This window comes from Paenibacillus sp. FSL K6-1096, from assembly GCF_037977055.1.
Taxonomy (GTDB): domain Bacteria; phylum Bacillota; class Bacilli; order Paenibacillales; family Paenibacillaceae; genus Paenibacillus_AQ.
In genome coordinates, this window is record NZ_CP150274.1 from 5,881,485 (window position 1) to 6,112,170 (window position 230,686).

At 55.3% G+C, this 230,686-nt stretch carries 178 protein-coding genes, 4 tRNA genes, 4 pseudogenes and 1 riboswitch (1 of these 187 running past the window's edge); of the genes and pseudogenes, 134 read left to right on the forward strand and 52 right to left on the reverse strand.

The window, feature by feature from the left end; translation table 11 throughout:
* Positions 1-60 precede the first annotated feature (60 nt).
* From MHI24_RS25880 to MHI24_RS25890, 3 genes are read left to right on the forward strand one after another with little or no spacing between them, the layout of a single operon-like run.
* Complete coding sequence (locus tag MHI24_RS25880) at positions 61-2,049, forward strand: Na+/H+ antiporter (RefSeq protein ID WP_340022428.1); 1,989 nt, start codon at positions 61-63, stop codon at positions 2,047-2,049.
* A 25-nt stretch (positions 2,050-2,074) separates the two neighbouring features.
* Positions 2,075-2,635: a CueP family metal-binding protein gene (locus tag MHI24_RS25885; protein WP_340022429.1), complete on the forward strand. Its 561-nt coding sequence runs from the start codon at positions 2,075-2,077 to the stop codon at positions 2,633-2,635.
* Positions 2,636-2,650: 15 nt separating this feature from the next.
* Complete coding sequence (locus MHI24_RS25890; RefSeq protein ID WP_340022430.1) at positions 2,651-3,076, forward strand: hypothetical protein; 426 nt, start codon at positions 2,651-2,653, stop codon at positions 3,074-3,076.
* A 40-nt stretch (positions 3,077-3,116) separates the two neighbouring features.
* On the opposite strand, the gene MHI24_RS25895 is transcribed toward MHI24_RS25890, so the two are convergent.
* Both MHI24_RS25895 and MHI24_RS25900 read right to left on the reverse strand, forming a co-directional pair.
* Positions 3,117-3,734: a helix-turn-helix domain-containing protein gene (locus tag MHI24_RS25895; RefSeq protein WP_340022431.1), complete on the reverse strand. Its 618-nt coding sequence runs from the start codon at positions 3,732-3,734 to the stop codon at positions 3,117-3,119.
* Entirely contained in the window at positions 3,731-4,912 is a 1,182-nt protein-coding gene (locus MHI24_RS25900; RefSeq protein ID WP_340022432.1) for a pectin acetylesterase-family hydrolase, read from the reverse strand. The genes MHI24_RS25895 and MHI24_RS25900 overlap by 4 nt, the downstream gene beginning before the upstream one ends.
* A gap of 137 nt (positions 4,913-5,049) precedes the next feature.
* On the opposite strand from MHI24_RS25900, the gene MHI24_RS25905 reads away from it, so the two are divergent.
* The 3 genes from MHI24_RS25905 to MHI24_RS25915 all read left to right on the forward strand — a co-directional run bounded on the left by MHI24_RS25905 (position 5,050) and on the right by MHI24_RS25915 (position 6,813).
* The gene (locus tag MHI24_RS25905) at positions 5,050-5,586 is read left to right on the forward strand and encodes a DUF4830 domain-containing protein (protein WP_340022433.1); all 537 of its coding nucleotides are present in this window, start codon (positions 5,050-5,052) and stop codon (positions 5,584-5,586) included.
* 49 nt (positions 5,587-5,635) lie between these two features.
* The gene (locus MHI24_RS25910) at positions 5,636-6,451 is read left to right on the forward strand and encodes a class I SAM-dependent methyltransferase (RefSeq protein ID WP_340022434.1); all 816 of its coding nucleotides are present in this window, start codon (positions 5,636-5,638) and stop codon (positions 6,449-6,451) included.
* A 134-nt stretch (positions 6,452-6,585) separates the two neighbouring features.
* Positions 6,586-6,813, forward strand: coding sequence for a hypothetical protein (locus MHI24_RS25915; RefSeq protein ID WP_340022435.1), 228 nt, complete (start codon positions 6,586-6,588; stop codon positions 6,811-6,813).
* A 315-nt stretch (positions 6,814-7,128) separates the two neighbouring features.
* Here the strand turns inward: MHI24_RS25915 and MHI24_RS25920 are convergent, their stop codons facing one another.
* The 7 genes from MHI24_RS25920 to MHI24_RS25950 form a co-directional block, all read right to left on the reverse strand.
* On the reverse strand, positions 7,129-7,578 hold the full coding sequence (locus MHI24_RS25920; protein ID WP_340022436.1) for a hypothetical protein: 450 nt from the start codon (positions 7,576-7,578) through the stop codon (positions 7,129-7,131).
* Between the two features lie 543 nt (positions 7,579-8,121).
* A complete protein-coding gene (locus MHI24_RS25925) occupies positions 8,122-9,252 on the reverse strand; it encodes a YheC/YheD family protein (RefSeq protein ID WP_340022437.1) in 1,131 nt (376 codons plus the stop codon).
* The gene (locus MHI24_RS25930; RefSeq protein WP_340022438.1) at positions 9,234-9,752 is read right to left on the reverse strand and encodes an N-acetyltransferase; all 519 of its coding nucleotides are present in this window, start codon (positions 9,750-9,752) and stop codon (positions 9,234-9,236) included. The genes MHI24_RS25925 and MHI24_RS25930 overlap by 19 nt, the downstream gene beginning before the upstream one ends.
* Before the next feature lie 29 nt (positions 9,753-9,781).
* Positions 9,782-10,894 carry a YheC/YheD family protein gene (locus MHI24_RS25935; protein WP_340022439.1) on the reverse strand — a complete coding sequence of 371 codons (1,113 nt, stop codon included), beginning with the start codon at positions 10,892-10,894 and terminating at the stop codon, positions 9,782-9,784.
* Entirely contained in the window at positions 10,891-12,264 is a 1,374-nt protein-coding gene (locus MHI24_RS25940; RefSeq protein WP_340022441.1) for a YheC/YheD family protein, read from the reverse strand. Before MHI24_RS25940 ends, MHI24_RS25935 begins: the two co-directional genes overlap by 4 nt.
* On the reverse strand, positions 12,265-13,443 hold the full coding sequence (locus tag MHI24_RS25945) for a YheC/YheD family protein (protein WP_340022442.1): 1,179 nt from the start codon (positions 13,441-13,443) through the stop codon (positions 12,265-12,267).
* A gap of 10 nt (positions 13,444-13,453) precedes the next feature.
* The gene (locus tag MHI24_RS25950) at positions 13,454-14,818 is read right to left on the reverse strand and encodes a YheC/YheD family protein (protein WP_340022443.1); all 1,365 of its coding nucleotides are present in this window, start codon (positions 14,816-14,818) and stop codon (positions 13,454-13,456) included.
* 89 nt (positions 14,819-14,907) lie between these two features.
* Here MHI24_RS25950 and MHI24_RS25955 point away from each other — a divergent pair, with 89 nt between their 5' ends.
* Together MHI24_RS25955 and MHI24_RS25960 are read left to right on the forward strand one after the other, a co-directional pair.
* Positions 14,908-15,105 (forward strand): hypothetical protein, encoded by a 198-nt coding sequence (locus tag MHI24_RS25955; protein WP_340022444.1) that lies wholly within the window; start codon positions 14,908-14,910, stop codon positions 15,103-15,105.
* A gap of 44 nt (positions 15,106-15,149) precedes the next feature.
* Positions 15,150-15,491, forward strand: coding sequence for a YlbF family regulator (locus tag MHI24_RS25960; RefSeq protein ID WP_340022445.1), 342 nt, complete (start codon positions 15,150-15,152; stop codon positions 15,489-15,491).
* A 116-nt stretch (positions 15,492-15,607) separates the two neighbouring features.
* Here MHI24_RS25960 and MHI24_RS25965 read toward each other — a convergent pair whose 3' ends face one another.
* Positions 15,608-16,183, reverse strand: a complete 576-nt coding sequence (locus MHI24_RS25965) for a hypothetical protein (protein ID WP_340022446.1) — start codon at positions 16,181-16,183, stop codon at positions 15,608-15,610.
* A gap of 238 nt (positions 16,184-16,421) precedes the next feature.
* Between MHI24_RS25965 and MHI24_RS25970 the strand changes: the two genes are divergently transcribed.
* Positions 16,422-16,658 carry a hypothetical protein gene (locus MHI24_RS25970; RefSeq protein ID WP_340026793.1) on the forward strand — a complete coding sequence of 79 codons (237 nt, stop codon included), beginning with the start codon at positions 16,422-16,424 and terminating at the stop codon, positions 16,656-16,658.
* Positions 16,659-16,921: 263 nt separating this feature from the next.
* Positions 16,922-18,256: a DRTGG domain-containing protein gene (locus tag MHI24_RS25975; RefSeq protein ID WP_340022447.1), complete on the forward strand. Its 1,335-nt coding sequence runs from the start codon at positions 16,922-16,924 to the stop codon at positions 18,254-18,256.
* Between the two features lie 67 nt (positions 18,257-18,323).
* Here MHI24_RS25975 and MHI24_RS25980 read toward each other — a convergent pair whose 3' ends face one another.
* From MHI24_RS25980 to MHI24_RS25990, 3 genes are all read right to left on the reverse strand, one after another.
* Entirely contained in the window at positions 18,324-18,626 is a 303-nt protein-coding gene (locus tag MHI24_RS25980) for a YtpI family protein (RefSeq protein WP_340022448.1), read from the reverse strand.
* 119 nt (positions 18,627-18,745) lie between these two features.
* Positions 18,746-19,249 (reverse strand): hypothetical protein, encoded by a 504-nt coding sequence (locus MHI24_RS25985; protein ID WP_340022449.1) that lies wholly within the window; start codon positions 19,247-19,249, stop codon positions 18,746-18,748.
* Positions 19,250-19,331: 82 nt separating this feature from the next.
* Positions 19,332-19,652: a YtrH family sporulation protein gene (locus tag MHI24_RS25990; RefSeq protein ID WP_211722907.1), complete on the reverse strand. Its 321-nt coding sequence runs from the start codon at positions 19,650-19,652 to the stop codon at positions 19,332-19,334.
* 147 nt (positions 19,653-19,799) lie between these two features.
* Between MHI24_RS25990 and MHI24_RS25995 the strand changes: the two genes are divergently transcribed.
* The 6 genes from MHI24_RS25995 to pyk all read left to right on the forward strand — a co-directional run bounded on the left by MHI24_RS25995 (position 19,800) and on the right by pyk (position 28,235).
* The gene (locus MHI24_RS25995; protein ID WP_340022450.1) at positions 19,800-23,462 is read left to right on the forward strand and encodes a DNA polymerase III subunit alpha; all 3,663 of its coding nucleotides are present in this window, start codon (positions 19,800-19,802) and stop codon (positions 23,460-23,462) included.
* A 157-nt stretch (positions 23,463-23,619) separates the two neighbouring features.
* Complete coding sequence (locus MHI24_RS26000) at positions 23,620-24,120, forward strand: phosphatidylglycerophosphatase A (protein WP_340022451.1); 501 nt, start codon at positions 23,620-23,622, stop codon at positions 24,118-24,120.
* A gap of 147 nt (positions 24,121-24,267) precedes the next feature.
* A complete protein-coding gene (locus MHI24_RS26005; RefSeq protein WP_340022452.1) occupies positions 24,268-24,456 on the forward strand; it encodes a glutamate decarboxylase in 189 nt (62 codons plus the stop codon).
* 83 nt (positions 24,457-24,539) lie between these two features.
* Positions 24,540-25,433 (forward strand): acetyl-CoA carboxylase, carboxyltransferase subunit beta, encoded by an 894-nt coding sequence (accD, locus tag MHI24_RS26010; RefSeq protein WP_340022454.1) that lies wholly within the window; start codon positions 24,540-24,542, stop codon positions 25,431-25,433.
* Position 25,434: 1 nt separating this feature from the next.
* Positions 25,435-26,436 (forward strand): acetyl-CoA carboxylase carboxyltransferase subunit alpha, encoded by a 1,002-nt coding sequence (locus tag MHI24_RS26015; protein ID WP_340022456.1) that lies wholly within the window; start codon positions 25,435-25,437, stop codon positions 26,434-26,436.
* Positions 26,437-26,810: 374 nt separating this feature from the next.
* Positions 26,811-28,235, forward strand: a complete 1,425-nt coding sequence (pyk, locus tag MHI24_RS26020; protein WP_340022457.1) for a pyruvate kinase — start codon at positions 26,811-26,813, stop codon at positions 28,233-28,235.
* A gap of 139 nt (positions 28,236-28,374) precedes the next feature.
* On the opposite strand, the gene MHI24_RS26025 is transcribed toward pyk, so the two are convergent.
* Complete coding sequence (locus tag MHI24_RS26025) at positions 28,375-29,115, reverse strand: G1 family glutamic endopeptidase (protein WP_340022458.1); 741 nt, start codon at positions 29,113-29,115, stop codon at positions 28,375-28,377.
* Positions 29,116-29,217: 102 nt separating this feature from the next.
* On the opposite strand from MHI24_RS26025, the gene MHI24_RS26030 reads away from it, so the two are divergent.
* Genes MHI24_RS26030 through MHI24_RS26040 form a run of 3 tightly spaced genes read left to right on the forward strand, consistent with a single transcriptional unit; the run spans position 29,218 to position 31,335 of the window.
* Entirely contained in the window at positions 29,218-30,399 is a 1,182-nt protein-coding gene (locus MHI24_RS26030) for an MFS transporter (RefSeq protein WP_340022459.1), read from the forward strand.
* 49 nt (positions 30,400-30,448) lie between these two features.
* On the forward strand, positions 30,449-30,940 hold the full coding sequence (locus MHI24_RS26035; RefSeq protein ID WP_340022460.1) for a thioesterase family protein: 492 nt from the start codon (positions 30,449-30,451) through the stop codon (positions 30,938-30,940).
* Positions 30,937-31,335: an FxsA family protein gene (locus MHI24_RS26040; RefSeq protein WP_340022461.1), complete on the forward strand. Its 399-nt coding sequence runs from the start codon at positions 30,937-30,939 to the stop codon at positions 31,333-31,335. Before MHI24_RS26035 ends, MHI24_RS26040 begins: the two co-directional genes overlap by 4 nt.
* 75 nt (positions 31,336-31,410) lie before the next feature.
* Here the strand turns inward: MHI24_RS26040 and ytvI are convergent, their stop codons facing one another.
* Entirely contained in the window at positions 31,411-32,526 is a 1,116-nt protein-coding gene (gene ytvI, locus MHI24_RS26045; protein ID WP_340026794.1) for a sporulation integral membrane protein YtvI, read from the reverse strand.
* Between the two features lie 356 nt (positions 32,527-32,882).
* Positions 32,883-33,986 (reverse strand): IS4 family transposase, encoded by a 1,104-nt coding sequence (locus MHI24_RS26050; RefSeq protein ID WP_340020563.1) that lies wholly within the window; start codon positions 33,984-33,986, stop codon positions 32,883-32,885.
* Between the two features lie 484 nt (positions 33,987-34,470).
* Between MHI24_RS26050 and citZ the strand changes: the two genes are divergently transcribed.
* The 3 genes from citZ (at position 34,471) to MHI24_RS26065 (ending at position 37,495) form a co-directional block, all read left to right on the forward strand.
* Complete coding sequence (gene citZ, locus MHI24_RS26055; protein WP_340022462.1) at positions 34,471-35,583, forward strand: citrate synthase; 1,113 nt, start codon at positions 34,471-34,473, stop codon at positions 35,581-35,583.
* A gap of 91 nt (positions 35,584-35,674) precedes the next feature.
* Positions 35,675-36,970, forward strand: a complete 1,296-nt coding sequence (gene icd, locus MHI24_RS26060) for an NADP-dependent isocitrate dehydrogenase (RefSeq protein ID WP_340022463.1) — start codon at positions 35,675-35,677, stop codon at positions 36,968-36,970.
* A 99-nt stretch (positions 36,971-37,069) separates the two neighbouring features.
* Positions 37,070-37,495 carry a hypothetical protein gene (locus MHI24_RS26065; protein WP_340022464.1) on the forward strand — a complete coding sequence of 142 codons (426 nt, stop codon included), beginning with the start codon at positions 37,070-37,072 and terminating at the stop codon, positions 37,493-37,495.
* 337 nt (positions 37,496-37,832) lie between these two features.
* Here MHI24_RS26065 and MHI24_RS26070 read toward each other — a convergent pair whose 3' ends face one another.
* A complete protein-coding gene (locus MHI24_RS26070; RefSeq protein ID WP_340022465.1) occupies positions 37,833-38,417 on the reverse strand; it encodes a GNAT family protein in 585 nt (194 codons plus the stop codon).
* 14 nt (positions 38,418-38,431) lie between these two features.
* Positions 38,432-39,457, reverse strand: coding sequence for an amidohydrolase family protein (locus tag MHI24_RS26075; RefSeq protein ID WP_340026795.1), 1,026 nt, complete (start codon positions 39,455-39,457; stop codon positions 38,432-38,434).
* A gap of 374 nt (positions 39,458-39,831) precedes the next feature.
* Here MHI24_RS26075 and MHI24_RS26080 point away from each other — a divergent pair, with 374 nt between their 5' ends.
* The 5 genes from MHI24_RS26080 (at position 39,832) to thiH (ending at position 43,970) form a co-directional block, all read left to right on the forward strand.
* Entirely contained in the window at positions 39,832-40,704 is an 873-nt protein-coding gene (locus tag MHI24_RS26080) for an SDR family oxidoreductase (protein WP_340022466.1), read from the forward strand.
* A 220-nt stretch (positions 40,705-40,924) separates the two neighbouring features.
* Positions 40,925-41,027, forward strand: a riboswitch (TPP riboswitch).
* A 111-nt stretch (positions 41,028-41,138) separates the two neighbouring features.
* Entirely contained in the window at positions 41,139-41,804 is a 666-nt protein-coding gene (locus MHI24_RS26085; protein WP_340022467.1) for a thiamine phosphate synthase, read from the forward strand.
* Complete coding sequence (thiS, locus tag MHI24_RS26090) at positions 41,801-42,004, forward strand: sulfur carrier protein ThiS (protein WP_340022468.1); 204 nt, start codon at positions 41,801-41,803, stop codon at positions 42,002-42,004. Before MHI24_RS26085 ends, thiS begins: the two co-directional genes overlap by 4 nt.
* A gap of 57 nt (positions 42,005-42,061) precedes the next feature.
* Positions 42,062-42,826 carry a thiazole synthase gene (locus tag MHI24_RS26095; RefSeq protein ID WP_340022469.1) on the forward strand — a complete coding sequence of 255 codons (765 nt, stop codon included), beginning with the start codon at positions 42,062-42,064 and terminating at the stop codon, positions 42,824-42,826.
* A gap of 22 nt (positions 42,827-42,848) precedes the next feature.
* On the forward strand, positions 42,849-43,970 hold the full coding sequence (gene thiH / locus MHI24_RS26100) for a 2-iminoacetate synthase ThiH (protein WP_340022470.1): 1,122 nt from the start codon (positions 42,849-42,851) through the stop codon (positions 43,968-43,970).
* Positions 43,971-44,016: 46 nt separating this feature from the next.
* Here the strand turns inward: thiH and yfbR are convergent, their stop codons facing one another.
* A complete protein-coding gene (gene yfbR, locus MHI24_RS26105) occupies positions 44,017-44,637 on the reverse strand; it encodes a 5'-deoxynucleotidase (RefSeq protein WP_340022471.1) in 621 nt (206 codons plus the stop codon).
* Positions 44,638-44,741: 104 nt separating this feature from the next.
* Between yfbR and MHI24_RS26110 the strand changes: the two genes are divergently transcribed.
* From MHI24_RS26110 to MHI24_RS26165, 12 genes are all read left to right on the forward strand, one after another.
* Positions 44,742-46,415 carry a fumarate hydratase gene (locus tag MHI24_RS26110; RefSeq protein WP_340026796.1) on the forward strand — a complete coding sequence of 558 codons (1,674 nt, stop codon included), beginning with the start codon at positions 44,742-44,744 and terminating at the stop codon, positions 46,413-46,415.
* A gap of 527 nt (positions 46,416-46,942) precedes the next feature.
* Positions 46,943-49,924, forward strand: coding sequence for a carbohydrate binding domain-containing protein (locus MHI24_RS26115; protein WP_340022472.1), 2,982 nt, complete (start codon positions 46,943-46,945; stop codon positions 49,922-49,924).
* Between the two features lie 90 nt (positions 49,925-50,014).
* Positions 50,015-53,809, forward strand: a complete 3,795-nt coding sequence (locus MHI24_RS26120; protein WP_340022473.1) for a carbohydrate binding domain-containing protein — start codon at positions 50,015-50,017, stop codon at positions 53,807-53,809.
* A gap of 584 nt (positions 53,810-54,393) precedes the next feature.
* A complete protein-coding gene (locus MHI24_RS26125; protein WP_340022474.1) occupies positions 54,394-56,187 on the forward strand; it encodes an ATP-binding protein in 1,794 nt (597 codons plus the stop codon).
* Between the two features lie 100 nt (positions 56,188-56,287).
* Positions 56,288-57,016, forward strand: a complete 729-nt coding sequence (locus MHI24_RS26130) for a response regulator transcription factor (RefSeq protein ID WP_340022475.1) — start codon at positions 56,288-56,290, stop codon at positions 57,014-57,016.
* Positions 57,017-57,140: 124 nt separating this feature from the next.
* Positions 57,141-57,896, forward strand: coding sequence for a phosphate ABC transporter ATP-binding protein PstB (pstB, locus tag MHI24_RS26135; RefSeq protein ID WP_340022476.1), 756 nt, complete (start codon positions 57,141-57,143; stop codon positions 57,894-57,896).
* Between the two features lie 58 nt (positions 57,897-57,954).
* Positions 57,955-58,614: a phosphate signaling complex protein PhoU gene (gene phoU, locus MHI24_RS26140; RefSeq protein WP_340022477.1), complete on the forward strand. Its 660-nt coding sequence runs from the start codon at positions 57,955-57,957 to the stop codon at positions 58,612-58,614.
* A 210-nt stretch (positions 58,615-58,824) separates the two neighbouring features.
* Positions 58,825-61,437, forward strand: a complete 2,613-nt coding sequence (polA, locus tag MHI24_RS26145; RefSeq protein ID WP_340026797.1) for a DNA polymerase I — start codon at positions 58,825-58,827, stop codon at positions 61,435-61,437.
* A gap of 51 nt (positions 61,438-61,488) precedes the next feature.
* Positions 61,489-62,331, forward strand: coding sequence for a DNA-formamidopyrimidine glycosylase (gene mutM, locus MHI24_RS26150; protein WP_340022478.1), 843 nt, complete (start codon positions 61,489-61,491; stop codon positions 62,329-62,331).
* 129 nt (positions 62,332-62,460) lie between these two features.
* The gene (ytaF, locus tag MHI24_RS26155; protein ID WP_340022479.1) at positions 62,461-63,168 is read left to right on the forward strand and encodes a sporulation membrane protein YtaF; all 708 of its coding nucleotides are present in this window, start codon (positions 62,461-62,463) and stop codon (positions 63,166-63,168) included.
* 9 nt (positions 63,169-63,177) lie between these two features.
* Complete coding sequence (gene coaE / locus MHI24_RS26160; RefSeq protein ID WP_340022480.1) at positions 63,178-63,771, forward strand: dephospho-CoA kinase; 594 nt, start codon at positions 63,178-63,180, stop codon at positions 63,769-63,771.
* Between the two features lie 2 nt (positions 63,772-63,773).
* Positions 63,774-64,337, forward strand: coding sequence for a lytic transglycosylase domain-containing protein (locus MHI24_RS26165; protein WP_340026798.1), 564 nt, complete (start codon positions 63,774-63,776; stop codon positions 64,335-64,337).
* Positions 64,338-64,424: 87 nt separating this feature from the next.
* Here MHI24_RS26165 and MHI24_RS26170 read toward each other — a convergent pair whose 3' ends face one another.
* Positions 64,425-64,643 carry an alpha/beta-type small acid-soluble spore protein gene (locus MHI24_RS26170; protein WP_042126012.1) on the reverse strand — a complete coding sequence of 73 codons (219 nt, stop codon included), beginning with the start codon at positions 64,641-64,643 and terminating at the stop codon, positions 64,425-64,427.
* 164 nt (positions 64,644-64,807) lie between these two features.
* On the opposite strand from MHI24_RS26170, the gene nrdR reads away from it, so the two are divergent.
* The 11 genes from nrdR (at position 64,808) to MHI24_RS26225 (ending at position 75,850) form a co-directional block, all read left to right on the forward strand.
* Positions 64,808-65,284: a transcriptional regulator NrdR gene (nrdR, locus tag MHI24_RS26175; protein ID WP_340022481.1), complete on the forward strand. Its 477-nt coding sequence runs from the start codon at positions 64,808-64,810 to the stop codon at positions 65,282-65,284.
* A 224-nt stretch (positions 65,285-65,508) separates the two neighbouring features.
* Positions 65,509-65,584: transfer RNA gene (locus MHI24_RS26180), tRNA-Ala, on the forward strand.
* A gap of 10 nt (positions 65,585-65,594) precedes the next feature.
* Positions 65,595-65,667, forward strand: a tRNA-Lys gene (locus tag MHI24_RS26185).
* A gap of 593 nt (positions 65,668-66,260) precedes the next feature.
* A complete protein-coding gene (locus MHI24_RS26190) occupies positions 66,261-67,493 on the forward strand; it encodes an IS110 family transposase (protein ID WP_340020827.1) in 1,233 nt (410 codons plus the stop codon).
* A gap of 245 nt (positions 67,494-67,738) precedes the next feature.
* The gene (locus MHI24_RS26195; protein WP_340022483.1) at positions 67,739-68,401 is read left to right on the forward strand and encodes a helix-turn-helix domain-containing protein; all 663 of its coding nucleotides are present in this window, start codon (positions 67,739-67,741) and stop codon (positions 68,399-68,401) included.
* A complete protein-coding gene (locus MHI24_RS26200; RefSeq protein WP_340022484.1) occupies positions 68,394-68,834 on the forward strand; it encodes a hypothetical protein in 441 nt (146 codons plus the stop codon). Before MHI24_RS26195 ends, MHI24_RS26200 begins: the two co-directional genes overlap by 8 nt.
* Positions 68,835-68,859: 25 nt before the next feature.
* Entirely contained in the window at positions 68,860-69,012 is a 153-nt protein-coding gene (locus tag MHI24_RS26205) for a hypothetical protein (protein ID WP_340022485.1), read from the forward strand.
* Between the two features lie 26 nt (positions 69,013-69,038).
* Positions 69,039-69,515 (forward strand): hypothetical protein, encoded by a 477-nt coding sequence (locus MHI24_RS26210; RefSeq protein WP_340022486.1) that lies wholly within the window; start codon positions 69,039-69,041, stop codon positions 69,513-69,515.
* Between the two features lie 202 nt (positions 69,516-69,717).
* Complete coding sequence (locus MHI24_RS26215; RefSeq protein ID WP_340022487.1) at positions 69,718-70,311, forward strand: TetR/AcrR family transcriptional regulator; 594 nt, start codon at positions 69,718-69,720, stop codon at positions 70,309-70,311.
* Positions 70,312-70,330: 19 nt separating this feature from the next.
* A complete protein-coding gene (locus MHI24_RS26220; protein WP_340022488.1) occupies positions 70,331-70,783 on the forward strand; it encodes a DoxX family protein in 453 nt (150 codons plus the stop codon).
* Between the two features lie 513 nt (positions 70,784-71,296).
* A complete protein-coding gene (locus MHI24_RS26225) occupies positions 71,297-75,850 on the forward strand; it encodes an Ig-like domain-containing protein (RefSeq protein WP_340022489.1) in 4,554 nt (1,517 codons plus the stop codon).
* A gap of 449 nt (positions 75,851-76,299) precedes the next feature.
* Here the strand turns inward: MHI24_RS26225 and MHI24_RS26230 are convergent, their stop codons facing one another.
* The 4 genes from MHI24_RS26230 to MHI24_RS26245 form a co-directional block, all read right to left on the reverse strand.
* The gene (locus tag MHI24_RS26230; RefSeq protein ID WP_340022490.1) at positions 76,300-77,613 is read right to left on the reverse strand and encodes a TerD family protein; all 1,314 of its coding nucleotides are present in this window, start codon (positions 77,611-77,613) and stop codon (positions 76,300-76,302) included.
* A gap of 21 nt (positions 77,614-77,634) precedes the next feature.
* Positions 77,635-78,198, reverse strand: a complete 564-nt coding sequence (locus tag MHI24_RS26235) for a hypothetical protein (protein WP_340022491.1) — start codon at positions 78,196-78,198, stop codon at positions 77,635-77,637.
* 75 nt (positions 78,199-78,273) lie between these two features.
* The gene (locus tag MHI24_RS26240) at positions 78,274-79,659 is read right to left on the reverse strand and encodes a HAMP domain-containing sensor histidine kinase (protein ID WP_340022492.1); all 1,386 of its coding nucleotides are present in this window, start codon (positions 79,657-79,659) and stop codon (positions 78,274-78,276) included.
* The gene (locus MHI24_RS26245; RefSeq protein WP_340022493.1) at positions 79,659-80,372 is read right to left on the reverse strand and encodes a response regulator transcription factor; all 714 of its coding nucleotides are present in this window, start codon (positions 80,370-80,372) and stop codon (positions 79,659-79,661) included. The genes MHI24_RS26240 and MHI24_RS26245 overlap by 1 nt, the downstream gene beginning before the upstream one ends.
* A 162-nt stretch (positions 80,373-80,534) precedes the next feature.
* Here MHI24_RS26245 and MHI24_RS26250 point away from each other — a divergent pair, with 162 nt between their 5' ends.
* From MHI24_RS26250 to MHI24_RS26260, 3 genes are read left to right on the forward strand one after another with little or no spacing between them, the layout of a single operon-like run.
* Positions 80,535-81,452: an ATP-binding cassette domain-containing protein gene (locus MHI24_RS26250; RefSeq protein WP_340022495.1), complete on the forward strand. Its 918-nt coding sequence runs from the start codon at positions 80,535-80,537 to the stop codon at positions 81,450-81,452.
* Positions 81,452-82,201, forward strand: coding sequence for an ABC transporter permease (locus tag MHI24_RS26255; protein WP_340022496.1), 750 nt, complete (start codon positions 81,452-81,454; stop codon positions 82,199-82,201). The genes MHI24_RS26250 and MHI24_RS26255 overlap by 1 nt, the downstream gene beginning before the upstream one ends.
* 11 nt (positions 82,202-82,212) lie before the next feature.
* The gene (locus MHI24_RS26260; protein ID WP_340022497.1) at positions 82,213-82,938 is read left to right on the forward strand and encodes an ABC transporter permease; all 726 of its coding nucleotides are present in this window, start codon (positions 82,213-82,215) and stop codon (positions 82,936-82,938) included.
* A 58-nt stretch (positions 82,939-82,996) separates the two neighbouring features.
* Here MHI24_RS26260 and MHI24_RS26265 read toward each other — a convergent pair whose 3' ends face one another.
* The 3 genes from MHI24_RS26265 to MHI24_RS26275 all read right to left on the reverse strand — a co-directional run bounded on the left by MHI24_RS26265 (position 82,997) and on the right by MHI24_RS26275 (position 85,773).
* Positions 82,997-84,139 carry an asparaginase gene (locus tag MHI24_RS26265; protein ID WP_340022498.1) on the reverse strand — a complete coding sequence of 381 codons (1,143 nt, stop codon included), beginning with the start codon at positions 84,137-84,139 and terminating at the stop codon, positions 82,997-82,999.
* Between the two features lie 264 nt (positions 84,140-84,403).
* On the reverse strand, positions 84,404-85,258 hold the full coding sequence (locus MHI24_RS26270; protein ID WP_340022499.1) for a DUF4179 domain-containing protein: 855 nt from the start codon (positions 85,256-85,258) through the stop codon (positions 84,404-84,406).
* A complete protein-coding gene (locus tag MHI24_RS26275; protein WP_340022500.1) occupies positions 85,255-85,773 on the reverse strand; it encodes a sigma-70 family RNA polymerase sigma factor in 519 nt (172 codons plus the stop codon). The genes MHI24_RS26270 and MHI24_RS26275 overlap by 4 nt, the downstream gene beginning before the upstream one ends.
* Positions 85,774-86,010: 237 nt before the next feature.
* On the opposite strand from MHI24_RS26275, the gene MHI24_RS26280 reads away from it, so the two are divergent.
* The 5 genes from MHI24_RS26280 to MHI24_RS26300 all read left to right on the forward strand — a co-directional run bounded on the left by MHI24_RS26280 (position 86,011) and on the right by MHI24_RS26300 (position 92,453).
* A complete protein-coding gene (locus MHI24_RS26280; RefSeq protein ID WP_340022501.1) occupies positions 86,011-87,048 on the forward strand; it encodes an ABC transporter substrate-binding protein in 1,038 nt (345 codons plus the stop codon).
* Positions 87,049-87,093: 45 nt separating this feature from the next.
* The gene (locus tag MHI24_RS26285) at positions 87,094-88,200 is read left to right on the forward strand and encodes an ABC transporter ATP-binding protein (protein WP_340022502.1); all 1,107 of its coding nucleotides are present in this window, start codon (positions 87,094-87,096) and stop codon (positions 88,198-88,200) included.
* Complete coding sequence (locus tag MHI24_RS26290) at positions 88,197-89,852, forward strand: iron ABC transporter permease (protein ID WP_340022503.1); 1,656 nt, start codon at positions 88,197-88,199, stop codon at positions 89,850-89,852. Before MHI24_RS26285 ends, MHI24_RS26290 begins: the two co-directional genes overlap by 4 nt.
* Before the next feature lie 83 nt (positions 89,853-89,935).
* Positions 89,936-91,657 carry a sensor histidine kinase gene (locus MHI24_RS26295; RefSeq protein WP_340022504.1) on the forward strand — a complete coding sequence of 574 codons (1,722 nt, stop codon included), beginning with the start codon at positions 89,936-89,938 and terminating at the stop codon, positions 91,655-91,657.
* A complete protein-coding gene (locus MHI24_RS26300) occupies positions 91,629-92,453 on the forward strand; it encodes a response regulator (protein ID WP_340022505.1) in 825 nt (274 codons plus the stop codon). Before MHI24_RS26295 ends, MHI24_RS26300 begins: the two co-directional genes overlap by 29 nt.
* A 58-nt stretch (positions 92,454-92,511) precedes the next feature.
* On the opposite strand, the gene MHI24_RS26305 is transcribed toward MHI24_RS26300, so the two are convergent.
* On the reverse strand, positions 92,512-93,279 hold the full coding sequence (locus MHI24_RS26305) for an ABC transporter ATP-binding protein (RefSeq protein ID WP_340022506.1): 768 nt from the start codon (positions 93,277-93,279) through the stop codon (positions 92,512-92,514).
* Positions 93,279-94,385 (reverse strand): iron ABC transporter permease, encoded by a 1,107-nt coding sequence (locus MHI24_RS26310; RefSeq protein WP_340022507.1) that lies wholly within the window; start codon positions 94,383-94,385, stop codon positions 93,279-93,281. Before MHI24_RS26310 ends, MHI24_RS26305 begins: the two co-directional genes overlap by 1 nt.
* Positions 94,386-94,580: 195 nt before the next feature.
* On the opposite strand from MHI24_RS26310, the gene MHI24_RS26315 reads away from it, so the two are divergent.
* Entirely contained in the window at positions 94,581-95,660 is a 1,080-nt protein-coding gene (locus tag MHI24_RS26315; RefSeq protein WP_340022508.1) for an ABC transporter substrate-binding protein, read from the forward strand.
* 34 nt (positions 95,661-95,694) lie between these two features.
* Here the strand turns inward: MHI24_RS26315 and MHI24_RS26320 are convergent, their stop codons facing one another.
* Genes MHI24_RS26320 through MHI24_RS26335 form a run of 4 tightly spaced genes read right to left on the reverse strand, consistent with a single transcriptional unit; the run spans position 95,695 to position 99,535 of the window.
* A complete protein-coding gene (locus tag MHI24_RS26320) occupies positions 95,695-96,711 on the reverse strand; it encodes an ATP-binding cassette domain-containing protein (protein ID WP_340022509.1) in 1,017 nt (338 codons plus the stop codon).
* Positions 96,711-97,493, reverse strand: a complete 783-nt coding sequence (locus MHI24_RS26325) for an ABC-2 family transporter protein (RefSeq protein ID WP_340022510.1) — start codon at positions 97,491-97,493, stop codon at positions 96,711-96,713. The genes MHI24_RS26320 and MHI24_RS26325 overlap by 1 nt, the downstream gene beginning before the upstream one ends.
* A gap of 27 nt (positions 97,494-97,520) precedes the next feature.
* Positions 97,521-98,342 carry an ABC-2 family transporter protein gene (locus MHI24_RS26330; RefSeq protein WP_340022511.1) on the reverse strand — a complete coding sequence of 274 codons (822 nt, stop codon included), beginning with the start codon at positions 98,340-98,342 and terminating at the stop codon, positions 97,521-97,523.
* Positions 98,342-99,535 (reverse strand): serine hydrolase domain-containing protein, encoded by a 1,194-nt coding sequence (locus tag MHI24_RS26335; RefSeq protein ID WP_340022512.1) that lies wholly within the window; start codon positions 99,533-99,535, stop codon positions 98,342-98,344. Before MHI24_RS26335 ends, MHI24_RS26330 begins: the two co-directional genes overlap by 1 nt.
* Positions 99,536-99,751: 216 nt before the next feature.
* On the opposite strand from MHI24_RS26335, the gene MHI24_RS26340 reads away from it, so the two are divergent.
* Together MHI24_RS26340 and MHI24_RS26345 are read left to right on the forward strand one after the other, a co-directional pair.
* Positions 99,752-101,059 (forward strand): amino acid permease, encoded by a 1,308-nt coding sequence (locus MHI24_RS26340; protein WP_340022513.1) that lies wholly within the window; start codon positions 99,752-99,754, stop codon positions 101,057-101,059.
* Between the two features lie 146 nt (positions 101,060-101,205).
* Positions 101,206-101,278 (forward strand) — tRNA-Lys (locus tag MHI24_RS26345).
* Between the two features lie 733 nt (positions 101,279-102,011).
* Here MHI24_RS26345 and MHI24_RS26350 read toward each other — a convergent pair.
* Positions 102,012-102,377 carry a VOC family protein gene (locus MHI24_RS26350; protein ID WP_340022514.1) on the reverse strand — a complete coding sequence of 122 codons (366 nt, stop codon included), beginning with the start codon at positions 102,375-102,377 and terminating at the stop codon, positions 102,012-102,014.
* Between the two features lie 87 nt (positions 102,378-102,464).
* Here MHI24_RS26350 and MHI24_RS26355 point away from each other — a divergent pair, with 87 nt between their 5' ends.
* From MHI24_RS26355 to MHI24_RS26365, 3 genes are all read left to right on the forward strand, one after another.
* The gene (locus tag MHI24_RS26355; protein ID WP_340022515.1) at positions 102,465-102,830 is read left to right on the forward strand and encodes a DUF4180 domain-containing protein; all 366 of its coding nucleotides are present in this window, start codon (positions 102,465-102,467) and stop codon (positions 102,828-102,830) included.
* A 107-nt stretch (positions 102,831-102,937) separates the two neighbouring features.
* The gene (locus MHI24_RS26360) at positions 102,938-105,868 is read left to right on the forward strand and encodes an insulinase family protein (protein WP_340022516.1); all 2,931 of its coding nucleotides are present in this window, start codon (positions 102,938-102,940) and stop codon (positions 105,866-105,868) included.
* 38 nt (positions 105,869-105,906) lie between these two features.
* Positions 105,907-106,956: an Atu2307/SP_0267 family LLM class monooxygenase gene (locus tag MHI24_RS26365; RefSeq protein ID WP_340022518.1), complete on the forward strand. Its 1,050-nt coding sequence runs from the start codon at positions 105,907-105,909 to the stop codon at positions 106,954-106,956.
* A gap of 68 nt (positions 106,957-107,024) precedes the next feature.
* On the opposite strand, the gene MHI24_RS26370 is transcribed toward MHI24_RS26365, so the two are convergent.
* Complete coding sequence (locus tag MHI24_RS26370) at positions 107,025-107,912, reverse strand: fructose bisphosphate aldolase (RefSeq protein ID WP_340022519.1); 888 nt, start codon at positions 107,910-107,912, stop codon at positions 107,025-107,027.
* 173 nt (positions 107,913-108,085) lie between these two features.
* Between MHI24_RS26370 and MHI24_RS26375 the strand changes: the two genes are divergently transcribed.
* The 4 genes from MHI24_RS26375 (at position 108,086) to MHI24_RS26390 (ending at position 111,790) form a co-directional block, all read left to right on the forward strand.
* Complete coding sequence (locus MHI24_RS26375; protein ID WP_340022520.1) at positions 108,086-108,733, forward strand: hypothetical protein; 648 nt, start codon at positions 108,086-108,088, stop codon at positions 108,731-108,733.
* 241 nt (positions 108,734-108,974) lie between these two features.
* Entirely contained in the window at positions 108,975-110,213 is a 1,239-nt protein-coding gene (locus MHI24_RS26380) for an RICIN domain-containing protein (RefSeq protein ID WP_340026799.1), read from the forward strand.
* A gap of 205 nt (positions 110,214-110,418) precedes the next feature.
* Positions 110,419-111,381, forward strand: a complete 963-nt coding sequence (locus MHI24_RS26385) for an alpha/beta hydrolase-fold protein (protein ID WP_340022521.1) — start codon at positions 110,419-110,421, stop codon at positions 111,379-111,381.
* A 22-nt stretch (positions 111,382-111,403) separates the two neighbouring features.
* The gene (locus tag MHI24_RS26390) at positions 111,404-111,790 is read left to right on the forward strand and encodes a DUF1801 domain-containing protein (RefSeq protein WP_340022522.1); all 387 of its coding nucleotides are present in this window, start codon (positions 111,404-111,406) and stop codon (positions 111,788-111,790) included.
* Between the two features lie 79 nt (positions 111,791-111,869).
* Here MHI24_RS26390 and MHI24_RS26395 read toward each other — a convergent pair whose 3' ends face one another.
* Positions 111,870-113,561 carry a M3 family oligoendopeptidase gene (locus tag MHI24_RS26395; protein ID WP_340022523.1) on the reverse strand — a complete coding sequence of 564 codons (1,692 nt, stop codon included), beginning with the start codon at positions 113,559-113,561 and terminating at the stop codon, positions 111,870-111,872.
* 371 nt (positions 113,562-113,932) lie between these two features.
* On the opposite strand from MHI24_RS26395, the gene MHI24_RS26400 reads away from it, so the two are divergent.
* Both MHI24_RS26400 and MHI24_RS26405 read left to right on the forward strand, forming a co-directional pair.
* On the forward strand, positions 113,933-114,208 hold the full coding sequence (locus tag MHI24_RS26400; protein WP_340022524.1) for a CD3324 family protein: 276 nt from the start codon (positions 113,933-113,935) through the stop codon (positions 114,206-114,208).
* A gap of 343 nt (positions 114,209-114,551) precedes the next feature.
* Positions 114,552-115,880, forward strand: coding sequence for an amidase (locus MHI24_RS26405; protein ID WP_340022525.1), 1,329 nt, complete (start codon positions 114,552-114,554; stop codon positions 115,878-115,880).
* 30 nt (positions 115,881-115,910) lie between these two features.
* Here the strand turns inward: MHI24_RS26405 and MHI24_RS26410 are convergent, their stop codons facing one another.
* Entirely contained in the window at positions 115,911-117,179 is a 1,269-nt protein-coding gene (locus MHI24_RS26410) for a S8 family peptidase (protein WP_340022526.1), read from the reverse strand.
* A 167-nt stretch (positions 117,180-117,346) separates the two neighbouring features.
* Here MHI24_RS26410 and MHI24_RS26415 point away from each other — a divergent pair, with 167 nt between their 5' ends.
* Entirely contained in the window at positions 117,347-117,706 is a 360-nt protein-coding gene (locus MHI24_RS26415) for a hypothetical protein (RefSeq protein ID WP_340022527.1), read from the forward strand.
* Between the two features lie 29 nt (positions 117,707-117,735).
* On the opposite strand, the gene MHI24_RS26420 is transcribed toward MHI24_RS26415, so the two are convergent.
* A complete protein-coding gene (locus tag MHI24_RS26420; protein ID WP_340022528.1) occupies positions 117,736-118,803 on the reverse strand; it encodes an endospore germination permease in 1,068 nt (355 codons plus the stop codon).
* Between the two features lie 126 nt (positions 118,804-118,929).
* Between MHI24_RS26420 and MHI24_RS26425 the strand changes: the two genes are divergently transcribed.
* From MHI24_RS26425 to MHI24_RS26440, 4 genes are all read left to right on the forward strand, one after another.
* A complete protein-coding gene (locus MHI24_RS26425) occupies positions 118,930-120,339 on the forward strand; it encodes a spore germination protein (RefSeq protein WP_340022529.1) in 1,410 nt (469 codons plus the stop codon).
* Complete coding sequence (locus tag MHI24_RS26430; protein ID WP_340022530.1) at positions 120,336-121,469, forward strand: Ger(x)C family spore germination protein; 1,134 nt, start codon at positions 120,336-120,338, stop codon at positions 121,467-121,469. The genes MHI24_RS26425 and MHI24_RS26430 overlap by 4 nt, the downstream gene beginning before the upstream one ends.
* A gap of 250 nt (positions 121,470-121,719) precedes the next feature.
* Positions 121,720-123,123 carry an NAD(P)/FAD-dependent oxidoreductase gene (locus MHI24_RS26435; protein WP_340026800.1) on the forward strand — a complete coding sequence of 468 codons (1,404 nt, stop codon included), beginning with the start codon at positions 121,720-121,722 and terminating at the stop codon, positions 123,121-123,123.
* A gap of 176 nt (positions 123,124-123,299) precedes the next feature.
* Entirely contained in the window at positions 123,300-125,138 is a 1,839-nt protein-coding gene (locus tag MHI24_RS26440) for a UbiD family decarboxylase (protein WP_340022531.1), read from the forward strand.
* A gap of 385 nt (positions 125,139-125,523) precedes the next feature.
* On the opposite strand, the gene MHI24_RS26445 is transcribed toward MHI24_RS26440, so the two are convergent.
* Positions 125,524-126,921, reverse strand: a complete 1,398-nt coding sequence (locus tag MHI24_RS26445) for a helix-turn-helix transcriptional regulator (RefSeq protein ID WP_340022532.1) — start codon at positions 126,919-126,921, stop codon at positions 125,524-125,526.
* Positions 126,922-127,205: 284 nt separating this feature from the next.
* Between MHI24_RS26445 and MHI24_RS26450 the strand changes: the two genes are divergently transcribed.
* Positions 127,206-127,394 (forward strand): hypothetical protein, encoded by a 189-nt coding sequence (locus MHI24_RS26450; protein WP_340022533.1) that lies wholly within the window; start codon positions 127,206-127,208, stop codon positions 127,392-127,394.
* 27 nt (positions 127,395-127,421) lie between these two features.
* Here MHI24_RS26450 and MHI24_RS26455 read toward each other — a convergent pair whose 3' ends face one another.
* Positions 127,422-128,420: a zinc dependent phospholipase C family protein gene (locus MHI24_RS26455; RefSeq protein WP_340022534.1), complete on the reverse strand. Its 999-nt coding sequence runs from the start codon at positions 128,418-128,420 to the stop codon at positions 127,422-127,424.
* A gap of 205 nt (positions 128,421-128,625) precedes the next feature.
* On the opposite strand from MHI24_RS26455, the gene MHI24_RS26460 reads away from it, so the two are divergent.
* Positions 128,626-130,434, forward strand: coding sequence for a methyl-accepting chemotaxis protein (locus MHI24_RS26460; protein WP_340022535.1), 1,809 nt, complete (start codon positions 128,626-128,628; stop codon positions 130,432-130,434).
* Here MHI24_RS26460 and MHI24_RS26465 read toward each other — a convergent pair.
* Positions 130,414-131,316, reverse strand: a complete 903-nt coding sequence (locus MHI24_RS26465) for an NAD-dependent epimerase/dehydratase family protein (protein ID WP_340022536.1) — start codon at positions 131,314-131,316, stop codon at positions 130,414-130,416. The genes MHI24_RS26460 and MHI24_RS26465 overlap by 21 nt on opposite strands.
* Before the next feature lie 54 nt (positions 131,317-131,370).
* The gene (locus MHI24_RS26470) at positions 131,371-132,090 is read right to left on the reverse strand and encodes an RNA polymerase sigma factor (RefSeq protein WP_340022537.1); all 720 of its coding nucleotides are present in this window, start codon (positions 132,088-132,090) and stop codon (positions 131,371-131,373) included.
* A gap of 241 nt (positions 132,091-132,331) precedes the next feature.
* Here MHI24_RS26470 and clpP point away from each other — a divergent pair, with 241 nt between their 5' ends.
* The gene (gene clpP / locus MHI24_RS26475; protein ID WP_340022538.1) at positions 132,332-132,913 is read left to right on the forward strand and encodes an ATP-dependent Clp endopeptidase proteolytic subunit ClpP; all 582 of its coding nucleotides are present in this window, start codon (positions 132,332-132,334) and stop codon (positions 132,911-132,913) included.
* 12 nt (positions 132,914-132,925) lie between these two features.
* Positions 132,926-133,138 (forward strand): hypothetical protein, encoded by a 213-nt coding sequence (locus MHI24_RS26480; protein ID WP_340022539.1) that lies wholly within the window; start codon positions 132,926-132,928, stop codon positions 133,136-133,138.
* A 435-nt stretch (positions 133,139-133,573) separates the two neighbouring features.
* On the opposite strand, the gene MHI24_RS26485 is transcribed toward MHI24_RS26480, so the two are convergent.
* Positions 133,574-135,241 carry an acyltransferase gene (locus MHI24_RS26485; protein WP_340022540.1) on the reverse strand — a complete coding sequence of 556 codons (1,668 nt, stop codon included), beginning with the start codon at positions 135,239-135,241 and terminating at the stop codon, positions 133,574-133,576.
* Between the two features lie 156 nt (positions 135,242-135,397).
* Between MHI24_RS26485 and MHI24_RS26490 the strand changes: the two genes are divergently transcribed.
* The 3 genes from MHI24_RS26490 to nspC all read left to right on the forward strand — a co-directional run bounded on the left by MHI24_RS26490 (position 135,398) and on the right by nspC (position 138,997).
* Positions 135,398-136,228, forward strand: coding sequence for an AraC family transcriptional regulator (locus MHI24_RS26490; RefSeq protein WP_340022541.1), 831 nt, complete (start codon positions 135,398-135,400; stop codon positions 136,226-136,228).
* A 406-nt stretch (positions 136,229-136,634) separates the two neighbouring features.
* Complete coding sequence (locus MHI24_RS26495) at positions 136,635-137,834, forward strand: saccharopine dehydrogenase family protein (RefSeq protein ID WP_340022542.1); 1,200 nt, start codon at positions 136,635-136,637, stop codon at positions 137,832-137,834.
* A 26-nt stretch (positions 137,835-137,860) separates the two neighbouring features.
* Positions 137,861-138,997: a carboxynorspermidine decarboxylase gene (gene nspC / locus MHI24_RS26500; protein ID WP_340026801.1), complete on the forward strand. Its 1,137-nt coding sequence runs from the start codon at positions 137,861-137,863 to the stop codon at positions 138,995-138,997.
* Positions 138,998-139,303: 306 nt separating this feature from the next.
* Here nspC and MHI24_RS26505 read toward each other — a convergent pair whose 3' ends face one another.
* On the reverse strand, positions 139,304-140,833 hold the full coding sequence (locus MHI24_RS26505; RefSeq protein ID WP_340022543.1) for a stalk domain-containing protein: 1,530 nt from the start codon (positions 140,831-140,833) through the stop codon (positions 139,304-139,306).
* 176 nt (positions 140,834-141,009) lie between these two features.
* Here MHI24_RS26505 and MHI24_RS26510 point away from each other — a divergent pair, with 176 nt between their 5' ends.
* From MHI24_RS26510 to MHI24_RS26655, 30 genes and pseudogenes are all read left to right on the forward strand, one after another.
* Positions 141,010-141,633 carry a deoxynucleoside kinase gene (locus MHI24_RS26510; protein ID WP_340026802.1) on the forward strand — a complete coding sequence of 208 codons (624 nt, stop codon included), beginning with the start codon at positions 141,010-141,012 and terminating at the stop codon, positions 141,631-141,633.
* On the forward strand, positions 141,630-142,283 hold the full coding sequence (locus MHI24_RS26515; protein ID WP_340022544.1) for a deoxynucleoside kinase: 654 nt from the start codon (positions 141,630-141,632) through the stop codon (positions 142,281-142,283). The genes MHI24_RS26510 and MHI24_RS26515 overlap by 4 nt, the downstream gene beginning before the upstream one ends.
* 453 nt (positions 142,284-142,736) lie before the next feature.
* A pseudogene (locus tag MHI24_RS26520) lies at positions 142,737-143,117 on the forward strand (glycosyl hydrolase); the annotation flags it as partial.
* A pseudogene (locus tag MHI24_RS26525) lies at positions 143,103-143,465 on the forward strand (carbohydrate-binding protein); the annotation flags it as partial. The pseudogenes MHI24_RS26520 and MHI24_RS26525, both read left to right, overlap by 15 nt.
* A 78-nt stretch (positions 143,466-143,543) precedes the next feature.
* Positions 143,544-144,401: pseudogene (locus MHI24_RS26530) on the forward strand (glycoside hydrolase family 30 beta sandwich domain-containing protein); the annotation flags it as partial.
* Between the two features lie 180 nt (positions 144,402-144,581).
* Positions 144,582-144,815, forward strand: a pseudogene (locus MHI24_RS26535) (carbohydrate-binding protein); the annotation flags it as partial.
* Between the two features lie 162 nt (positions 144,816-144,977).
* Positions 144,978-145,709, forward strand: coding sequence for a hypothetical protein (locus tag MHI24_RS26540; protein WP_340022546.1), 732 nt, complete (start codon positions 144,978-144,980; stop codon positions 145,707-145,709).
* An 801-nt stretch (positions 145,710-146,510) separates the two neighbouring features.
* Positions 146,511-152,102: a hypothetical protein gene (locus MHI24_RS26545; protein ID WP_340022547.1), complete on the forward strand. Its 5,592-nt coding sequence runs from the start codon at positions 146,511-146,513 to the stop codon at positions 152,100-152,102.
* Between the two features lie 27 nt (positions 152,103-152,129).
* Positions 152,130-159,899 carry an S-layer homology domain-containing protein gene (locus MHI24_RS26550; RefSeq protein ID WP_340022548.1) on the forward strand — a complete coding sequence of 2,590 codons (7,770 nt, stop codon included), beginning with the start codon at positions 152,130-152,132 and terminating at the stop codon, positions 159,897-159,899.
* An 85-nt stretch (positions 159,900-159,984) separates the two neighbouring features.
* Positions 159,985-168,705, forward strand: coding sequence for a chitobiase/beta-hexosaminidase C-terminal domain-containing protein (locus MHI24_RS26555; RefSeq protein WP_340022549.1), 8,721 nt, complete (start codon positions 159,985-159,987; stop codon positions 168,703-168,705).
* A gap of 30 nt (positions 168,706-168,735) precedes the next feature.
* A complete protein-coding gene (locus MHI24_RS26560; protein ID WP_340022550.1) occupies positions 168,736-169,425 on the forward strand; it encodes a serine protease in 690 nt (229 codons plus the stop codon).
* A gap of 122 nt (positions 169,426-169,547) precedes the next feature.
* The gene (locus tag MHI24_RS26565; RefSeq protein WP_340022551.1) at positions 169,548-169,910 is read left to right on the forward strand and encodes a response regulator; all 363 of its coding nucleotides are present in this window, start codon (positions 169,548-169,550) and stop codon (positions 169,908-169,910) included.
* 77 nt (positions 169,911-169,987) lie between these two features.
* The gene (locus MHI24_RS26570) at positions 169,988-171,166 is read left to right on the forward strand and encodes a MalY/PatB family protein (protein WP_340022552.1); all 1,179 of its coding nucleotides are present in this window, start codon (positions 169,988-169,990) and stop codon (positions 171,164-171,166) included.
* 244 nt (positions 171,167-171,410) lie between these two features.
* On the forward strand, positions 171,411-173,714 hold the full coding sequence (locus tag MHI24_RS26575) for a helix-turn-helix domain-containing protein (RefSeq protein WP_340022553.1): 2,304 nt from the start codon (positions 171,411-171,413) through the stop codon (positions 173,712-173,714).
* A 335-nt stretch (positions 173,715-174,049) separates the two neighbouring features.
* The gene (locus tag MHI24_RS26580; protein WP_340022554.1) at positions 174,050-174,967 is read left to right on the forward strand and encodes an ABC transporter permease subunit; all 918 of its coding nucleotides are present in this window, start codon (positions 174,050-174,052) and stop codon (positions 174,965-174,967) included.
* A gap of 12 nt (positions 174,968-174,979) precedes the next feature.
* The gene (locus tag MHI24_RS26585; RefSeq protein WP_340022555.1) at positions 174,980-175,879 is read left to right on the forward strand and encodes a carbohydrate ABC transporter permease; all 900 of its coding nucleotides are present in this window, start codon (positions 174,980-174,982) and stop codon (positions 175,877-175,879) included.
* 18 nt (positions 175,880-175,897) lie between these two features.
* Complete coding sequence (locus tag MHI24_RS26590; protein ID WP_340022556.1) at positions 175,898-177,586, forward strand: ABC transporter substrate-binding protein; 1,689 nt, start codon at positions 175,898-175,900, stop codon at positions 177,584-177,586.
* An 82-nt stretch (positions 177,587-177,668) separates the two neighbouring features.
* A complete protein-coding gene (locus MHI24_RS26595) occupies positions 177,669-179,036 on the forward strand; it encodes an alpha-L-fucosidase (protein WP_340022557.1) in 1,368 nt (455 codons plus the stop codon).
* Between the two features lie 82 nt (positions 179,037-179,118).
* On the forward strand, positions 179,119-179,586 hold the full coding sequence (locus MHI24_RS26600) for a RidA family protein (protein WP_340022558.1): 468 nt from the start codon (positions 179,119-179,121) through the stop codon (positions 179,584-179,586).
* Positions 179,583-180,680, forward strand: a complete 1,098-nt coding sequence (locus MHI24_RS26605) for an alanine racemase (protein ID WP_340022559.1) — start codon at positions 179,583-179,585, stop codon at positions 180,678-180,680. The genes MHI24_RS26600 and MHI24_RS26605 overlap by 4 nt, the downstream gene beginning before the upstream one ends.
* Positions 180,681-180,746: 66 nt before the next feature.
* Positions 180,747-181,934, forward strand: coding sequence for a M20 family metallopeptidase (locus tag MHI24_RS26610; protein WP_340022561.1), 1,188 nt, complete (start codon positions 180,747-180,749; stop codon positions 181,932-181,934).
* 1 nt (position 181,935) lies between these two features.
* Positions 181,936-182,994 carry a Gfo/Idh/MocA family oxidoreductase gene (locus MHI24_RS26615; protein ID WP_340022562.1) on the forward strand — a complete coding sequence of 353 codons (1,059 nt, stop codon included), beginning with the start codon at positions 181,936-181,938 and terminating at the stop codon, positions 182,992-182,994.
* Positions 182,995-183,009: 15 nt separating this feature from the next.
* On the forward strand, positions 183,010-183,867 hold the full coding sequence (locus MHI24_RS26620; RefSeq protein WP_340022563.1) for a sugar phosphate isomerase/epimerase: 858 nt from the start codon (positions 183,010-183,012) through the stop codon (positions 183,865-183,867).
* 45 nt (positions 183,868-183,912) lie between these two features.
* Positions 183,913-187,026 (forward strand): glycoside hydrolase, encoded by a 3,114-nt coding sequence (locus MHI24_RS26625; protein ID WP_340022564.1) that lies wholly within the window; start codon positions 183,913-183,915, stop codon positions 187,024-187,026.
* 37 nt (positions 187,027-187,063) lie between these two features.
* Positions 187,064-187,924 carry a sugar phosphate isomerase/epimerase family protein gene (locus MHI24_RS26630; RefSeq protein WP_340022565.1) on the forward strand — a complete coding sequence of 287 codons (861 nt, stop codon included), beginning with the start codon at positions 187,064-187,066 and terminating at the stop codon, positions 187,922-187,924.
* A gap of 538 nt (positions 187,925-188,462) precedes the next feature.
* Positions 188,463-189,419 (forward strand): nucleoside hydrolase, encoded by a 957-nt coding sequence (locus MHI24_RS26635; RefSeq protein ID WP_340022566.1) that lies wholly within the window; start codon positions 188,463-188,465, stop codon positions 189,417-189,419.
* A gap of 144 nt (positions 189,420-189,563) precedes the next feature.
* Positions 189,564-190,817, forward strand: coding sequence for a stalk domain-containing protein (locus MHI24_RS26640; protein WP_340022567.1), 1,254 nt, complete (start codon positions 189,564-189,566; stop codon positions 190,815-190,817).
* Between the two features lie 261 nt (positions 190,818-191,078).
* Positions 191,079-192,032, forward strand: a complete 954-nt coding sequence (locus MHI24_RS26645) for a radical SAM protein (RefSeq protein WP_340022568.1) — start codon at positions 191,079-191,081, stop codon at positions 192,030-192,032.
* Between the two features lie 72 nt (positions 192,033-192,104).
* A complete protein-coding gene (locus tag MHI24_RS26650; RefSeq protein ID WP_340022569.1) occupies positions 192,105-193,136 on the forward strand; it encodes a bile acid:sodium symporter family protein in 1,032 nt (343 codons plus the stop codon).
* Between the two features lie 283 nt (positions 193,137-193,419).
* Complete coding sequence (locus MHI24_RS26655; protein WP_340022570.1) at positions 193,420-195,453, forward strand: methyl-accepting chemotaxis protein; 2,034 nt, start codon at positions 193,420-193,422, stop codon at positions 195,451-195,453.
* A gap of 583 nt (positions 195,454-196,036) precedes the next feature.
* Here MHI24_RS26655 and MHI24_RS26660 read toward each other — a convergent pair.
* Positions 196,037-196,759, reverse strand: a complete 723-nt coding sequence (locus tag MHI24_RS26660; RefSeq protein WP_340022571.1) for an ankyrin repeat domain-containing protein — start codon at positions 196,757-196,759, stop codon at positions 196,037-196,039.
* A 326-nt stretch (positions 196,760-197,085) separates the two neighbouring features.
* Here MHI24_RS26660 and MHI24_RS26665 point away from each other — a divergent pair, with 326 nt between their 5' ends.
* From MHI24_RS26665 to MHI24_RS26705, 9 genes are all read left to right on the forward strand, one after another.
* Positions 197,086-197,361: a CD3324 family protein gene (locus tag MHI24_RS26665; protein WP_340022572.1), complete on the forward strand. Its 276-nt coding sequence runs from the start codon at positions 197,086-197,088 to the stop codon at positions 197,359-197,361.
* Positions 197,362-197,893: 532 nt separating this feature from the next.
* Entirely contained in the window at positions 197,894-198,868 is a 975-nt protein-coding gene (locus MHI24_RS26670; RefSeq protein ID WP_340022573.1) for a phosphotransferase, read from the forward strand.
* A 129-nt stretch (positions 198,869-198,997) separates the two neighbouring features.
* Positions 198,998-200,299 (forward strand): ABC transporter substrate-binding protein, encoded by a 1,302-nt coding sequence (locus tag MHI24_RS26675; RefSeq protein ID WP_340022574.1) that lies wholly within the window; start codon positions 198,998-199,000, stop codon positions 200,297-200,299.
* A 182-nt stretch (positions 200,300-200,481) separates the two neighbouring features.
* On the forward strand, positions 200,482-201,375 hold the full coding sequence (locus MHI24_RS26680; protein WP_340022575.1) for a sugar ABC transporter permease: 894 nt from the start codon (positions 200,482-200,484) through the stop codon (positions 201,373-201,375).
* A complete protein-coding gene (locus MHI24_RS26685) occupies positions 201,376-202,209 on the forward strand; it encodes a carbohydrate ABC transporter permease (RefSeq protein WP_340022576.1) in 834 nt (277 codons plus the stop codon).
* A 136-nt stretch (positions 202,210-202,345) separates the two neighbouring features.
* Complete coding sequence (locus MHI24_RS26690) at positions 202,346-204,010, forward strand: family 43 glycosylhydrolase (protein WP_340022577.1); 1,665 nt, start codon at positions 202,346-202,348, stop codon at positions 204,008-204,010.
* Between the two features lie 44 nt (positions 204,011-204,054).
* The gene (locus tag MHI24_RS26695) at positions 204,055-205,365 is read left to right on the forward strand and encodes an ABC transporter substrate-binding protein (protein WP_340022578.1); all 1,311 of its coding nucleotides are present in this window, start codon (positions 204,055-204,057) and stop codon (positions 205,363-205,365) included.
* A 28-nt stretch (positions 205,366-205,393) separates the two neighbouring features.
* Positions 205,394-207,205 carry a sensor histidine kinase gene (locus MHI24_RS26700; RefSeq protein WP_340022579.1) on the forward strand — a complete coding sequence of 604 codons (1,812 nt, stop codon included), beginning with the start codon at positions 205,394-205,396 and terminating at the stop codon, positions 207,203-207,205.
* The gene (locus MHI24_RS26705; protein WP_340022580.1) at positions 207,198-208,844 is read left to right on the forward strand and encodes a response regulator; all 1,647 of its coding nucleotides are present in this window, start codon (positions 207,198-207,200) and stop codon (positions 208,842-208,844) included. The genes MHI24_RS26700 and MHI24_RS26705 overlap by 8 nt, the downstream gene beginning before the upstream one ends.
* Positions 208,845-209,153: 309 nt before the next feature.
* Here the strand turns inward: MHI24_RS26705 and MHI24_RS26710 are convergent, their stop codons facing one another.
* On the reverse strand, positions 209,154-210,431 hold the full coding sequence (locus MHI24_RS26710) for a histidine--tRNA ligase (RefSeq protein ID WP_340022581.1): 1,278 nt from the start codon (positions 210,429-210,431) through the stop codon (positions 209,154-209,156).
* Positions 210,432-210,718: 287 nt separating this feature from the next.
* On the opposite strand from MHI24_RS26710, the gene MHI24_RS26715 reads away from it, so the two are divergent.
* Positions 210,719-211,396: an HD domain-containing protein gene (locus MHI24_RS26715; protein ID WP_340022582.1), complete on the forward strand. Its 678-nt coding sequence runs from the start codon at positions 210,719-210,721 to the stop codon at positions 211,394-211,396.
* On the opposite strand, the gene MHI24_RS26720 is transcribed toward MHI24_RS26715, so the two are convergent.
* From MHI24_RS26720 to MHI24_RS26730, 3 genes are all read right to left on the reverse strand, one after another.
* Positions 211,393-212,028, reverse strand: coding sequence for a TetR/AcrR family transcriptional regulator (locus tag MHI24_RS26720; protein ID WP_340022583.1), 636 nt, complete (start codon positions 212,026-212,028; stop codon positions 211,393-211,395). The genes MHI24_RS26715 and MHI24_RS26720 overlap by 4 nt on opposite strands.
* A complete protein-coding gene (locus tag MHI24_RS26725; RefSeq protein WP_340022584.1) occupies positions 212,021-213,220 on the reverse strand; it encodes an MFS transporter in 1,200 nt (399 codons plus the stop codon). Before MHI24_RS26725 ends, MHI24_RS26720 begins: the two co-directional genes overlap by 8 nt.
* Positions 213,221-213,379: 159 nt before the next feature.
* Positions 213,380-215,095 carry an ABC transporter ATP-binding protein gene (locus MHI24_RS26730; protein WP_340022585.1) on the reverse strand — a complete coding sequence of 572 codons (1,716 nt, stop codon included), beginning with the start codon at positions 215,093-215,095 and terminating at the stop codon, positions 213,380-213,382.
* Between the two features lie 271 nt (positions 215,096-215,366).
* Between MHI24_RS26730 and MHI24_RS26735 the strand changes: the two genes are divergently transcribed.
* The 10 genes from MHI24_RS26735 to MHI24_RS26780 all read left to right on the forward strand — a co-directional run bounded on the left by MHI24_RS26735 (position 215,367) and on the right by MHI24_RS26780 (position 226,446).
* Positions 215,367-216,386: an ABC transporter substrate-binding protein gene (locus MHI24_RS26735; RefSeq protein ID WP_340022586.1), complete on the forward strand. Its 1,020-nt coding sequence runs from the start codon at positions 215,367-215,369 to the stop codon at positions 216,384-216,386.
* A 124-nt stretch (positions 216,387-216,510) separates the two neighbouring features.
* Positions 216,511-218,121 (forward strand): helix-turn-helix domain-containing protein, encoded by a 1,611-nt coding sequence (locus tag MHI24_RS26740; protein WP_340022587.1) that lies wholly within the window; start codon positions 216,511-216,513, stop codon positions 218,119-218,121.
* Between the two features lie 96 nt (positions 218,122-218,217).
* Positions 218,218-218,301, forward strand: a tRNA-Leu gene (locus MHI24_RS26745).
* A 239-nt stretch (positions 218,302-218,540) separates the two neighbouring features.
* The gene (locus MHI24_RS26750; RefSeq protein WP_340022588.1) at positions 218,541-219,248 is read left to right on the forward strand and encodes an RNA polymerase sigma factor; all 708 of its coding nucleotides are present in this window, start codon (positions 218,541-218,543) and stop codon (positions 219,246-219,248) included.
* Complete coding sequence (locus MHI24_RS26755; RefSeq protein WP_340022589.1) at positions 219,199-219,504, forward strand: hypothetical protein; 306 nt, start codon at positions 219,199-219,201, stop codon at positions 219,502-219,504. The genes MHI24_RS26750 and MHI24_RS26755 overlap by 50 nt, the downstream gene beginning before the upstream one ends.
* 18 nt (positions 219,505-219,522) lie before the next feature.
* Complete coding sequence (locus tag MHI24_RS26760) at positions 219,523-220,398, forward strand: ABC transporter ATP-binding protein (protein WP_340022590.1); 876 nt, start codon at positions 219,523-219,525, stop codon at positions 220,396-220,398.
* A complete protein-coding gene (locus MHI24_RS26765; protein ID WP_340022591.1) occupies positions 220,395-221,627 on the forward strand; it encodes an ABC transporter permease in 1,233 nt (410 codons plus the stop codon). The genes MHI24_RS26760 and MHI24_RS26765 overlap by 4 nt, the downstream gene beginning before the upstream one ends.
* Positions 221,624-222,256: a hypothetical protein gene (locus MHI24_RS26770; protein ID WP_340022592.1), complete on the forward strand. Its 633-nt coding sequence runs from the start codon at positions 221,624-221,626 to the stop codon at positions 222,254-222,256. Before MHI24_RS26765 ends, MHI24_RS26770 begins: the two co-directional genes overlap by 4 nt.
* A 217-nt stretch (positions 222,257-222,473) precedes the next feature.
* A complete protein-coding gene (locus MHI24_RS26775; RefSeq protein ID WP_340022593.1) occupies positions 222,474-225,950 on the forward strand; it encodes a PAS domain S-box protein in 3,477 nt (1,158 codons plus the stop codon).
* Between the two features lie 100 nt (positions 225,951-226,050).
* Positions 226,051-226,446, forward strand: coding sequence for a NusG domain II-containing protein (locus tag MHI24_RS26780; protein ID WP_340026803.1), 396 nt, complete (start codon positions 226,051-226,053; stop codon positions 226,444-226,446).
* On the opposite strand, the gene MHI24_RS26785 is transcribed toward MHI24_RS26780, so the two are convergent.
* From MHI24_RS26785 to MHI24_RS26795, 3 genes are read right to left on the reverse strand one after another with little or no spacing between them, the layout of a single operon-like run.
* Positions 226,439-227,335 (reverse strand): TIGR03943 family protein, encoded by an 897-nt coding sequence (locus tag MHI24_RS26785; protein WP_340022594.1) that lies wholly within the window; start codon positions 227,333-227,335, stop codon positions 226,439-226,441. The two genes, MHI24_RS26780 and MHI24_RS26785, sit on opposite strands and share 8 nt — an antisense overlap.
* Before the next feature lie 38 nt (positions 227,336-227,373).
* Entirely contained in the window at positions 227,374-228,363 is a 990-nt protein-coding gene (locus MHI24_RS26790) for a permease (RefSeq protein ID WP_340022595.1), read from the reverse strand.
* 31 nt (positions 228,364-228,394) lie between these two features.
* Positions 228,395-229,432 (reverse strand): GTP-binding protein, encoded by a 1,038-nt coding sequence (locus MHI24_RS26795; RefSeq protein ID WP_340022596.1) that lies wholly within the window; start codon positions 229,430-229,432, stop codon positions 228,395-228,397.
* A gap of 310 nt (positions 229,433-229,742) precedes the next feature.
* Between MHI24_RS26795 and rpmG the strand changes: the two genes are divergently transcribed.
* Positions 229,743-229,892 (forward strand): 50S ribosomal protein L33, encoded by a 150-nt coding sequence (gene rpmG, locus MHI24_RS26800; protein ID WP_036725285.1) that lies wholly within the window; start codon positions 229,743-229,745, stop codon positions 229,890-229,892.
* Between the two features lie 57 nt (positions 229,893-229,949).
* Positions 229,950-230,686 carry the 5' portion of a GTP-binding protein gene (locus tag MHI24_RS26805; protein WP_340022597.1) on the forward strand. Its footprint extends 472 nt past the window's final position, so only the first 737 of its 1,209 coding nucleotides appear in the window; it begins with the start codon at positions 229,950-229,952; the stop codon falls past the right edge of the window.

Sequence of the window (230,686 nt, forward strand, 5' to 3'; positions counted from 1 at the left end):
CATACATACTGTAATTTAATTGCAGCACCTTGGTGAGTGCAGAGATGGAGGTTGTAACATTTGGAGATATTTGAGTATATTTTGCTGATGCTGGCGGCGGTCTCGTTGTCGAATCTGGTGAACCGGTTCATTCCGTCGCTCTCCGTACCGATTATTCAGATTGTGCTGGGGATGGCTTTGACCTTACTGCCGTTGCACTTTGAACTGGAGTTGAACCCGGAGCTGTTCCTGCTGTTATTCATCGCCCCGCTGTTGTTCAATGACGGCAGACATGCTGATAAAGTGGCCCTATGGAAGCTGAAAAAGCCGATCCTGCTGCTGGCCCTGGGACTGGTCTTTCTAACCGTCGGTGTGCTCGGATACTTCCTGCATTGGCTGCTGCCCGTGCTGCCCCTGGCGGCTGCGTTTGCACTGGCGGCTGCACTGGCGCCAACCGATGCGATTGCGGTCGGCGCACTGGAGCAAAAGGTCAAAATCCCGCATCAGACGATGCAGATTCTCGAAGGGGAATCGCTGATCAACGATGCTTCCGGACTGGTATCCTTTCAATTTGCAGTGGCTGCGATGGTCACTGGGGCATTTTCTTTTCGGACAGCCAGTCTGAGCTTTGTTGTTATATCCCTTGGCGGCGTGCTGCTGGGCCTGGTGCTTACCTTCTTGAAATATGGGCTTGTGCGCTGGCTGCGCAAACTGGGGATGGAGAACGTTACTCTACATATGCTGATTGAGATTCTGACCCCGTTTGCTATTTTCATGGCGGCTGAGGAGCTTGGTGTCAACGGCATTCTGGCGGTAGTCAGTGCCGGGCTTGCCCATTCCTTCGGTTATAAGCAGATGAATCCCGAAGTGGCCAAGCTGAATGTCGTGTCCAAAAGCACCTGGTCTGTTATCATCTTCGTCCTGAACGGTCTGGTCTTCCTGCTGCTGGGTACGCAATTGCCGGAGATTATTCAGACCGTCTGGAACAACCCGGATATCGGGAATGTGCAGGTCATTCTCTATACCCTGCTGTTAACCATTGCGGTCCTCACCCTGCGGCTGATCTGGTCGCTGATTATGGATATACCCGACGGGGAGAAGCCGCGGGGACCGTGGAAGCTGGAGTTCAGGAAGGCGCTGGTACTTACGCTGTCCGGGGTCCGGGGAACGATCACGCTGGCGAGTACGATGTCGCTGCCGTTCGTTCTGGATGACGGTTCGCTGTTTCCGGCGCGGGACCTGATTATTTTTCTGGCGGCGGGAGTGATTCTGTGGACCTTGCTTGCTTCCAACTTCCTGCTGCCGCTGCTGCTCGGGACTGAGAATGAAGCTGAACAGCAGGCGGAAGAGGTGGAGGCCAAGATAGAAATTCTGCGCAAGGTGGTTGCGGGACTGAATGAGCAGGCTACAGATCAATCCCGGATGGCCCTCAGCCATCTGACCGGCACCTATAATGCAAGAATCCGCTTGCTCAAAAAGAATGAGGAGGCCGAAGAACTGGAACGGCTGCTCGGGGTGACTGCGCTGAAATGGCAGCGGGAATACACACTGCTTGCGCTGAAGCAGCGCGAGGTGAACCCGTATACCGCTTACCGCTATCTGAACCGGCTGAACCGGCAGCTCTTCATCTACACCCGTGATAGGCAGTACAAGAACGACCTGATTCCATTTAAAAGCTGGGAAGAGATCACCGGTGCCTTCCAGCAGGTGCGCTTAAGCGCGCAGGAGCGGCGGGAGGAATGGAATAAGCTGCAATCCGGCAATTTCGCTTACGTGCTGGATCAGCTTAGGGAGCTCCAGCACAGCGGCGAGATGGACCCTGAAGTGGTCAGTTCCCTGATCCTGCGCTATGAGCGGGGGAGATTGCGGTTAACCCGTCCGGAGTCGATCTCCACCGCGAAGCGTGAGTTTGAGGAGGCGCTGCAGGAGCTGTCGCGGGCAGGGATTCAGCTGGAGCGCGACTATATTCAACTAATGTTTGAGAATGGGCGGCTCTCCAGGGCTAGTATGAAGGAAATGAAACGTGATATCCTATTTATGGAACATGAGTTGCGTGAAGAAATGGGCTAAGCCGTGAAGGAGAGGACAGATGTCAATGAATAACAAAATTGTGGCCGGTACCTGTGCGGTGATTGCCGCAGTGGGAATCTATATGTATGCGGGCAGCAGGGAAAAGGAACCGGCAGAGGTTGCCGGAACACCAGCCAGCAGCCAGATGGCCAGCCAGGATCTGAAGCAGATGGTAGCGGATTACAGCGCGCGTACCTTAACCTCAGAGTCGGCCTCCATTACCTGGGCGCAGCTCATCGTGGACAGCGGCAGTCCAAGCGAGGTAACCTACGATCTGCCGGAGGATGAATTTTTCCTGTCGGTGGCCCCGTATGTGGACAAGACGCATCCGTGCGCCATTCACAGTCTGACCGGCTGTCAGGGCGAGATGGCGGACCAGACCTTCGAAGTAAAGGTCGAAGCTGCAGACGGCAAGGAGATTATGAACCAGACCGTGAAGTCCCAGCCTAACGGCTTCATCGACCTGTGGCTCCCGCGCGACCAGAACTACCGGATGACGATCACGCACGAGGGCAAGGAAGCCCAGGCCGACATCTCTACTTTTAAGAATGATGATACTTGTCTTACGACGATGCAGTTGAGCTAACAAGGATTTCCTAAATTGAATAAGCAGACAGACTATAGAATAAAAGGAATAGCGCAGGTTGCACTCGTCATTATTATTCATCTGGGATTTATTGTTTTTTTGAAAATCAAAACGGTGGAGTGGCAGGAAGTAAAGAGAGCAGAAGTGATATTGACATATTGCGCTCCGATTTTTCTGTTGTATGCAACCTGTATCCGGTCACTGAAAACGAAGAAGCTCAGGTATAATCTGATTTGGCTATTGATCAGTTTGCTTCCCAGTATTGCCATTCTCTTTAAAATAAAAGAAATTGCCAGTGCAGAGCCTGCCGAACCCGTGTTTATTGAATTTCATTTTGAGCAGGGGTATTTAGAATTGATGCTGTTCTTTCCTGTTATCTACTCAGTTATTCAGTTAATATTGTGGGCTGCAATGTGGTTTATGATTTTATCTAAGGAATGAAGGGAAGACGGAGCGGCTGGAAAAGGGATAATGATGGACATCAGGTTGCCCGCACCCCAGCCAGAATGAACTCCTTGAACTGCCGGTCCGCAGCCCGGTCCTCCTCTGTAACTACACCGCCCCGCTGGCGCGTGAGGATCACGGCTTTTTGCAGATACATGAAATAGAGGTGGGTGGATTTGTGCAGGGTGTCCAGCCACTTTTTTTGGTCGTCCAGGGGTACAGATAGCATCTCAAGACTTAGGAACCGGGAGTACCAGACCTCCATGGCTTGCTTGAAATCAGGCAGCTCCGCAGGATTCTTCGCTAGTGTACTGTAGTAGACTCCAAAAATAGCATCATAATAGATCAAAGCCTCCTCCTGCTCCCGAAGCGCCAGATATTGCTCCAGAATCCTCTCCAGGGACTGTACAGGCTGACTGAAGTCGAAATCAAACAGCAGCTGTCCGAACATCCGCTCCAGGTTCTCGACATAGAGGCGGGCGGCTAATTCTTCCTTGTCATTATAATGAAGGTACAATGTGCGGCGGGAGACCCCTGCCTTCTCTGCAATCTGCGCCATCTCCGTACGCTCAATCCCCTGGCTGCAAAATAACTCCAGCGCCGCCTCCCGGATAATCTGCCCCGTCATTTGCTTCTGCTTCTCACGCAGATTCAAGGCTGTTCCCCCCTTAGGAAGCTGCTGCCTACAGAATACGGCTTGTGCTGATTAACCGCATCCCCCAGCCACTTGATAAGCTTCACGCCGTCCTGCTCTGCCTGGTAGAAGGTTCCCCGGGTGGCGAAGGTGTGGCCGGTGGTTCCTTTTGCAGCATCCAGCCCGTAATCCGTCAGATAATAGTAGTAGTTAGGTACAGTGTCTGCCAGCGAAGCGACCGATTGCCGCATTTCCTCTGACCATGTATGGATGACCTTCTGATCCCGCGGCCCGGTGTAATCATTGATATTGTTCTGAAAATGAATCAGAATCTCGTCATCTACCGAGTAGGATTGCAGCAGCACCGTTCCCGCAGGCATCAGGCGTTCATTCTCCCGGAAGGCGGAGCCGATCAGATCTGCTTCGGGAGCGTAACCGAAATTTTTTGCAAAATCTGCATGCCATTCCTGCTCCACCACCTCCGGCCATTTGTCCGATCTCAGATAAGAGCTGTCCGAATATTGGTAGATCTCGGAATCCTTATAATGTGCAGCAATCACAGGAGCCCAGAAGGCGGAACCGAACCCGCCGGCGCTCTCGCCTGCAATCAGCAGCTTCCCCGGCTTCTCCACATTGGCGTAAATCCAATCGAGGCTGCTCTGCACATTATTCCGTCCGTTATACCGCATCGTGAACCTGCTGCCGTCCTCCCGCGCATACTCCACCGTACGGTTGCCGATATGAAAGTCGCCGGTCGAATAGGGGAGATAGACCACATTCCATCCATGAAAAGGATTGTCCGGGTTCCCCGTATCTGTTATCCCACCCAGCAGCGTGAGCATATAGAATGGAATGTCGGGAAAATAGTTGCCCGTGTCCGTACCCTTCAGCAGGTTCATGAGCTTAATGGGGTGTGCGGCGCTCTTGGCATCCCAGCTAACCCCGCCCCCGGAGAAAAAGATGATCCAGTTGTTGCTCTCACCGTTTTTGGTCCAGATGAAATACTCCGACCCGTCACTGGACAGGGTGTTCCCGCCAAGCTTGACCTTGTTCCACTGGTATGGCTTCACTTCTGCGATGACGGACGTAGCGGTTGCCGGTCTCTGGATTACGAAGGCATAGACCGCAAGGACGGCAAGCCCAACGAGACTTACGATACCAACGCCTGTGTACAGTAGGATTTTCTGCATTTTACTCATGACACCGCTCCTTTTAACTGGAGTATACATCAAGTGAATTCGGTATACAAGGTGTATAATGAATGAGCTATGATTTTCAGGCCAGGAGCTTTATTTCTCATATTCCATAAAAAGTATCTTATGATAGAATTAGCAATATGAGAAAACTTAGCGCAAACATAGCTATATCCATCGTTCTAAGCGTTGTGCTGCTGGCACTGGCAGGCTGTAACAATAATAAGAATGTCGCTGGGGAACAGAGTGATGAGCAGACCGCTGCCGATTATATTGAGACGCTGGGCTACACCATCGTTGCCTCTGAAGGCGAGACGGCCAGATATACCCTGGAGCCGGACAGGCTGAAGAGTCTGGAGGATATGCAGCTCTGGGCGGTACAGGAGCAGGAAGCCAGCACTTACTTTGGAAAGGAGATTACAACGTATCAATTCATCGTGAGCCACCATCCCCTGGAGCAGCAATATCCCGCAGATGAATACAAAATATCTGCCAATGTGATGATCGTTGATCACAAGGTCATCGGCGGCAGCTCGGCTCCTCTGAGCACCACTGAGAATCTTGTCGTGGCAGGCGGCGAGTATTCAATTGAAGGGAAGACGCTGAAGGAGATCAAGGGAATGGAGTATTCGGAGTGGCTGGAGCATTGGAAGGGGAGGTATGGGTTGGGGGAGGAGTAGGAAATGGAATACGGTGAACAAAATACTCATGGGTGGTGGATGAAGATCAATGAACAAGGATGAATTATTGTCTCAGATCCTGAAATTTTCCGAAGATCAATATTCCAATGAACATCGCTTGAATGCAAGAATACAACTGTATCAGTACTGTGAACATAAGGTAGATTGGCATGAGTGGGTATTTGATCATTTACGGCTTAGCGATGGTCTTAAAATCGCAGAGATTGGTTGCGGAACCGGTATATTGTGGGCAAAAAAGCTAAATGAAGTTCCGCCCAGAACGGAAATTTTCTTGACTGATGCTTCAGGGGCAATGGTAGAAACGACAAAAGGGAACATTCATGATCCGCTAGACAGTTTTCAATATGAAATGGTAGATGCAGAGAATATGCCTTGGCCAGATCACTCATTTGATATGTTGATCGCCAATCATTTGCTGTATCATTTTCAGGACCACAGTAAGATTTTCTCTGAGATCAAGCGGGTACTGGTTCCGAATGGAACGGTTTACGCTTCAACTGTAAGCGCGGACAATTATAGAGAGCTGTTGCAGTTCATGCTGGAGTTTGACGACAGATTGTCTTTCTTTAACGAAGCCGTTAAGAACTTCAACATGGAGAATGGCCGCGATATCCTCAGCAAGCATTTTAATGTAACAGCCCAATATATACTGCAGAATGATATTGTCATACAAACCGCTGCACCGCTCATTTTATACGTGGCCTCCTACTTTACTCAAGACCAGTTGGATATCCTAATCAGCAGGTTCAGTGAACTTTATGAATGTTTACAAGTTACACTTGATCATTTGGGAGCGATGCGTATCACCAATCGAAATGTTTTATTCCAATTTGCAACAGTGTAATGTCTGAATGTCTGTGGGGCAAAAGGAGAGAGGACATGTTAAGATCCAAAGGCTTAAAGCTTACAATGGCACTATTACTCATCTTCATCATCTGCACAGCTTGTCAGGGCACCAAGGAACAAGGTGGGGGAGAAATGATTACGTTAACGGAATTAAAGAGCTTATCCGAAAAGGAGGCATCCCTGAATTGGAGCGATTTTGACAAGTATACATTCGAGGATATCGGTTCAGGAGTGTATATCAGGAAGTACCAGGTTGAGGGAGAACGGAAATTGCTGGTTAGCGGCAAAAGTCTGGAGCAACCTCCGGAGAAAATCTCCATTGTGGATTCAAGCGGCAAGGAGCTGGAGCTGACTCCATAAAACGTGGACGGGTTATAATATTCGCGCTTAATAAGAACCGCCCTTCTGTAGCTTGGGGAGCGGTTCTTTGCTGAACTCCGATTAAGGTGCACTTCTTAGTAAGAGGCTAAGTGCATTCTGTACAATTATATCGTCTAAATTACCGCTTAATATCCGTCTAATTGTATTTCTGCAATTAAAATTTCACCTGCACCTGGGTTCTCCCACATTTGGGCAGATTTAGTTGTACAGACTGCAGTTAGAAGAGAAAAACCTTCCTTTTCACTGTTTTTAATTGTATAAAATACAGCTACCCTGGAAAGCTGCATCAAACGTTCATTTCATTACTTCATCAGGATAACCAGGATCAGGATGATTTTTAAGCTCAGCCTCTGTTCCTACAAAAAAGCTCAGCACCGTAGGTCCCTCGATTTTCCCGGAACTATTAACGGATTCGCCCTTACCTATTGAGTGACCGTGGATCATTTGATCGACATCTAATTTTTGCTGCTTATTTTGATCGTCATAGTAGTAGAATTCTTCGAAAATTCCCCCGTATTCAACGTCTGGAGTGGACGTTTTTAATACCCCGGATTCAGGTATCTTATAAATGTTTCTCCCCTGTTCCACTTCAATGGCTTTAAACCCCTCTTGGTTATAAATAATCTGCACCCAGCCCACATAATGGTTTGGAATAAGATAAGTGTTTGGATAGCGTTTAGTAGTGCTGCAGAATACAAGAACCAATAACAACGATATCAGCAGCAGCAAAAGTGTCTTTTTCAATTTTCCCTACCTCCCGTTGCGTTTTTTAAAAGCCGAGGGGATACGTTCCCTGATTCCGGCCATCCTGGCTCATGTGATTTACAATGTTGGCATAGGGATTTACTTCACACATAAGCATATAAAAGAACAGGATCACCCTAACAGGTGAAAGGTGTGTGTATGGAGCCGTAAGTTGCACTTTTTGCAGGATTTCTCTATTAAAAGTTACCTGCTGAAGGACATTGTTGCATTATTTGCACAATTATCGGTGAAGAGAGCAAGTTAGCGCTGACTTTGTTGCATTTCGTGCAGGATTTTAGCATAGGCGGATTTTATTGGGCAGTAATGCTGCATTTCGAGCAGTATTTCTGTAAAAATGTTACTGGCTGCGGAGCAGGGGAAGCATCCTTTATCGCAGCAGCCCCCATAGTGCTCGGCTTTCTGCATACATTTGGCCTGTGTACTTTCTATGGTAGTGTATCGTATTCGTTTTTCATATACGTGACATCTGTTCTGCAGAAAAAATCAGCCGTTCTCCGCAAATGCAGGGAACGGCTGTCTATATTACTCCTCAACCACCTTCGACGAGCTCGGGGTGTTCTTGTTCTTATACACCCACATCGCGTACTCCAGCGGGCGGGTGAGGGCTTTGCGGTAGGTGCTGGCGTCGCCGGAGCGGGCGAAGACCTCGCGGGCGGGCTTGGGGTTGACCTCCAGCACGTAGATCCGGCCCTCGCGGTCGATTGCGAGGTCCAGCGCCAGCTCGCAGAGGGCGCCGAAGCTGTCTTCGAGATAGGCGGCCGCATCGAGGCCCAGCCGTTCGGCCGTCCGCATGGCCTTGCCGGCCCGCTCTTCGCTGCCGAGCCACTGCTTCAGCAGCGTCTCCGCCTTCATGGCATGGCCGCCGCCATGAAGGTTCGAGGTGACGCTGCGGGCCGCGCCCACCCGGCCGGCCATGCCGGTGAGCTCCCAGGCGCCCTGGCCGTTCTTCTGCACGAGCATCCGGTAGTCATGGAAGCGCCCGCTCGGCAGCCGTATGGGGATGCCCTGCTGCACCAGGAACCTGCCGCCCAGACACCACTGGCGGACAATGGTTTCCAGGCGGCTCAGCGACACCTTGCGGGGGGAGATAATCTGGCGGCTCTGGCGGCGGCCCTGGATATCGAAGAGGGATTTGCCTTCGCGCTGCCGCTCGATCCGCAGGATGCCGCGCCCGCCGGTACCGTTGATCGGCTTCACGTAGACGACGGAGCTGAGCTTCAGCATCCGGTGCAGATCGGCGGAGGACTGGTAGAGGACGGTCTCCGGCAGATGCGGCCGGAACCGGCTCTTCTGGGAGAAGGTCTGGTGGACCGTCCATTTGTTGCGCAGCGGGCGGTTCAGGAATGTCAGATGGCCGTAGCGCGCGCGGAAGCGCAGCAGTTGCTGGAAGCGCTGGCTGCGCTGAATCCGGCAGCGGTCATAGATCATATTCGGGAAGGAGCGCCATTTGCGCGTCCAGGTTCCGCTTTTGACGTCGTAGACCATGGCATGGATCAGATCCTTGCTGGCGTGTACATCGGCAGGGGTGAACACGAAGACGTCCAGCCCGATCCGGCTGCCTTCGATAATCATCCGCCGGTAGACGCTTCTCTCTTCAAGCTGCCTGGCATTGTTCAGATAGAGCGTGAGGATGCCTAAGACGGGCTCTGGCACATGAATTCACCTTCTTCCGGGAGAGTGGCGGGGCTTCCCCCCGCCATGGGAGCGCGCAGCAGCAGGGTAGGCTTGCCTGTAGGACCGGTGAGCAGGTCAACGGCCGCCAGCCCGCTGTTGAAGCACATCTTCAGGCTGGCGGCATTGTCGCAGGCCACCTGGCACTCCAGCTGTCCGAGACGCTCCAGCTGTGTCTTAAGCAGGGTGGTCCCGGTGTGCCGGTTCCGGTACAGGGGATGAACGGCGACAACGCAGGCTTCCCTGCCGAAGCCGGAGACGAAGCTGACGCCTGCGAGCTGGCGGCCGGTCTGCCCCCTGACGGTGGCTACGAGCAGGGAGGTCCCCGGACGGGCGAGCTGATCCGGAGTCAGCCGGGCCAGCCGCTTGCAGCCGTGCAGTGTGATCCGCCGGTCCCCGTGCTCTCTCAGGAACGCGAGCAGCCCTTTCAGCCTGGATTCCCACTGTACAGGGTGACTGTCATAGAGCGAGGATATCAGCATGGTATCCCCTCCTTTAAAGGGTTCTTGGATTATTTGGTCTGGCGTGACAGATGAAGCCCATACTGGAAAATACGCTCCAGCGACAGCTTGCGGATGGCGGGCTCATCGAACTTCATCGGGCGGGAGTTGGCTTCAAAAAACCACACCCCGCCCTGTTCATCGACGCCGAGATCCATCGACATCTCGCCCAGCATGAAGCCTGAAGCCCGCTCGATCTGCCGGGCGACCAGCAGGGCGGTGGTGGATACATTCTTCAGGATCACAGCGGCCTGCTCCGCCCCGAAGGTTCCCTCCAGCATCGTGGAGGGATCTTCTATGCTGCCGCCGCGCGGCACATGCGTGGTGATGCTGCGGGCCCCGGCTAACCGGGCGCCGATGCCGGTAACGGCCCAGGCACCGCGCCCGTTCTTCTGCAGCAGCACGCGCAGATCGAAGGGGCGCCCCTGATAGCCGGCCAGCCCGATGGCTTGCTGCACGATATAGCGCGAGGTGCCTTTGGCCCGGCCGATCCGGGCCCACAGGCGCTCCACCGATGCGGCTTTGTAGGTCGTGTTCTTCTTGCCGCTCTGAATCTGCAGCCGGAAGGGAAGCAGCGTATCCGGCCGGTATTTCAGCCGCATGATGCCTTTGCCCGCCTTGCCCTTTTCCGGCTTGAGGTAGAGGCTGTCATGATGCTTCAGCATCGCCGTAAGCGTGGCTGCGCTGCGCAGACGGCGGGTTTTGGGCACATGCTTGGCGGTTGCCTTCGATTCCTTAAGCCATTCGAACAGATTCCATTTATTGAAGAAGCTTGGATTGTACAGCTGGATGTCGGGGTGCTCCAGACACTCGGCAATTTTGCGGACAACCGGCGCTTTCTCTTCCTCCTCACGGTTCGGAATCCGGTTATAGATGACCTGCGGACGCGGGACAGGGACCGCAACCCAGAGCTTCCCGCTGGCGGAAGGCACGTAGCCGGTCACAACCGGCTCCTCCAGCTTCAGGTCGCGGACCGTGACGACATATACAAGGTAGCCCATTTCTTTGCCGGTGCGGATAATGTCACGGAAGTTATTGCGGTTGCCGCGGAACTGCTGCAGCCGGTCACTGATGGTCAGGATGGCGATAACTGGCTTGCTGGGGTCTGGAATCCGGGTGTTCACAATTCATCCCTCCTGCGGAACTTGCTGAGATACAGACAATGCTCCAGGATGTGCTCAATGGAGGCTTTGCCCTCAGCGCGCAGGGAGGGGTGGCGGAAGATCGAGCGTCCCGGCTTCGCATTGGCTTCGAACATCCAGATGTCCTCATCCTGGTCAATGCCGAGATCGAAGCCGATCTCGCCCAGCAGATGGCGGTGCTGGATCTCCAGGGATTCGGCCAGCTTGACGGCAGTCGTCTTGGCCCGCTGCAGCACCTCATCTGCCCTTGCGCCGAAGACACGGCCGAGAGCCTGCTGCGGCGTCATCAAGGCTCCGCCGTTCTTCAGGTGGGTGGTGACACTGCCCCGTCCGGCTTTTTTGGCGCCGATGCCGACCACGACCCACTGGTTGTTGCCGTTCTTGTGCATATGGAAGCGGAAATCAATCGGGCAGTTGTCGATCTCGATCAGGCGGATACCCTGCTGCACCACATAGTTCTGCAGGCTCTGCCCGTGGCGGCCCCGCAGCATCCGCATCAGACTGTCGAAGCTGCTGAAGCGCAGCAGCACATTCTTGCCGTTCCTGCGGTAGCGGGCGAAATAACCTTTCTTCGGCAGGTAGGTCAGCCGGTAGATGCCGTGTCCCAGGCTGCCTGCGGAAGGCTTATAGTAGACGAAGTGGTGGCGGTCCAGCATATCCCGCATCTGCTCGGCGCCGGGATTGCTGTGTGTCTCCGGCACGAACCGGTTCGCCGCACCGTCATTCTCCAGCAGGCGGTAAATATCTGACTTATTGAAGAAGCTCCAGTTGAAATAAGGAATCTTCTTGCGGCCGAAGCGCTCGCGGAGCTGATTGATGTATGGCGAGGTCTCGGCCCGGCGGCTGGGCAGGCGGTTATAGACCACATCCGGCAGGGACACCAGCTTGCGCTCGAACTTGCCGCCGGCCGTCAGGAAATAGCCGTTGACCTGCTCCTGCTGCCAGTCGATGTCGCGCGGCATGAAGGCGAAGATATAGCATTTGTTGCTGCCCTCGCGCAGCAGCTGCTTGATGAAGCCGGTCCGCGAGCCGAAGGGCTGCGCAGAGGAGCCGGGTCCGTCAGACAGCACGCCGACCAGCGGCCCGAGCTGGACTTCATCATTCTGCAGGTTCCGCAGATAGACGCTGCCTGATTTCGGAACCTTGATCGCGCTCTTCACACCCGAGGCGAGGAAAAGATGCTTGCCGGCGCGGTTGATCGGCTTGATGGCTGCCGGGATCGCGTCCTTGCCGAGGCGCAGGCGTATATTTTTTTTGCCGGATAATTTCAGGCTTCTCATCAGTTCTCCCGAGACATAGACCACCCGCTCAGGCCGCTTGGTGAAATGCACATTGCAAAAAGTGAGACCCATTTATGAATCCTCCTTTGGAACCATTGATATCAATCTCCCGTGTGAACGGAGCTGTCCGCGGGGCAGCTTGTAGTCGCGGCTTGCGGTAAGCAGCAGATGGCGCGCATAGCCCAGCGGGTTCTCGGCGGCAAGCCTGGCAGCTATGCGGTCATCTGTCAGCCGGAACACGGTGCGCCCCGGCTTGGAGTTAGCTTCCAGCAGATAGATTCGTCCTCCGGCGTCAATGCCGAAATCAAGGCCGAGCTCCCCGAGTCTGCCGCAGGATGCCTCCAGCAGCGGCGGCAGCAGTGCGGATGCCCGGGTCAGCTCCTCCAGCAGCTCCTCTCCGCTCCTGCCGTATTCAGCCAGCAGGAACGGGCGGGCTCTGGCTGCGGTGCCCCCGCCGTGAAGATTGGAGGTCAGCGAACCGCGGGCGCCCAGCCGGACCGCCATGCCGGTTAAGGTCCAGACGCCGGTGCCGTTCTTCTGCATCAGCACACGCACATCGAACGGCTGCCCGCCGCGGCCGGTGAGCTGAAGATAAGGCTGTATGATATAGCGGCGGAGGCCGATGAAACGGTCAATCCAGTCGAGGCCTTCATCCAGCGTTCCGAATACATATTGAAAGGGCTCGTTGCTGCTGCCCCGGCCCCGTACCTTCACGCCTCCGCCGTCACGGCTGCCGAGCAGCACAGCGTGCAGCGTGCGCTTCCCGTGGGAGCCGGCCCGGGGCTTCAGGAAGACGCCGTACTCGCTCCAGGCCAGCATGTTGCCCAGCGCCTCCCGGCCGCTGTACTGCACCGTCTCCGGCAGCAGCGCCGCTGCCGCAGGGCTGCGGCGGAGGATCTCGTATACGCTCCATTTGTCGGGAAGCCCGCGGGACCAGGGAAGGGAGCGGGAGAGTGCCGCAAGAGCGATTGAGGCGGCTCTCTTCTCCCGGGCGGTCCGGTAGAAGCAGCGGTTATAGAGAATGTCCGGCGGCGGGGCCTGTGCAGGCTCCCACTGTCCGTCCCGCCACTCATAGCCGTCCACATAGGAGCCATCCTCCGCCACACCTTCGGGATGGAAGATCAGGACCTTCAGACCATACAGCGGGGCGGCCCGGCACAGGTGACTGCAGAACTCCGGCTCTGCGAGGGGAGGCATCCCGTGGCGGCGGCCTGTCATGATGCCAAGGAACCCCAGTGCTGTTGCGTTCATGATGTCCTCCTTATAACCCGGCCAGATAACGGCAGTATAGAATCATCTGCTTGACAGAGGGTCTGATTTTCTGGTCGTTCAGCGGTGTATTGTCGTTCTTGGACGGCTTGGAGTTGACCTCCAGCAGCCAGATCCGGCCGGACTGGTCGAGGGCAAGGTCGATGCCCAGCTCCCCGAAATGGGCAGGAATATAGGTCTCCACGCCTCTGGCGATGGCCAGCGCCGCGCGGGGAAGCTGAACCTGGGTGCTTTCCTTGACCCCGGCGGGAAGGCTGCTTTTGCCGATGGCTTCACGGACGGTACTGAGCGTGCCGCCGCGGGCCAGATTAGAGACGAAGTGATTGCTTCCGGCGGTCCGGGCTACAATCGAGGTCACGCCCCATTTTCCCGTACCGTTCTTCTGCACAAGGGCCCGGAAGTCCACCGGCCGCCGTCCAATCTCCAGCAGAGACAGACCCTGCTGAATCTGGTAGCGCGTGGTTTTCATCTTGGGGGCAATGGACTGAAACAGCTTCGCCAGGCTGGAATAGCTTTGTCTCCGTGTGCCCATAGGTGTTGTGGACAGCAGGCGGTAGCCGCCCTCTTCTTTGGAGATGCGCAGAATGCCCTTGCCCAGGCTGCCGCGCACCGGCTTCAGGAATACGCTGGGGTAGCTTGCGCACATTCTCTTCAATATGGCGAAGCCGCTTAAGGCATGGGACTCCGGCAGATACCGCTGCAGGGCAGGGTCCTGAACCAGGGCTTCGAATACCTCTGTTTTGTCAAGAAACTTCTCGTTGAAAAAATGGGTTCCGTAGCGGGATTTTACATCCGCCAGAAAATGCTGTACGCTAGGTCTGTTCTCTACCTTTCGCGTGGTCAGGCGGTTGTTGATCACATCGGCAACAGGAAGACTCAGCTTCCGCCAGCCCTCATCGTATACCCAGCCCTGGATGGCAGTGCTGCGCGTTTCCAGCGCTTCCGGGGTAAAGAAATAGACATAGGCTCCTTGGGCATGGCAGGCGTTGGTCAGCTCCCGGCAGAACATCGTAATCTGGCCGAACACGCGGTCCGGCTGATCGGGATGGTCACGGCTCACCAGTACTCCAATCATCGGCCCCAGCCGCAATGTGCGGCTGCCTGTGCTGTAGGAAGCGTTAAGCGTCAGGCGCTGTCTTATGCCGAGCCGCCGGGCGAGTGCTTCACTGACACGCAGGCTGTCAGATTTGGGAACCGGTATGACGGTTACCTCCTGCCGGAAAGAGCCGAAGGTCAGCAGAATGGTGCCGTGTGCCGGGATTTTGAGCCTCTTCATGGATTTGTCGCCTAGCATCACAGCGTTTTCCTGCAGGATGCCCGAGTGGACACTTTGGACCGGGATCTTGAGCTTAGACATCGTGGTTCTCCTTCCGGTAGGCAAACATGGTGCCGGCAATATGAATCTTGAGGGTTACATATCATTCATCATATGGAGACATCTGACCCTTGGTGATTGACCTATTCTTCAAAAAGCCGTGCCGGGCGGATGAATCATCCGAGCAGGCAGAGAGCAGACCAGCGGGCTTCTGCCAGGGGCGGGGGCGCAGCAGGAGGCGGGCCCGTCCGGAGGGGATGGGTTCAGCTGTGAAAATTGGGCGCAGACAGCCTGTGAAGCAGCCTGGCAACCGGGCGTATGCCCGCTGAAGACAAGCGGTAAGAGACGAACCTAACCTTGAGGAGGAATTATAATGAACGTTATTGACAAGGCGCATGAATTGGCGCGGGCGATTAAAGACAGCAGTGAGGTGGCGGATATCACGAGTGCCATGAAGGTGATTGAAGCAGACCCGGAGAGCAAGCGGATGCTGGACAACTTCCGGCAGAGCCAGGTGGAGCTGCAGCAGCGGATGATGAGCGGAGACATGCCGGCGCAGGAGGAAATGGAGAAGATGGAGAAGCTGTTTGAGGTGCTGAACCTCAATCTGGCGATCCGCCGTCTGTTCGATGCGGAGCGCCGCCTCAGCGTGGTCATTGAGGATGTGAACAAAATTATCACTGACAGCCTGTCCCAGATGTACGGCGGACAATAAGCAGGAGGCAGGACCCGCTGCCCATTCCGCACAAAAGGGTGATCTCAGGGCCATGCGGCTCTGAGATCACCCTTTTGTGATAGATAAGAATGGATATGTTTGTGGGGAGGGGGCTGCTAATCCGTCCTGCTCTCCACCAGGCAGAGCAGAATGGCAGCGGCCATTCCCAGGCGGCGGTCCAGCTGGCCCTGGCGGTCGCCTGAGAAGTCGGCGGTGATTTTAGTGACAAACGGGTTGACGTTGTTCCGGAACGCCGGAATCACCTGCCCCCCGATCTCCAGGACATATTTCAGCGGAAGGATAACAATGATGCGGCGCAGCATAGCGAGGAAGGCGTTATCCTCTTTAATGGCACCGATCTCGTTATCATGAATGTCCAGGATGCCCCATTGGTCTTTGTAGAGGGACTTCAAGCCTTTGCGGCGGAGGGCACCCACCGTTTCCCCGGTCTCCACATCATACACATCATATGTTGAGCTGATATCCAGGATCTTACGCGCTTTGATCCGCAGCAATTCCCTGCCCATTGTCTCGTCGGAATACAGCGTGATGTCCTCTTTCAGCCGGAAGGCTTTCATCTCCGCGAACAGCAGTAAATCCCCCGAATCGTTGAAAATATGTAGCTTCCCGCCCAGCGCAGAAAATATTTTTTTGCGGGCGATGTATTTGCTCTGGTTATAAATGGGATTCAAGCTCATTCCCTCCTCCAACGGTATCTATCATCTCATACCCCTGGCGTGCTGGCTAGAATCTTAAGGCAGAAGCAGTTCTGCTGAAAAATGATGTGCTGCTTGTCTCATAAATCTGGCAGCCGGCTCATAGAATAGAGATATAGAGTTGATCCATAACTTTCCAGAGCAAAGGAGCGGTCCTAAAGTGAGAAAAAGAAACAAATTCAAGCATTCCGTCTATCTGCTGGCAGCCCTGGCTATGCTGCTGTACGCGCTGCCGAAGCTGTCGTTTCAGCATAGCTCCGGCTGGGTGCTGGGCTTCGGGCTGGCCTGGTGCGTCTTCGCGTTCCTGGTAATTGCCGCCCACCTGCATTTCATTATGGGTGTGGACGAGGAGAAGCAGAAGCGCCTGGATGCGGTCCGCAAGGCCAAGCTTGCGCAGTGGCAGGGCAAGTGGAACGAAGACAGCGGAGTATCGCAGCGTTCCCAGGGATGAATGTCCCGGCGTGAAGGAGGATAACCTCCGGCTTGGCCATGGTGCCTGGCCGGGGGTTATTTGTGCTGATGGCAAGTAACAGCAAGCCACGGCAAGTTCAAGAGGAACACCGAAGGTGTTATATACATATTCCCGGCTGTACTCATGAATGACCAGGGCTGTCATATCTTCGGACAGGATACGGCTCACCTGTTGTACTCCGGTGCAGACAGCATGTATAATGAGCACAGAGTAGTACAGATCGGGGTATGGGGGTGTAACAGTTGGAAGGTCAGGGCGATAATATCACGAAGCACGAACAACTGCTGCAGCACATTGAAGGCCTGAAGGTGGGCACCAAGATCTCCGTGCGCAAGCTGGCCAGGGAAATGGCCGTCAGCGAAGGCACGGCTTACCGTGCGGTGAAGGAAGCGGAGAACCTGGGTATCGTCATTACCAAGGAGCGGATCGGCACGGTCCGGGTTGAGAAGAAGCCGCGCAATATCTCCGACCAGCTAACCTTCGGGGATGTGGTTGATATCGTTGAGGGGCATGTGCTGGGAGGAGCGGAGGGGCTGAACAAGCATCTTCATAAATATGTAATCGGCGCGATGAAGGTCGATGCCATGATCCGGTATATTGACGCAGACAGTCTGCTGATTGTCGGGAACCGCGATGATGTGCACTCGCTTGCCCTGGAGCAGGGGGCAGGGGTGCTGGTAACGGGGGGCTTCGGCACCAGCCGTGAGGTGAAGGCGCTGGCGGACGAGCTGGATCTGCCGGTGATCTCCTCCAGGCATGATACCTTCACGGTGGCTTCGATGATTAACCGGGCGATCTTCGACCGGCTGATCAAGAAGAAGATTATGCTGGTGGAGGATATTGTCGAACGCAAGGAACGTCATTATTCGCTCAAAATCTCCAGCACCGCAGGCGAGCTGCGGGAATTGTCGCAGGCCAGCGGTGAGCAGCGGTTCCCGGTGACCGATGAATGGAACCGGGTGATCGGGATCATCGGGCGGCGCGATGTGGAGGATCTGGCTGACACGCAGAGCATCGAGAAGGCCATGGTCCGCAGCCCGGTGACCGCTGCGCTGCAGACCTCGCTGGCTTCGGCGGCCCAGATCATGATGTGGGAAGGGATCGACTTCCTGCCGATCGTGGACCGCAACCGCAAGCTGGTAGGCTCGGTCACCCGCAGGGAGGTGCTGCAGAGCCTGCGCGATGCCAGCAATCAGCCGCAGCTTGGCGAGACGTTCGACCATCTGATCTGGAACGGCTTCGCGGATGAGCGGGACGAAGAGGGCAGACTGTTCTTCCACGGCTTCATTACGCCGCAGATGGCTACGGATCTGGGGACGATCTCGGAGGGAATTCTGTCCACGCTGATGACCCTGTCCGCCTTCAGGGCGGCCAAGGACATTACCGGAAACGATTATGTGCTGGACAGCATGTCCACCTATTTCATCCGCCCGGTGCAGATTGAGCACTCCATTATCGTCATGCCGAAGCTGCTGGAGATCAGCCGCCGCACCTGCAAGCTGGAGATCGAGATCAGCCGCCTGGACACCATTGTCGCCAAAGGTGTGCTGATGCTGCAATCGATTGACCACGGCTAATCATACACGCAACAAGCAAATAGACCAGCTTTTCCTCAACGAGATGGAGGGGCTGGTCTATTTGCTGTCAGCTTCCGCTGCGGGCCCGGCTGTAATAGCTGTAGCTGCGCAGCCCAGAGAAGATATTGAAGAGGCCCAGCAGCAGGAAGACGGCTTCAATGACAACATTCAGCGTTGAGCCGCGGAAGATGAACATGGACATCAGGGAGAGGGTGACCAGCATTCCCCCGAGCAGCATATTCATGACCGAACGTCTTGTCCCCTTCACCAGCGGGTCAGCCGCTCTGCGGGAAGAGTAGCTGTAGACGGCAGCACTTACCATGAAGACAACCAGCAGAACAAAGAGCAGATACTTGATGAGCATAATCATGGACAGCAGCTCCTTTGTGAGAGAACAGTTCACACCCCGGCACCGGCCGGGATGCGGTTTCCTGTGCACAAGTTGAGAATGTATGTGTTGGTGTCCATTATTGTATCATGATTTCTGCTCTAGCTGCGCTTGTACGGGCTGATTTCGACCCAAATTTGCAGTACGCCCTCCATCACGAGCATCGTGCGGATGCTGACGGTATATTCCTTCTCCCGGACGATATAGATCTTGCTGTCCAGGAGCAGGCGCGCCAGCTTGCCGTCCGAGTCGATCTCGAACATGCTGCGCCCGCGCATCGGCTCCAGATCCGCTGCCAGCTTCCTGAGCACCTCCTTGGCCGTCACCGGGTCGAGAGCTGCTGTGCCCTCCCTGGCCTTGCTGCCCTCGGTGCGCACCTTGATCTCACGGATCACGGTGGAGGTGTTAGTGTATTTCTTAAGTGTCTGAATGTCACTCTTGTACTGCTCGATTTCGATGCGCAGATCCTGATTGTTAAGCCAGAGCACATTGTAAGCCATATGATAAATCGCGTTATAGACCACGCCCCCCGCGATCATCCCCAGCACAAAAACAGCGGCAATCTGCGAGAAACGGCGGTAGCGGTGGAACGGCGGCAGTCGCATATATCTTTTCGCCCCTTGCCTTATAAGAGTTAATCTGCACCCGAAGGGAGTCGTCTGTCCGCTGACAGCTTGCCCGGGAGCTCTACTTGCCGCACACCCACTTGACCAGCTCGCTGCCCATATGGGCGCCCAGAAAGGCGAAGACCAGATAAAGAATCTGCTTGATGGCCGGGGAGAGATTTCCGCCCAGCATGTTGCTCTCTATAACGCGCATCGGGTCGATCGTGCCGCCGACGGCGGCCGCCAGCGCCCAGATTTTGATCCGGTCGGCAATCTCCAGCATCGTATTGGTCGGCGGCTGCAGCGAGACGGCGGCGCCGATTCCGCCCAGCATGGCTCCGCCCAGCACGATGCCGAAGGCAATGAAGAAATCGAGAACCGCTTTGCTCAGGAAAATATTCATGGGAAGCTCCTTCCTTGGATCAGCGCGGCAAGATCGCTGCGGCCTGTCCCTGTGCTCTTACTCCATTCTATGGGCGGCTCCCCCTCTAATATGATAAAATAGTTTCATCTTATGTTTTGATTTTGGAGCTGAAGGGAAGTGTGGGGTATGAGCCCTTTCGTGCATTTGCATGTGCACAGCGAATACAGTTTACTGGACGGGGCGGCGCGCATTACGGATCTTGTGCGCCGGGCCGGCGAATACGGCATGACATCGCTGGCGCTGACCGATCATGGTGTGATGTACGGGGCCATTCCTTTCTATAAAGCGTGCCGGGAGCAGGGCATCAAGCCGATTATCGGCTGTGAGGCTTATCTGACCGCCGGGTCCCGCCGCGAGCGGGGCAGCCGCAAGGATCAGCCGATCTATCATCTGATTCTGCTGGCGAAGAACATGACCGGCTACCGGAACCTGATGAAGCTGATTACCATCGGCCATCTGGAGGGCCAGCATTACAAGCCGCGCATCGATATGGAAGCGCTGGCGGCCCATGCCGAGGGCATCATCTGCCTGAGCGCCTGCCTGGGCGGAGAGGTCCCGCAGCATCTCCTGCACGGACGGGACGATGAGGCGCGCAAGGCGGCGCTGCGGTATAAGGAGATTTTTGGCGGGGACTTCTATCTGGAGCTGCAGGATCACGGGATGCCGGAGCAGAAGCGGGTGAATCCGCAGCTGATTGCGCTGGCCGGTGAATGCGGGATTCCGCTGGTGGCGACCAATGACGTCCACTATATGGACAAGGAGGATGCCGAGGTCCAGGATGTGCTGATCTGTATCGGCACCGGCAAATCGGTGGACGATGAGGACCGGCTGAAGATCGGCACGGACCAGCTGTTCTTCAAGAGCGGCGAGCAGATGGCCGCCTTGTTCCCGCATGTGCCCGAGGCCATAGAGAACACGCAGCGGATCGCCGAGGCCTGCAATCTGGAGCTGACCTTCGGCCAGCATATTCTGCCGGAATATTCTCCGCTGCCGGAGGGACTGGATGCCGCCGGCTATCTGCGCGAGCTGTGCCGCAGCGGGCTTGAGCAGCGCTATGCGGATACGCCGCTCTGGGCATCGCCGGAGCAGCGGGCGGAAGCCGAGCACCGGCTGGCCTATGAGCTGGGCGTGATTGAGAGCATGGGGTTCAGCGATTATTTCCTGATTGTCTGGGACTTCATTGCGTTCTGTCACCGCAGCGGAATCGTGACCGGGCCGGGCCGCGGCTCTTCGGCAGGCAGCCTTACCGCCTATACCCTGAAGATTACCGATGTGGACCCGCTGAAATATAATCTGCTGTTCGAGCGCTTCCTCAATCCTGAACGGATTACGATGCCCGATATTGATATTGACTTCAGCGATGAACGCCGCGATGAGGTTATCGCCTATGTGGTCGAGAAGTACGGCCGGGAGCATGTGGCTCAGATCATTACCTTCGGGACAATGGCAGCCAGGGCCGCTGTGCGCGATGTGGGCCGGGTGCTGAATCTGCCGTATAACGAGGTGGATAAGGCGGCGAAGCTGATTCCGGGCCAGCTCGGCATCAGCATTGCCCGGGCGCTGGAGAGCACGCCGGAGCTGAAGGCGCTCTATGAGACGAGCCCCAAGACCCGGGGACTGCTGGACATGGCCATGAAGGTGGAGGGGATGCCGCGCCATGCCTCGACCCATGCAGCCGGCGTAATTATCTCCAAGGGGCCGCTGACCGATGCGGTTCCGCTTCAGGCGGGCAACGAGAGCACGGCGCTCACCCAGTATTCCATGGAGCATCTGGAGAGTGTAGGCCTGCTGAAGATGGACTTCCTGGGGCTGCGGACCCTGTCGATTATTGAACGCTGCCTGGGCTGGGTGAAGGAGATGACCGGCAGCGTGCCTGATTTCCGCTTCATCCCGGATCATGACCCGCTCACCTACGGGATGCTGGGTGCAGGGGAAACGACCGGCGTGTTCCAGCTGGAATCGGCAGGGGTACGGCGGGTGCTGAAGGAGCTGAAGCCGAGCGGCTTCGAGGATATTGTCTCCGTGGTGGCGCTGTACCGTCCCGGCCCGATGGAATTCATTCCGAAGTTCATCGGCGGCAAGCACGGGGAGTTCGAGGTGGTCTATCCCCATGCTGATCTGAAGCCGATTCTGGCCGATACGTACGGCATCATCGTCTATCAGGAGCAGATCATGCAGATCGCCTCCCTGATGGCCGGGTTCTCGCTCGGCGAGGCCGACCTGCTGCGCCGTGCGGTGTCCAAGAAGAAGCGGGAGACGCTGGACAAGGAGCGCAGCCACTTCGTGGAGGGCAGCCTGAAGCAGGGCTACACGGAAGCAGATGCCAATGCCGTCTACGACATGATTGTCCGCTTCGCGAACTACGGCTTCCCGCGCGCCCATGCTGCGGCCTACGGGGTTCTCGCCTTCCAGACAGCCTATCTTAAGGCGCATTATCCGGTGCAGTTCATGGCTGCGATGCTGACCGCCGTCATGGGGTCCCACCGCAAGGTGGCGGAATATGTCCTCGACTGCCGCCGGTCGGGCATCGGCGTGCTGCCGCCGGATGTGAACGAGAGCGGCGTGCTGTTCACGCCGGTCGTCCGCGAGGACGGCGGCCATATCCGCTTTGGGCTGGGGGCCGTGAAGAATGTCGGCACGCAGGCGGTGGAGAATATTATGGCGGTGCGCAAGGAGCGGCCGTTCGACAGCCTGCTGGATTTCTGCCGCCGTGTGGACCTGCGCGTCTGCAACAAGCGCGTGATTGAATCGCTGCTGCAGACCGGTGCCTTCGATGCGCTGCCCGGGCACCGGGCCCAGCTCCTGGCGATGCTGGACGAGACGGTGGAGGCGGCGGCCAAATGGCGCAAGGAGCGCGATGAGCTGCAGATTCAGCTGTTCGACGACCTGATTGAGACGCCGAACTGGGAGATCCGCTACCCGGATGTCCCGAGATTCAGTGTGACCCAGCAGCTGGAGCTGGAGCGTGAGCTGCTCGGCCTGTATCTCTCCGGCCATCCGCTGGATGACCGCGCGGCGCTGCTGGAGGAGCCTGGGATGCAGAAGCTGATGGATCTGGGCGAAGCCGCGGATGAGAGCATGGCCGTTACGGCGGGCATGGTGGTCTCGCTGAAGGAGATCACGACCAAAGCGGGCAAGGCCATGGCCTTCGTCGTCTGGGAAGACCAGATCGAGCGCTGCGAGGTCGTACTCTTCCCCGAGGTGTGGAAACGCAGCCGCGCCCTGATCGAGAAGGGCGCGCTGCTCGCCCTCCGCGCCAAGGTGCAGCAGGAGGACGAGGGCTTCAAGCTGCTGGCCGAGGAGGTCGCTCCGCTCACCCCGGACAGCGTGCGCGGCCTGCTGCAGCGCCGCAGCCCCGGGCACTCCCGGCCCGCCGGCACGGGCCGGGGCAGCGGTGCAGCCGGCACAGCCGCTGCACCAGGCACGCGCACACCGGCGGGCCAGCCGCCCGGTGCGCGCGCTTCCGGCGCGGCCGCTGTGCAGGCCGCGCCCAAGGCCCCGGCCGCGTCAGACGCGCGGCCGGACAGCCCTGCCGAGCACGCAGGCGGCTCGGCGGATCAGGGCCGGCGTGTGTTCATCAAGATCACGCCGGGCGCAGAGCTGAAGGGGCTGCTGCCGCACCTTCAGGCGCTGCTGAAGACCCATCCCGGACCGGCAGCCACGCTGCTGTTCTACGAGCGCAACCAGAAGGTGCTGGCGCTCAGCGACAGCTACCGGATCGAGCCTTCGGAGCAGCTGATCGCAGAGATTGAAGCTATGCTGGGCGCAGGCACCGTGAGAATCAGGTAGTGATAGATTGCACTTGTCCCGGATAGGCACATTTTCTAATCTTTCTGCATACATTAGGTGAACCGATAGAGTGGGCTTGGGGATCTGCCAAGCAGCATTCATAGTTTCAGCTTATACAGCGGGACTTAAGGTCCCGTGCGGAAAGGGGAAATACGCCATGTCCTATCAGATGGCAGAGGATCTGCTGGAGCGCCGGGGGGTTACGCTTGCGTCGATTGCGGAGATCGTCTATATACTGCAATCGGTCTATTATCCGGATCTGACAAAGGAAGAATGCCTGATAAGCGTCAAGTCCGTCCTGAGCAAAAGAGAGGTGCAGTACACGCTGATGACGGGGATTGCCCTCGATGAGCTGGCGGAGCGCAAGCTGCTGCCCCAGCCCCTGCAGGCCGTTATGGAAGCGGATGAATCGCTCTACGGGGCGGACGAGACGCTGGCCCTCGGCATCACCAGCGTGTACGGGATGATCGGGCTGACCGGATTTGGCTACCTGGACAAAATAAAGCTTGGCATTATCGGCAAATTGAATGATGATAAAGGAAGCATTCATGTGTTCCTGGATGATCTGGTCGCCGGAATATCAGCCGCGGCTTCCGCCAGAATCGCCCACCGGCATGAGGGGGCCAAGGTCTATCCCCATGTCACCGGAACGGAATAATTCCTGTCCGGATTACGGCCGCATGCGGCCTCCCGATCCCGCTTCCTTCATGCCGGGCTTCTTGCGGGAAAAAAGAAAACTGTGTTATCATGATTCCATTATATTCAGGATACGGCTGGATTTGAGATTAGGGAGGCCTTGCAGGGCATGTGGACGGTAATCTATATAGCGCCGACCGCCAAAGTGGCGGAGATGATCCAGAGGAAGCTTACGGAAGAAGGATTTCTGATTAAATGCCGTCCCATTAATATGTCCAAGCAGCAGTATGAGATTCTGGTTCCTTCGGGAGAGCTTGAAGAGGTGCAGGAGGTCCTGAATCTGATTCTGCATCCATGAGAATACAACGCAGAGCATTAAGAGCATTTAAGACAGCGGCAAGCTGCTATTTACGCAAATAAACGGCTGAAGAGGTGCGACCCTTGTTCAAAGATTTATTTCAAAAAAAACGGAAGTACGCGACTATTCCTTCAGAGCGTCTGGAGCGGAGCGGCGGACCGGCAGAGGGCGAGCGCCCCAAGCGTGAGATTCCCGAGGGACTCATGAGCAAGTGCAACAAATGCGGCACGATCCAGTACAGCAAGGAGCTGGAGAAGAATCTGAAAATATGTCCGTCCTGCGGCTATCATATGCGCCTGAATGCGTCGGAGCGGATCGCGATGACGCTGGACCCGGAAGGGTTCATTGAGTTCGACAGCGAGATGGCTTCTGTCGATCCGCTGAAGTTCCCCGGCTACGCGTCCAAGCTGGAGCAGCAGCAAGCCAAAACCGGACAGGTTGAGGGGGTAATCACCGGACAGGGCAGCATCGGCGGCCATCCGGTGATTGTGGCCGTGATGAACTTCGAGTTCTTCACCGGCAGTATGGGCTCTGTGGTCGGCGAGAAGATTACCCGGGCGGTGGAAGAGGCGACCGAGCGGAGAATTCCGCTGCTGATCTTCTCCACCTCCGGCGGAGCCAGAATGCAGGAGAGCATCCTCAGCCTCATGCAGATGGCGAAGACAAGTGCAGCCCTGGCCCGGTTCAGTGAAGCAGGCGGGCTGTATATCTCCGTCATTACAGATCCGACGACAGGCGGGGTATCCGCGAGCTTTGCCAGCCTGGGTGACATCATTATTGCCGAGCCTGGAGCAATATTCGGCTTTGCCGGACGGATTGTTATTGAACAGACCATCCGCCAGAAGCTGCCGGAGGATTTCCAGACGGCCGAGTTCAATCTGGAGCACGGGCAACTGGATATGGTTGTGCACCGCAAGGAAATGCGCTCCACACTTACGAAGCTGCTGGAGCTGCATGATGTGAAAGGGGGATTTTAGGTTGGCGGGAGAGTTGCCTTTTGAAATGCCTCTGGTAGAAATGCGCAAGAAGATTGCCGAGCTGAAGCAGTTCGGTGAAGAGAAGGGCATAGATTTCAGCGATGAGGTAGTCCGGCTGGAGGAGCGCTACCGTGAGCTGGAGAACGAGATTTATTCCAATATATCCCCGGCCCAGAAGATGCATCTGGCCCGGCATCAAGGCCGTCCGACCTCGCTGGATCTGATCGGGCTGATCTTCACGGATTTCTTGGAGCTGCACGGCGACCGGCTGTTCGGCGATGATCTCGCGGTGGTCGGCGGAATTGCCAAGCTGAACGGAAGGCCGGTAACGGTCATCGGACAGCAGCGCGGCAAGGATACGAAGGATAACATTCAGCGCTTCTTCGGCAGTCCCCATCCCGAGGGCTACCGCAAGGCGCTGCGCCTGATGAAGCAGGCCGAGAAGTTCGGCCGTCCGATCATCAGCTTCGTGGATACCAAGGGAGCTTACCCCGGGAATACGGCAGAGGAGCGCGGACAGTCCGAAGCGATTGCCCGCAATCTGTTCGAGATGTCGCAATTGTCCGTACCAGTCGTCTGCGTCGTTATCGGCGAAGGCGGCAGCGGCGGGGCCCTGGCTATGGCCGTAGGCAACCGTGTCCTGATGCTGGAGAATGCAATCTATTCCGCCATTACCCCCAACGGTGCGGCTTCCATTCTATGGAAGGATGCCGGCAAGGCGGAGCAGGCGGCGGAGGCGATGAAGATCACGGCTGCCGATCTGCTGGAGATGGAAGTTATCGAGGAGATCATCACGGAGCCCAGAGGCGGAGCGCACCGGGACTACGAGGCGGTGGCGGAAGCGGTTAAGGATTCGGTATGGCGCCATCTGGAGGAGCTGTCGGCCATGGATGCGGCAGAGCTGAAGGAAGACCGCTACCTCAAGTTCCGCAAGATCGGCGAATTCTCAGAGTCGCTCGCGGAACAGGAAGAAGATCTGGAAGAGGTCCGGACTACAGAGTAGACTGCGTATTTTTCTATGGCAGACAGAACCCGCCAGGGAACGCAGATTTGCACTTTCCGACATATCCCAGCTTATTCCAAACGGGGAGCCGGGCAAGATTTGATAACCTTTCATTTACATTTCAATCATCCTGTGCTTGCTGCGGGATGATTTTTATTTTGACGTCAATCCTGTGTCATTCGACTTTAATTTACAGCAAAAACAGCCGCTAACATTGATTTTGTCTTCAATTTGCAGTAATATTCATAAGGGCGCAACTGAACGTTGCATGTGATTGCATGTGATAAAGTTCCTATACAGAGAGCGATCCTTATAGTAGATTTTGTAGTTGGAAAAAGCGAGACAGAGAGAACGAAAAAACGGAGGAAAACCTAATGCGGAAAAGTAAAATTGTATGTACGATCGGACCTGCTAGTGAATCGTTGGAGAATATTAAAAAATTGATTTTGGCTGGTATGAATGTAGCCCGTCTGAACTTCTCCCACGGCGATTTCGATGAGCACGGCGCGCGGATTAACACCATCCGTCAAGCGTCCAAGGAGCTTGGCAAGACCGTTGCCATCCTGCTCGACACCAAGGGACCTGAGATTCGTACAGGCAAGCTGGAAGTAGAACCGATTGAACTGGTTCAGGACGAGTATCTGACCTTGACTACGGAAGAGATTCTGGGCGACCAGAACCGTATCTCCATCACTTACGACAACCTGCCTAACGATGTTCAAGTTGGATCGACTATCCTGATCGACGATGGCCTGATCGGCCTTACCGTTGTTGACATTCAAGGCACCGAAATCAAGACCCGTATTGTTAACGGCGGAACCATCAAGAGCAAGAAGGGCGTTAACGTACCGGGCGTTTCCATCTCCCTGCCGGGGATTACGGAAAAAGACACCAACGATATCATTTTCGGGATCGGACAGGACATCGATTTTATTGCCGCTTCCTTCGTCCGCAAAGCCAGCGACGTTCTGGAAATCCGTGATCTGCTTGCGAAGCACAACGCTTCCCACATCCAGATTATCTCCAAGATCGAGAACCAGGAAGGCGTTGACAACCTGGATGAGATCCTGGCTGTGTCCGACGGCCTCATGGTTGCCCGCGGCGACCTTGGCGTAGAGATTCCTGCTGAAGAAGTGCCGCTGGCGCAGAAGCTGATGATCCAGAAGTGCAACATCGCCGGCAAGCCGGTAATCACAGCTACCCAGATGCTGGATTCCATGCAGCGCAACCCGCGTCCTACCCGCGCTGAAGCGAGTGACGTGGCGAACGCGATTTTTGACGGAACCGATGCGATCATGCTGTCCGGCGAGACCGCTGCCGGGAAATATCCGGTTGAATCCGTACTGACGATGTCCCGTATTGCTGAGAAGGCGGAATCCGCCCTCAACCACCGCGAGATCTTCATGAAGCAGCAGATTGCCCAAGAAACAACTGTAACCGAAGCAATCAGCCAATCCGTAGCGATCTCTGCACTGGATCTGAATGCCAAAGCGATTATTTCTTCGACTGTAACCGGCCACACGGCACGCGTGGTTTCCAAATACCGTCCTAAATCACAGATTATTGCTGTAACCACACAGGAAAGAACCATGCGTCAACTGGCGCTGGTATGGGGCGTAACGCCTGTATTCGGCCCTGAAGCTCATTCTACTGACGAATTGCTGGAAACAGCTCTTAACGGTGGTAAAGCTTCCGGTCTCGTGAAGTCAGGCGATCTTGTAGTGATCACTGCAGGTATTCCGCTGGGCCGCTCCGGCTCCACCAACCTGGTGAAGGTAGATACGATTCCAGCCGACTAGGCCCGGAAGCGTTCTGCGCAGCACTGAATATGATAATAAGAGCAGTGGCTTCAGGCCGCTGCTCTTTTTGCGTACAACAGTTGCTATAAATGATGTGAATGTATATAGTGGACCTGAGAGTTTTGCCGCATAAGTGCAGTCAGGAAGTGATGCGGATCGGGCGCTTGGAATAAGGGGCAGGCCGGCTGCTGCGGCTGATCCGTGTCACTGTAAAAGCATCGCCGCAGCGCGGGAGGGAAGGCACGGCCAGCAGCTTGTTGTTCTGGACCATAATACCGCCGTCAGCGGCCTTCAGCTGCGGATTGCGGCCGTTCACCCGGCAGCAGGAGAAGCGTACCGGAGAGATATTGGCCAGCCGTGCGATATCGAAACCGATCTGAGGCGCTTCCGTGATCCATTCGGCTGAGGTCTGCGGCCCGTTGTAGCGCTGCACGGTGCGGAAGACCCAGCATTTACTGAGATTGCGCAGGGTGATGCACCATTTACCGGAGCTAAGCTTGACAATGGATGCACGCATATGGTTGCCGGGGGAGACCGGCAGAGGAATCACCGTCTCGGAGGCGGGCAGGATCTCCCACCAGGCATAATAATGGACCTTCCCATTCACCGACTCATGGCCGGTTCCGGTCTGGATCAGGCTGCTGTTCTTGAAGCCGTCAATGCCGATCCAGGCCGAGGAATACGTAGCCTTGGACGTCGGTTTAATATAAGGTACAATCCAGTCGGCGGATATCCGCCTGTAGGTGCCTTTTTTGCCGGAGATGGCGTAGCCGCTCCAGTTGCTGGAGGTCCAGCCGAAGCCTGAATTGGCCGCTCTTCCTGTATTGAGCTTATCCTTCAGACAGGGCTTGCTCCTTGTTGCTCTATTGATTTGGCCCACTTGTCCACCGCCTTATTATAGGTTCTGCTCTATTTAATGCAGCTAGCGGCTATGAAGGTTGGGTATTCTGTTAAAAAGAAAGAGAGATGACTTGCAACTCCCATGGAAAAAATAACAAAGCTGCGCGGGTTCTATCTGTTCCTGGGTCTGGCCGGGGGCTCCTTCGGTTCTTATCTGTCGCTGCTGCTGAAATCGAACGGGCTTGATGTCAGCCAGATCGGCGTGCTGATGGCTACGGGAACCCTGATCGCCATCTGTGTCCAGCCCTTATGGGGCATGATCTCCGACAGATATAACCAGGCGCGGCTGGTGCTTATATTGAGCGTGGCGGTTCCGGCTGTGTTGGCCGTGCTGTACCGCTCGGAGTATTTCATCGTGCTGATGCTGGTCTACACCCTGTCCACGATCTTCTCTTCTACACAGGCACCCATCGCCGATTCCTACGCTATTGTGGCGGCGAACAAGGCTGGAGCGACCTATGGCAGCATCCGTATGATGATGAGCATAGGCGCGGCGGTAGGGGCCATAGCGGGCGGACAATATGTGTCCCGGTTCTCCGTCTCGACCATCTGGCTGCCGTTCCTGCTGCTGAATGCGGTGGCGGTAGCCATTGCCCTGACACTGCCCAAGCAGGCGGAGGAGAACCGGATGATGAGCCAGTCCTTCTCGCAGGGGATCAAAAAACTGCTCGGCAACCGCATTTTCCTGGCCTTCTTAGGCGGGAGCTTCCTGGTTAACCAGACGATGGCGGCCTTCGGCACCTATTTCGTCATCGCCTTCCAGTCGGTCGGCGGATCGACCGGCCATGCCGGGATCGCCCTGTTCCTGGCATCGATTACGAATGTGCCCTCCATGTTCTTCGCCTCCCGTGTCATCCGCCGGCTGGGCATGGAGCGGACGCTGCTGATCGGGTCGATGATCTATGTGCTGCGCTGGGGGATTCAGGTGGCCTTCCCGTATCCTTCGGTTATGATCGGCGTACAGGTGCTGCACGGCCTGTCCTTCGGCTTATTCTATATAGCGGCGGTCGAATATGTATCGAAGATCACCTCGGCGGAGATGCAGGCCACCGGGCAAAGTGTATTCAACATCGTCTTCTCCGGGCTTGCGGGCATTCTCGGCAATCTGCTGAACGGGATGCTGCTGAACCAGGGCGGGGTCGGCCTGATGAACCTGTCCTGTATGCTGAGTGCGGGCGTAGGCGCAGCGCTGCTGTTCTATGTCGCCCGGAGCTCGCGCAGCAGGCTGAAGCTGAATCAGGCCTCTGAGGGCATCGGCGCTTAACGGCCGGATGACTGTAACTGTATAGGCTATAATAGAAAGGGGCATGCCAATGAATCCGCACAAGCCGGGATGGACCAGCCGCTGGCACAGTACATCCTTCCGTGTACGATATGAGGAGACCGATCAGATGGGCGTGGTCTATCATGCCAATTATCTGATCTGGTTCGAGAGCGGGCGCACCGAAATGTTCCGGGAGCTGGGCTTCGCCTACCGTACCCTGGAGGGCCACGGGCTGCTGCTGCCGGTCACCTCTGCAGATTTGCAATTTAAAAGCCCGGCGCGATATGATGATCTTATCACCGTGTATGCGCGGTTAACGACCTTCACGGCGCTGAGGGTTGTCTACGAATATGAAGTCCGCCGCGGGCCGGCGGGCTGTGAAGGGCAGGACAGAGCCGCCGGCGAGCTGCTGGTCAGCGGCTCCACGAGCCATGTGTGGCTGAACAGGGAGTGGAGGCCGGTGCGGATCGACAGGGCACAGCCTGAGCTGTTTCAATCCATCGTGGCTGCGCTCGGGGAAGAAGAAGGAGGAGCAGTATGATCAGGAACAAATGGCTGTGGGCGGGGTTATTCGCCGTCCCGGCCGTGGAATTATTCGGCTTCATCTATGTCTCAAGTTTTCTGGGAGCACCCAAGACGCTGCTGATCATGCTGGCCACTTCGGTTATCGGGTTTCTAATGATGCAGTTTGAGGGCAAGAAGGTGCTGCAGGACAGCAGGACACATATGCAGGAGGGCCGGGTGCCCGGGCGGACGATGCTGGACGGCTTATGTATTTTTTTTGGCGGACTGCTGCTGATTCTGCCGGGCTTCGTGACGGATCTGATCGGCTTCACGCTGGTGTTTCCGCTGACGCGTCCGCTGTACCGGGTCTTCCTGCTGAAATGGATCGAGAAGAAGATGAAGAACGGCACATTCACCTTCTACCGGAGGTAGATTGCTAAAAGGCGTTCAGTTGCAGGGGGCTGCAATTGAACGCCTTTTGAATATCGGGATATGTGTTACGGCTGCCTAATGCAGCCTGCCGCTGAGAATATAGCTGCGCAGGGCGCGGAAGACCCCGGCGCGGGTGAAGGCATCCAGGATGACGAGCAGCACCGGGCCGAGAATCAGGCCGATCATCCCGAGCAGCTGGAGTCCGGCGAACATGCCGATCAGCATGGCGAGCGGATCGATGCCGATGCTGCTGGCCAGCACCTTGGGCTCCAGCACCTGGCGGGTGACCAGAATGATGGCGTACAGCACCAGCAGGCCGATGGCCAGTCCGATATTCCCCGTCATGTAGGAATAGAGAGCCCAAGGCAGGAGGACGATGCCGACGCCCAAGTAAGGGATGAGGTCGACGATGCCGATGGTCAGGCCGATGGCGAAGGCCGAGCGCACGCCGAGCAGCAGCAGGCCGGCAATCACAATAACTGCGGTGACGGAGATCAGCACCAGCTGGGCGCGGAGATAGCCGAACAGCGCCTTGCGCAGATCCATCCAGATCTCCGAGACGGGTCTGAGCATCGACGCAGGGAGCAGTGACTGCAGCTTGGCAGTATGCCGGTCCCAGCCGGTGCTGAGGAAGAAGGCGGCGAGCACGATGACGATCAGAATGGTGCCAAGGCTGGGCAGCGAGGAGATCAGCTTCAGGATCATATTGAAGAATCCGGTGATCATCTGGGTCACAGCCTGGCCGACCGTCTCAGTGGTCCGGTTGATATTGCTGTCGATCGTGGCATGATATCCGGGATTATCGTGGTAAAACTGGTTGATCTGGTTAATAATATTCTGAATGCTGGCATTGCTGCTCAGCGATTGCAGCAGCCCCCGCCATTGATCCGTATGGAGGTCGAAGGTCTGGAGCAGCCCGATCAGCTCCTTCACCAGCCGGGTAATCAGGGCGGTCAGCACCAGGGCGGTGCCCCCGATATAGAACAGCAGCGAGAGAGAGACGGCCAGCCACCCGGGCAGCTTCAGCCCCTTAAGCATCTGTACCAGCGGGTGCATCACATAAGCGAGCAGCCAGGCGAGCAGGAGAGGATACAGGAGCGGCAGCAATACATAGATGGCCAGCAGAACGGCAGCGGCGGCAAGCACGACCCATAGGCCGCGCAGCAGTCTTTTGAGTACAAGTGTATCGATCTTCAGTCCCTCCTGTTCTGGCAGATTGCCTGAATTACGGCTCGTCTTATATATATTCATCAGGGAGGTGAAAAGACTAGCGGAGCAGGAACATCGAGCTGGATATTGGGCTGGTTCTGCACCCGTTACCGGTTTTTACGCTTGCATTCAAGCAGGTAATTGTATTTCCTGCAATAGAAAATGGATTCCTGACCGTAAAATGAGATTCTAATGTATTTCATACAGTAGAATGTTGGGTTTTGGGTGGAAACTGGCCTTTGTTCAACACCCCATTGTACGGAATACAGTAGATTCTATTTCGAGGCCTTTTTTACAGCAATCCATTGTACAAAATGCACGCCTGTTGATTAGCTAAATTATGGGAATGTAAGATTATTAGTCAAAAAAGTAATCCATTCTACGGGTAATCGTTGCAGCGTAAATAAGCGGTCAAAATCGGCAAACGTTAGTTTGGCGCTCCAATGAACCACTGCATTTCCTTTGTCAAAGAGGAATTTCAATAACACATAAACCAGTAAAGCGGTATACAACTGTCCGTACACAGCATTGGGTGTGGTCCCAAATAAGGTTGGAATGTTTAAATGCTGCTTAATCCAGCGAAAAAACACTTCGATCTGCCACCGCTTCTTGTAAATTTCTGCAATCCGCTCAGCGGAGTGCCAGTGCAGATTCGTAGCAAGAATCACCGGGTTGCCTTGTGGGTCTCTTAGAATTACTACGCGAAAACGGTTCTTGGAAAGCCGTTGTCCTTTTCCTAATTGGCAGGTGAAATCTTGTTCGAGAGTTCCTGTGAAGGGTTCGCTTCGTATCCGGGCAACCGGGGACTGAAAGAGCGTGTTGTCCCGAAGCCGAATGACAAAGCATTGGTGCTGCTCCAGATACTCATCGAATCGTTTGTGACTGCCATACGCCCGATCGGCTACGATAATAAACCGTTTGTCGATCAGCTCGGGACAGCTTTTAAAATCATGGGAATTCCCTGTGGTCTCGGTCACCTTAAAGAGCCGGCCTTCATCGGCCACCACCGACACGTGTAATTTGATTCCTGCGCGTTCGCCTTTCAGCGGAGCCCAAGGAAGCCGTTCTTTCCCGACGGTAATTTTGGTGGAATCGACGAGAAGTAAGGCTTTGGGAATCCCTAAATGTCTTCGGGTCGAGCGATTACACAGATCAATCATGAGGTTCAGCAATTGCTTAAAAAGCTCGAAGGGAACATCTTTCGCTTTTTTGGAAAGCGTTGAATGGTCTACGGGTCTAAGGCCGCTGGAATCCATGCGTACTTCACCATCCCGATATCCCTCCCACTGCTGGAACGAAGCCTCCGCCAAGAATAAAAAGAGGTCATAGACGGTAAACTTTCTTGCTGTATCGACATATTCAAGTTCTTGAAGAAACGGTGAGAGTTTCTCTTCAGGAATCACTAATTGCAGAATGTTCGAGATTGAAGTAGACTTTTTCATGAGGTCGCCTCGTTTCGGATGTTTGTAGGGGTACAAACACTTTACCGAATGAGCGGCCTTTTTGCTACCTTTTTTTGGCTAATCAACAGGCCTGTACAAAATGCAGTTACTATCGTTCCAGCGCCTACATTATCCGAATGACTGCTGTGTGAATGAGACGCTGGCCCGTTAAGGTCGGGAATGGTCATATTCATAATGAAAGAAGGCTATGTAACCTGAGAGCGGGAGCATGAAACATTTTTGCGTTCGTTTTTTTCTATCTATCTGATAAAATCATTTGATGCCTTTCAAAGCTTCCACGTTGTTCACATAAACGTCAAAATCCGGTATGATGAATAAAGGTTAAACCGCAGAAACTCCGTTGCAAATCTTCAAAGTCTGTCCTGACGCCTGTTTCAGAGAGTTGAAATACGCAAAAATGTAAATGTTTTCATTAGGATTAAAGCAGCATTATATACCCCTGTTGGCAAAGGAGAGAGATACTATGACAGCTACTAAAGGACTTGAAGGCATTGTTGCAACTACCTCCTCGATCAGCTCGATTGTAGACGGAGTGCTTACGTACCGCGGTTATGATATTGATGATCTTGCGGATCATGCCACCTTTGAGGAGACCGTCTATTTGCTGTGGTACGGCAGTCTGCCGACAGTGCCGGAGCTGGAAGCTCTGCGGCGCGAGCTTAGCGCTTCCGCCTCCATCCCGGAGCAGGTGCTTGCCCAAATGAAGCTCTATCCCAAAGACGCCAACACCATGGCGGCGCTGCGCTCGGCCGTGTCCAGCCTGTCGCTCTATGACGAGTCTGCGGAGGATATGAGCAAGGAAGCGAACCAGAAGAAGGCGCTGAAGCTGCAGGCACAGCTCCCGACCGTGGTGGCTGCACTCGCCCGCATCCGCAAAGGACTGGAGCCGGTTGCCCCCAAGGAGGGCCTTGGCATCGCCGAGAACTTCCTCTACATGCTGTGGGGCGAGCAGCCGGATGCTGTATCGGTCAAGGCGCTGGACACGGCGCTGGTGCTGCATGCCGACCATGAGCTGAACGCTTCGACGTTCGCAGGCCGGGTAACCGTAGCCACCTTGTCCGACATCTATTCCGGCGTTACCTCCGCCATCGGCACGCTTAAGGGACCTCTGCACGGCGGAGCCAATGAAGCGGTTATGAAGATGCTGGAGGAGATCGGCAGCATCGATGCGGTAGAGCCGTATATTCAGGGCAAGCTGGAGCGCCGTGAGAAGATCATGGGCTTCGGGCACCGGGTATACAAGAACGGCGATCCGCGGGCCAAGCACCTGATGAAGATGTCCAGAGAGCTGGGCACGATGAAGAATGACACCAGTCTCTATGACATGTCCGTCAAGGTGGAAGAGCTGATCACCAGCCAGAAAGGGCTGAAGCCGAACGTGGACTTCTATTCCGCCTCGGTCTATACCCAGCTGGGCATTGAGCGCGAGCTGTTCACGCCGATCTTCGCCATCAGCCGGACGTCGGGCTGGACTGCGCATATTCTGGAGCAATATGAGGATAACCGCATCATCCGTCCGCGCGCGGAATATACCGGCATGTCCGACATGAAGTACGTCCCTGTTGACGAGCGTTAACCGGGCGGCCCTTGCGGGCCGTCCCACCCCTTTAGTACAATGAATGATAATAATGCTTGTACATCATACTTATTAGGAGGAGTTCCCACAAATGTTGAAACTGGAACAATATGATCTACCTACAGAAGGCGAACAAATTACAATCGAAGACGGCAAGCTGCAGGTTCCAAATCATCCGATCATTCCATTCATCGAGGGTGACGGTACCGGCCGTGACATTTGGAAAGCCTCCAAGCGGGTGCTGGACGCCGCTGTAGACAAGGCTTACGGCGGAGAGAAGAAGATTGCGTGGTACGAAGTGTTTGCCGGCGAGAAGGCCTTCAATACTTATGGTGAATGGCTGCCGAACGACACGCTGTCCGCCATCCGCGAGTACATCGTGGCGATTAAGGGCCCGCTGACCACTCCAATCGGGGGCGGTATCCGTTCCCTGAACGTGGCGCTGCGCCAGGAGCTCGATCTGTATGTCTGCCTGCGTCCGGTGCGTTACTTCGACGGCGTGCCTTCGCCGGTGAAGCATCCTGAGCTGGTGGATATGGTTATTTTCCGTGAGAATACAGAAGATATCTATGCCGGCATTGAATATCAGGAAGGCTCCGCTGAAGTGAAGAAGGTGATTGAATTCCTGCAGAAGGAGCTGGGCGTGAACAAGATCCGCTTCCCGGAGACCTCCGGTATCGGCATTAAGCCTGTGTCCGAGGAAGGCTCGAAGCGTCTGGTGCGTTCTGCGGTGGAGTATGCGATCAAGCACGGACGCAAGAGCGTGACGCTGGTACACAAGGGCAACATCATGAAGTTCACAGAAGGCGCATTTAAGAACTGGGGCTACCAGGTAGCTGAAGAGGAATTCGGCGACAAGGTGTTCACCTGGAACCAGTATGACGCCATCAAGGAACGTGACGGTGAAGCTGCTGCGAATGCGGCCCAGAAGGCGGCTGAAGAAGCCGGCAAAATCATTATCAAAGACGCAATCGCCGACATCGCGCTGCAGCAGGTGCTGACCCGTCCGACCGATTTCGATGTCATTGCGACGCTGAACCTGAACGGGGACTATCTGTCCGACGCACTGGCTGCCCAGATCGGCGGCATCGGGATCGCGCCGGGAGCGAACATTAACTATGTGACGGGACATGCCATCTTCGAGGCGACTCACGGTACAGCGCCGAAGTATGCCGACAAGGACGTTGTGAATCCGGGCTCTGTGATTCTCTCCGGCGTTATGCTGCTGGAGCATCTGGGCTGGCAGGAAGCGGCTGACCTGATCTACAAGGGAATGAGCACGGCGATTAACAATAAGACGGTGACTTATGACTTTGCCCGCCAGATGGAAGGCGCCACTGAGCTGAAATGCTCTGCCTTCGCCGACGAGATCATCAAGCATCTGTAAGCGAACAGGAACGGCGAGCCGGCAGGTATGGGCTGCACATCCGTGCAGCTTATGCCTGCTCTTTTATGTCACATTCTAATTGAATTGGAGGAGATTACGGTGGGTCATGTTTTCTTTTTTCTGCATATGATCGGGACGCTGGCGCTTGGCTTCTACCTGGTGCTGCCGTTTATTCTGAGCGGGACGGCCAAGCTGTCCTCACCGGCGAAGGAAGGCACGTTAAGTGCAATCGGCGGATTTAACCGGTTCGCCCAATACGGGCTGGTCATCCAGCTGCTCACAGGCGGCTACATGATGACCAAGGGCGAATACTCCGTACCCTGGATGATCGTGGTGACCATCCTGCTGCTGGCGATGTTCGCCTTCGGCGGCATTATGACCAAGCCGCTGCGCCTGGCGGCGGCCGGTATGCGGGAGAACCGCGATGTCTCGGCCGAGACCGCCAAAATCCGCACCATGAGCCTGCTGCTGATGATCGCGCTGATCATCATGGTCTTTCTGATGGTGTACAATCAGATTATTTAAGATGGGGACCGGCCCGGCGGGGGTTGCCGGGTAGGTATAAGTTCTTGGGAAAGCTCTGGAGGCTGCGGCCTCCGGGGCTTTTTTGGGCTTAGGGCAGGTGCGGGCGCGTGGGGGAATGTAATCGAAAAACCGAACACATTCGGCGTGGTGGAGGCGTGCGAACCCAATGTAATCGAAAAACCGATCATATTCGGCGTTACGTGGACGCATGGGTCCAATGTAGTCGGAAAACCGATTATAATTCGCAGGAGCGGGGGCGTGCGACCAAATGTAGTCGGAAAACCGATTATAATGTGCAGGGCGGGAGTGAGCAGGCCCAATGTAATCGGAAAACCGACTACAATGTGCAGAGGCGGGGTGCTCGAGAGTAACTTTGTTCATTCAGGCTCAATAGCGGCGTGGCGGCAACCTTCTGGTACTCCCGCTCCAATATCGCGTAGAAGTATTGATCCACCCACTGGCCGTTCCAATACAGCTCCTCGCGGAAGATACCTTCCCGCACCATGCCCAGCCCCTCCAGTACCTTGGCAGAAGCGGTATTATGCAGGTTGCACATCGCAATTACCTTGTGGGCCTTCCACCCTTCAAAAGCAATCTTCAGCGCCATCCGGGCAGCCTCTCCGCAATAGCCCTGCCCCCGGTATTCCGGGAAAAGGCAGAAGCCGAGCTCCCAGCTACCCCGTTCATGTACATACCAGTGTAAAGTCAGCTCCCCAATAATGGTGGCTTCAGGAGAATTCAGCCGGATCAGGTATTGCTTATACCAGTCACTGCCGATACGCTCAGCCACTTCCCTCCGCACCGCCGCCTTATCGGTGGGAATCCGATCCTCGTACGGCCAAAGGCTGGCATTAGTCTCCAGATCAACGATGAACTCTATATCATCCTCAGTGACCGGGGATAAAGCGATTCTTGGCATCATAGTGTGTTGCCCTCCTAGTTTGTTTGATATACGACGTTGCCGTCTTTCATAACAAGCCAGACGTTACGCAGATTGGATATGTCGGACAGCGGATCGCCCTCAACAACCAGCAGATCAGCGATTTTGCCTGATTCAATGGTTCCGAGCTCATGGTCCATGTGGCAGATATTAGCACCGGTGGATGTGGCTGCCTTAATGATCTGCATTGGGGTGAGGCCGGCCTGGGCCAATAGTGAGATTTCCCTCCAAGGCATACCGGCTCTATACCACGGGCTTTCTTCCTCCACAAAATCATCCCCCAGCCCAATCTCCCCGCCCGCCTGGACGTATCTGTGGACATTATCCAGGCCTTGGTCCAGCAGAGGTGCACCGAATTTGTCCTGGAACATGTCCAGTACGGTGAGGGTGGGAACGATGCGGATATGTGCACGAACCATCTGCTCTATGAGGTCATCGTCCAGCCGGTCATATACCATATGTGCCGCATCGCTGATCCCGGCATGGACCAGAATCTGCAGATTATGTCTACTTGTAACATGGGCAGACACAGGCGCGCCCATGCTGCGGGCCTCTTGACAGATGGCCTCAAGAATCTCCTGACTGAGCTGGGGCAGTCCGGTGGTCGAGGAATCGTAACCGTCTTCCAGTGCGGTTTTGATACAATGTATCCCTTGCATTAATACTTCTTGGACCTTAGCACGCGCCTCTTCCGCGCTTACGACTCCGATAGGGGCCTGGCCGCCATATCCGCCTGGAGCGGTGAACACTTTGCCGGACGTAATGATTCTGGGATACATGCCGTCACTCAGTTTATTCGTATGTGTAATCACGTCTTCAATCGTTGCTGCCGTAGTCATTCCTTCATCGCGGATCGTAGTGATCCCTTCGGAGAGGCAAGCAGCAAGATACCCGGTGTCATACCCGTGAAGCGGCTTATTCTGTATGTATTTGAAGCTGGTGTGGGCATGGGAGTGGATGAATCCCGGCAGAACCGTAAGTCCCCTCAGGTCAATCCTGTAACGTTGTCTGACTCCGTTAATCCTTCCGCGTGCTGTGCAATAGTGGCGATTCGGCCGTTCGTAATTTCTATGCTTGCCTTATATAGCGGCGGTTGTCCGGTTCCATCGATTACTGTCGCGTTAGTCAATAGCAACCTATCATTCCCCATAGCTGAAGCCCCTCCAGTGAACACGTTATCTATCAGCACAAAGTATAGGTCATCCCCCTTCCCGTTTATAGATAATATTCGGTTTCTAACTGTTCCTTACATGCCTGTTTGGCTGGCTGCCGAGCGGGTAATTAACATAACGTACAGCGGTTCAGAAACAGGCTGTCAAGATGCATAAACACCAGACCTTAAGCCATGCTAACAGGATTAGACCCTATCATGTACACAGCGAAAGGAGAATGGATTATGCCAGACACAAGCAAAGAACAGACGAAGACACTACCTCCGCAGGTGCAGGACCAGCGTCCGGGCATCGAGAGTGAGATGAACCCGCTCCCGAAGTTTGAGACAGCGGCCTACAAGGCAGCAGGCAAGCTGCTGGGGAAGGCTGCGCTCATTACCGGAGGCGACAGCGGGATTGGGCGCGCGGTTGCCGTGCATTTTGCCAAGGAGGGTGCGGACGTTGTAATCTCTTATCTGAACGAGCATGACGATGCGCAAGAAACCAAACGCCAGGTGGAGCAGGAGGGCAGGAAGTGTATTCTGGTCTCCGGGGACATCGGGGTAGAGGCCTTCTGCCAGGATCTGATTAATAAAACGGTTGAGGGACTCGACAAGCTCGACATCCTCATCAACAATGCGGCCGAGCAGCATCCGCAGGATAATATTGAGGACATTACAGCGGAGCAGCTGGAACGGACGTTCCGGACCAATATTTTCTCCATGTTCTATCTGACCAAGGCGGCTATGCCTCATCTTAAGCAAGGCTCCACGATCATCAACACGACGTCCATCACGGCGTATCGCGGCAGCCCGCAGCTGCTGGACTATTCGTCCACCAAGGGAGCAATTCTCAGCTTCACCCGCTCGCTGTCGATGAATCTGGCCGAGAAGGGTATCCGTGTGAACGCGGTTGCACCGGGACCGATCTGGACCCCGCTGATTCCATCCACGTTTGATGCGAAAAAGGTCAGCGAGTTCGGTGCCACCCAGCCGATGAAGCGCCCGGGACAGCCGGAGGAGCTGGCTCCTGCTTACGTCTACTTAGCCTCCGACGATTCTTCCTATGTCAGCGGACAGGTGATTCATGTGAATGGCGGCGAGGTTGTTAACGGCTGATGCCGTTTGAATAGAGGAAATGAACAAGCCAGCCGGGAGGCTGGCTTGTTTGCTGTACATAGGAAAATGTGGATAAAGCTGAAGCGTCTACCCTGGAATAGATATTTAGCATTCACTCCATTAATGTCGTCAGTTTGCTGAGCATTTGTTAGCATGAAAGGATAGCCCTAACAGGAATAATGTGCTAATATACAAAAGGCAAGAGCACATAATTGCATAGAACGATCACTAGGGGTGCCGCAAGGCTGAGACGGGCGTAATGGTCCGGACCCTTTGAACCTGATCTGGTTTATACCAGCGTAGGGAAGTGGAGAACGAATGATACAGCGGGAAGATGCGGCCAGTCCGGGATTCCTGCTTGTGTTCGGAGACTGCTTCCTTATGGGAGGCGGTCTTTTTTGTGTTGTGGGAATGAAGCAGGGGGCGGGGTGAAGATGTTGTACGAGCTTCATGTGATCTCAGACGGGCGTATGGCTCCCGGAGCACTGGCGGAACTGGCCGCAGCGGTGCAGCCTATGGTGGATTATATCCATCTGCGGGAAAAATCAATGCCCGCCCGGGAGCTCCTGGCAGCTGTGGAGCTGATCCTCGGCGCAGGGGTTCCCCCGGCGAAGCTAGTCATCAACGACCGGATCGATGTGGCGCTGGCCGCCGGTGCTGGCGGGATACAGTTGGCCTGGCACAGTCTGCCGCCGGTAGCTGCCCGCAGCATAGCACCCGGCCTGCGTCTGGGCTGCTCGGTCCACTCTGCAGAGGAAGCGGCACAGGCCGGACGGCAGGGGGCGGACTTCTGCTTGTACGGGCATGTATTCCCGACGGACTGCAAGCCCGGACTGGCCGCCCGCGGGCTGGAGCAGCTGGCGGAGGCCGTCCGCAGAAGCAGCGTTCCGCTGATTGCGCTCGGCGGCATTACTCCAGGCAATGCCGGAGCGGTGCTGGCCCAAGGGGCGGATGGTATTGCTGTCATGTCGGGGATCTGCGGGGCTAAGGACCCTGCTGCGGCGGCCAGGGCTTACAGGGAAGCCATTCATAGGGCATCCGGGCAGGCTGATGTGCCGGGTCCGGCTCAGGCACTCGGTAAAGGAGGTGATCAAGCATGAATATAACGGTGAACGGAAAGACGCAGAGTGTTGAGGAGAGCTGCCGGACACTGGCCGATCTGCTGGCCCGGCCCGAGTGGGCGGGGAAGCTGGTGATTGTGGAGCTGAACGGCGAGCTGGCCGGCAGAGAGATGTACGGGGATATTGTGCTGAATGAGGGGGACCGGGTGGAGCTGGTTCATTTTGTCGGCGGGGGTTAGAGCTTGGGCATTGCATTCATTAAGGTTCCATACACACATCTTCCGGGAGGCGTTAATATGCAAGATCCATTTATCATTGGCGGTGTGACACTAAGCAGCAGGCTGTTCATTGGCACCGGCAAATACAGCAGGAACACTCTTATTCCTGAAGTCATCGCGCGCTCCGGTTCAGAGGTCATTACGGTGGCGCTTCGCCGGGTAGACCCGCAGAGCCAGGACAACATCGTCCTCCATATTCCATCCCATATGACCTTATTGCCCAATACATCTGGTGCGCGTACTGCTGAGGAAGCGGTACGGATTGCCCGGTTAGCGAGGTCGGCGGGGCTCGGCAATTGGGTGAAGATCGAGGTGATTAACGACCAGAAATATTTGCTGCCGGATAATGCCGAGACGATCCGGGCGACAGAAATTCTGGCCGCGGAAGGCTTCGTGGTGCTGCCTTATATGAGTCCTGACCTGTCTGCCGCCTTGAGGCTGAAGGCCGCCGGAGCAGCCGCCGTTATGCCGCTGGGTGCGCCGATCGGCTCCAACCGCGGGCTTCAAACCAAGGAGCTGATCCGTATCCTGATCTCCGAGACGGATCTGCCTGTCATTGTGGATGCCGGAATCGGCAGGCCGTCTGAGGCGGCGGAGGCTATGGAGATGGGTGCAGCTGCGGTTCTGCTGAACACAGCGATTGCGACAGCCAAAGATCCGCTGCTGATGGCTGAAGCCTTCCGTGAGGCGGTATCCGCAGGGCGCAAGGCTTACCTGGCCGGACTGGGACCGGTGGAGGAGACGGCGTCCGCCTCTTCGCCGCTGACCGGATTTCTGGCCTGAACGATGGAAGGGGAGGAAGGATATGAGCTTTTATGAAACGGTGACCCGGCTGGAGCAGCTTCCTTACGATACGCTGTGGAGCCGGTATACGGCGGAGGATGTGCAGCGGGCGCTGCGTGCAGAGCAGGTCGATGAAGAGGGACTGATGGCTCTGCTGTCTCCGGCGGCGGAGCCTTATCTGGAGGAGATGGCGCAGAAGGCGAACCGGCTGACGCGCATGCATTTTGGGCATGTGATGCAGCTTTTCACCCCGATGTATCTCGCGGACTTTTGTGTGAACCATTGTACCTATTGCAGCTTCAGCTCGATCTATGATTATCCGCGCAAAAGACTGACCCTGGACGAGGTCGCCCGCGAGGCAGAAGTCATTGCCGCCACAGGTCTGCGCCACATTCTGATTCTGACCGGGGAATCCCGGAAGGACAGTCCGGCCAGTTATGTGAAGGAGTGTGTGGAGGTGCTGCGCCGCTATTTTTCTTCTGTAAGCATTGAAGTGAACCCGCTCTCCACAGCGGAATATGCGGATCTTCGGGAGGCAGGTGTGGACGGGCTGACGCTCTATCAGGAGGTCTATCATCAGGAGACGTACCGGGCGCTTCATATAAAAGGACCCAAGCGGGTGTACCGCAACCGTCTGGATGCGCCTGAACGGGGCTGCCAGGCCGGGTTCCGCTCCGTCAATATCGGGGCACTGCTCGGCATGTACGAGTGGCGCCGGGAGGCGCTTGCGACAGCGCTCCATGCCCGGTATTTGCAGGACAAGTACCCCGAGTGTGAGATCGGGCTGGCGATTCCCAGATTCCGCCCGTACCTGGGGGAGCACAATCCGGCAAGTGATGTCAGCGACCGTGCGCTGGTGCAGATTATTTTGGCCTACCGGCTGTTCCTGCCGCGCTCCGGGATCTCCCTGTCCACGCGGGAGCCGTCTGCGCTGCGGGATCATCTGGTTCATCTCGGCATCACAAAGATGTCGGCAGGTGTGTCCACCGAGGTAGGCGGGCATTCGCTGGAAGGCGGAACCCCGCAGTTTGAGATCTCGGATGGCCGCAGTGTGAGTGAGGTCGTGGAGATGCTGCGCCAACAAGGACTTGAGCCGGTATTCAAGGACTGGGATATCCTGTCTGAGCCGCTGGCGATGTCTTGAGTTGACTAATGTAAGCTTCAACCCGCCGTGAGGCGGGTTATTTGTGTTACAGGTCCCCCTGGTTCATGCTTGACGACAGCTCGTCCAGAGACATCTCGAAGCTTGGCGCCATATGGGTGAGAAAATACTCCATCTCCGGCATCGCCAGCGCATGCAGCTTCGCGGCGGTCTGCTCTTTGGCGGAGGCGAATTCACGGTTGCCTGCGGCGGTCTCCCAGACGCATTTGAGATAGGCGTCCAGGATGTCGGCTGCCTTGACGTAGCGGAGCAGCCCGGCATCCGGGGAGCCGGGCGGGATGGCCTGAGGCTGCAGGAGCGGTGCGTAGACAGCGCCCAGCTCCGGCGGGATCATGGCGGCCAGCCGGTCGGCGGCTGCCTGCTCCATCTCGCGGAAGCTGGACAGGAGCAGCGGATTATTATGCTTCACCGGGGTGGCGATATCGCCGGTGAAGACCTCGGTGGCGTCGTGGAACAGCGCCATCGTTGCCGCCCGGTCGGCGTTCAGCGACCGGCTGAAGCGGACATTGCCGATGGTGCACAGCATGTGCGCCAGCAGGGCAACCTGGAACGAATGCTGCGCCACGTTCTCCGGGGCGGTGCTGCGCATGAGGCTCCAGCGCTGGATATATTGCAGCCGGTACAGGTAGGCGGAGAAATGGTAGTTCAATTTTGAAGTAACCCCTTTCATGTGTGTCTTAATATGATATGATAATAACTGATTGTACCAGAGTTAAGGCAGGCTTACACAGTTGGAGAGGAGACTGAATGAAGATGCAGCAGTTTGAAGAGAGCATTTATAATCTGATCGTAGAGACCTCCACGAATTTGCCGGGTGATGTGCGCCGGGCGGTAGCCAAAGGCCGCGCACTGGAGGACCAGGCCACACGTTCGGGATTGGCGCTGACCACCATTGCCCAGAATATCGGGATGGCGGAGCAGCAAGTATCGCCGATCTGCCAGGATACGGGGATGCCGACTTTTATTATTCATACGCCGGTGGGCGTGAATCAGATAGAGATGAAGAAGGATATTCACAGCGCGATCATCCGCGCGACGAAGAACGGGAAGCTGCGGCCCAACTCCGTGGATTCGCTGACCGGCGAGAACAGCGGGGATAATCTGGGGGCCGGCACACCGGTGATTCATTTTGAGCAGTGGGAGGAAGAGGGCATTGATGTCCGGCTGATTCTGAAGGGCGGCGGCTGCGAGAACAAGAACATCCAGTACAGTCTGCCGGCAGAACTGGAGGGGCTGGGCAAAGCCGGCCGCGACCTGGACGGTATACGCAAATGCATCCTGCATGCGGTCTTTCAGGCCCAAGGCCAGGGTTGCAGCGCAGGCTTCATCGGCGTAGGCATCGGCGGCGACCGCACAACGGGCTACGAGCTGGCGAAGAAGCAGCTGTTCCGCAGTGTGGAGGATGTGAATCCGAACGAGGATTTGGCCAAGCTGGAGGAGTATATTATGGAGAATGCCAACAAGCTGGGCATCGGCACGATGGGCTTCGGCGGTGAAGTCACCCTGCTGGGCTGCAAAATCGGCGTCATGAACCGGCTGCCGGCCAGCTTTTTCGTCTCTGTAGCCTACAATTGCTGGGCCTTCCGCCGCCAGGGGATTCTTGTTAATCCAGCCACCGGAGACATTCAGGAATGGCTCTATGAGAGCGGCACCGGCATCTCTGTAGAAGGGGAGACGGCCAAGCCGACGCCTGAGCCTGTGGCGGTAGCTGCTGCGCAGGACAGCGGGGCATCCGCTGTCGTTGCAGAGGATGTAACTATTCCGGCAGCGCCGGATCTTCTGGCTGGAGGCACACAAGCGGCTGATGCGGAACAGGCTGTGGCAGCCTCTGCCCCGGCCAGCGGCTCGCGTGAGGTCCGCCTGACGACACCAATCAGCGAGGAGGATATCCGCAGCCTGCGTGTCGGCGATGTGGTGATTCTGTCCGGCGAGATGCATACCGGCCGCGATGCGCTGCACAAATACCTGATGGATCACGACACGCCGGTGGATCTGAATGGCGCGGTCATCTATCACTGCGGACCGGTGATGCTGAAGGATGACGAGGGCTGGCATGTGAAGGCGGCCGGCCCGACCACCAGTATCCGGGAGGAGCCGTACCAGGGCGATATTATCAAGAAGTTCGGCATCCGTGCCGTGATCGGTAAGGGCGGCATGGGTCCTAAGACGCTGAAGGCGCTTGGCGAACACGGAGGAGTCTACCTGAATGCGATCGGCGGAGCGGCGCAATATTATGCGGAATGCATCAAGAAGGTGAACGGGGTCGACTTCATGGAATTCGGCATTCCTGAAGCGATGTGGCATCTGCAGGTGGACGGCTTCGCAGCGATCGTAACCATGGACGCCCACGGCAACAGCCTGCACGCCGATGTGGAGAAGGATTCCGCCGCCAAGCTGGCCCAGTTCCGCGAGCCGGTATTTAAGTAAGGGCGCACCGTCACTAACGGATCTTAACGCATAACAGTATAACCAGTCAGACAAGAGCCTCTTTCATTCCGGTGAAGGAGGTTTTTTTGTGGAGTTAGGTGCGGGTGCGTATGGGCGGGAATGTAATCGAAAAACCGACCACAATCGGATCGGAAGCGGCGCCTGGGCCGCATGTGATCGAAAAACCGATCACAATTGGACCGGGAGCGGAGCGTGGGCCGAATGTAATCGAAAAACCGACCACATTACGCAGGCGTTGGTGCTGCGGGCCAGATGTACACACAAATTGCCCAGCTCTCCTGCCTGAACGCGCGTTTTTGGTTTTTTCGCAGAACAGCATTTTTCGCGGATGATTTTTTTGCAGCGAAGTTCGCGGATTTGTCTTGACAGCGCATACATGGGCGTGTTAATTTTTAGTGGGGAAACCGGTTTCCCTATCAAAGTCAAAGGTCATAGATTCTGTCGGCGATGTGTGTTGGTAGAGTGTTAAGCTTAAGCGCAGGGTAACCATGAGAGGGAGATGAGGAATGAAAAGAAAACGCAACCGCCTGCTTGTTCCCGTTCTAATCGCATCCATTGTACTGTCCATCACGATGAGTCTGTTTGTGGTCCCGCCTTCTAAGGCGGAGGCTGCCAGTATCGGCACCGTGACGGAGAACGACACGATCTATCAGATTATGGTTGACCGCTTCCATGACGGTGATCCGTCCAACAATGCCACCGGCGCAGCCATCCGCTATGGCGAGAATTCCGAAGAGGACTTCCGTTACATGAAAGGCGGCGACTGGCAGGGGGTGATCGACAAGCTCCCGTACATTCATAACATGGGCTACACTGCGATCTGGATTTCCCCGGTAGCCGAGCCGCAGATGACCAACCGGGAGAACAACGGAACAGGGAAGAATACAGCCTATCACGGATACAATGTCAAAGATCCGAACAAGGCCAACCCCTACTTTGGCACCAAAGAAAAGCTGAAAGAGCTGGTAGACTCCGCGCATGCGCTCGGGATCAAGGTGATCATCGATGTCGTGCCAAACCATATCGGCGATTACATGCTGGGAACTCAGGCTTACTACGATATTCCTTCCTTGCAGCCTGCGGCTCCGTTCAATAACCCGGCCTGGTACCACCACAACGGCGATATTAACTGGTCGTTGGCTGACGGGCGCTACGATCAGTGGGCCCAGGATTATCTGGAGAATCACGATCTGGGCGGCCTGGACGATATCGATTTTGATGTGCCTGCGGCGAAGCAGGCGGTATTCAGCTCGATCAAGGGCTGGTTTGATTATACAGGGGCAGACGGCGCGCGGGTCGATGCGGCCAAGCTGATGAAGCCGACTGATATCGGCGAGCTGCAGAACCTGCTGGGCGTGAATACCTTTGGGGAGAATTTTGACGGCAATGCCGAATTCGTCTCCCGCTGGGTCGGCGCGAACAAGGAATGGGGGATGCTGGACTTCCCGCTGTTCTTCTCGGTGCTGAACAGTTTTGCTTACGGGCAGTCTTTTGACTCCAATATTAAAAGCACACTCGCTCAAGACTCCTACTATGGCGGCAACGCGAACCACATGGTAACCTTCATTGACAATCATGACCGCAATCGCTTCCTCACCGAAGCCGGCGGCAATGTGGCCAAGCTGCAGAATGCGCTGACCTTCATCTTCACCGTGCGCGGGACGCCTGTGGTGTTCCAGGGAACGGAGCAGAATAAGGGCAACGGCAACGGGCAGATCATGACCGGGGGCATCGCTGATACATGGAACCGCTGGTCGATGGTGAAGCGGGACGCAAGCGGCAACGTGCTGGAGAATTACTTCAATGAGAATGCCAGCACCTACAAGCATGTCGCCAAGCTGAACGAGATCCGCAAAAACAATCCGGCCCTGCGCACAGGCACCCAGCGCGAAATGTGGTCGGCACAGAACCTGTATGCGTTCTCCCGGCGGATTGACAGCGGTACGAACGTCGGCCAGGAAGTCATCTCCGCATTCAGCAATGCTTCCAGCGGGTCACAGACCGTGACGCTGCCGCTGCGCGCCGAAAGCTCCCTGACCGCAGGTACAGTTCTGGTCAACCAGCTGAACCCCTCCGATACCGTAACGGTACAGGCGGGCGGTGTAACCGGCAAGCAGATCACGGTAACTCTGGACGCCAACTCTGCCAAAATCTATTCCAAAGTTCAGCCGGTAACCGATACACAGGCTCCTAGTGCTCCGACAAATGTAACTGCCACCGTGCAAAATGCCTCCAGCGCACTGGTGTCCTGGACAGCTTCCACAGATAATGTCGGCGTTACCGGTTATGAGATTTACCGTAATGGGGTGAAGATCGGGACTTCGGCTACGACCTCTTTTACCGATAATGGACTGGTGGGCAGTACGAATTACTCCTATACGATAAAAGCATATGACGCCGCCGGCAATCTGTCGGCCTTCAGCGCCGCGGCCTTGATCGTCACCCCTGCCGGCAACAGTGTTACGATCTACTACAAGCAGGGCTATGCTACTCCGTACATTCATTACCGCCCTGTTGGCGGAACCTGGACGACCGCACCGGGCGCAGCCATTCCGGCAGCAGAGGTTGCAGGCTATAACAAAATTACGATTAATATCGGCGCAGCCACCCAGCTTGAGGCCTGCTTCAATAACGGCAGCGGCACCTGGGACAGTAATGGCGGCAACAATTATCTGTTCGGCACAGGGACGTGGACGTATACGCCTACAGGCAATATCCAGGCAGGCGGACCGGTAACGCCAACGGCTACGCCGACAGCGACACCGACTCCGACGGTAGCGCCAACGGCTACACCAACGCCGACTGTCGCGCCAACGGCAACTCCGGTGCCTACGGCTACGCCAACGGTTGCCCCGACAGCTACACCAGTGCCAACGGCAACTCCGGCGGGTAATACGGCAACAATCTATTACAAGAATACAGCCTTCAGTAATTCGTATATTCACTACAAGCTGGACGGAGCCACAACCTGGACGACTGCGCCGGGTGTGCAAATGCAGACCTCTGCTTTCAGCGGATATCAGTCCATCACCATTCCGCTGGGCAGCGCAACCGGCCTGACCGCAGCGTTCAATAACGGCAGCGGTACCTGGGATAACAACGGCGGCAACAATTATCACTTTGGCACCGGCAGCTCCAGTCTGACGGGCGGCAATGTGACAACTGGCGAGCCGCAGGCAGACAGCGTCACCTTCAAGGTGAGCGTCCCAAGCTCGACTCCGGCAAATGCGCAGGTGTACCTGAGCGGCTCGTTCAATGCCTGGAATGCGGCAGATCCGGCGTATCAATTGACCCGGGGCAGCGATGGGGTGTACTCCATCACCTTGAATCTTCCGGCTGGCACTGCGGTGACGTATAAGCTGACGCGCGGAAGCTGGGGAACGGTAGAGACCGCGTCCTCTGGAGCAGACATTGCGAACCGGACGCTCACGCCTGCAGGCGGTGCTCAGACGGTGACGCTGACCGTGCAACGCTGGAAGGATCAGTAGAGAACATGATGGGGGTGAAGGATGGATGTCCGGCGCCCCCGTTTTTTTGAAGAACAGGGATGAATGAACCAGATGATAAGGAGTTGACCAATGACCAAGACATCCAGGTCCTTACGCAAAATTACAGCCTTGCTCCTGGGCGTGCTTCTATCCGTTCCGGCAGCGGCATCACAGGTCTCGGCAGACATTGCCGCCACACATGTGTACCACAACCATATGCCCAATTTCTGGGCGTATTATGATCTGAACAGCTACAACGCTGCCCCAATCGGCAGCCCGATCCGTTATACCTATGACGGTGAAGTGATTGCGCTGAAGCAGAATCCTCCCCCGGGGTATCCTTATTTTTTGCCTAGTGGTTCCCCGATGCCCCATGATGATCTGGTCTCCTACTATTCCCATCACGCCAAGACCGGAGCGTACCTAACCTGGCCCTGGAGTGTGGCCAATACGCTGCGCAGCAACTATTCCCAGGCCCAAATGCATGTCACGATGTCCGGGTCGGTTGTAAACAACGTCAACAGTATTATCCAACAAGGAAATGTAAGCGGATACAACGATCCGGCCTGGGGAACTCCCTGGAAGAATGCCGTGAACCAGCTCCAAACCGCCGGTGGAAACAACACGCTCGACCTGATTCATTTCTCCGGGCATCATTCGATGGGACCGCTGGTCGGCAATGATTATTTACTGAAGGATCTGATCTACCATGGGGCGACAATGGCTCAGCCTTATTTCCTGGGAAGCAGCTACAAGTCATCTAAAGGGTTCTTTCCGACAGAGCTGGGGTTCTCGGAACGGATCATTCCGGTGCTGGAGAAGCTTGGTATTCAGTGGTCCGTAATTGGCAACAACCATTTCTCCCGAACGCTTAAGGATTATCCGCTGCTGAACAGTCCCGGCGCGGATACGATGATCTCGCCGCCGAACCGCAGCGATCTGCAGAATGTCAGCACGGCCGGCGCCTGGGTAAGTGAGCCGATGTTCAATGAGCAGCAGGTGGTCCAGAACAAATATCCGTTTGCTTCAACGCCGCATTGGGTTCGTTATGTTGACCCGGCCACCGGGGCCGAATCCAGAGTGGTTGGCATCCCTGTGGCTCAGGCGCAGTCCTGGGAGGAAGGGTATTTGGGCCAGGTCAAGGCCGATGCGCTGAAGCCGTATGAGAATCTAGTTCCGCAGAAGCAGATTTTTGTCGTAGCCCATGATGGGGATAATTCTTCGGGCCGGGCCGGCTCGGAGGAGACCTGGCGCAATGCCGGGAATGTGACCTATGCAAGCAGCGGGGTTACGGGCATGGGAATAGATGAGTATCTGCTCAGCAACACCCCAGCCGCCTCCGATGTGGTTCATGTTCAGGACGGTTCGTGGATTGATACGCGTGATTCCTCCTCCGATCCGACCTGGTACCATTGGCGTCTGCCGTTCGGGATCTGGAAGGGGCAGTTCGCCGCCTTCAATCAGGTGAACGGTACTTCCTATGCCCCGAAGAAGAATCTGGCGGGGATTGAGGAAGGCATGACTGTATCGTTCGAGAAGGGCTATCATTATCTGGAGCGGAACTTCGCACTGCTTCAGGCTTCCTTGAATTATGCCAAGACGGCTGAGCAGATCTGGCTGGAGGAGCATCCGAATTATTGGCAGCCGGCGAATCCGATAGACCGCGAGGTGACCTATGAGGGGAATCAGCTGAACCCCTGGATGATCTCTTATCCTGTAAAAGGAGACGCAGCAAATGACTACGCCGGAGGTGCCAATCCCGCTGAGCTGGCCTGGTATTTCCTGCTTCCTGCCATGGACTCAGGCTTCGGCTATTACGATGAGAATGTGGATGACAGTGTGAAGCCGGCGTTGTCTTTTAACCAATCGCTGTATTTCTCCAAGCCCTATGTGTCGCAAAAACAGGCCAAAGACAAAACAGGCCCTTCCGTCTGGTGGCCGCAGCGTTATCCGTACAATCCGGGCAGCGCCAATGTCAGCAAGGCGGAGGGCTGGACGTTGCAGCATTTCAATAATACTTTTGCTATCTATACCTATGCGTTCGATACCAGCGGCATCAGCGACATCAAGGTGAAGGTCCGGGTTCACCGCGATAAGACCGCAGATGCGGCGGACAATACCTTCAAGGTCTATGATCCGGCGGGAATGGCTGCCGCAGGGGTACCCAATATCGATCCGGCCAAGGTTGGTGAATGGACCGAATACCCGATGAATGTCCGCGATCTCAGCGCCGATATTAATGGTGTAGACTGGCAGGCAAGCAGCAAGGCGATGATGCAGAAGGTACCGGCGACAGACATTGGGAATCTGTACTTCACGTATCTCTCCGGTTACCGGGATCAGCTCTTGGACTACTATATCGAAGCGAAGGATGCCAAAGGCAATGTGACCAAAAGCGAGATTCAGCAAGTCTACGTAGGCGCGGGTAAATATACGCTGGCGAACGGCAAGTATACAGAGAGTATGCAAGGCACAATTGAAGGAACCCATCCGTTCATTACCGATGTGCCAGCCGTACCGGACACAGAAGCTCCGGCTGTACCGGCGAATCTTCAGGCTAAGGTAGTCAATGCCTCCACGATCGGGCTAACCTGGGATGCAGCGGCAGATAACATCCGGGTGACCGGCTATGAAATCTACCGCAATGGAGTTAAAATCGGCACCTCCCAGACGGCATCCTATACCGACAGCGGCTTGTCAGGCAGCACGGACTACGAATACCAGGTCAAAGCCTATGATGCCTCCGGCAATCTGTCGGCCTTCAGTGCAGCGGCGGCGGCTACAACCCCTGCCGGGAATCAGGTGACGATCTACTACAAGCAGGGCTATGCTACCCCGTACATTCATTACCGCCCTGTTGGCGGAACCTGGACGACCGCACCGGGCGCAGCCATTCCGGCGGCAGAGGTGGCCGGCTATAACAAAATTACCATTAATATCGGCGCGGCCACCCAGCTTGAAGCCTGCTTCAATAACGGCAGCGGCACCTGGGACAGCAATGGCGGCAGCAATTATCTGTTCGGTACGGGGACGTGGACGTATACGCCGACTGGAAATATTCAGTCGGGCGGTCCGGTGACGCCAACACCAACGCCGACAGCGACAGTTAAGCCGAGTGCGACGCCGACGGCGACACCAGTGCCGTCGCCAGCAGCAACGGCAACACCTGCACCGACTGTTACGCCAACGCCTACGGCTGTACCGACACCGACTGTCGCGCCAACGGCAACTCCGGTGCCAACGGTCGCCCCGACTTCAACACCAGTGCCAACTGCTACTCCGGCGGGTAACACGGCGACGATCTATTACAAGAATACAGCTTTCAGCAATTCGTATATTCACTACAAGCTGGATGGAGGAGCGGCCTGGACGACAGCGCCGGGCGTGCAGATGCAGACCTCAACCTTAAGCAGCTACAAGTCCATCACCATTCCGCTGGGCAATGCCACCGGCCTGACCGCAGCGTTCAATAACGGTAGCGGCGCCTGGGATAACAACGGCGGCAACAATTATAACTTCGGCACCGGCAGCTCCAGCTTGACGGGCGGCAATGTGACCACCGGCGAGCCGCAGGCGGATAGCTTTACCTTCAAGGTGAGTGTGCCAGGCTCGACTCCAGCGAATGCTCAGGTGTACCTGAGCGGCTCGTTCAACGCCTGGAATGCGGCAGATCCGGCATATCTGCTGACTCGTGGGAATGATGGTGTCTATTCCATCACCCTGAATCTTCCGGCAGGCACTGCGGTGACATATAAGCTGACGCGCGGAAGCTGGGGAACGGTAGAGACCGCGTCCTCTGGAGCGGACATTGCGAACCGGACGCTCACACCGGCAGGCGGTGCGCAGACCGTGACGCTGGCCGTGCAGCGCTGGAAGGATCAGTAGAGTGTAAGTAACAAACGAATAGCGTCCTTTCTAAATGGTGAGGTATGCCATTCAGGAAGGGCGTTTTCTGGTTGGTGAGGCAGGCGAGCCAAATGTAATCGAAAAACTACTTACAATACGCCGGTCGAAGGCAAGCGGACCGAATGTAATCGGAAAACCGATTACAATGCGCAGCGTTGGGGTGGACGAGCCAAATGTATGCAAAAAACTGAACACAATGCACTTTCCGTTCCCCAGCAAGCAGTTGGGCAGAGAAATGCGATGGTCCGCCTGTCCGCCTGAGGTTTGTAAGGTTTACCTGTAACTCCCACCTCTTAAACAGCGGAGCGGGCGGACTGATTGTGGAGAAGCGGCAGCGATCGGAACAACGGTCCGACTGCGGAGCGTTCATCCAAGCGCCTACAGCACAGCCCCCAAACACCCTACCCAGCGTTCGCCCAAGCGCCCCCATAAGTACCGCCCCCCCGCACTCACAAATTTTACACTCCGTTGATAATCGCCCCCGGAACTGGTATTTTGCCGGAAATGGAGGTAGAGTGGTCTCAGGGACACAGATACAATGACAAGGAAGAGGACTGCCGCTGATGAAACCATTTCGCATTCGACTGACAATTATCCTGATGGCGCTGATCGGGATTTCCATGACCGGGGCCGGGATTACGATGGCCAAGCTGTTCAAGGACTCGCATATCTCCGTGCTGGAGGAGAACATGTCCCGGGAGATTAAGCTGCTTTCCGGCACTTTTACATTCGTGGATGTATCCGCCCCGGACGCTATCAATTACTATACCGAACAGGCCCACAAGATCTCCGAGCTGACCGGATCACGCGTCACCTTCATTACGAAGCAGGGCCGGGTCATCGGCGACTCGGAGAAGAATCCGCGCGAGATGGACAACCATTCCACCCGCGAGGAGGAGCTGCTGGCCGCGAAGGAAGGGATCGGGCGGGCGATCCGATACAGCGATACGCTGGACCGTGACATGATGTATGTGGCGGGTTCAGTTTCCTCGGATCAGGGGTTTGACGGTTACATCCGGTTGTCAATGGGGCTGGATGCCGTATCGGAGGGGCTGAGCCGGGCGTGGATGATTATGGCGGGCGGACTAGTGCTGCTCTTCGTTGCCGCTGCACTGGTCAGCTACAAGGTGGCCTCCAGTATGACCTCGCCGCTGGAGCAGATTACCAGGGTAGCCCGGCGTATTACTGATCTGGACTACGATGCCCGCGTGCCGCTGAGGCGCAAGGATGAGGTCGGCCAGCTGGCAACAGCGATCAATGCGATGGCCGACAGCCTCCAGGCCCAGCTCAAGACGATCCGCGACAATGAGGATCTGCTGCAGAGCGTCCTCGATAATATGACCGGCGGCATTGTGATGATCAACGAGGCGGGGGAGATTGCCCTGCTCAACCGGGCGGCCGAACGTCTGCTGGATGTGAAGCACAGTGAAATGACCGGACATTCCTATAAAGAGATCAAGCATCATTATGAGCTGACCCGGCTGATTGACGAGGGCGTATCTGCTGGCGAGCCTGTTCATGAGGAGCGCACCATCTATAATCCGGTGGAACGGATTGTGCGCGTGGACGGCGTGCCGATGCTCCAGGACGGCTCCTCGCGCGGCATGCTGTTCCTGCTGCAGGAGGTTACAGAGATCCGCCGGCTGGAGCGAATGCGCAGCGAGTTCGTGGCCAATGTCTCCCATGAGCTGAAGACCCCGGTGGCTGCGGTCAAAGGCTTTGCCGAGACCCTGCTGGGCGGCGGAGTGACCGACGAGAAGACCGCCCGTTCGTTCCTGCAGATCATCTACGACGAGAATGAGCGGCTGAACCGCCTGATCGGCGACATTCTGGAGCTGTCCAAAATCGAGTCCAAACGCGTACAGCTTGATTGCTCCCCGGTCCACCTCATCGAATTCTTCGATTCTATCCTGGAGACGCTCAGCAAGGTGGCCGAGAAGAAGAAGATTACACTCAGCTCCGAGGTGCCGGAGGAGCTGTTCATCGAAGGGGACGAAGATAAGCTGCGCCAGATTTTCATGAATCTGCTCTCCAATGCCATCAACTATACCCAGGACGGGGGGAACGTCAGAGTTACTGTAGCCAATCTCCAGAAGGCGGACGGGACGGAAAGTGTGCGCTTTACGGTCAGTGACACGGGGATGGGGATACCGCGCAAGGATCTGCCGCGCATCTTCGAGCGCTTTTACCGGGTGGACAAGGCGCGCTCCCGAAGCTCCGGCGGGACTGGTCTTGGCTTGTCCATCGTGAAGCATCTGGTGGAGCTGCATCGGGGAACGATTACAGTAGAGAGCGACCTCGGCATCGGCAGTTCGTTCATTCTGGAATTGCCGCTGCTGCAGGAGGAGAACGCATAAATTAAATTTATTATTTTACACTAAGTTAACATTACGGTGCTATGATGTGCATGTGTGCAGTTATGTAAAATTAATAACCTATGAAAAGACGGGGGAACCTATGGCACAACGATTGCTTGTCATTGAAGACGAACCGACACTGGCCCGGCTGCTGTCTTATAACCTGACTCAGGAAGGCTACGAAGTGACGGTGGAGGATCATGGAACGGCAGGATATGACCGTGCGACTAGAGAACCGTTTGATCTGATCGTACTGGATCTGATGCTGCCCGGCATGAACGGCATTGACATTCTGGATAAATTGCGCGGACAAGGCATACGTACCCCGGTCATTGTATTGACGGCCAAGAATGCGGAAGAGGACGTCGTCCGGGGGCTGAAATCCGGAGCGGATGATTATATTACCAAGCCGTTTGGCGTATCCGAGCTGCTGGCCCGGGTCAGCGCCGTGCTGCGGCGGATCTCCGGGATGGCCGAGGAGGCTCCGGCGGAAGCGGAGGTATCCTCATCGACCATTATTCTGGGACAGCTGGAAATTTACCCGGAGCGATACGAAGTGTCACTGGGCGGACAGAGCATCAATCTGCGGCCCAAGGAATTCGAGGTACTGCTGTATCTGGCCCGCAAGCCGGGCGTGGTCCTGACCCGGGACGACCTGATGAACGCCGTCTGGGGCTTCGATTATATCGGAGGCCAGCGCACCGTGGATGTGCATGTCAGCTCCCTGCGCAAGAAGCTGGAGCTTGATCCGGAATCCGTGCATATCGATTCGATCCGCGGCGTAGGCTACAAGCTGGTTGTGAATAAGAAGAGAACACCGGTCATTTAACGATGGCGGTGTTCTCTTCGGTTCCGGAGGATTTTACATTGCGTTAACAATTCTCTGGAGCTCTATTTACACTGAAAGCTTATCATGGGGAACGAAGATGATGAGAAGGAGACAACCGAAACGAATGAAATCCATCATTGACATAGAGAAGCTGGATCTCTACTATGAGTCATTCCATGCACTGAAGAATGTGGATTTGCAGATTCCTGAGAAGCAGGTCACCGCGTTTATCGGCCCTTCCGGCTGCGGAAAGTCCACCCTGCTGCGGACGCTGAACCGGATGAATGATATGATTCCCGGAACGCGCATTGAAGGTAAAGTGAATATCGGCGGCAAAAATATTTACAGCGACGAGATTGAAGTCGAAAGTCTGCGCAAGCAGGTGGGGATGGTGTTCCAGCAGCCCAACCCGTTTCCCAAGTCGATCTATGACAATGTGGCCTACGGCCCGCGTCTGCATGGGGTGAAGGGCAAGGCTGAGCTGGACGTCCTTGTGGAGCAGAGTCTGCGCCAGTCGGCACTCTGGGAGGAAGTGAAGGATTTCCTCAAGAAGTCTGCCCTGAGCTTGTCCGGCGGCCAGCAGCAGCGTCTGTGTATCGCCAGAGCCCTGGCCGTGCAGCCGGATATTCTGCTGATGGATGAGGCAACGTCCGCGCTGGACCCCGTGTCCACGCTGAAGATTGAGGAGCTGGTCCAGGAGCTGCGGGATAAGTATACGATTGTGATGGTCACGCATAATATGCATCAGGCCGCCCGGGTGTCGGGGCGCACCGTATTTTTCCTGAACGGCGTCATTGTGGAGGCTGCGGATACCGAGCTGCTGTTCTCTAACCCGAAGGATTCCCGCACAGAGGATTATATTTCCGGACGTTTCGGCTAAGGCAGATGCTTAAGTTCACCCGTTGGACCATATGTTGTGGAGGAGGCACGTTGTCAATATGATTCGCAGAAAAGAATTCGACAAAGATCTGGAAGAACTGCGCACCCTGCTGCAGCAGATGGGCGAGCATGTCACGGATGCCCTGGATGGTGCGATACTGGCCCTGCAGACCCTGGATACGGAGCGGGCTCAGGAGATTGTTAAAGCGGACCTGCGGCTGAATGCCATGGAGGACCGGATTATGGAGATCGGCTCGCGGCTGATCATCACCCAGCAGCCGGTGGCGAAGGACCTGCGCCGCATTATTGTAGCCTTCAAAATCTCCAGCGACCTGGAGCGCATGGGCGATCTGGCGCTGGATGTCGCCAAGGTTACGATGCGGATTCAGGGGCAGCAGCTCATCAAGCCGCTCGTGGATATTCCGCGCATGGCAGAGCTGGTGACCGTAATGACTAACGAAGCGATTCAATCCTATCTGGATGAGAATACCGATCTGGCTTACAAAATGGCCCAGGACGACGATCAGGTCGATGGCCTGTACAGCGCGATGATTAACGAGCTGTACACGTATATGGTCCAGAAACCGGAAACGGTGAATCAGGCCATGCTGCTTACACTGGTCGGCCGTTACATTGAGCGGATCGCTGACCATGCCACTAATATCGGCGAGAGTGTGGTATATCTGGTGACGGGCAAACGCCCGGACCTGAACCAATAAGCATAGACTGCTGGAAGCAAGCCTTCATACCGGGGGCTTGTTTTTTATTTGGGAGTAGAGCGGCGATTCGCGGCAGAGCCATTTCGTCTTGGTGCGGGGCATATGGTACTATATATGAAGTAAGCAAGATTAAGGCGAGGTGTTAGAGTGAACAAGGACAAGCTGATACTCATTGATGGAAATAATATCATTTACCGCGCATTTTTTGCGATGCCGCCGCTGACCAATACGGCAGGGCAGCAGACGAATGCGGTGTACGGGTTCACAACGATGCTGCTGCGGCTGATTGAAGAGCATAAGCCGAGTCATATGATTGTCGCCTTCGACGCCGGGAAGATTACCTTCCGGCATGAGGGCTATGAGGAATACAAAGGCGGACGACAGAAGACGCCGCCGGAGCTGTCCGAGCAGTTCCCGCTGCTGAAGGAGCTGCTGAAGGGGCTGGGCGTTCCGCAGTTCGAGATCGAAGGCTATGAAGCGGACGATATTATCGGGACGATCTCCCGGGAGGCGGATGAAGCCGGCCGGCAGGTGATGATTGTGTCCGGGGACAAGGATATGCTGCAATTGGCCTCCGAGCATACCACCGTGGCGCTGGTGCGCAAAGGGGTAACCGAGGTGGAGCTGTACGGGCCGCAGCAGATCCGCGATAAGTACGATCTCACCCCGCTGCAGATCATCGATCTGAAGGGGCTGATGGGCGATGCCAGCGATAATATTCCCGGGGTGCCGGGAGTTGGGGAGAAGACGGCGCTTAAGCTGCTCCAGCAGTTCGGATCGGTCGAGGGTGTGCTGGCCGGAACCGGTGAGCTGAAGGGGAAGATGAAGGAGAAGCTGGAGGAGCATGCCGACAGTGCGATTATGAGCAAAAAGCTGGCGACCATCTACCGCGAGGTTCCGCTGGCTCACGCCTGGGAGGATATGGTCTTCAGCGGGATCAACACCGCTACGGCCGGGCCGGCCCTGGCGCGGCTGGAATTCAAATCGCTGCTGGAGCGCCTGTCCCTGAGCGCATATTCCCAAGGAGCGGACGGCTCTTCCGGGCCTGCGGAGGTGGAGGCGGAAGAGCTGGCAATCACTATTGTAGATGAAGCCGGACTGGACGCGCTGAATGCTGTCTTGCCGGACATCACTGCGCTGCATGTCGAGTCTAACGGGGAGAATCCGCACCGCTCGGAGGTTATCGGCCTCGGCCTGTCTTCGCCGGAGCAGCATTACTTCGTGCCGTTTGCCCTGCTGAAGAGTGAGGCGGCAGCGCCGCTCAGAGCCTGGCTCGGCGATGAACAGGCGCCGAAGAGCGGGTATGATCTGCACCGTGCCGATCTGGCGCTGCATTGGCAGGGGATTGCTTTTGCCGGGGCTGCTAAGGATGTTCAGCTTGCTGCCTATCTGCTGGACCCGACAGAGGCGAACCAGAACCTGAATGATCTGACCAGTAAATACGGACTGCCCCGCTTGTCGCCGGATGAAGAGGTCTTCGGCAAAGGGGCCAAATATAGAATACCGGAGCTTGCCGTTCTCGGTGAGCATGTCGCCCGCAAAAGTGCCACCGTTCTGGGGATTGTGCAGAAGCAGCAGGAGGAGCTGAAGAAGACAGGCATGACCGGCCTGTTCCAGGACCTGGAGATGCCGCTCTCGCGCATTCTTGCCGATATGGAGAAGCAGGGCATCGCTGTCAACAAGGAGGAGCTGGTTCAGCTCGGCAGGGAGTTTGAAGCCCAGATCGCCCAGCTAGTGACGGAAATCTATGCGGTGTGCGGCACTGAATTCAATCTCAATTCACCCAAGCAGCTGGGCGAGGTGCTGTTCGTGAAGCTTGGCCTGCCTGTCGTGAAGAAGACGAAGACCGGATATTCCACCGACGCCGAGGTGCTGGAGAAGCTTGCGCCTTATCATGACGCTGTGCGCCTGATTCTGCAATACCGCACTCTGGCCAAGCTGCAATCCACATATGTCGAAGGATTAATGAAGGAAATCTCGCCGGAGACGGGCAAGGTGCACACCTTTTACCGCCAGACCATTGCCGCTACAGGCCGGCTTAGCAGCCAGTTCCCGAACCTGCAGAATATTCCGATCCGGCTGGAGGAGGGCCGCAAGCTCCGCAAGGTCTTCGTGCCCTCCGAACCGGGCTGGTCGATTCTGGCGGCGGACTACTCGCAGATCGAGCTGCGTGTGCTGGCGCATATCTCGGGTGATGAGCGGATGAAGGAAGCTTTTGTCGAGGATATGGATATTCATACAAAGACGGCGATGGACGTATTCGGCGTTACCGCTGACAGTGTGGACAGCAACATGCGCCGCTCGGCTAAGGCGGTAAACTTCGGGATTGTGTACGGTATCAGCGACTACGGGCTGTCTCAGAACCTGAATATTCCGCGGAAGGAAGCAGCAAAGTTCATTGAACAGTATTTCGAAGTGTTCCAGGGCGTCCGCCGTTATATGGATGAGATTGTGGTCGAGGCCCGTAAGCAGGGCTATGTCACCACACTGCTGGAGCGCCGCCGGTATCTGCCGGAGATTAATGCGAAGAACTTCAATCTGCGTTCCTTCGCCGAGCGGACTGCGATGAATACGCCGATCCAGGGCACAGCCGCCGATATCATCAAGCTGGCGATGGTCCATATGGATAAGGCACTGTATGAGCGCGGCCTGAAGAGCCGGATGCTGCTCCAGGTGCACGATGAGCTGGTGTTTGAGGTGCCGGAGGAGGAGCTGGAGGAGATGAAGCAGCTGCTGCCTGAGGTGATGGCTGGGGCGCTTGCGCTGTCGGTGCCGCTGAAGGCTGAGGTAAGTTATGGCAGTAACTGGTATGAAGCGAAATAGGGTCCCCGCATAAGGCGGATATCCGTTATAATGGAGGGGAGGTGAGCCATTATGCCGGAATTGCCGGAAGTTGAGACAGTCAGAAGAACACTTAACGAATTAATTACAGGCAAGCAGATAGAGCAGGTGACCGTCCGGCTGCCGCGGATTATTCAGCGCCCGGACGATACGGTGGCTTTTGCCCATATGCTGGCAGGCCATACAGTGGAGACGGTGGAGCGCAGAGGGAAGTTCCTGCGGTTCCTGTTCGATGGACTGGTGATGGTCTCCCATCTGCGGATGGAGGGCCGTTACGGGTTATACCGCCAAGATGAGCCGCTGGACAAGCACACGCATGTGATTTTTCATTTCACCGACGGTACGGAATTGCGTTACACCGATGTGCGCCAGTTCGGAACGATGCATCTGTTCCAGCCGGGCGAGGATCTGCTGCTGAAGCCGCTGAACAAGCTGGGCCAGGAGCCGCTGGATGCTGATTTTACGCTGGAGCGGTTCAAGCAGATTGTCGCGCACCGGAGCACCAAGATCAAGCCGCTGCTGCTCAATCAGGAGGTTGTGGTTGGCATCGGCAATATTTATGTGGATGAGTCCCTGCACCGTGCGGGCATTCACCCGGAAGCCGCCGCGAGGTCACTCTCGGAAGAACAGCTGGCCCGGCTGCATCACGCCATAGTTGCCACGCTGACAGAAGCGGTGAATGCCGGAGGCTCCTCAGTGAAGTCGTATGTTAACGGTCAGGGGGAGAGCGGCAATTATCAGGATGAGCACCGGATCTACGGACGCAAGGACCAGCCTTGTGTCACCTGCGGCACGCTGATTGCGAAGAGTGTGGTCGGCGGACGGGGAACGCATTATTGTCCGAGCTGCCAGCCGGCTCCTATGCCGGTTCTGTAACAGACTGCAAAAGGCAGGCACCCATCGCCTGTCCCGCCCATATAATGTGTGAAGACTGCTGATTAAGGCGAAGCGGAGCCCGGCTGGCATCATCTGCCTGGTTCCTGCTCTTCACGGGAGGGATTGCGGGTGCTAAGCCCATGGTTGTCATTGCTGCTGCTGGCGTTTGCTCTTAGTCTGGACGGTTTCGGTGTTGGCATTACATATGGTCTGCGTAAAATGAAAATCCCTTTGCTCTCGGTCATGATTATCTCGCTCTGTTCAGGGGTGGTCATCTACGTCTCAATGCAGGTAGGTGTGCTGCTGGCCAAGGTGATCTCGCCTTATGCCGCTTCCAGTATCGGAGCGGTTATTCTCGTCTTGATGGGCTGCTGGTCCCTGTTCCAGATGCTGACCCAGAAGGAGAAGGAGCAGCCGGATGGTGCGGCGGGCGGGGAGACCATGCTGGAGACCGCCGCTGCTGCCGCTGCGGTGCAGGAGGTTGAACAGCCGAAGCCGGCCGTATTCTCGCTGGAGCTGCGGCATCTCGGGGTCGTGATCCAGATTCTCCGCACTCCGTCCTCCGCCGATATCGATGCCTCCGGCAGCATATCCCCGCTGGAAGCTATGATTCTGGGGATTGCCCTATCGCTGGATGCCTTCGGTGCGGGCCTTGGCGCTGCGCTGCTCGGGTTCAGCCCGTGGACGACTGCACTGATGATTGCCATATTCAGCGGAACCTTTCTGCGGCTGGGGATGAAGACCGGGCTGAGATTGTCCGGCAGTTACTGGATGAAGCATGCCGCCGTTCTGCCGGCGTTATTATTAATTGCAATGGGTATAATGAAGTTATTATGAGGTGAGTACATGATTATAGGCTTAACCGGAGGCATTGCTTCGGGCAAAAGCACCGTGTCCGCACTGTTTGTCAGGGAGGGAGCGGCCCTGGTCGATGCAGATGTCATCGCCAGGGAGGTCATGCTTCCCGGACATCCGGTGCTGGCTGCGGCTGTACAGGCGTTCGGGGACCGGATTCTGCGGCCTGACGGTTCACTGGACCGGGCAGCGCTCGGCGATATTGTATTCCGGGACCCGGAAGCGCTTCAGACGCTGAACAGCCTGACTCATCCGGCGATCCGCAGGGAGATCAGGGAGCGAATGAATGCGCTGGAGCAGGAAGATCCGCAGCGCCTGGTTATTGTTGATATTCCGCTATTGTACGAGTCAGAGCTGGACACGCTGTTCGAGCAGGTTATCGTGGTTTATGTTCCCCGAAGGGTCCAGTTAGCCCGCCTGATGGAGCGCAGCGGAATGACGCTGGAGCAGGCCGAGGGCCGGGTTGCCGCACAGATGGACATTGAGCTGAAGCGCAGGAGAGCAACCTATGTGATTGACAACAGCGGCGGGCCTGAGGCCACGGAGCGCCAGGTTGCCGCCCTGCGGGACAGGCTGGTCCGCTGATGATGAAGTGGCTGCGCAAAAAAAGAGTGCTTCTGCTGTTATTTATAGGCTTCACAGCCATTCTGTTTCTCAGCACCAACTGGATGTCGTGGTTCTATCCGATCTACTACAAAGATGAGATCCGCAAGCACAGCCTGACTTATGAGATGGACCCGTTCCTTGTGGCTTCAATTATCCGGGTGGAGACTAACTACAAGACCGGACGTGAATCCAAAAAAGGGGCCATCGGACTCATGCAGCTCATGCCGGACACGGCCAAGTGGGCCCTGGAGAAGGCCAAGCTCCCCGACGTGTCGCTGGAGCGGCTGAAGGAGGAGCCTTCATCCAATATTGAACTCGGCACCTGGTATCTGTCGACGCTCTCCCGCCAGTTTGACGGCAACCGGACGGCGATTATCGCTGCTTACAATGCCGGACCCGGCAAGGTGCAGAGCTGGCTGGATGAAGGGCAGTGGGACGGAAGGGAAGAGACGGTGAAGGATATTCCCTTCGGGGAGACCCGCCACTATGTGCAGCGTGTGATTTATTACTATGACCAGTACACCGAGCTGTACAGTGAATTCTGACGTTCTTCTTGTGATGCAAAAAGAAGCACCAAACGGCCGAGGCCGCTTGATACTTCTTAGGCAAGCTTATGTCGTGTTTGAGACAGGTTATTTGTACTGACCTGCCAGTTGCTGTTCAGCCAGGGTTACAAGACGTTTAGTGATGTAACCACCGATCGAACCGTTTTCGTAAGAAGTTTTATTGCCTTGGTATCCGTCTGGGGAGAGGGTAATACCTAGTTCTTGGGCAACTTCATATTTCAGTTGTTCCAAGGCACCGCGTGAATTTGGAGCTACCAGGTTATTGGAGCTGTTGTTTTGGCTCATTGCTGTTCACCTCCTATCGGTTGGTAACTGTATTATGTGCCGGACATGGCATATTCATAACAACAATTAAACGGTGATTTCTGGAAAATAAATAACAACCCCGTACAGACGGGCTACAGGTCTGCGGGGCTGTTCAATCTAACCAAGAGGAAGTGAAGAAGCTTATGAAATGTCCTTACTGCGATCATACCAACACCAAGGTGCTTGACTCCCGGCCGGCCAATGAGAATAAGTCGATCCGCCGCAGGCGTGAATGCGAGCAGTGCAGCCGCCGGTTCACCACCTTCGAGATGATCGAGGAGACCCCGCTGATCGTCATCAAAAAAGGCGGCAGCCGTGAAGAGTTCAGCCGCGACAAAATCCTCCGCGGCCTCATCCGCGCCTGCGAGAAGCGCCCGGTGCCGGTGGAGCGCCTGGAGGTAATCGTCTCCGAGGTGGAGAAGAGTCTGCGCGGCATCGCTCTGGCCGAGATCGAGAGCCGCCAGATCGGCGAGCTGGTGATGGAGCAGCTCTATCCGGTAGACGAGGTGGCCTACGTCCGCTTCGCGTCCGTATACCGCCAGTTCAAGGACATCAACATGTTCATGAAGGAGCTGAAGGGTCTGCTCTCCAAGAATACGGAGGAGCTGGACGGGCTGTAATCGGCTCTGTGTGGAGACGTCAGGAATAGTGAGGTAAAGGGATTGGCCTGAGGTTCAGGGCCGGTCCCTGTGCCGGAAATTTTTTTGAATAAAAGTGTTGACACCTGCGGACGATTTCTGTATTATATAGAAGTCGGCTACGAAATATAAGAAACTTCAAGCGACTAGAGCATAACGCTCGAATGAGATTTTAGAATACATAATGTCATTCTAAATCGGCCTGTGGGGCCATAGCTCAGCTGGGAGAGCGCATCGCTGGCAGCGATGAGGTCAGGGGTTCGATCCCCCTTGGCTCCACCAAATTTCATATGGACTCTTAGCTCAGTTGGTAGAGCAGTTGACTCTTAATCAATTGGTCCAGGGTTCGAGTCCCTGAGAGTCCATCACAGAAAGAACGGCAGAGATGCCGTTCTTTTGCTGTGTTCAGGGGATTTTTAGTATTTGTATGAAAAACCGATCACAATCGGCGATGGCGCAAGTATCTGGGACAAATGTATGTGGAAAACCGAACACAATCGAACCGAGCACGGCGCGCAGGCCAAATGTAATCGAAAAACCGACTACATTGGGCATGGCGGAGGTCCGTAGGCCAAATGTAATCGAAAAACCGATCACATTCGGCGCTGGTGAGGTGTGTGGATAGAATGTAATCGAAAAACTGATTACATTGGGCGTAGCGAAGGCGGGTGGACGGAATGTAATCGAAAAACAGGCATGACAAGGCAGAGGCCTTGTCACCCCCAGGAATGAAAATAAGTGGTTGGCATCCGTCGCATCCATTCTAAATGAGGCTGTAGTCGTCAACACTTACATATACAAATCAAAGGGCGGAAACGGTTACTGGGACCCACCCCGTTCGAAAAACCGTTCTATTGCGCTTTTCGAGCATCGCCTATTGTAGCCCCCAAAAGTACGTGTATTAAATTACACTCACTCGAGCGCATGATTTGTAAACTGACGATGGAGGATGGTAGGAATGGATGCTGTACGTATGTGTTGCGCCGGTCTGGACGTGCATCAGGAAACCGTTGTAGCCTGCGTGTTAAAAGGACCGATCGAACAGAAACCCCAATATCACCTGAAAACGTTTGGGACGACAACCAAAGAATTGCTCGGCCTGCAAGATTGGCTGAGTGAACACGGCTGCCGGGAAGTGGTGATGGAGAGCACCGGCGTGTTATGGAAACCGGTATGGAACATCTTAGAGGGCAGTTGTGACCTCGTCCTGGCCAACGCCCGGCGGGTAAAGAATACGTCGGGTCGAAAAACGGACATGCAAGACGCGCGCTGGTTAGCGCAATTGCACCGTTGCGGGCTCATTGAAGGCAGTATGGTGCCCGAACAGGACATCCGGGATTTGCGGGATTTGACTCGTTACCGGAGTAAGATGGTGCAGGCGGTGACGGCGGAGAAAAACCGCATTCACAAAATCCTGCAGGATGCCAACATCAAACTAACCACCTTTATGTCCGATCTCTATGGGGTTACGGGACGGGGCCTGCTCCAGAAGATCATGGACGGCGAGGTCGTGGACGAAGTGACCGTTAAAAACCTGGTCAAAACCCGTTTAAAAAAGAAAGTTCCGCAGCTACTCGACGCGCTCAATGGCAAGTTGCGCCGTCATCATCGGGAGATGATTCGAGACCACTGGGACCACTTGGTCTATTTGGAGAAAAGAATCACGGAACTGGAAGCGCGAATCGAGGCGAAGGCAGAACCGTACCTGGAGGTGATTGAACAAATTGACTCCATTCCAGGAATTGAGCGGACGTCTGCTGTGACCATTTTTGCCGAAGTGGGGCCGCATGTCGCGGAAATGTTCCCGAGTGATGCGCAGTTCGCTTCATGGGCGGGAGTGTGTCCAGGGAACAACGAAAGTGCGGGAAAGCGAAGAAAGTCAAAAACGATGCAAGGGAACAAGCATCTGAAAGGTGCGTTGTGTCAGGCGGCTTGGGCGAACGCTCGCTCCTCGAACCGGATCGGCCAATTCTTTCGACGAATCCGGAAGAGACGAGGAGATAAAAAAGCAAACGTCGCCACGGCGCATTTGCTGATTCGAATCCTCCATGCCCTGATGCGGGAGAAGAGGTCATACCAAGAAATAGACGTCTCACTAGGCGATGAGACGTCCAAGAAAAACAGGTTGGATCGGTACGTTCAATATATCCAGCAGTTAGGATATAGCGTGCAACTAAATCCTACCCCATAGTCTTCCCTTTTTCAAAAAAACGAAACGTTTTTTGGGGGCGGTGGGTCTTTTTTTGTCAAAACCCAGTCTGCGGCGCGTTTTCCGGTACTTTTATTTTCGTATTAAACCGACTACATTCGGCGCTGCTGAGGCACGTACCGAATTATAACCGGAGTAATGAGATTCGTTGATATGATGTTGATTTAATGAGAAGTTTGTATACTCCAGTATTAACTTTGTGTTAAAATATGGGGGAGGTGATGAGTATGGCGATCCAGGACATTTTGGAAGTGCGGGAACGGCAAGCAACGTATGCGAGTAATATTTTTTCATCGGGTCAGTTACGGGAGAATATTATTACCTACCAAATGTTATGTGATGCTGTAGAGGCTTCGGGAATAAAGGTTCAGCGGTTATCCGATGACGAATTGCTCGATCCTGAGAAATTTCGGGTTGGCCAGCAGGAGCTAGTATATCAACTTACTCAAGTTCAGCACTCCACACAGACTGATCTTCCCAAGGTCAAACATTATCCAACCAGGGAAGTAGCGCGGATGCTGGGGGTATCACATCAGACGATTTCCCGCTGGATTGCCCAAGGACGGTTTATCGGTGTTACCCGGCCAGAGCCGGGCAAGCATGTTGATATTCCTGCCGCCGCAACGCTGGAGTACCCGAGTGGTGTGACTGTGCGTATAAGTGAAGCAGCGAAAGCTTATCAACTTCGTATGCAGGGTGCAGCAGAGAATGAAACGGAAGATGAATTAAAGTTTATTGACCAAAAGCTTAGTGCTTACGAAGCGAAATATGGACCTATCGAGAATTTCATGCATATGAGTAAATCCGGAGAACTCGTTACTTCTGATGAAGACATTGATTTAGATGTATGGAAGTATCTGCTGAAAAGAAAAGAGCATCTGCTTGGCTGAGTTTACCCAGGAAGTTTTCATCTCAAATCCAGGAAACATCAAAAACATTCATTCGGAAATCGTATTTGATGTCACGCAAGATCGTCCTTCTGCGTATAACCCGAAGTTTACCATCAAACTTAATGGATGGGATTCCTATTTGAAATGTGAAGAACACGGCGATAAACGAGGTAATCTGCGCGCTTTTTTCTATAATTGGTATAACAAAGATCATTCATTAATTATGAAGTTCCATAACCATACCCATGAGAATTACCCCGATGCGGCTGATAACATTACCGAGTTCGATCCGGTTCACCTTCAATTTCCATTACTCGGGGTTGCTGATTTTGAAGGGAAAATACGGGATCATAGCATCTATCAATCACTGGATGATGTTCTTAATTTTTTGCGTCATTTGCAATGGATTGAAGCAAGGAGAGTGGAATATTAATCTTTATGGGAGGCTGAAACCAGACATGTCTGTGCCAAAAAGAATGGATAAACAAAGCGTTCGCGAGCTAGTTGCAGATGATTATTCAATTGACGATATTCTTGAATCGGTAGGTATACTGACGCCTAACGAAGCAAAAAAACTGTCCGATGAAATTCAGAAAATGCGTGAGGAATAGTGGAATTGATAAAAGGGGAGAGCAACATGACAACAAACGAACAAGCCCGGTTATTCAAGGTAATCCTAAGCGACTGGAAAGGTACTGTGCGTGGGCGGCCGACCCGGGAGATTGCTATTTCAGCGAAGGCATCGCTGTACGATCTTGCGGCGGTTACGATTGAATCCTTTGATTTCGATCTGGATCATTCCTTTGGCTTCTATGATAACATCAAAGACTGGACAAGCTCTGAGGAAGGCTATGAATCATTCGCTGATGTGGGTGCGGGGGAGAGGTTTCCCGGAGTGCGAAAAGTGAAGATCAGCAAAGTTTTTCATACCCCCAAACAAAAGATGCTGCTCTTATTCGATTATGGCGATGAGTGGAAAATGATTGTCCAGTATCTGGGTGAGACCGAAGTGAAGCCGGGTCAGAAGCTGCCTATAATCACGGAGAGTACGGGAGATGCACCTGATCAATATGGGGATATTGAAGATGGTGAGTACGAGGATGAAGAGGTGTAATTAGGAAGAGACGTTCAACGAAAGACTTTACATAGAGCTATAGCGCATCAAGGGCTCGGGATTCGAGGGAGGCGGAAGAACCAATCCGTTATACCCCGGAATCACCAGGCTCTTTTTATTTTATATATTTACAAACCGATGGTCGGTATATATAATGAGAATCAATTATTAGCATTTAAACGGACACAGAAGGGAGAGCACGATGAAGAACTCAGACCGCCGAAAGCAAACGACCCGGCAATTATTGGAGGCCACTAAGGAACTACTGCGGGACAAGAGCTGTCATGCCATCACCTTGAAGGATATCATGGAGCAGTCGGGGTTATCGAAGGGGGCGATTTTTCATTATGTGAAGAGCAAGGATGAGATTTTCGCCTGGGTGCTGGAGGAGCGGCTTGATGCGGTGAATGACCGTTTCGAGGAAGAGGTGGCAGGCAGTCTGGACAAAGCCTTCGAGGGGCCGATGCTGGCGATTGCCAGAAGTCTGGCCGGACTGGAGGACAGCCATGAGGCAACCAATAAGGTTCTTCTGTACCTGCTGGGCAAAGAGAATGAACCTGCGGTAGCGGAGGTGCTTAAGCAGTTTCATGAGCGGTCGGTGTCCGTCTCCAGACAGTGGATTACCACCGGGCAAAAATACGGAGTGATCCAAGAAACGGTGAATCCAGATGAGACGGCGGAGCTGTTTGTCCTGCTGTCCTTGGGGCTGCGGGTGCGGTCCTCCATGCGACCCTCTGCCGAGTCCCTTTCTGCAAAAGAAATATCCGATTTTATGGCCGGCATTCTGAAAAAGTAGATGGAAGGGGAGAGGTGAAATGATTCCTTTTTATGCGCTCGTCGCATCCTTTGTACTGTTCCGGGGGCTGGGTCTCCTGGGTCTGACCTATTGGAGTGACTGGCAAATCTCGCTTCAGTGGGCAGTGGCTGTTATGCTGCTTCTGGGGGCTTCGGCTCACTGGGGACGGCGGCGGGCGGATCTGATTAGAATGGTGCCGCCGGCTTTTCCGCGAAAAGAGTCGATTGTCACGGTTACCGGACTGCTGGAGATTGCCGGGGCAGTAGGTCTGCTGCTGCCATCCGTCTCCTTGACGGCTGCCATATGCCTGATTGTTCTGCTGATCGCCATGCTCCCCGCCAATATGTATGCTGCCCATAATCGGTTGACCATCGGGGGCAAACCAGTGCCGAACTTAATCGTCCGCATCACGATTCAACTTGTGTTCATCTCGTCAATCCTGCTCGCCTCTCCGTTGTCCCAGTTATTCTGACAGAGTGTGTCGCAAACTCCTTTAATATTCCCCGGGCAATGATGCCCGGGATTTTTTTCGTTTTTTTTGGTGATTTTCCCGTTTAGGTCCTTGTACAGCGGTTTTTGTCGAGATTTGTTAAGAGTTTGTTTAGAGCCGTCTGCTAAAATGGAGCCCAGATATGAAATTTCTAAGGGGGCAGATGCCACACTGCAGCAGGACTTGCGATATAGCGCACAGGATGAACGAACAAGGGGGAGCGATACATTGTTTAAGGGTAAGGGATTGAAAAAAGTTTTCTCGTTGTTACTCGCGATCAGCTTGGTTTGGACCGGAGCCTTTCCGGTATATGCGGGTTCAACGGACAATGGTGCGGCAGGCTGGGACAATGTTGGTCCGCTGCCAGACGGCATCAACGTAAACGGAGTTGCTATTGGCTCAGATACTTTAGTTGCAGTGGGGGGAGAAGGGAAAATTGTTGCCGCAAGCAGCACTTCGACCTGGGCAGTTAGTGAGTCTGGGGTAAGCGATGATTTGAATAGTATTATTCATAAGGGCGCAGGCGGCGAATTCGTTGCAGTCGGTGACAATGGGATAGTCCTAACGTCAACAGATGGCGTGTCCTGGACACCCTCCGATGGCTCCGCCGGTTTTAACTGGAATGGAGTCAGCTACGGCGATGGAACATTAGTTCTAGTTGGCGATTCAGGAATGATTATGATCAAAAATGACAATCGCCCTGACTGGGAGATCGTATTCTCAGACACTGAGGAGAATCTGAACGCTGTGGCTTATGGCGACGGCAAGTTTGTAGCGGTGGGTGATAACGGTACTGTAGTAACTTCCGTGGATGGGTTGGAATGGAAGAAGGTAGAGCGCAAAGAAACTGATCATTCCACCCTGAGCTTGAACGGAATTACCTTTGGCGGCGGGATGTTCGTGGCTGTCGGTGACGCCGGAATCGTTGTTACCTCTCCAGAAGGTTCTAAAAGTGCGGAGAAGATCATTGGCTCAAATATGAAACTGAATGGAGTGACTTTCGGAAACAGCGTATTTATGGCCGCAGGAGATGGCGGGAAAGTGTTCTCCTCTAGCGATCTGGGGCAGACATGGAAGCCTGAGACTTCAAACGCAACTGCTAATCTTAACGGTATCGTATTTTATCAAGTTCTTAATCAATTTATTGCTGCGGGTGATTCCGGAGAGATCATTATGTCTTATGTCATTCCTAACATCCCGCGGGTGCTCAGTCTGTCTCCAGGGAATGATGAGACCGATGTACCAGTAGATATGAATCTGGAGATCATGTTTAATCAGCCAGTGACAGCAGCATCTGCAGATAATAATACCGATACTGATAATGACACAGATACAGGCAGTAACGCTAACATCGACAATAACATTAAAATTTTCAAAGCTGCGGATTTGTCCGCTCCGGTTGAAACCATCCCGGCGGATGACGCCAGCAGAGTAAAGATAAATCCAGCTAACAATACGGTAACGATTAATCCGGGCAAAAATTTCGATCCAGGTACGAAATACGCCGTAACAATCGACGCGGATGCTTTCACTAATGGTGCAAGCGGCAATGCAGCGATCTCAGCGGAGGAGTGGAGCTTTACAACAGTTGCTGGACCAGGAGATACGGAAGCTCCGACTGTTATCTCTTACTCTCCAGACCAGGGAGATGCGGGAGTAGCGACTGATGCTCAATTGACACTCACGTTCGATGAGCCTGTGATGAAGGATAGCGGCAGCATTCTGATTTATGATAGTGAGGACTTAGATTACCCGGCAGTAATTCCGGTTAACACAGAGAATGTTACGGTTAAGGATAACGTGGTAACCATTGTTCCGTATGAAAAATTTAAGAACAGTACTACGTACTTTGTAAACATCGATGAAGAAGCTTTCAAAGATCTATCAGAAAACGCTAACTATTACACAGGTATCTCGGACAAGGACACCTGGCAGTTCACCACAGAAGAAGCGCCTGATACTGCACCACCGGTGGTGAGTGATTTTACTCCTAAGAATGGAGCAATGGATGTACCGATCGGCACCAACCTGACTCTTACCTTTAATGAGGATGTTCAGAAGGGTGAAGGCGAAATTAAGATATACAACAGTGAGATTAGCGATGGCCCGCTTATGGCGGTCCCTGTTGAATCAGATGATGTAACCATTGACGGTAAAGTGGTAACAATTAATCCGAAGGCTGACCTGGATTACAGTGCAACCTATTATGTCCAGATTGATAATGGTACATTTACGGATATGTCGGGCAACAGCTATGCCGGTATCACGAACAATACAACCTGGCGCTTTAGTACCACCAGCGAACCGGATACGACGGCGCCAATCGTAAGCACATACTCGCCTAAGAATGGGGCAATAGATGTAGCAATTGGTGCTAGCCTGGAGCTTGCTTTTAGCGAGAATGTACAGGCGGGGGAAGGCAGCATAAAGATCTACAGCGATGCATCCGACCAAGCGGCGGCAACTATTACTGCCGGCGAAACGAGCATTGTAAACAACAAGGTAACTATTCAACTGGCTCACCCTCTGGAGTATGGTACAAGCTATGCTGTGAAAATTACTGACGATGCCTTCGCGGATCTATCCGGCAACTTCTACTCTGGAATTGCGGACAGTACCACCTGGCATTTCACAACTGCGGCTGCGCCCGATACGACTGCTCCTGCATTAGAGCATTTTACGCCTGTAAATGGGGCAGCAGATGTTGCAACAGACGCCAATTTGACCCTTACCTTCAGTGAGGATGTAAAGGCTGGAGAAGGCAATATCGTGATTTACACCAGTGCAACTCATACACCGGCAGTTACGATTCCGGCAGCTTCCGGGAATGTAACCATCCAGGGAAATGTAGTGACAATTAACCCTACGGATGAACTGAAGTATGGAGCCAGCTACTATGTGCAGATTGGAGCCGGGGCATTTACAGATGCCGCAGGCAACAGTTATGCCGGGATCACGGACAGCAACGCCTGGCAGTTCACCACAACGGATGCGCCGGACCGCACCTCGCCAACGGTAGTTACCTATTCGCCGGAGCCTTGGGCCACCGAAGTGGCTGTGAACGCGAATCTGGTCCTGACCTTCAGCGAGAATGTGAAGGCGGGAGCCGGTAGCATTGAGATTTTCCGCAGCTCAGATGTTACGCAGCCTGTCTTGACGATTTCCGCCACTTCGGACATGGTAACCATTCTGAATCATGTGGTCACTATCAATCCGGCGGATAACCTGGAGCATGGGACCAGCTACTATGTGCGGATCTCTGAAGGAGCCTTTACAGACGGAGCTGGCAACAGCTATGCCGGTATTGCAGGGATTAACGCCTGGCGGTTCGTGACCACTACTGCGCCAGATACAGCAGCGCCTGTCGTGACTTCTTCCAATCCGGCACGCAACGCAACGCATGTATCTGAATCTACCGCACTCACATTGACCTTCAATGAGAATGTGTTGGCAGGGAGTGCCGATATTAAGATTGTGAATGCAGCGAATGATGAGATCGTAACGGCGATTAAGGCAAGCAATACGCAGCTTGTTACGATTAAAGACTCTACCGTCAGCATCAATACCAGCGGCCTGCTGAAGCAGGGCGAGAGCTATTATGTGCTGATCGGGACGGGTGCTTTTACAGATGAAGCAGGTAACAGCTATGCAGGGATTACGGATAAAACACTCTGGAGCTTCTCTACAGTTCCGGTGCCGGTCACACCGACCAATCCTCCTGCAACGGGCGGCGGTTCAGGATCAGGCGGGGGAGCCCCGGCTCCGGTACCGACACCGACCCCGCAGACGGAGAGCATTAATGCAAACGTTGAGAATGGGGCCAGTCAAGGGTCTATGGTATCCTCTGTTGTTATTAGCCGGACCAAGGATGCAAACGGAGTGAAGAACGACACTCTTACGTTCACATTGGAGCAGGCGATCCGGGCGGTCAATGAGCTTAAGGCTGCCGGGTCCAATATTGCCAGAATTGTTGTGCCTGACAAGAATGATGAGGTTGCCGGAACCAGACTGACCATTCCGGCAGCTTCCGGCAAGCAGTTTGCTGATAATGAGATTACGCTGGATCTTTTCACCGTCAATGCTGAGGTGAAGGTGCCGGGCAGTTCGATGGCCGGATTCGGTACGGATATTTATTTCAACCTGGTTCCACTGAAAACACCGCAGCAGAGCGCAGAGGCTGAAGCCCGTGCCAAAGCACAGGTGCAAAGCGTATCGAGCGGTGCAGCGGTTACGCTGGTGAGCCGTCCGGTAACGATTGAGACGAACCTGCAGAGCCGTCCGGTTACTCTGGTGCTGCCGCTTAACAACCCTTCGTTAACGGCGGAGCAGTTGAAGGCACTTGCAGTCTTCATTGAACACAGCGATGGCACCAAAGAGCTGGTCAAGGGCGAAATCGTACCTTACGGCCAGACCGGGAAGTCAGGTATTCAATTCAGCATCAGCAAATTCAGTACCTTTACCGTTGTACTTGCCCAAGATCCTGCGGTGCAGGTGAAGGCGTATATAACGGGATATGCTGACGGTACCTTCAAGCCGGGCCACAGCATCACCCGGGCAGAGGTTGCCAGCATCATTGCCCGCACCTTCAGCCAGTCCGCAGTTACTGCCGGTGTAGCCTACACTGATGTGACTGCCAGCCACTGGGCAGCCGAGGCCATCGGCCAGGTAACCAGAAGCGGCATGATGAAAGGTTACACGGACGGCAGCTTCAAGCCGAACCAGACGATTACCAGAGCCGAAATGGCAACCCTTCTATCGCGCCTGATTACAGGCGGCGAAGGCCAATCGGCCGGCTTCAGCGATATTGCCGGTCACTGGGCGCAGGCTGCGATTGAGCGGATGTCCCAGGCAGGCATGATTACCGGATATCAGGACGGCACGTTCCGTCCGGACCAGACGTTAACACGCGCGGAAGCCGTAACCATCATCAACCGCGCCCTGGGGATCGCTCCGCTGACCAGCGCAGCCCAGAAATGGGCGGATGTCCCGGCAAGCTACTGGGCATTCGGCAGCATTCAGGCAGCATCTGTAGATCATACTGCAGAATAATGAATACACAAACAGCCCTTCCCCGTCATATGACGGTGGAGGGTTGTTTGTGTCTTATAAGCTGAATGCCTTAGGATGCCATTACGATAAAGGCATGTAGGTCGGATGTATGCGAAAAACCGAACACAATTGGCCAGCACGAAGGCGTGAGGCGAAATGTATGCGAAAAACCGAACACAATCGGCCAGCGCGGAGGCGTGAGGCGGAATGTATGCGAAAAACCGAACAGAATCGGCTAGCACGGAAGCGTGAGGCGGAATGTATGCGAAAAACTGAACAGAATCGGCCAGCACGGAAGCGTGAGGCGGAATGTATGCGAAAAACCGAATACAGTCGGCCAGCACGGAGGCGTGAGGCCAAATGTAAGCGGAAAACCGAACACATGCACAATAAGCGGCATCGCCCGTCAAGGCGATGCCGCTCATATTATGTCCACTGCCTACTAGCTGCTACTTACTCCCGGCCTCCCACCGCAGGTTCCACTGATAGTGCTGGTCCAGCTCCTCATGGCCGCTGAAATACTCTACAAGCCGTTCCACGATGAAGGTTCCATCCGGCTGGCTGTGCAGCATGGCGACGGCGCACATTCCCTTATCGTTATTATGCCCGTCCAGTTGCACCTCGATCTCCGGCCCGCCCTGCTGGCGGATGGTTACCACGGCGCCAGCCTGCGGCCAGCTCGCCGCTCCCTCATAGATGAGGGCAAAAATAACAATCCGCTTGATCTCGGAGAGATAGCGGCTGTTAATCCGCAGATTCTCACCCGTGGCAATTGAGCCTGTCCGGTCATCCCCGTCCAGGATGATGTAAGGCGGCCGGTTGAAGCTGCCGAAGGACTCACCGAGCGCCTGGACAGCGCCTTTGAGCCCATTGCTGAGTTCAAACAGGCAGCCCAGATCCAGATCAATACTCTTCCTTCCGAACCAGCGGGAGGATTCGGTCTGAACCCATTTGAGATTGATGACAATCTCACCCGCAGCCCCAGGTCCGCTCTGAAGCCGGACTGTCTCCCCGCGGTTCTTCAGCTGCCGTTCTCCCGGATGCCCCGGAGATCCCGGCGGCGAAGCCGGGGCAGCAGGAGGCAACGGGTCCGCCGGCCTCTGCTTAGGGCGTGGCCGCAGCTCCGGCAGCACAAAAGGAGACTTTCCGGGTGCAGCAGCCGGTCTCGCTGCCTGAACCAATGCTTCGGCCTCCGCTTCCGGTATCCCGCAGCTGCGGCATAGGGCGGGCAGGCCGCCGGCATAACCGGAGCCGACCGCACTGAATTTCCATTCGCCCCCATACCGGTAGAGCTCTCCGGCAACGATGGCTGTCTCCACTGAATAACCGCCCTCCAGCGGGTAACGCAGCAGCTCCGTTCCGTCCGCAGCGCTCATGATCCGCAAATAAGCGCCGGCCAAGCCCGCAAAGCTCTGCTGCCGTTTCTGGGCTTCATGGATCGTCAGCACAAACGCAATGCGCTCGTACTCCGCAGGGATCAGGTCCAGCCGGACCGCAATCTGTGTGTGGTCAGCCACGCCGGTAACAACCCTGTGTTCAGGTTGCAATAATACTACAGACTGATGATGTGCAGCGGGATTCCTGTAGAATATAAGGTCCGCAGCAGTAGAGACCCTCTGTCCGCCCGTAAGCAGAACAGCAGAGCTGTCAATCTCAATCCCCGCTCCCGCAGCCTGCCAGCCCAGGCCGATGATAAGCTGCGTGAGGCGGGGGTTATTTGCGGTTAAGCTGACCTTCTGTCCCTTAATTAGCTCGAATGTCATGAGAACCAGCCTCTCCTAAGGTTAATATCTGCCGCGTCTGCCGGCGTCCAGATTCGGACCATTCAGGCTGGACAGCCGCTCCAGCGCCTGCTCGTAGATCCGCACAATATCCTGTACCTGCTGGAATTCAGGGTCCGAAGGCCCAAGGTTGTCCATGAACATGCGCTGCAGGATTTCTTTATAGAAGGAGATTCGGCTCCCCACCAGACTGCATTCATAATCGATGACCTCTTCAATCGAGTGCTGCTGAACGAAGTCCATGAGATCATCTGCCGGATTGCTACGGGACTCGCGTTCATTGCGTGCGGCCACCGGTGTGTTAACATTCTCGAGATTGACGGTCGAGCGTATATCGGTGAACAGAATGCCTTCTTTTGCCAGCATGACCTGGAAGGGCTTGTGCTTGAACAGCTCCTGTGCGACCAGCGTGCACATCGCCGGATTCCGCAGCAGCATCCCGTCGAATGGATGAAGCACCCAGCCTTCGTCATCGCGGTACAGGCTGAACGTGAAGTACTCGCCGCCGTACTCATATTTCAGGTTGATCGAACTCTCTGAAGTAAGCTCATATTGAAATGCATCCATTCCGGGTTACGCCTCCTGTATCTACTATGAATTTCTATTAGCATAGCAGAAAATGGCGGATTTTGGAGCAAAAAATTATGCTATAACCGGCAGCTTCAACACCGCACACAGTCCTTCTCCGGGAGGATTCTCCAGAATCAGCTTCCCCTTGTGAGCTTCGGCGATACGGGCGACCATCGGGAGGCCAAGCCCGTGGCCCTGGCGGACGGGGCGGGTCCGCTTCCCGGAGTAGGGCAGCAGGACCAGCTCCGGCAGGAGCTCTGCCGGAACTCCTGACCCGTCATCGAATACAGATAGACAGCAGGCTTCCGGGTCTTCCGGACAACGCGAGATCGTTACCGTAATCCGGCAGCCGTCCGGATTATGGCGGATGCTGTTCTGGACCAGATTGCTGACCGCACGGTAGAGCAGCTTCTCATCGCCCATTATCTGCAGGCGCTCGTCCGTTATGCACAGGTCCAGCGAATATGGCTCCTCCAGGCCGTTGTTGATGAAGTCGGATACCACGGTCCGGACCAGAGCAGATAAGCGAATTGGCTTAAGCTGTAGCGGCTGCATCTCGTATTCCAGCATGGAGACCAGATTCAAGTCGCTAACCAGCGACCTTAGCTGCTCCCCTTGGCGGCGGATGATGGCAGCCTGCCGGCGCTGTTCTCCAGTCAGGTTGTCTTGTTCCTCCAGATTGCTGGCGTAGCCCAGGATCATGGAGAGCGGGGTGCGGATGTCGTGCGAGATTCCGGCAATCCAGTTGGAGCGCGCTTCATCCCTTGATTTTAACTGGGTGCTCCGGGTCTGGAGTGTTGCCGAAGCTGAATTGATGCTCTCCGACAAGTCGCTGAAGATGCCCTGCGGCTCCAGCCGGACCGGCTTGTCCTTGGCCAGGGCATGAATGCTGTTGATCAGCGGACGGATGCTGCGGATCAGCCGGGTGCCGATGAACAGCGACAGGGCCACCGCAAGCACGGCATTGCATACCAGGAGAAGCAGCACCCTTAAGGGAAGTGAGCGCACCCAATCGGTCAGATATTCGAGCTGATATTTCTCATATGAATATTTGGGATACCCGACAACCAGCAGCCCTTCAGGATGCTCCCAGGTGTATACGGGATACTCCATTAAGTAGTAACGCGAGAATTTCGCCACCTCTATAATATTGAAGGCGTCTGGTATCTCCGGCGGAAGCTGCTCACTCCACTGCACCTTGCCGTCCGCATCCAGCAGCATGGCCCAGGCCTTATGCTGCTCAAGGAGCGCGGCGGCCTTGGCGTCAAGTGAGTAGCTGCCTTCCGTTCCCTTCAAATCCAGAGAGACATCCCGGACAACCTTACCGGGCGAAGTCTCCTGATGGGTCTCCTTGAAGATCAGGGAACCGAGCAGAATCAGATTGAACAGGAGCAGCAGCGCAGAGACCAGCATTGTGGAGCCTACGAACCTGCGTAATATGCGGACCGCACTGTCCATTAGCGCGCCTCCTGCACAACAAGCTTATAACCCAGCCCCCGGACGGTCAGCAGATGCACCGGCTTCGAAGGGTCGGCTTCAAGCTTTTCACGGATACGCCGGATGTGCACCATTAAGGTGTTCTCATACCCGTAGCTGTCATCTCCCCAGACCGCCTGGCAGATGGCATCGCTGGTCACAATCCGGCCGCGGTTCTCGTACAGCTTGATCAGGATGGCGTGCTCTTTGGCGGTCAGAGGGAGCTCCTGGCCTTCTCTAACAACGGCAGCGCTCTCCAGATCCACCACCTGTTCACCTGCTCTGAAGATTGGCAGCTGTTCTGGAACGGGGGAGGCATATACCCGCTTCAGCACAGCCATCAGGCGCAGCATTAACTCCCTGGGCAGAAAAGGCTTGACGATATAATCGTCTGCACCCAGTCCCAGCCCCAGCAGCCGGTCCTCATCTTCACCGCGTGCCGACAGGAACAGCACCGGCATATCGGAGAAGGTCCGTATAGCGGACAGGAGCGAGAAGCCGTCCTGATCCGGCAGCATCACATCCAGAATGGCGATGTCCGGCTTCTCATGCCGGCACAAAGCAAGGGCGCTTCCGGAATCTCCGGCTGTATAGATGCGGTAAAAGCCTTCTTTGCGCAGAAACAGCTCAATCATCTCGCGTATTTTCGGTTCGTCCTCGACAAGCAGTATTTTCCGGTTCTTCATTGTATTCAATCGTAATCACCCAGAATCAGTATACACGATCAAGCGGTGGAGTTTGAGAGGAGGCGGCTGATTTAAGGTAGGCGTAAGGTTAGCTTCAGCCTGGAGCAAGGGAAGACCTCTATGCTGGTAAGCAAGAGGCCAACTTGGCAGAAATGGAGCTGAACAAACAGAATGAGTACTTATCCGATTATTGAGACCAGACAATTGACCAAAATCTACAGGGGAACGCCCCGGGTGGATCACGTAGATCTGAAGGTACAGAAAGGCGAAATCTTCGGCTTCCTCGGTCCGAACGGTGCAGGCAAGACGACTACGCTTAAGATGCTGCTCGGACTGGTCCAGCCTACGCAAGGGACGGTTAACGTCTTCGGGAAGGAGCTGCAGAAGCACCGGATGGCGGTTCTGAACCAGACCGGCTCTCTGATCGAATCGCCTTCCTATTACGGCCATCTGACAGGGCTTGAGAATCTGCGGGTGATGCAGCGGCTGCGCCGCCTGCCGGCCAAGAATATCGGTAAGGTGCTGCAGTTCGTCCGGCTTGAGCAGCACCGGCACAAGCAGGCCCGCGAGTATTCGCTTGGGATGAAGCAGCGGCTGGGGATCGCGATGGCCTTGCTGGCTTTTCCAAGCCTGCTGGTTCTGGACGAGCCGACAAACGGCCTGGACCCGGCAGGCATCGGGGAGATCCGCGAGCTGATTAAGTCGTTGCCGGTGCAGTATGACATGACGGTGCTGGTGTCCAGCCACCTGCTGTCCGAGATCGAGCAGACCGCTTCCTCGGTTGGCATTATCAGCGAAGGCAAGCTGCTGTTTCAGGGAACGATGGCTGCGCTTCAGGCGCAGAATCAGGCGGCCGTACATTTCCAGACCGATAATCCCGGCAAAGCGGTCCAAGTGCTGGCAGCACATGGATACCGGCCCCGGGTGGAGGAGCAGCGGCTAGTGTTCAAGGCCATGCCGGACGCCGAGGTGTCAAGGATCAACGGAATTCTGGTATCCGGGCAGATCGGAGTCAGCCGGATTGAAGAGAATAAAAAGAGCCTGGAGGACATCTTCCTGGAGCTGACGGGAAGGGAGCGGAGCCTGTGATGAGAGCGATAATCCTGGAATACTACAAGCTCCGGCGGAGAAGGGTCTGGGCGATGCTGACGCTTTTCCTGGCTGCAGAGCTGGGATGGGCAGCGGTATCCATGAGCATCTCCATCTCCCGGAGCGCCTCCAATGCCTCGTGGGAAGCGCTGATCTTCAGTCTCTCTTCAATGAACGGGCTGTTCCTGCCGATTCTGACTGCCATTGTGATCTCGCGGATCTGCGATATGGAGCATAAGGGCGATACCTGGAAAATGCTGATGACCACCCCGGCCGGACGACGCTCGGTTTATGCCGCCAAATATATCTGTGCCGTAAACCTGGTTCTATATGGGATATTAGCCCAGGCTGTGTTTATCATCGGCTTCGGAATGCTGCATAAGCTGGAGAGCCCGCTTCCGCTCGGCCTGCTGCTGCAATTCACCGCCGGTACACTGGTTGCCAGCCTGCTGGTTGCCGCCATGCAGCAATGGGTATCGCTGGCGGTGAAGAACCAGGCCTTTGCCTTATGCCTCGGGATGCTCGGCGGGTTCCTGGGAACAACCGCCAGCCTGTTCCCGGCTGCCGTCCGCAAGGCTGTTGTCTGGTCCTATTACCTTGACCTCAGTCCGGTAACTTATCTCTATCAGGCTTCTGGCGGGTCCTATATTACGGGGACGATACCTGTTCTACAATGCATTGCAGCGCTATTCATCACTGTGCTGCTGTATACCGGCGGTAATGCCCATATCTCAAGACAAGCGATATAAGGAGGGATCTTATGCTGAGAAGTGTTGCGGCCGAATGGCCCAAGCTGCGCCGCTCGCGGATGGGGCTGGTGCTGGTCAGCCTGCCGGTAGTCAGTCTGATGATCGGCTGTGCCAACTTTGTTATGAACCGTGAAGCGCTGGAGGGCGGCTGGTATAGCCTGTGGACGCAGGTAAGCTTATTTTACGGGGAGTTTTTTCTGCCGATTCTGATTGCGATCTGCTGCGCCTTTGTCTGCCGGCTGGAGCATGCGAACAGGAACTGGAATCTGCTTCTGGCTGCTCCTGTATCCACAGCAAGCCTCTTCATGGCCAAGCTGGCTGTTGTAGGCGTGCTGATTGCCGGAGCGCAGGCCTTATTCCTGCTCATGTATTGGGCGGCCGGGCAGATGCTTTCTATGACAGGAGACTTTCCGCTGGACATCGTTATGTGGACCTTCCGCGGCTGGGTGGCTTCGCTGAGTATTGCCGCGCTGCAGCTCGGGTTGTCCATCCGAATCCGCAGCTTTGCTACTCCGATCGGAATCAGCCTGTGTGCGGTGTTTGCCGGACTGGGCCTGTATGTGCTGAAGCTGGGGCTGCTGTTTCCTTACTCGCTGCTGACTATTGGTATGGGGGTGCTTACACAGCGCGGGCTGACACCGGCAGAGAATCTGCTGTTCTTCCTGATGAATCTGTTGTATCTCTTATTGCTGTCCGCCTGGTCTATCCGCCGTATGAAATACTGTGCTGCGGCGTAAATAAGTCCTATCTTCTATTTGGAAAAGATAAAGCGGAGGCCGGGGGCCTCCGCTAATTTCATTTGCTCATATCGAAATCCGGCATGCCTATGGTAGAGAACCACTGGCGGATCTGCTCCTGATCCTTGGAGAAGGTGAGTCCCAGCTGAAGCAGGATTCTGGCCTTCTGCGGAAGCAGGTCGCCTGCACCTATAATTCCTTTGGCTCCGGTATCATACACCGCCCCCGAGCCTGCGCGTGTTGCGCTGACGAACAGGACACCCTTCTCAATCGCCTCTTTGCGGGCGGCCTGCTGTGCGGTTGAAATCCCGCCGGCCCCGTGGCCCGCAGTGACTATCCCTTGAACTCCGTCATTGACCAAGGCTGTGATCGGTGTAGCGGAGGCTTCCGTATAGCTGTACACAATATCAACCTTGGCCAGATCCTCCGCCTGGATCGTACTGAGATCGAAAGGAGTCTTCCACTTCTCAGTGCCGGCATCCTTGACGCGGGCCGGGGCACGGACGGCACGAATGCGGTTCTCATCCACTGTACCGAGGGCGCCGTAACGGCCTCCGCCGAAGGTATCCAGACGCAGTGCATCCGTCTTGGTGACTTCCCTGGCGGCAAAGAATTCATCGTTCATCATGAGAACAGTACCATAGTAGGCGGTCTTCTGGCTTGCTGCCAGCCGGATGGCGTTCAGCAGGTTGGCTTCCCCGTCGAAGGAGATCGTATTGGATTGCCGCATCGACCCTGTGAAGATGACGGGCTTCGGGCTGCGGACCGTGAGGTCGGTCCAGTAGGCCAGCTCTTCCATAATATTAGTTCCTGTAGTCACGACTACAGCGTTCACTGCCGGATTAGCCAGTTCCTTATCGATGGCGATGGTGAGATTATATAAGTCCTTGGAGGTGGTCTGCGCCGAGCTGATATTGCTTAGCTCGGTGCTGGTGACGTTGGCGATTTTGGACAGCTCAGGCTGTAATCTTTGGATAATATCATTGATGGGGACCTTAGGGGTGCCGTAAGTCTGGAACAGCTCTCTGGAAGGTGAGGTGGAGGTGATGGTGCCGCCGACGCCGACCACTACGACGTTGGGAATAACTTTCCCGGGTACGGCTGCATCCGCAGCTTGGGTAATGGAAGGAAACGACAGCAGGGTGAAGAGGGCAAGCAGCGCGGTAAAGCTCTTTAGAGTTCTTTTGTGAATAAACTTCATAAATGACCTCCTTAAATATTAAAATTAATGTGATTATATATGACATAAATCATAAATGTCAAAATGATATATTTACTTATATGTAAAATAAATCTATATTTATGCGGTTTAATTGTATAAAAATAAAAAATATATTCAGTATATGTTAGTTTATTTAACATAAAAACCGCCTCCATGCTTATCCTCTACTTATCGGCTAACGCCGGAGAGGGTGGCATGGCAAGCGGCTTAGACTTTTATGGCCTGTTTCGGTAAATACGGGAATTACTGCGGATGCCCGTTGCTCATCCAGTTATCCACGTACAGGTCTCCGGCATAGTTCTCACGCGCGGCGATTTCTGCGAGCTTCTGCTCCGCTGCTTCGCGGGTGGGGAAAGCGCCGATAACAGCGGCGAAATCACCGGAGGTTGTTTTCAGGAAGGTAACATCATCATCCAGATAGATCTCTTCCAGGATAGCCAGTGATTCCCCCTGAGGCATTCCTTCGCTGCGTACATAGTAGACTTCCTTAGGTGGAGCGGCCTTGTCCTCAGCGGTCAGCTTCAGCTCAAGCGTACCCGGATTGCTGTATTCAGTAAGGGTATGCCGGGTGCCTTCCTTCAGTTCAACCACGAACCGCATGGCGGAATCATCGAGGATGATATTCCTGTAGACATCGCTAACCAGTGGAGAAGCCAGCAGATCCTGCTCCAACGCATCGTAATCAAAGCTGCGGACGCCGTTAAAAGTAAAAATTAAACGGTCCGGTGCTTCCCGCTGGTCAACTGTGTAAGCGGGTACGCTCGCGGCAGATCCGCCATCCTGGCCAAATACCATGGTGATCGTATCTTCAGTGGTCACGGTGCTCACGGCAGCACCATCGGTAAGCCCGCCTCCTGTTCCGAACTGCAGCACCTTCACAATGCTTCCGACTACAGGAAGCTTAGACAGGGCGCTTGCTACACCCGGGATATTCAATACCAGCAGGCAAGCAATGACGGCTGCCGCCGTTGACCCGAGCCATCTCCACCGCACAGTTCTTTTGCTGCGGCGGGCAGCTGCTTTTCTCTGCGCTTCCTCCAGAACCTCTCCAAGCTGTGCGGGAATTTCAATCTGTGCATAGCGGTCTTTTCCTGTCATACGCCTTCAACCTCCCCATCCTTTAAGTATGCCTTCAGTTTGCCGATAATCCGGTAGAACCTGGTCTTGACGGTGTTCTCCGGCAGCTCCAGAATGTCCGCCATGTCCTTGAAGCGCAGATCCTCAAAAAATTTCAGGATAATATACGCCTTCTCCTCGGGCAATAGTCTGTCCAGAGCCTGATACAGATCCAACTTCTCCTCCAGTGGAACCGGATGCTCATCCCCGGTATAGCTCTGCGAGTGATCCTCCATGTAAGTAACCCGTTTGTTCCGGTTAAGATGGTCAATAGCGGTGTTGATGACAATCCGGGTCATCCAGGTCTCGAAATACTGCGGTGTCTTCATTCGTCCGAAAGCAAGATACCCCTTATAGGTAGCCTCCGAGACGATTTCGAGCGCTTCATGCTCGTTTTTGACATAACAGTAGGCCTTGCGGAACAGGTTGTTCCGGCAGTCTTGAAGTTTTTCAGCAAATTGCTGTGGTACTGGCAACTGGGCTTTCAGCTCGTTCACTCCTTTATTGGCTTCTTGAAGCATTTTATTGAACATTAGACCGTACAACAGATTAAATAGTTTCAGTATCCGGCAAAAAAGTTATTTAACTACCCCAGATCCATTGTTATGTCAGTTAAAGTAACGTATTCAGTTATTTTAGTTGCGCATTTTAGATGATTTTGTCGAATTATAGGATTTTAATGAAATTTCAAGCTGATAAAATAGACCTATAACCAGATGAGGGGTGAAGAGGAAATGAAAAAGTGGTTGAGTGTGTCACTTATTATGACAATGATGGTGGTTGTACTCTCGGCATGTGGAGGAAATAAAGCGAATGAAGGCGCGGCGGGCGGCAGCTCGGACAAGCTGGTCGTCTACACCCCAAATAGTGAAGCGATGATTAACGCACTTATCCCGGCCTTTGAGAAGCAGACAGGCGTTACCGTAGAGCTGGTATCGGCGGGCAGCGGTGAGCTGATCAAGCGGATTCAGTCGGAGAAAAGTAACCCGTATGCTGACGTTATGTTCGGCGGAGCTTTCGCCCTGTTCAATGATAATGCGGACCTGTTCGAAGAATATGTATCTCCTAATGATAAGGATCTGTTGGCGGGACACACCAATACAACAGGAATCATGACCTCTTATGTATCGGACGGAAGTGTGCTGCTGGTAAATACGAATCTCGCAGGCGACATTCCCATCAACGGCTATGCAGATCTGCTCAATCCGGCGCTGAAGGGCAAGATCGCGATGGCGGACCCGGCCAACTCCAGCTCGGCGTTTGCCCAATTGACGAATATGCTCAGAGCGATGGGCGGCGACTATACCTCAGAGGCTGGCTGGGATTATGTGGCTAAGCTGCTGGAGAACCTGGATGGCAAAATTGCCGGCGGCTCCAGCAAAGCGCACAAGAGCGTTGCGGACGGGGAATATGTGGTGGCGTTGACGTATGAAGATCCGGCAGTCAGCTATGTCAGAGACGGTGCGCCGGTTAAGGTTGTGTATCCCGAGGAAGGGACAGTATTCCTGGATGCGGTAGCGGGGGTTGTCAAAGGCTCTCCGAATCAGGAGAACGCCAAGAAATTCATTGACTTCCTGATCTCCAAGGAAGGGCAGGATGCGCTTGGACAGGAGACGACCAACCGTCCGCTGCGCTCGGATGCCGCAATTGGAGACTTCATGACACCGATGGATCAGATCAAGGTGATCGATGAGGATGTGGCTTATGTTGCCGAGAATAAGGCGGCGATTGTGGAACGTTATAACGAAATGTTTACCAGTATTGCTAAATAATCGAGACTACAGAGCAGCTAAATAGAGAGAAGGCGGGTGTGCAACATGAGCGTCGCAATATCCTTCAAGAAGATTGTCAAAAAATATGGCGACACCACCGTGATCCCCGAGCTGTCCCTGAACATCCAAAAGGGTGAGTTCTTCACCCTTTTGGGGCCTTCAGGCTGCGGGAAAACAACACTGCTGCGGATGGTGGCCGGCTTCAACAGTATTGAAGGCGGGGATCTCGGCTTCAACGATAAAGTCATGAACAACGTCCCTCCAGGCAAACGGAACATCGGAATGGTCTTTCAGAATTACGCCATCTTTCCCCATCTAAGCGTATCGGAGAATGTAGCCTTCGGGCTGGAGAACCGTAAAGTGGGCAAGGAGGAACGGCAGCGCAGAGTCGCAGAGATTCTCGATACCGTACAGATCGAAATCTACAAGAACAGAATGCCCAAGAATCTCTCAGGCGGACAGCAGCAGCGCGTAGCGCTGGCCCGTGCCATCGTGATTAATCCTGATGTGCTGCTGATGGATGAGCCGCTGTCCAATCTGGATGCGCAGCTCCGTGTGGATATGCGTAATGCCATCAAGCGCGTGCAGCGTGAGGTGGGCATCACCACGGTCTACGTGACACATGACCAGGAGGAGGCGATGGCGGTATCTGACCGGATTGCGGTCATGAAGGCCGGCATCATCCAGCAGGTGGGAACGCCCCGGGATATCTATCAGCGCCCGGCCAATCTGTTCGTTGCGACCTTCATCGGGCGGACCAATGTCCTTGAGGCGAAGCTGGAGAGCGGAGCCGGAGGCAGCGCCGTGCTTCGTGTGGGCAGCAGCTATTCCTTGGAGATCCCGGGACTGCCGGAGGAATGGACAGGCTCTGCAACGGAAGAGGTGAAAATCTCCGTCCGGCCGGAGGAATTCGTGCTGACAGACGAAGCAGCAGGGCTCACGGGAACGGTGGTTAACAATGTGTTTCTGGGCCTCAATACCCACCTGGTAGTGGCGCTGGAGAACGGACAGGAAGTGGAGGTCATCCAGCAGTCAGCTTCCGCTGAGGTGGTGGATATCGGCACCAAGGTGACGCTTGCCATTCTTCCGGGAACGGTCAATGTCTATGACCAAACCGGGGAACGCAATCTGAACCGGGGGATTCAGTTATGAGCGGCCGCATGAAGCGCTGGGATATCTGGTCGCTGATTACCTTTGTTATTTTCGCCGGATATATGGTATTCCTGGCCCTGCCTCTGTTCATGCTGTTAATTAAAAGCTTCTTCGACAGCAACACCGGAGAGTTCTCGCTGGCCTACTTCCATAAGTTCTTCAGCAAGGCTTATTATATGAACGCCGTGTGGAATAGCATCAAGGTGACCGTAAGTGTTACCCTGCTGTCTATTCTGGTCGCCGGCCCGCTCGCCTACATCATGACGATTGCCCGAATTAGAGGAAGCGCTGCGGTGCGGATTCTGATCCTGATCTCCTCGATGTCCGCGCCGTTTATCGGAGCGTATGCCTGGATTCTGCTGCTCGGGCGCAGCGGGGTAATTACTACCTTCGTGTCCCGGGTCTTCGGCTTCACCATGCCTGATATTTACGGCTTCTCCGGCATTCTGCTGGTGCTGACCCTGCAGCTGTCCCCGCTGATCTTCATGTACGTGTCAGGGGCGCTGAAGAATGTGGACAACTCCCTGATGGAAGCGGCGGAGAGCATGAACTGCACGGGTCTGCGCAAAATGTGGAAAATCCTCGTGCCGCTGATCACGCCGACCCTGCTCGCCGGAGGCCTGCTGGTCTTCATGCGGGCGTTCGCCGATTTCGGCACACCGATGCTGATCGGGGAAGGCTACCGGACGGTGCCTGTCCTGATCTTCAATGAATTCATCAGTGAGGTTGGAGGAGATGACGGCTTTGCAGCGGCGATCAGTGTCATTGTTGTGCTGTTTGCGGTTGCTGTATTTCTGCTCCAGAAGTATGTGGCGAACCGGAAATCGTACAGTATGAGTGCCCTGAATCCGATTGAGCCGAAGAAGCTGAAGGGGGTGGCCAACTTGGCGGCTCACGCCTACGTGTACCTGTTCACGTTACTGGCGCTGATGCCGCAAGTCTATGTGGCGTATACCTCCTTCCTGAAGACCTCCGGCAAAATATTCGTTGACGGCTATTCCCTGGACAGCTACCGGGCAGCCTTTTCCAAAGTGGGAGATTCCATCTATAATACCTTCATGATGGCCAGCATCACGATTATCATTATTACTCTGGCAGCGGTCCTGATCGCCTATGTTACAGTGAAGCGCAAAGGTGCGGCGGCGAATGTTCTGGATACATTTACAATGCTGCCTTATATCGTACCAGGCTCAATTCTGGGGATCGCCCTGCTGGTGACCTTCAATAAAGAACCGCTGGTGCTGAGCGGCACTGCTGTGATTCTGATCGTTGCGTTTGTCATCCGGCGCCTGCCTTATACGATCCGCTCCAGCGCCGCTGTGCTTCATCAGGTCAATGACAGCATAGAAGAAGCGGCGATCAGTCTGGGTGCCTCCACTCTGCGGACCTTCTTCAAGATTACCGTGCCGATGATGATCTCCGGGGTATTCGCCGGGGCGATCATCAGCTGGATCAGCATTATTACCGAGCTTAGCACCTCGATTATTCTGTACACAGGGAAGACCCGGACCATGACGGTAGCGGTTTATACAGAGGTGGTCCGCGGCAATTACGGCGTGGCTGCTGCATTATCGACCCTGCTGACCGTGATTACGGTGCTGTCACTGCTGCTGTTCTTCAAGCTGTCCGGCAAAAAGGAAGTAACCATGTAACTGCCGTCCGGACCCGCGCAAGCGGGTTCCGGGCTTTGCTGCATCCAGGTGTAAGATCGCTGAAACGATGGAAGGGGGAGGGCATGGTGGCTAAAAAGAGCTTCAAGGATTCGCTGCGCAGGCTGTTTTTGCTGCACACGCTTGTGCCCATTTCCATATTATTTGTGCTGTTCCTGATGTTCATGATGATCAATTCACACTTCCTGCTCATCAACCAGACAACGGAGGCAGGCAAAAAAATCAAGCTGGCGATGGAGGAGGTCTACAGCTCCTATGTTAAGGAAATGAATGAAGCGGCGGCACTGGCTTCCGTCCTTGCGTTTACCGGGTCGCAGGGGCAAGTTACGGAGGTGTTCGAGCGGTTCTATGCCTTCAATAACCGTCAGCGGGTGAAGAGCATTATGTATATCATAAGCACGGACGGAGCTATCCTGGCTTCTTCGGCTAACTATGGCTCCGGCTCCTCTGACTTTGCGCTGCAGGCGGTCGCCCGGCGAATGCATCATCAGGGCTTGGCGCAATTGGCCGAGACCAACCATATCCGCTTCTCGCATGACCGTTACACGGCCTATACGTTTGCCAGAGAAATTCGTGACAGCAGGGGAGTGCTGGGATATCTGATCTATCAGCTCTACGAGCCGGATCTGCAGAAGCTGCTCTTTGTGCAGAATAACGAAATTGCCGTGGTTACCGACCCCTACCGGACCATTATTGCCACAACCAACAATCTGACTCAGGGGCTGATGAACAAGTACAGCCTGACCAGTGATGCCAAGGGCTACGTATGGATCGATGATGGAAAATATTACAGCAAGGAAACGTACATCCCGCTGTCGAACTGGCGTATCTACACATTAAGCGCCGCTGAAGGAAACCGGAGTGCCTATCTGTCTCTGGCTGTATTTTTTGCGATGGCCAGTCTGCTGCTCTGGATTGTCATTCAATATACTGCCCGTATCTTCTCCGCACGCCAGTCCCGGGCGATTGATAAGCTGACCTACGCCGTCAGAGAGCTGCAATCCGGCAACATGGATTCTTACGTGTACATTGGAACCGGTGATGAATTCGAGACTCTGGCCAACCAGTATAATCAGATGCTGCAGCGTCTGAACGAGCTGGCCGCCCAGAACATCGAGCTGTCCGATCTGCGCAGAGTCATTGAAGTGAAGCATCTGCAGTCACAGTTTCATCCGCATTTCATATTCAATGTACTGGAGACCCTGCGCTATGCGATTGTTGTGGATCATCAGCTTGCCCAGGAGATGGTCATCACGCTGTCCCGCCACCTGCGCTACAGTATAGGCAATGAACGGGACCATGTGGTGCTTGGGGAAGATTTGGAATATATAGCGGGCTATATGAAGCTGCAGCAGATCCGCTTCAAGGACAGACTCCATTATCATGAGGAAGTCGATCAAACGGCCAAGGCAGCGCTCGTTCCCAGACTGATGCTCCAGCCGGTGATTGAGAATACGATTAAATACGGCTACCGCAAGCGCGAATCGGTGGCAATTACTGTGGTTGGCCGGGTGGAGGGCACAGATCTGATCCTTGAAGTGAAGGATAATGCCGGAGGAATGAGCAGGGAACGGCTGGAGGAGGTGCGGGCCATCATGCATTCGCAGGACAACCGTGCTCCTCATATCGGGCTGCACAATCTGCACCGCCGTCTGGTGCTGATGTATGGGGAACGCTACGGCATCGAGGTGGACAGCACGCAGGGAGAAGGCACGGCCGTTACATTCAGATTGCCATACCGGAAGGAGGAGACGACGGATGTTCAAGGTGCTGCTGGTAGAGGATGAGGAGATGATCCGCAAGGGGCTGCGGTTCACCTTCGATTGGATGGGAGCAGCCTGCGTAGTAGTAGGGGAAGCCGAGAATGGTGAGGACGGACTGCGCCAGATCGCCGGGCTCCGGCCGGATATTGTTATTGTCGATGTGAATATGCCGTTGCTGGATGGAATTGGAATGATTGAGCAGAGCGTCAAGGAAGCGGATTGCAGCTACATTATCCTGTCGGGCTATGATGAGTTCAGGCTGGCTAAGGATGCGATCCGGCTCGGGGTGACCGAGTATCTGCTGAAGCCGCTTGAACAGGAGCAGCTGTCCGCTGCACTGGAGCGGGCCAAAGGGCAGCTGGAGATGAAGCGCCAGTATAACGCAATGCTGACTTCAGGAGCCGCAAGCGGAGAAGCGCTGCAGGCCTCCGTTGTTAAGCTTCCGGGGAAGTCGTCCCGCTACGTGTCCAGGATGATCCGGTATGTTCAGGAGCATTATGCGGAGAAGATCGGAATCAAGGATCTGGTGGAGAGCCTGGGGGTCAGCGCCACCTATCTGAACCAGAAGTTCAAGAGTGAAACCACCTATACCTTCAACGACTTTCTGAACCGTTACCGTATCCAGAAGGCGATGGATCTGCTGCGCAGCAGAGACGACAAGGTGTATGCGATTGCCGCCAATGTAGGCTATAAGGATTATAAATATTTCATTGCGATCTTCAAGAAATACGCTGGTTGTACACCCAGCAGCTATCAGGAGCGGTACGGCCGTGGACAGAAGGACGGGGAGGCATCCGCAGACGCCAAGCAGGCAGATTGAGCGGCGGTCCCGTCTGCCGTTTAATCTGCCTAAGTGCGATGTTATTTAAATATGAAAATTACCTCGTCTCCAGATAAGCGATGCCCAGAGCACCGGTGACCGGGTTGCAGTACGTCTCACAGGCAACATCGAAGACCTCGCCGATCAGTTCCTTCGTCAGAATGTCCGCAGGCTTCCCGCTGGCGGCGACCCGGCCTTCCTTCATGACATACAGATAGTCGCAGTATTCGGCGGCCAGGGTCAGGTCGTGGAGGGCGGCGAGAATGCCGATATCCAGCTTTTTGACAATATTCAGAATCTGCAGCTGGTACTTGATGTCCAGATGGTTGGTCGGCTCATCCAGAATCATGAATTCGGGCTGCTGGGCCAGTACCCGCGCCAGAATGACACGCTGCTTCTCGCCCCCGGACAGGGAGTTGTAGCTGCGGCCGGCATGTCCCTCCAGGTTCACCTTGCGCAGCGCGGCAGAGATAATATCTGAATCCTCCCGGTTGTCGGTCTCCAGCATCCCCTTGTGCGGGGTCCGCCCCATCGCCACCATCTCCCGCACGGTGAAGTCGAAGCTCAGCTCGTTGAACTGGCCGACGACGCCGAGCTTGCGGGCTACGGCCTTCGGGCTGGCTTTGATCACATTCAGCTCTGAGAGGAAGACATCGCCCTGGCGCGGCTTGATGACTTTATAGATGCTTTTGAGCAGTGTCGATTTGCCGCAGCCGTTCGGGCCGATCAGGCCGACGAATTGCTTATTCCTCACCTTCAGCGAGACCTCCTGCACAATCTTCGCTTCACCGAAGGACACACTTAAGCTTTCAACGTTCAGATTCATCAGCTTTTCCCTCCAAAAGCATAGCCTTTTCTAATCAGCATGTACATGAACATCGGCGCGCCAATCAGGGCGGTAATAATCCCGATCGGCAGCTCCACATTCGGCACAATCGTCCGGGCAATCACATCTGTCCAGATCAGGAAGATCGCTCCGAACAAAATGGAGGCCGGGAGCAGCCTGCGGTGGTCCGAGCCGACCAGTCCCCGGATCAGATGGGGGATAATCAGCCCGACGAAGCCGATCATGCCGCAGCTTGCGACCATCACCCCGGTAACCAGGGCGGTCAGCAGCATGTAGACTCTGCGGTAGACTCCAAGTTGGATGCCGAGGGTAACCGCAGCCTCATCCCCGAGCAGCATGGCATTCAGGACGCGGAACTGCGACAGGAAGAAGAGGGTGGCCAGCAGGACGGTGACCGAGATTAGCGGCAGCTTATCCCAACTGGAGGCGGCGAGGCTGCCCATCGTCCAGAAGGTAACCGTCTTGATGCCTTCGGCATTATTCGCGAAATAGACAATAAAGTTGGCAAAAGCGGTACATAAAGCGTTAATGACCATCCCGGCCAGGACCAGCTTGACGGAGGTCATTTTGCCGCCTGCACTGGCGAGCAGGAGGACCAGCAGGGAAGCGCCGACCGCTCCCGCGAAGGCCCAGAAGGCAATTCCGGTCTGGCCGAGCAGCCCCATGGTGCCGAAGCCGATCAGAATGGAAAAGGTAGCTCCCAGCGAAGCGCCGGAGGAGATACCAAGTATGTATGGGTCAGCCAGCGGGTTCTGCACCGCCGCCTGCATGATCGTTCCGCACAGCGTAAGCCCGGCGCCAATGAAGAGAGCCATCAGAACACGCGGGAAGCGGATCTTCCAGATAATATCCACGAAGGAGCCGGAGGTCAGCTCCTGGACATCCCCAATCTGGAGGCCTGTAAGGTGATGAAGCAGAATCCGGTAGGATTGCGAGACTGGAATATCTACCTGCCCGAAGGAGACTGCTGCTCCGGCTGACAGCAGAGTGACAATCAGCAGGATGCCTATAATTGCAATAAAGCCGTAACGGCTGTGAATAAGTGCCTGCTTCGGTTCGGAGGCTGATTCTGTGGCGGTTTGCATGGCAATAGGAGAACTCCTTCATTTTTAATTTTTAATATAATCCACATTGAGAATGATTGTCAATGAGAAACATTATCATTGACACGGTGTCCGGTATTCTATATTCTACGGAGGTATCCACCCCTGCAAGACTGGGCGCATTCATGGCGTACCGCAGGATCAATCTACTTACATACAGAAATGGGGACCAAGAGAATGAGAACAAGATTCACCAGATATGTACCGCTGCTGGCGCTCCTGATGCTGGCGCTGCTGTTGGCCGCCTGCTCTTCGGGCAGTGGCAATACGAAGGAGGCGGCGGCAACGGCAACACAAACTGCTGCTCCGGCGTCCGCAAGCCCTGCTCCGGCGGAGAGCGCACAGCCGGCCAAGACGGTGTATCCGCTCACGATTGAGAATTATACGAACAATGGGGAAGGTACCGAATGGAAGGCCAAGGAGCAGACCTTCGACAAGGCTCCCGAGAAGGTTGTGGCGAATACCCAAGGCGCAGCCGAGCTGCTGATTAAGCTGGGTCTCACCGATAAGATGGTTGGCGTAGCAGCCTTATACGGTGCCGGCGATCCGGCGGTGCAGGAGGAATTCAAGAAGATTCCTGTGCTCTCCCAGGACTATGCCAGCAAAGAGCTGGTAGTAGGCAGAGGCCCGGATCTGGTGATGGGCCGCGGCGGCCTGTTCGCGGATGCGGATTGGGGAGTCGGGACGGTAGGCGGACTCAATGACCTGGGCATCAAAACCTTCGTGCAGAGCACCAGTCTGCAAGGGGCGACGCTTGACAGCCTGTACAAGGATATTGAACAGCTGGGCCAAATCTTCGATGTGCAGGACAAGGCTGCGGCTTATATCGCAGAGCTGAAGGAGCGTGCCGCGAAGCTGAAGGAAGGGGCGGCCGCCACAGGAGCGAAGACCTTTGCTTACGTCTCTGACGGAGGCAACGGGGCGATTGCGGTCTATAGCGGCAATGTCGATACGTTTGCGGGAGATGTGCTGGGATTGGTAGGGTTGACCAATAGCTACGCTGACGTTACCGGTGAGATCAGCAAGGAGCAATTGATTGCCACCAACCCGGATGTCATGCTGATCTCGGTGTACACAGGCGGTGTTGATGCTGACCAGTCGATCAAAGCGTTCTATGCCGATCCGTCACTGCAGAGCCTGAAGGCCATCCAGAACAAAGCGATTTACAAGATTGATTTCAACCAGTTCTGGGGCTACAGCTATTCCATCTTCGACGGGGCCGAGAAGCTTGCCGCCGAGCTGGCTGCTGCGCAATAAACAGATTCTATTCTGAAAAAAACAGCCTGGGCTGTCACTGTAACGGGTGACGGTCCAGGCTGTTTTTGGCGTTCTCATAGATGTTCATCACGACCTGCTGGATGGGCAGCTCCTTGACGGAAATGTCCGAGAAGCCATGCTTCCGGGAGATGCTCTCGATGAACTCGCTGATCGAGATTCTGGCCGTGTCCACCTCCAGCGTGATTTGGATATCGGAAGGGCGCTCTACCACCGTGGTATATGCGTTGTCGAACAGGGTATCGCGCACAGATTCGTTAAAGGTGAAGCTCACCCGCTTCTTCTCGCCCAGGAAGGCCTTCAGCCGCTGGAGCGAATCATCAAACACCTTCCCGCCATGGTTGATCACAATGACCCGGTGGGCCAGCTCCTCCACATCCTCCAGGTCATGCGTGGTGAGAATGCAGGTCATATTCTGCTGCTTGTTCATCTGGCGGACGAATTCGCGGATTTTGAGCTTGGCGATGACATCCAGCCCGATGGTCGGCTCATCCAGGAACAGGATGTCCGGCTGGTGCAGCATCGCCATCACGAATTCGCATTTCATGCGTTCGCCCAGTGACAGCACGCGGGTGGGCTTCTCCATCACCCCGGCAATATCCAGCAGCGCCGCCAGCTCCTCCAGCCGGTTGCTGAAATCGGCGGCGGAAATGCCATAGATGGCCTTGTTCATCTTAAAGCTGTCGATGGGCGGGATATCCCAGATGAGCTGGGATTTCTGGCCGAAGACGGCTCCGATCGTGCGGACATAACGCTTCCTGTCCCGCGCCGGAGCGTAGCCGAGTACCCGGATGTCTCCGCTGGTCGGATAGAGCGCGCCGCAGAGCATTTTGATCGTGGTCGATTTGCCGGCTCCGTTCGGGCCCAGCATCCCGCAGATCTCTCCCTGCTCAATGGCAAAGCTGATATCATCCACGGCCTGGACGGAGACTGCCTCGCGCCGGAAGAGGCTCATGAACGTCTGCCCCATGCCTGCGCCCCGCCTGTAGGTTGTGTAAGTCTTCGTTAAATGGTTCACTTCAATTACGGACATCAGCCGCCAACCCCCTCATACATTCTGATCATGTGCCGGTAGATCCAGATGCCTGCCGCCAGAAAGGCCAGGCAGGGCAGGATGGCCGCGAAGTCGCTGGCCGTCACCCGTCCAAGCAGCGCAGAGGCCGGGAGGAAGCCGACCATCCCCACAGGAATGATCAGCGTAGCTGCTGCCTGTACTGCCTTGGGGAAGATGGGCAGCGGATATTTGCCGACATGCAGCACGCTGTCCGCAAGCTCGGAGATGCGCGAATTGCCCACCCATTTGAAGGACATGGCCGCCATCATCAGCGATAATCCCGCCAGGACCGCCGTTCCGGCCAGGAACAGTCCGGCGAATTGCAGCCAGGCTATGGCCGGAATTGCGCCTACATGCAGGGTGGAGAAGACGAATAATGCCGCCCCGCCCAGGAACAGCCCGACACTCTCCACGGAGAAGGTGGTGGCTACAATGTAGAACAGCGGGTTCAGCGGTTTGAGCAGAATCACCTCGAAGCTGCCTTCCCGGACATGGGACATGGTGGTCCACAGCACGCCTCCGAACACAAGATTTGCAAGGCCGCTGGACATGGTGAATACAGACTGGATTAATAACACCTCGTACAGGCTCCACCCGGGAAAGCTCGTTCCTGCCCGGTAGATCAGCAGCGTCACCAGCGGAAACAGAATATTGCCGACCAGCGTGATCAGGCTGCTGACGATGAAGTTCATCCGGTAGGCGGCAGCCGTCTGCACCGCGGAGTACATGCACTGCTTATAGACATCAACATACCTTTTCATGTGAAAATAGTCCTTTCTGCTGGCCGCTCATGCGCCGACTGCCGTGAATTGCTTCATCGCCCGGCGGCGGATCAGCTCATTGCAGCCGAACATCACCAGCACGGCGGCCGCCTGCATCCCTACCGCCTGCGGTATGGTTAATTCCAGCCCGCCCAGTGAATAATGGCCGGTGAACACCATGGCAGGCATATAAGCAATGTACTGGAAGGGCAGGAACAACTGGGTCACCTGCAGCCAGTGCGGAAAGAAATCGAGCGGAATCAGCGCACCCGAGAAGATGCTCGACACCAATAGGAAGGCGCTGCGTATCCCGCCCGATTGCACCAGCCAGAAGGAGGTAAGCCCAATCGTATAATTGACATAGAAATTCATCAGAAAGGCCAGCGCCACGGACACCAGGGTCCAGGGGAGGCTTGCCGGCCGCATATCGATTCCGAAGATGAAGATAAAGATCAGCAGGCACGGCAGGAACTCAAATAAGAAGCCGAGCATCCGGTGCCCGAGCTTCTGGAACAAGGCGAAGGAGCGGTGATGGACCGGCCGCAGATGGAAGGTCAGGAATTTGCCGGTGCGGACCAGCATCGACAGGTTCCAGTCGGCAAAATCCATAATCAGATAGCCGATCAGCGCTGTCGCTCCGAAGTAGCGGATCATCTGCTGGAGATCCAGCCCGCCCAAAGTAGTAGTCTGCCCGCCGTATACTGATGTCCAGATGAAATATTGCACCATGAAGTAGACCGGGCCGACAATCACGGACACCAGGGAGTGGGTGCGGTAGGCGCTCCACTCCTTGTAGGTCACCTCCGCGACTGCCCGGCAGATCTCCCAATTATGCTTCAGGCGGTGCATCAGCTCAGTCCGGACCAGATGATATTGGTGACATTGAACAGGGCTTCCGCGTGCCAGTTATCGTCAGCGAATGGCACGAACCAGACCGCCGCCAGCTGCTCTGCAGGGTCCATCACCATGCAGCAGGCCCCGGCGCCTTCATGGAAATAACTGCCCTGCGAATAGAAGAAGGCGGGACCCTGACGCATATCGAGGCCAATCCCGTAGCTGCGGTCCTTGGTGTTGTTCCCCCAGCAGTAGTCGGGCACGCCGTAAAGGGTACGGGTGGTGAGCTTCTCAACAGCCTTGCGGCCCAGAATGCGGGTGCCGTCCAGGGTGCCCATGCCCAGCAGCATATTGGCGAAGCGGATGAGGTCAGCCGGGGTGGAGGAGAGGCCTCCCCCTGTACTGGATACGTTCTCCCACAGCTTCTCTGCCGGAGGGGGCTCGGGCACAGTGCCATGGATGACGTTATTCCAGTGCTTTTCCTTCCGTTCACTTCTGAGTATGAAGCGCTTGGCCAGCTCGGGAGTCGGCTCCCACATCGTATCATTCATGCCAAGCGGCTTCAGAATCTGCTCTTCTATGTACTGTTCAGCAGTCATGCCTGTAACCTTCTTAATAATCTCGCCAAGAATACAGAAGCCGAAGGAGCAGTATTGCCATTCCTGGCCGACCGGGTTGTCAATCCCGCAGCTCAGCGCGGCTGTGATCCAGTCCGGCTCGCCGTCCTCCGGTTTGTATTGCTCAAAATATTCGCCAACCCGTTCCCAGTAAGACTTATGGTAAGGAATCAGGTCGCTCGCACAGTCCGGGAACAGGCCGGAGGTATGGGTCAGCAGGCTGTAAATATCGATTTTGCTGAACGGCTCCACATCAAACGGCTTCAGGAACATGCCCACAGGCAGATCCAGCCGCAGTACGCCATCCTCCACCAGCTTGGCAATCGCCACGGAGGTAATTGACTTGGTAATGGAAGCAATCTGATGAACCGTTGTCGGCAGCAGCGGGTCTGCCGGGTCGTTACGGTAAGAACGGGGGCCGATTGCGCCGTGCATGAATGTTTTGCCGTATCTGGATACGCAGAAGGCGGCGGCCTGAATTTTGTGCTCGTCGATTAGCTGTTGAAGGTGGTTATGCAGCACATCGATTCTTGAAGCGTCGTATTGGACCTCTGCCGGTGAGCAGTCGGTCTTGCCAGGAGTGTAGAGCATACGTATATGCCTCCCCGAAAGGTAGTAGCGCCAAGATGAAGAAGGGTCAGTGATAGCGCTCCCAAATAGTATATCTTCCATATCATGGATGGTTCAATGGTAAGTTTGATTTATAACCAAATTATCCTGATTCAAAAAGAGGGGCGGAGTGCAAGAACAGAGAATTTACTACGGAGACTATAACTCACATAGAATGGAAGGACAAGGAAAGAAACCATGAAATCGAAACCGTTAACCCAAAGCATCACCTTTATGCAAGCCCTGGCCCTGGTGGTCGGGATGATTATCGGATCGGGGATTTTTTTGAAGCCTGGGATTGTGTTGAGCGATGCAGGAACCCCGTGGATGAGTATTCTGGCCTGGCTGGCGGGAGGGATCATTACGCTGGCTTCCGCGCTGAGTGTGGCGGAGATTGCAGCGGCCATTCCGCAGTCGGGGGGACTCTATACATATCTAACTGAGTTGTACGGCGGAGTGGCCGGATATCTGCTGGGCTGGGTGCAGGCCGTGATCTCGTACCCGGCTTCGGTGGCCGCGCTGGCGATTGCTTTTGCTACCTACTCGGGGTACTTCGTGCCGCTGAATGCCTGGCAGCAGAAGCTGGTGGCCGTGGGGATTCTGGCCTTCATCCTGCTGATGAATGTGATCGCCACGCGTTTCGGCGGCATCATTCAGACGGTAGCCACGGTCGGGAAGCTCATTCCGGTGGCGGGCATTGTGGGCGTGGGGCTGTTCTCGGGTGCCGCTCCCGGCTTCAGCGGAATCAGTGTATCTGCGGCGGGAGCGGGCTTCGGGGCAGCGGTGCTGGGCACCCTCTGGGCCTATGACGGCTGGATCAGCGTCACCAATATGGCAGGAGAGATCAAGGACCCGGCCCGGACGCTGCCGAAGGTGATTTCGATTGGCGTTATTTTTGTCATTGCCGTCTATGTATTGTTCAATCTGGCGGTATTTAAGGCGCTGCCTTACGAGCAGATTGTGTCGTCTGAGACACCGGGTGCAGATGCGGCGGAGGCGCTGTTCGGAAACGGCGGGGGTGCTTTCATTACGGCAGGGATTATCGTCTCCGTGCTGGGGGCGCTGAACGGTTACCTGATGACGGCAGCACGGGTGCCGCAGGCGATGGGAGCGCGCGGGCAGATTCCCTGCGCCAAGGTGCTCAGCCGCATTCATCCGAGGTTCCAGACACCGGCTAATGCGCTTATTTTTCAGAGTGTACTGGCGGTGGTCTACATCTTCTCGGGAACCTTCAATACGCTGACGGATCTGCTGGTGTTCGTGCTGTGGATCTTCTTCACGATGGGGGTGTTCGGTGTATTCATTCTGCGCGTCACCACGCCGCCCGGGCAAGGCCGCTACCGCGTGCCGCTCTATCCGCTCACTCCGATCCTTGGCGTCGCAGGAGGCCTGTACATTCTGGTCAGCACGATTATCAGTGACCCGTTGCGCTCGCTGATTGGGATTGGCATTACGCTTGCCGGGCTGCCTGTGTACGTGATTATGATGCGGAAGAATAGGGTGTAGACTGCGGTTAACAGGTATGAGCGGAGAAAATTTATAAAAACAGTTGACAACGCCTGTCTCAGGACGTATATTATTAAAGTATCTTTTGAGCGGGCGTGATCAGCTTAGAGATTCTCGTCTAGTAGAATGAGATATATACACCATATGGACTCTTAGCTCAGTTGGTAGAGCAGTTGACTCTTAATCAATTGGTCCAGGGTTCGAGTCCCTGAGAGTCCATCCCTTAAGAAACGGCAGAAATGCCGTTTTTTTGCTGTCTGGAGAATTGTATGCGGAAAAGCGAATACATTGGGCGTGGCGTGGGCCTGCGGGCCGAATGTATGCGGAAAAGCGAACACATCAGGCGTGGCGGAGGCGTGAGGGCTAAATGTATGCGGAAAAGCGAATACATTGGGCGTGGCGGAGGCGCGTGGGCCGAATGTATGCGGAAAAGCGAATACATTGGGCGTGGCGGAGGCGCGCGGGCCGAATGTATGCGGAAAAGCGAATACATTGGGCGTGGCGGAGGCGTGTGGGCGGAATGTATGCGAAAAAGCGAATACATTGGGGCGTGGCGTGGGCGCGTGGGCTAAATCTAATCGAAAAAGCGAACATATTGGGTATGGCGTGGACGCGTGGGCCGAATGTATGCGAAAAAGCGAACACATTGGGCATGGCGGAGGCGTGCGGGCGGAATGTAATCGAAAAAGCGAATACATTGGGGCGTGGCGGAGGCGCGTGGCTGAATGTAATCGAAAAAGCGAACACATTGGGCGTGGCGGAGGCGTGTGGGCGGAATGTAATCGAAAAAGCGAATACATTGGGGCGTGGCGTGGGCGTGCGGGCGGAATGTATGCGGAAAAGCGAATACATTGGGCGTGGCGGAGGCGCGTGGGCGGAATGTATGCGAAAAAGCGAACACATTGTGTTCGCCTGATTGTGCGCCGCATATTCCGCAACCTGGTCCTACACCCTACATATGCTCCGCAAGCTGCACCTCGAAGCCGTCCGGGTCAAGGATATAGAAGAAGCGTATGCTGGGATTTGGAGCGATGGGGCCGCGGGCGACCGGGATTCCCTCCTTGGCCAACTCGTCTATTGCTTCATCCAGTGACCCGACCTCGAAACCGATAGACACCCCGCATTCCGGTTTCAGCGCCGGGTCGCTGCCCTGGATCAGCTCAAGCTTCGGCAGCCCCTCTTCGCCCAGCATGACAATTTGTTTCCCTCTGCTCTCGAACCTGCGCTCCACTGGAAGTCCCAGAATCCGGTGGTAGAAATCGAGGGAGGCCTCCAGATCGCGCACCCTGAGTGTGATCCAATTCATCTTAAGCTTCATGTCTGTCCATCCTTTGCTGTATAATTCAATTGCGTTCATTATACGCTATCTGTACAACTTAACATACCCGAACAGGAGGTCAGTCAATTGAACATAACAACAACGGAAGCCGGCGGTACCAAAATTGCGGTCGTGAGCGGAAACGAGGCTATAGTGAACGATGTCCAGAGCGCGCTCGATCTGATGATGTCGGTCCGCTATGAAACGGACTGTGACCGCATAGTAATACATAAGGCGCTGCTAAGCGAGGATTTCTTCGAGCTTAAGACACGGCTGGCCGGCGAGATTCTGCAGAAGTTCATTAATTATCAGGTTAAGGCAGCGGTGGTCGGGGATTTCAGCGGCTATAACAGCCGCAGTCTGCGCGATTTCATCTATGAATGTAATCACGGGACGGATTTCTTTTTCGTGGCGGATGAGGAAGAGGCGGCTCAGAAGCTGAGCCAGGTATAGCCGGAGCGTCTGCCATGGACTCTGGCCCTGACTCTGGTGGAAGCCGGAAGCGGAGATATGATAAGCTCATAAGATCAGGGCAGCCCTGAACCAAGGAGGGAATTAGGATGAGCAGCTTAAGTACAGGCCAAATCTATTCCGGGTTTCAAGTCTTACATCAGCAGTATATCGGCGAGATCGAATCCTCCGTATATACGATGGAGCATCAGCAGAGCGGGGCAAGGCTGCTCTATGTGCAGAATCAGGATGACAACAAGGTATTCAGCGTCACCTTCCGTACCCCGCCGGAGGATAGCACCGGAGTGTTTCACATTCTGGAGCATTCGGTCCTCTGCGGCTCGGCGAAATTTCCGGTGAAGGAACCGTTCGTGGAGCTGCTTAAGGGTTCGATGAAGACCTTCCTGAACGCGTTCACGTTCAGCGACAAAACAATGTATCCGGTAGCCAGCCGTAATCACCAGGACTATGCCAACCTGATGGAGGTCTACCTGGACAGCGTGTTTCAGCCGAATATTTACGCGCAGCCGGAGATTTTTGAACAGGAGGGGTGGCATTACGAGCTGGCGAAGCCGGAGGATGAGCTGATCTACAAGGGCGTCGTCTACAATGAGATGAAAGGCTCGTATTCCTCGCCGGTTACGGTCCTGATTGACCGGATCAAAAAGTCGCTTTTCCCGGATACCATCTACCGTCATTCCTCCGGCGGCGATCCGCAGGATATCCCTGCCTTGACCTATGAACAATTCCTGGAGGCGCACCGGAATTATTATCACCCGTCCAACAGTTATTTCTACCTGTATGGGGACTTGAATATTGAAGACAGGCTGAAGTTTATCCATGAGGAGTATCTCAGCCGCTATACCCGCAAGGCAGTGGATACGTCAATTTCCTTGCAGCAGCCGACCGGGATCAAGGAACTTAACGCAGAGTATCCGATTCTGGCAGCGGAGAGCGCTGCGGACAAGACGTATGTGAGCCTGAACTATGTCCTGAGAACCTCTCTGGACCGGGAGCTGAATCTGGCTTTCGCCATTCTCAAAAACATGCTGATGGATAGCAACGCCGCCCCGCTGAAGCAGGCTCTTCTGGAGAGCGGGCTTGGCAAGGATGTGGTTGCCTTCTATTCGGACAGTATGGTTCAGCCTATGCTGGGCATTGCCCTGACGCATTCCAACCCCGAGGCCAAAGAGGCATTCGTGGAACTGGTCAGAACCGTGTTAAGCCGTCTGGCGGCGGAGGGACTGGATCAGAAGCTGGTGCTGGCTGCGGTGAACAGCAAGGAATTCGAGCTGCGGGAAGCAGACTTCGCCCAGTATCCGAAGGGCTTGACCTATAGCATGGAAGTGATGAAGTCCTGGCTCTATGACGGCCCGCCGACCGCTTATCTGGAATATGAGGCCGCGCTTGCGTCGATCCGCAGTCAGATCGGCGACCGTTACTTTGAGCGTCTGATCGAGACCTATCTGCTGGGCAGCAATCATTGCAGTGTCGTTGTGCTGAAGCCCTCCGGGACATTGGCGGGTGAGCGGGAAGCTGCGGTGCGCAGCCGACTGGCTGAGTACAAAGCGTCTCTGACTCCGCCGGAACTGGAGCAGCACGTTCTCCTTACACAAAAGCTGCTGGACCGCCAGAACACGCCGGATGCTGCTGAAGAGCTGAAGAAGCTTCCCAAACTGACGTTGCACGATATTGACCGCAGTGTTCCGGACAGTATTCCTACATATGAGCATTCGCTGGACGGGATCAAGGTGCTGCATCATGAGGCGGCTGCGAATACGATCGGCTACATCAAGCTGTATTGGGATACCGGCGTGCTTCCGGCTGATCAGATTCCTTACCTGGAGCTGCTGGCGAGAGTGCTGGGCCAACTGGAGACGGAGGCCTACAGCATTGAGGAGCTGACCAGCGAAATCGGGATCACCACCGGGGGCATCCGGTTTCAGAATGAGGTATTCGGAGCCGGAAAAGCGGCTGGACAAGGCTATCAGGCCAAGTTCAGCGCGCGCATCAAGGTGATGCAGGGCAACATCGGCGCCTCGCTGAAGCTGCTGCATGAAATGCTCTACCATAGCCGCCTGGACCATCTGTCCAAGCTGCAGGAGATTGTCCGCCGGGAGGCGTCAGCCATGGAAGCGGCGCTGATCCAGAAGGGCAATGAGATTGCAGCCAGCCGTGCGCTCTCCTACTTCTCGGACAGAGGAATGTATGAGGAGCAGCTTGGCGGCGTGGCTTATTACCAGTTCATCAAGGAGCTGGCCCGCTGCATTGACCGTCAGGCCGATGAGCTGGCGGACACACTTAAGGACATCGGTGAAATGTTGTTCAATAAGCAGAATGTAACGCTCTCGGTTACCGGAACCTCGGATACCTTTGCTGAATTTGCGGCGCATTTTACGGAGCTGGACCTTGCGGACCGGCAGACCCGATCCATGCCGCTATTGTCTGCGCGTGGCCGCGCCGGTAATGAAGGCTTCATGTCCGCGAGCCAGGTTCAGTATGTAGTCAAGGGCTATGATTATAAAAAGCTGGGCTTCACGTATTCCGGCAAGCTCCAGGTCCTCAAAAAAATCCTCAGCCTGACCTACCTGTGGAATGCGGTCCGGGTCAAGGGCGGCGCGTATGGCGCCAATCTGCAGCTGCGCCGGGACGGCATTCTCCTGTTCACCTCCTACCGCGATCCCAATCTGCAGGAGACTCTGGAGATTTATGACCGGGCGTACCAGTTTGCTGCCGGTTATGCAGCAGGTGAAGAGGAGATGGAGGGAGCGGTTATCGGCACCCTGGCGATGCTGGATCAGCCGCTGAGTCCCGGTGCACAGGGCCGGCAGGCGGACCGTTATTATTTCGAACAGCTCAGCGCAGAAGACCTTCAGCGTGAACGCAATGAGATTCTGTCGGCTACCGCTGCGGATATCCGCAGCTATGCGGAATTACTGAAGGATGTGGCCGCGCAGAACTACCTTTGCGTGGTTGGTAATGAAGCGAAGCTGAAGTCGGCCTCCGGCCTGTTCGGCAGCCTGGAGGAATTGGTGAAGTAACACATCTGAGAATGAATGACATCTGGGAGGAACTATTAGTGGAACTTGGAATAAGCACCTTTGTCGAGACAACGCCTGATGTGAATACCGGAGTAACTCTGAGCCATGCGGAGCGGCTGCGCGAGGTTGTGGAGGAGATCAGACTTGCGGATCAGGTGGGACTGGATGTATACGGCGTAGGTGAGCATCACCGGCCTGATTTTGCCGCTTCGTCGCCTGCGGTGCTGATGGCTGCAGCTGCGCCGCTGACGGACAGAATCCGTCTGAGCAGCGCGGTCATGATCCTCTCCTCAGCCGATCCGGTGCGCGTATTTCAGGATTTCGCCACCCTGGACGGCCTCTCGAACGGCCGGGCCGAGATTATGGTCGGGCGCGGCTCGTTCACCGAGTCATTCCCGTTATTCGGCTATGATCTGAAGGATTACGAAGAACTGTTTGACGAGAAGCTTGATCTGCTCTTGAAGCTCCGCGAGGCGGAGCGGGTGACCTGGAGCGGGAAGCACCGTCCGGCGATTAAGGATCTGGGGATCTACCCGCGCCCTGAGCAGAACCCGCTTCCGGTCTGGATCGCGAGTGCCGGAAGCCTGGAGTCTGCGGTCCGTGCCGGTACGCTGGGCCTGCCCTTTGCCCTGGCCATCATCGGCAATGTGAACCCTTCCGATTATGCCCAGCATGTACGGCTTTACAAGGAGGCGGCAGCCAAGGCAGGCCATGATGTGTCGAAGCTCCCGATTGCCTCACACTCCCATGGCTTCGTTGCGAAGACCCGGCAGCAGGCGGTAGAGCAGTTCTTCCCGTCCACGTACGCACGGACGAATGTCCGGGCGGTGGAGAAAGGCCTGCCTTCTTATGAGCGTGCGGATTATGATGCTGCGTGTAGCTTCGATGGTGCTTTGTATGTAGGGGACCCGGAGACGGTGGCCCGCAAAATCATCCATCTGTACAAGCACGTAGGGATTACCCGGTTCCTGCTGCATGTTCCGCACGGCTCTATGCCTCATGCCGAGGTGATGGAGGCCATCCGTCTCTTCGGGACGGAGGTTGCGCCGATGGTGCGCGAGGAAGCCGCCAGATTGGCAAGCGTGTAGCTACAGCCTGCTGCTGTATACAGGAAGACCCCAGGCTGGTGGCCCGGGGTCTTCCTTGTTTTATCTATTCAGGTGATGGAAGCTTCATAGATAGCCTCGATAGAGGCAGCAAGAGTCTTGTGGAATTCCTCGTCACTCTGCTGATCGGTGAGACCTTGGGACAACGCGCGGGAGAAGCTGGCAATCACGCCATGCTGACGGGCGAGCTTCTCGTTCGCCTCAGCCTGGGTATACCCGCCGGACAGGGCTACGATGCGCACCACATGGGGATCGGCGGTCAGGTCCCGGTAGAAGTCATCCTCAGTGGGGAGAGACAGCTTGAGCATAACCTTGACATCATCGTCCAGCTCGGACAGGTGGCTAGCCAGCTCACGCTTCAGGATCTGCTCGGACGCCTGCTTGTCCGGGCTGAGGATATCCACCTCCGGTTCAATAATCGGAACCAGCCCGTATGCGGCGATCTGCCGGGCCAGCTCGAACTGCTGCTGCACCACAAGATGAATGCCCTCCGGGTTGGCGTCATGAATGACGGAGCGCATTTTGGTGCCGAAGATATGCTTGTCTACTGCCCGCTTAAGCAAGTCATCCAGGCCGGGAATAGGCTTCATGAGCTGTACACCGTGCTGAGGCTCGGCCAGTCCCTGGTCGATTTTGAGAAATGGCACAATCCCTTTACGCTTCCACAGATAATCGGCAGTAAATTGCTTGTCAATCGACCGGTCCATCGTGTTCTCGAACAGAATCGCACCGAGGATGTACTGGGACTGGAAGGCGGGGCTCTGGATAATGCGGGTTCTCATCGCGTGGACCAGCGTATACATCTCTTCATCGCCCGTATAACGGTCTTCCTTGATGCCGTATTGACGTAAGGCCTTGGGGGTGCTTCCGCCGCTCTGATCCAGGGCAGCTATGAAGCCTCTGCCGGTATGCATTCTGTCCAGTTGTTCGGTATTCATCGTTCTATATCATTCCCTTCTGTGAAATGAATGGTAACTCTATCGCTTAGTATAGCACTTCACCAGCAGGACATACATCAGGGACAGGTAAAGTTTTCCATTTGAACCTGAGAGATATGGTATGTTACCTTGTTCAATAGGATGGTATGATAGAAGGCGGGGTGAATCTAATTATGACGAATGAAACAACGAATGAACCAACCAATGAGACCGCAGGCGGCGAAGCAGAAGCTGCCGAGAAGGCCATGACCGAAGAGAATTGGAACGAACTGCTGAAGGCTGTTTTCCATAACGGCATTGTAGCGCTCAAGATGAGCTTCAGTGATGTTGAGGGCCAGGTGCTGAATCTGGAGGCCTACGGTCCGGTATTTATATACCGAGTGAAGGATAAGGAGAATTCGGATTACTACTGCGGCTTCTTCCTGCGTGAGCTGGCGAACCGGTTCCAGTCCGGCAACAGTCCGGAGATCTGGATGGCCTCCTTCTTCCACGAGCTGATGAAGACCAAGGGCGGCAACTCCATGCCAAGACCGCTCACCAGCGAAGAGGAAGCCAAGGCCGCTGTGGATAATGTGCTGGTTCCTATGTGCATTGCCGCTGTGACGGAGGAGTTCGCACCGGAGCAGGTCCATGCCGGACTGGCCTGGAATGAAGAGCATGGGCCGGTCTTTGAAGCAGGCTTCCCTGCGATCACGGACGGGAACAATGTCTGCGCGATCCCGCTCCACCTGCTGCTGATGCATCTGCAGCTTAACCGCGATCCGTCCGAGCTGCTCCTGCAGGGCTTGTACAAGATCCGCGAAGAGAACGGACTGGAGTAAGGCTACCGGAACAGAATGAACCGAGCAGAGGGCCGCTTTCTTTTGGAAGCGGTCTTTTGCTGTGTGCACTGAGTTCGCTGATTTGTCAAAATTCCGGTTCTTACGGGGAGCAAAAACGATATATATGGGGTGTAGTGGATGAAGGCGGTACCAATCCATTTTCGAAACCGGTTGGGTTAGGTTTTAATGGTGTGCATTGAGTATTGCCGGCCATTCACGAAAAACAATGAGGAGGACAATGATGCCAAGAAGAGGGAAAGTCTTAAGCCTGCTCCTGATGTTCGCATTACTGACCGCACTGGTGCCTGCGGGAAGCGCAAGTGCAGCAACCTGGAATCTGGTCTGGAGCGATGAATTCGACGGCTCTTCGCTGAATAGCGGGAACTGGACGGCCGAGACCGGCACAGGCAGCGGCGGCTGGGGCAATAATGAATTGCAATATTATACGAACCGTTCCCAGAATCTGAAGGTGACCGGCGGCAATCTGGTGATTACAGCGCAGAAGGAAAACTATGGCGGCATGAACTATACCTCGGCGCGGATTAAGACGCAGGGGCTGAAGACCTTCACGTACGGCAAAATCGAAGCCCGCATCAAGCTGCCCTCGGGGCAGGGATTATGGCCTGCATTCTGGATGCTTGGCTCCAATATCACTTCCGCCGGCTGGCCGGCCTGCGGTGAGATCGATATTATGGAGCGGGTGAATAATAACGCTGCCGTTAACGGTACGGTACACTGGGATGCCGGCGGCCATGCCGATTACGGGCGGGTGTCCGGCAATCTGGACTTCTCCCAGTACCATGTCTATAGCGTGGAATGGGATTCCAAGTATATCCGGTGGTTCGTGGACGGCAACCAGTTCAATGAATTCAATATTGAGAACGGAACCGGCAACACTGAGGAATTCCAGAGACCGTTCTTCCTGCTCTTGAATCTTGCGGTAGGCGGCAACTGGCCGGGTGCTCCGAACGGGTCGACCAGCTTCCCGGCGCAGATGCTTGTGGATTATGTGCGGGTATATCAACAGGGTGCTCCAACAAGCGGGATTGTCAGCGGCGGGGTCTATACCTTAATGAACAAGGCAAGCGGCAAGGTGCTGGATGTGAAGGAGATCTCCACCGCAGACGGAGCGAAGGTTCACCAGTGGACGAACCTCACCGCCGCCAACCAGCAATTCAAAGTAGAGAGCACCGGAGACGGCTACTACAAGCTCACCGCCATGCACAGCGGCAAAATACTGGATGTGCCGAATGCCTCCACCGCCAGCGGCGTCCAGCTCCAGCAGGCGAATGACAATGGCAGCAACGCCCAGCGGTGGAAGATCATCGACGTCGGCGGCGGGTATTACAAGGTAATCTCCAAGGCCAGCGGGCTGGCGATGGACGTCTCAAATTCTTCTACAGCAGACGGTGCCGTCGTGCAGCAATGGACGGACAACGGCACGGATGCTCAGAAGTGGCAGTTTATTAAGCTTAATTAGGATATAGATGCAGGGGAAGGCCGCAGCCGATGCGGCCTTTTTTGTAAGATATTCAGGTGTTTTGGGGTCCCCGCCAAGTACCTGAGTCACCACCTACTCTAAAGCTCCACTTTGTGGGGTTATTTTGTTATACCATTAATATCCATTCTTGTGATATCGTTAAATGTAAGCGCTGCGATTGCAGCAGTAACGGGGGGCGATGGAATTGAAGGGTTCTCAGGGGTTCAGGCGGGTTCTGTTTCAGATTATGCTCTGTACGTCTTTGTCACTGGTTATGCCGGTGTTTCTGCTTCTTGAAGGGTGTTCATCGGTTAACTCTTCGGAACCCGCAGCAGATAAAGCTGAAGCCACGCCGCTTCAGACGCCAGGGCTTCAACAGCTGACCTTCCGCAGTGAGGCCCTGGATCAGGACATGCGGCTAAGTATCTACCTTCCTGAAGGCTATAACACGCAGCAGCGCTACCCGGTGCTCTATTTCATTCATGGCTATGGCAGCCGGGAATCAGATATGTTTGAGGGGCTGAAGATTCAGCAGAATGCGGAACAATTAATCAAGGATGGCCTAATTGAACCGCTCATTATCGTCTCTCCCCAGATGGATAACAGCTATGGTCTGAATTCCTCCCCCGTGTATAATGTAAACAATCCCGGTGATCCTTCGGCGCTCTACCGCGGGAGGTATGAGGATTATCTGGTCAAGGACGTTGTAGGTTATGTGGACACGCACTTCAATACCCGGGCGGACCGGAAGTCAAGGTATATAGGCGGGGTGTCGATGGGCGGATTTATCAGCCTTCATGCTGCATTTTTACACAGTGATGTCTTTAGCAAGGCTGGCGGTCATAGCCCAGCGCTGTTCCTGGACGACTGGTCGGCGGTTGGCGGGGCGAACGGCCTGATCCAGTTCCTGTATCCGACGGAAGCGCTGCGGCAGGAGCGTGATCCGATTCTTCTGGCGGAGAAGCTGGAGCTTACGGATATGGGGGTCTACTTGGATTGCGGGGCTGAGGACAGCTACCGGTTCTTCGAAGGGGCGGAGAAGCTGTACACCCTGCTGAAGGATAAGGGCGTGCCGGTGGAATATCACCTCAGAGCCGGCCAGCATGACGGAGACTATTGGATGGGCCATATGGACGAATATTTGCAGTTCTATGCGGGAAAGAAATGAACCTAAGGGAGGGGAAGCACAAGTGGAAAAGAACAAAGTCACCTATGAATCGGTTGACCAGTATATTGCGGCCTTTGAACCGGAGGTTCAGGAGCTGCTGCAGAGCTTGCGGAGGGTCATTCAGGAGGCTGCACCCGAGGCCGAAGAGAAGATCAGCTACCAGATGCCGACCTGGTATCTGCATAAGAATCTGGTGCATTTTGCCGCCTATAAAACGCACATCGGGTTCTATCCGGCACCTAGCGGAATCGAAGCCTTCAAGGAGGAGCTGGCACGCTATAAAGGAGCCAAAGGGTCAGTGCAATTTCCGATCCGCGAGCCGCTTCCCTATGAGCTCATTACGAGAATCGTCCAATTCCGGGTGGCGGAGAATCAGCAGCAGGCTGCGGAGAAGCGCAAAAAGAAGTAAGCGGTTAGCTAGCGGCACGTGAACAAGCCCCGATGTCCTCATATCGGGGCTTGTTGTATTTGCAGCGGTATCCCGGTGCTTACAGCGCCTTATCGTCGATACTGTTCAGCCAGCCCTCGATCTCGCCGATGACGGAGCTGATGCAGCCGTCCTGGAAAGGAGAGATGAGTCCGGCCAGCTTCACCAGCTCGGTGAAGGATCTGCTGCCTCCGGCCTGGCAGAGCTTCAGGTAATCAGGCCATGCTGAGGCAAAGTCCTCGTTCGAGCGTTTCCAGAACTGGAAGGCGCAGAGCTGGGCCAGTGTATAGTCGATATAGTAGAACGGATGGCGGTAGATGTGGGCTTGTTTTTGCCAGAACCCGCCCTGCTCCAGGTACACGTTGCCGTCGTAATCGCGGTGAGGCAGATACTTCTGCTCAATGCGCCGCCAGGCTTGCTTGCGTTCCTGCGGAGTCGCCTCGGGATGCTCGTACACATAATGCTGGAATTCATCGACCGATACGCCGTATGGAATGAACTCCAATGCATCGCCCAGGTGGTTGAAGCGGTACTTGTCGGCCTCCTCCTGGAAGAACAGGTCCATCCACGGCCAGGCGAAGAACTCCATGCTCATGGAATGAATCTCAGCGGCCTCGGAGGTAGGGAACGCATACTCAGGAACCTCCATATCGCGGCTGGAATACACCTGGAACGCGTGCCCGACCTCATGGGTCAGCACATCAATATCGCCGGAGGTCCCGTTAAAGTTGGAGAAAATGAACGGGGCGCGGTAATCGCTGAAATAAGTGCAGTAGCCGCCGAATTGCTTCCCTTGTCTGCTGACCAGATCCATCAGCCCGTTCTCCTGCATGAAGCTGAAGAATTCACCGGTCTCCGGGGACATCTCCGAATACATCTTAGCACCGTTGGCCACGATCCAGTCGGGATCTCCCTTAGGAGTAGCGTTGCCGGAGTTGAACTGGATGCCTTCGTCGAAAAACTTCAGGGTGTCCAGGCCCAGGCGCTCACGCTGGCGCTGCTTCAGCTTCCCGGCCACCGGAACGATATGCTCCAGCACCTGCTTGCGGAAGTTCGCTACCATCCCGGCATTGTAATCGGTGCGTCCCATCCGGTCATAGCCCAGCTCGACGAAGCTCGGGTATCCCAGCTTGGCGGCGATGCCCGCCCGTACCTTCACCAGCTCATCATAGATCCGGTCGAACTCGGGCTCATGCTCGGCCATGAAGGCGTAACGGGCCTCGAAGGCGCCCCGGCGCACTTCGCGGTCGGTGGAGGAATCAAAAGGAATCAGCTGGGCCAGGGTGCGTTCTTCGCCCTGGAACATGATTTTGGCGGAGGCGATCAGTTGGGTGTATTCAGAAGTCAGCTTATTCTCCAGTTGCAGGTCTGAAATGACCTCAGGGCTGAAGGTGCGCAGGGAGATTTCGGCCAGACTTAGCAGCTGCGTTCCCCATTCCTGCTCGAACTGGGCTCTGTATTTGGAGTTGACCAGCGCCCGGTAATACTCTGTAATATACTCCTGGATCACCGGACCAGTCTCGTCCATATAATCCTGTTCCGCCTTGTAGAACGTATCCTCGGTGTTCATCGAGTGGCGGACACTGACCAGGGTCTCCATGGTGTCGAAGCGGCTGCGAAGCTTGTTTATTGCAGCTACTGCGGCTTTTTGTTCCTCCAGGTTGCCTGTCTCCAGGTCTTTGATCAGAGTGGTGAACTCCTGCTTGAATTGCTCGACATCCGGACGTTCGTACACATATTCAGTAAATTTCATGGGCTGCATCGCATCCTTTCTTTACCATATAGACTCTATTATATAATCGGCGTCCGCAAAAAACTAATATTCAGGCAGTAAAGTTTGATTATAGCTAATTGCGGGTGAAGCAGCGCCTGTATGGTTGAACGGGTATGGGAATTATTCTAGAATAGAGGTAATCTGCACCAATTATAGAATTCCGGGAGGTGAAGACCTATGTTTCGGATGAGTCAATATGAGCACGGCACACTCCATGCAAAGCCTGTGAAATAACGAAGGCGATAGCTTTGCATGGAGCGGATTCATATTCGCCTGAAGTATTGAATGGATACGGTTATTTACACAGGCTTTGCCCTTAAAAGATCAATTTATTTTAAGGAGCGAGCCTTATGAAAAGTGTAAATGCAGCCAAGCTGCTGCCAGACCATCTGCTGAAGGAAATTCAGCAATATATACAAGGTGAATCCTTGTATATCCCCGCCTGTCCGAGCAAACGCCGCAAGTGGGGCGAAAGCTCCGGGGCAGCCGGCTACTACCGGACCCGCAATGCGGAGATCCGCGAAGGCTACCGTAACGGTACAGACATGGACCAGTTGTGCGAGCAATATGGTCTGTCGATAGATAGTATCCGCAAAATCGTATATTCCAAGAGCCCGCAGAGCTGATCTGCGGGTTTTTTGAGGTTGGGGGTGAGGGGCCTGCGCGGGAATAGTGCCGATCGGGTGCTGCGTATGGTCCAAGTATGCGTTGCAAATCTAGGAGAGTGACTGTGACTCTAATGGGGGCGCGCGGACTGAGATTCCGCTAATATGGATTTACAGGGTCATATGGACCTTTGGCGGACTGAAAATCCGTTATTGCTGCTGAGACAGGCCGATTGGGTGACTTTTAAGGCGGATAGCGGAATTATACTGTATCTCTGGTTTCGTTGGAAGTTTCCTGCTACCATTCCAAGTCTGAGCCGTAACAAGCTTAGTGTTATACATAATCTTCCATGGAGATGATATCATGCTGATTCACAAGGTGTCCCTGACTGAAATGATGGACGGTATCCGTGAGCCCGGTTATTCGCCGGAAAATGTACTTGACCTGTACATGGAGCGCTTCAGCAAGGTTGAGCCGCATATCCATGCGTTTGTTCCTGAAGAGGAGGTTCGGCAGCGTTTTAACCGGGAAAAAGAAAGCCTGCAGCACAGGATCAGCAAAGACGGAGTAAAGCCGGCCTTACTGGGTGTTCCTGTGGGCATTAAGGATCTGCTGCATGTGGACGGCTTGCCTACGCAAGCGGGCTCGCAGCTGCCCGCCGGCCTGCTGACCGGCTCCCAAGGGTCGCTGGTCACGAAGCTCCGCGCCCTGGGAGCAGTGATCGCCGGGAAGACGGTGACCGAGGAATTTGCCTACAACGGGCCGATTGCCACGCGCAATCCGCATCATACCGGGCATACGCCCGGCGGGTCCAGTGCAGGCTCGGCCGCAGCGGTTGCTGCCGGGCTGTGTCCGCTCGCAGTGGGCACCCAGACGTTGCGCTCGGTGATCGCTCCGGCTTCGTTCTGCGGAGTGGTCGGCTTCAAGCCCAGCTATGGCAGGGTGCCGCTGGACGGGGTGCTGCTGCTGTCGCCTGCTTGGGACACGATTGGCTTCTTCACACAGAGCCTGCCTGATATGGAGGCTGCGGCCGCCTTGCTTGTCCCGGACTGGCACATCAGCCCCGCCGATGTCACCCGTCTGCCGGTGCTGGGCATTCCGAAGGGCGTCTATATGGAGCTGATGAGCGGGGAGGTCAAGGCTGCATTCGAAGCGCAGATCGCGGGTCTGGAGCAGCTTGGCTATACGGTCCGCTACGTCCAAATGCCATGGGAGGATGAGCTGATCTACGGCAACGCTATGCTGCGCTTCATTGAGGGCGAGCTGGCACGCGGGCATGAGCAGTGGTTCGCCGGGCATCGGGCGGAATACGGGGTTCCGGTGAAGGAGGCGATTCTTAGAGGACAACAGATTCCGGAGGAGGAGCTTGCGCAGTACCGTAATCTGCAGCGGGAGCTGCGCCGCGGGCTGAAGGACCTGATGGTGCGGGAGGGCATTGACCTGTGGGTATCCCCTGCCCAGGGAGGAATTGCACCTAAGGTGGAGGAGCGGAATACAGGCTGGGCGGGGATGCCGGCGGTCTGGGGATTCGCCGGGTGTCCGTCGGTCAGCCTGCCTGCGGCTACCCTCGGCGGGCTGCCGCTTGGCTTCCAGTGTATTGGCGCTTACGGGGAAGATGAGGCGCTGCTGGCCTGGGCGCAGACTCTGTGGCCGGATATTGCTTACTCGGACGGGCAACCGCTCCCGGAATAACCGGGAACGGTTGCCTAATGACAGTCCGGGTTATTTACGGCAGCCGCGCTTCAACAGGAAACGCACATCAATCTCCCCGCTGCCGCCGGTGTTCGGCTTCAGGCGGAGCGGAAAGGCATTCTGCTTCAGCAGCGTCTTCACCTGGCGCGGGGACAGGCAGGGGCGGAGCTGCAGCAGCTGTGCGGCGGCACCGGAGACAATCGGGGTGGATATACTGGTGCCGGACAGCTTGAAGTACCGCTTGCCGACCTTGTCGCCCGGCATTCTGCGGACCAGCAGCGAGCCGGGGGCGCGCAGCGAGATGACATTGTCGCCGGGAGCAACCAGGTCAGGCTTCACCCGGCAGCCCGGGGCAGGGCCGCGGCTGGAATAGACCGCGATCCGGTCATCCTTCTGGGTCAGCGTCCGGCGGTCGTTCACTGCGCCGACCGTAATGGCGGAGGGGCTGATCCCGGGGGACTCAATGGTCCGCCGTCCCGGACCGCTGTTACCTGCGGCAATCACTACGGTCAGACCGGCCTTGACGGCCCGCTCTACGGCCTGGACGAGCAGATCATCCTTGACTTCCGGGGCGACCGGTCCGCCGAAGGACATGGACAGGATGCGCAGCCCCAGCTTGCGGCGCCGGGCAATGCACCATTCAATCGCCTTGATGATGGTGGAGTCATACCCGTCCCCGTTGCGGTCCAGCACCTTGATGGCGACGATTCCGGCCTCGGGGGCGGGCCCCCGGTATTTGCCGCGGCTGGACCAGCCGTTCCCGGCAGCATCCCCGGTGATATGCGTGCCGTGGCCGTTGTCGTCATACGGACATTTCCGGTGATTGATGTAATCCTTGAAGGCCAGGATGCGGTTAACCGGACGGATCAGATCGGGATGCGGGTACACGCCGGTATCGAGCACGGCTATGTTGATCCCTTTTCCGGTCAGCCCTCTTGAGCGTTTAACGGCTGTAGCTCCGATAGATGGAGTGGCAATGTTCAGTGAGGCTTTTTTGATCCCGTCCAGGTAGACTTTACGTACGCCCTTCCAGCCGCATACCCGCTCCAGGCCCTTCAGCGAGACCCGGGAGGCAACGGCCCGGTGCAGCCGCAGATGATGCTTGACCGGGAGGGCATGCGGACCCAGATGGCGCTTCAGCTCCCGCAGGCCTGCTGCAGTTAACGGCTGGCGGAACTGTATAATCACTGGTATTGCGCCCGCAGGGGCAGTAGAATGATAGGCTTTGCGGATGGTGTGCTTCAGGGGGCGGTTCAGCTTCGCGGCATGATGCCTGACCCATGATTTCTTGTTCCTCATTGTGTGATCACCTCTATGGAAGCATTGTATGCGTCCGGGTGTCAGGCGGGTACGAAACCATAGAACCAAGGCAATACTACATTTATGGAAAATAAAGGCAGGAGCGCGTTTCGGGAGGATTCTGATTTGCATTTACTACTGTATCTTAACAGAAAGTGGTGAAGGCATTGAAAGAAACAGAGAAGAAGGCATTACTGGCCAAACGTCTCCAGATGGTCAAAAAAGCAAGAGCAGCCGCAGTCAGACCCAGAAGACGGCGGATCAGACAGGTGCTGAACAACTTCATCGTGCTTGCAATCAACACGAACAACGTCCCTTATGAAACCCAGGGCTGGAGAGCTACCCTGACGCGAAGCTCCGGTACAACAATCACAGCTCAGTTCGACGAGTTTGGCGTCGCCCAATTTAACACCATTAGCACTCTTACCAGTGTAAGCTATACGCTCCGTATCTTCGATGCGGACAATGTGCAGCAGGTGCAGAGATTCGTCCCGGCGAACCGCGAGTTTTACGTCGCCCGCTTCTAAGGCACTGCTAAGCCGCAGCGCGTTCCCGGTCAACCCGGGACGCGCTTTTTACGGACATAATAAATAGAGTAGAGAATCAGGGGAATCACCAGGAAGTTAACCAGCTGAATATAGAGCAGGTAGTCAAGCAGCTTGAACATATTGAACAGGTCTCTGGAGAACAGATACGAGAACAGGATGGTCAGCGCGCAGATGTAATGCTCTTTGAAACGGAGCTTCAGCCCGGACAGCCGGATCAGCTCCATCAGGGCAAAGAAGCAGACGATGTACCGGATGAACCAGCCGGCCACCACCTGCAGCATGACAAACAGCTCGCCGGCCTCCAGGAAGCCGAAGGCGCTGATAATCTGCGTCTGTGTCAGCTTCGGGAATAGCAGATTGACGGCCCGGTCGGCCCCGAAGGTTGTAATGACGCCGAGCATCGAGAAGATCAGCATTTGGACAACGAACAGCATGGCGATGGTGGTATGCCGCATCAGCTTCGACTTGTCGCGCACGCTGTCCAGGTAGGGGATCATGATGCTGACACAGCTCAATGCGCCGAGAATCTTCAGGGTAGCCAGCAGCAGATCCGGCGTCACTCCGTGCTCCATAATCGGATGGATGTACTTCATATCCTTATACTTATGGGTCAGGAAGGACAGCAGAATACCGGACAGGCTGATGAAGAAGATCACGATGATCGTGGTGATGGTCACCGAGGCGATGCCTTTTTTGACCACATATACCGTAGCGAACGCAGTCACCATAATGAACACCCATACCGGGGTGAACAATTGAAAGCCTGTGTGCATGACGCTGGCCTCCGCCCCCGCGCTCTCAAATATAGTTAATAGAACGGTCAGCATAAAGAGGCATGAGAAAAAGCCCCCGCCCCATTTCCCCAGCGACTTCGCGTAAATATCGGGCAGATTGTAATTCTTCGTCCGTCGGTGAATGGTCAGAATCAGCCAGGTGTACACAAGAATACATACCGAAGCCGCGATCATTGCGATCCAGGTGTCTCTGCCGCCCAGCTTAAGGAACGAAGAAGGGAAGGTCTTCAGGGTTACAATGGCCAGCGCGCTGATGATGAAAAAAAGATGTTTGGAGTTCATCGGTCCCGCAAGACTCCTTCGCCAGTAAAATGTAGACTCCTCTTTAGTATGAGCCTGAATCCCGGATGTTATTCCGTAAATTTGGCATACTATCCATACTACTTCAGGATGAAGGGTGGAGAGAGTATGACCGTGAAGGCGGACGGGCTTGCTGCTGAACTAAGCGGCTGCTTTGATTTCATCAGGCGTGATATCGTAATGAAACATTCAGTGATTCCGCTTTTTTTCATAGAAACGATCTGTGACTCCGGCTATATCAGCCAACATATTATCGATCCCCTCTCCCAGGCGGATACGGAGATTACAACCAGGGAGGCTGTCCAGCAGGCCATATCGGTGTCCAAGTTCGGCGAGGTCCATGATCTGGCTGAGGCGCTTTCGCATGTGCTGGCCGGTGATCCGGTCGTGATTTTTGAAGAGATGGACTATGCCATTTATTTCGATGCCCGGAAGATTGAGTCCCGTGCGGTTGAGAAATCGCAATTCGAATCCTCGCTGGTCGGCTCGAACGAGAGCTTCAATGAGCTGCTGGCCAATAATGTCAGCCTGATCCGCAAGCGGATGGTCACAGAGAAGCTGAAGATTGAGCGCCATATTCTGGGCCGGCAGTCGAAGACAGAGGCGGTGCTGCTCTACGTGGAGGGTGCGGCGCCAGGCGATCTGGTGGCCACGGTCCGGCAGAAGGTGGAGGCGATGGAGAATGAGTTCGTGCTTGGCGCACAGTATATTGCCGAGGCGCTGGGTCCGGGCAAAACGCTGTTTGATACGATAGGCTACTCCGACAAGCCGGATGCTGTTGTGGCTAAGCTGTTTGAGGGCAGAATCTCGGTCATTGTCAACGGGACGCCGTTTGCGCTGACGGCTCCCTGCTTCTTCTTCGAGAACCTGCAGTCGCCTGATGATTATGCCACCAACAGAATATTCGTGACGCTGCTGCGGCTGGTCCGGTTCGGCTCCCTGCTGCTGTCGCTGCTGCTCCCTGGCTTCTATGTGGCCCTGACCACCCATCATTTCTCGCTGATTCCCTCGGCCTTCGTCTTCAAGCTGGCCGTCTCCCGCTCCGGTGTGCCATTCCCGACTGTGGTGGAGGTGATTCTCATGTTCCTGTTCTTCGAGCTGTCCCGGGAAGCGGGCAGGCGGCTGCCGCATCAGATCGGGCAGGCGCTCAGCATCGTCGGCGCACTGATCCTGGGGGATGCCGCTGTTGGAGCGGGACTGGCCTCCCAGGCGACAGTGGTGGTGACCGGAATCTACGCGATCACTTCCTTCATCAATCCCCGGCTGACCTCGGCGGTATCAGTCTGGGCGGTTTTCTCTATTATTATGTCCGCTTGCTTCGGGCTGCACGGCTTCTACCTGGGCGTTATTCTGCTGGCTGCCCACCTGGCCTCACTGCGGTCCTGTGATTATCCGTATCTTTTCCCGCTGGGCACCGAGCGTTCGTTCCGGGCGGCGAACCGGGATGTTCTGGTCCGGGGACCGCTGAACAAGGTATCGCGTCCGTTCCTGTACAGCGGCAGCAGGAGCAGGAAATGAGTACGCTCACCGTCAGGAGGCTGCTGCTTGCCATGTTGCTGTCGGTGCAGTGTCTTGTGTTATCCTCTTGTCTCGGGTACAGAGACCTGGACCATATCGTGTTCGTGACCTCGATTCTGATCGACACGGATGAGGAGAAGAATTGTGTCTTCTATTTCGAGACGCTGAATTCCATCCGCAGCTCCTCCAAGGAGGCGAACCAGGAAGAGCGGATTATTTACAAAATCGCGACACAGAATCCGGGCGAAGCGATGAACCGGCTGGAGACCTTCACCAGCGCTCCGGTGACACTGGCGCACAATAAGGTCATTCTGTTCACCGAGCGGTTTGCGCGCAGCGGGCTGAATCAGGCCTTTGAGCTGTTCGACCGGTGGCAGGAGTCCAGCGCCCGCACGCTTCTGGGAATCTATGTTGGGACTACAGATTCGTTCATTAAGCCTAATCATGATGAAGAGATTATGACCGGATTGTATCTCTATGACATGCTGGGCTCGAAATCCTCTGTGACCTCTTACGGCGTCAAGCTCAATATCAAGGAATTCATGAATCAGCGGCTGACCGGGGATTATGTGAATTCCATGTCGGTTATGAATGTATCGAAGGATGAGGATACGAAGGGACAATATTATCTGGATGGCCTGGCGCTGGTGAAGGATTACACCATGGTAGGTAGGCTGGACAGCAGGAAGTCGATCTACTTCAACTTCCTGCTGAACAACAAGGTATCAGGGAATATTGCCATTCAGAACCCGGAAGACCAGACGAAAATGGTGAATCTGCTGCTGCAGAGCAACCGTTACCGCTCCAAGGTCAGCTATGAAGACGGGGCGGCAAGGCTGGACATTCATCTGAGCCTGAACACGGAGGTATCTGCCATCCAGGGCAAGCTGGAGCTGACCGATGAGAATATCGCCGAGCTGGAAGCCTCGCTGGCCGCGAAGATCAGACAGAACTGCCTGAAGCTGTTCCAGGAGTGGAAGGATAAGGGGATCGATGTGTTCGATATCTCGGAGAAGTTCGAACGCAAATACCCGCAGCTGGCCGGACAGAACATCATCAGGAGCACTGAGCTTAACCTTGAGGTACAGGTGGACATCAACGGCACGACTACGCTCAGGGATGCTGAATGACAGATAAAGGGGCGGTAATTGACGCCATTCATATAGCAGTGCTTGTCAAGAGTGGTGACAGTCATGATATAAAATGTAGGTTCAATATACAAACTACCCGGCTGATTTTAGCTGCGATGACAATAAACCTTCCATGAATATTCAAAAACAGGTTCTCACCCGATATAATGGGGCCATATATGTTAGCAATGGACTGTGAGGCAGCAGGAAGGCCCCGGTCTGAAGATGCCAGCGAAAGGTCTGAGGGATGATGAGCCTGGAAGCCTTGAATGAACGTGTGAAAACAGATCTGTCCTATCTTGCCTACGGCGGCGCAGATTGGGTGCGCCCGCTGGTGCATGCGGAAGGTCATGTCTATGATGTGGTGATTGTGGGCGGCGGGCAGAGCGGGCTCGGTGCGGCGTTCGGCCTGCTGCGGGAGCGGATCTCCAATCTGCTGGTCATCGATGAGAACCCGGACGGGCTGGAAGGGCCATGGGAGACCTACGCCCGGATGGTGACACTGCGCACGCCGAAGCACCTGACCTCCATCGATCTGGGGATTCCGTCCCTGACCTTCCGCTCCTGGTGGGAGGCCCAGCATGGGGCAGCAGCCTGGGGTGAGGTGGACAAAATCCCGCGCGGCCAGTGGATGGCCTACCTGCGCTGGTACAGGAAGGTGCTGGAGCTGCCGGTCATGAACGAGGTGCGGCTGCTGCTGGTTGAACCCGGCGGCGACGGGGTTTACCGCCTGCAGGTGGCGGGGGCGGGCGCTCCGCCGGGCCCGCTGCTGGCGCGCAAGGTGATCCTTGCCACCGGCATCCAGGGCGGGGGACGGTGGCATGTCCCGGAGATGATTGCCGGCGGGCTGCCGGAGCGGCTGTACGCCCATACCTCACAGCCGATCGACTTCGCTGCCCTTCGCGGCAAGCGGATCGGGATTCTCGGCGGCGGGGCATCCGCCTTCGACAATGCCAACTTCGCATTGAGCGAAGGGGCGGCTCAGGCGCAGGTATTCGTCCGCCGCCCGAAGCTGCCGGGCGTGAATCCGATCCGCCAGATGGAGGGCTCGGGGATGATTGAACGGTTCCACACCCTGGCGGATGAGGACAAATACAAGGTGATCTCGCATTTCTTCCATTATAATCAGCCGCCGACCAATGATACCTTCGCGCGTGCGGCAGCGTGGCCCGGCTTCCGGCTCCATCTCGGCTCCCCATGGCTTAAGGCAGAGGCGGCCGGGGAAGAGGCGGTCGTGACCACCCCCTCCGGCGAATTCAGGTTCGATTATCTGATCATCAGCACCGGGCTGGTCAGCGACCCGGCGCTAAGGCCGGAGCTGCAGTTGGTTGATGCTCATATCGCCCGCTGGAGCGACCGCTACACAGCCCCTGACGGAGCCGGGAATCCGCTGCTGGATGCCCATCCGTACCTGAGTCCGGGATTCGCGCTTCAGTCCCGGGATGAGGAGGGCCGCAGGCTGCTGCACGGATTATTCGTCTTCAATTATTCCGCTCTGGCCAGCTGCGGGTTGTCGGCATCGGCAATCTCCGGGCTGCGCAACGCGATTCCCAGGCTGGTAGCCGGGGTGGCCGACCAGCTGTTCCAGGATGACCGGGAGCAGATTCTCCAGGCCTATTATGATTACGATGAGATTGAATTTACCGGACAATGAGTTAAGGATTCAGGAAGAGGCTGTACCGGAGAGGCTTGAAGCCCTCTGGTGCAGCCTTTGTCATGCAGCGGGCTCTCCCGGCGGAACTGTGGGCTGACCATTGCCGGATTGACCTCGCGGGCGTGCTCATTGATAATAAAGAGGTTCATATTCTTAAGCAGAATGGGAGTAGAAGCATGGCATACCGCAATCTGGAAGACTGTATTATTGACCTGGAGAAGCACGGGCATTTAATTCGTATACATGAGGAAGTGGACCCGCATCTGGAGATGGCGGCCATCCATATGAAGGTCTATGAGGCAGGCGGCCCCGCGCTGCTGTTCGAGAACGTCAAGGGCTCGAAGTACCGTGCAGTCTCGAACCTGTTCGGCACAATTGAGCGCAGCAAGTTCATCTTCCGCGATACCTGGGAATCCTCCCAGGCAGTCATCGCGCTGCGCAGTAACCCCATGAAGGCGCTGAAGCAGCCATTCCGGTATGTCGGAACCGCGCTTGCCGCGAGAAAAGCACTGCCGATCAAAAAGAGCGGAGCTGTACCCGCCGGCTTCGAGGAGATACAGATCTCCGATCTTCCGCAGATCAAGCATTGGCAGGGGGATGGCGGGGCGTTCGTTACGCTGCCGCAGGTGTATTCGGAGGACCCCGATAAGCCGGGGATTATGAACTCCAATCTCGGAATGTACCGTATTCAGCTTAGCGGCAACGACTACGAGATCAATAAGGAAGTAGGCGTCCATTACCAGATTCACCGCGGCATCGGGATTCATCAGGCCCACGCCAGCCGGAAGGGTGAGCCGCTGAAGGTGAGCTGCTTCATCGGGGGGCCCCCGGCGCATACCCTCTCCGCGGTCATGCCGCTGCCGGAGGGGCTGAGCGAGATGACCTTCGCCGGGCTGCTGGCCGGACGCCATTTCCGCTATACCTATGCAGACGGCTTCTGCATCAGCAGCGATGCCGACTTCGTAATCACCGGTGAGATCTATCCCGGCGAGACGAAGCCGGAGGGTCCGTTCGGCGACCATCTGGGCTACTACAGCCTGACCCATCCGTTCCCGGTGATGAGAGTCCATAAGGTCTATGCCAAGAAGGGGGCAATCTATCCCTTCACGGTGGTCGGCCGTCCGCCGCAGGAGGATACCGCGTTCGGCGAGCTTATCCATGAGCTGACCGGCGGGGCGATCCGCTCGGAGATTCCCGGCGTGAAGGAGGTTCATGCCGTGGACGCCTCCGGGGTACACCCGCTGCTCTTCGCGATCGGCAGCGAAAGGTACACGCCTTACCAGCAATTGAAGCAGCCGGCAGAGCTGCTGACGATGGCTAACCGGATTCTTGGCACCGGCCAGCTTAGCCTGGCGAAGTATCTCTTCATTACCGCAGAAGAGGACAAGCCGGTCAGCACGCATGATATTCCCGGATTCCTGACGTACATTCTGGAGCGGATCAATCTGCACCGCGACATTCATTTTCAGACGAATACGACCATAGATACGCTGGATTATTCCGGCACCGGCATCAACAGCGGAAGCAAGGTCGTCTTCGCGGCAGTGGGTGAGGAGAAACGGTGCTTATGTACAGAGGTGCCTGAGGTTCTCCGGCGGCTGGGAGCGGACTGGGGTCCGGCAGCGATGATTATACCCGGAATCGTGGCGCTGCAGGGCAAGCCGTTCGCCGATTACGCTGCCGCAGTGGAGGAGATCGCCGGCCTGAGCGCCGCCATTGCCGCTGAGGGGCCGCTCGACTCCTGTCCGATGATCATTCTGTGCGATGACAGCAGCTTCCTGTCGGAGCATTTGAACAATTTCCTGTGGGCCACCTTCACCCGCAGCAATCCTTCGCATGACATCCATGGGGTGAACAGCAGGGTGGAGCATAAGCACTGGTCCTGTGACAATGTGATTATCGATGCCCGGGTGAAGCCGCATCAGGCGCCGCCGCTGATTCCGGACCCGGAGGTGCAGCGCAGGATAGAGCGGGTGTTTGCACCGGGGGCCAGCCTGGGCGGGCTGAAGAGATAGAGTAGAGCAGGAAGAGCTGACGGCAATTCGGTTACAGAGGACGGGAGGTGGGGGATTGTTTCTCATATTTGAGCTTCTTGTTGATTTCATTTATAGTCTGATCACCGGCCGTAAGGACCGCAAACGGAGAAGAGACAAGCGAAGAGCGCGCAGAAGGAGCAGATCAGGGCGACATTGACACCCGGCGCTGCGGGCGGGCATAAGCAGTAAGAGGAGCTCATTCCCTGTGGTGCTCCAAAAAGAATGACGCTCCCTGCCCCGGGAGCGTCATTTCATGCTTCAGCCATTTCCGGTACCATGTCCCGCAGGCTCAACCACAGCCAGCGCAGGCTCTGCTGTGAATGCTGTATTCCCGCCATAAGGGATAACCAGTGCTGAAGCTAAACTACACGTAACCCAAAGCATGATCCATCTTTTTGTCATTGAAACTCTGCACCTCACCAATCAGAAGTTTGTACTGTTCCTTCTCTTCCCCGCTTGCCAGTTGCCGGTGCTGCTCAAACAAGTTGACACACTTAATGATTATGCTCTCGCTTTTTATTTTAGCAGCGGATTGCAGGCTTTGGAGGATGAATTCAATCCCCTCTCTGCGGTGATGGTGCAGGTAATACACAGCCAGCTCGGCAAGAAAAGTAGAATATTGGTCGGCCAGGATCTGCTCATTGTGCAGCAGTCCGAAATCTCTCAGATTCGTCCGGTACGGTATGTAGGAAGAGAAGCGGCTGAGGATGTGGTCCACATTCCAGGAGAAGCGGTTGGCTGAGATCATAATATTGTACAGGGCTACGAAAATCTCATTGGCATGGGGAGCGATATATTCCACGTATTCATCCAGCACCTGCGCATCACCGGACATCATCCGGTAGAGCATCGTATTGGCGGTGCCCCACTCCTGAAACTGTGCCAGAATGGTGTTGGCTTCTTCCCCCGTCTCCATGACCCAGCTCCGGTCCAGATACATGGATACATAACTAAGCGCTGCTGCATAATCGCCGTACTCCTCACAGACACTGGCGCGCATCAGATATGAATATAGGATATAGAAAAAAAGCGGTTTCACCGGAGGCTTGTCATGCTTCTCTCTCCGCACGGAACGGTGCAGATGCTGATAGCTGAGTGTGGCCAGCCGGTGCATCTCCCGGGCCAGCTCGTCCACCTTGTCCCACTTGTGCAGCGAGTAATAGACATGCATCAGGTGCTTCAGACCCTCCAGCTGGTCCGGCACCTCCAGCCGGTTAATATAACATTCGAACAGCAGCGCCGCCTGCAGATTCAGTGTCTGGCTGTCACCGAGGGCAATACGGAACAAACGGTACTGGCAGATGGCCAGGCGTTCGGAATGCTGATATTTCTCACTTGCGCTTACATTCTTGTAGAGTACGGCTGCGGCCTGCCACTGGTTCTCCTCAAATAATCCCTCCGCTACTTCAAACAGCATCGGCGCATAGATCAGATTATCGAGCAGATTCTTCACGACAAGCTCAATGCAGTCCAGCCGCCCCAGCTCCGCACAGCTCAGGATGAACGGGCGCAGTCTCCGCCAGGTAGGCGCCGAATACAGGAAGCATTCATCGATGTACATGCTATAGAAATAATCCTCGGGCAGCTTCATGCCCCTGGTGATCAGCTTCAGATGATTCATGGCCACAGGCTGCTGGCCGCTGAGCAGACGGCTTAATGTGCCGGAGTTGATACCGGACTGCACGGAGAATTGGTTAATGGACATGTGCCGGGCGTCAAGATAGGCCTCCAGATGACTGCGTATGGTGGTTGCAGAGTTCATGGGTCACCGCCTTACCGGATTCCAATTTTTGGGTTGCTTGTATAAGTGTATAATATAAGTCAATATACCAACGGTCAATAGAGCGGTGGTGACAAAAAGTGAACAAATTTGTAAGCACTCCCGCAGCAGCAGGAATGCTTGTGACTGGAAACAGCATATGGATGCGGGCAGCGTCAGGCGGTGTGAATTCCGAGATTTTGATTGACTTTGCATTGCCAGCGGAATTGTTCAAGGCGGGGCAGAGTGGGTATACTAGGGTATCAGGAATGAAGGAGGTATGGAGTATGGACAAAGAGCTGCCGCCAGAGGTTCCGCCGAAGGTTGTTCCCGATGTGAAGCCGGATATTCTCCCGGAGCCGGTCGTGATTCCACCGGAGGTGGTGCCGGAGAAGACACCTGAAATCACTCCGCCGGACTCGCCGGAGGTGGTCCCCCCGGCGCCGTCTGAGGATGTTCCGCCGAACCCGCTGTAAGCTGGGCGTATGAACCAATTTCCGCTCTCATCCGCCCGGCAGGCTGGTCCAGATCGGGTCCGCGTACTGGTTGTGCAGATTCAGGCTGCAATCCTTGCCGGTGTCGTATGAACGGTTGCCCAACACCGCGGCGAACGCGCCGAGTTTGCGCTCCGCAGCATTGCGCTCCGCAGCAGCCGAGCCCGCGCATTCGAGCCAATCGGCCAGCGCGCCAAGGACGGTCCGCCCTTCGTCAAGCGCCGCCTCCCACAGCTCCCACACCGATTCGGTCCGGACCTCTGAATAGAGGGCGGGATGCCGCCACTCCGCGTGCCGTTCATTCAGGTAATCCAGACGCTCTTCGCGGGCGGTCAGCTTGCGGGAGAACATCCGGCGCGTCCGGCCCCAGGTGATCGCCTTCTTCCAGCCTAACGGATCGTAGAGGCACCGCTGGGCCAGCACCATATCCCGGTAGGCGCTCTGCCAGATCCCGGCGGTCAGGCGGTCCATCGCCTCCGGGTAATGCTGAAGCGCCGTAGCGTGAAGGATACGGTGCACTGCTTCGGGCAGACGGCGGCCCGCATCAATCCGCGACCAGGCCGGGTTCTTCCAGGTCTTGAACGCCCGGCGCTGGCTCATGAACAACGTATCCAGATCGATTTCGAACCGCTGATGATCCCGGTATTTGTAGCCTGCCTTCCAGTTGATATAAGGATGGAGGTTCCGGTCCAGCAGATGATGAGTCAGGAAGCCGAGAAAATATAGCTGGGCCTGCGCCTGCTCCGCCCCTTCGAGCGAGAGAGCAGCCTGCCAGAAATTTATAAGCACAGGCCCGCAGCTCTCGGTATGCATCAGATCGCCGAGCCGCAGCGCCCCGGTGTCCTTGCTCCAGGGCAGGAAGCTGTGATACAGCAGGAAATCCGGCCCCTGACACCCGAGATTGTACAATTGCTGCTGCTGTTCCAGGAGTGTAAGAAATGGAAAGCGGCCGCTGAACTCCTCTGCCAGCTGCTGTCCGTATTCAAGATGCATCCAGATATTGGGCATGATCATTCCTCCTAGTTAGAAGCATAAACAGAAGTAACTCTATTGTACCCTGTCTGTGTTAAAAGAAAATGAGAATTGCCGCTTTATCATCTTTACACCCGGCATACATAACTGAAGAGAGCAGTTAATATCAGGCTTCTACAATGGGGTTATTAGCAAGATATACCTATTGCCAAATCAAGCTTGATATGAAGGGATGATACGTTTGAAGGGGAACCCGCTGCATTTATCGATGAAATGGAAGCTCATCCTCAGCTTCTCAGCCATTACACTCATCTTTCTGGGGGTGGCGGTGTACCAGGGGTACAAGATTAATCAGGTGGAGCAGTCCATGGAACGGCAAAAGAGCGAAATGGAGAACCGGATTACGGTCTCCACACTCACCCAGCAATTGCAGGAGCTGAACCGGGCGGAGACCGCCTTCGCAGAATCCAGTGATCTGGAGCAGGCAGAGACTGTGCAGGAGAAGCAGCGGCAGATGTCGGCTGAGCTTGCCAAGGTGAATTTTGAGAAAGGCACGCCTGCGTATACCATGCTTGGGCAACTGGCGGGACAGGCTGCTGAATACGGGGAGCTCATCAAGGAATTGGCCGGCACGATGTCGGACGAGACCCTTGATCCGCTGACGGTATTGGAGAAAATAGATGGCATACATACGAAGGCGCTTGCTCTGAATGAGGACATGCTGAACACGAACGGGAAGCTTTACGCCGCAGCTGCCAGGAATGCAGGGCAAGCGCAGGAGGTCTCGTTCACCTTGCTGGAGGATACAGTCTCTATTGTAGTCTATGCCGCGATCGGCGTAGCCTTATTTATGCTGGTGCTCGCCTGGCTGCTGACCCGCTCGTTCCTGACGCCGGTCCGCAAGCTGCAGGCTGCGCTCCGGCAGATCGCGGACGGCGACCTGCGGCAGCAGATTAACTCGCCGTACAATGATGAGCTTGGACAGCTCAGCCATCATTTCGACCATATGGTGGGCCGGGTGCGGGAAATGCTGCGGCAAACCCTGTCCGCTGCGGGGGCGCTGGCCGATTATTCGCAATCCTTCCGGCAGCATTCAGCGGTGACCGCGCAGACGAACCAGACGGTTGTCCGCACCATTCAGGAAATCTCGCAGGGGGCGGATCAGCAGGCGGTCCAGTCGGAGCAGAACACACACCTGCTGCTGGAGCTGGAGGGTGGCGTGCGGGATATTACCGAGTATACGGATGTTATGCTGGCCACCAGCAAGGCGGCGGACCGCAACCGGCAGCTCGGCTCCGATACCGTCACTGCGCTGCGCCGGACCTCAGAGCAGTCCCGCGAGTCGGTCAGCAAGGTGTATGGTGCCCTGGAGAAGCTTGTAGAGCAGTCCAGCGATATCTCGCGGATTACGAACTCGATTACGGAGATCTCGAAGCAGACCAATATTCTCTCGCTGAACGCCGCTATTGAGGCGGCAAGGGCGGGAGCTGCCGGCAAGGGCTTTGCTGTGATTGCCGATGAAGTAAGGCAGTTGTCCGTACAGACGAATGAATTCTCCGTGCATATCAGCCGGATTATTGAGGAATTGCAGGCAGGCATGGCGGATTTCCGGGAATACATGCTGGAGACGCGGGGAAGTCTGGAGCAGCAGGATGATCAGGTGACGGCGACGCTGGCTTCTTTTGCAGCGATCGACGAGTCGATTACCGGCATCAGCGCGCAGATCGGGCAGATTCACCAGAAGGTGGAGCATACCCGCACGATCCATTCACGGCTGTCCGAATCGGTACATGCGGTAGCGGCTGTAGCGGAGCAGACGGCGGCTGGAGTCCAGGAGGTTAATGCCTCCAGCTCCCAGCAGGATCAGGCGATCCAGAGCATCGCCCGGCAGGCCGGGGAGATTCATGATATCTCGCAGCGGCTGTTCCGGGAGATTCAGGTGTTCCGAATCCCGGCTGCGGCAGCAGCTCACGCGGAGCCTGCTGCCAGCCCTACCGCAGCGGAGATCACAAAGGAACGGGGGGAGGAGCTACTGTTGCTGGCGAATTGAATGGTTCAGCACAGCAACCAGCTCCGGGAACCATTCGGATAAGGAGAGGAAGCTGAAGCCCGCGCTGCGGGCTTTTGACGTATCCATGTACCACGATTCTTCAATGCCAAAAGGCGACTGATCCCCGTCCGCAGCCTCGCTCTGGACAACCGCATTGCGCTCCGTCACCCGTTCGATGATGGACATCACACCGCCTATCGTAAGTGTACCGTCCGAGCAGGCGTTCACAGGGCCGGTCACAGCAGAGCCCTCATGGCCCAGCCAGTGCAGGAACTCCGCCGCTTCATCCGAACGGATGAAGGAGATCTTCGCCTGCGGATTCGGAATGCCGACCGGCTGCCCGGCCAGAACATGCTCGATGTGAAAATGCAGTCTGCGCGTATAGTCATCCGTCCCCAGCACAATCGGGAACCGTACCGCCGCCACCGGGAAGTCTGCCCTCTGCAGGAGAACGGCTTCGGCCTGTCTTTTGCCCTCCTGGTAGCTAATTTCTGTCTTTCCGCCCGATCTCACCGGGTAATGCACTGGATCGAAGTCAGCTTCAGTTAGCGCTTCCGGCTGCGCATCATACACAGACAAGCTGGAAGTGAGGATGTACCGCTTGGCCCGCCCTGCGAAAATCCGCACCGCCGCCGCAGCCTCCTCTGGTGAATAGCAAATGTTATCATACACGATATCCCAATAGGCATCGCCTACAGCCTGCTCAAACGCCGATTCATCAGTCCGGTCCGCAGTGAGCCGGGTAACCCGGTCGCCGAAAGGATCAGCGGTCCTGCCCCGGGTCAGCAGAGTCACCTCGTTATCCTGGCTGTGAAGCAGCAGCTCCACCAGCCTTTTGCCGAAAAATCTCGTTCCTCCAAGCACAAGCACCTTCTTCTTCATCAGATCACACTCCTATAGTCGGATGTTAAGAATTCGCAGCTCAAGGCTTCATCATTACGCAGCCATCCGCATTTCTGCGTAGGCAGAGCTTCCATTGGAATTGGACATGAACATATTGCCTGAATACACGGCCTGTACGGTAAAAGTACTTATAGCGCACGCTGTAGTCTGGGCGATCTCCTGGCGGAGAAGCTCCAGCATGACCGGAATTTGCCCTTGCTCATAGGCCTGGGCCAGCGCATGGAGATACGCCCGGTAATCTGCATCCTGCGGCAGGGCAGGCCCCTCTTGCGTGACTAACTCCTCCCTCACCGTTACAAGAGCTAGGCGGGCGCGGTGCAGCGCTGCTTTGACGGCTCCTTCTGTGGTGTCCAGGAGTCCGGCAGCCTCGGCGGCAGAATAGCCCAGCACATCCCTCAGCACCAGCGCGGTCCGCTGAAGCGGCGTAAGATAGGCGAGCAGGGCCTGGAAGATCAGCTCGATCTCAGTCAGATCTCCTTGCACCGCCTCTGTGGCAGCTGAAGCTGCTCCTGTTCCCGAACGCTCTACTGCACGGGTCAGCGCGGCGGTGCGGCGGATGTGATCAATCCAGGTATTCCGGGCAATCCGCAGCAGCAGCGCTTCGGGATTGGGGCTGGCGGTGAATTTGCGGTAGGCGAGCGCTTTGGCCCAGGTCTCCTGGGCGAGATCGTCGGCCTCGAAGGCGGAACGGGTCAGCGACAGGCAATACCGGTATAATGCAGCCCCCAGCTCCTGAAGGTTTTCTCTATTCATATCTTCTCTATTCATAAGTGTGGGTTCCGGTATGCGGTGATGGTCAGCAATCATCATGGCGGCCCTCTCCTTCACGGGAATTCAGTTGCTTCTATTATATAAACGAACAGCTCATTGTAAAAGGTACGCCCTCCCGCAGCTTCAGTCCATGGACCGTACTCCGTATCTTATGGCCTCTCTGATCCGTCTACAGGGTATCTACACCAAATCACACTTAGAGAGTCAGAGGAGGCGCAGTACAATGAGTGTAATTCCCTATGTAATTGAACAGACGGCCCGTGGAGAGCGGTCGTATGACATTTATTCCCGGCTGCTGAAGGACCGGATTGTGTTCGTCGGTGCGGCGATCGATGACGCGCTGGCGAACAGCATTATCGCCCAGCTTCTGTTCCTGGCGGCGGAAGAGCCGGAGAAGGATATCCAGATGTTCATTAACAGCCCCGGAGGCTCGACGACGGCGGGCTTTGGCATCTATGATACGATGCAGGTCATCCGGCCGCAGGTGAACACGATCTGCACCGGGTTCGCCGCTTCGTTCGCTTCGCTGCTGCTTCTGGCCGGAGCCACCGGCAAAAGATCCGCACTCCCGAACAGCGAGATCATGATCCACCAGCCGCATGGCGGCGCGCAGGGGCAGGCGAGCGACATTGCGATTAGCGCGCGGCGCATTCTCCAGATCCGGCAGAAGATCGTCCAGATCACAGCAGAACGTACCGGTCAGCCGGCCGAGAAGGTGGAGAAGGACATGGACCGGGATTACTTTATGTCAGCCGAGGAAGCCCGTGAATACGGGATTATTGACACCATCATCACTAATTTATAGGAGAGGGGAACGATGAAGATGCTGGAAGCATTGAAAGGCCAGGAAGTCGCAATTCATTGTCTGGATGGCACAAGTGTCAGAGGAGGCGTACTGGAGGCGTTGGATGACCGGTTCGTGAAATACCGCACGGAATATCAGACCCTCTATATTCCCATTACCTCGATCCGGGCGGTAGAGCTGCAGACCAAGGAACGCGAGCGTCCTCGCGTCGGCTTCGGGCAATAATCGGGAGCTGCATGTAAAAGCGTACAAACCCCCGTCATCTCTGCTCAGAACGAGCGAAGACGACGGGGGGGGTTCTTCGAATGATTCGTAGAGCCCGCATATGGTCGCGTATGGCCGAATGTATACGGAAAACAGTATACATTGTGGTGAGCACGGGCTTGTGGCCCGAATGTATGCGAAAAACAGCATAGATTGTGGTGGGCACGGGGCTTGTGGCCCGAATGTATGCGGAAAACAGCATACATTGCGGTGGCACGCGGCGCACGGCTCAAATGTATGCGAAAAACAGTATACATTGTGTTAGCACGAGGGTAATCCCATTCATCCGTTTAATCTCCTTCTATTTCTCGCTGAAACGGTACCGTCGAAAGGACGGCAAAGCCATTTCCACTTTATGGGCGTAAGTTCTGGCTGCCTTGTGGACGCTAGTCCCGCTTAGACCGGCAACAGGAAAGCAGGCTCCAGCCGGTGAACTCCCTTGGGGGAGTAGCCAAGCGCTGAGCTTAACCCGCACAGATCCGCCAGCAGACAGATAATGCTCAGCCACATCTCGGTGCCTTGCAGGCCGGTGTCCTGCTGCCGGGATAGCTGGAAGGCGAAGCCGCGTCCGGGGACCCAGAAGGGCAGCACCTCCCCGAGCAGCTTCCCGGCCCAGGCACGGATCTCCGCCTGCCGGTAATCACTCTGCTTCAGGCAGAGCCAGAGCGGGTGAACAACATCCAGCACATTGCAGGCATTCAGCGCTTCCTGGCGGAAGAAGCGGCGGTCCCGGCTGTGAGCCAGCACCGTATCGATGGTGCGCTCAGGATACGGCAGGGGCAGGCCGAACTGGGCGTAGGTTGCGCGGGTAAGGCGGTAAAAGCCGTTCACCGGCTGCAGCCAGCCCTCCTCCGCAGTAGGCAGACCCCACAGCCCCGAGTCCCGGCGGCAATGCGTCGCCAGCCAGCCGAACAGATCATCCGGGCGCTTGCCGGAGCCGAAGGACTGCAGATTATGATAGAGGCCGGTAGCGTAGCAATCGATCCAGTCGCCGGCACCCCAGGCATTCTCCGCCCACGGCAGACGATCAAGCTGCTGATACAGCGTTAAGGTATCCATATTCCCGATGGCAGTAACGGGATGAGGCAGAGCAGCGCCCAGCACTTCAAGAGCGTAGCCTACAGCGAGAAGATGATAACGCGAGAGGTGGTCCGTTAACAGCTCCGGCTGATCCTCCGGCCCGGGCGGAGACCATGGATCAGGCAATAATCCGGTCCGGCTATCCTGGAACTGTTGTAGGGTGGCGATCAGCTCTTCCTTCGTCCAGCCAGGCGGCAGGCTGCCGAACATTGCAGCGATCTCCACAGCATCGCAGTAGGCCCGTACCGTCCGCCCCGCTCCCGGCCGGTCCCGGAACAGCTTCTCTCCCTCCATCGTGTCGGAGTAGAATTCCAGCAGGGGAGTAAGCTGCTCCTGCACCTGCTTGCCGAATTGCTCCAGCTGTCCATATAGGATAGCGGGAGCCTCTTTATGATCAGCTATCCCTGTATCCCCGGGCAGACGGCTGCGGATCAGCTTGGCCGGATTGCCCCCGACAATGCTGTAAGCCGGTACATCGCGGGTCACGATGGCCCCCGCCGCAACAATGCTGTGCGAGCCGATCCGCACCCCGTCAAGAATAACCGCTCCCGCCCCGATCCACACATCATCGCCGATAACGATTCCCTTAACCGTCAGAGGCTGACGGAAAACAGGGATATCCGTCACTGCGTAGCCGTGATTGAAGCCATATAGACTGGCATGAGAAGCGATCCGCACGCCATTCCCCATGGTAATATCGCCTGACAGGACGCTATAACTGTTAATGGAGCAGTCGCTGCCCGTGACTAGCCGCGTACTGCGGACAATAGCGCCTCCGGCAATGTAGCTCCGGTCTCCGAGCTGCAGCCGGTCCGGCAGCACGATTGCTTGCGGCGAGACAAAACAGGCCTCCCCGAAGCTGCAGGAATAATCCGCAGCGAGCTGCTGCTGGTGAAGCGCCTGCTTATGCTGTTCTTCCTCGGACAGGCCAATCCAGGGCATGTAATCCACTGCTTGTACTGAGGCGGATTGCTGTTCATCCATCTAACATCTCTCCTTCATGAATCCAGTCGTTAATGCCCTAAGTGTAGCAATGAATGCAGGGAAGTGGCATGGTATAATGAACAGAAATGCCATGTCAAAAACGCTTCAAAATTCCACTCCCGATCAACATGCATACGGAGAACGGAGGCGCTGCAGATGGAAGAGATTCCGCAGAATCTGGTGATGGACATCCACTGGATTCATGACAAGACGACCTTCCCGCACTGGACGGATATCCGTCAGAATACAAGCGTACACAGCCTGTACTGGATACAGGAGGGCGAGGGAGCCTTCCGGACAGAGAAAGCGGAGCATCTTGTGTCGCCGGATATGCTGTTCTATCTGCGGCCGGGGCTGTCCATGGAGATGAGCAGCGGAGGCCTGGAGCCTCTGCGGATCACTATGATCCTGCTCTCGCTGTATACGTTGTCGCCTTCTGCCCACAATCAGGGGAGGGTCCAGCCGTTGCATACACTTCCGCTGCCCTTCCTTATGACGCCTGGAGGGGAGAGGGGGAGAGCACTGGGCCAGCTGTTCCGCCGGATTGCCGCCGGCTGGGTGCCCGGAAGCTCCGGAAGCCAGATCAGGACGCAGGCGCTGCTCTATCAGCTTATATATGAATTATTTCAAGCTAAGGATAGCGGCCATCCCGACCGGGGACAGGGGTATGAGCTGTTTGTGCGGATGAAGGAGGAGCTTGAACGGCGCTACAGTGAACCTTTGCAGATTCGTGAGCTGGCATTGCGCTACGGTGTATCCAGCTCGTATGCACGCAGTCTTTTTCAGCGGTATCTGCACAAGAGCCCCAAAGAATATCTAAGTGAAATCCGCTATGAGCACGCCAAGAAGCAGCTGCTGTACACCAGGCTAACCCTGAAGGAGGTTGCGGCCGCTTGCGGGTACAGCGATGAGTTTCATTTCAGCAAAGCCTTCAAGCAGCTCAGCGGACATCCTCCGTCGAAACTGCGGTCCCTGGATGGAACATAATCGTTAAAGGAAATGAAAAAAGGGTAAGTTAATATAATGCGGATCATTTGCATAATGGCTGGCCTGCTTAAATTTAAAATAAAAAAGTTGAACAACCGCGCCGCTGTGATATAATTATCCGGTTGGCCTTGTGAGCCGGTGTGCTAATGAAACTTCGGGTTTTATTAGAGATGAAATCGCAGGAAAACGAAGGAATTACGTGTAATCATGTGAATGACAGAGTATTAATGCAGAAAACTGCGGATTTTACACGGAACTACTCATTTTTTGTCGGAATTTATTGATTTATTGAGAAAGTTTCTGTATAATCAGCCTTGTTGATTTTTCATAGGATGTAGCCTGTTCCAGTTCCAGAGCAATAAGGCTAATAACTAATAACTTTAAGCAAATTTAGGGGGTTATTATTTTGGGAAAAGCGTTAATTATTGGCGCTGGCGGTGTTGCGAGCGTTGTTGTTCATAAATGCTGCCAGAACCCGGATGTATTCGAAGAGATCTGCATTGCCAGCCGTACAGTGGCGAAATGCGATGCTCTGAAGGAGAAGCTGGACGGGGGCCAGACGAAGATTTCGACGGCTCAGCTGGATGCTGACAACACGGAAGAAGTGATTGAGCTGATCAAGAGCTTCCAGCCGGATGTCGTGATTAATGTGGCTCTCCCTTACCAGGATCTGACGATCATGGATGCCTGCCTGGCTACAGGAGTGCATTATGTAGATACAGCGAACTATGAGCCGCAGGACACTGCGAAATTCGAATATTCCTGGCAGTGGGCGTACAAGGAGCGCTTCGAGAAGGCCGGCATTACGGCGCTGCTCGGCAGCGGCTTTGACCCGGGGGTTACCGGCGTATTCACTGCTTATGCGCTGAAGCATTATTTTGACGAGATTCATACGATTGACATTGTCGATGCGAATGCCGGTGACCATGGTTACCCGTTCGCAACCAACTTCAATCCTGAGATTAATATCCGCGAGATCACAGCGAACGGACGTTACTTCGAGAATGGTGAGTGGATTGAAACTGCGCCGCTGTCTGAGAAAAAGGTCTACGACCTGCCGGAGATCGGTCCGAAGGACATCTACCTGCTGTACCATGAAGAGCTGGAATCGCTGGCTGTGAATATCCCTGGCGTGAAGAAAATCCGCTTCTGGATGACCTTCTCGCAGAACTATCTGACTCACCTGAAGGTGCTGGAGAATGTCGGCATGACTTCGATCGAGCCGATTATGTATGAAGGCAAGGAGATTATCCCGCTGCAGTTCCTGAAGGCAATTCTGCCTGACCCGGCTTCGCTGGGACCTAGAACCAAGGGTAAGACCAACATCGGCTGCATCATTCAGGGTACGAAGGATGGCCAGCCGAAGACCTACTATGTCTACAATGTATGCGACCATGAAGAGTGCTACAGAGAGGTTGGCTCCCAGGCCATCTCTTACACTACCGGCGTTCCTGCCATGATCGGGGCAATGCTCATCATCAAGGGCATCTGGAACAAAGCGGGCGTCTACAACGTTGAAGAGTTCGATCCGGACCCGTTCATGGAGGCGCTGAATAAGCACGGTCTGCCTTGGCAAGAGGACTTCTCGCCGACGCTGCTGGATTAAGGCGCATGGCCATGAAGAATAAAGACATCGATATCGATATCAGCAACCTGCCGTCCCCTGCGTACCTGGTGGATGAGCGGCTGCTGACGAAGAACCTGGAGACCCTGAATTACGTGCAGGAGCGGAGCGGAGCCAAGATCCTTCTTGCGCAAAAAGGCTTCTCCATGCACGCGATGTACCCGCTGGTCGGCAAATACCTGCATGGCGTGACCTCCAGCTCCCTGTTCGAAGCCCGTCTGGGCTTCGAGGAGATGGGCAAAGAGGTGCATGTCTATGCACCGGCTTATGTTGACCGCGAGTTCGATGAGCTGCTGCGGTACAGCGATCATATTGTGTTTAATTCTTTTGATCAATGGAGCCGGTTCAAGGAACGGGTACAGAGCGCACCGAAGCAGATCAGCTGCGGCATCCGCGTGAACCCGGAGTATTCCGAGATTGAAGTGCCACTGTATGACCCTTGCTATAACTATTCCCGCATGGGCGTCACCCTGCCGAACTTCCGGCCGGACGAGCTGGACGGAATCGACGGGCTGCACTTCCATACGATGTGTGAGCAGAATTCGGACACGCTGGAGCGGACGCTTACGGTCGTGGAGGAGAAGTTCGGACAGTATCTGCACGGCATGAAATGGCTGAACTTCGGCGGCGGGCATCATATTACCCGTCCCGACTACGATCTGGAGACACTAATCAAGTGCATTCTGCATATGAAAGAGACTTATAATGTAGAGATCTACCTCGAGCCAGGCGAGGCGATCGCCCTGAACACTGGTTATTTGGTAGCTACGGTTCTCGACACAATGCATAACGGCATGGATATCGCGATTCTCGATACCTCTGCCGAATGCCATATGCCGGATGTACTGGCGATGCCGTACCGTCCGGGAATTATCGGAGCCGGACAGCCGGGCGAATTCCCGTACACCTACCGGCTGGGCGGCATGACCTGCCTGGCAGGCGATGTGATCGGGGATTATTCCTTCCCCGAGCCGCTGAAATACGGCGACAAGCTGATCTTCACCGACATGGCGCATTATTCCATGGTGAAGAACCACATGTTCAACGGCGTCAACCTGCCAGCCATCGCTTCTTATAATGAAGAAGAAGGCCTGAAGGTGATCCGCGAGTTCGAATACAGTGACTTCAGCGGGCGGTTGTCTTAATCGGAAGAAGCAGATCAATAGATGCAAAATAGAAGCGCCCCTTCAGCTTTGGCTGAGGGGGCGCTTTATGTTCGCCAACTGGGCAAGTAGGGGAAATCCTGCAGAAAATGCAACAATGCAGCCCCCAATCCGTCCAGATGCCTGAAATCATGCATATATTGCAACAATAGGCTGATCTGGCCAGTCTAACTGCGGGAAATCCTGCAAAATGTACAACATTCCCCGCCGTTGCTCCTTACCCAGCCAGAAATCCTGCATGATGTGCAACATTGGATGTATCTCGAACTCTGGTCTCTTGGAACGCCCTTACTTCAAACTTATCGCAATTCTGCTCTCCTGCGGCAGCCAATCGACCTTGGCACCAAGCTGTTCGCTAATGAAGCGCAACGGTAGATAAGCGGAGCCGTTAACGACAAACGGCTTATTGGCCAGAGTTACGCTTTTACCGTTTACGGTTGTCGCTCCGGTCACGGTGTTGATCACAATAGTTAGCGGGGATGCGTCTGCAGCGGTGCCGGTGATGGTGGCTACTTTATCCGTAGAATATCCGACAGTCGCGCCCATCTTGCTGAACAGCGAACGCAGCGGAATGAAGTTCTGACCGTTACGTGTAATAACACCGTTTGTGAAGGCGACCGATTCGCCGTTAAGAGTGACGGAGATTGGCTTTTGCATCGGGACAGGCTCCTTATAGCTGAACTCATAAGTGCCGTAGCCGAGCTCGGCATTCTTGTTTACGCCCCAGCCCCAGAGGGAGCCATCGTTCTTTTGCATGATGATGTGTCTTCTGTCGCCCTTCATTGACTGGACATCGGACAGGAGCAAGGTGAACTTGGCGTTCGGCGACATGCGGTCTGCAGCAATCGAAGCGGCATAGGCCTTGCCGTCTGCGGTCAGTGCCACAATAGATTGTTCAACGATGTAGGCATCGGTCACCTTGCTGATCCCAGAGAAGACTACCGGAATGGGCTGATCCTGATACGTAGTGCCATCCGAATATCCGGTAACGGTGGAGCCCCAGAACCATAGACGGGATTGTCCATCAATGGCGAGCCGGGTGCGTCCGTTGTTGTACAGAGACTTAATATCCTTCAGTCCGGCAAAAGGAACAGCCTTCACCTGGGCAGGGTCACCCTGAGTCTTAGGTTCATAACTATCCTGAACCGGCCAGGTCCAGACACTGCCATCCTTGCGGAGCGCATAATTTTGCTCAAGCTGGACAACATCCTTCAGATTGGCAACTGGTTTAAAAGTGGCGAGTTCATCAATACTGGTCGAGACCGTCCCGTCTGTCTTCAGGAACAGGTAACGCTCCCAACTGCTATATTTGTTGTTGTTAAGCTTGTTACTCTCGTAATATTGAGAGATCGCTGCAACATGATCCAGGCCCGGAATTTGGGTAAAGGGAGGTGCAGTTTTTCCATCCGACGAGACCTCTGTAGAATAGACATTGCCTTCACCGGTGACGGCCAGGTAACGGGGGTACATCCCTTGGACTCCGGTTATATTCTTCATGTCCTCGCCAGACAAGATTTCACTGCCCTTAGCGTCGGTCTCCCATCTGGATACGCTGCCATCCTTGGTCACCGCCAGTCCGCCGTTCCACAGCGGGAAGGCAGATTTCACATCACTCAATCCCTGTACCTGCGTAGGCACGGACTTTGTGTTCCCCCAGACCCAGAGGGAGCCGTCGCCCTTGATCAGATAATCGGGTCCGTAGGAAGCGATGCCGGAGGCCGCTGCACTTGCTGCGGAGCTATAAGCCGGTGTCCATACGCTCAGGATTGCGGTCATACTCATGGTGATGCTCATCAGTAAATTTCTTTTTCTCATCATGTGATCCTCTACTTTCCCTATCATTAGTAGTTTCCATATCATTGCACCTTCACTATAGACGCTGCTTGGGCGCAAAAAGTTTCTTGAAAAATATCCGATGCAGGCGGCGCTCCTGTGGTACAATGATTTAGTCTGTTTTTTGGAATTGTCCGTATTTGAGGGGGAAATCAGTGTTAATGAAACATGCACCTTTTATAGCCGTGGAAGGCCCGATCGGGGCCGGTAAAACCACCCTGGCCACCATGCTCGCCAGCGAATTGCAGCTTCCGGTCATCAAAGAAATTGTCGAAGAGAATCCGTTCCTGGATAAGTTCTATCAGAATATGGACGACTGGAGCTTCCAGCTTGAGATGTTCTTCCTCTGCAACCGGTACAAGCAGCTTGAAGAGACGACAGAGCAGTACATAGATCAAGGGAAGCCGGTTATTTCGGACTATCATATCTATAAGAATCTGATCTTCGGGGAGCGGACGCTGAAGGGATCGAAACGGGACAAATACCGGGAGATCTATCATATTCTGACCGATGATTTCCCCAAGCCGAACATTATTTTGTATATCCGGGCGAGTTTGGATACGCTGCTGGCCCGGATCGCCAAGCGCGCCCGTACGTTTGAAGAGGTCATCGCGCCTGCGTACCTGCAGCAGTTAATTGAGGATTATGACGAAGCCATGGCCTCCCTGGCCCGCCGCGAACCGTCTACGATCATTCTCACTATCGACGGTAATCAGGTGGATTTCGTGGAGAACCCAGAGGATTTCGCTGCTATCGCGCAACAAGTAAAGGAGCTTATGCAATGAACAGTTACCATATCCCCGGCAATGCGATTATTACGGTGGCCGGAACGGTAGGCGTCGGTAAGTCCACGCTGACCGCAGCACTGGCGGAGCGCCTGGGCTTCCAGACCTCGCTGGAGCAGGTTGACCATAACCCGTATCTGGAGAAGTTCTACCATGACTTTGAGCGCTGGAGCTTCCATCTGCAGATCTATTTCCTCGCGGAGCGCTTCAAGGAGCAGAAGAAGATGTTCGAGCTGGGCGGCGGCTTCGTGCAGGACCGCTCGATCTATGAGGACACCGGGATTTTCGCCAAAATGCACGCCGACCAAGGCACGATGTCCCCGACCGATTATGCCACCTACACCAGCCTCTACGAGGCGATGGTGATGACGCCGTACTTCCCGCACCCGGATGTGCTGATCTATATTGAAGGCAGCCTGTCTTCCATCCTGAACCGGATTCAAGAGCGCGGCCGCGAGATGGAGATCCAGACCGATGTCTCCTACTGGGAGCATATGCACGCCCGCTATTCGCAGTGGATCAATGAATTCAGCGCCTGCCCGGTGCTGCGCCTGAATATTGACGAGTATGATGTGAAGGACCCGGCCTCGGTGTCCGCGATCCTGGAGCAGGTAGGGCGGACGATCGGGCAGCGGGCGGCCAAGAGCTGAAGGTAAAGTGAAAGAGCGTTCCACAGCCGGAGAGGTTGGTGGAGCGCTCTTTTTTTGCAAGCTTGTCGTGAAGATTTTCAAGTGTTTCTGTAATGTGTGTTAGTGCTTTTTCCTTAATGAAAGTAAACGGAGGTCTCAGGAATGTGATCAGAACAGTTCAGAAGAAATAATCCGGGGAGGTGCGTGGAGTCACTTTCGCTTTCCGTGATGAAGGTATTCAATGGTACATCTACCTAATCGTCCTCCTACCAAAGGCTCGTCTGATGAAATAAATGGCTTTTATTTGCTGTATTGCCTGCCTGTCGTTACCCCGTGAAAGCCATGGTTCAGATAGTTCTGCCGCCTGATCTTCAATCACGGCAAAACATGTTACGATCATCAGGGATAAACGATTCTAAGTACATAACCGTGAACCGCCAACAAATCATGATGACTGGGGAGAGATGGAACAGAATGAAAAACCGTATGAAAAAGACAGTGTACTCATTACTGGCACTGGCAACAATGTTGCCCACCGTACTAGCAGGTCCTGTACCTGCCCGTGTATCTGCTGCAAGTGATGTAACCATTGATGTAGCGGCGGAAAAGCAAGTCATTCGCGGCTTCGGCGGCATGAACCACACCGGGTGGATCGGAGATCTGACGCCTGCTCAGCGGGAGACGGCTTTTGGCAATGGGGACAATCAGTTAGGCCTTACGGTCCTGCGAATTCCCATTGATGAGAATAAGAACAACTGGATACGGGAGGTAGCTACCGCCCGGAAAGCGATTGAGAAAGGCGCAATCGTGTTTGCCACCCCCTGGAATCCTCCGGCGGATATGGTCGAGAACTTCACGCTTAACCCAAGTGCGGGCGCAGGCACCACTTATGAAGCAGAGTCGGGAACTACTTTGACGGGTGCCCAGGCAGAGCATACGAATTCAGGCTACGCAGGAACAGGTTATGTTAAGCTTCAGAATACCGCCGGTGCGGCTGTTCAGTTTAATACGATTTTCATTGGCAGCACAGGAACCAAAAATATCAAAATACGCTACGCCCTGCCAAGCGGGACCAGCCATATGGATGTCTATGTGAACGGTACAAAAACGCTCAGCAACGTTGCTTTTGCAGCCACCGGAAGCGGGTCAAGCTGGGGTGAACAGTCTATCCAGGTATCCATGGCGAATGGCACAAGTACGTTAAAGCTGGTAAGTACGGGAACGGAAGGTCCGGCTATTGATAACATCAATGTGACTGCTTTTGTTCAGCCGAAGACGGGGAAGCGTCTCAGATACGATAAATATGAAGCATATGCCCAGTACCTGAATGAATTTGACTCTTTTATGAAAAGCAATGGTGTCAATCTGTACGCTATTTCTGTTCAAAATGAGCCGGATTACGCCGATGACTGGACCTGGTGGTCTGCCGATGAAATTCTGCGGTTTATGAAAGAGAACGCTGGCTCGATCCATAACCGGGTGATGGCACCCGAATCCTTTTCCTATGTGAAATCGATGTCTGACCAGATTCTGAATGATCCGCAGGCGCTTGCCAATATGGACATTCTCGGTGCCCATACCTATGGGACCCAATTCAGTGATTTCCCTTACCCTCTGTTCAAGCAAAAAGGAGCGGGCAAAGAGCTGTGGATGACAGAGGTCTACTACCCGAACAGTGAAGCGAGCTCGGCGGACCGCTGGCCTGAGGCGCTGGATGTCTCTTATCATATTTACAATGCCATGGCCGAAGGGGATTTCCAGGCGTATGTGTGGTGGTATATCCGCAGACAGTACAGCCCGATGAACGAAGACGGCACCATCAGCAAGCGCGGTTACAATATGGCTCACTACTCTAAGTTTGTCCGTCCCGGCTATGTAAGAGTGGAGGCTACCAAGAATCCTGCTGACAACATCTACACTTCGGCCTACAAGGGTGAGAATAAGGTCGTTATTGTAGCGATCAACAAGAGCAATACTGCGGCCAATCAAAGCTTCACTCTGAACAATGGAGCCGCGTCGACAGTAGCTTCCTGGGTAACAGACGGCACCCGGAATCTGGAGGCTCAGCCGGGCCGGAATGTGGGCGGAAGCTCCTTCACAGCCGAACTGCCGGCGCAGAGCGTTACTACTGTTGTAGTGGAGTTAAGCTCAGTCCCGCCCAAATCCAGCACCCTGTATGAAGCAGAGAAGAATACCACGCTGGTCAACTCGGTCATTGAGAGCACTTATTCGGGGGATAACACTATTCAATTCGTCAATTTCAATGCCCCTTCGAATGCATCTATTCAATGGAACAGCATTAATACGGCCATAGCCGGCACCAAGAATGTGAAATTCAGATATGCCCTGGAGAAAGGCACGCGCTATCTGGATATGTATGTGAACGGCAGCAAAGTTGTCACGGCGGCTCCTTTTGAAGCTACGGGCAGCTGGGGGACCTGGGGCGAGACCACCATTGAGGTTCCTATGGACAAGGGAGTCAATACCTTGAAAGTGGTCACTACGGGCACCGAAGGCCCTAACCTGGACAGCATCACTGTGTCTGCGAAGTAAGCGTGAAGGAATGGATCAGAAGATTGATGAAGTGAAAGCGTCCTGGGAGCCGTAAGGTTCTTGGGGCGCTTTTGTTATAAGAAATATGGGATGGGGCAGACCAAATAAGATAGAATAGATGGAGCAAGGTCTTCATTTGTAATGAAAAAGGGAGTGGAGCATTTGATTTCATTTAGAATGGCTCTGAAGAAATATTTGGAGAACACTCTGCATCAACATGGCTTTTCAATTGAACCTAAAACGGACAGTGTATCTTGGGTTTACAGTAAACTGTTCAATGATAAAGTGAAGCAGTTTGTCAGCTTTCAAAAGAGTAATCATATGTATCAAGCATTTAAAGTGGAGCTGTACACATCAATCAATATTTTTGATAAAAGGCAAATAAGCAGTTTTACAAGAAGAATGGACCACTGGTGGTATTATTCTGACGAAGCATCTCTGTCGGGGATTTTTAGTGAAATAGAAGAACTGCTTGTAATCTATGGATTCTCATGGCTAGAGATTAAGAGTACTCCAGATTTAACGCCGGATATTTCTATTAATAAGCAATTAATGATTGATCCATATCATAGAATGAGAGCTTTTGAACAAGAATATGGGTTTAAGCTTGAGCAAATGGATGATTTCAAAGAAATAGAGAACTTCTTAATTATAAAAAAGAAAGAGAAGAATGATGCCCCTGACTGGGAGATGCTTTTGAATGCAAGTGCCTTCGTTGGGGAGTGGTTATGCAATAAATATCAGGGCGAGTGGGTCTGGAACGATGATTATGACACGCCCGCTATTAGAACATCTAGAGGGAAAATGTGTAATGTGCTCATGCGTGTTACCCGTTATTGGAGCAAGCCTCAGCTTCCAGAATATAGTCTGGATAATATGCTGAAATGTTTTTGACTGCGATTGTAAGCCTTTTTGAGCTATTCAAGGAAAAACAGAATAAAAATGAGATTATCGGAATTGAGTTAATGCGGGCAGATTCTGAAATTGGCTGTGAGCTGCTTGTTTTTAACACGAAGCAATTCATGTTTAGTCTATCGATAGCAAGAAAGAAATTGATAGTGCAAGATGATACCGACATCACTGATTTTAGCTGGTATCTGGACAGGATATTACCTGTATTCAAAGGGTTGCAGGTAGAACAGATAAGCTGTGAGCAATTGCTTTAAGATATTTTGAATGAAATATAGAGAGGACAGGGGAATGAACAGTTTTAACGCATATGACCTAGGTGAAGAGGAATATGCTATGGGGAATTACAAAACGGCTCTATCCTACTTTGAAGAAATGTGCTCGCACGCAGGTGCATGGCCAAATGTATACGGAAAACAATACAATGTGCTGGTGTGAAGGTAACTCTAACCAACCGCAACTGAGCTAATCTCAGTGCGGTTTATTTTATTTTTAGATATTTTTTCGAAAATCCCAGGACTTTTTTCGTTTTTCGAGTATATTAACCCTATTTTTGGGCCTTTGACGCACCTTTTGTCGAGATTTGTTAAGAGTTTGTTTAGAGCCGCCTGATAGAATAAACGCAGATATGAAAAAATAGGTAGTTTATGACTAGTATTTTTTGTCCACGGGAGGGCAGGGCGAAAGGAGAATGCGGAAGCATAGGGAGTGAATCCAGACTACAACGAAGCTTGCTGCATGCCGGACAGGAAATGATGAATGAATAAGGGGGAGCATCAATTGTTAATGAGCAGGAGATTGAAGAGATATACCTCGCTAAGCTTGATTCTTAGCATGTTGTTATCGTTAATACCCAGTTCCTTTAGCGGACTGGCAGAGGCTGCGGGTGATGATTTTGAAGTCACATTCAAGACCGGAGCCCATGTAGGGAATCTGTCCTACCCCGCAGATAATACGTTTATTAACTTTTACAATGATATGGTGGAAGGCTTCAAGCAGACAGAAACCGACAAAGATGCCAAGTACGACTGGGCCAAGGGCGATATCTTTGCCGGTGTCAATGATAATGAAGCAACGGTTCAATTTGAGGTGAAGGTAGCCGACAACCCGATTCTGAAGAATATGGCGCTTAGCGGACATGCGGAGATGCTTACAGGATTCTCAGTATTGCGCCGCCACTCCGGGTTCTTATGGACACGTCATTCATCCATTACAGTCAGCATCGACGGAAAAAATATTATTAATGAACGAACCGGCAGCAGCCAGCGGTATAACAAATCGGCCAAGGCCATCATCAAACCTGATTCTATTATTAACATTAGGGTTTGGGGCGAAGGTGATGACGACGGTGAAGCAGCAGGTGTACGCGGATTCTACCTCAAGTTCCAGGATCTCAAGCGTCCGGTCATCGATAACTATACCTTCACCGGCAACGGTGCAGAACGTCTGAACGAGAACATTAATCAGAAAGAGCTGTATGTCAAAAGAGACGAGAACATCACGCTCAGCTACAACTTCAGCGAGCCGGTCAGACCGACTTCGGTAGTGGAGGCCAATTCTGATTATTTCCTGCGGCATAAGCTGTTCATTAATGATCCGGATACTGGATTGCCAGCGGCCGGACAGCAGCAGTATCTGCAGAATATATCTTTTAATGTGAACAATCTGAATTCCTACCAAAAGAAAATTGCCTACAGATATACAGGAGTTCCTTTCCATAACAGCAGCAACCTTCCGCTGAGACCGTTAATCACCGGAGGAACCACCGGCGGTGCACAGATGGATCTGTCGCTGGAGAATAAATTGAAAGAAGCCGTGCTCAGTGATGCAGCAGGGAACAAGGCGGTTTTCAATCTCAACACCGTGCCGAGCAGCGGCAGCAATTCCTGGGTGGAGCGCAAGGCCGGGAATCCGTTTGACTTCGACCGTGGCGGATACCGCGTCATCGTTGATGCCGTACGTCCCAAGTATTCCAAGACCAAGAATGGCATTCAGCCGGAGATCCTTACCGGGGTTACGCTCAATAAGGGAGATGTCATTGACTTCACCCTGCAGATGACCGAAGAGGCGATTGCCAAAACCGGCTGGGATGAGAAGAAAACCTTCATCCTCTTTAATAACGGAATGAAAGCCTATTATGTTGCAGGCCGGAATACACCGAATTGGAGCTTCCGCATGACCGTGCCTGACGGCAAAACGGTGGAAACCCCGCTTCTCAAGGCCATAGCTATATCTAATGATGCCAAGGGCGGCAGTGAGCCGATCCAAATGGATACCGATGTCATTCAGGATTACGCCGGGAATCTGTTGATTCAGCCTGCGAATTTCGATGGAATCCATGAAGAGAAGATCGCTGGTATTGAAGGCGGTGACTTCTCGCTCGCCAACTCCAAAATTGACTGGGCCAACCTGTTCATCGACAACACGCAGCCGGTGATCGGATACCGGTTCGAGGCAGGCGGTGCAACGGATGCGAAGTATGCCAAAAAAGGCAAGGTTACGATTGACGCCAACGATCCTTCCATTATAGTACCGCATCTTGATCCTACCGTCGCTGACCGTGGTACGGAGCGGCCGAGCCGCGGGATCTACCGCCCTTCCAATATGAGTGCGGAAGCCTCACCTTCGGTGGGTCTGGTGTACTACTGGTGGAGCCAGGATAAGGCTGATCCGTTCGCCGGTGTAGCCGGAGATCATTATGCAGCGCTTAAGCGTTATGCACTCTCCGCCAAGCAGCCGTCGGAAGAGCTGTATCCCGGAGAATTCGAGGATGTACAGCTATCTGTAGTGAACAACAAGACGAACCTGCTAGCCCCTCCGGCGGAAGCCTTCGAGGAAGGCAACAGCGGGGAGTGGTACCTGCATACCTGGACGGCCGATATGTCCTGGGATTCAGCCAGAGAGCTGATGCAGTACGAGAAGAAAAAAGCTTATGTCGCAACCCATCAGGAGCTGTATGATTCCTGGAAAGCAGAAGCGCCAGGCTCAGAAGCAGACAAAATCTTCTATGCAGACAATCAGGCGCTCGCGGCTGTTGGACAATATGGCGATCTGAGCGTCTGGCCGCTTGAGGATTTCAAGAATGACGATTCTAACTGGACGCATGAAGTAGGCGTGCTGAAGCTGGACAACCAGGGACCAGCCATTACCTTGGCCGGCGAGGACACCGCCACGGTGCAGGCTCTGGTCAAGGACCCGCATAGCGGAGTCAGCAGTGTACAGTACCAATGGGTAAAAGACGGGGATTCCCCGGCATCCACCAAGTGGGAGGATACACCATTCACAGGCTCGACTGTAACCCGGTCTACCTATGAGGATATTGATGAGGACGGCTCTTACTGGCTCTATCTGAAGGCGCTGGATCTTGCGGGCAATGAGACGATCAAGACACCGCAGGAAAGAGCGGTGGTTGTAAGTTCAGAGGCGGCAATTCCAACAGAGTTCACGCCGGAAGCCAATCCGAATTATGTGAAAAGTCATGATGTTACATTCTCGATCAGCGGCGTGCATCCCGATTATGTGGGCTATGCCATCAGCGAAAGCTCTCTTCGTCCGGGAGATGGTGAATTCACCGGATTGGAGGTTTCCGGGTCGTCCGGCATATCCCCAATGTCTGATAAAAGCCTGATAGAAGACGGATCGGAACCGGAAGCGTCTGGTGCCCCTACAGAGCCTAGTACTCCGGCTGAGCCGGAGGTTACAGCAAGCATCGGTCCGGTAGCCATAATGAAGTTCTTGTCCTCCGGGCCAGCAGCGCCTTCACTGACGCCGCTTGATTCTGAAGAGACTCCGGCACCGGATAGCAGTGCAGAGCCTGAAGCGACGCCAACTGCTTCAGCAGAAGCAACTGAACCGTCAGCGACACCAGGTGCATCAGCCGAAGCATCTGAACCGTCAGCGACACCAGAAGGCAGCACAGACGCCAAGCTGGCAGCCAAGGGCCGTGGTGCTTCTGTAAGTGAAGCGACTTACAGCTATGTCATTCCTGCTAAACCAGAATTGAACGGAACGCAATACATTCATCTTATGGTGAAGCATAGCGACAAAACGTACTACTACTCGAAGGCTTACTATTTTGACAATGAAGCACCGGCAGTATATTTCAGTCCTGATTCAGTTGCTTACCCGCTGCCGCTGCAGAAGACGAAGATTAGCGTGTCGGAATTCTACAGCAAAACAGGACTGGTCAGCAAGTATCAATGGGTCAGACAAGAACCGGGTGCAGACGTACCTACAGAGTCTTCTACCAAATGGGAGGTTGTCCCAGCAGGCGGCTCAGTATCCATCGACGACAAATCGCTGGATGCCGGAGAAATTGCTGAATACCGATTATATGTACTCGCGGTTGACGGAGCTGGAAACAGCACGATCAAGGCAACTGCAGGAACCTTCAAGGTCTCGGCAACGACCAAACCGGAAGCGCCGGTGTCGGATGCCAAGTCTTCTCTAATCTATCTGTCCGGTGATACAGTAGACGGCTACACGGCAATTGTGAAGCTGAGTCTCGAATCTGAGGACAAGACCGGATATGAATATTCAGTCTCACCGGATAACGGGGTGAGCTGGCTGAACTGGAGGCCTTACACCAACTTTGTAGCAGTGAAGGTTCCAACTGGCAAGCCTGAGGAGCTTCAGGTCTGGGTGAAGTACAGAACGCCGGGCGGTCTAATCAGTAAAGCAGCCAAGCTTGATATCGATGGTGCCTCTACCAGCGTAGAGCCGGTCTACGCGCTTGCTTCGCTCAGCGTGAACAGTCCGGTCAACGCCAAGGTTGGCGCAGATATTGAGATTACGCTCCCGCCGGGTATCCGCGTCATGCCGTCGAAGATTAATCCTTCGGTGCCGGTGCGGACAGGGAATTCATTCAAGATCTACGAGAATGGCTATTACAGCTTCGATCTGACCGATCTTAGTGATCCGGACCGGACAGATACGCTGTATCTGGTCGTGAAGAATATTGACGGTACTGCTCCTGAAGGAACCATTGAATATTCATACATGGAGAGTACGAACGGGAATGTGGTTGCTTATCTTCAGAGCACCTCTGAGCCGGTCACGATTGTGAACAATGGCGGCAAGACGGCCTACACGTTCACGGAGAACGGCAAGTTCGAATTCGAAATTAAGGATGCTGCCGGAAATGTCAATACGGTTGAAGCTACGGTTGCGAACATTAACAAGGAAGCCCCTAGGGTGAAATTGGTCCGTTCCTACCAATATGGCGAGAATGGCAGCCAAACCTTCGGTACCCTGAAGGATAGCAGCGGCAATGTGCTCTTCTCCACCGGCGTTACGGTTACGGTAGAGAAGGCGGATGCTTCGGCTAAAGCGTTCAACATCATCAGTCCGGATAAGAGCATTACACTCATGGAGAATGGAACGGCTTCATTCACGGTGACGGATGTGTACGGTAATACAGCAGTTATTAAAGAAAAAGTAACGAATATTCTCTCTTCACCGCCAGTACCGGACAAAGTGTCCTATACCTTTGTGGATGCCGATGGCAAAGCCGTCCCGGCCGATCAGATTGTGACCATCGGCGGACAGAAATATGCCAAGGGCAAAGTGAAGGTTACACTTAGCGGCACAGTCGCTGCCCCTAACCAGATGTTCTCGGGCGTAAGACCTATTTCAGACGGAACTGCTTATACGAACCAGATTAGTAAAGCAGATGGAACGTACAGCTACTGGCGTGCTTTTGAGAGCAGCGGGTCAGCGGTTATTGCCATCTCGGATCTTCTGGGCAATGTGAACAAGGTTCCGGTGACCATTGCCGGACTTGATAACACAGCACCTGAGCTGACACTGAACAAGGAAACGGTAGGAATTGTCCAGAACAAGAAGGACTTTAACTTCCGTACCGATCTCGGGGGCTTCACCGTTTCCGATAATGTATCGGCAGCAGCGGACGTGAAGGTATCTGTCAGCGGGCTGGACCTGAGCAAGCTTGGACGCCAGCGGGTAGCGTACACGGCGGTTGACCAGGTAGGCAATGAGACGGTGGTCTATCAGGATGTGGTAGTCGTGAAGGACGGCGGATTGCTGGTCTTCGGTAATGACACCTTAATCTCGGCTTCTTCCGGCGAATCAGCATTGTTCAATACCAATACCATTACCTTCAAGGTATCCGGCTTCAATCTGATGAAGGTAGGCGGAGTAGACAAGGTCAATCAGGCAGGAACATTCGATATTCTGTATTACCCTGGTCTGTACCGTGAGGGACAGCTGAAGCTGGTCAAGCAGAAGCTGACCTATGCTGAACTGGTGAGCAGTAATTTCAAGGTTACCTTCCCGAAAACAGGCTGGTACACCATCGTGGTAAGAACCCAGGAGCGGGACCGCGAATTTGCCACCTTCTTTGTCGGCAATCTGAAATAGTTGAAACAAGAACAGGGGGAATACTTGGTGAAGTTGTTTAAACGCATTGTAGCGGTAATGCTCACCGTAATCCTGGTATTTCTGTCCACCTCCGAGAGCTTCCATGCTCTCGTTGAGGCGGCCAGCAGTACCAAGACAACCATGATCCAGAATGACTTTATTAAGGTTACCGTGGATAACGAGACCGGCCGCTACGGCATTCGTACCGTAGAAGGCCAGCCGATCCGCAAGAATGACAACAATGTAAACCTGCTGTTCCAGGGGGATGACCCGGAAACGTCGTTCACGACGTTCCGGATCGACGGAACGGATTATATTTACGGCAATAAATACAAGTTCGATGCCAGCCATTATTCAGAGACTACTGCACCCAAGGTAGTGGAGAATTCCAATGGCACCAAGCAGCTGGAGATGATCTGGAAGATTAAAGGCGTAGAGATCAAGCAGATTCTGATGCTCTACACCGACAGCAAGGATGCTGTCAATTCCGGTAATGTCAACATCCGCTATGAGGTGAATAACAAGAGCGGTGCGCAGGTGCAGATCGGCAGCCGGATTCTGCTTGATACCATGGTCGGCGGAAACGACGGGCCGCAGTTCCAGATTGGCACAGCGTACAAGTCGCCGCTGCAGGTGGAGCGGAAGCTGATCCATAATCCGGAGGATGATCCCGGAATTCCGGAAGAGGACAGAGCGTACTTCAAGATCCCTGCTTATTGGGTAATGCGCGACAAGCTGGATCTGACGAATCCCCAGGCAACCAATGTGGTGGCCTACGGCTTCAATAACTTTGCCGAACAGAACATTAATATTGTGGATGAGATGATTGTCGGCCATTGGAACGGCCTGGCGAATACGAAATGGGATTACCAGGTACATCCGAACCTGGACTTCACCAGAGATACCAATGATTTCGGAACGGCGGATTCTGCGGTTGCCTTCTACTGGAACCCGGAGAAGCTGGCACCGGGAGGCTTCCAGAGCTTCGAGACTGTATACGGACTCGGGGAGCTCACTGCTCCGGATAAAGTGTTCTCGATCCGTTATGTCGATCAGGTTCAGCAGCTCGCTACCGAGCCGGTTGAAGGCGGAGGCGTACCGACTAAATATGATAACAACGGTGTCTTCAACGTTATTGCCGAGGTAGAGAATCTGCAGGCCTACAATATGGAGCACTCCAAGATTGAAGTGGAGATGACGCTGGAGAGCGGGCTTAGCTTCGTCAGGCAGGATGAAAAAGGAAACGATGTCCTGGATGCGAACGGCAATCCTGTCCTGGAGAATACCCGCAGCAAAATGCTGGAGTTCAAAAAGTCAGCCACACCTGATGAAGCGGCCATGGGCATTGAGCCCAAGTACAAGCCGGGCGACGCAGTTACCGCCACCTTCCGCGTTCAGGCCAAAGGCAGACCTTGGCCGGTTACCCGGGAATATATGATCTCCGCGAGAAGCCCGGAGACACAAGGCAAGATTGAAGGCGTTGAGGATGAGGGCATCAAGGCGCAGTATGAATCCACACGCACTAACTTCATTTTGCTGCCGCCGGTAGGAGAAGCGACGGCGACATATGCCTACTCACTTGCACCGGCTGAGCTGTACAGCACAGATGTGAAATATCTGACAGTGAATCTGTCAAATATTGAAGCCTACAATACGGGCAATGCAACGACTGCACCGAACTTTGACCTGTACCTCAAGAATAAGGCAAACGGTAACCGGTATAAGGTCAATGTCCAGGACGCAGTGGTGATGCAGCCGACAGATGACGGATTCTCCGGCGCCATGCGGATTACGTACCGCGGCGGTGATCAGGTGGATTCAGGCGGCAATGTGGTGGAAGCCGGACTTGGGCCTGAATTGCCGCTTGGCGAGTATCAGGTGGAGATTGATTACAAAGGCGACGCCGGCGGGGATGAGGAAGTAGCGGCTCTGTATGATATTACGACTCCGCAGTCCTTCCTGGTCACCGACAATAACGATACGCGAATCCGTGAGGCCGGAGTGATGGCGGTCTATAAGGAAGCTGTAGATATTAGCGGCCTTGCGAACGGAGCCTCTGTGAAGGATGAGCTGCTGGATCAGTTGAATTCTCTGTTCCCGGGCAAGCCTTTCAAGGACGGTTCGTTCCTGTACTCGGCTGTGACCGAGTATAAGAAGACCAAAGCGTTGTTCGGCGCAGCGAGCAAAGCGGTTGATCCGAAATTCGATATCAGCGAATTCATGGATGATGAAGCGCTGAAAGAGACTCCAATGTATGCTTACAAGCTGTTTGCTACAGAAGAGGACTTCGAGGAATTCAAGGAAGAAGCGGAAGCCAAGGACCCGGAATTCGACCGTGAGGTTCTGGTGACTGTCCGCGGTATGATCAAGCAGGTGGGCACTGGTGCTGAAGAGCAGGTTATCGTAGATACCAAGACAGAACCGGCAATTATTAATGATGCTGTAGCTTATACAGGTAAAGATCTGACTTTTGTACGCGGTAAGCTGGATATCTTCGGAAACACCCTTCCGGGTGATCTGCCCTTCCTGGATACCTTGTTTGTCAAGGGTGAGGGAACGCTGAGCGTAGCGAGCAGCGGGTTTGTCTTCCATAAGGGCGAATGGACCCTCGACTTCTTCAACGGCTTCAACAAGTCGCTTGGAGAAGAAGACTTCGATCCGGAGAAGGAAAAAGAAGAAGAAGATAAAGACGATGATGACGATAAGAAAGATGAGAAAGGTAATGACGGCAATCCGGAAGACGATACACAGAACGGCAGCTTGAAGTGGGCGGTCGGCGGCGTAGGCGACAGATTGAATCCGCTGCGCCAGATCATGATTGAGGATGTGTACTTTAACAAGCAGTCTCTGTTCGGGGCACCAAGCTTCTCGATTGACGGTTTTGGCTTCTCCTTCAATGATTTCATTCTGAGAGAGAACGGGATTTCCTTCGGCGGATCGTTGTCCCTGAAGATCATTAACTCCGAAATCAAGAATGTCATCTTCAACAGTGCCGGCTTCTATGGCGTCGATGCCTCCCTGGGCTTCGATCTCAATCAGGAGATGGGCTTGTTCGGACCGGATAAGAAGAAGGACGCGGATAAGAAAAAAGGTCCAGACGCTCCAAGCGGCAAGGTAACGATTAAGCATGCTGTGCAGGGTGGTGGCGTAGGCAATGAATATGGCCTGGAGTTCGCGGCGCAGCTGAAGAATATGATGGGTGTAGAGATTGAATTCTCGCTCAAGAAGGTAAAAGACGGCCGGATTCTCCCGGATGTCATTGCCTTCGGGGCAGAGCTTCCGCAACCGGGTATCCTGGTCACAGGTGCAACTTACCTGACCGCCGTGCGGGGTGCAGTACGTGAACTGGCGGACACCATTGCCGGCGGCACGGCAGAAGACCCGTTCCCGTTGACAATTCAAGCAGGTGTGGGCATGAGGTTCGGGATTGCCCCGGCGTATTTCTTCGGTGATGTGGACCTGACAGTGAAACGTACCGGCCTTAAGATCGAAGGCAAGCTGGATTTCGCCGCCAAAGCCGATGCGGAGAAAGACGACCGGCTTCCAATGCTGACCAAAGCGCTGCTCGAAGCGCAGTGGGTAACCCCATGGTTCGTGCGCGTTGAAGCAGAGATGGATATCGGCGGATGGGACATCATCATCGGGAAGGCGGGGATCTTCGTCGGACAAAATCTGGAGAAGAACCGCACTGATTTTGAAGGCTACATCAGCTCGAAGGTGCAGATTCCGAACGATGTACCGGTGGTCGGCGGTATGCCGCTGTCCAGTATGTTCCTTGGGGTCAACAATGACAAGGTCTGGGGCAGCATCGGTATTCTGTTCATCTCCCTCGGCATCACCTATTACTGGAGTGGAGGCATTGAATTCGGTACCTCTACAGACCAGCTGCCGGAAGGCATGATCCATCTGGTAGTGGATGATCCTGAGCTTGGACCGCGCCTGATGGTGATTGGTGCAGGTGTGCAGACGCTGGCAACGTCCAAGGTAGCTACCGAGGATGAGAACCAGGAAATTATCTACCGTGAGGTAGAAGAGGGCGTTAAATATGTTGAGAACGGATCGGTTAATGTCGGCGTAGGCGGCATTACGGTCAAGAACGGCGGCAGAATCCATGAGATTCCGATGGACGGCGTAGCCGGCAATGCCATTATTGAAATGGAGTACAGCAGCAAGGAAATGCCGGAATTCAAGCTGCAGGATGCGTCAGGCAAGAATTATCCGGTGAAATTCGACAACACGAATACTGATCCTACGGCAAATGCTTTTACACAATATATTCCTGCAAGCTTCAAATCTGGAGATAAATCCAGACTGAACGATGAAGTGGATATTCGCAGAGCTTATATCATTATTCCTGAGAATGAAGCCACCAAAGGCGGAACTTGGAAGCTGACAGCCGTCTCGGCGGTTGACACCAAGCTGCTCAACGTCCCTACCCTGCCTACGCTGAATGAAGTCAGCCTGGCGAAGGACAGCTCGGATGCGAATAAGTTCACAGCCTCCTGGAAAGTAGCCAACGCAGCCGAAGGCGATACTGTGAACCTGTATCTGGCTGAGGATGCAGTTACGAACCGCAAGGAAATGCTGAATGGCCAAGAAATTCTGCAGACGGGTGATCCGGGCATGCTGATTGCCAAGGATGTGCCGGTCGGCGCAGGCGGCTCGGTCAGCGGCGGAATCACCAGCGGCAGCAAAGTAATTGATGTCACCAATGTAACATTGATGGGCAACCCCGAGGATATCCGCGGATTGCTCAGACAAGGCAACTATTACCTGCGGGCCGAGCTGAAATCCAGCTCGAACTTTGGGACGAAGACATCACCGCAGCGCTTTGAAATCATTGATCCGCTTGCACCGCAGAGTGTCAGTGAGGTCAAGGTTGAGCCTGCCGGCAACGGTTTGTTCTCGCTCTCCTTCAAGCCGGGAGCGAAGAAATCGGGTCAGGGCGGCTTCGAGCATAGCTACGTGGTCGATGCGAAGCTGGATGATGGCAGCAAACTGAGTGAATATGCTCCGTTTGGAGAGCTTTTGTATACCGAGCAGGAGCTTAAGCCTTACTGGAATGCGTCCACAGGCAAATACGAAGGTCTGTTGATCGGCGGCTGGAAGGCTGTAACTACAACAGATGAAGTCTACAAGGGCAGCCTTGAAGGCACAGTGCTTGATCTGAGCAAGGTGAAATACGTCGGTCTTCAAGAGAATAAGAACTACGTCATCGGCGTTACTTCCGCAACGGTTCCAACCGAGGATGCCGACAAGCATCAGAACTATCATTATGCCGAGCGGCGGGACAGCAGCAGCACCTTGCTGCCGGTTCCTAGTCTGCCGAAGCTGACCTTAACCAGCACATCAGGCACAGTAGACGATAAATCCGGCAACTACGTGAACCTGTTGACGAATGAAACGAAGCAGAAGCTGACGCTCTCTTCAAGCCAGTCCAATGTGACGGTGGAAGCTTTCTATGCTGACAAATCCATTGCGACAGTAGCTCTGAAGAACAAGGCAGATGGCACAAGCGAAGGTATTCTCAATCTCGACCAGTTCCAGACGGACGGACCGTTCGCTCTCGAACTGAGAGCCAGAAACACAGTGACTAAGGACATCTCGGTAACCATGCTGTATATGACTGTGGATACCATCGCACCGGTGCTGTATCTCACAGAGCCGGTTACGGGTGAACGGACGGCGAACGGTGAGATTCGTGTAGCAGGAACTACAACTACAGGAACCAAGCTGAGCGCAGTGTATACCGTGAGCCAGTTACAGCCGGATGGGAAATACAAGGATGTTGAGATTCCGGCTTCACTTTCAGTGGACCCATTAACCGGTGATTTCAACGGAACCGTGAAGATTAACTCGGCTGACCCTTCCGTCGCCCTCAGCATTGTGGCTAAGGACGAGGCGGGCAATCAGAATACAGCGGTTGTGGATATTACGAATGCCGGCTTCAAAGTACCGGTTGCCCTGGTTCTGAAGGGCGCAGAGACGCTGACGCCGGGTGCGGCAGGCCAAATTCAGGCCTATCTCAAGGTGTCGGATGGCAAGGATGATAACGGCAAGCCGAAATTCAAGGATGAGCCGATTACCGGCAAGGATCTGGCTAATCTGACTTATGAAATTGCCGTAGGCGATGCAGTATCCCTGTCGGCACAAGGCAATGTTACTGCACTGGCTACAGGCTCCAGTCTGATTGAAGCCGAGTACAAGGTGTCTGAGGGTGTTACGCTCAAGGGCATGGCGGTGACGACTGTAGCTGTACCGGAACCGAGTGAACTCGGTACTGTACAAGCCGTATCCTCTGCGATTAGCGGAGACAGCAACCACACGAAGATTACGGTGACTTCCGCCGGGGATATGACCGGACAGCAGATCGCTTACAAGGTCTTCTCGTCCAATCCGGCAGAACTGAAATTTAATGACAATGTAAGCTCATGGAGTCTGCTTCCGCTTGATGGTATCGTGACCGCTCATCCGGGTGCCATCGTCGTGCTGGCTAAGCGTACCTCCCTGGACAAGCTGGTTAAGGCTTCCGGTAGCGTTCCTGTATCAGTCTGGACCAGCAGCGGTTCAGGCGGTGGCGGCGGTGCTGGCGGCGGAGGCGGTGGTGCCGTACCGGGAGTTGTTGAAGAACAAGCGCCGGAACAGGCCGCCGAGGTTACCGTCAACGGCCAGGCCGTGAAGACAGAGTGGAATGGACTTACAGCCATCGTACACATTACGGATAAAGAAGCTGCGGCTGGCAGTGACCTCACGGTAAGCTCCACCGATCCGAATGCCAAAGCATTCAGTATCCGTGTAGACCAGAGCGTGGTTCAGCAGCAGCTGACCGCGAAGAAGAAGATTGTGATTGAGGTTCCTATGGGACAATTGGTGATTGCACCTGAGAATCTTGCAGGTGTAACAGCAGGACTTACCATCGGTATTGGTGCCAACAGTGCTGCCGATCAGCAGGCCATGAAGGCTGTTGCCGACCAGCAAGGCTTCACCCTGATGGGGGCTGGACAAGGTGCAACAGTTACCGTGAACCTGCCGCAGGCCAGCTGGACTCCGGCACTCGCCGCCAAGATCGCGATTCCTGCGCCGCTTGCGGCCAAGGAGATTACGGCCATGGTGCTTAAGGACAAAGACGGCAACTGGACAACAGTACCTTGGAAGCTGGACAGCAGCGGCACAGCAGTCCATGTGCAGCTGACCGGAGAAGGCAGCCTCTTCTTCATCCGCAACCAGAAGACCTTCAAGGATATGCCTTCAGGCTGGGGTAAGGAAGGCATTGCGGCTGCATCCGCCAAGCTGTTCGTTATGGGTAAGTCAGCGGAACTCTTCGATCCGGCCGGTAAAGTGACCAGAGCAGAGTATCCGACCATCCTGCTGCGTGTTACAGGTCTGATGAACAAGCAGGCAGCTTCTGCAGGCTTCAGTGATGTCAGCAGCAGCAGCTGGTATAACCGCAGCGTCTCCATTGCCGCAGAACTGGGTATTGTCACTGGTCTTGAAGGCGGCAAGTATGCGCCTAAGGATACGCTGACACGGGTGGAAGCGATGACGATGCTGGGCAGATTGCTGAATCAGGTTAATCCGGGCAGTGAGCTGAGCGAGAGTGAAGTCACCTCGATCCTCGCTGGTTTCACTGACAAGGACAAGGTTCCGGCATGGGCAAGACAAGCAGTGGCAATGAGCATCAAGAACGGCATTATCCTCGGAGAAGGCAACAAGGTGAATCCGTCCAGTCCGCTTACGCGTGAACAGGCGGCAGCCATTGCCATCCGGCTTGATCAGTTCATTACAGCCAAGCAATAACAAGGATGTGCCCGTTCGCTTGTAAGCGGGCGGGCACACTCTGCTGGGAGTTCCCCAATCACAATACTATTCAGGTGGTGTCAACATGGCTTTGAAGCGAAAATCATGGATAGGTTATCTAATAGCACTGGCGGTCATTGTCGTTGCCGCAGTGGCCGGAGGCATCATGGCCAAGGCTGATCCGCAGACCTGGGACAGCACAGCCGAGACCAGTTGGTATGTGCCAACGAACGATACCTTCCAAATTAAGACTGCTGAAGAGCTGGCAGGTGTAGCCAAGCTCGTGAATGAAGGCAACGTAAACGGACTCAGCGGGAAAATTCTGGAGATTACGAATGACCTGGATCTCTCTGCTTACCAATGGGTGCCGATCGGTACAGCCGAGCATCCCTTCCGGGGAACCTTAATCACGGAAGGCGGGTTAATCAAGAAGATTAACGGGCTGAATGTAGTTGCGAACCGGTCTTACCAGGGTCTGGTAGGGAACATGGTAGGCGGTACAGTAGGCGGGCTGATTTTTGAATCTGGCACCATCTCTGTGACCGGAGTAACCTATGATGTCTATGCCGGCTCTGCCGTAGGTAAAATGAGCGGCAGCAGCATTGTGTTTGACATTACCAACCAGATCAATATCACTTCGGACGCTTCTCCATACCACTCGTACACGGGCGGTATAGTCGGGATGGGCGAAGGGATGATCTCGAACTCAATCAATAATGGAACCGTTACAGCGTATGGTTCAGCCGATGTGGGCGGAATTATGGGCTATGGCGACTCCAGAGGCATCATCATCAAAAAAATAGTCAATAATGGTGCGGTTCTTGCCCAGGGGACGGACAGCTCCGTGCTCACCGCAGGCGGGATTGCGGGGCACACCACAGGACTTCTTAGTCTAAATGATGAAGATACACCAATCATTAATACGGCTCCTGTCACCATTGCCGGAGGGAATCAGGTTGCGGCAGGCGGGATTGTCGGCAAAGTAGACAACACCGTCGTGTTCTCCAACATGACTACCAATAATGGTGCAATTACCGTTAATGCAGCAGCGGCTGTGAACTCGGCAGCCGGGGCGCTGGTTGGCGCGACAGGCACTGTAGCAAGCGAAGCGGTTTCCATCACGTTTGTGAATACAGCGCCGGTTACCAATAACGGCGGCAAGAACGTATATACCGGCGGGATTGCCGGATATACCGGCAGTAAGTTCACCTGGACGCAGCCTTATACGAATACACAAAAGATTACCGCAACAGGCGCAGAGAATGTAGCTACCGGCGGATTCGTTGGATACGCCGCAGGCGGGCTGGTGACCAGCAATGCTGCGGCAGGCGTATTCGAGAATAAAGAGCTGATCTCGGTTAACGGCGGTAAAGCCGTCTACACCGGCGGAATTGCCGGTTACGATGCAGGCGGTAACATTACTCAGACCTCTTCCACCGGCGAGCTGAAGGTTAAAGGGACTGCCAATGTATACACCGGCGGTACTGTGGGTTACGAAATCGGCGGAATCGTTGCATCTTCAGTGACCGGCAAGACGGAAGGGGATCATCTGAGCATCACTTCCGATGGCACCATCGGCGGAATCGCCGGTTATCTGGAAGGAACCTTGACTAATTCTTCTATTAAATATGCTACGCTGCAGGTTACTTCGGCTGGCGGGGTTATCGGCGGGATTGCCGGTAACGCACAGGGTACAGTAAGCGGAGTAGCTGCCGGAGATGCTGAATCGGCAGGCTACGGCACTTTGGTGCTTCAGGCTGCAGCAGCGGATGCGGCAGACGGGCAGGACAATATCACATTCGGCGGACTAGTGGGTGTGAACACCAAGCCGCTGACACTGACCGGCGGTGAAGCCTCGCGGATCAGCTTCCTGAATGAAGCCGGAAGAAGCGGGTATACCATCGGCGGCGCCGCAGGCAAGCTGACGGCGGATGCGGTCATCGGATCTGCAGCCGTGCCTGTGCAAGTGCAGGATATCCGCACAGAGCTGAAGGCTGATAAGGTAAGCTTCGGCGGCGGTGCAGGGCATAATTCGGCTGCCCAGTTCAACGGGCACACGAATCGTATCGAGATTAAGGCTACAGGCGCTACGGTAAAAGCCGGCGGCATGTTCGGTGAGAACCATTCAGCCGCAGCCTCCCCGTTCAATCATGCGGAGAATGTAGCCATCACCGCGAGTGGTGCAGATAACCAGCTTGGCGGGAATACCGGCTTCAATGCCGGACAGCTGGTGAATGCTACCGTAACTCAGCTGTCTATTGAAGCCAGCGGTGTGCGTGCTGAAGCGGGCGGGATTGCCGGACATTCAGAAGGGACGGAGACTCCTGCCGCACGTGCAGGCATTACATCCGCTGTGCTGAATGTTCCCGGGTCGGACCCGATGATTACACTGACAGCGGCGGATGCCAAAGCAGGAGCTATCGTTGGAGCAGCGGCAACAACAGATATTACAACCCCGGAAGTGAACGCCGAAGATGGCGCTCTGATGCTCATTCAGGCGCAAGCGGCGAAGCCGTCTGTCGGCGGCTTGGCAGGTACCCTTACGAACAGCAGCATCAGCAGTGACAGCAAAGCGGTCAATGTGGAGAATATGCTGATTCTGGCAGGACCAGCGGCTACAGACGCCTATGTTGGCGGGATTGTAGGCTACAATGAGTCCTCCAGGCTGGAACGTCTGGTAGGTTCAGCGGTGAGTCTGACCCTTAATGCACCACGCGCTACTGCAGGCGGGGTGGCCGGATATAACCACGGCAGTGCTACAGGTATTATTGTGGACACTTATATCAGCGGTCTGAATCTGAAGGCTAACAACGGTGCAGTGTCCTCGTATGCCGGGGGGATTGTGGGCCTCAATGCGGCTCAGAGTATTGATCCGGTACTGAATCCTGTGACCTCGGTCAGCACGATTCAGAATACCCGGACACTGGGTACAGTCTCAGCGACTTCCGCCAATGCCATTGTGGGCGGTATGGTTGGTGAGAACCGCACGCTGATTGCCAACAACAGCATTACGGACAAGATCTCAGTGATCTCAAGAGGCAATTCCTCCATCATCGGCGGTCTCGCCGGTGTGAATACAGCATCAGGAACACTCTACTATACGTATTCCAATGCGAACCTCACCATTGAAGGAACAGGTACACATGCCGGGGGATTAGCAGGCAGCAATGCCGGTGCAGTCATTGGCTCTTATGTAGATATTGATGTGACGGGCGATGCTAAAGGAACGTCAAGCGGTTCGGTCTACTTAGGCGGACTGATCGGCAGAAATACAGCCGGTACGGTGGAGCAATCGTATTCTGTCTCCAAGGTTACGGCGAAGAACGTTTATACCATTGTCGGCGGTCTGATCGGCGAGCTGTCCGGCGGGGCAGTCAAGAACTCTTATGTGGCGAAAAGCGTTAATGCCGCAGAAAACAATTCTTATGCCGGCGGCTTCGTTGGCCGAATTACAAACGGTAAAATAACCAATGTATACTCAGCGGCAGAGGTTAATGTACCGGCAGATAAGACTGCTTATGCCGGAGGCTTCGCCGGACGTTACGATAATGCAAGTAAAGAGCTGCTCTATAAATCCTACTATATTAAAGACGAAGGCTTGAACATCAACCGCGACCTGCCTGACTTCGCAGAGGGCAATCACCGCTGGCTGAATGTGCATGTCCGGCTGACTACCATTCTGTCGGAGACACTGAAGGACAGAACAGTATTCCCGGGATTGTCGGGCTGGGATTTTGAGGGAGCCTGGAAATACGGCTCACTGAGCGCGGCATACCGTTACCCTGAAGTCAACCGCATTGCCAACACAGGCGGCGGAGACAACGGCAATAACGTGAATGCCAATATCAACTGGTACACGAAGGATAAGGATGCAATCGGCTTCGAGATCACCTCGGAGGCTGAGCTGGCCGGTCTGGCGGGAATTGTCAACGGCACCATTGCCGGTGTAGAGCAATTCAGCTTTAAGGACAGAGCCGTGACCGTGATGAATCCGATTCATATCCAATCCAAGCAATGGGTGCCTATCGGTGATAAAGAAGCCAATCCTTTTGAAGGAACATTCGACGGGAAAAGCCAGCTGATCGATGGTCTGACTCTGCAGCCGGTCTATACACATTCCGGACTGTTCGGAATCATTGGAGCGAATGCTACAGTGCAGAACATGAATCTGGAGCCGCTCACGGTTGCCGGCAACGGCTACACCGGTGTGCTGGCCGGGACGAATCTGGGGACCGTCAAGAATGTGGACCTTAAGCTGCTTGGCGGTGTGAAGGTCAGCGGCGGTATTGTCGGCGGTATCATCGGCCAGAACTCAGGCAGTGTTGACGGCCTGCAGCTTACGCTGGACGGCGGAAGCCGGATTGAGACGGTGGCTGAAGGCGGCATCGCCGGCGGTCTTATCGGCGACAACACAGCGGATATTACAGCTGAGACCTATGTCATCCACGATAAGGACGGCAGCATCGGCAGCGCAGCTGACCATGCCATCATTGGCGGAATTATCGGGGTGCAGAATGGTAATGTGACAGGTCTGGCCCTTGAGGTGAATTCAAGATACCGGATCTCCTCCACAGGAATGGAAGCCACTGTTGGCGGACTGGTTGGTCAATTCCAGTCCGGCGAGGCACAGGATCTGACGGTAAGCTTTGCAGACGGAACCCTGGAGGCACGGGGGCTTGACTCCATCCTGGGCGGAGCGATCGGGCAGTCTGATGAAGGAAACCATATTCAGAACGTGACAGTAACCGGTCCTGGAAGCGGCGTACAGCTGACAGCCAATGGTACGGCTGGTGGTGTTGTGGGCCTGAAGGAAGGCAACCTCCGCGGAATGCTGGTCCGTTCTGTGGATAACGGCAGCAGCTTCGATATTGAACATGCAGCAGTGTCAGGCGTGAAGCTGGCTACGACCGGCGATAGCCTGAAGGCTGTGCTCGGCGGGATTGCCGGATCGGCTGTCCGTACAGCGATCAACGATGCCAGGTTCCAAGCATCCCTTGAGGCTGCCGGTGAAGTAATCACTGCCGGAGGTATTGTTGGCGTAAGCGATAATTCCATCATCTACCATGCCGATTCGTCACCTGTGCTTCAAGCTTCGGCGAAGAGCGGTGAGGTTGCGGCCGGCGGGATCGCCGGAACGATCTCAGCAGACGATATCGATCAGGGCTTTGACTTTGGCAAGGCGTACCCGCTGTATAAGGGGATTTACATCGCCAAGGTTCATAACGGCCAGATTACAGTTACCGGAACAGACCATCGTGCTGACCTCTATGCGGGCGGTCTGACCGGCAAGAATACGGATGCCTCCATCTACAGCTCCGAAGTATCCTCCGGTCTGAAGGTAACCGGCGGCAATACAGTGAGCGCAGGCGGAGTTGCCGGATACAGCAATGGCATCATTGTGGATACCATTGTCAGAAGCGGTGTGAACGCGGATAACAGCAGAGTGATCAACGCCGGAGGTCTTGTCGGCTGGGGAGACGGCGGCGAGATTCATTACAGCAAGGTGATCTCCGGCTCAGGCGAGTCCATCACAGTCGGCTCAGCGGTTACATTGGGTGAAGCGGTACCGGCGACACGCGCCGGCGGGGTGATCGGTATGGCCGATCATCTCCTGATTACGAATACCCATGCCGATATTCCGGTAGTGATTACAGATACCAATCAGGATAATACAATCTATGCAGGCGGCTTTGCCGGACTCCTGGGTGAGAACGGTACGCTTGCCGGACAGATTCAGAAGTCCTATGCCACAGGCAAGCTGAATGTCAGCGGCAGATTAGGCTCTTATGTCGGCGGCTTCGCCGGCTCTGTAGATCATTATTCGATCACGGATTCCTATGCCTCCGGGGACATCAGCAATACCGGCTTCGACACACGCAGCGGCGGGTTCGCTGCCTCCGTGGAGAGAAGCGGCAGCATTAGCAAGTCTTACGCTTTGCAGAATAAGCTGTCTACCGTCGGAGTGAAGTCTTCGACCCGCTCCTATAACGGCGGCTTCGCCGGTTATAATGACGGAACGTTGACCAGTGTATATGCGAATGTACCGCAGATTAGCGTGGCGGTTGCAGGGGACAATGTCTCCAAAGGCGCACTGGTCGGTTATAACTTCCGGGACGGTAAAATCATTAGTTCATCCTACACAGGCACATTGGCTGCTGTAGGCCGCAATACAGGTACAGCTCCAGCTGCCGTAAGTACAGCAGCGGTTGATCCGCTGAGCTCGGGACTGTGGAGTATCGATTATGATACCAGCTTCCTGAACGATCTGACGGATGCCACGATTACAGTAGAGACTCCGCTGCAGCTCGCGGGGGCAGTCATGTTCTATAACGAGACAGGCCTGAATTATTACAAGCTGTTCAACCGAACGGCTGACGGCAAGCCGGAGCTGGCAACGATCCAGCTCGGGGCGGATATCGGTCTTGACGGCCGCTTCTGGACTGCGTTCGACAGCTTTACAGGCGTGTTCGACGGCCAAGGCCATACGGTCAGCGGACTGTCTCTGAAGTCCTCCGGCCAGCAGACTGCCGGATTCATCAAGGATAACCGTGGCCAGCTCCTGAATGTGAGCTTTACCGGAGCGGATATCTCCGGCGCAGTGAATGCAGGTATCGCTGCCGGGATCAACCACACTGGTGCAGTGATCCGGAATGTGAAGGTCAGCGGCTCCGTGGCGGGAAGTGCTGCCGCAGGCGGAGTGGCAGGCGTGAATCAGGGCACTCTGGAGAAGGTCACGAATGAAGGGGTGACCCTTACCGGGGCAGGCCGGATTGGCGGAATTGCCGGACAGAACGCCGGAGTGATTCACCAAGCTGTGTCGAAGGGCAATATTGATGTTACGGCACTGGCTGCCGGCGGAATTGCCGGTGAGAACAGTGCGGAAGGCACCATTACTGAATCGGTTGCCTACGGCGATATCCGTGTGGCTTCGGCCCAGGCGATTGCCGGCGGAATCAGCGGCCTGAATGCGGGCGAGATCAAGAACAGCTACTCTGCCGCTACAGTTCTTGCAGAAGGCGTATCTACCGCATGGGCGGGCGGTATTGCCGGTCTGGCGGAGAGCGGGTCGATTACTTCTTCCCTGAATACCGGAGAAGTGAAGGCTGGAGTGAAGGGCAAAATTCAACCGCTGCAGGCCTTCTTCGGAGGGATTGCCGGACAGAAATCGGATAATGCCACAATCAGCCAGTCCTTGTTCAACAGACAAATGCTGAAGAATAATATTGCGTACTACAACCTGAACGGCCAGGCAGTGGCCGGCAACAACAGCGGTGCCACGGGACTTCTCGGCACAGAGCTGACCGGCGCGAATCTGCCGGCAGGCCTGGATGCCGGAATCTGGGCAGCCAAGAACACATTCTATCCGGTCCTTCTGGCCTTTAACGGAACAGACGAAGGGACGCTTGCTTCAGCCGCAGTCATCCTGAACCCGCAGGATCTGATTAACCGCGTGGGTTCGGCATTCCACTTGAGCAGCGGCGGAGCACTCTCCTGGAGCGCTGATCCGGCGAAGGCTGAAGTAAACGGCAATATCGGCAGTCTGAAATCAGACGGCAGCGCAATACTGAAGGCAACCGCCGGAGGACAGAGCAGAAGTATTGCGGTCAATACAGCACCACTGCGTTACCCAAGCTCGGCAGCTGTGCCTACTGCGACACCTGCAGAGAAGACCTTCACCAGTGAGGTAAAGGTGGAGCTGGCAACAAGCGAGCAGGGAGGAACGGTCTACTATACACTGGACGGTACAACACCTACGGAGACTTCGCTGGTGTACAGCGGACCCATCGTTCTTACGAAGGACACTACAGTCCAAGCGATTACGATTGCAACCGGCAAAGAGTACAGCCCGGTTGCAGCCTGGACCTGGACGCTAGTAGTCCCTAATAATCCGAACCCTGGCACCGGCGGTGGCGGAGGAGGCGGCGGTGGTGGCGGTACGATTGCTCCGCTTCCAAGCCCGACACCTGCCCCGGCAGCTCCTGCGATCACAGCAGTTGCAGGTACAACCACGGTGAATGGAGACAGTGAAGCGCCGGTCAAGATTGCCAAGAACAGCAAGCTGAAGCTGACAGCTCCTGAAGGGCAGACGATCTACTACACAACAGACGGCAGCGAACCGACTACCAAGAGTACGAAATACACCGGTGAGCTGCTGATCACCAAGAGTATGACGGTCAAAGCCATCACGGACAAAGACCCGAAAGTCATTACCATCGAATACGTGGTGGAGAATGCCAAGTATAACCTGAAGAGCAATAGCGGAGAGATCAAGTATATTGCGGCTTATCCGGATGGCCTGTTCCTGCCGAACGCAGCCATTACCCGGTATGAGCTGATCCAGTCGCTTGCCCCGCTGCTCGATATGGAAGAAGTGAATGTAGGCAATCTGTTCAATGATGTCAATGCCGAAAATGAAGCCCTGACCGGATTCTTCGCATCGGCCGGTATTATTGAAGGCTTCCCGGATGGCGGATTCGGCGGAACGAAGGGCTTGACCAGAGCCGAGTTCTCCAAAATCATGACAACCGTACTGAAGCTTGATGTCACTGAGACAGGCGTAACGAAGCAGAAGGATCTGCAGGGACACTGGGCAGAGAAATATGTCAACGCCCTGTCCAAAGCGGGTTATGTGCAAGGCTTCCCTGACGGAACCTTCAAGCCGGGAACACCGATTACCCGGGCGCAGGCGGTAGTGCTGATCAACCGGATTGCCGGCACGAAGAAGCTGACGGTAACGGCTGTACGGTTCAAGGATGTTCCGGCAACCCACTGGGCTTACAAGGACATCATGTCGGCTGTGAAATAACAGAAATTCATAGGTAAAGGAGCAACGCGGATGAAAACAAAGCTGCTTGCCGTGAGCCTGATCTTCTCGCTGATCGTAGCGGTGCTCTTCAATGAGGGTACGACCAGTGCTGATACGCCAGGCGTATATAATGCCGAGCAGAGCTACGCCATGGCGAGTGAAGCGATCTTCTATCTGCGGGTGCTGAAAAGCGACGGTACCGCAAGTTCCACCGGGACAGGAATCATCCTGTCCCCGGCCGGAACGGCAGCAACGGCGTATCACGTGGTTAAAGGTGGACAGCGCTTCGAAGGCATCATGGCAGACGGAACGGTCATCAGTCCGATCAAGGTCACAAGGTTCGATGAGCTTAAGGATGTTGCCGTCCTGGAGCTGCCCAGTCCGGCGGCGATGAAGCAGAAGGGCAATGCCTATAATTATCTGCCGCTGCGCAAGGACAAGCTGAAGCACGGTGAGGCCGTATACGCCCTGGGCTATCCGCTCAAGAATACCGCGATCATCACAGAGGGCATTGTCAACACGCCGGCGGCCGAGATCAACGGCAGAAGCAGGATTCTGACCTCGGCCCAGATCGCCAGCGGCATGTCAGGCGGGCCGTTGCTGGATGCCCGCGGCGAGCTTGCCGGGATCATCTCCGGCTCGCTGCGGACGATGAACAATATCCATCTGGTAGTGAACACGGAGGATCTGCGCAGCCTGCTGCCTGCATCCTTCCAGTAAAATTATGAACTGTAGCTGTCCCACTGGCGTTTGCTCAGCAAGCGCAGGGACAGCACTTTTTTTAGACAAAAGCCTGAAAGATGTACACGGCAAGTTCCCTTATGGAAGGAGGAGAAACCCAGATGATCAAGGCATACCTGCTGGATGTGAACCAAAAGGATCTCCATACGCTGTCTTCCATGCTGCAGCACACAGGCAAGGTAAATGTAATCGGCATGTCGGCTTGTCCCCGGGATGTGGTGGATCAGATTATTCTGCTGGAGCCCGATGTGCTGTTCCTGGATCTGCAGCTGCCCGGCCAGCAGGGGATTGTGGTAGCCGAACTGGTGAAGAGGAAGCTTCCGGCAATTCAGATTGTGGTGGTCACCGAGAATAAGCAGCATGCCCTCTGGGCCTTCGACCATAACATTGTCGATTATGTGCTGAAGCCGCTGGAGGCGGCCCGGCTGGGCCAGTCGGTGGAACGGCTGCGCAAGGGCAGCTGAAAGCGGAAAGCGGGATGCCGTAAGCCGCTCCTCCGTGGTACAATGGACGGACAAGCAGAAAGGATGGGTGAGTACCGTTGAAGTATGATTTTAACCGTATCATTGACCGCCGCAATACCCGTTCCTACAAATGGGATCAATCCGAGAAGCTGTTCGGGGATAAGGATATTCTCCCGCTGTGGGTAGCCGACATGGACTTCGAGAGTCCGCCGGCCGTACAGGAAGCCATTCTGCGCCGGGTGCAGGAAGGTATCTACGGCTACAGTGTGGGTGGCGATTCTTACAAAGAGGCAATTGCGGGCTGGTACCGCAGACGCCACGACTGGGAGATTCAGAAGGATTGGATCTCGGACTCTCCGGGAATTGTCACCTCGCTCAGCCTGTCTGTGGAGCTGTTCAGCCAGCCGGGCGATCAGGTGATCCTGCAGTCGCCGGTATATTATCCGTTCTATGATGTGATCCGCATGAATGACCGCAAGGTGGCGGCGAATCCGCTGAAGCTGGAAGACGGGCATTACGTGATGGACTATGTACAGCTGGAGGAGCTGATGGCCGGAGGCGCGAAGCTGCTGCTGCTGTGTAATCCGCATAATCCGGGCGGCAGAGTGTGGGAGCGCGAAGAGCTGCTGCGTCTGGGCGAGCTGTGCCTGCGGTACGGGGTAACGGTGATCTCGGATGAGATTCACTGCGATATGATTATGCCCGGACACAAGCATATTCCGTTCGCCTCGCTGTCACCGGAGCTGTCAGACATTACGCTGACCACATTGGCTGCTACCAAAACCTTCAATCTGCCGGGACTGCAGACTTCTTATATCGTAACCTCGAACCCGGAGCTGAAGCGGAGGTTCGATTACAAGATTAAGACGCTCAGCCTGCATATGTCGCCGTTCTTCTCACCGGAGGCGGTCGAGGCCGCTTATAATGAAGGCGATGAATGGCTCGATGAGCTGATTCTGCACATTCACGGCAATGCTGACTACGCCATCTCCTACCTTGCCGAGCATCTTCCGCAGGTGAAGCCGATGCAGCCGGAAGCCACCTATCTGCTGTGGATCGACTGCCGCGCCCTCGGCCTGGATTCAGACGGGCTTAAGCAGCTGATGTACCGCGAAGCCAAGGTTGCGTTCAACGAAGGTTCCGTCTTCGGAGCGGAAGGCCAAGGCTATCTGCGGATCAATCTCGCCTGCCCGCGTTCTCTGCTGGCTGAAGCGCTGGAGCGGTTCGTCCGGGCTGCTGCCGCTTATGTGAAATAAATATAGCTTGCATGTAATCTTTACTGCCGTTATCCTCTTGAACCTTATGTTCGGAGGGAGCGGCTTTTTTTGCGGCATAACATATGAAAATACATTACAATTCAAAAAGTGTAATACCTAAATTTGAAGCTTGATGTTATAATAATCGACATAATATGCGGTTTTGACTTATTTTTTGACAAGAATTTCATGAGGAGTCATGTATTCTTACATTGATAGGATTGAAAAAGGAGGGGCACTAGCCATGCGGATTAGGAAGTGGCCGGAACAGCAGCATCTGTTCATGCGTTTGATGATACCCTATATTTCATTCATGGTTTTTGCTTTGTGTCTTGGAGGACTCTTTTATAAGCTGACCTACGATGTTGTCAAAGATGAAGTGACCGGCAGCAACATGCAGCTTCTGGAGCAGGTCAAGGAGACGATGGATATCCGGTTATCCGAGATTAACACGATTGCCCTGCAGCTGCTTAACGATCCGATGGTGCAGAGCTTTGCGCGTGTCAGTGATCCGTTCAGCAGCACCAGAACCTACAAGGTTCTGGAGACCCAGAAGAACCTCTACAGCTATAATACCTCGAACAATTTCGTGCTGGATTACTATCTGATTTTTAAGAACAGCAATTTGGCCTTATCCTCCAATTCCACTTATGAGCTTCCCGCGTTCTATAATTATGTGCTCTCCAGTGCCGGAACCGACTACGAGACCTGGCGGAGCGATCTGTTCAGTACCTACCGCAACCGTGAGGTGATGGCCTCAGGGTCGGCACAGTATCAGGGCAAGTCTTACGACATGCTCACTTACGTGCAGTCACTGGGCTATCCGGGCTCCATTCAGGGGGCGCTGGTCATTCTGGTGGACAACCGCAAGCTGAAGAAGCTGCTCTCGGGAGTGGATGTCTCCGACGGCGGCTGGGTGTCGATTATTGACAATGAAGGCCGGGTGGTCAGCGCGTTATCCGGGGATGGAACGGTTCCCGATCTGGACCCTGCGGCGTATCCGGCGGCTTCCGGGATTATTGAGGCCTCGGCCAAGACGAACGATATGATGGTGACCTATACCAAGTCTTCTTATAATAAATGGTCTTATGTAGTGGCTCAGCCCCCGCATGTTGTTCTGGGCAAGGTCCTGTCGATCAAAAAAATAACCATCATTGTCGTGCTGGCATTCCTGCTGATCGGCTTGTTCCTGGCTTATCTGTTCGCCACACGCAGCGGCAAGCCGCTGTTTCGCATTCTCTCGACGCTGACCGAGCGCCCCGGCGGCAAGCAGCCCCGGCGGCCCAAGGAGATGTACGGCTTCATTCAGCATTCGCTGTCTGCGCTGATTGATAACAACGCGGCCCTGCAGGGTGAAATTGAGCGGCAGGCTCCCCTGCTGCTGGAAAGCTTCTATGAGCGGCTGCTGAAGGGGGAATTCCTCAGCCTGAATGAGATCAACACGCTGCTGCGGCATCAGCAGATGGAGATTGCGGGCGAATCCTATGCCGTCGGTATTCTTCATTTCCGCGGGGGGACGCTGGGCATGAGTGCGGATGCGCTGCGCAAGCTGGATGTGGAGCGGGTGCTCATCAAAGAAGCGCTGCGGCTGGCCATGGGCGGGAGCTTCTATGTGCATGATGTGGCCGAGGACAAGATCGCCATCCTGTTCGTGGATACCGCCGGGGACAGCACCCGGTTCCGCCGGAGGATCGAAGGCATTATCGGGGATACCGCAGCGGAGATTGGGGAGCGGCTGACTCTGGGGCTGTATTTCGCCATTGGCGGCTTCCGCGCTTCGCTGCTGGATGTGTCCGGCTCCTACGAGGAGGCGCGCCAGTCCCTGTCATCCATTACCTATGAGGAAATGGTGCAGACCGCCTGGTTCTATGACCTGCCGAGCGAGAACAGCCTGTTCTATTTCCCGGGAGAGGTGGAGAACCGTCTCAGCAATTACACGAAGGCGGGGGAAACGGCAGAGCTGCGCCGGCTGCTGGATTCCCTGTTCCGTGAGAACTTTCAGGAGCGGCATCTGCCGCTGGCGATGCAGCAGCTCTTCTGCTGTGAGATGATCAGCTGCCTGGTGAAGCTGCAGGAGCAGCTTATGCTGCAATACCCGGAGGAGGTCAGCAGCCTGCTCCAGCAGCTGAACGCCACCGGGAATCTGCGCGAGGTCTATAAGCGTGCGGCCGAGATATTCCTCACCATGAGCGAGGAAGCCGACCAGCGCAAGAAGAGCCGCAATGTCAAGCTGCTTGACGCTATTCTCGTCTATATTCAGGAGCAGTTCGGGCAGGCCAATCTCAGCCTGGATGCCGTAGCGGAGCACATGAATATCTCCAAAGGCTACATGTCGCAGTTCTTCAAGGAACAGACGGGCACGAATTTCTCGGAATATCTGGAGAATCTGCGGATGAACGAAGCCAAGGCACTGCTGGCGAACACGGGTCTGCCGATCCGGGAGATCGCCGAGCAGGTCGGCTATCATTCCACAAACACGTTCTGCCGGGCGTTTAAGCGGGACAGCGGACTCAGCGCCACCGCCTTCCGGGAATCCGCCACCGGATGAGGATATAGTGTACAATTCATAGGAAGGCCGGGACATGCTCCTGGTCTTTTTTTCATCACGCTTGATGTAATATAAATTAACTTTGAAATAGCGCTACATTTAGAATTGATACCATTTAATAGAATAAATCGGCCTAATTCTAATCAAATGCACATCGGACCGGTAACTGCAAAGGCAGATTTCTTAACAAAAGACAACGAAACGGACGATTTACAATTTACGGTCGGACACCCCCGTCCTATGCTGTGAGTACACGGAAGACACACAAACAAGCCACCAAGAGATTGCCTGCAAGTGTGTATCCAAGACAAGCATAAGAGGAGGTGAGAAGTGAATTGAGCGAGAATCCCTTCGTCCGCAAGCTGATCAAAAGCTGGCAATTGTACGCGCTGATGGCCCTGCCTTTTCTGTATCTAATCATCTTCAAATACGTGCCGATGTACGGCGCCCAGATTGCCTTTAAGGATTTCTCGGTGGTCAAGGGGATTTGGGACAGTGACTGGGTGGGCATGAAGCATTTCAGCCGCTTCGTCAATTCCTATGATTTCTGGCGGATTCTCCGGAACACGCTGATTCTCAGCTTTTACAATCTGATTGCCGGGTTCCCGATTCCGATCCTGCTGGCCCTGGGACTGAATTATCTCCGCAGTGTCCGTTTCCGCAAAGCCGTGCAGATGGTAACCTATGCGCCGCATTTTATCTCCATTGTAGTAGTCGTCGGCATCGTGAAGGAGCTGCTGGACCCGCGGATCGGCATTGTGAACAAAATCCTCGGGTTCATCGGGATCGGTCCGGTCAACTTCATGGGTGAGATTTCGATGTTCTCCTCCATTTATGTCTGGTCGGACATATGGCAGCATGTCGGCTTCAACTGCATCATCTATATCGCGGCGCTGGCCAGCATTGATCCTTCGCTGCATGAAGCGGCGGTGATGGACGGGGCCACGAAATTCCGCCGCATGTGGCATATCGATCTGCCGGGTATTATGCCAATGGCGATTATCGTGCTTATTCTGAATACCGGCCATATTCTCGACGTCGGCTTTGAGAAGGTGCTGCTGCTGCAGAATCCGATTAACCTGAAGGCTGCCGAGATTATCGACACGTATGTGTACAAGGTCGGCCTGACCTCGCAGGTTGCCAACTACTCGTATTCAACGGCGATTGGACTGTTCAAATCGGTTATCAATCTAATTCTGCTGCTGACGGTTAACAAGATTGCGCAAAAAACCAAGCAGGGCAGCTTGTGGTAAAGGAGGCGAACCATGAACACTATATTCCGCAATGATTCCGCAGCCGACAAGCTGTTTACGGTGCTGAACAACTTTTTAATGGGCTTTCTCTTTCTGGTGGTGCTATACCCGATCGTGTATATCGTCAGCGCCTCGTTCAGTGATTCGCAGGCGGTGGTGTCCGGGGAGGTGTGGCTGTGGCCGGTGCGTCCGAGTCTGGACGGGTACAGGGCTGTTTTTGAATACAAGCAGGTCTGGGTCGGCTTCGGCAATTCGATCCTGTATACGGTAACGGGAACGCTGGTCAATGTCATCATGACGGTGCTGGCGGCCTACCCGCTGTCCCGCAGAGATTTCTACGGCAAGAACGGCTTCATGCTGCTGTTCATGTTCACCACCATGTTCACAGGCGGCCTGATTCCAAGCTATCTGCTGGTCAAGGATTTGGGCATGCTGGATACGATCTGGTCGATGATTATCCCCGGCGCACTGAGCGTATGGAATGTGATTATCGCCAGAACCTATTTCCAGATGTCGATCCCGCATGAGCTGCTGGAGGCGGCACAGCTGGACGGGTGCAATGATTTCCAGTTTGTCTGGAGGGTGGTCATCCGCTTGTCGGGCCCGATCCTTGCGGTCATCACGCTATACTACGCCGCTGCGAACTGGAACCAGTATTTCAATGCCATGCTGTATTTAAAAAGCCAGGATCATTATCCGCTTCAACTGGTGCTTAAGGATATCCTGGTCAAAAATGATGTGGATGTCGGCATGCTCTCCGGCGATCCCCAGGATGCGGCCAAGCGTGAGGCGATGAAGACTCTGCTGAAGTATTCGCTGATTGTTATTTCTTCTTTGCCGCTGCTGGTCTTCTATCCCTTCGTACAGAAATACCTCGTTAAGGGCGTTATGGTAGGTTCACTCAAAGGATAAATAAAGGGGGACTATATTATGAAATTTAAGGCGGTCGCAACACTACTGGTTGGAGTGAGTATGCTGGGCAGTATTCTCAGTGCATGCAGCAGCAATACGGACAGCAGCAATGGAGCAGCATCAGGGAACAATGGAGCTGCGCAGCAGGCCGTTACAGAGGCAGGGCAGTTCCCGATTGTCGATGAGAAAATCACGCTCCGTGTCATGACCGGGGCCAATCCGGCCGTCGAGGATTTCGATACGAATGAGTTCACCAAATATTTCGAAGAGCTGACGAATATCCATGTAGAGTGGGAGATTGTCCCGACCAGTACCGTCGCCGAGAAGCTTAATCTGGCGCTGGCCAGCGGTGATCTGCCGGATGTGATTATGACCATGAATGTGACGCCTGAGCAGCAGGCCCTTTATGGACAGCAGGGCGTGCTGCTCCCGCTGAACGATTATATTGAGAAATATGGCGTGAATACGAAAAAAATGTTCGCGGAAAGCCCGCTGGTAGAGTCAACGATCACCTCAGCGGACGGCAACATCTACGCGCTCCCGGCACCGAATGAATGCTACCACTGTTCGATGCGCCAGAAGCTCTGGATCTATGAGCCATGGCTGGAGAAGCTGAATCTGGATATGCCGACAACGACGGAGGAGTTCTATGAGGTGCTGAAGGCCTTCAAAACCCAGGACCCTAACGGCAACGGCATCGCGGATGAAATTCCGTTCTCCGGTGCGCCGCAGGTGAATCAGACGTCTACGCTCACGACCAGCGTCGAGAACTTCCTGATGAACTCCTTCACCTATGCACCGTTCACCCGCATCTATGTCAATGACGAAGGCAAGGTAGATGTGCCGTTCAATAAGGAAGGCTGGAAGGAAGGGCTGAAGTATCTGAACCGGCTGTACAGCGAGGGCCTGATGGACCCGCAGGCCTTGACGCGGGATGCCGCCCAGCTCGTGCAGCTGGGGGAGAATCCGGATGTGCCGATTCTGGGCGCAGCCTCCGGTCCAAATATGAGTGCCATGACCCAGCTGAACGGTTCAAGCGGCAGATGGCTGGAGTATGTGGCGGTGCCTCCGCTCAAAGGTCCTGACGGCGTGCAGCTCACGCAGTATGATCCGTATCAGGTGGCCCCGGGACAATTCGTTATTACTAACAAGGCCAAGAACCCGGAAGCTGCCTTCCGCTTCGCCGATGCCCTGTATGACCGGGAGATTACGCTCCGCTCTACGATCGGTGAACCGGATGTGGACTGGAGATGGGCCAAGGCAGATGAGATCGGCCTGAATGGAGAGCCCGCTGTCTACATGGATATGTCCAAATTTGGGGTTACCCAGAACAAGCAGTGGTCACAGACAGGCATCGCTTACCGTCCCAACTCCCTGCGCCTTGGTCTGGTAGCGAACCCGGATAACCCGCTGGACACCATCCTGTATAACGAGACCAAGGAGAAATATGAGCCGTACCGGGTGGATGTCGAAACGGTCCTGCCGCCGATCAACTTCACGGTCGACCAGTCTGCCGAAATCGCCGACCTGTCCAAAACGATCTATGATTACACCAGTGAAATGATGGCCCGCTTCATTATCGGCGATGCCGACATTGACACCGGGTGGGATCAATATCTGGCTACGCTGGACAGCATGAACCTGAGCCGTTATCTGGAGATCAATCAGGAGGCTTACGAAACATACAAGTCGGCTACGGGGAAATAATACTTCAGCCTGCAGCTGCCCGTAATCCGGGCAGCTGCAGACTTAACGCGCCCACAATACAAGAATCAGCAGGAGGACACTCATGACTACTCAGGAATTCACCGTCCCGGACCATTGGAAATGGTTCACCGACAGCCGTTACGGCATGTTCATTCACTGGGGCCCTTACGCGCAGTATGGCCGCGGGGAGCAGATTCTGTTCCGCGAGCATCTGGATCAGCGGGAATACGCCGTGCAGGCTGCCGCCTGGAACCCGCAGCATTTCGATCCTGAGCTGTGGGCGGCGACGGCAGTGAAGGCCGGCTTCAAATATGCCTGCTTCACGACAAGGCACCATGACGGCTACTGCATGTGGGACAGCGCCTATACCGATTATTCCAGCGCGAAGCTGGCTCCGCAGCGCGACTTCGTCCGCGAATACGTGGATGCCTTCCGCAAGGCGGGACTGCGGATCGGCCTCTATTATTCCTGGATTGACTGGAGGCTGCCGGCTTATTTTGACGGTCCGGCCAAAGACCCGGAGGGCTGGGAGAAGGTGCGGAATTATCTGCATAACCAGGTGAAGGAGCTACTCACCAATTACGGCCGGATCGATCACTTCTTCTTCGACGGTGTATGGCCGCGAAATGCCGATGAGCTGCAGAGTGTGGAGCTGCTGGAGGACATGCGCCGGCTGCAGCCGGGCATCCTGGTCAACAACCGGCTGGGCTACTCCAGTGCGCATGATGAATACCGCGTAGACGGCGGTGTCGGCGCGGGCGACTCGGACACACTCGGGGACTTCGGGACCCCGGAGCATCTGATCGTGGCCGACCGTAAGCGCCTGTGGGAATCCTGCCAGGTGAGCACCTGGCGGCTCTGGAGCCATGTATTCGGCGAGCGCTGGCGTCCGGCCGATTATCTGCTGGATATGCTCTGCGAATGTGCGGAGAAGGGCGGGGCCCACGGCGGCAATCTGCTGCTGAACTGCGGTCCGACAGCGGATGGCGAGCTGCCGCCGGAATTCGTAGAGCGGGCGCTGGATATCGGCCGCTGGCTGGAGGTGCACGGGGAGGCCATCTACGGCTCGGACGGCGGCTCCATCACCGAATTCATTACCAGAGGACGGCAAACCACAAGCGGCAACTTCCTGTATCTGATCATCCGCTTCTGGGATGGACGGCCTGAGATGCGGCTGGCGGATCTGACCAGTAAGGTGAAGTCGGTAACGCTGCTGACTACGGGCCAGACGCTGGAGTTCGAGCAGCGGGATGCGGAGCTGTTCATTAAGGGGCTGCCTGCGGAAGCGCCGTCCCGACTGTTCCCGGTAATCCGTGTGGAATGTGAAGGTAAGCCTGAAGCTAACCAGTGGGGCCGCGAGCGCCTGTGGGAAGGTGATCCGGCCCGGGTGGCGGAATGGGCGCGCAGCCAGCGCGGCACCTCGGTCTATGCGGACGGGATCGAACGGTAATCAGGTCTCTGGTGTGTTGTGCCCCTTGCCGCAGGGAGCGGCAGGGATCAGCCACAATAGTGGAATCAAAGGGGAGATTAGCATGGGAAAGGTAGAGCAGCTGCTGCAGGAGAAGGGAATTGTACTAGGCAAGGTGCCTCCGGCTGTAGCGACCTATGTGCCTGCCAGACAGGTAGGCAATGTCGTATATACCTCGGGCAATGACTGCCGTATTAACGGAACGCTGATGCTGACGGGGAAGGTTGGCGCGGATCTGACCGTAGAGCAGGGGTATGCCGCCGCCCGGCAGGTGGCGGTCAATCTCCTGGCGGTGCTCAAGGAGCACCTGGGGGAGCTGGACCGGATTAAGCAGGTGGTGAAGATGCTGGCCTTTGTCAATTCGGCTCCGGGCTTCACGGAGCAGCCTTATGTCATCAACGGCGCGTCAGATCTGCTGGTAGAGGTGCTGGGCGACAAAGGCAGACATGCCCGTTCGGCGCTGTCGGCCAACGAGCTGCCCTTTGATACCCCGGTGGAGATCGAGCTGATTGTAGAGGTTACAGAAGCATGAGCCTCTACGCGGAGCTGCCGACACCCGCTGTAATTATTGACATGGATATTCTGCAGCGCAATATTGACGGGATGGCCCGGCGGTTGAGCGCCTGCAGAATTCAGCATCGTCCGCATATCAAATCGCATAAATCGGCGGCGATCGCCCGGATGCAGCTTGCGGCAGGGGCCGTTGGCATTACGACAGCCAAGCTGGCGGAGGCTGAGGTATTTGCAGCCGCAGGTGTGGATTCGATTCTGATTGCTTATCCGCTGATCGGTGCGGATAAGCTGGAACGGTTCGCTGCGCTGCACATGAAGTGCGGGCTGATCACTACAGTTGACAGCCTCACCGGAGCTGCGGGGCTGTCAGAGGTCGGCCTGCGGACCGGGAAGCCGGTCCAGGTGCTGGTCGAAATCGACGGCGGGCTGCACCGGGGAGGCCGGCAGGCAGGCGAAGATGCCCTGCAGTTTGCCTTAACGATCCAGGCATTGCCGGGTATCCGCATCTCCGGGCTGATGGGATATTTCGGGACGATCTACCAGAACAGAGGCGAGGCAGCTTTCATAGAAGCTGCCCGTGAGGAAGCTTCGCTGATGCTGGATATGGCCGTGCTGTTCAGGGAGGCGGGTCTGCCGGTGGACATCATCAGCACCGGGTCTTCGCCCGCTGCCCTGATGTGCCGGGAGCTGGACGGGGTGACGGAGGTGCGTGCGGGGAACTATGTGCTGTGGGATGCCTCCGGTGTGGGGATGGGGCTGGCCTCCGAAGACGATTGCGCGCTGCGCGTAATTGCTACTGTAGTCAGCACCCCTCTGCCCGGGCGGGCAACGATCGATGCCGGAACGAAGAGCCTGACCAGCGACAAGGCTCACGGGCGTGAGGGCTTCGGGATCATTGCCGGGCATCCGCAGGTCAAGCTTGCTGCATTGAATGAAGAGCACGGCTTCCTGGAGTATGATCCGCTCACGGAGCCGTTTCAGATCGGCGACCGGATTGAAATTATCCCGAACCATTCCTGTGTCATTCCGAACCTCCACAACCGTGTAGCAGGTGTCCGGGGCGGCCGGTGGTCGGAATGGATTACGGTGGATGCCCGGGGCTGCAATACGTGACGGCGGGGAGAGCTCGGAGGGTAGATGACAGGACTGACTGGTATGGAAAAGGAGCGTGGCCTATCTATGGGGCAGGTGGAGATCGATCCCGCAGAAATTACCCGGGTGCTGCAGGAGCTGGTAGCGATTCCAAGTGTCAATCCGGCTTTTGAAGGCGGCTGCGGAGAGGCGGGGGTCGCTGAATATGTGAAGCGGTATCTGACAGGGCAAGGAATTCCTTGCCTGGAGCAGCCGGTCCAGCCTGGCCGCAGCAACATTATAGGGATGCTGCCGGGCGTGCTTCCCGGTTCCCCGCTGCTATTGGAGGCACATATGGATACGGTCCAGACCACAGGCATGACCATTGACCCTTACGCCGCAGCAGTGATTGATGGAAGGCTGTACGGACGGGGCGCGTGCGATACCAAAGGCTCGCTGGCTGCGATGCTGGTTGCCATGGCCGCGCTGAAGCGCAGCGGCCTGCCGCTTCCGGTAGGCGTGCATCTCGCGGCCGTTGTGGATGAGGAATACCGGTATACCGGTGTCAGCAGGCTTGCAGCCGCAATCAGCGCAGGTGAGCTGAGTTATTGCGGAGCTGTTGTCGGGGAGCCGACAGGCCTGCACCGGGTCACCGCCCATAAGGGCTGTGTCCGGTTCTACATTGATGTGCACGGCAAGCCGGGCCATAGCTCCGAGCCGGATGCAGGTGTCAATGCGATTGAACAAATGGCCGAAGTGATCCGTTATCTGAATGAAAAGATTGCACCCGCTTATGCGCTCCAGCAGCATCCGCTTACCGGAGCACCGACCCACTGCATCAGTGAGATTACCGGCGGAGCTGCGCCTAATACCATACCAGGCAGCTGCCGCATTACGATTGACCGGCGGATCATTCCGGGCGAGGAACCGCTTGTGGTATGGCAAGGCTTCAAGGAGAAGCTGAACGAGCTGGAGCGCCATACTCCGGGATTGCAGCTTACTGTGCAGGAGCCGTTCATTATCGACTATGCGCTGGAGACCTCCGGCAGCCATCCGCTGGTGCGCCAGCTGGCATCGGCGGTTGCCAGGTTTGCCGAAGGCCGCCTGGAGCATGGGGCTGCTTATGGAACGGATGCGAGCAAGCTGGCCCGCGCTGGCGTGCCGTCGGTTGTTTTTGGACCCGGGCATATCAGCCAGGCGCATACGGAGAATGAATGGGTGCCAGTGCAGGAGGTAGTCTCCGCAGCATCGGCGCTGGCCGGGCTGGTTCTACATTATAGAAGGGATGGGATGTGACATGAGTAAAGTCAAAATAGGTATCGTGGGGGTAGGCACCATCTCCGAGCTTCATCTGAATGCGTACCGGAGTAATCCTCATGTGCAGATCTGCGCGGTATGCGATCTGAATGAGGAGCGGGCCAAGCAGGCGGCTGACAAGTACGGGGCAGCCAAGACCTACACCAGCTACCGGGAGATGTTCGCGCAGGCGGGCATTGATGCGGTCAGCATCTGCACCTGGAACAATACCCATGAGGACATCGCCGTTGCTGCCGTTCAGGCCGGAATCGATGTGCTGCTGGAGAAGCCGCTGACCACCAATGTAGAATCGGCGCTGCGGATGGAAGAGGCTGTGAACAAGTCGGGGCAGATTCTGCAGGTAGGCTATGTGCGGCGGTACGACAACAACGCGCAGCTCGTCAAGCAGTTCACAGACCTTGGTGAATTCGGCGCCTTCTATTATGCCCGCGCCTCCAGTATCCGCCGGATCGGCAATCCCGGCGGCTGGTTCGCCGACAGGTCGCGTTCCGGCGGCGGGCCTGTCATTGATATCGGCGTTCATGTTGTGGACCTGTGCTGGTATCTGATGGGTCGTCCCAAGGTGAAATCCGTCTCCGCCAATACCTACTATCAGCTGGGCAACCGGTCGAATGTAGAGCATCTGGCGGCGTACCGGGCTGCCGATTATGATGCTGCCGCAAGCTCGGTGGAGGATATGGCCAATGCGCTGATCCGCTTCGAGGGCGGGGCTTCGCTGATGCTTGACGCCAGCTTCACCCTGCATGCCAAGGAGAACAAGACGGCGATTCAGCTCTACGGGGACAAGGGCGGCGTTGAGGTTGACCCGGTGCTGTCCTTCACCACGGAGAAGAACAATACAATTCTCAACACCACACCGCAGACCACCCATCCCGGTTTTCATCTGGATACCGCCTTCCAGAATGAGATTGATCATTTCATTGAATGTGTGCAGCAGCGCCGCGAGCCGCTGAGTCCGGTATCAGACGGCGTAGAGATTATGCGCATGCTGTGCGGGATTTACGAATCGGCGGAGCTTGGGAAGGAAATCGTATTTTGAAGGAGTGATAATATAATGAAGCTTGGCGTTAGCACTTACAGCTTATATAAAGCGATTCAGAGCGGAGAGATGGATGTTCTGGATGTCATCGAATGGACGGCAGCGGCAGGCGGGGAGCATGTGGAGCTGGTGCCGATCGGCTACGATCTGCACAAGCAGGACGGGCTTGCCGAGCGAATCCGCAGCAAAGCGGACGAATGCGGCATTGCGCTGTCCAACTATGCCGTCCGCGGCAATCTGATTACCGACAGCGAAGCGGAGTATCAGGCCGAGCTGGCCCGGCTGAAGACGGAGGTGGACATGGCGGCCCGGCTCGGGGTGAAGCTGCTGCGCCATGACGCGGCCACCCATCCGGACACCTCCATCCGGCATTACCGGAAGCAGTTCGCCCGGCTCACGGAAGGCTGCCGGGAGATTGCCGATTACGCGGCAGGCTTCGGCATTACCACCAGTGTGGAGAACCACGGCTATTTCCTGCAGACCAGCGACCGTGTGCTTGGACTGGTGGATGCCGTTGACCGGGACAACTTCCGCACTACACTGGATGTTGGCAATTTCGTCTGTGCCGATGAAGACCCGCTGGCGGCCGTCCTGAAGAATGCGCCGTATGCTTCCATGGTGCATTTCAAGGATTTCTACATACGCCCGGGGGACCGTGATCCCGGCGGCGGCTGGTTCCGCAGCACCGCAGGGCGTTATCTGCTGGGAGCCGTTGCCGGGCATGGCGATCTGGAGCTGGCGGCCATTACCGCAGCCGTCAAGCACTCCGGCTACGACGGGTATATCTCCATTGAGTTCGAAGGGCGTGAAGAATGCAAGGCAGGGACGCAGCTGGCCCTGGAGAACGTCCGTCAGCTGTGGGAGCAGGCATAGGCGGGAGCTTCGCTCCCTGCCAAACCATAAGAAACGGGGATGGACATGAACATACTGGTATTTTATGACGATACATTTCCTTACTCGGGTGACAGGCCCTCCCGCAGCATTCTTGATGGCATAGGTCAATGGGCTACGGTGTCGGATGCGTCGAAGCTGGCGGATAACCTCCAAGCTGGCGGATGGGATGCGCTGGTTCAGCTGCATGGCCCCTACTTCCCCAAAGCCGCCTGGAATGAAATCCATGCTTACCTGCTCGGCGGCGGCGGGCTGCTGCATACCGGCGGGGTTCCGTTCCGTGAGCCGGTATCGGTGTCAGCAGGAGCCGGAGGCTGGGAGGTAGAGCGTCCGCAGGTGGCTTACCACCAGCTGCTGAACATTCATGATGCGCTGGCGGTCAGTCCGGCACAGGTCGCAGCCTTCAAGGCCTCCTCCGAACACCCGCTGCTGGAGAAATACGTGGAGCTGTTCACGGCCAAGCCCACCTGGGGACTGACGCTGCATCCTACTAAGACCAGCGATATCCCCGAGGAGATGGGCGCCGGCGGTCCGATGGATATGTTCATCTATCCGCTGCTGACCGGGGTGGACCGTACCGGGCGGGAGCGCTCCGCTCCGGTTGTTCTGCTGGAGCTGTATAAGGGAGACTACGCCGGAAGCCGGTGGATATTGATTAATCAGGAGCTGGATGAGCATTTCTGGAGTACAGGCGGGACTGCTCTGCTGCGCGAGCTGGCGGAGTATACCGCTCAAGGCGCCACCGAAATATGGCTGAGAAGCAGCTTCGCCTCGTATGAGCCTGGAGAGCAGGCACTGTTGACCTTGCAGCTGCAATCGTTATCACGTACTTCTGCGCCGGATGCCAATTGGCAGTTCCGGCTGGAGGTCAGCAAGGACGGAACCGGCGAAGTGCTGTGGGAGGCGCAGGCAGAATTGAACGCCGGACCGGCGGCACCGGATTTGCAGTTTGTGCGTTTGCCGGTTCCGCTGCGCATTGAGTCTGGCCTGTACCGTGTGAGTTGTACTGCGGAGTCCTCGCGCGGTGAACGGCGCAGGCTGAAGCAGGCTTTCTGGGGAATGGACCGGGCGCTTCTGCAGAGCGGGGAGCCGCTCCGCACGGACCGCGATTATTTCACCCGGGGCGGCAAACCGGTGCCCATCGTGGGCATGACCTACATGACCTCGGATGTCTCGCGGAAATTCCTGCAGCTGCCGAATGTGGACCGCTGGGAGGCGGACATGGCGGAGATGAAGCGTGCCGGGATCAATCTGATCCGTACCGGAATCTGGACCGGCTACCGGATGATTATGTTCGCGGACGGCCATGCCGCTGAGGATGTGCTGCGCGCGGTGGATGCCTTCGTACTGACTGCTAAGCGCCATGAACTGGAGGTAACGTTCACCTTTTTCTCCTTCGCGCCGGAGGCGTGGGAAGGGGAGAATCCTTATCTGGACCCGCGGTCTGTCAAGGCACAGCAACGGTTCATTGCCTCCATCGTCTCCCGCCAGAAAGGGACGACCAATGTGCACTGGGACCTGATCAATGAGCCGTCGCTGTTTCATCCGCGCCGTGTATTTGAAGGGCCGTACACGGCCGGAGACCGCTTCGAGCAGGCGGCATGGAGCGAGTGGCTGAGGGTAAAATATAACAATGACATCGCTGCACTTCAGGAGTGCTGGAATATGACGCCCGGCCAGCTGCCTTCATTCGAAGCAGCACTTGCGCCGGACCCGAATGACACGTACTTCCAGAGTGTGGTGCAGCCGAAGAAGTGGCTGCGCTGGACGGATTATTCCCTGTTCAGCATGGATATGCATAACCGCTGGGCCTCCGCACTGATCGCAACGATCCGCCGCTCAGACCCGGCCCACCTGGCAACCGTGGGCCAGGATGAGGGCATCTGCTCGCAGCGGCCTTCGCCGTTCTTCTATGGGGAGACGGTGGATTATACGACTGTGCATACCTGGTGGCAGATGGATCACCTGGGCTGGGACGGAATCTTTACCAAGACGCCGGATAAGCCGAATCTGACCCAGGAGACCGGCATTATGCATGTCCAGCGTCCTGACGGTATCGCCAAGCGGACGGAAGAGGAGCTGCGCAACATTCTGGAGCGCAAATACGCCTATTCCTTCTCGACAGGCGGTGCGGGTGCGGTGCAGTGGATCTGGAACACCAATTACTTTATGAATAACGCCAATGAGTCCAATATCGGCGCCCTGCGTGCTGACGGAACCCAGAAGCCGGAAGCGGATGTCTCTTATGATTTCGGCAGCTTCATGGCGGAGATCGCCGGGCTGTTCGAGTCGCGGGAGCTGGAGGAGATTGCGGTGGTCTACCCGTTCTCGAATGACTTCTCGAACCGCAAGCTGGCCTTCGAGGCCACCACCCAGGCGGTGCGGGTATTGGCCTTCGGCATGAATGTGCATCCGCGCGGAGTCGGCGAATATCATCTGGAGGCCTTGCAGCGCCATCCGGCCAAGCTGATTATCGTGCCAAGCGCACATAACTTTGCGGATGAAGCCTTCGGTCAGCTGCTGGAGCTGGCCCGTCAGGGCAGTACAGTGTTATGGAGCGGCCCGCTGCGGCTGGATGAGCATTGGGGACCGGCCGGGGATCGTCTGCGTGAGGAGCTTGGCGGGCTTGAGCACGGCAATATTCTGCGCGAGGAGATGCTGAAGATAGGCGGGGAGCATTTCCCGGCAGCCTTTGGCCAGAAGAAAATCGGCACTCTGGCTGTGGAACGGCCCGAAGGAAGCGGCGGAGCGCAGGAGGTGCTGGAGGTTGCCATTGGAGCCGGCAAATTCCTGTACTGTCCGCTTCCCGTAGAGCTGAATGAGCGCTGGGAGCCGATTCAGGCGCTGTATGCCTCAGCGGTCAGCGATGCCGGGATCGAGCCGGAGCTGGACTGGCTGCAGGGGGGAGCGCTGCCGGGCGTTTACGGGCGCAAGCTGGCCTTTGCGGGCGGCAGTCTGTACATTTTCGTGTCCGAATTCGGCAGCGATGCCGATATTAAGGTGCGCGACCCTAAGCAGGGGACAACGTATGCCTTCACGCTGGAACGGGAGCGGACCGTGATGTTCGCCGCCGGTCTTGACGGGCAGCTGCTTGCAGTCTATCGTCCGCAGCAGGTGCAGATCCGGGTGGATTTGCCGTAAACTGGAGACATAAGGCGAAGAGAAAGGGTGAACAATAATGGGCTTATCCAACAAAATCGGCGTGATCGCCGACAGCTTCGGCAAGGATCTGCGCAGCAATCTGCGGATAGCGAAGGAGATTGGAGCGGAAGGTGTTCAGCTCTGGGCAATCCAGGGCGAGATGGACCCGGCCGGACTGACGGCGCAGGAGCGCAAGGCGATTAAGACTTACCTGGCGGAGCTGAAGCTTGAGCTGTCTGCACTCTGTGCGGATTACGGCGGTCAGGGCTTTAAGAATCCGGCAGAGAACCGCTGGAAAATCAGCAAGTCGAAGCTGGCGCTCGACCTTGCGCTGGATTTGGGCTGCCGTATCGTCACCACGCACATTGGGATTGTACCGGAGGACCCCGGCGCTCCTGAATATGCGGTGTTGCAGGAGGCCTGCAACGAACTGGCAGTATACGCCTCCGAACGCGGCGGTTATTTCGCCATTGAGACGGGGCCGGAGCCTGCGGCCCGGCTGAAGTCCTTCCTGGATTCACTGGATACCAAGGGAGTCGCCGTAAACTTCGACCCGGCAAATATGGTCATGGTAACCGGCGATGATCCGGTCCGGGGTGTGTACACTCTGCAGGACTATATTGTGCATACTCATGTTAAAGACGGCGTGAGGCTGCGCGAGGTCGATCCGCACGAGGTGTACGGCGTGCTGGATCATGAACAGATTGCCGTTATGGGTGAGGGCGGAGCAGGCTTCCGCGAGGTTCCTCCGGGAGAGGGAAGCGTGGACTTCCCCGCTTATTTCGCCGCTCTTCAGGATATCGGTTATAAGGGATATCTGACCGTAGAGAGAGAAGTCGGTGACCGGCCCGAAGACGACATCGCCGCCGCCGTGAGATTCATCGGCCAGTTCCGGTAAGCGGGGCAGGCATCCGGCGGCGATGGTGATAAAGAGACTGCCTGGAAGAAGCAGCATTGTGTTCAACCATAAGAACAGCGGCGCTCCCTTTAGTGTGAGCCAGCCGCTGTTTTTGTTGTAGTGAATACATTGGGCGTAGCGGAGGCGTGTGGGCGGAATGTATGCGAAAAACCGAACACATTGGGCGTCGCGAAGGCGTGCTGAGAGAATGAATGCGAAAAACCGAACACATTGGGCGTGACGGAGGCGTGTTGGGAGAATGTATGCGAAAAACCGAACACATTGAGCGTGGCGGAGGCGTGTTGGGAAAATGTATGCGAAAAACCGAACACATTGGACGTGGCGTGGGCGTGTGGGCGGAATGTATGCGAAAAACCGAACACATTGGGCAGAACGGAGACGCGTGGGGGCTATGCTACTTATTGAGCAGATTGCAGACCCGTGATAAGATGGGCAGTGCAGTATGGATGATAGAGTAAGTATAAGCAGATAGAGTAAATATAGGAGTAAGTATAAACAGAGAGTAGGAGAGATACAGATGAGCACCAACATTACTAGAATCATCATCGATTGTGATACAGGAATAGACGACGCACTGGCCATTTTGTATGCGCTTCGGGCACCGGGTGTGGTAGTCGAAGGAATTACGACAGTGTTCGGCAACATCGATGTGCAGCAGGCAGCGGATAACACGCTGCGGCTGCTTGAACTTGCGGCGCCGGGCTATGAAATCCCGGTAGCGCTGGGCGCTTCCCGGGCGCTGGTACGCGAGCTGACCGGCTTCTCGACCCATGTGCACGGAGAGAACGGCGTTGGCGGCGTTCAGCTGCCCCCTTCCCGGCAGGTGCCGGTTCAAGAAACGGCCGCAGAGTTCATTGTGCGGATGGCGGATACGAATCCGGGAGAGCTGGTGCTGGTGACGCTGGGACGGCTGACGAATCTGTCGCTGGCTCTGGATCTGGACCCGCAGCTGACCTCCAAGCTGAAAAAGGTAGTGGTGATGGGCGGTACAGTCTTCAAACCGGGCAATGTCACACCGGTGGCCGAAGCCAACCTGTGGGGTGACCCGGATGCGGCTGATCGTGTGTTCACCTCAGGGCTGCCTGTAATGATGATCGGGCTGGATGTGACCCTCCAGACGCGGATTACATCCGAGCATGTGGAACTGCTGAAGCGGCATGGACGGGAAGAGAACAAGGCAATCATAGACTTCATGGAAGAATCGCTGGCGTATTACTTTAAATTTTACCGTGAGGCGAACTATCTGATTAACAGCGCTCCGCTGCATGATCCGCTGGCTCTGATGGCTGCCCTGCAGCCGGATCTGGTCACCTGCCGCCGGATGAAGGTCCGTGTAGAGCATCAGGGGGCGTTCACCTCCGGGATGGTCGTAGCCGATCTGCGGGCGCAGCCCAAAGAAGGCGAGTTCATCGAGGTAGCCGTAGAGGTGGATGCTGAACGGGCGGTTGGGGTCTTTTTGAGCGCGTTTATGTAGGTGTTAAAAGAACCCCAGAGGGATGAATCGGTGATGGTTACAATCTCTTCATTTGCTATATTTATCTAGTTTGATAGAATAATAGGGGATGTAAGGTTGAGAGATTCATAATCTATCATTAGAGAGAATGGGGAACTTATTCATATGAAGAAGCATTTGGCCAAAATCGTGTTATGCGCAGTATTCTCCCTGGGCGGCTTCTCGGCTCTTCCGGCAAGTGCGGTCCATGCCGCGCCTGCAGGGGTCAGCATTATGCTGGACGGCTATCCGCTGCCGTTCCCGGTGGAGCCGGTGATGATGAACGGAACGACCATGGTGCCCTTCCGCGCCATCTCGGAAGCACTGGGAATTCAGGTGGAATGGAATCAGAAGGCCCGGCAAATCACTGCCACCCGGAAGGCCGAAGCCGGCGCAGACAAGACTGTAGTCGTTCTGACCCTTGGGAGCAAGAATGCCGTGGTGAACGGGACGGCAGTGAAGCTTGCGGTAGCGCCGCAGGACATCCGTGGAACAACGATGCTGCCGCTTAAGTTCTTCAGCCAGCAGTTCGGGGCGGTCACCTCCTGGAATCAGGCCAGCAAAACCGTATCCATCACCTCCCCGAAGCGGGACATCTACACCTTGGGCTTCTATGCGCAGAAGGCGTACAGCGAAGTATCGCTTATTCCAAGCTTCGATGCAGTTGCCTTTGGATGGGCAAGGATTGACAAGGACGGCCAGTTCACCACCACCGGCAAGGATTTCTGGTGGCCGGAGGCTGCAGGCGATGTAACGCCGGAATCGATTGTGCAGAATGCCGCAGCGGGCGGGACGGCCCCTTACCTGATGGTCTATTCCAGTGACTCGTCTCTGGAGCTGAGCAAGAATCTGGAGGACCCGCAGCTCCAGCAGCAGACGATTACCAGTATTGTGGAACTCGCGTCCAGCAAGGGCTTCAAGGGCATCGGACTCGATCTGGAAGGGCTGGGGCTAACCGGGGATAAGGCGCTGGTGCAGAGCCAATATAACGCTTTTGTCAAAAATCTCTCTGCAGCCGCACGCGCCGCCAACCTGAAGCTGACCGTTATTCTGCATCCGCTGAACAGCTCCTACAAGGGTTATGATTACAAGACGCTGGGGACTCTTGCAGATGATCTGGTCATTATGGCTTACGCCTATGAAGGGGAGACGGGACCGGAGCCGATGAACAAGGTCGATGAGAGCATCCGGCTGGCGCTTGATCAGGTCAGCAAGGACAAGCTGATTCTCGGAATCTCGGTCTACAGTGAGAACGAATCGTCCGTTAATGCCAAGATCGGCCTGGCGAAGCGGTACGGGCTGAAGGGCATCGCCATCTGGCGTCTGGGCCTGATCGGCCAGCCGGTGATGGAGCGGATGGGCGAAGCGGTAGAGCTGTAGTAGTTATTCTATTATAAGGAAGACTGCCGTATGGTTAGGCTATAACCGTGCGGCAGTCTTTTTGCAAATAGAAGAATTTATAGGTTTCACACGATACATTATCCTTCTATTTCTCGCTGAAACGGTACCGTCCATAAAACGACGGCAAAGCTGTTTCCGCTTGAAATATCAAATGTCACATTAACCTCGCGGCTTAACCTGTATAATTCTATAGTTGACCTTAGAACAGATATATTGAACATCCAAGGAGGACTATAGACGATGAGCACGAAATATAAAGCGCTGGAACTGGATAAGCCGATGACCTATGAGCTGGAAGGGCTGGAGGTTGGGGTTACCTCGAATTGCAATTTCCGCTGCGACTATTGCTGCGCTTATAATAGAAATGACGGCCAGACCCTTGACGGCAAGGAGGTCATCCGCATTCTGGAGGAGCTGCCCCATCTGAAGCGTGTCCGGCTCTCGGGCGGCGAGGTTACGCTGAAGTTCCAGGACTGTGTGGAGATTGTGGCGTACTGCTCTTCGCGCGGCATCCAGACCCAGCTGAACTCGAACGGCAGTCTGCTGAATGAGGAGCGGATCGGGCAGCTGGTGGATGCAGGGCTGACGACGATTCATATTTCTTTTAATTTCACTACCGCCGAAGGCTTCTCTCGCTATTATAATATTCATCCGAGCGTCTATCACAAGATCAGAGAGAACATTACCATGTTCGCCAAAACTCCCGTCAATGTGGTGCTGGAGACGCTGCTGTTCGATGAGACGCAGGACCATATGCAGGAGATCAGCGAGCATGTCTATTCCATGGGCGTCAGAACGCATGAAATTCAGAACAGCATCATTATGGATCACACCGGCTGGAAGGCGATTGCCGCCCGCGAGCAGCTGAAGAACGCTGTCCAGGAGCTGATCGACCGCAAGCCGGAGGATACGACGCTTTACTTCACTTGTATGGACCGCTTCATGGAAGCGCTGGGCTTCGAGGAGCAGCCGGGTGTCTATTTCCCGCATTGCATCGAAGGGATGAAGCAGCTTCACCTGCACGGCAACGGCGATATTCTGATCTCCGAGTTGTGCCATCCGGTCATTATCGGCAATATTTATAACGGCACCTCCCTAAAAGATATCTACAGCAGCATGCCTGCACCGCTGGAGCAATATCTGGAGAAACGGCCTTGCCCTGCGCTGGATGCGCTGTTCCCGCAAGGCGTGTAGTCAGGCATAATCAATTATAGGACTGAACGGGCTGCGGCTTTTGACGGCTCACCGGAGAGGAGGGACCCTGACATGTTCAGTGCAGTAAGACGCGGATTGATATCTTCCAATACGGTGCTGGAGCGGATTATGCCGCTGCTCACACCCGCAGCTATTGTGGTGGGCGTGCTAAATGAGACTTCACTGCTTCCGTTGACGTGGCTGGTGCCCTGGATCTTTGCCGGGATGACCTTGATCGGCAGCCTGAAGTCGAGCTTCAGGGATCTGCTCACCGTGCTGGCCAAGCCGCAGAAGCTGGTCATTCTGCTGGTCATCCTGCATATCGTCATGCCGCTGATCGGCTGGCTGGCCGCGATGCTGTTTTTCCCGGGTGATCCTTATACCGTTACCGGGTATGTACTGCTGTTCGCCATTCCGACCGGAGTGGTCAGCGTAGTGTGGGTATCCATGCATGGCGGCAATATCGCGCTTACGCTGGCGCTGATCCTGATCGATACGCTGCTGTCGCCATTGATTGTCCCGGCTACGCTGTATGTCCTGATGGGGGCAAGTGTACAGATGGATGCGGGCGAGATGATGCGGGGCCTGCTCTGGATGGTCGTCCTGCCTTCAGTAGCAGGAATGCTGCTGAATCAATTCACTAAAGGCAAGGTCAGTTCAGTCTGCGGTCCGCCGCTGGCCCCGTTCGTGAAAGTCGGCTTGTTCACCGTGGTTTCGATCAATGGGGCCAGCATTGCCCGGTATCTGAAGCACCCGGACGGTAAGCTTGTGCTCATTATTGCCGTAACCTTCGTGACTGTCGCGCTTGGTTATGTTATTGGCGCTGTAGTTTCGCGCCGCCTGCATTATGATCATGCGAATACGGTAGCTGTGCAGTTCAACTCCGGCATGCGTAACCTTAGTGCAGGAGCGGTGCTGGCTGTGCGGTATTTTCCGCCGGCGGTGGCCCTGCCCGTGATCTCCGGGATGCTGTTCCAGCAGATTCTGGCGGCATGCTCCGGTATGTTCCTCCGCAGCAGAGCCAGACGCCAGGAGCAGGCCCGGTCAGCGGCAGCAGCGTCATCTGCGCTTCCTGCTGCGGCAGAGAGTCCGCGCCCGCTGTAGCATACTGCTTCAATTGCGAAGTATGCGAACTGTGCGAAATGTGTGTAACCCGCTTTTTCTTACTCAGCCGCTGTGTGCGGTTGTGAAGAAGGGCGGTTTTTTTACTATGTAAGAAAATAGATATAATATGTTACAATTCGACAAAAATCGATAATATTCACGAAAATTCTACAGTGAATCATTCATTAAGTTCGAGGGAAATCCGATAATTATTGTAATATAGCAATTTTTTTGGCTGTTTAAAGGCTGGGAAAAGAGAACGGGGCGGAAGGAAGTAGATAAGATGAAGATTCGTATGAAGCTATCGGTTATGATGATTGTCGTTACTCTGATTTCTACAGCATTAATGGGGATTTTTACGTACACCAAATCCACAGGCACCATCATGAACCTGACCGAATCTTCCATGGCGCAGGTAGGCACGAATAAGGCTCAGACGATCGGCGCAATGATCGACAAGGAGAAGCGGAACATCCAGCTGGTTGCGGGGGAGAGTGAGATCGCGGAGCTGCTGCTTCAGGTTGCGAGTGGCGGAGGCTCAGTTGAGGAGGCACTGCGCAATCAGGTCAATGCGAAGCTGCTGAGCCAGGTGAAGGATGCGGGCAATCTGGAGCATATGTTTGTGGTTGATCTGAAGGGGACGGCGGTGGCTGACAGTGATACCAAGCTGATTGGCTCCAGCTTCAGCGACAGAAATTATACGAAGAATGTGCTGAAGACAGGCCAGCCTGTAGTCAGCGAAACACTGAAATCCAAATCTACGGGAGCTTACATTCTGGTCTTCGCCCATCCGGTGATGAACGGGGACCAAATGATCGGCTTCGTCGGCTCGGCAGTGCATGCGGACAGCCTGATTACGTATCTGGCGGATGCCAAGGTCGCGGGCGCTCCTTCGTCTTACGCCTATCTGCTCGATGAGACAGGGAATACGCTGTATCACCCCGATCATGAGAAGATTGGCCTCCCTGTAGAGAATGAATCGATCAAAGCGGTTGTAGAGCGGGTGAAGGCGGGGGAGACGGTTGCAGACGGCAATGTGGAATACACCTTCAAGGGGGCGAAGAAAAAAGCGGCCTTCACCGTGCTCCCCGGGACGAAGTGGACCCTGGTGCTGACCGGGGATGTGGATGAGGTGCTGCAGCCGGTGAGCGAGATGACCATTTTCATCCTGCTGCTCGGCCTCGGGAGCCTGCTGCTTACTCTGCTGATCGGGACGGTGGTGGCCGGACGGATCGCTTCACCGATCGTTAAGCTGACCGGACTGATTAACCGCACGGCAGAGCTGGACCTTAAGTATGATGACCAATACGAATATTTAACCCGGAACAAGGATGAGACCGGAACCATTGCCAAGGCGATGTTTCGTACCCGCGCGGCGCTGCGTGAGATGGCCGGAAGCCTGATTGCAATCTCCTCCAAGGTGCTGGACAATGCGGAGACGCTGGAGAAGCTGTCGAACGAGGTTAGAGAGAATGCGCATGATAACTCAGCAACGGCTCAGCAGCTGTCCGCAGGCATGGAGGAGACCGCAGCCTCCACCCAGGAGATGACGGCAGCGATTCATGAGGTGGAGAGCAATGTCCGGATCATCTCCAGCCGGGTGCTGGAAGGCTCCGGGGTATCCGGGCAGATTACGCAGCGGGCGCTTGCCCTGCAGCAGGATGCGGTCACATCCACGGAGAACGCGAAGCAGATCTACGGCACAGTCCGCAGCGAGATGGAGAAGGCGATTGAGCAGTCGGCAGCCATCAAAGAAATCCATGTGCTGGCGGATACGATCCTGTCCATTACCAGCCAGACCCAGCTGCTGGCCCTGAATGCGGCGATTGAAGCGGCACGGGCGGGCGAGGCGGGCCGGGGCTTCGCCGTAGTTGCGGGCGAGATCCGCAAGCTGGCCGAGCAGTCCTCCGGGACGGCTGGCGGCATTCAGGAGGTTGTCCGGAATGTATCTTCCTCGGTAGAGCAGATCACCCGGCATTCCGAAGCGGTGCTTACGTTCATTGACCACAATGTGCTGGGGGATTACGAGCGCCTGACCGAGGTCAGCCAGCAATACACCGACGATGCCTCGGTCATTAATGACCTGATGCATCAGTTCGGGGAGGCAGCCGGGCATCTGAACGATACGGTCTCCAGTATTGCGATTGCCATCAATGAAGTGGCGGCTACCGTGAATGAAGGTGCAACCGGAGTGCAGGATATCGCTGAGAAGACGGCGGATATTGTGGAGAAGACCTTCGATGAAGCTGCGATGGCCGATGAGAACACCCAGAGTGCCCGGGAAATGCAGCAACTGGTGGAGAAGTTTAAAATCTAGATCGTTTTTCAGCAGAACTTTACCTGCGCTTCATCTGTTTTTAAGCTTCGCGGGGTATAGTACTCACATACCCCCCTTTAATATAACTTTTGGCCCCGCCGGACGCTGGCGGGGTCCCTTTTTTATGGGAAGGCACAACTCCAGCATGAACATGACCAGAGTGCCTAAAACAGAAAATCGAATACAATTGACCTGGGTGCACCGCGTAGGCCAAATGTAATCGAAAAACCGAATACAATTGGACTGGGTACGCCGCGTAGGCCAAATGTAATCGAAAAACCGAACACAATTGACCTGGGTGCACCGCGTAGGCAAAATTTAATCGAAAAACCGAATACAATTGGACTGGGTACGCCGCGTAGGCCAAATGTAATCGAAAAACCGAATACAATTGGACTGGGTACGCCGCGTAGGCCAAATGTAATCGAAAAACCGAATACAATTGGACTGGGTACGCTGCGTAGGCCAAATGTAATCGAAAAATCGAATACAATTGGACTGGGCACGCCGCGTAGGCCGAATGTAATCGAAAAACCGAATACAATGTGCCCCCTGCTCCACAGCCGGTAACATACCCAGCTGTTTAAGAGCGGCTTGCCGTCTCCAGCATAGCGGCCATTTCTGTATAACCCAGCGACTGGGCATGGGCGAGCGGCGTGATGCCCTCGCGGTCGCCGATGGCCGGATCGGCTCCGTGTGTCAGCAGCAGCTTGACAATCGTCTGATGCCGCTCCCCACCGTCACCGAGGATGACGGCTTCCAGCAGCGCTGTCCACCCCAGATTGTTGATATGGTCGATGTCGACATCCGAATGCTCCAGCAGATACTTGACGACCTCGACATGCCCCCGATCTGCGGCGGGGATCAGCGCGGTCCCGCCGAAGCGGTTGGTCAGCGTCGTATCCGCTCCCGCTTCAATCGCCATTTTGACGATGTCCAGATAACCGGATGCTCCGGCATACAGCAGCACATTGTTAAGCATATGGTCGCGAATGTTGATATCGGCACCTTGGGCAATAAGCGTCTCGACCGTCCCGGCATGATTGCCATAGGCCGCGGCGACGACCGCCGTTCTGCCGCTTTCGTCCTGCGCCTGTATATCCGCTCCTGCCTCCAGCAGCCGCAACACCTTAGCGGTATCCCCACGCTCCGCCGCTGTGATTAATTGTGTATTCACGTTGGTGACCTCCTCCTGCGGTTGGTTTCCCTCTGCGTTCTCCTTTATCAGTCCGGGACTCCCGCTGCATCCTGCCGACACAACCAGCACTGCCGCCAACAGCAGACATAGTAGATGCAACCTGACCATCACTCATCTCCCCTGTCAGATTCGACCTTGTTTGTATTATGGACAAATCGATGATGAAATGTCAAAAGCCGCGGGCAAACAGCATTTGCGCTGAAGTCGGGGCGTCCGGTATGCTATAGGTAAGTATAATCCTGGAAGGAGGACACTTCATGAGCAGATTAATGCTCAGCTCTGCGCAGAGTCTATGGACCCACACACAGCGGTTAATGTGCAGAGCGGATAGCTATACTCCGCTGTAACGATGTAATACTTCACCTGTGAACGTCAATCCAATAGACTCTGCTGCCTTGATAAGTTGAACTAACTTAAGAGGAGCGGAGCGAGAAATGAAATATGTAAATGCAGATACGGTATTACCGCAGCAGCTGCTGCAGGAGGTTCAGAAATATATGCAGGGCGGGATGCTCTATATCCCGAAGCCCGAGGGGCAGCGCAAGCAGTGGGGAGAGAGCTCCGGCGGCCGTTCTTATCTGGAGGCCCGGAACCGCACCATCCGCGAGCATTATGCCCGGGGACTGAGCGTTTCAGAGCTGGCGGAGCAGTTCTGCCTGTCAGCCGACAGCATCAAGAAGATTGTGTATGGGAGCAAACAGAGAGGATAGCGGTCTTAAGGGCGCACAACTAGCCATGTCTGTTTGTGAGATTCAGCCTGAGCTGGCTTCGATTGCACTATGTACACTAGATTACTTAAAAATCCTCCGAAAAATAGCATCTGCTGCACTCTGTACAGTAGAATTTTGCGTTGGCGGCCGTTTGGAGCATATATGCAGAAATCTAGTGTATGAAATACAGCAGAATGAGTGATTGGGCCGGCTAAAGTGAAATCTATTGTATGAAATACAATCGGGGCGTTCACACAGAAGCGTCTGTAAACAAGCGTTCACTCACCAGCCTTCATACACAAGCGCCACACACAAGTATCCATACAGCGCCCTCACAAGGCACACAAGCATGTAAACCTGAATCAACCTGATCCACCTGTAACATAGAGGGCTGTCCCAAGAAGTCGCGTCATGACTCTTGGAGCAGCCCTTTCTTTGTGTGCAAAAGTCAGGTTATACCTGTCTATTATCTATGTCCGCCGTCTCCGCCAACCCTATAATGAATGCAGACATCCATATGGGGGGCAGGAAGATGAAATTAGAAACAGCAGCAAGAGATATAGTACTGCGGGCGCTTAAGGCCTACGACTTGGATTGGACAAAAATTGAATATATTAAGCAGTCCGACAGTATCACGTTCAAGGTAGAGACGGAAACAGCGGGCAAGCTGCTGCTGCGGATACATGGCGAACGGTGCAGCCGGGCAGAAATTCTGTCGGAGCTGGAGTGGCTCAGACATCTTAGTCAGACAGCGGAGCTGGTTGTCCCCGTGGGGCTGCCCGACTCAAGCGGCTGCTACATTATGGAGACAGGCGAACAGGAGCCGGACCGCTTTCTCACCGTAATGCGCTGGGTCGAAGGTGAACATGCAGCGGGCAAGCTGACAAAAGAGCAGCTCCACGCTGTAGGCGTGATGCTGGCCGGGATGCATGAAGCGGGCGAACAGTTTGTGCCATCGGCGGAGTTCACCCGTCCGGCTTGGGGAGCGGACAGCTTCCGCAAGGATTGGGATAAGCTGGAGAGGCATCATTCGGCTATGGTCCCGGAAGCAGGGTGGAAGCTCTATCAGGCTGCCGCCGCCAGAATCCGGGGTGATCTCGAAGCCATGACGCCAGATTCTGGCAGCTACGGCCTGATCCATGGTGACCTGCACTTTGGAAACGTGGTGTTCACGGAGGGCCAGCCCCGGGCGATCGATTTCGGCCGCTGCGGCTACGGCTTCTACCTCTATGATCTGGCTGCGGCTCTGCTGGAGCTGTCCACGGAGCAGCGCAGGAGCCTGATCCAAGGATATAACAGCGTCCGTCCGCTGGAGCCGGATGTTGAACGGAAGCTGGAATGCTTCTTCGTCATGATCATGATCGGGAACTACAGCCATCATATTACCAATCCGGATGAGCACCCCAGCTTGCGCGAAGAACAGCCGTATGCGCTGGCCTATCTAAAGGAATATTTGGCGGACTCCCGCTTTTTGTTCAAAAGAATTGAACCTGCCCAAGTAGAATGAAGCTGTGCAATCTGTAAATATGTCCATTGATCCTAGCCTGAGGACATTTATTGCGCTCCCCTGCGGCGGTAACATATAGACATCAAAGAGCAGTCAGCTTTGAATTACCGGTCAAAGGGGAGTATACAGATGAAGCGATCCATGCAAAAGGGAGCATCACTATTACTGATGGTTATGATGCTGGCACTGGTTGCAACCGCTTGCAGCAGTAACAATGCGAAGAATAACGGCACGAACGGCGCAGAGGCTACACAAGGCGCGGACGGCGGCGGCAGCACCGGCAAAAAGACAGAGCTGCTGTTCTGGTCGCCCTTCTCCGGCTCGGACGGCCCGTTCATGAAGAAAATTGTGGATAAATACAACAGCTCCCAGGATCAATACAAGGTGAATTTTGTAATCCAGCCGAATGGCGAATATTACAAGCAGCTTGATGTAGCGCTCAGTACCGGCAAGGAACAGCCGGACCTGATGATCATGCATGTCGATCAGGTGCCGACGTACCAGAGCAAGGATCAGCTGCAGCCCGTGGATGAGCTGGCGGCTGCGGCCGGGATCAACCCGGCTGATTTTGCCGAAGCTCCGGTCACCTATGCCACGATCGACAGCAAGCTGTATACGATCCCGCTGGACATTCATCCGGTCGTTATGTATTACAACAAGGATCTGTTCGAGAAGGCGGGCATCACTGCGCCTCCAGCGAACCGCACCGAATTCGACGCCGCTGTACAGAAGCTGACGGACAAATCCAAGGGGATCTATGGATACGTGGTGCCGACCCTCTGGCCGCAGCAGTTCATCTTCCCGTCCCTCGTCTGGCAGAATGGCGGGGAGCTCTGGAACGGGACGGATGTTGCGTACAATTCTCCTGAAGCGGTGGAGATGGTGCAGTGGCTGCGCGATATGGTCGACAAGGGCATCTCTCCGGCCAACGTACAGCAGGATGGTGAGAATACCCTGTTCTTGCAGGGCAAGAACGCCATCCAGTTCAACGGGCCGTGGATGAAATCCCAGTTCGATGAAGCCGGGCTTAATTATGGCGTCGCCGTCATGCCGCAGATCGGGAAGACGAAGCAGGCAATTTATGCGGGCTCGCATGGCTTCGTCGTTCCCAAGACCGTGACAGACAGCGCCAAGCTGGCCGGGATCGGCGATTTCCTGAAATATGTCTCCGGCAACTCGCTGGACTGGGCGGAATCCGGCCAGGCGGTAGCTTCCAAGACCGTGATGGACAGCGCTGAATTCAAGGCGATGGAGTTCCAGAGTACAGTATCGCAGAGCTTCTCCTCCGTACAGTTCGCACCGAATGTGCTGAATTGGGGAACGATTATCGAGCCGGTATGGGGAGAGCTGAGCAGTGCCCTGCTTGGCAAAAAATCACCGCAGCAGGCGATGGATGATGCTGTAGCCAAATCCCGTCAGGCGATGAAATAGCCGGTCCGTGGAGCGGATCATCCGGTTGGCATGGCGGGGAGCGGAAGCTTCCCGCTTTTCCTTCAAATATAAGGATTAATCTGTTCCACACGATAACTCATCCTTATATTTCTCGCTGAAACGGGTGCCGTCCTTAAAAGGACGGCATAGCCGTTTCCACTTGTCATAAGGAGGAATCACTTTTGAAAACTCTGTGGACTTCACGCTTGACCTCATTTCTGTTCGTGCTGCCCTATCTGGCTGCCTTCGCGCTGTTTCTGCTTTTTCCGATTCTGTATGGCTTTGTCATCAGCCTGCAGGATTTCGAGCTGCTGTCTGCCGCCCATCCCTTTGTGGGGTTACGCAATTACGTGACCATTTTCACCCCGGGGACCTATGAGAACAGTATTTTCTTCCGCGGGCTGTGGACCACCCTTCAGTTTGTCCTGTACTCGGTTCCGCTGCTGATTATTACCGGGCTGGGGATCGCGATGCTGGTCAACGCGCTGCCGGCGAAGCTCCGGGGGCTGTTCCGGACCTTCTATTTCCTGCCCTACGCGCTGTCCGCTTCCGTGATGGCTGTCATCTGGCTGATGATGTTCGATACCAATGCCGGGTTCATTAACAGTCTGCTGCAAAAGCTGGGCTTAACCGGCATCCCATGGCTGACCGCTACACCTTGGGCCTGGATTGCGCTGGTGCTTACGACACTCTGGTGGACGATCGGCTTCAATATGATTATTTTTGTGAATGCGCTCAATGAAGTGCCGGAGGATTACTATGAGGCGGCTTCCATGGACGGAGCGAATGCCTGGAAGCGGTTCGTGTCGATTACCCTGCCGTCCATCCGGCCGGTTATGCTGTTCGTGATGATCACCTCAACCATCGCTTCCTTCAATATTTACGCCCAGCCGTTCCTGCTGACGCGCGGGGGGCCGGGAGACACCACCCGCGTGCTGCTGATCAATGTGCTGGACCAGGCGTTCGTGCGTAAGGATATCGGTTCGGCTTCGGCGATGGCGATTCTGATGGCGCTGCTGATCATGCTGGTGTCTGTCGTGCAGTTCCGTCTTACGAACCGGAAGGAGAAGGTATAGATGGGAAAAGCCAAAAGAACAGGCCTGCTGCTGCTGGCCATCCTGATTGCGCTGTTCGTGTTGCTGCCGCTGGTCTGGATGCTGTCGACAGCGTTCAAAAATGATTTTGAAGCCCTCTCCGGGCGGATGAACTTCCTGCCGAAGAAGCCGACGCTGGATAATTTCGTCCAGGGGCTAAGCGGAGAACTGATGAATACCCCAATTCTGCGCTGGATTGTTAATTCCCTGTCGGTGGGGATTGCGGGCACAGCGATCGTGCTGCTGATCGATTCCATGGCGGCATTTGCTCTGGCCCGGCTGCCGGATCTGCCGCTGCGCCGCACGCTGCTGGCGATGTTCATTGCCTCGCTGATGATTCCGGGCGTACTGACCTTTCTGCCGATGTACATCGAATTCAATACACTCGGTCTCATCAACACCTATCAGGCGCTGATCCTCCCGGCCACCGCCGGGGCCTTCGGGGTATTCCTGCTGTACCAGTTCTTTGTCTCCTTCCCGAAGGAGATCGAGGAAGCGGCCCGGATCGACGGGGTGAACAAATGGAATCTGTACCGGAGAATCCTGTTACCTTCGGCGGTGTCGATCATGACGACATTGGGGATTTTCACTTTTATGGGGATATATAATGATTTTGTCTGGCCGCTGTATGCGACTACCTCCCCGGAGATGCGGACGATCACTGCTGGGATTGCCATGATGGCCACCGGCAGCTATACCCAGAGCTATGGTAAATTAATGGCTATGACCACCATCGCGGCGCTGCCGGTGCTGATCCTGTTCATTGCCGGCCAGAAGTCGTTCGTCAGGGCGATTACCAGCTCGGGCGTGAAATAGCGGGAGACGGGGAGGGAGGCAGATGAGCATGAAACCTGATACACCGCAGAAGGCATGGGCAGGCAAACATTCACGTACAATAATCTACTCCCTTGCGGCACTTCTGTTCCTTATACTCACAGGAGGTGCATATTGGTTGTTGCAGCCCAATAACGGCGTTACGGATGAAGTCTACAAGGGACATGGCGGAACGTTCAGGAATACCATGGCTGAGATCGATACTCCTGATCCGAGTGTGATCTACAAGGATGGATATTATTATATGACCTTCACCCATAATGGAACGGATATTATGGTGATGAAGTCGCTCACCCTGGATTTCCGCCAGGCCGAGCGGAAGGTCGTATGGTACCCGCCGGCGGAGACGGCCTACTCGGCGAATCTCTGGGCACCCGAGCTGCAATATATCCGGGGAAGCTGGTATATCTATTTTGCCGCAGATGACGGGCAGAACGAGAACCACCGGATGTATGTGCTGCAAGCGGACAGCGGTGATCCGCTGGGCGGTTATACCTTCCAGGGCCAAGTCACCGACAGCAGCAACCGATGGGCGATCGACGGGCTGGCGATGGAGGTGGACGGGGAGCTGTACTTCGTCTGGTCCGGCTGGGAAGGGGAGGTGAACATTGCGCAGAACACCTATATTGCCCCGATGAGTGATCCGCTGACGATCAGCGGACCGCGGGTGCTGCTGAGCGAGCCGCAGCTTCCCTGGGAGCGGGCCGGAGGCCCGCCTTATATTAATGAGGGCCAGTCCGTCCTCCATCATAACGGCCGTGTCTTCATTATATATTCCGGTGCGGGAAGCTGGACTCCCTACTACAGTCTGGGACTGCTTGCTCTGAAGCCGGGCGGCAACCCGCTGGAGGCCGCAGACTGGATCAAGTCGCAAGAGCCGCTGCTGGCCATGGATGAAGCTGCCGGAGTCTACGGTCCGGGGCATAATTCATTCACGGTCTCGCCGGATGGAAGCGAGCAGTGGATCGTCTATCACGCCACGACAGGGGCGGATGACGGCTGGAACAACCGCAAGGCACGGGCCCAGCCGGTTAGCTGGGATGTTGACGGCCTGCCGGTCTTCGGCAAGCCGCTGCCGCTGAGTGAGGCCATCCCGGTTCCCGCAGGCATGGGCGTGCTCCCGGCGGAAGCCGCCCTGCGCAGCGGCGGCAAGCTGGAATTCCCGTCGCTGCCGTCCACGGTGGACAGCGAGGTCCCGCTGCTGGTGCATTATGTGAATCCGGGCGGAGAACCGGCCGGGGCGGCAGTCTCGGTAAATGGCGGGCCGCCGGCGGCGCTTCAACTGCCGCCATCCGGTGAGGGCCAGACCGGTTATGCTTATCTGAGCCTGCCGTTCACAGCCGGGAAGAATACAGTAGCCATAGAGCTGCCCGAGGGTGTGGTGGCGGAGGTGAAGGCGATTGAAATTCCGCGATATGAAGGCGAGGCTCAAGCCATGGAGGGGGATGCTGCGGCAGAGGATAATCCCTATGCCTCGGGCGGGGCCGGGGCTGTCTTAGGCGGCAGCGGAGCTTCGCTGAAGTTCAGCCATCTTCAGGTCCCGCACAGCGGAACCTATACGGTCCTGGCGGCGGTGATGAATGCTTCGCCGGACGCGGAGCTGGAGCTGTCGGTGAACGGAGGTGCGAGGATCGGCTATTCCCCCCTCCCGCAGGAGCGCAATCAGCCTTCCCTCTGGCAGCTGGAGCTGAAATTACAGAGGGGGGCGAACGAGATCATTCTTTTTGACAGACAAGGCAGCTTCAGTATAGATTATATGGATATATGGCAGAAGAGTGAATGAGCCGGGAGATTCATAGACGGGAAGCAAGACGGGGGCTTACTCATATGAGAGATATTAGCTGCAAGACCGGATACAGACGGAACAAATGGATTGCGCTTTCAATTCTGCTGATTGCCCTGTTGCTGGGAGGGTGCAGCGCAGAGAGGGAGGAGCCGCCACAGACACCTGCTGTCCAGCCGGTGATTCTCGAATACTGGACCCCGTTCAGCGGGGGAGACAATATCTTCATGACCGGGCTGGTGGAGCAGTTCAACAAGGAGCATCAGGATATCCGGATCGATCAGATCAACTCCCGGCTGGATGATTACTATTCCCGGCTGCGTACAGCCATTCTGTCCGGCAATGCGCCGGATCTGGCCATTATTCATGCAACCAACCTCCCGCAGTTCGTGCAGAACGGTTATATAGAGCCCCTTGACGGATTGGCTGCGGAAACCGGCCTGGACTGGGAACAGTTCAGTACCAAAATTGCCGAATCCACCGTCTACGGAGGCGCACATTATGCGGTGCCTCTGGATACGCATACCTTGGTGCTCTACTATAACAAGAAATATTTAAGAGCGGCCGGGCTGCTGGACACAGAGGATAGGCCGGTGATCGGCCCGGGAGAACAGGGGTTTACCGCATTTCTGCACAAGCTGAAGCAATCCGTTCCGCCCGGTGTCGCACCGCTGGCTCTGCCCAGCACACGGATTGATTCCGTGTGGTTATGGTGGAGCCTGTACAATCAGATCGGGGGCGGCGGCGTCTTTTATAATCCCGAAGGCACACAGGCGGTCTTCAATAACAAGGCATCGCTGCAGGCGCTGGAGTTCGTCAATAGTCTGTACCAGCAGGAGCTGATTCCGCCGGGGATCAATGATGCCTTCAAGCTGTTCTATGACGGTGAGGCGGCGGTGCTGATTACGGGGGTATGGGGCACTGGCGCTTTTGAGAAGGCTGAGAAGCTGGAGCTGGGGGTTGTGCCGGTTCCGGTCATATACGATCATCCGGCCGTCTGGGGAGATTCACATACGCTGGCGATTCCGGCCAAAAGCGGGATGAGTGCGGAGAAACGGAGGGCGGCCATGGCTTTTGCCCGCTGGGCCGTTGAGCACGGGGTGATGTGGGCGGAGGCGGGCCATGTCCCGAGCTCCCGGAAGGTCGTGGAGAGCAGGGCGTATTCCGCGCTGAAATTCCGCAGTGACTATGCGAATACCGCCAACTCCGTAGTCTATTGGCCGCGGAATATGAAGCAGTGGAGTATTAATGAAGAGATTATCCGGCAATTTGAGCGGATGATCTATAAGGAGCAAAGTCCGGCGCAGGCTCTGCAGCAGGCGGTGGACAGCATCAACCTTCAGCTGAAGAGATGACTGTAAGGGAGCAAGGGGGAGAATGCGGTTGAAATCCTTTCGCGGCTGGTTCAGGAACCTGGCGCTTGCGCGCAAGCTTATTCTTATCAATGTCGTGTTCATTGTGCTTCCGCTGGGACTGATGGGGTATTTCGCCTTTGCCCGTTTTACCGAAACGACGGAGCGTAAGGTAGGCGAATATCAGCTCCAGACGCTGAAGCAGCTTACCCTGAATATCGATACCTATATGAATGAGCTGAACCGGCTGACCGTGATGCCCTATCAATATCCCAAGGTGACCGATTATCTGGCCACGAAGCGTGCCCCCGGCGAACCCTTGACGCTGGATGAGATCAGCGGACTCAACAGCTTCGTCACCCAGGTGTTCCTGAACGGCCGGGTCGATATTCTGGGCGTTTCCCTGTATGGTACGGACGGAGCCTCCTATGTGGTCATGCCGGAGAGCCAGTATGTCACGACCTACAAGCTGGATGAGAATGTGGGCTGGCTGAATAAGTTCAAGGGTCATTATGGACAGCCGGTGTATGTGGCCACGCATGATTTAAGATCCAGCGGCGGAAATGTATATCAGGCCTTCTCCATCGTGAGGGAGCTGCGCAGCTTCGATGACGGCGTAACGCTCGGGTACATTGTCATTGATGTGGACCCCAAGTTCATCCGTGAGATTCTGTCCAAGGTCACGCTGGACCCCCAGGAGCTGCTGTACATTACGGATGATTCCAGCAACCTGGTTACCGGCAAGGATCACGGAATTCCACAGGGAGTAGCTGATGGTTCCATCAGCAGAACGGGTGAAGGGGTGAGCCATGTGAAATCCGGGGGCGAAGGGCTGCTGGTCGCGCATGTCACCTCAGAGGTTACCGGATGGACGACTGTTGGCGTTGTACCGGTGTCCGGTCTGATGAAGGATACCGAGGTGCTGCGCACATACCTTATTCTCATTGGCGTGATCTGTGTCGGCCTGGCCCTGCTGCTGTATGTGTTCATTGCTTACCGGATCACCCAGCCGCTGCGCAAGCTGAGCCGGCTAATGCGCAGCGTTGAGCGCGGCGACCTGAGCCAGGCCTTTCCGGTGAGCGGAACAGATGAAGTGGGGCTGCTGGGCCATTCGTTTAACGGCATGATTGCCAAGCTCAGCGAGCTGGGCTATCTGCTCTACGAGACGGAAATCCGCGAGAAGGATGCGCAGATTGCCGCGCTGCAGAGCAAGATCAATCCGCATTTTCTGTACAATACACTGGGCTCCATCAGCATGTACGCCGAGCTTGAAGGCAGCCCGGAGATTATCACCATGTCCAACAACCTGAGCAAGCTGTTGCGTTACAGTCTGAGCGGGCGCAAGGAGCAGGTGACGCTGCAGGATGAGCTGGACCACGTAGGCGGCTATATGGCCATCCAGCAGATGCGCTATGAGGAACGGATTCAATTCACGATGAATATTGAGCCCTCGCTGCTGGACTGTGAGGTCATTCCGCTGATGATCCAGCCGCTGGTTGAGAATGCGATTAATCATGCACTCGATCAGGGGGTGGGCCGGGGCGTGATAACATTGACCGCAGGCAGCAGCAATCAGGTGCTTACCATTACAGTCGAGGATGACGGAATTGGCATGAATGCGGAGGCGCTGGAGGCACTCCGGCTGCATCTGCGGAATACGGAGGAGCTTGGCGGGCGTTCCGGCAACGGGCTGCTGAATGTCCACCGCCGGATCGTGCTGCATTACGGGGAGGAATATGGCCTCTCACTGGAGAGTATGCCGTATCAGGGCTTCAAAGCCGTGCTTACGCTGCCGGTCATTCATCATCAGGGCCGGGCAAGGGAGGATGACGGGGTTGCCTAGAATATTGATTGTTGACGATGAATCGGTCTTCCGCAAAGGACTGCGCAAAATGATCACCAGCCTGGATAGCAGCTGGGAGGTGGTCGGTGAAGCCAGCGACGGCTATGATGCACTCGACAAGCTGGCCGAGCTGTCTCCTGAAGTGCTGCTCACCGATATCCGTATGCCGCGGATGGACGGTATCCAGCTGCAGCAATTGGCCGGGGTACGCTTCAAGGATCTGATGACCGTTGTGGTCAGCGGCTACGATGAATTCGCCTATGCGCAGCAGTCGATGCGCCAGGGCGCGAAGGATTATCTGATGAAGCCGGTGGAACGCCAGGAGCTGGGCCGTGTGCTGGAGCGGCTGGGGCAGGAGCTGGCTGAGCGTCACACGCAATCTGCACGAAGCGGTCAGCCTTGGCAGGTGCAGCCTGTGCTGAAACGGCATGTGGCCGGTCATCTGGCGGAGAGTCTGCTCAAAGGCAAGACGGAAGACAGCGATTTACGGCTGCTGCATGAGCTGGGCTTCGCCTTCTTGCATCCCTATTTCATCTGCATGGTTATCAAGCTGGATAAGCATTCTGTGGAAAAAGAGCGCTATGAGCGGGGAGATGCGTCGTTGTTCCTCCTGTATATCCAGCAGGTCGTCCAGGAGATGATCGATCGTCAGGCCATAGGGATAAGCTTCGTGCAGTCGGATACCGAGGTGGTCGCCTTGCTGAATACAGCAGACCCGCAGCATTCCCTGTCGGCGCCTGGAGCACTGGGTGACCTGATCCGCAGGCAGATCCGTTCCTTGTCCAATCTGACGGTGACGATCGGGGTCAGCAATCCGGCAGAAGGGCTGTCAGGCATCCCCAGAGCCTACAGCGAGGCTGGCATTGCTCTCCTGTACCGGTTGATCGAAGGCGGTGACAGGCTGCTGGATTATGCCAAAATGAAGGAGCGCCCCAACGAAGGCAGCAGCCCCCTGAAGTGGTCCTGGGAGCTGCTGGAGAAGTCGATTACCGGCGGAAGAGAGGCCGGCATCGGCCCGATTGTGGAGCGTATGATCGAAGAGCTGTGCAGCACGGCCGAGTCACCCGAGAGCATCCACCAGCAAATCTGCAAGCTGCTGTTGTATTACTATGAATTGTCCGAGGAGCTTGGAGTTACCGGAGCGTGGTTGGGCACGAAGGATATCCGCACCATCCTGTTCGAGGTGTGCAGCCTCTCTTCACGGCAGGAGCTTGCCGAGCAATGCCGGGGGCTGCTGCTCACGCTGACCGGCTGCATCGCCGAATCCCGGGAGACGAAGGATATCGATCCGGTCACTGTGGCCCAGCGCTATATCTCGCAGCATTATCATCATCCGCTGAGTCTCAAGGAGGTAGCAGACAAAGTATATTTGAACCCGGTATATTTTAGCAATCTGTTCAAGCAGAGGACCGGCGTCACCTTTAGCGAATTTGTCACGCATACCCGTATGGAGGAGGCCCGCAGAAAGCTGGCCTTCACCGGGGAGAAGATCAGCAGAATCGCTGAGGAGACGGGCTTCGGCAACGTGCGTCACTTCAACCGCGTGTTCAAGAACTGCAGTGGTCTTTCGCCCAAAGCGTACAGGGACAGCTCGCGCAAGGTGCAGATGGCTTCTATGGATCATAAGGACGGATCATAGGGGCTGCTTGCAGCTTCTTTAATCTTCAACCATGGAGTTATACGAAATCCTGCACAGAATACAACAATGCGTGCTACACAGACGCCAATCTGGCGGGAATCCTGCACAAAAGACAACAATCGCTCCTCGCCAGACGCCAATGCGGTGGAAATCCTGCATAAAGTGCAACAATGTGCATGATTGGAGATAAGTCTGAAAAAAATCCTGCATAAAATGCAACAATACGTTGTCGCCACACGTAATCGGAAGCTGATTCTACACGGATACCAATCAGGCGAGGGAGACAGACTCCAAATGGCTTAACAACCATTATTGCGAAGTCAAGCATACCGCCTCCTCCGCCGTAACCAGCTGCTCGCTGCCCTGCTCCATATCCTTCAGCCGCAGCTTCTGCACAGCAGCCTCGCTCTCTCCGACCATAATCACATAGCGGATGCCCTGTGCGCTGGCTGCGGCCAGCGTTTTTTTGAGTTTGCGCGTGCCACTGTCCACGGTGGTGCGGATGCCGGCGGACCGCAGCGAAGCAGCCGCGACGAGTGCTTGCGGCATATACCCGCCGACGGGAACGATCAGAACGCCGGAACGCTCCGGAGTATCCGCCGGGCGCTCACCCAGCAGGGCCATAATTGACTCCATTCCGAACGAGATCCCCACGGTAGGGTATTCGATATCGTCACGCCCGACCAGCTTCCCGATGATCGCGTCATATCTGCCTCCGCCGCCCAGACTCGATGAATAGCTGCCTGTAGCATCGAAGATTTCATAGACGGTCCCCGTATAGAAGGACAGCCCGCGCGACAGAAAAGGATCGAACACGCAGACCTCCGCAAGGCCGACCGCATCAATCAGCTGCTGCAAGGCCTGCACCTCGAGCGTCCCCGGCAGCCCTTCCAGCTTATACCGCTCCACCAATTCCGCGAACCCCGGGTCCGCCAGCTCCAGCAGCTCCGCGATCAAGGTAACGGTCTCTGCGGGCAGCTGCTTATCCGTCAGCTCGGCCAATACTCCGCTGCTGCCGATTTTGGCCAGCTTGTCGAGGGTCAGCATCACCGAGAGCTGCTCCTGCTGCGGCACACCCACCGCCCTCAGAATCTCGCCGAGAAAGCGGCGGTTATTCCACTTCAGCAGCACCGGAATCGCAAGTCTGCGGAACACCTCTGCCGCGAGCTGCATCAGCTCCGCTTCCGCCTGCGGACCGGCAATCCCGACAACATCGGCGTCACATTGCAGGAACTCGCGCAGGCGGCCTTTTTTGACCGGACCATCCCGGAACACCTTGCCGATCTCATACCGCCGGTAGGGGAAGGCGATTCCCGGATTCATAGCAATCACCTTGGCAAAAGGAATCGTAAGATCGTACCGCAGCCCCAGCCTGCGTCCGCCCTGGTCGCTGAGCTGGTACATCTCGCGCAGTATCTCATCGCCCCCGGCGTATTTGGAGGTCAGCAGCTCCAGCTCATTGAGCATCGCCGTATCCATTGACTCGAACCCGTAGAGCTCGAACAGCTCCTGAAGCGTAGTCCGCACCTTCTGGCGGATGGCCTGTTCCCGGCCGAAGTAATCGTAAGTTCCTTTGATATTCTGCATCGTCAGCAGCTCCTTTGGTTGTGAAATCTCTGAAAAATAAAAAACGCGCCGGACCTCATGGTCCTGCGCGCTTATCTATGCCGCAGGGAGGTCAAACGCGAAATGCGCTAGCCCTCCCTGGATGAATTCAGGGGTGCTAACGCTGCTTGTGATGATGAAGCGGATTCGGTATGATGGACAAGCGGTTCATGTGATCCAATCCCTTCATGTGAGAATTACAGCACATTATAGCTGATCAGGGACCGCTATGCAAGACTTTAATCTGTACAGGCAAAGGAGCCATCCGCATGAACCATACTGAACTGATCGCAGCAGCAGAGCATTTCGCCAGAGAGCAATTAGGCGGGGATACAACCGGCCATGACTGGTATCATACAGACCGTGTGCGCAACATGGCTGCACTGATCGCCGGAAGCGAAGGAGCCAATACCGTAATCTGCACCGTCGCCGCGCTGCTGCATGATGTGGCTGACGAGAAGCTGAACGCTTCCAAGGAAGCAGGACTGCTCAAGGTGCAGGTATGGCTGGAGGGACATCTGCCGGACGAAGCAGCACGCAGGCATATTATGGAGATCATTGAGACGATGTCCTTCAGCGGCGGAGGAGGAGGGCCCATGTCAACGCTGGAAGGGCAGGTTGTCCAGGATGCCGACCGTCTGGATGCGCTGGGGGCCATCGGGATTGCCCGGACTATGGTCTTCTCGGGCGCCAAGGGGCGCCCGGTCTATGACCCAGAGATTGCTCCGCGTGACGAATCCCTGCAGAAGGAATACCGGGACTACAGCAAGGGGACGGCGGTCAATCATTTCTATGAGAAGCTGCTGAAGCTGAAGGAGCTGATGAACACCGCTTACGGCAGGCAGCTGGCGGAGGAGCGGCATCAGTTCATGCTGGATTTCCTGGAGCAGTTCTATAAGGAATGGAACCAGGGCGCAGCGCCATCCGGCAGCAGGCAACTGGACTAATCAGCACTTAAATGCTCTACCAGCATTCCCGCGAACCGGTCAGCAATCCGGGCTTCCAGCCCGGATTGCGGCTCTGCCGCGGGAACCAGGCTTATTTTCTGCAGCAGGGCGAGCATGGAGGTGAAGATGAACAGGGCCGTCTGCAGCGGCTCGGCATCCCGCTTTAATGATCCGTCTTCCGCTCCGGTCTCCAGGGCTTCGAGCAGAAAATGGCGTTCTTTGGCCCGGCCGATGTATTGTTCATATTGTTTCCTTAGCTCATGACTGGAATCATACGCTTCATAATGCAGATCGAACAGCAGAATAAACCGGATATAGCCCGGATGCTGCGCCCCATAGTCAATCCAGGCCTTCAGCATGGAGGCCAGCATCTCCTTACCGTTCATTCCGGCAGAAGGCGCGCTGCGCACGAATCCGGTCATGCCCTCCAGAATATCAACCTGCACTTCAAACACCAGCTCGTCCATCGTCTGAAAATGCTTATAGAACGTTACCCGGCTTACTCCGGCAAGGACGCAGATTTCTTTGATATTTACGGCGAGGAAGCTTTGCTTGGCGAACAGCTCTTTGGCCGCTGCAACAATCTCTTCCCGGTTCTTATTCCTCAGCTTCTTGTGCCAGTTGTCAGTCATGCAGAGCAGTTCCTTTCCGCTTATTGTTGGCCGTTCTGACAGTCAATACAAGGGCAAGGACCAGAATTACAGCCCCCAGAATATAAGGTGTGTTCAGCTGCCAGTCAAACAGCTGTCCCGCGATAACCGGCCCCAGGATGCTGCCGATACTGGTATAGGTTGTACTTAATCCGGCAGCATAGCCTTGGCGGTCACCGGCGGAGTTCGCGATCAGGGTGCTGACCGTAGGCCGCAAAAAGGCATTAAAGGCAAAGAACAACACCGAAACGGCCAGCAGATACGCCAGATTCACCTTGGGGATCATAAGCAGCAGCGCCGCCGAGGCGATTACTAAGGAGAGGCGGACGAGCTTCATCTCACCCAGCCTGCGGATGAACCGGCCAAGCAGCCACACCTGCACAATAATGCCTGTAACGGCGCCTACCGTAATCAGGATGGAGATTTTGCCGGAATCAAAGCCGTATTTCTGCTCCACAAACAGCGCATACACCGTCTCATAATTCATCAACCCGAAGGTAATAATCAGCGTCAGGAGCAGATAGGGGAAATACAGCACCCGGAAGGAATCCACAATCATACGATGAATGGGCTCACGCTTGGCCGACTGCTGCACCGCCCGCTTCTCCTTCGGCAGGGTTTCCGGCATGAACAGGCTTAACAGCATGGCCACAAATCCAAGTCCCCCGGCAAAAAAATAAGGAATTCTAATCCCGAACTCCGCAATCAGTCCCCCCAGTCCCGGTCCCAGCACCATCCCCAGATTCATGGCGGCGCCCAAATAGCCCATGCCCTTGGCACGGGTCTCCGGCGTAGTGATGTCAGCAATATAAGCCATGTTAGACGGAACCATCAGACCTACGCCTATACCGCCGATGAATCTGGCCACATATAAGAGGGGCAGCGTGTGCCCTACAGCAAACAACAGATCCGAGATTACAGTTAAAAAAAGACCGGCAACCAGCAGCGGCTTGCGCCCCAGACGGTCCGACAGCTGGCCGCCGATCGGCGAGAAGATAAACTGTGCCGCGCCGAAGGCGGCAATCAGATACCCTGCGGCCGTTCCGGCAGCATGGAATTGCTTGAGGTACTCCGGCAGGATGGGAATGACCATGCCTTGGCCCAGCAGGGCAATGAATAAATTGAACATCAGAATAAACAGCGAAATTCTGGCAGACTTAGGCATGCCGTTCATGGTTAGAGCCTCCTGAATTGTTTACACGGTATAAAGAGTTATACGATGTAAACAATCATACTTGATCAAAAGGCAGGCTGTAAAGGAATATTTACGCCAAACAACCTTCCAGGCAGACGGCAGGCCGCTGCACGGAAGGTTGTGCTTATTGAGTATTAGTTAGTTATTATACTGCGCCTGATGCAGCCTGCTATAAGTACCTCCGGCGGCAATCAGCTCCTCATGCCGGCCCTCCTCGGCAATGCCGTCCTCATTAACGACGATGATCCGGTCGGCGTTCTTAATGGTGGTCAGGCGGTGGGCGATGACCAGCGTGGTTCGGCCCACGGAGAGGTCGGCCAGCGACTGCTGGATCGCCGCTTCAGTCTCGGTATCCAGCGCCGAGGTTGCCTCATCCAGAATCAGAATCGGCGGATTCTTCAGGAACATCCGGGCGATAGCCAGGCGCTGCTTCTGTCCGCCGGACAGCTTCACGCCGCGTTCGCCGATCACCGTATCCATTCCGTCCGGCAGGCTGTTAATCAGCTCCTCCAGGTGGGCCTGGCGGGCGGCCTGCCAGATGTCCGCAAGCCCCGCATCCAGTCTGCCGTAGGCAATATTCTCGCGGATAGTGCCGGAGAAGAGGAACACATCCTGCTGCACGATGCCAATCTGCTTGCGCAGCGCATTCAGCTTCATGTCGCGGATGTCGGTCCCGTCGATGGTGATCGAGCCGCCGGTCACATCGTAGAAGCGGGGGAGCAGGCTGCAGATGGTCGTTTTGCCGGCGCCGGATGGCCCGACGAAGGCGATGGTCTCTCCTGCGTTCACCAGCAGGCTAATATCCTTCAGCACCGGCCGGTCCGCTTCATAGCCGAAGCTGACCCGGTTGAAGCGGATATCGCCGTGCAGCGGACCAGGGTCGACAGCATCCGGCTTGTCGGCAATATCCGGCTCGGTGTCAATAACCTCCAGATACCGTTTGAACCCGGCAATTCCCTTCGGATAACTCTCGATGACCGCATTGATCTTCTCAATCGGCCGGAAGAAGACGTTGGAGAGCAGAATGAAGGCGACGAATTCCCCGATCTCCAGCTCTCCCTGAATGAAGAACCATGCGCCGCAGATCATCACCACCACCGTAATCAGACGGGTCATCATGTAGCTGACCGAGAAGCTGCGGGCCATCAGCTTGTAGGCCATCAGCTTGGTCTCGCGGAACTTCTGGTTGTCCACAGCGAACAGCGATTTCTCGAATTCTTCATTGGCAAAAGACTGAACCACCCGGATACCGCCGACATTGTCCTCAATCCGGGCATTGAAGTTCCCGACATTGCCGAATAAGCGGTGATAAGTATCTGTCATGCTGCGTCCGAAATAGATAATGACCCAGGCCATCACCGGCACAACGATGAAGGTAATCACAGCCAGCTTGAGATTGATATCGGCCATCAGCACGAAGGCGCCTACCAGCGTCATGACGGCAATGAACACATCCTCCGGGCCGTGGTGGGCAACCTCGCCGATATCGTTCAGGTCATTGGTAATCCTGCCGAGCAGATGCCCGGTCTTGTTGTTGTCGAAGAAGCGGAAGCTCAGCTTCTGGATGTGATCGAACATCTTTTTGCGCATATCGGTCTCGATATTGATCCCCAGCATATGGCCCCAGTAGGTGACAATATAGTTCATTGCCGTGTTCAGCGCATAGATTGCCAGCAAGGCAGCACAGGCAAGCACAATCAGCGACCAATTCTGTCCCGGCAGCAGGTCATCAATGAATTTATTGACAGCCACCGGAAAAGCAAGCTCCAGCAGACCCGCACCCACCGCACAGGTGAAGTCGATCACAAACAGCGTCTTGTATGGACGGTAATACGAGAAAAAACGGCGCAGCATTGCATATTCACTCATTTCTGTGTAGGGTTATGTATTTCTCATTGAGATTGATTCTCAAATAGACCTATGCTTAGGATACTAATGGGGCTGACGCGTTTTGTCAACGGAGAGAATGATTATAACGGCAAGCTCCGGGCTGGGCGGGTGCATAAGTTTGTATAAGATTTTGCCGGAGAAAGTGCATTGTAAGCTGCTCATGACATGCTACTATTGTGTTTGAGATCATCTGAGAATGATTATCAATGAAATTGGACACAGGAGTGAGAGAGACATGACAAATCGGGGCCGGAGATGGATCTGGACAACTGTACTTATCCTGGCTATGTCCGCTATGGCGGCTTGCGGGACGAATAATAATGAGGCTGGGGACGGCAAGCCCGTCCAGACAGGCAATGCGGCTGCGCCGGCAGCCAGCTCAGCTCCTGCGGAGACTGAAGAAGCGGCAGCTTCCGAAGGGGCAACCAGGAAGGTTGCCGGGGAATTTGGCGAGGTGGAGATTCCGGCGAACCCTAAGCGGGTAGCGGGAATCTATGTGGAGGATTACCTGAAGGCGCTCGGCGTCACCCCGGTGGTGCAGTGGTATCATCCCAGCTGGGGCAAGCAGGATTATCTGAATCTGGATGTGCCTGAATACGATATCTCCGGAAGCATAGAAGCCCTGCTGGACAAAAACCCTGATCTGATTATCGCCGACGGCGGAGCGGATGAGGCGAGATACGAGCAATATTCCAAGGTTGCACCGACCTACCGCCTGCCGGAGTCCGTACTGCAGGATTCGAGATTGACCCTGACCGCCATCGCTGAAGCGCTGGGCATCCCTGATAAGGCGAAGACCGTACTGGCGGACTACGACAAGAAGGTGGCGGACGGCAAAGCTGCGTTGCAGCAGGCGGTGGGCCAGGAGAAGGTGGCGGTGATCCGGCTGAATGCTGCGGACAAGACCTTTGCTCTTTTTGGAGTCAAAAACCGCTATACCGGCATGATCTACGATCAGTTCGGCCTGACACCTATCCCTATGGCAGCTGAGATGACGGATTATCAGTCGATTATTTCCGAAGAAGTGATCCCGGAGCTTGAAGCGGACCATATCATTATATTCCCCGATAATGGCGCCTGGGACAGTGAGGTCAACCAGGAAGCGGTCAAGCTGCTTGACGGGCCGCTCTGGAAGAACCTGCCTGCGGTGAAGAACGGCAACATCTACCGTATGGAGCGTTCCCACTGGCAGTCGGGCGGGATTACAGCCAATCAGATGAAGCTGGATGATCTGCTTAAGGCCATGGTGAAATAATCCGCCGTCAGGCAGGGGTAAAATTATAAGCGGGAAGAAGGTCTATCGGTAAGGTTGATAGATCTTCTTTTTTGTTTTACACTTGAGTCTATGATAATGATTCTCAGTCAGGAGGAGCGGCAGTATGACGGAACCGTTGCAGGAACACGCGAAGACAAGGCTGCTCCACAGCCTGATGAATATAGAAATGGTTACACATTCCCCGTCCGGGATGGATCAGACCGCAGTCTATCAGGAGCATACCTTGATTGTTGTGACGGAGGGGCAGGGTTGGCTCAAGGCAGAGGACAGGCAATATCCTCTGGAGAGAGGGACCGGATTCCTGGCCGAGGCCGGATCGCTGAACCGGATTCAGGCCGGGGAGCAGGGGATCAGCTGGTACCGACTGGAGTTCAGCCTCATTCCGGCAGGGCGCGGCAAGCTTGGTACAGGGGACAAGGGACCGCAGGGGCTTGGTGAATATATGCTCCGCCTGGGTTATCTGGATTGCCGGCCGTTCTCGCAGTGTGCCTTGCTGCTGGATTCTATCTTTTACAGCTTCCGGCGTCCTGAGGATCTCGAATGGTTCGCGGCCCAGACCCGGTTCCAGGAGCTGATGCTGCTGATTATGCGGGCGAATGCTCCACACCTGAAGGCTAAGGATGACCGCGTGGCTGTGGAGGATTCGATCCGCTACATGGAAGAGCATTGCAGTGAACCGTTATCCGTCGATCAGCTGGCTGAGATTGCCGGGATCGGGCGGGCACGTTACACGCAGATCTTCAAAGATATAACCGGCCGGATGCCTCTGGAGCACTTGAACGGACTGCGTATTGAACGGGCCCAGCAGCAGCTTCTGCTGACCCGCGACCGGCTGCATGAGATTGCCCTGGCTGCGGGCTACAGCAATGAATATTACTTCAACCGCCGCTTCAAAAGAACGGTAGGCGTCACTCCCGGACAGTACCGGAGCCTCCATCAGGAGGGGGTCCGGGTCTTTGCCCCTTGTCTGGAGGATTATCTGCTGGCACTGGGCATCACTCCGGCTGTGCAGTATTGCCATGCCAAATGGGGCAAGCAAGAATACCTCGGGCTGGATCAGGTTCCGGCGTTCGATATCTCAAGCGGAGACTGGCAGGGTCTCTCCCGTTATAAGCCGGAGCTGATTATGCTGGATGACGGCTTCCGGCGCTGGCAGCTGGGGGAATGCAGCCGGGTGGCCCCGCTGTTCCGGCTCCCGTTCCACCAGGAGGACTGGCGGGCAACGCTCCGCAGCGCAGCAGCCGTCTTCGGAAGAACGGCACAGGTGCAGGAGGTGATCGGCCAATATGAGGAGCAGGCCCGGCAGGCCAAGCGGCTGCTCAGCCGCAGCGTCCGCGGGCAGACCGCAGCGCTGCTGCGGATTTCGGCCTGCGGGGTGACCCTGTATGGCAGCGAGAATCTGGGCTATGTCTCGAATGTGCTGTATGACGATCTGGGGCTGGGGCGGCATCCTCTGGTCCGGCAGCTTACCCGCGGGCAGAAGCGTGTGAGCCTGAGTTCTGAAGAGCTGTCCGGCTTGACCGCAGATCATTTATTCATTACCTTCGACCGGCAGGAGGGCGAGGGGCGTGAGCTGCTGGATACACCGCTGTGGAGAAGCCTGCCTGCTGTACGCAACAACTGTGTGTACGAGGTGGATTTCATGGCCTGGATGAATTACGGTGTGCTGTCGCATCAGCGCAAGATCGCGGATGTGCTAAATGTGATGGCTTGAAGCAGTATGTCAGCGCAGAATAAAAAAGACTTGCAATTCTCCGCCAAAGAGAGTATATTCTTAATTACGGTGATTGAATCACTGAATACATAATATGCGGTCATGGCGGAATTGGCAGACGCGCTGGCTTCAGGTGCCAGTGGTAGCAATATCGTGGAGGTTCGAGTCCTCTTGACCGCATCCGCATTACAAACAGGCTTCGGATGACTGAATATAGTCATCGCGAAGCCTCTTTTTGTTTTTCTTTTGGTGTGTTAGAAATATGAGTTCCGCGCCGGAATGAACAGTTAGGCTATAAGACACCGGCATCATTCACCCGTTGAATATTTTTTTACAGACACACTGTAACCTTTCGGCGGGTTCAGACGAATAAGCAGTGGAGGGCACAGCAGGAGAGGAGGCGGCAAGAGGCGGACAGTATGGAATATAAGAATGCAGAGGCCCGGACGTCACAGTCAGGGAAGGCAGGACAAGCTCCGCCCGAGGAGGAGAATGCGGTGCTTCTCAAGTTCCGGGAGGGGAGCCTCGAGGCGTTTGAATGGCTGGTCCGGCACTACCGGGAGCCTGCGGTACGGTTTGCGTACCACTTAACGGGCGATTATTACACTGCCGAGGATCTGGCGCAGGACTGCTTCGCCTATCTGCTGGTGTACCCGGAGAAGTATGATTACCGGGCCTCCTTCAAAACGTATCTCTTCACCCTTGTGCGCAACAAAAGCATTGACTCCATCCGCAAGCGCGCAAGACAGCGGAGTATGCCGCTCGCAGAAGAGGGCGGCAGGCTGGCGGGAACGGATATAGCAGATCTTGCGTCCGGCAAAACTGGCAGCATACATATACCGGATGAGGATAACCCTGAGCGGCTGGCCATTATCCGGGAGGAGGACCGGGAGTGGCGGAGAAGGCTGCTGCGGCTGAAGCCGGAGTACTGCCAGGCTATCTATCTGGTGGATCTGGCACAGCTGTCCTATGAGCAGGCGGCTGCGGTCATGGGCCGCGGGGCCATGAGCTTCAAGGTGCTGCTGCACCGGGCCCGCAAGAAGCTTAGACAAGTCTACGAGAAGGAGGAGTGGGATTGTGAAGTCCAAGGAGCAGAGGCACGAACAGGAGCAGCTATTTCTGGATGAGGTCTACCGCAAGGCCCGTCTGCTGGAATATGACAAGCGCGAAGCGGAGAAGGTGCTGTACAACCGCAAGATAATGGCAAAACGCAGGGTATGGACGGTATCCGCGATCACAATCGTTACGGCTGCTTTTGCCCTGATGATCCATATGGGAAAGATCGACCAGTGGACGTGCGTTCTGCTGTCCCTCCTTCTGATTGCGGCGGGTCTGCTGATCGAGAAGCTGGAGCTGGCATGGAGCCCGGAGAATGACAGATGAACAGAGGAGAGGAAGGCAATGGAGCTAGTTGTTAACCATTTAACCAAAACGTACGGGAGCAAGCAGGCGCTGCAGGATATCAGCTTCCGCGTAGGCGAAGGGATTCACGGCCTGCTGGGGCCAAACGGGGCGGGCAAAACCACGCTGATGCGCCTGCTCGCCACCCTGCTGGAACCGACCTCGGGTACGGTGGAGATTGGCGGAGTTCCCTTGAAGGATAAAGCGCGCGTCCGCGGGCTGGTCGGGTATCTGCCCCAGGAATTCGCCTTCTATCCGGGGATGAGCGTCTATGAGGCGATGGATTACCTGGCGCTGTTATCCGGTATCGGCGGCCGCGCCGAACGGAAGCGGAGGATTAATCATCTGCTGGAGCAGGTGAATCTGACCGAGCAGCGCCGGACCAAGGTCAAGGCGCTGTCCGGCGGAATGAAGCGGCGGCTCGGTGTGGCGCAGGCCATGGTTCATGAGCCGAAGCTTCTCATTGTCGATGAGCCGACAGCCGGGCTTGACCCGGAGGAGCGCATCCGCTTCCGGCGGCTGCTCAGCCGGTTCGCCGAAGGGCGGATTGTGCTTTTGTCCACGCATGTTGTTGAAGATGTGGAGTCCACCTGTGAGCAGATGACCGTATTGCACCGGGGCAGCCTGCGCTATCACGGCAGAATCGGCGATTTAACCGCCGCGGCCGCCGGGCGCGTGTGGATTGCTGAGCTGGAACGAACGCAGTGGGAGCGGGACCGCGACCGGTTCCCGGTATTGTCCGCTGTGCCGGAAGGCAGCCGGATGCGGGTCCGCGTTCTGTCGGATGATCAGCCCTATGCAGAAGCGCAGCAGGCTTCGCCATCGATTGAGGATGCGTACCTCTACCTCATGCGCAGGGAGGAATCGTTCGTATGATTGCCCTGATCGGCAAGGAGATGCGCATGACCCTGCGCAGTCTGGTCTTTTACCTGTTCATTATCGCCAGTGTCTTCTTCTACTTGACTTCCTATGCTACAGAGGAGACCTGGGGTGAGCTTGGTCCGCCCACTGTTGGCACGCCGCAGAATCTGGGCACGGCGGAGCACCCTTTTTACGGCTGGGCAGAGCCGGCAGATTCCCGCAGTCTGGCTGAACAGATGAAGCTTAGTATGGTGCGCGACCTGGAAGCCGAAACCGCTGAGAAAATCCGGCTGGGCTTCCCTGTTCAGGTAAAGCTGGATGCTAAAGAGAAAGAGGCGCTCGCTGCCGCCATCGCGGAGCTGGATCAGATCCTGAAGTCCCCGGACAGTTACACTATGGAGGAGGTTAACCGTGTCGGGGAGACCTTGAACAAGCATCTGGGCGGCAGCAGTATGTATAAGCCGGGGCTGAGTGATTTCGGTTATGGTATTGAGTCAGTGGATGAGGCTATGAAGGTACAGGAGGAAGCGCTTGCCGAATACCACGCCAAGGTAGATGCAGGTGAACTTCTGCCTGGAGCAGCGCGATACTTCAGCGACTACCTGTCGCTGCCGGCCGGGATTTTCCCTGTCTTCCTGTCCGCCTTCCTGCTGCTGCGTGACCGGTCCAGCCGGATGCATGAGCTGATCTACAGCCGCCGGGTCTCCCCTTGGGTGTACGTCAGCTCCAAATTTATCGCCCAGGGCATCATGCTCTCCTTGATCTATCTCGCCCTTGCTGTCCTCGGGGGCTGGCAGACAGCAGATACTATGGAACTGACAGGCCAGACGGGGCAGGCGGTAACGGTCTTTCTCGGGTACACCGCCTGGTGGCTGCTGCCTACCCTGTGGGCTTCGGTAGCCTTCGGGATGTTCGGCTCGATGCTGTTCCGCCGGGGAATTGTCCCGGTTGCCTTGCAGATAGTGTGGTGGTTCGTATCGGTGCTGCCGCTGATGGGCTCCTACGGGCTGAACCGGCTGTTTATCCGCTTCAACTCACCTGATGATTACATTCTGTATAAGGAATGGGCCGATGAGATTGCCTTGAACCGCAGCTTCTACTTACTGCTTGCCGTGCTGTTGGCCGCAGGGGCGGCGTGGCTGTGGGAGAGAAACCGCAGCCGGACGGATGCCTCCGGAAGGCTGAGCCGGAGGAGCTCCAAGCGGGCCCTGGATGGCATTCTGGAAGTGGAGGGAGCGCGATGAGGCGGCAGATTCTCCTGCCGCTGGCCGGGTACAACCTCAAGCTGACGGTGCATTATTCCTGGCTGCTCTCAGCGGCGCTGCTGGCTGCTGTCCCGGTCTTCCTGGACCCGCAGCTGATGGACAGAGCAGGGGCCGCGAAGCTGGGCGAGCTGCTGGTCAGCTTCACCGGGCTAATCGTCTATCCGCATCTGGCGCTGCTGGAGGATGGCGGCATCTCCGAGACGCTCTATGCCAAGCGGTTACGCCAGCATCCGTTATTCCTGTTCCGCTGGCTGCTGACCGCACTCTACATTTTCCTTGCCACTGCTATGCTGTTCGGCTGGCTGCATGGCGCCGGTGCTGCGTTCGCCTTGTGGCCGATGATTGGCGGGACGGTGATAACCGCAGTAGCGCTAGGATCGGCCGGACTGACAGCTGCGCTTCTGTGCGGCAACCTGTCGGCCGGATACATTGCCGGCTTCGCCTGGTATCTGCTCGACTTCACCACCAAAGGCAGACTGACTGGCCCCTTCTATCTGTTCGGCCTGCTGCGCAGCGGCTGGGATCACGATAAATGGCTGCTGGCCGGCTTATCGCTCGCCCTTGCGGTATTGTGTACCTTCTGGCTGCCGCGCCGCAGATTGGACTAATTCTTATAACAACCGCCCTGATGTCATCATGATGACAGGGGCGGTATTTTTGTGCAGAGTTGCAATCCGGCTATGGTCTTATTCCGCTGAAGCTGGCGGCGGCTGCTCCCGGGTGTGCCTGGGGAGGAGAGGACTTCAGCACTGGAGCATATTTTCCGAAAAAAAGGTATACTGTAGTAAATTTAGGTCCCCCACTTATACAGAGGAGGCTTTAGCTTTGTCTGATACTCTATTTAAGCACTTATATCTGCGTTCCTCTACCGGCTATGCGGCAGTATCGACTGCGGAGGGTGTAATGCTGATGGCCAATCCTGCATTCTGCGGGATGTTCGGATATACAGAGGATGAACTTAAAGCAATGAGCTATCTGGATCTCGTCGATCCTGAAGACCGGCATACCCTGGATCACGCCAAGATTATGGAATACCTGCTGGCGAGCCCCGGTGTGACTGTGGATACAGAGCAGCGCTTTAGACATAAGAACGGCGGAACCCTTTGGGTGGCGCTCCATGCTTTTCTGATTATGGATGAATGGACGGACAGGCCGTCGCACCTGGTGGCGGAGATGACCGACATTACGGCACGCAAGCTGGCGGAGCAGAAGATTGAAGAGGACTATCATCTGTATAAGCTGATTACACAGAATACCCCGGATATGATCTCCTTCGCCGATCCGGACGGCACCCTGCGTTATGTGTCTCCTTCTGTCGAGACGCTGCTTGGCTACTCCACAAGTGAGATGATCGGCCGGAACAAACGGGATTATTATCATGAGACGGATGCGCTGGAGATGACCCGGCCGGGGAAGCTCTATTCGGACAATGATGTCTTTACCCGCAGGGCGAGGCATAAGGAAGGGCATTACCTTTGGATTGAGAGCACTTTTCAGGTGATGCGGGACGCTGATGGCAAGGTGCGGCAGATTCTGACGATTGCGCGGGACGTCACCGAGCGCAAGAAAGTGGAAGATATGCTCGCTTATGCGCAGGAGCTTGGACAGATGGGCTCCTGGGAGTGGGATTCTGTTGCCGGGCAAATGACTGTCTCCGGCCATTTAATGGCTATATTTGAGCTGGGCAGGAACTGCGGCAACCATACGGTGCTTGAATACAGGCGGTTGCTGGACTGTGTGGTGCCGGAGGACTTGGCGGCGCTGCGGACGGAGCTGCATCGCACGCTGAAGGCAGGGGTGAACGGCGAAGCGATTTTCAGGGTGAAGAGCAGGGAAGCAGGGTGCAAGTTCATCTATGCCCGCTGGGTGGTTATTCTGGATGCCTCCGCCCGGGTACAGCAGGTACGCGGCATGGTGCAGGATGTTACGGAACGCCAGCGGATGGAGGAGCAGCTCCGCGAGAGTGAACGCAATTACCGCCTGATCTCGGAGAATTCCCAGGACTTCATCACCCGGAACAGCACCGATGAACAGGCGACCTTCCTGTATGCATCACCTATCTGCCGGGAGATGCTGGGATTTACGCCGGAAGAGATGGTCGGTACGGGCGGGATCAGCTATGTCCATCCCGGGGATGTTGCCCGGGTGCAGCTCTATCTGGAGCGCACCAGGCAGGGCCTGGCGATGGAGCCTATCGTATTCCGTTACCGGTGCAAGGACGGCTCCTATCTGTGGGTAGAGACCACGCTTCAATATACGGAGACGGGAACGCCGGGAGTGACCGAGATGATCGGCGTGACCCGCAATATCTCGGAGCGCAAGCAATATGAGCTGAAGCTGCTGGAGAGCGAGAACCGCTACAAATCGCTGTTTGAATACAATCCGTCCGCCATCAGTGCGATGGACCTGGAGGGTTACATACAGTCACTCAATGCCAGTCTGGAGCAGCTGACGGGATATTCCCACGGGACTCTGCAGTATTCCAGCTACAGTGAGATCATTGATGAAGATGAGCTGGACAAGGTAAACCGGCGGTTCCATGCCGCCGCCGGGGGATTAGCCCAGACCTTCGAGACCCGGCTGATCCGCCACGACGGGCAGCGGGTTGAGGTCAGCATGATTTATGTCCCGATTCTGGTCGATCATGAGGTGGTCGGTGTGTTCGCAATTACCAGTGACATTACGGAGCGCAAAAGGCATCTGGAACAGATTGAGAAGCTCAGCTATGAACATGCGCTCATTCTGAATTCTGTGTCGGAAGGGATATTCGGCATGAATCTGGAGGGCGAGACCGTATTTATCAATCCGGCAGCCTCTGTCATGCTGGGGTACCACCCGGGCGAGCTGGCCCGCAATATCAAGCTGCATACGGTTGCCCAGACCTGGATGGACGGCGAGCTGTACCCCGGAGGCCAGCGTACGCTGGCAGAGCTGCTCCAGATGAATTCCTTCTATGAGCATGAGCAGGAGGGGGTATTCTGGCGGCAGGACGGCTCCAGCTTCCTGGTCAAATACCGGATGACTGCCTTATATGATAACGGTGAGCACAAAGGAGCGGTGGTGGTCTTCCGCGACATTACAGAAGAGAAGGCCGTAGTCCGGGCCAAGGAATCAGCGGAGAAGGCCGACCGGGCCAAGTCCGAGTTCCTCGCCATCATGAGCCATGAGCTGCGCACCCCGATGAACGGGATCATTGGCATGGCCGATCTGCTGTCAGGCACAGAGCTTACCGAGGAGCAGCAATACTACACCCAGATTATCAATAAAAGCGGAGCCGCGCTGGTGCACATCCTGAACGAGGTGCTTGACTTCAGCAAGATAGAATCCGGCATGATGACGCTGGACCTGCAGCCGGTCGATATCCGGCAGGTTGTCCAGAATGTCTGTGAGCTGTTCTATCCGCGGATTCAGGAGAAGGGGCTGATTCTCCGCAGTGATATTGCGCCGGACATTCCCGGCCTTGTAATGACCGATGAAGCCAGGCTGCGGCAGATTCTGGTGAATCTGGTCGGTAATGCGGTGAAGTTCACGGAAGAAGGAGAGGTTGGAGTGGCCGTGAGGCTGGAGGCCGCCCGGGAGCAGGGTCCGCTGATTCTGCGGTTCGCGGTAACGGATACCGGTATCGGTATTCCCGAGGGCAGCCAGAACCTGTTATTCCAGTCCTTCACCCAGCTCGACCCTTCCATTAACCGCAAGTACGGCGGGACCGGACTTGGGCTGGCAATCAGCAAGAAGCTGGCCGAACTGCTGGACGGCACTATTGGAGTGAACAGCAGTGAAGGGGAGGGCTCAGAGTTCTATTTCACCATCTCTGCGGGGCTTCCTCCCGAGGAGTCCGGCGGACTGCTGCTGACTGGAGCTGTTGCCGCCAAGGAGTATAGAAGCGGAGTCTTCAGTATGGACCAGCCGGAGGCTGCATACGGGCCGCTGTCCATCCTTGTTGCCGAGGACCATCCGGTGAACCAGCAGATTATCCAGGCCTTCCTCCGCAAACGCGGGTACACCTCCGATCTGGTTGCGGACGGGAAGCCGGCGGTTGAAGCGGTGCGCTCCCGGCACTATGATCTGGTGTTCATGGATATTCAGATGCCGGGCATGGACGGCATAGAGGCGGCGAGGCAGATCCGTAGCGCTGTGGGGCTGTCGCCGGTAATTATTGCTGTAACGGCCTTTGCCCGCAAGGAAGACCGGGAGATGTGCCTGCGGGCCGGGATGCAGGACTTCATCTCCAAGCCGATCCGCGGAGAGGAGCTGGACCGCGTACTGCGGGATTGGTCCGGCAGTGTGCGCAGTCAGAGCTGAGGTTGACAAGGTCCCCAGGGCTGCGGTAATATTCGTAATTATTACGAATATATAATGGCTATATTAACTGCCTAACGAAAGGATTACAACAGTGCAGACCATGAAACGCGGAGATTTCCTGCTCATTCTGATCGTCCTGCTGGCTGCCGGCTCCATCTATGGCTACAGGTGGTTCCAGAATCATAATGAGCATTATGCCCAAGGCGATCTGAAGGCTGTAATTACGGTGAACGGCAAGGAGTACCAGACGGTAACCTTGACCAAGGAAGAGCAGGTTATCGACATCCGTACCCGGTACGGCCATAATACGCTGAAGGTATATGACTACGGCATACAGATGACCTTCTCGGACGCCCCTCTGCCCATTGCGCTGGATATGGGGTTCATCTCCAAGCCCAAGCAGCAGATTATCTGTATCCCGGCCCGGCTGCTGGTGGAGATTATCAATCCGGCCTCTTCGATTGACGATGACGACGCGCTGGATGCGGTTATCTGAGCGCTCCGGGCGGCTGCTCTTTCAGCTCTTCCCAGGCTGCTACGGCATCAGCGTTCGTATACACATAAGGCGTAGTCGGTGCCTGAACCGCAGTAATGCTCTCCGGAGCAATCATCAGGGTCTCGGCACCCTTATATACCGCCACATCAAGCTTGCCCCGAACCTCAATCCAGGTATCGGCGGGCAGGCTTATTGGCGTTCCCGGCTCCAGCAGGATGCCGAAGGGGGTCGCATCCGCTGTGCAGCACTGGACCAGAAAACGGCTGACAGCGTAAGCGGACTGGCCGGCCCCCTGCGGCTCGCGGTACAGGAAGCCGGATACAGAGATCTCCTTGCCCGCGAATTGTGACTTGTACAGATTCATGGCCCCCAGCGTCTCGGAGTAAATCTCCGGCCGCACCGGAATGACCGGCTCGGCATACAGCTTGCCTGCAAGCTCCGCGAATTCGGCTTCGTAAGGATTGGCCGGAGTGAATGTCGAACCGCTGTTAGTGCTGGTGCCAGTGCGGGACTCCACAGCGGTATAGGACAAGGCCAGCCCTTTCCTGGCGGCAGCGGCACTGCCGAGCGCGCGGTCGGGCAGCAGAACGCCCAGCAGGAGCGGAAGCAGAAACAGGCTGTAGAGGACGGAGCTGCCTAGACCGGAGCGGGGCAGGCGGTGCTCGCAGTCGCACAGGGCTGCGCTTCTGCCGAGCACCGCCTGAAGCCCGAGGCTGAGCGCCATCAGGACGAGCGGAACCGGGCATAGCCTGATCCAGCGGGCCAGCTTGGGGGCCACGTAGTAATGAAGCGCATCCTGCTGGACCAGATGTCCGATATAGAGCGCCAGCGCGAGCAGAATCGCCGCTCTCAGCAAATAGTGAATCCGGATGCTCCGGGGATTATTCATAGGAATCCTCCTGCGTGGTTAAGGGTCATTCTGCACAGCTACAGCCAGAGAGAGACCGCCACGGAGCCGGTGAAGACCGCCGCGAAGATCAGGAAGAACAGGTATAGCGCGAACCTGGTTTTGAACAGGGACAACAGCATGAGCGCGTTCTTGAAGTCCAGCATCGGGCCCAGCACCATGAACGCCAGCAGGGAGCCCGCCGGGAAGGAATGCAGGAACGTGGAGGCGACGAAGGCATCCGAGGTGGAGCAGAGCGAGAGGGCGAAGGACAGGCCCATCATGAACAGATAGGAACCGACCGGCTGTCCCCCGATGGCGGCCAGACTGCCTTGGTGCAGGAAGGTCTGAAGGCCGGCGGTCAGCAGGCAGCCGATAATTAAATATTTGCCCATTTCAAAAAACTCATCCGAGGTATGCACGAAAACAGCCGCGAGCTTGCCGCCGAGCGGTTCCGTGCGGTGCGCTTCTTCTCCTCCGCTCCGGATGGTGAGGCGCAGCGGAGATTTGCGGACGTTGGCATAGAGGACAAGGCCGATGAAGGCCGCCACGGCCAGGGCCAGTCCCATCCGGGCGTAGGCCAGCTCCGGGTGGGAGCGGAAGGCCATAAGCGTAGCGCCGTAGACGACCGGGTTCACGATGGGACCGGACAGGATGAAGACGACAGCGACATACAGCGGCATTCCCTTATGCATCAGGCGGCGTACGAGCGGGATCATCCCGCATTCACAGACGGGGAAAAGAAGCCCCAGCAGACAGCTGAACAGAACCGCCGGCACCGGGCGGCGCGGAATCCAGCGCTGGATGACCCCGTCCGGCACGAACACGCGGAGCAGGGAGGACAATAGCGCGCCCAGCAATACAAACGGCAGAGCCTCCAGCAGAATGCCGAGGAATGCCGCTTTGAAGGTGTCGGTATAGCCGTTGTCCGCAAGCTCCAGGTGCCCGGGGAGCCAGAGGACGCCGAGGGTGAGCAGGAACGCGGCGGGAAGGAGCAGCGGAATTATTTTGACCGGAGTTAAGGCTGTCATGGCTTCATCGGCTCCTTCCTCATACCTGTAATCAGCTGAACAAGCCGGCCCAGCTGCGGCTGATTGCCTTCTCATCCAGATTCAGTCCAATGCACACTACATACGGCTGGCCCGGATAGCTTGAAGCTTCCCAGGAGATGCGGTTGCCTGCGTATTGCACCAGCTGTACGGAGTCCTGTCCGGCCAGCCGCACATGCCCTTTGGCCCGCAGCAGGCTGTAGCCCCATTGACGGAAAAATTGCTCCAGCTGCTCCTGCCGCAGACTGCCGCTGACAGCCAGGGGAACGGTTAATGTTACTGCTGTGACTTGGGAGTAAGAGCCGGCTGGCTCAGATTCGGGTTCCAGCTCATGCACTGCGGTGGCGCTGCTGCTTGCGCTTGGGCTGACCCGCTTAAGCGCTGTGGCGCTGCTGCTGCCGGGGCCGCTGCGGCGAACGGAATTTCGTATGGCCCGGGCAGGAATACCGGCCAGCAGCGGGGCGAGATTAATCTGGCTGTAATGGGTGAATACCAGCTCTGCCTCCGAATGATGCCTGCCGGCCATTTTCTCAATCTTCCATAAAGTCTCAGGCTCTACCAGATCGCTCTTGTTGACGATGATGAGGTCGGCAGTGGCGATCTGCTTGCGCAGCGTGCGGACCAGCTGCTTGTCGGATGAGAAGCGGCTGCTGTACTCCAGCGCATTCTCGGCATCCAGCACCGTAATGGTGTGATGCAGCACCAGGCGGTCCGCCAGAGGCGGCGACTGCAGCGTTGCGGCAATCTCATCCGGGTCAGCGACCCCGGTCAGCTCAATGCAGATCAGATCCGGGCGGCGCACCAGCAGCGCGGTCAGGCTGCGCGGCAGCTCATCCTTGCGGCTGCAGCAGATACAGCCGTCCAGCAGCTTCTCGACACTGGTGCCGGTCTGCTCCTGGAGGATATAGCCGTCCACATCCTTTTTTCCCAGCTCATTCATGATGACACCGGGGCTCAGCCCTCTCCGCTTGCACTCCTTCAGCAGACTCAGCAGCAGAGTCGTTTTACCGCTCCCCAGGAATCCGCTCAGTATGATCACAGGTATTCTCATGGCTCACACTCCCGTTCCTTAAGTTCCGTCCCTTCAGGGGCGGTCAAGCCTTTAGTGCAAATATAAGAATTTATATGTTGCACACGATAAATTATCCTTCTATTTCTCGCTGAAACGGTACCGTCCTTTATAAGGACTGCAAAGCCGTTTCCACTTGTTGTATTTCCATCTATACGTAAGGCCTGCGCCGGAAAGAACCCCTGTCTAAGAGAGTTGAATAATTGAGATTTCCTGTTGACACGGGACAGGTGGAGCATGTAATATGTGTAAATCGTAATAATTACGATTAGACGAAAGGAGTTGGCTTAGGATGAGAGTCATCGTTACCTTGGCTTGTACGGAGACGGGCGACCGGAACTATACCACCACGAAGAACAAGCGGACCACACCGGAACGGCTGGAGATGAGAAAATATTGCCCTCGCCTGAAGCGCGTCACCCTGCACCGCGAGACCCGTTAAACGGCCGGCTGGCCGGACTGGCTTGACGGTAACCAAATCTGTCTAAGGAGTATACCGATGAACAAAATTCCTGTTACTGTACTGAGCGGCTACCTGGGTTCAGGCAAAACAACACTGCTCAATCATATTCTGCATAACCGTGACGGCCTGAAGGTGGCCGTGATCGTCAATGATATGAGCGAAGTGAATGTGGATGCAAATCTGGTGAAATCCGGCAGCACGCTCTCGCGGACCGAGGAGAAGCTGGTGGAGATGTCGAACGGCTGCATCTGCTGCACGCTCCGGGATGATCTGCTGCGCGAGGTCCATCTTCTCGCTTCGGAAGGACGCTTCGATTACATTCTGATCGAGTCCTCCGGCATCAGCGAGCCGGTTCCGGTCGCCCAGACCTTCACGTATGCCAATCCCGAGCTGGATATTGACCTGACGGAGCTGGCCAGACTCGACACCATGGTTACGGTCGTGGATGCGAACCGTTTCTGGCATGATTTCGCTTCGGGAGACAGCCTGCTGGACCGCAATATGACGGCGGGTGAAGGGGATTACCGGGATATCGTCGATCTGCTGATCGACCAGATTGAGACCTGCGATGTGCTGCTGCTGAACAAATGCGATCTGGTGGAGGAAGCGGAGCTGAACAAGCTGGAGGCAGTGCTGCGCCGGCTTCAGCCGCGTGCGAAGATCATCCGTACCGTGAATGCGCAGGTTGATCCTGCGGAGATTCTGAACACGGGCCGCTTCGACTTTGAGCAGACCAGCCAGTCCTCCGGTTGGATCGCTGAGCTGGGCAAGGA

Excerpts from the sequence above, each read along its gene's own strand:
- MHI24_RS25885 (WP_340022429.1), top strand. The coding sequence starts at position 2,075 with ATGAATAACAAAATTGTGGCCGGTACCTGTGCGGTGATTGCCGCAGTG.
- MHI24_RS25900 (WP_340022432.1), bottom strand. The coding sequence starts at position 4,912 with ATGAGTAAAATGCAGAAAATCCTACTGTACACAGGCGTTGGTATCGTA.
- MHI24_RS25905 (WP_340022433.1), top strand. The coding sequence starts at position 5,050 with ATGAGAAAACTTAGCGCAAACATAGCTATATCCATCGTTCTAAGCGTT.
- MHI24_RS25910 (WP_340022434.1), top strand. The coding sequence starts at position 5,636 with ATGAACAAGGATGAATTATTGTCTCAGATCCTGAAATTTTCCGAAGAT.
- MHI24_RS25915 (WP_340022435.1), top strand. The coding sequence starts at position 6,586 with ATGATTACGTTAACGGAATTAAAGAGCTTATCCGAAAAGGAGGCATCC.
- MHI24_RS25930 (WP_340022438.1), bottom strand. The coding sequence starts at position 9,752 with ATGCTGATATCCTCGCTCTATGACAGTCACCCTGTACAGTGGGAATCC.
- MHI24_RS25940 (WP_340022441.1), bottom strand. The coding sequence starts at position 12,264 with ATGGGTCTCACTTTTTGCAATGTGCATTTCACCAAGCGGCCTGAGCGG.
- MHI24_RS25945 (WP_340022442.1), bottom strand. The coding sequence starts at position 13,443 with ATGAACGCAACAGCACTGGGGTTCCTTGGCATCATGACAGGCCGCCGC.
- MHI24_RS25950 (WP_340022443.1), bottom strand. The coding sequence starts at position 14,818 with ATGTCTAAGCTCAAGATCCCGGTCCAAAGTGTCCACTCGGGCATCCTG.
- MHI24_RS25960 (WP_340022445.1), top strand. The coding sequence starts at position 15,150 with ATGAACGTTATTGACAAGGCGCATGAATTGGCGCGGGCGATTAAAGAC.
- MHI24_RS25970 (WP_340026793.1), top strand. The coding sequence starts at position 16,422 with ATGCTGCTGTACGCGCTGCCGAAGCTGTCGTTTCAGCATAGCTCCGGC.
- MHI24_RS25980 (WP_340022448.1), bottom strand. The coding sequence starts at position 18,626 with ATGATTATGCTCATCAAGTATCTGCTCTTTGTTCTGCTGGTTGTCTTC.
- MHI24_RS25985 (WP_340022449.1), bottom strand. The coding sequence starts at position 19,249 with ATGCGACTGCCGCCGTTCCACCGCTACCGCCGTTTCTCGCAGATTGCC.
- MHI24_RS25990 (WP_211722907.1), bottom strand. The coding sequence starts at position 19,652 with ATGAATATTTTCCTGAGCAAAGCGGTTCTCGATTTCTTCATTGCCTTC.
- MHI24_RS25995 (WP_340022450.1), top strand. The coding sequence starts at position 19,800 with ATGAGCCCTTTCGTGCATTTGCATGTGCACAGCGAATACAGTTTACTG.
- MHI24_RS26000 (WP_340022451.1), top strand. The coding sequence starts at position 23,620 with ATGTCCTATCAGATGGCAGAGGATCTGCTGGAGCGCCGGGGGGTTACG.
- MHI24_RS26005 (WP_340022452.1), top strand. The coding sequence starts at position 24,268 with ATGTGGACGGTAATCTATATAGCGCCGACCGCCAAAGTGGCGGAGATG.
- pyk (WP_340022457.1), top strand. The coding sequence starts at position 26,811 with ATGCGGAAAAGTAAAATTGTATGTACGATCGGACCTGCTAGTGAATCG.
- MHI24_RS26030 (WP_340022459.1), top strand. The coding sequence starts at position 29,218 with ATGGAAAAAATAACAAAGCTGCGCGGGTTCTATCTGTTCCTGGGTCTG.
- MHI24_RS26035 (WP_340022460.1), top strand. The coding sequence starts at position 30,449 with ATGAATCCGCACAAGCCGGGATGGACCAGCCGCTGGCACAGTACATCC.
- MHI24_RS26040 (WP_340022461.1), top strand. The coding sequence starts at position 30,937 with ATGATCAGGAACAAATGGCTGTGGGCGGGGTTATTCGCCGTCCCGGCC.
- MHI24_RS26050 (WP_340020563.1), bottom strand. The coding sequence starts at position 33,986 with ATGAAAAAGTCTACTTCAATCTCGAACATTCTGCAATTAGTGATTCCT.
- citZ (WP_340022462.1), top strand. The coding sequence starts at position 34,471 with ATGACAGCTACTAAAGGACTTGAAGGCATTGTTGCAACTACCTCCTCG.
- icd (WP_340022463.1), top strand. The coding sequence starts at position 35,675 with ATGTTGAAACTGGAACAATATGATCTACCTACAGAAGGCGAACAAATT.
- MHI24_RS26070 (WP_340022465.1), bottom strand. The coding sequence starts at position 38,417 with ATGATGCCAAGAATCGCTTTATCCCCGGTCACTGAGGATGATATAGAG.
- MHI24_RS26080 (WP_340022466.1), top strand. The coding sequence starts at position 39,832 with ATGCCAGACACAAGCAAAGAACAGACGAAGACACTACCTCCGCAGGTG.
- MHI24_RS26085 (WP_340022467.1), top strand. The coding sequence starts at position 41,139 with ATGTTGTACGAGCTTCATGTGATCTCAGACGGGCGTATGGCTCCCGGA.
- thiS (WP_340022468.1), top strand. The coding sequence starts at position 41,801 with ATGAATATAACGGTGAACGGAAAGACGCAGAGTGTTGAGGAGAGCTGC.
- MHI24_RS26095 (WP_340022469.1), top strand. The coding sequence starts at position 42,062 with ATGCAAGATCCATTTATCATTGGCGGTGTGACACTAAGCAGCAGGCTG.
- thiH (WP_340022470.1), top strand. The coding sequence starts at position 42,849 with ATGAGCTTTTATGAAACGGTGACCCGGCTGGAGCAGCTTCCTTACGAT.
- MHI24_RS26110 (WP_340026796.1), top strand. The coding sequence starts at position 44,742 with ATGCAGCAGTTTGAAGAGAGCATTTATAATCTGATCGTAGAGACCTCC.
- MHI24_RS26115 (WP_340022472.1), top strand. The coding sequence starts at position 46,943 with ATGAAAAGAAAACGCAACCGCCTGCTTGTTCCCGTTCTAATCGCATCC.
- MHI24_RS26120 (WP_340022473.1), top strand. The coding sequence starts at position 50,015 with ATGACCAAGACATCCAGGTCCTTACGCAAAATTACAGCCTTGCTCCTG.
- MHI24_RS26125 (WP_340022474.1), top strand. The coding sequence starts at position 54,394 with ATGAAACCATTTCGCATTCGACTGACAATTATCCTGATGGCGCTGATC.
- MHI24_RS26130 (WP_340022475.1), top strand. The coding sequence starts at position 56,288 with ATGGCACAACGATTGCTTGTCATTGAAGACGAACCGACACTGGCCCGG.
- pstB (WP_340022476.1), top strand. The coding sequence starts at position 57,141 with ATGAAATCCATCATTGACATAGAGAAGCTGGATCTCTACTATGAGTCA.
- phoU (WP_340022477.1), top strand. The coding sequence starts at position 57,955 with ATGATTCGCAGAAAAGAATTCGACAAAGATCTGGAAGAACTGCGCACC.
- polA (WP_340026797.1), top strand. The coding sequence starts at position 58,825 with ATGCCGCCGCTGACCAATACGGCAGGGCAGCAGACGAATGCGGTGTAC.
- mutM (WP_340022478.1), top strand. The coding sequence starts at position 61,489 with ATGCCGGAATTGCCGGAAGTTGAGACAGTCAGAAGAACACTTAACGAA.
- coaE (WP_340022480.1), top strand. The coding sequence starts at position 63,178 with ATGATTATAGGCTTAACCGGAGGCATTGCTTCGGGCAAAAGCACCGTG.
- MHI24_RS26165 (WP_340026798.1), top strand. The coding sequence starts at position 63,774 with ATGAAGTGGCTGCGCAAAAAAAGAGTGCTTCTGCTGTTATTTATAGGC.
- MHI24_RS26170 (WP_042126012.1), bottom strand. The coding sequence starts at position 64,643 with ATGAGCCAAAACAACAGCTCCAATAACCTGGTAGCTCCAAATTCACGC.
- nrdR (WP_340022481.1), top strand. The coding sequence starts at position 64,808 with ATGAAATGTCCTTACTGCGATCATACCAACACCAAGGTGCTTGACTCC.
- MHI24_RS26190 (WP_340020827.1), top strand. The coding sequence starts at position 66,261 with ATGGATGCTGTACGTATGTGTTGCGCCGGTCTGGACGTGCATCAGGAA.
- MHI24_RS26195 (WP_340022483.1), top strand. The coding sequence starts at position 67,739 with ATGGCGATCCAGGACATTTTGGAAGTGCGGGAACGGCAAGCAACGTAT.
- MHI24_RS26205 (WP_340022485.1), top strand. The coding sequence starts at position 68,860 with ATGTCTGTGCCAAAAAGAATGGATAAACAAAGCGTTCGCGAGCTAGTT.
- MHI24_RS26210 (WP_340022486.1), top strand. The coding sequence starts at position 69,039 with ATGACAACAAACGAACAAGCCCGGTTATTCAAGGTAATCCTAAGCGAC.
- MHI24_RS26215 (WP_340022487.1), top strand. The coding sequence starts at position 69,718 with ATGAAGAACTCAGACCGCCGAAAGCAAACGACCCGGCAATTATTGGAG.
- MHI24_RS26220 (WP_340022488.1), top strand. The coding sequence starts at position 70,331 with ATGATTCCTTTTTATGCGCTCGTCGCATCCTTTGTACTGTTCCGGGGG.
- MHI24_RS26230 (WP_340022490.1), bottom strand. The coding sequence starts at position 77,613 with ATGACATTCGAGCTAATTAAGGGACAGAAGGTCAGCTTAACCGCAAAT.
- MHI24_RS26235 (WP_340022491.1), bottom strand. The coding sequence starts at position 78,198 with ATGGATGCATTTCAATATGAGCTTACTTCAGAGAGTTCGATCAACCTG.
- MHI24_RS26240 (WP_340022492.1), bottom strand. The coding sequence starts at position 79,659 with ATGGACAGTGCGGTCCGCATATTACGCAGGTTCGTAGGCTCCACAATG.
- MHI24_RS26250 (WP_340022495.1), top strand. The coding sequence starts at position 80,535 with ATGAGTACTTATCCGATTATTGAGACCAGACAATTGACCAAAATCTAC.
- MHI24_RS26255 (WP_340022496.1), top strand. The coding sequence starts at position 81,452 with ATGAGAGCGATAATCCTGGAATACTACAAGCTCCGGCGGAGAAGGGTC.
- MHI24_RS26260 (WP_340022497.1), top strand. The coding sequence starts at position 82,213 with ATGCTGAGAAGTGTTGCGGCCGAATGGCCCAAGCTGCGCCGCTCGCGG.
- MHI24_RS26265 (WP_340022498.1), bottom strand. The coding sequence starts at position 84,139 with ATGAAGTTTATTCACAAAAGAACTCTAAAGAGCTTTACCGCGCTGCTT.
- MHI24_RS26270 (WP_340022499.1), bottom strand. The coding sequence starts at position 85,258 with ATGACAGGAAAAGACCGCTATGCACAGATTGAAATTCCCGCACAGCTT.
- MHI24_RS26280 (WP_340022501.1), top strand. The coding sequence starts at position 86,011 with ATGAAAAAGTGGTTGAGTGTGTCACTTATTATGACAATGATGGTGGTT.
- MHI24_RS26285 (WP_340022502.1), top strand. The coding sequence starts at position 87,094 with ATGAGCGTCGCAATATCCTTCAAGAAGATTGTCAAAAAATATGGCGAC.
- MHI24_RS26290 (WP_340022503.1), top strand. The coding sequence starts at position 88,197 with ATGAGCGGCCGCATGAAGCGCTGGGATATCTGGTCGCTGATTACCTTT.
- MHI24_RS26295 (WP_340022504.1), top strand. The coding sequence starts at position 89,936 with ATGGTGGCTAAAAAGAGCTTCAAGGATTCGCTGCGCAGGCTGTTTTTG.
- MHI24_RS26300 (WP_340022505.1), top strand. The coding sequence starts at position 91,629 with ATGTTCAAGGTGCTGCTGGTAGAGGATGAGGAGATGATCCGCAAGGGG.
- MHI24_RS26305 (WP_340022506.1), bottom strand. The coding sequence starts at position 93,279 with ATGAATCTGAACGTTGAAAGCTTAAGTGTGTCCTTCGGTGAAGCGAAG.
- MHI24_RS26310 (WP_340022507.1), bottom strand. The coding sequence starts at position 94,385 with ATGCAAACCGCCACAGAATCAGCCTCCGAACCGAAGCAGGCACTTATT.
- MHI24_RS26315 (WP_340022508.1), top strand. The coding sequence starts at position 94,581 with ATGAGAACAAGATTCACCAGATATGTACCGCTGCTGGCGCTCCTGATG.
- MHI24_RS26320 (WP_340022509.1), bottom strand. The coding sequence starts at position 96,711 with ATGTCCGTAATTGAAGTGAACCATTTAACGAAGACTTACACAACCTAC.
- MHI24_RS26325 (WP_340022510.1), bottom strand. The coding sequence starts at position 97,493 with ATGAAAAGGTATGTTGATGTCTATAAGCAGTGCATGTACTCCGCGGTG.
- MHI24_RS26330 (WP_340022511.1), bottom strand. The coding sequence starts at position 98,342 with ATGCACCGCCTGAAGCATAATTGGGAGATCTGCCGGGCAGTCGCGGAG.
- MHI24_RS26335 (WP_340022512.1), bottom strand. The coding sequence starts at position 99,535 with ATGCTCTACACTCCTGGCAAGACCGACTGCTCACCGGCAGAGGTCCAA.
- MHI24_RS26340 (WP_340022513.1), top strand. The coding sequence starts at position 99,752 with ATGAAATCGAAACCGTTAACCCAAAGCATCACCTTTATGCAAGCCCTG.
- MHI24_RS26350 (WP_340022514.1), bottom strand. The coding sequence starts at position 102,377 with ATGAAGCTTAAGATGAATTGGATCACACTCAGGGTGCGCGATCTGGAG.
- MHI24_RS26360 (WP_340022516.1), top strand. The coding sequence starts at position 102,938 with ATGAGCAGCTTAAGTACAGGCCAAATCTATTCCGGGTTTCAAGTCTTA.
- MHI24_RS26370 (WP_340022519.1), bottom strand. The coding sequence starts at position 107,912 with ATGAATACCGAACAACTGGACAGAATGCATACCGGCAGAGGCTTCATA.
- MHI24_RS26375 (WP_340022520.1), top strand. The coding sequence starts at position 108,086 with ATGACGAATGAAACAACGAATGAACCAACCAATGAGACCGCAGGCGGC.
- MHI24_RS26380 (WP_340026799.1), top strand. The coding sequence starts at position 108,975 with ATGCCAAGAAGAGGGAAAGTCTTAAGCCTGCTCCTGATGTTCGCATTA.
- MHI24_RS26395 (WP_340022523.1), bottom strand. The coding sequence starts at position 113,561 with ATGAAATTTACTGAATATGTGTACGAACGTCCGGATGTCGAGCAATTC.
- MHI24_RS26400 (WP_340022524.1), top strand. The coding sequence starts at position 113,933 with ATGAAAAGTGTAAATGCAGCCAAGCTGCTGCCAGACCATCTGCTGAAG.
- MHI24_RS26405 (WP_340022525.1), top strand. The coding sequence starts at position 114,552 with ATGCTGATTCACAAGGTGTCCCTGACTGAAATGATGGACGGTATCCGT.
- MHI24_RS26410 (WP_340022526.1), bottom strand. The coding sequence starts at position 117,179 with ATGAGGAACAAGAAATCATGGGTCAGGCATCATGCCGCGAAGCTGAAC.
- MHI24_RS26420 (WP_340022528.1), bottom strand. The coding sequence starts at position 118,803 with ATGAACTCCAAACATCTTTTTTTCATCATCAGCGCGCTGGCCATTGTA.
- MHI24_RS26425 (WP_340022529.1), top strand. The coding sequence starts at position 118,930 with ATGACCGTGAAGGCGGACGGGCTTGCTGCTGAACTAAGCGGCTGCTTT.
- MHI24_RS26430 (WP_340022530.1), top strand. The coding sequence starts at position 120,336 with ATGAGTACGCTCACCGTCAGGAGGCTGCTGCTTGCCATGTTGCTGTCG.
- MHI24_RS26435 (WP_340026800.1), top strand. The coding sequence starts at position 121,720 with ATGAGCCTGGAAGCCTTGAATGAACGTGTGAAAACAGATCTGTCCTAT.
- MHI24_RS26440 (WP_340022531.1), top strand. The coding sequence starts at position 123,300 with ATGGCATACCGCAATCTGGAAGACTGTATTATTGACCTGGAGAAGCAC.
- MHI24_RS26445 (WP_340022532.1), bottom strand. The coding sequence starts at position 126,921 with ATGAACTCTGCAACCACCATACGCAGTCATCTGGAGGCCTATCTTGAC.
- MHI24_RS26450 (WP_340022533.1), top strand. The coding sequence starts at position 127,206 with ATGGACAAAGAGCTGCCGCCAGAGGTTCCGCCGAAGGTTGTTCCCGAT.
- MHI24_RS26455 (WP_340022534.1), bottom strand. The coding sequence starts at position 128,420 with ATGCCCAATATCTGGATGCATCTTGAATACGGACAGCAGCTGGCAGAG.
- MHI24_RS26465 (WP_340022536.1), bottom strand. The coding sequence starts at position 131,316 with ATGAAGAAGAAGGTGCTTGTGCTTGGAGGAACGAGATTTTTCGGCAAA.
- MHI24_RS26470 (WP_340022537.1), bottom strand. The coding sequence starts at position 132,090 with ATGAATAGAGAAAACCTTCAGGAGCTGGGGGCTGCATTATACCGGTAT.
- clpP (WP_340022538.1), top strand. The coding sequence starts at position 132,332 with ATGAGTGTAATTCCCTATGTAATTGAACAGACGGCCCGTGGAGAGCGG.
- MHI24_RS26480 (WP_340022539.1), top strand. The coding sequence starts at position 132,926 with ATGAAGATGCTGGAAGCATTGAAAGGCCAGGAAGTCGCAATTCATTGT.
- MHI24_RS26485 (WP_340022540.1), bottom strand. The coding sequence starts at position 135,241 with ATGGATGAACAGCAATCCGCCTCAGTACAAGCAGTGGATTACATGCCC.
- MHI24_RS26490 (WP_340022541.1), top strand. The coding sequence starts at position 135,398 with ATGGAAGAGATTCCGCAGAATCTGGTGATGGACATCCACTGGATTCAT.
- MHI24_RS26505 (WP_340022543.1), bottom strand. The coding sequence starts at position 140,833 with ATGATGAGAAAAAGAAATTTACTGATGAGCATCACCATGAGTATGACC.
- MHI24_RS26510 (WP_340026802.1), top strand. The coding sequence starts at position 141,010 with ATGAAACATGCACCTTTTATAGCCGTGGAAGGCCCGATCGGGGCCGGT.
- MHI24_RS26515 (WP_340022544.1), top strand. The coding sequence starts at position 141,630 with ATGAACAGTTACCATATCCCCGGCAATGCGATTATTACGGTGGCCGGA.
- MHI24_RS26545 (WP_340022547.1), top strand. The coding sequence starts at position 146,511 with ATGAGCAGGAGATTGAAGAGATATACCTCGCTAAGCTTGATTCTTAGC.
- MHI24_RS26555 (WP_340022549.1), top strand. The coding sequence starts at position 159,985 with ATGGCTTTGAAGCGAAAATCATGGATAGGTTATCTAATAGCACTGGCG.
- MHI24_RS26560 (WP_340022550.1), top strand. The coding sequence starts at position 168,736 with ATGAAAACAAAGCTGCTTGCCGTGAGCCTGATCTTCTCGCTGATCGTA.
- MHI24_RS26565 (WP_340022551.1), top strand. The coding sequence starts at position 169,548 with ATGATCAAGGCATACCTGCTGGATGTGAACCAAAAGGATCTCCATACG.
- MHI24_RS26575 (WP_340022553.1), top strand. The coding sequence starts at position 171,411 with ATGCGGATTAGGAAGTGGCCGGAACAGCAGCATCTGTTCATGCGTTTG.
- MHI24_RS26585 (WP_340022555.1), top strand. The coding sequence starts at position 174,980 with ATGAACACTATATTCCGCAATGATTCCGCAGCCGACAAGCTGTTTACG.
- MHI24_RS26590 (WP_340022556.1), top strand. The coding sequence starts at position 175,898 with ATGAAATTTAAGGCGGTCGCAACACTACTGGTTGGAGTGAGTATGCTG.
- MHI24_RS26595 (WP_340022557.1), top strand. The coding sequence starts at position 177,669 with ATGACTACTCAGGAATTCACCGTCCCGGACCATTGGAAATGGTTCACC.
- MHI24_RS26600 (WP_340022558.1), top strand. The coding sequence starts at position 179,119 with ATGGGAAAGGTAGAGCAGCTGCTGCAGGAGAAGGGAATTGTACTAGGC.
- MHI24_RS26605 (WP_340022559.1), top strand. The coding sequence starts at position 179,583 with ATGAGCCTCTACGCGGAGCTGCCGACACCCGCTGTAATTATTGACATG.
- MHI24_RS26610 (WP_340022561.1), top strand. The coding sequence starts at position 180,747 with ATGGGGCAGGTGGAGATCGATCCCGCAGAAATTACCCGGGTGCTGCAG.
- MHI24_RS26615 (WP_340022562.1), top strand. The coding sequence starts at position 181,936 with ATGAGTAAAGTCAAAATAGGTATCGTGGGGGTAGGCACCATCTCCGAG.
- MHI24_RS26620 (WP_340022563.1), top strand. The coding sequence starts at position 183,010 with ATGAAGCTTGGCGTTAGCACTTACAGCTTATATAAAGCGATTCAGAGC.
- MHI24_RS26625 (WP_340022564.1), top strand. The coding sequence starts at position 183,913 with ATGAACATACTGGTATTTTATGACGATACATTTCCTTACTCGGGTGAC.
- MHI24_RS26630 (WP_340022565.1), top strand. The coding sequence starts at position 187,064 with ATGGGCTTATCCAACAAAATCGGCGTGATCGCCGACAGCTTCGGCAAG.
- MHI24_RS26635 (WP_340022566.1), top strand. The coding sequence starts at position 188,463 with ATGAGCACCAACATTACTAGAATCATCATCGATTGTGATACAGGAATA.
- MHI24_RS26640 (WP_340022567.1), top strand. The coding sequence starts at position 189,564 with ATGAAGAAGCATTTGGCCAAAATCGTGTTATGCGCAGTATTCTCCCTG.
- MHI24_RS26645 (WP_340022568.1), top strand. The coding sequence starts at position 191,079 with ATGAGCACGAAATATAAAGCGCTGGAACTGGATAAGCCGATGACCTAT.
- MHI24_RS26650 (WP_340022569.1), top strand. The coding sequence starts at position 192,105 with ATGTTCAGTGCAGTAAGACGCGGATTGATATCTTCCAATACGGTGCTG.
- MHI24_RS26655 (WP_340022570.1), top strand. The coding sequence starts at position 193,420 with ATGAAGATTCGTATGAAGCTATCGGTTATGATGATTGTCGTTACTCTG.
- MHI24_RS26660 (WP_340022571.1), bottom strand. The coding sequence starts at position 196,759 with ATGGTCAGGTTGCATCTACTATGTCTGCTGTTGGCGGCAGTGCTGGTT.
- MHI24_RS26665 (WP_340022572.1), top strand. The coding sequence starts at position 197,086 with ATGAAATATGTAAATGCAGATACGGTATTACCGCAGCAGCTGCTGCAG.
- MHI24_RS26670 (WP_340022573.1), top strand. The coding sequence starts at position 197,894 with ATGAAATTAGAAACAGCAGCAAGAGATATAGTACTGCGGGCGCTTAAG.
- MHI24_RS26675 (WP_340022574.1), top strand. The coding sequence starts at position 198,998 with ATGAAGCGATCCATGCAAAAGGGAGCATCACTATTACTGATGGTTATG.
- MHI24_RS26685 (WP_340022576.1), top strand. The coding sequence starts at position 201,376 with ATGGGAAAAGCCAAAAGAACAGGCCTGCTGCTGCTGGCCATCCTGATT.
- MHI24_RS26695 (WP_340022578.1), top strand. The coding sequence starts at position 204,055 with ATGAGAGATATTAGCTGCAAGACCGGATACAGACGGAACAAATGGATT.
- MHI24_RS26710 (WP_340022581.1), bottom strand. The coding sequence starts at position 210,431 with ATGCAGAATATCAAAGGAACTTACGATTACTTCGGCCGGGAACAGGCC.
- MHI24_RS26715 (WP_340022582.1), top strand. The coding sequence starts at position 210,719 with ATGAACCATACTGAACTGATCGCAGCAGCAGAGCATTTCGCCAGAGAG.
- MHI24_RS26720 (WP_340022583.1), bottom strand. The coding sequence starts at position 212,028 with ATGACTGACAACTGGCACAAGAAGCTGAGGAATAAGAACCGGGAAGAG.
- MHI24_RS26725 (WP_340022584.1), bottom strand. The coding sequence starts at position 213,220 with ATGAACGGCATGCCTAAGTCTGCCAGAATTTCGCTGTTTATTCTGATG.
- MHI24_RS26730 (WP_340022585.1), bottom strand. The coding sequence starts at position 215,095 with ATGCTGCGCCGTTTTTTCTCGTATTACCGTCCATACAAGACGCTGTTT.
- MHI24_RS26735 (WP_340022586.1), top strand. The coding sequence starts at position 215,367 with ATGACAAATCGGGGCCGGAGATGGATCTGGACAACTGTACTTATCCTG.
- MHI24_RS26740 (WP_340022587.1), top strand. The coding sequence starts at position 216,511 with ATGACGGAACCGTTGCAGGAACACGCGAAGACAAGGCTGCTCCACAGC.
- MHI24_RS26750 (WP_340022588.1), top strand. The coding sequence starts at position 218,541 with ATGGAATATAAGAATGCAGAGGCCCGGACGTCACAGTCAGGGAAGGCA.
- MHI24_RS26760 (WP_340022590.1), top strand. The coding sequence starts at position 219,523 with ATGGAGCTAGTTGTTAACCATTTAACCAAAACGTACGGGAGCAAGCAG.
- MHI24_RS26765 (WP_340022591.1), top strand. The coding sequence starts at position 220,395 with ATGATTGCCCTGATCGGCAAGGAGATGCGCATGACCCTGCGCAGTCTG.
- MHI24_RS26770 (WP_340022592.1), top strand. The coding sequence starts at position 221,624 with ATGAGGCGGCAGATTCTCCTGCCGCTGGCCGGGTACAACCTCAAGCTG.
- MHI24_RS26780 (WP_340026803.1), top strand. The coding sequence starts at position 226,051 with ATGAAACGCGGAGATTTCCTGCTCATTCTGATCGTCCTGCTGGCTGCC.
- MHI24_RS26785 (WP_340022594.1), bottom strand. The coding sequence starts at position 227,335 with ATGAATAATCCCCGGAGCATCCGGATTCACTATTTGCTGAGAGCGGCG.
- MHI24_RS26790 (WP_340022595.1), bottom strand. The coding sequence starts at position 228,363 with ATGACAGCCTTAACTCCGGTCAAAATAATTCCGCTGCTCCTTCCCGCC.
- MHI24_RS26795 (WP_340022596.1), bottom strand. The coding sequence starts at position 229,432 with ATGAGAATACCTGTGATCATACTGAGCGGATTCCTGGGGAGCGGTAAA.
- rpmG (WP_036725285.1), top strand. The coding sequence starts at position 229,743 with ATGAGAGTCATCGTTACCTTGGCTTGTACGGAGACGGGCGACCGGAAC.